The organism is Pseudomonas sp. RC2C2 (assembly GCF_018390435.1).
Lineage (GTDB): Bacteria > Pseudomonadota > Gammaproteobacteria > Pseudomonadales > Pseudomonadaceae > Aquipseudomonas > Aquipseudomonas donghuensis.
In genome coordinates this window covers 285,031-514,074 of sequence record NZ_JAHBAX010000001.1, presented here as the reverse complement: position 1 = coordinate 514,074, position 229,044 = coordinate 285,031, and the positions used below count along the sequence as shown (strand labels likewise).

189 protein-coding genes, 1 tRNA gene and 9 pseudogenes (2 of these 199 cut by a window edge) are annotated in these 229,044 nt (G+C 61.2%); 104 read left to right on the top strand and 95 right to left on the bottom strand.

The window, feature by feature from the left end:
- The 7 genes from KHO53_RS02295 to KHO53_RS02265 all read right to left on the bottom strand — a co-directional run.
- Positions 1 to 298: the 5' portion of a DUF4381 domain-containing protein gene (locus KHO53_RS02295; RefSeq protein WP_036996444.1), read on the bottom strand. Its footprint begins 197 nt before the window's first position; only the first 298 of its 495 coding nucleotides appear in the window; its start codon is at positions 296 to 298; the stop codon falls past the left edge of the window.
- On the bottom strand, positions 295 to 1,239 hold the full coding sequence (locus KHO53_RS02290) for a DUF58 domain-containing protein (RefSeq protein ID WP_100782028.1): 945 nt from the start codon (positions 1,237 to 1,239) through the stop codon (positions 295 to 297). Before KHO53_RS02290 ends, KHO53_RS02295 begins: the two co-directional genes overlap by 4 nt.
- Positions 1,240 to 1,243: 4 nt before the next feature.
- On the bottom strand, positions 1,244 to 2,203 hold the full coding sequence (locus KHO53_RS02285; protein WP_010223302.1) for an AAA family ATPase: 960 nt from the start codon (positions 2,201 to 2,203) through the stop codon (positions 1,244 to 1,246).
- Between the two features lie 213 nt (positions 2,204 to 2,416).
- A complete protein-coding gene (locus tag KHO53_RS02280) occupies positions 2,417 to 3,745 on the bottom strand; it encodes an MFS transporter (RefSeq protein ID WP_036996443.1) in 1,329 nt (442 codons plus the stop codon).
- Between the two features lie 45 nt (positions 3,746 to 3,790).
- The gene (gene lhgD, locus KHO53_RS02275; RefSeq protein WP_213569929.1) at positions 3,791 to 4,984 is read right to left on the bottom strand and encodes an L-2-hydroxyglutarate dehydrogenase; all 1,194 of its coding nucleotides are present in this window, start codon (positions 4,982 to 4,984) and stop codon (positions 3,791 to 3,793) included.
- Positions 4,985 to 5,094: 110 nt separating this feature from the next.
- Positions 5,095 to 5,805, bottom strand: a complete 711-nt coding sequence (locus KHO53_RS02270) for a FadR/GntR family transcriptional regulator (protein ID WP_010223305.1) — start codon at positions 5,803 to 5,805, stop codon at positions 5,095 to 5,097.
- 75 nt (positions 5,806 to 5,880) lie between these two features.
- Positions 5,881 to 6,234 (bottom strand): hypothetical protein, encoded by a 354-nt coding sequence (locus KHO53_RS02265; protein WP_010223306.1) that lies wholly within the window; start codon positions 6,232 to 6,234, stop codon positions 5,881 to 5,883.
- A gap of 347 nt (positions 6,235 to 6,581) precedes the next feature.
- On the opposite strand from KHO53_RS02265, the gene KHO53_RS02260 reads away from it, so the two are divergent.
- A complete protein-coding gene (locus KHO53_RS02260) occupies positions 6,582 to 11,447 on the top strand; it encodes an NAD-glutamate dehydrogenase (RefSeq protein ID WP_100782026.1) in 4,866 nt (1,621 codons plus the stop codon).
- A gap of 147 nt (positions 11,448 to 11,594) precedes the next feature.
- On the opposite strand, the gene ppsR is transcribed toward KHO53_RS02260, so the two are convergent.
- Positions 11,595 to 12,413, bottom strand: a complete 819-nt coding sequence (gene ppsR / locus KHO53_RS02255; protein ID WP_036996439.1) for a posphoenolpyruvate synthetase regulatory kinase/phosphorylase PpsR — start codon at positions 12,411 to 12,413, stop codon at positions 11,595 to 11,597.
- Positions 12,414 to 12,589: 176 nt separating this feature from the next.
- Between ppsR and ppsA the strand changes: the two genes are divergently transcribed.
- The 8 genes from ppsA (at position 12,590) to KHO53_RS02215 (ending at position 20,776) form a co-directional block, all read left to right on the top strand.
- Complete coding sequence (gene ppsA, locus KHO53_RS02250; protein ID WP_010223311.1) at positions 12,590 to 14,965, top strand: phosphoenolpyruvate synthase; 2,376 nt, start codon at positions 12,590 to 12,592, stop codon at positions 14,963 to 14,965.
- A 107-nt stretch (positions 14,966 to 15,072) separates the two neighbouring features.
- Complete coding sequence (locus KHO53_RS02245) at positions 15,073 to 16,062, top strand: alpha/beta fold hydrolase (RefSeq protein ID WP_010223312.1); 990 nt, start codon at positions 15,073 to 15,075, stop codon at positions 16,060 to 16,062.
- 197 nt (positions 16,063 to 16,259) lie between these two features.
- The gene (gene rraA, locus KHO53_RS02240) at positions 16,260 to 16,748 is read left to right on the top strand and encodes a ribonuclease E activity regulator RraA (RefSeq protein ID WP_036996437.1); all 489 of its coding nucleotides are present in this window, start codon (positions 16,260 to 16,262) and stop codon (positions 16,746 to 16,748) included.
- A gap of 28 nt (positions 16,749 to 16,776) precedes the next feature.
- Positions 16,777 to 17,772 (top strand): divalent cation transporter CmaX, encoded by a 996-nt coding sequence (gene cmaX, locus KHO53_RS02235; RefSeq protein ID WP_010223314.1) that lies wholly within the window; start codon positions 16,777 to 16,779, stop codon positions 17,770 to 17,772.
- 99 nt (positions 17,773 to 17,871) lie between these two features.
- Positions 17,872 to 18,120, top strand: coding sequence for a CrfX protein (locus tag KHO53_RS02230; protein WP_100782024.1), 249 nt, complete (start codon positions 17,872 to 17,874; stop codon positions 18,118 to 18,120).
- Between the two features lie 2 nt (positions 18,121 to 18,122).
- Positions 18,123 to 18,947, top strand: a complete 825-nt coding sequence (locus KHO53_RS02225) for a mechanosensitive ion channel family protein (RefSeq protein WP_010223316.1) — start codon at positions 18,123 to 18,125, stop codon at positions 18,945 to 18,947.
- Between the two features lie 114 nt (positions 18,948 to 19,061).
- Positions 19,062 to 19,628, top strand: a complete 567-nt coding sequence (gene sigX / locus KHO53_RS02220) for an RNA polymerase sigma factor SigX (RefSeq protein WP_010223317.1) — start codon at positions 19,062 to 19,064, stop codon at positions 19,626 to 19,628.
- A gap of 110 nt (positions 19,629 to 19,738) precedes the next feature.
- Positions 19,739 to 20,776, top strand: coding sequence for an OmpA family protein (locus KHO53_RS02215; protein ID WP_010223318.1), 1,038 nt, complete (start codon positions 19,739 to 19,741; stop codon positions 20,774 to 20,776).
- Positions 20,777 to 20,840: 64 nt separating this feature from the next.
- On the opposite strand, the gene KHO53_RS02210 is transcribed toward KHO53_RS02215, so the two are convergent.
- The gene (locus KHO53_RS02210; protein ID WP_036996436.1) at positions 20,841 to 22,964 is read right to left on the bottom strand and encodes a flavin monoamine oxidase family protein; all 2,124 of its coding nucleotides are present in this window, start codon (positions 22,962 to 22,964) and stop codon (positions 20,841 to 20,843) included.
- 197 nt (positions 22,965 to 23,161) lie between these two features.
- Between KHO53_RS02210 and KHO53_RS02205 the strand changes: the two genes are divergently transcribed.
- Positions 23,162 to 25,582, top strand: coding sequence for a penicillin acylase family protein (locus KHO53_RS02205; protein WP_249684231.1), 2,421 nt, complete (start codon positions 23,162 to 23,164; stop codon positions 25,580 to 25,582).
- Here the strand turns inward: KHO53_RS02205 and cobA are convergent.
- The 5 genes from cobA to KHO53_RS02180 form a co-directional block, all read right to left on the bottom strand.
- Positions 25,493 to 26,296 carry a uroporphyrinogen-III C-methyltransferase gene (gene cobA / locus KHO53_RS02200; protein WP_213569928.1) on the bottom strand — a complete coding sequence of 268 codons (804 nt, stop codon included), beginning with the start codon at positions 26,294 to 26,296 and terminating at the stop codon, positions 25,493 to 25,495. The genes KHO53_RS02205 and cobA overlap by 90 nt on opposite strands.
- Before the next feature lie 29 nt (positions 26,297 to 26,325).
- Entirely contained in the window at positions 26,326 to 27,996 is a 1,671-nt protein-coding gene (locus KHO53_RS02195; RefSeq protein ID WP_100782021.1) for a bifunctional protein-serine/threonine kinase/phosphatase, read from the bottom strand.
- Positions 27,997 to 28,006: 10 nt separating this feature from the next.
- Positions 28,007 to 29,218, bottom strand: a complete 1,212-nt coding sequence (locus tag KHO53_RS02190; protein WP_100782020.1) for a nitrate/nitrite transporter — start codon at positions 29,216 to 29,218, stop codon at positions 28,007 to 28,009.
- Positions 29,219 to 29,368: 150 nt separating this feature from the next.
- Positions 29,369 to 29,944 (bottom strand): ANTAR domain-containing response regulator, encoded by a 576-nt coding sequence (locus tag KHO53_RS02185; protein ID WP_010223325.1) that lies wholly within the window; start codon positions 29,942 to 29,944, stop codon positions 29,369 to 29,371.
- Positions 29,945 to 29,958: 14 nt separating this feature from the next.
- The gene (locus tag KHO53_RS02180; RefSeq protein ID WP_258701935.1) at positions 29,959 to 31,173 is read right to left on the bottom strand and encodes a CmpA/NrtA family ABC transporter substrate-binding protein; all 1,215 of its coding nucleotides are present in this window, start codon (positions 31,171 to 31,173) and stop codon (positions 29,959 to 29,961) included.
- 152 nt (positions 31,174 to 31,325) lie between these two features.
- On the opposite strand from KHO53_RS02180, the gene KHO53_RS02175 reads away from it, so the two are divergent.
- Entirely contained in the window at positions 31,326 to 32,348 is a 1,023-nt protein-coding gene (locus KHO53_RS02175) for a quinone-dependent dihydroorotate dehydrogenase (RefSeq protein WP_010223327.1), read from the top strand.
- 96 nt (positions 32,349 to 32,444) lie between these two features.
- Here the strand turns inward: KHO53_RS02175 and rmf are convergent, their stop codons facing one another.
- A complete protein-coding gene (gene rmf / locus KHO53_RS02170; RefSeq protein WP_010223328.1) occupies positions 32,445 to 32,660 on the bottom strand; it encodes a ribosome modulation factor in 216 nt (71 codons plus the stop codon).
- A gap of 538 nt (positions 32,661 to 33,198) precedes the next feature.
- On the opposite strand from rmf, the gene rlmKL reads away from it, so the two are divergent.
- Both rlmKL and KHO53_RS02160 read left to right on the top strand, forming a co-directional pair.
- Positions 33,199 to 35,397, top strand: a complete 2,199-nt coding sequence (gene rlmKL, locus KHO53_RS02165) for a bifunctional 23S rRNA (guanine(2069)-N(7))-methyltransferase RlmK/23S rRNA (guanine(2445)-N(2))-methyltransferase RlmL (protein ID WP_100782019.1) — start codon at positions 33,199 to 33,201, stop codon at positions 35,395 to 35,397.
- 102 nt (positions 35,398 to 35,499) lie between these two features.
- Positions 35,500 to 37,893, top strand: coding sequence for a sensor domain-containing diguanylate cyclase (locus KHO53_RS02160; protein WP_010223330.1), 2,394 nt, complete (start codon positions 35,500 to 35,502; stop codon positions 37,891 to 37,893).
- 7 nt (positions 37,894 to 37,900) lie between these two features.
- Here the strand turns inward: KHO53_RS02160 and dacB are convergent, their stop codons facing one another.
- On the bottom strand, positions 37,901 to 39,364 hold the full coding sequence (gene dacB / locus KHO53_RS02155) for a D-alanyl-D-alanine carboxypeptidase/D-alanyl-D-alanine endopeptidase (protein WP_026001339.1): 1,464 nt from the start codon (positions 39,362 to 39,364) through the stop codon (positions 37,901 to 37,903).
- Between the two features lie 214 nt (positions 39,365 to 39,578).
- On the opposite strand from dacB, the gene KHO53_RS02150 reads away from it, so the two are divergent.
- Complete coding sequence (locus tag KHO53_RS02150; RefSeq protein ID WP_010223332.1) at positions 39,579 to 39,923, top strand: YggL family protein; 345 nt, start codon at positions 39,579 to 39,581, stop codon at positions 39,921 to 39,923.
- A 57-nt stretch (positions 39,924 to 39,980) separates the two neighbouring features.
- Here the strand turns inward: KHO53_RS02150 and KHO53_RS02145 are convergent, their stop codons facing one another.
- From KHO53_RS02145 to KHO53_RS02120, 6 genes are all read right to left on the bottom strand, one after another.
- Positions 39,981 to 43,631, bottom strand: a complete 3,651-nt coding sequence (locus KHO53_RS02145; RefSeq protein WP_213569927.1) for a transporter substrate-binding domain-containing protein — start codon at positions 43,629 to 43,631, stop codon at positions 39,981 to 39,983.
- An 8-nt stretch (positions 43,632 to 43,639) separates the two neighbouring features.
- Positions 43,640 to 44,272: a response regulator transcription factor gene (locus tag KHO53_RS02140; protein WP_010223334.1), complete on the bottom strand. Its 633-nt coding sequence runs from the start codon at positions 44,270 to 44,272 to the stop codon at positions 43,640 to 43,642.
- A gap of 286 nt (positions 44,273 to 44,558) precedes the next feature.
- Positions 44,559 to 45,890: a deoxyguanosinetriphosphate triphosphohydrolase gene (locus tag KHO53_RS02135; RefSeq protein ID WP_010223335.1), complete on the bottom strand. Its 1,332-nt coding sequence runs from the start codon at positions 45,888 to 45,890 to the stop codon at positions 44,559 to 44,561.
- A 189-nt stretch (positions 45,891 to 46,079) separates the two neighbouring features.
- Entirely contained in the window at positions 46,080 to 46,412 is a 333-nt protein-coding gene (locus KHO53_RS02130) for a hypothetical protein (RefSeq protein ID WP_010223336.1), read from the bottom strand.
- A complete protein-coding gene (locus KHO53_RS02125) occupies positions 46,409 to 46,786 on the bottom strand; it encodes a phage holin family protein (protein WP_010223337.1) in 378 nt (125 codons plus the stop codon). The genes KHO53_RS02130 and KHO53_RS02125 overlap by 4 nt, the downstream gene beginning before the upstream one ends.
- A 9-nt stretch (positions 46,787 to 46,795) precedes the next feature.
- A complete protein-coding gene (locus KHO53_RS02120; protein ID WP_036996427.1) occupies positions 46,796 to 47,110 on the bottom strand; it encodes an ElaB/YgaM/YqjD family protein in 315 nt (104 codons plus the stop codon).
- Positions 47,111 to 47,410: 300 nt separating this feature from the next.
- On the opposite strand from KHO53_RS02120, the gene KHO53_RS02115 reads away from it, so the two are divergent.
- Positions 47,411 to 48,619 (top strand): ammonium transporter, encoded by a 1,209-nt coding sequence (locus KHO53_RS02115; RefSeq protein WP_036996426.1) that lies wholly within the window; start codon positions 47,411 to 47,413, stop codon positions 48,617 to 48,619.
- A 5-nt stretch (positions 48,620 to 48,624) separates the two neighbouring features.
- Here the strand turns inward: KHO53_RS02115 and KHO53_RS02110 are convergent, their stop codons facing one another.
- Entirely contained in the window at positions 48,625 to 50,583 is a 1,959-nt protein-coding gene (locus KHO53_RS02110; RefSeq protein WP_036996425.1) for a monovalent cation:proton antiporter family protein, read from the bottom strand.
- A 178-nt stretch (positions 50,584 to 50,761) separates the two neighbouring features.
- Here KHO53_RS02110 and KHO53_RS02105 point away from each other — a divergent pair, with 178 nt between their 5' ends.
- From KHO53_RS02105 to KHO53_RS02090, 4 genes are all read left to right on the top strand, one after another.
- Positions 50,762 to 50,998, top strand: a complete 237-nt coding sequence (locus tag KHO53_RS02105) for a glutaredoxin family protein (protein ID WP_010223342.1) — start codon at positions 50,762 to 50,764, stop codon at positions 50,996 to 50,998.
- Positions 50,999 to 51,092: 94 nt separating this feature from the next.
- Positions 51,093 to 51,524, top strand: coding sequence for a D-Ala-D-Ala carboxypeptidase family metallohydrolase (locus KHO53_RS02100; protein WP_010223343.1), 432 nt, complete (start codon positions 51,093 to 51,095; stop codon positions 51,522 to 51,524).
- 92 nt (positions 51,525 to 51,616) lie between these two features.
- Complete coding sequence (locus KHO53_RS02095) at positions 51,617 to 51,928, top strand: hypothetical protein (RefSeq protein WP_010223344.1); 312 nt, start codon at positions 51,617 to 51,619, stop codon at positions 51,926 to 51,928.
- A 50-nt stretch (positions 51,929 to 51,978) separates the two neighbouring features.
- A complete protein-coding gene (locus KHO53_RS02090; protein ID WP_010223345.1) occupies positions 51,979 to 52,866 on the top strand; it encodes a pseudouridine synthase in 888 nt (295 codons plus the stop codon).
- 42 nt (positions 52,867 to 52,908) lie between these two features.
- Here KHO53_RS02090 and KHO53_RS02085 read toward each other — a convergent pair whose 3' ends face one another.
- The 3 genes from KHO53_RS02085 to acnA all read right to left on the bottom strand — a co-directional run bounded on the left by KHO53_RS02085 (position 52,909) and on the right by acnA (position 58,335).
- Entirely contained in the window at positions 52,909 to 54,474 is a 1,566-nt protein-coding gene (locus tag KHO53_RS02085) for a methyl-accepting chemotaxis protein (RefSeq protein ID WP_010223346.1), read from the bottom strand.
- A gap of 190 nt (positions 54,475 to 54,664) precedes the next feature.
- Entirely contained in the window at positions 54,665 to 55,441 is a 777-nt protein-coding gene (locus tag KHO53_RS02080) for a CPBP family intramembrane glutamic endopeptidase (RefSeq protein WP_213569926.1), read from the bottom strand.
- Between the two features lie 152 nt (positions 55,442 to 55,593).
- Positions 55,594 to 58,335 carry an aconitate hydratase AcnA gene (gene acnA / locus KHO53_RS02075; protein ID WP_036996422.1) on the bottom strand — a complete coding sequence of 914 codons (2,742 nt, stop codon included), beginning with the start codon at positions 58,333 to 58,335 and terminating at the stop codon, positions 55,594 to 55,596.
- A gap of 253 nt (positions 58,336 to 58,588) precedes the next feature.
- Between acnA and rlmM the strand changes: the two genes are divergently transcribed.
- Together rlmM and tusA are read left to right on the top strand one after the other, a co-directional pair.
- The gene (gene rlmM / locus KHO53_RS02070) at positions 58,589 to 59,653 is read left to right on the top strand and encodes a 23S rRNA (cytidine(2498)-2'-O)-methyltransferase RlmM (RefSeq protein WP_036996421.1); all 1,065 of its coding nucleotides are present in this window, start codon (positions 58,589 to 58,591) and stop codon (positions 59,651 to 59,653) included.
- Between the two features lie 122 nt (positions 59,654 to 59,775).
- Positions 59,776 to 60,018: a sulfurtransferase TusA gene (gene tusA, locus KHO53_RS02065; RefSeq protein WP_010223351.1), complete on the top strand. Its 243-nt coding sequence runs from the start codon at positions 59,776 to 59,778 to the stop codon at positions 60,016 to 60,018.
- On the opposite strand, the gene KHO53_RS02060 is transcribed toward tusA, so the two are convergent.
- Entirely contained in the window at positions 60,015 to 61,412 is a 1,398-nt protein-coding gene (locus tag KHO53_RS02060) for an MATE family efflux transporter (RefSeq protein WP_010223352.1), read from the bottom strand. The two genes, tusA and KHO53_RS02060, sit on opposite strands and share 4 nt — an antisense overlap.
- A gap of 143 nt (positions 61,413 to 61,555) precedes the next feature.
- Here KHO53_RS02060 and pdxB point away from each other — a divergent pair, with 143 nt between their 5' ends.
- Positions 61,556 to 62,698 (top strand): 4-phosphoerythronate dehydrogenase PdxB, encoded by a 1,143-nt coding sequence (gene pdxB, locus KHO53_RS02055; RefSeq protein ID WP_010223353.1) that lies wholly within the window; start codon positions 61,556 to 61,558, stop codon positions 62,696 to 62,698.
- A gap of 53 nt (positions 62,699 to 62,751) precedes the next feature.
- Here pdxB and KHO53_RS02050 read toward each other — a convergent pair whose 3' ends face one another.
- On the bottom strand, positions 62,752 to 62,925 hold the full coding sequence (locus tag KHO53_RS02050) for a PA1571 family protein (protein ID WP_010223354.1): 174 nt from the start codon (positions 62,923 to 62,925) through the stop codon (positions 62,752 to 62,754).
- Between the two features lie 276 nt (positions 62,926 to 63,201).
- Here KHO53_RS02050 and KHO53_RS02045 point away from each other — a divergent pair, with 276 nt between their 5' ends.
- The 4 genes and pseudogenes from KHO53_RS02045 to mqo all read left to right on the top strand — a co-directional run bounded on the left by KHO53_RS02045 (position 63,202) and on the right by mqo (position 68,772).
- A complete protein-coding gene (locus KHO53_RS02045; RefSeq protein ID WP_010223355.1) occupies positions 63,202 to 64,974 on the top strand; it encodes an ABC transporter transmembrane domain-containing protein in 1,773 nt (590 codons plus the stop codon).
- A gap of 209 nt (positions 64,975 to 65,183) precedes the next feature.
- Positions 65,184 to 65,867 (top strand): annotated as a pseudogene (locus KHO53_RS25900) (methyl-accepting chemotaxis protein); the annotation flags it as partial.
- Positions 65,868 to 66,032: 165 nt separating this feature from the next.
- Complete coding sequence (locus KHO53_RS25895) at positions 66,033 to 66,800, top strand: methyl-accepting chemotaxis protein (protein WP_412034236.1); 768 nt, start codon at positions 66,033 to 66,035, stop codon at positions 66,798 to 66,800.
- Between the two features lie 373 nt (positions 66,801 to 67,173).
- Positions 67,174 to 68,772 (top strand): malate dehydrogenase (quinone), encoded by a 1,599-nt coding sequence (gene mqo / locus KHO53_RS02035; RefSeq protein WP_010223357.1) that lies wholly within the window; start codon positions 67,174 to 67,176, stop codon positions 68,770 to 68,772.
- Between the two features lie 83 nt (positions 68,773 to 68,855).
- Here mqo and KHO53_RS02030 read toward each other — a convergent pair whose 3' ends face one another.
- The 3 genes from KHO53_RS02030 to KHO53_RS02020 form a co-directional block, all read right to left on the bottom strand.
- Positions 68,856 to 69,230, bottom strand: coding sequence for a hypothetical protein (locus KHO53_RS02030; protein ID WP_010223358.1), 375 nt, complete (start codon positions 69,228 to 69,230; stop codon positions 68,856 to 68,858).
- A 131-nt stretch (positions 69,231 to 69,361) separates the two neighbouring features.
- A tRNA-Pro gene (locus KHO53_RS02025) sits at positions 69,362 to 69,438 on the bottom strand.
- A 64-nt stretch (positions 69,439 to 69,502) separates the two neighbouring features.
- Positions 69,503 to 69,724: a YgdI/YgdR family lipoprotein gene (locus KHO53_RS02020; RefSeq protein WP_010223359.1), complete on the bottom strand. Its 222-nt coding sequence runs from the start codon at positions 69,722 to 69,724 to the stop codon at positions 69,503 to 69,505.
- A 197-nt stretch (positions 69,725 to 69,921) separates the two neighbouring features.
- On the opposite strand from KHO53_RS02020, the gene moaB reads away from it, so the two are divergent.
- Complete coding sequence (moaB, locus tag KHO53_RS02015) at positions 69,922 to 70,461, top strand: molybdenum cofactor biosynthesis protein B (RefSeq protein WP_036996416.1); 540 nt, start codon at positions 69,922 to 69,924, stop codon at positions 70,459 to 70,461.
- Between the two features lie 7 nt (positions 70,462 to 70,468).
- Entirely contained in the window at positions 70,469 to 71,671 is a 1,203-nt protein-coding gene (locus KHO53_RS02010; protein WP_213569924.1) for a molybdopterin molybdotransferase MoeA, read from the top strand.
- Here KHO53_RS02010 and KHO53_RS02005 read toward each other — a convergent pair.
- The 5 genes from KHO53_RS02005 to KHO53_RS01985 form a co-directional block, all read right to left on the bottom strand.
- Positions 71,660 to 72,907 carry a glycosyltransferase family 4 protein gene (locus KHO53_RS02005; RefSeq protein ID WP_100782014.1) on the bottom strand — a complete coding sequence of 416 codons (1,248 nt, stop codon included), beginning with the start codon at positions 72,905 to 72,907 and terminating at the stop codon, positions 71,660 to 71,662. The two genes, KHO53_RS02010 and KHO53_RS02005, sit on opposite strands and share 12 nt — an antisense overlap.
- 64 nt (positions 72,908 to 72,971) lie before the next feature.
- The gene (locus KHO53_RS02000; protein WP_010223363.1) at positions 72,972 to 74,426 is read right to left on the bottom strand and encodes a mannose-1-phosphate guanylyltransferase/mannose-6-phosphate isomerase; all 1,455 of its coding nucleotides are present in this window, start codon (positions 74,424 to 74,426) and stop codon (positions 72,972 to 72,974) included.
- Positions 74,427 to 74,782: 356 nt separating this feature from the next.
- On the bottom strand, positions 74,783 to 75,442 hold the full coding sequence (locus tag KHO53_RS01995) for a response regulator (RefSeq protein ID WP_010223364.1): 660 nt from the start codon (positions 75,440 to 75,442) through the stop codon (positions 74,783 to 74,785).
- Positions 75,439 to 76,329, bottom strand: a complete 891-nt coding sequence (locus tag KHO53_RS01990; protein ID WP_010223365.1) for a sensor histidine kinase — start codon at positions 76,327 to 76,329, stop codon at positions 75,439 to 75,441. The genes KHO53_RS01995 and KHO53_RS01990 overlap by 4 nt, the downstream gene beginning before the upstream one ends.
- Before the next feature lie 436 nt (positions 76,330 to 76,765).
- Complete coding sequence (locus KHO53_RS01985) at positions 76,766 to 77,290, bottom strand: hypothetical protein (protein WP_036996516.1); 525 nt, start codon at positions 77,288 to 77,290, stop codon at positions 76,766 to 76,768.
- Between the two features lie 346 nt (positions 77,291 to 77,636).
- Between KHO53_RS01985 and KHO53_RS01980 the strand changes: the two genes are divergently transcribed.
- Together KHO53_RS01980 and KHO53_RS01975 are read left to right on the top strand one after the other, a co-directional pair.
- Entirely contained in the window at positions 77,637 to 78,572 is a 936-nt protein-coding gene (locus KHO53_RS01980; RefSeq protein WP_010223367.1) for a chemotaxis protein CheV, read from the top strand.
- A 40-nt stretch (positions 78,573 to 78,612) separates the two neighbouring features.
- Entirely contained in the window at positions 78,613 to 79,419 is an 807-nt protein-coding gene (locus KHO53_RS01975; RefSeq protein ID WP_213569923.1) for an MOSC domain-containing protein, read from the top strand.
- Between the two features lie 1,377 nt (positions 79,420 to 80,796).
- Here KHO53_RS01975 and KHO53_RS01970 read toward each other — a convergent pair.
- A complete protein-coding gene (locus KHO53_RS01970; protein ID WP_213569922.1) occupies positions 80,797 to 82,725 on the bottom strand; it encodes a transglycosylase SLT domain-containing protein in 1,929 nt (642 codons plus the stop codon).
- Positions 82,726 to 82,946: 221 nt separating this feature from the next.
- Between KHO53_RS01970 and KHO53_RS01965 the strand changes: the two genes are divergently transcribed.
- A complete protein-coding gene (locus tag KHO53_RS01965) occupies positions 82,947 to 84,866 on the top strand; it encodes an ATP-binding cassette domain-containing protein (RefSeq protein ID WP_213569921.1) in 1,920 nt (639 codons plus the stop codon).
- Between the two features lie 45 nt (positions 84,867 to 84,911).
- On the opposite strand, the gene KHO53_RS01960 is transcribed toward KHO53_RS01965, so the two are convergent.
- Positions 84,912 to 85,355: a universal stress protein gene (locus KHO53_RS01960; protein WP_010226995.1), complete on the bottom strand. Its 444-nt coding sequence runs from the start codon at positions 85,353 to 85,355 to the stop codon at positions 84,912 to 84,914.
- 109 nt (positions 85,356 to 85,464) lie between these two features.
- Here KHO53_RS01960 and KHO53_RS01955 point away from each other — a divergent pair, with 109 nt between their 5' ends.
- From KHO53_RS01955 to KHO53_RS01925, 7 genes are all read left to right on the top strand, one after another.
- Positions 85,465 to 85,902: a hypothetical protein gene (locus tag KHO53_RS01955; RefSeq protein WP_010226993.1), complete on the top strand. Its 438-nt coding sequence runs from the start codon at positions 85,465 to 85,467 to the stop codon at positions 85,900 to 85,902.
- Between the two features lie 483 nt (positions 85,903 to 86,385).
- Positions 86,386 to 88,533, top strand: coding sequence for a fatty acid oxidation complex subunit alpha FadB (gene fadB / locus KHO53_RS01950; protein WP_010226991.1), 2,148 nt, complete (start codon positions 86,386 to 86,388; stop codon positions 88,531 to 88,533).
- A 31-nt stretch (positions 88,534 to 88,564) separates the two neighbouring features.
- Complete coding sequence (gene fadA / locus KHO53_RS01945; RefSeq protein ID WP_010226989.1) at positions 88,565 to 89,740, top strand: acetyl-CoA C-acyltransferase FadA; 1,176 nt, start codon at positions 88,565 to 88,567, stop codon at positions 89,738 to 89,740.
- 79 nt (positions 89,741 to 89,819) lie between these two features.
- The gene (locus KHO53_RS01940) at positions 89,820 to 90,071 is read left to right on the top strand and encodes a DUF1653 domain-containing protein (RefSeq protein ID WP_010226982.1); all 252 of its coding nucleotides are present in this window, start codon (positions 89,820 to 89,822) and stop codon (positions 90,069 to 90,071) included.
- A 100-nt stretch (positions 90,072 to 90,171) separates the two neighbouring features.
- A complete protein-coding gene (gene topA, locus KHO53_RS01935) occupies positions 90,172 to 92,784 on the top strand; it encodes a type I DNA topoisomerase (protein WP_213569920.1) in 2,613 nt (870 codons plus the stop codon).
- 194 nt (positions 92,785 to 92,978) lie between these two features.
- Complete coding sequence (locus KHO53_RS01930) at positions 92,979 to 93,500, top strand: DUF6586 family protein (RefSeq protein WP_010226974.1); 522 nt, start codon at positions 92,979 to 92,981, stop codon at positions 93,498 to 93,500.
- A 50-nt stretch (positions 93,501 to 93,550) separates the two neighbouring features.
- Positions 93,551 to 93,784, top strand: coding sequence for a hypothetical protein (locus KHO53_RS01925; protein WP_010226971.1), 234 nt, complete (start codon positions 93,551 to 93,553; stop codon positions 93,782 to 93,784).
- A gap of 66 nt (positions 93,785 to 93,850) precedes the next feature.
- Here KHO53_RS01925 and sulA read toward each other — a convergent pair whose 3' ends face one another.
- Both sulA and lexA read right to left on the bottom strand, forming a co-directional pair.
- Positions 93,851 to 94,312: an SOS-induced cell division inhibitor SulA gene (sulA, locus tag KHO53_RS01920; RefSeq protein WP_213570602.1), complete on the bottom strand. Its 462-nt coding sequence runs from the start codon at positions 94,310 to 94,312 to the stop codon at positions 93,851 to 93,853.
- A 42-nt stretch (positions 94,313 to 94,354) separates the two neighbouring features.
- Positions 94,355 to 94,963: a transcriptional repressor LexA gene (gene lexA / locus KHO53_RS01915; RefSeq protein WP_010226967.1), complete on the bottom strand. Its 609-nt coding sequence runs from the start codon at positions 94,961 to 94,963 to the stop codon at positions 94,355 to 94,357.
- Between the two features lie 209 nt (positions 94,964 to 95,172).
- Here lexA and KHO53_RS01910 point away from each other — a divergent pair, with 209 nt between their 5' ends.
- The 3 genes from KHO53_RS01910 to nagZ are packed head-to-tail and all read left to right on the top strand — an operon-like array spanning position 95,173 to position 97,478.
- Positions 95,173 to 95,886, top strand: coding sequence for a TetR/AcrR family transcriptional regulator (locus tag KHO53_RS01910; RefSeq protein ID WP_010226965.1), 714 nt, complete (start codon positions 95,173 to 95,175; stop codon positions 95,884 to 95,886).
- A gap of 46 nt (positions 95,887 to 95,932) precedes the next feature.
- Positions 95,933 to 96,457: a L,D-transpeptidase gene (locus KHO53_RS01905; protein WP_010226964.1), complete on the top strand. Its 525-nt coding sequence runs from the start codon at positions 95,933 to 95,935 to the stop codon at positions 96,455 to 96,457.
- Positions 96,458 to 96,479: 22 nt separating this feature from the next.
- Positions 96,480 to 97,478, top strand: coding sequence for a beta-N-acetylhexosaminidase (gene nagZ / locus KHO53_RS01900; protein ID WP_174242332.1), 999 nt, complete (start codon positions 96,480 to 96,482; stop codon positions 97,476 to 97,478).
- Between the two features lie 81 nt (positions 97,479 to 97,559).
- On the opposite strand, the pseudogene KHO53_RS01895 reads toward nagZ, so the two are convergent.
- The 3 genes and pseudogenes from KHO53_RS01895 to mfd all read right to left on the bottom strand — a co-directional run bounded on the left by KHO53_RS01895 (position 97,560) and on the right by mfd (position 103,905).
- Positions 97,560 to 99,877: pseudogene (locus KHO53_RS01895) on the bottom strand (DEAD/DEAH box helicase).
- Positions 99,878 to 99,881: 4 nt separating this feature from the next.
- Positions 99,882 to 100,445 carry a CsiV family protein gene (locus KHO53_RS01890; protein WP_010226960.1) on the bottom strand — a complete coding sequence of 188 codons (564 nt, stop codon included), beginning with the start codon at positions 100,443 to 100,445 and terminating at the stop codon, positions 99,882 to 99,884.
- A 10-nt stretch (positions 100,446 to 100,455) separates the two neighbouring features.
- Entirely contained in the window at positions 100,456 to 103,905 is a 3,450-nt protein-coding gene (mfd, locus tag KHO53_RS01885; RefSeq protein WP_213569919.1) for a transcription-repair coupling factor, read from the bottom strand.
- Positions 103,906 to 104,073: 168 nt separating this feature from the next.
- On the opposite strand from mfd, the gene KHO53_RS01880 reads away from it, so the two are divergent.
- The 3 genes from KHO53_RS01880 to sthA all read left to right on the top strand — a co-directional run bounded on the left by KHO53_RS01880 (position 104,074) and on the right by sthA (position 108,277).
- A complete protein-coding gene (locus tag KHO53_RS01880; protein ID WP_010226956.1) occupies positions 104,074 to 105,537 on the top strand; it encodes a glyceraldehyde-3-phosphate dehydrogenase in 1,464 nt (487 codons plus the stop codon).
- A 72-nt stretch (positions 105,538 to 105,609) separates the two neighbouring features.
- On the top strand, positions 105,610 to 106,608 hold the full coding sequence (locus KHO53_RS01875; protein WP_213569918.1) for an FAD:protein FMN transferase: 999 nt from the start codon (positions 105,610 to 105,612) through the stop codon (positions 106,606 to 106,608).
- 274 nt (positions 106,609 to 106,882) lie between these two features.
- On the top strand, positions 106,883 to 108,277 hold the full coding sequence (gene sthA, locus KHO53_RS01870) for a Si-specific NAD(P)(+) transhydrogenase (RefSeq protein ID WP_010226951.1): 1,395 nt from the start codon (positions 106,883 to 106,885) through the stop codon (positions 108,275 to 108,277).
- A gap of 42 nt (positions 108,278 to 108,319) precedes the next feature.
- On the opposite strand, the pseudogene KHO53_RS01865 reads toward sthA, so the two are convergent.
- Together KHO53_RS01865 and KHO53_RS01860 are read right to left on the bottom strand one after the other, a co-directional pair.
- Positions 108,320 to 109,041, bottom strand: a pseudogene (locus tag KHO53_RS01865) (glycerophosphodiester phosphodiesterase).
- Between the two features lie 28 nt (positions 109,042 to 109,069).
- Positions 109,070 to 109,657, bottom strand: coding sequence for a PilZ domain-containing protein (locus KHO53_RS01860; RefSeq protein ID WP_010226946.1), 588 nt, complete (start codon positions 109,655 to 109,657; stop codon positions 109,070 to 109,072).
- Positions 109,658 to 109,751: 94 nt separating this feature from the next.
- Here KHO53_RS01860 and KHO53_RS01855 point away from each other — a divergent pair, with 94 nt between their 5' ends.
- The 3 genes from KHO53_RS01855 to KHO53_RS01845 all read left to right on the top strand — a co-directional run bounded on the left by KHO53_RS01855 (position 109,752) and on the right by KHO53_RS01845 (position 113,010).
- Complete coding sequence (locus KHO53_RS01855) at positions 109,752 to 111,002, top strand: lipoprotein-releasing ABC transporter permease subunit (RefSeq protein WP_036996404.1); 1,251 nt, start codon at positions 109,752 to 109,754, stop codon at positions 111,000 to 111,002.
- A gap of 7 nt (positions 111,003 to 111,009) precedes the next feature.
- The gene (gene lolD, locus KHO53_RS01850) at positions 111,010 to 111,693 is read left to right on the top strand and encodes a lipoprotein-releasing ABC transporter ATP-binding protein LolD (RefSeq protein ID WP_174242301.1); all 684 of its coding nucleotides are present in this window, start codon (positions 111,010 to 111,012) and stop codon (positions 111,691 to 111,693) included.
- A gap of 72 nt (positions 111,694 to 111,765) precedes the next feature.
- A complete protein-coding gene (locus tag KHO53_RS01845; protein WP_159388955.1) occupies positions 111,766 to 113,010 on the top strand; it encodes a lipoprotein-releasing ABC transporter permease subunit in 1,245 nt (414 codons plus the stop codon).
- A gap of 89 nt (positions 113,011 to 113,099) precedes the next feature.
- Here the strand turns inward: KHO53_RS01845 and KHO53_RS01840 are convergent, their stop codons facing one another.
- Together KHO53_RS01840 and KHO53_RS01835 are read right to left on the bottom strand one after the other, a co-directional pair.
- Positions 113,100 to 114,449 (bottom strand): heavy metal sensor histidine kinase, encoded by a 1,350-nt coding sequence (locus KHO53_RS01840; protein ID WP_036996403.1) that lies wholly within the window; start codon positions 114,447 to 114,449, stop codon positions 113,100 to 113,102.
- Positions 114,446 to 115,126, bottom strand: a complete 681-nt coding sequence (locus KHO53_RS01835) for a heavy metal response regulator transcription factor (protein WP_036996402.1) — start codon at positions 115,124 to 115,126, stop codon at positions 114,446 to 114,448. The genes KHO53_RS01840 and KHO53_RS01835 overlap by 4 nt, the downstream gene beginning before the upstream one ends.
- A gap of 155 nt (positions 115,127 to 115,281) precedes the next feature.
- On the opposite strand from KHO53_RS01835, the gene KHO53_RS01830 reads away from it, so the two are divergent.
- The gene (locus KHO53_RS01830) at positions 115,282 to 115,776 is read left to right on the top strand and encodes a cupredoxin domain-containing protein (RefSeq protein WP_010227130.1); all 495 of its coding nucleotides are present in this window, start codon (positions 115,282 to 115,284) and stop codon (positions 115,774 to 115,776) included.
- A gap of 68 nt (positions 115,777 to 115,844) precedes the next feature.
- Positions 115,845 to 116,675, top strand: coding sequence for an NADPH-dependent 7-cyano-7-deazaguanine reductase QueF (queF, locus tag KHO53_RS01825; RefSeq protein ID WP_010227131.1), 831 nt, complete (start codon positions 115,845 to 115,847; stop codon positions 116,673 to 116,675).
- 44 nt (positions 116,676 to 116,719) lie between these two features.
- Here the strand turns inward: queF and KHO53_RS01820 are convergent, their stop codons facing one another.
- Both KHO53_RS01820 and pcrP read right to left on the bottom strand, forming a co-directional pair.
- Entirely contained in the window at positions 116,720 to 116,983 is a 264-nt protein-coding gene (locus tag KHO53_RS01820; protein ID WP_036996401.1) for a DUF4404 family protein, read from the bottom strand.
- A 124-nt stretch (positions 116,984 to 117,107) separates the two neighbouring features.
- Positions 117,108 to 117,668 (bottom strand): HAD superfamily inactivated hydrolase PcrP, encoded by a 561-nt coding sequence (pcrP, locus tag KHO53_RS01815; RefSeq protein WP_036996400.1) that lies wholly within the window; start codon positions 117,666 to 117,668, stop codon positions 117,108 to 117,110.
- Between the two features lie 191 nt (positions 117,669 to 117,859).
- Here pcrP and KHO53_RS01810 point away from each other — a divergent pair, with 191 nt between their 5' ends.
- On the top strand, positions 117,860 to 118,561 hold the full coding sequence (locus KHO53_RS01810) for an MlaA family lipoprotein (protein WP_159388954.1): 702 nt from the start codon (positions 117,860 to 117,862) through the stop codon (positions 118,559 to 118,561).
- A 53-nt stretch (positions 118,562 to 118,614) separates the two neighbouring features.
- Here the strand turns inward: KHO53_RS01810 and KHO53_RS01805 are convergent, their stop codons facing one another.
- Positions 118,615 to 118,914: a PilZ domain-containing protein gene (locus KHO53_RS01805; RefSeq protein WP_010227136.1), complete on the bottom strand. Its 300-nt coding sequence runs from the start codon at positions 118,912 to 118,914 to the stop codon at positions 118,615 to 118,617.
- A 261-nt stretch (positions 118,915 to 119,175) separates the two neighbouring features.
- On the opposite strand from KHO53_RS01805, the gene rssB reads away from it, so the two are divergent.
- The gene (gene rssB / locus KHO53_RS01800; protein ID WP_010227138.1) at positions 119,176 to 120,360 is read left to right on the top strand and encodes a two-component system response regulator RssB; all 1,185 of its coding nucleotides are present in this window, start codon (positions 119,176 to 119,178) and stop codon (positions 120,358 to 120,360) included.
- Positions 120,357 to 120,839, top strand: a complete 483-nt coding sequence (gene rssC / locus KHO53_RS01795) for an anti-sigma factor antagonist RssC (protein WP_010227140.1) — start codon at positions 120,357 to 120,359, stop codon at positions 120,837 to 120,839. Before rssB ends, rssC begins: the two co-directional genes overlap by 4 nt.
- Positions 120,840 to 120,869: 30 nt before the next feature.
- On the opposite strand, the gene KHO53_RS01790 is transcribed toward rssC, so the two are convergent.
- The 3 genes from KHO53_RS01790 to dusA all read right to left on the bottom strand — a co-directional run bounded on the left by KHO53_RS01790 (position 120,870) and on the right by dusA (position 125,013).
- The gene (locus KHO53_RS01790; protein WP_213569917.1) at positions 120,870 to 122,774 is read right to left on the bottom strand and encodes an alkaline phosphatase D family protein; all 1,905 of its coding nucleotides are present in this window, start codon (positions 122,772 to 122,774) and stop codon (positions 120,870 to 120,872) included.
- Between the two features lie 176 nt (positions 122,775 to 122,950).
- Complete coding sequence (gene tal / locus KHO53_RS01785) at positions 122,951 to 123,877, bottom strand: transaldolase (protein ID WP_010227059.1); 927 nt, start codon at positions 123,875 to 123,877, stop codon at positions 122,951 to 122,953.
- A gap of 125 nt (positions 123,878 to 124,002) precedes the next feature.
- Positions 124,003 to 125,013 (bottom strand): tRNA dihydrouridine(20/20a) synthase DusA, encoded by a 1,011-nt coding sequence (gene dusA, locus KHO53_RS01780; RefSeq protein ID WP_213569916.1) that lies wholly within the window; start codon positions 125,011 to 125,013, stop codon positions 124,003 to 124,005.
- A 102-nt stretch (positions 125,014 to 125,115) separates the two neighbouring features.
- Here dusA and KHO53_RS25575 point away from each other — a divergent pair.
- From KHO53_RS25575 to KHO53_RS01760, 5 genes and pseudogenes are all read left to right on the top strand, one after another.
- Positions 125,116 to 125,436: pseudogene (locus tag KHO53_RS25575) on the top strand (site-specific integrase); the annotation flags it as partial.
- A gap of 4 nt (positions 125,437 to 125,440) precedes the next feature.
- Positions 125,441 to 125,686, top strand: a pseudogene (locus KHO53_RS01775) (hypothetical protein); the annotation flags it as partial.
- A complete protein-coding gene (locus KHO53_RS01770) occupies positions 125,683 to 126,222 on the top strand; it encodes a baseplate complex protein (RefSeq protein WP_213569915.1) in 540 nt (179 codons plus the stop codon). The pseudogene KHO53_RS01775 and the gene KHO53_RS01770, both read left to right, overlap by 4 nt.
- Positions 126,219 to 126,923: a hypothetical protein gene (locus KHO53_RS01765; RefSeq protein ID WP_213569914.1), complete on the top strand. Its 705-nt coding sequence runs from the start codon at positions 126,219 to 126,221 to the stop codon at positions 126,921 to 126,923. The genes KHO53_RS01770 and KHO53_RS01765 overlap by 4 nt, the downstream gene beginning before the upstream one ends.
- Positions 126,896 to 127,868, top strand: a pseudogene (locus KHO53_RS01760) (hypothetical protein). The gene KHO53_RS01765 and the pseudogene KHO53_RS01760 overlap by 28 nt, the downstream one beginning before the upstream one ends.
- 15 nt (positions 127,869 to 127,883) lie before the next feature.
- Here KHO53_RS01760 and KHO53_RS01755 read toward each other — a convergent pair.
- From KHO53_RS01755 to KHO53_RS01740, 4 genes are all read right to left on the bottom strand, one after another.
- Positions 127,884 to 129,347 carry an SEC-C metal-binding domain-containing protein gene (locus tag KHO53_RS01755; protein WP_213569913.1) on the bottom strand — a complete coding sequence of 488 codons (1,464 nt, stop codon included), beginning with the start codon at positions 129,345 to 129,347 and terminating at the stop codon, positions 127,884 to 127,886.
- 1,166 nt (positions 129,348 to 130,513) lie between these two features.
- Complete coding sequence (locus tag KHO53_RS01750) at positions 130,514 to 131,521, bottom strand: DUF262 domain-containing protein (RefSeq protein ID WP_213569912.1); 1,008 nt, start codon at positions 131,519 to 131,521, stop codon at positions 130,514 to 130,516.
- A complete protein-coding gene (locus tag KHO53_RS01745) occupies positions 131,521 to 132,072 on the bottom strand; it encodes a hypothetical protein (RefSeq protein WP_213569911.1) in 552 nt (183 codons plus the stop codon). Before KHO53_RS01745 ends, KHO53_RS01750 begins: the two co-directional genes overlap by 1 nt.
- 608 nt (positions 132,073 to 132,680) lie before the next feature.
- Entirely contained in the window at positions 132,681 to 133,265 is a 585-nt protein-coding gene (locus tag KHO53_RS01740) for a hypothetical protein (protein ID WP_010227057.1), read from the bottom strand.
- 241 nt (positions 133,266 to 133,506) lie between these two features.
- On the opposite strand from KHO53_RS01740, the gene KHO53_RS01735 reads away from it, so the two are divergent.
- On the top strand, positions 133,507 to 134,406 hold the full coding sequence (locus tag KHO53_RS01735; protein ID WP_010227056.1) for a DMT family transporter: 900 nt from the start codon (positions 133,507 to 133,509) through the stop codon (positions 134,404 to 134,406).
- A gap of 104 nt (positions 134,407 to 134,510) precedes the next feature.
- Here KHO53_RS01735 and arsH read toward each other — a convergent pair whose 3' ends face one another.
- From arsH to KHO53_RS01720, 3 genes are read right to left on the bottom strand one after another with little or no spacing between them, the layout of a single operon-like run.
- A complete protein-coding gene (arsH, locus tag KHO53_RS01730; protein WP_010227055.1) occupies positions 134,511 to 135,203 on the bottom strand; it encodes an arsenical resistance protein ArsH in 693 nt (230 codons plus the stop codon).
- An 11-nt stretch (positions 135,204 to 135,214) separates the two neighbouring features.
- Positions 135,215 to 135,685, bottom strand: a complete 471-nt coding sequence (locus tag KHO53_RS01725; protein ID WP_010227054.1) for an arsenate reductase ArsC — start codon at positions 135,683 to 135,685, stop codon at positions 135,215 to 135,217.
- A gap of 11 nt (positions 135,686 to 135,696) precedes the next feature.
- Positions 135,697 to 136,041, bottom strand: coding sequence for a metalloregulator ArsR/SmtB family transcription factor (locus tag KHO53_RS01720; protein WP_036996394.1), 345 nt, complete (start codon positions 136,039 to 136,041; stop codon positions 135,697 to 135,699).
- A 134-nt stretch (positions 136,042 to 136,175) separates the two neighbouring features.
- On the opposite strand from KHO53_RS01720, the gene KHO53_RS01715 reads away from it, so the two are divergent.
- Complete coding sequence (locus KHO53_RS01715) at positions 136,176 to 137,219, top strand: DUF1176 domain-containing protein (protein ID WP_159388950.1); 1,044 nt, start codon at positions 136,176 to 136,178, stop codon at positions 137,217 to 137,219.
- Positions 137,220 to 137,350: 131 nt separating this feature from the next.
- Here the strand turns inward: KHO53_RS01715 and KHO53_RS01710 are convergent, their stop codons facing one another.
- Positions 137,351 to 138,136 carry a sulfite exporter TauE/SafE family protein gene (locus tag KHO53_RS01710; RefSeq protein ID WP_010227049.1) on the bottom strand — a complete coding sequence of 262 codons (786 nt, stop codon included), beginning with the start codon at positions 138,134 to 138,136 and terminating at the stop codon, positions 137,351 to 137,353.
- A gap of 485 nt (positions 138,137 to 138,621) precedes the next feature.
- Positions 138,622 to 139,245, bottom strand: a complete 624-nt coding sequence (locus tag KHO53_RS01705) for a helix-turn-helix domain-containing protein (RefSeq protein ID WP_010227048.1) — start codon at positions 139,243 to 139,245, stop codon at positions 138,622 to 138,624.
- 121 nt (positions 139,246 to 139,366) lie between these two features.
- On the opposite strand from KHO53_RS01705, the gene KHO53_RS01700 reads away from it, so the two are divergent.
- The 3 genes from KHO53_RS01700 (at position 139,367) to KHO53_RS01690 (ending at position 142,030) form a co-directional block, all read left to right on the top strand.
- Positions 139,367 to 140,497 (top strand): NAD(P)/FAD-dependent oxidoreductase, encoded by a 1,131-nt coding sequence (locus KHO53_RS01700; RefSeq protein WP_010227047.1) that lies wholly within the window; start codon positions 139,367 to 139,369, stop codon positions 140,495 to 140,497.
- Between the two features lie 19 nt (positions 140,498 to 140,516).
- Complete coding sequence (locus tag KHO53_RS01695) at positions 140,517 to 140,894, top strand: RidA family protein (RefSeq protein ID WP_036996391.1); 378 nt, start codon at positions 140,517 to 140,519, stop codon at positions 140,892 to 140,894.
- Positions 140,895 to 140,965: 71 nt separating this feature from the next.
- A complete protein-coding gene (locus KHO53_RS01690) occupies positions 140,966 to 142,030 on the top strand; it encodes a YkvI family membrane protein (protein WP_159388949.1) in 1,065 nt (354 codons plus the stop codon).
- A gap of 50 nt (positions 142,031 to 142,080) precedes the next feature.
- Here the strand turns inward: KHO53_RS01690 and KHO53_RS25890 are convergent, their stop codons facing one another.
- The 3 genes and pseudogenes from KHO53_RS25890 to KHO53_RS01680 form a co-directional block, all read right to left on the bottom strand.
- Entirely contained in the window at positions 142,081 to 142,821 is a 741-nt protein-coding gene (locus KHO53_RS25890) for a methyl-accepting chemotaxis protein (RefSeq protein WP_374045279.1), read from the bottom strand.
- Positions 142,822 to 142,983: 162 nt separating this feature from the next.
- Positions 142,984 to 143,967, bottom strand: a pseudogene (locus tag KHO53_RS25885) (cache domain-containing protein); the annotation flags it as partial.
- 175 nt (positions 143,968 to 144,142) lie between these two features.
- Entirely contained in the window at positions 144,143 to 145,027 is an 885-nt protein-coding gene (locus KHO53_RS01680; protein ID WP_010227043.1) for a LysR family transcriptional regulator, read from the bottom strand.
- Positions 145,028 to 145,149: 122 nt separating this feature from the next.
- Between KHO53_RS01680 and KHO53_RS01675 the strand changes: the two genes are divergently transcribed.
- On the top strand, positions 145,150 to 145,581 hold the full coding sequence (locus KHO53_RS01675; RefSeq protein ID WP_010227041.1) for a PACE efflux transporter: 432 nt from the start codon (positions 145,150 to 145,152) through the stop codon (positions 145,579 to 145,581).
- Between the two features lie 9 nt (positions 145,582 to 145,590).
- On the opposite strand, the gene KHO53_RS01670 is transcribed toward KHO53_RS01675, so the two are convergent.
- From KHO53_RS01670 to KHO53_RS01630, 9 genes are all read right to left on the bottom strand, one after another.
- Positions 145,591 to 146,637: a hypothetical protein gene (locus KHO53_RS01670; protein ID WP_010227038.1), complete on the bottom strand. Its 1,047-nt coding sequence runs from the start codon at positions 146,635 to 146,637 to the stop codon at positions 145,591 to 145,593.
- A gap of 63 nt (positions 146,638 to 146,700) precedes the next feature.
- Complete coding sequence (locus KHO53_RS01665) at positions 146,701 to 147,135, bottom strand: DUF7079 family protein (RefSeq protein WP_213569910.1); 435 nt, start codon at positions 147,133 to 147,135, stop codon at positions 146,701 to 146,703.
- 291 nt (positions 147,136 to 147,426) lie between these two features.
- Positions 147,427 to 148,113: a GntR family transcriptional regulator gene (locus KHO53_RS01660; RefSeq protein ID WP_213569909.1), complete on the bottom strand. Its 687-nt coding sequence runs from the start codon at positions 148,111 to 148,113 to the stop codon at positions 147,427 to 147,429.
- A 16-nt stretch (positions 148,114 to 148,129) separates the two neighbouring features.
- On the bottom strand, positions 148,130 to 148,834 hold the full coding sequence (locus tag KHO53_RS01655) for a FadR/GntR family transcriptional regulator (RefSeq protein WP_010227033.1): 705 nt from the start codon (positions 148,832 to 148,834) through the stop codon (positions 148,130 to 148,132).
- A gap of 69 nt (positions 148,835 to 148,903) precedes the next feature.
- A complete protein-coding gene (locus KHO53_RS01650; RefSeq protein WP_010227031.1) occupies positions 148,904 to 150,214 on the bottom strand; it encodes a C4-dicarboxylate transporter DctA in 1,311 nt (436 codons plus the stop codon).
- Between the two features lie 617 nt (positions 150,215 to 150,831).
- Complete coding sequence (locus KHO53_RS01645; RefSeq protein ID WP_213569908.1) at positions 150,832 to 152,913, bottom strand: TniQ family protein; 2,082 nt, start codon at positions 152,911 to 152,913, stop codon at positions 150,832 to 150,834.
- On the bottom strand, positions 152,913 to 153,866 hold the full coding sequence (locus KHO53_RS01640) for a TniB family NTP-binding protein (RefSeq protein ID WP_213569907.1): 954 nt from the start codon (positions 153,864 to 153,866) through the stop codon (positions 152,913 to 152,915). Before KHO53_RS01640 ends, KHO53_RS01645 begins: the two co-directional genes overlap by 1 nt.
- A gap of 46 nt (positions 153,867 to 153,912) precedes the next feature.
- Positions 153,913 to 155,931 (bottom strand): DNA-binding domain-containing protein, encoded by a 2,019-nt coding sequence (locus tag KHO53_RS01635; protein WP_213569906.1) that lies wholly within the window; start codon positions 155,929 to 155,931, stop codon positions 153,913 to 153,915.
- 43 nt (positions 155,932 to 155,974) lie between these two features.
- Complete coding sequence (locus KHO53_RS01630; RefSeq protein WP_213569905.1) at positions 155,975 to 156,643, bottom strand: TnsA endonuclease N-terminal domain-containing protein; 669 nt, start codon at positions 156,641 to 156,643, stop codon at positions 155,975 to 155,977.
- Positions 156,644 to 158,015: 1,372 nt separating this feature from the next.
- Here KHO53_RS01630 and KHO53_RS01625 point away from each other — a divergent pair.
- Both KHO53_RS01625 and KHO53_RS01620 read left to right on the top strand, forming a co-directional pair.
- Positions 158,016 to 159,149, top strand: coding sequence for a nucleoid-associated protein (locus KHO53_RS01625; protein ID WP_213569904.1), 1,134 nt, complete (start codon positions 158,016 to 158,018; stop codon positions 159,147 to 159,149).
- Positions 159,149 to 160,408, top strand: a complete 1,260-nt coding sequence (locus KHO53_RS01620) for a hypothetical protein (protein ID WP_213569903.1) — start codon at positions 159,149 to 159,151, stop codon at positions 160,406 to 160,408. Before KHO53_RS01625 ends, KHO53_RS01620 begins: the two co-directional genes overlap by 1 nt.
- Here the strand turns inward: KHO53_RS01620 and KHO53_RS01615 are convergent.
- Both KHO53_RS01615 and KHO53_RS25830 read right to left on the bottom strand, forming a co-directional pair.
- Entirely contained in the window at positions 160,398 to 161,174 is a 777-nt protein-coding gene (locus KHO53_RS01615; protein WP_213569902.1) for a DNA-binding protein, read from the bottom strand. The genes KHO53_RS01620 and KHO53_RS01615 overlap by 11 nt on opposite strands.
- A gap of 268 nt (positions 161,175 to 161,442) precedes the next feature.
- Positions 161,443 to 162,116 (bottom strand): annotated as a pseudogene (locus tag KHO53_RS25830) (Fic family protein); the annotation flags it as partial.
- A gap of 145 nt (positions 162,117 to 162,261) precedes the next feature.
- On the opposite strand from KHO53_RS25830, the gene KHO53_RS01605 reads away from it, so the two are divergent.
- Positions 162,262 to 166,236, top strand: coding sequence for an nSTAND3 domain-containing NTPase (locus KHO53_RS01605; protein WP_213569901.1), 3,975 nt, complete (start codon positions 162,262 to 162,264; stop codon positions 166,234 to 166,236).
- Between the two features lie 613 nt (positions 166,237 to 166,849).
- On the opposite strand, the gene KHO53_RS01600 is transcribed toward KHO53_RS01605, so the two are convergent.
- Entirely contained in the window at positions 166,850 to 167,821 is a 972-nt protein-coding gene (locus KHO53_RS01600) for a DNA-binding protein (RefSeq protein ID WP_213569900.1), read from the bottom strand.
- A gap of 172 nt (positions 167,822 to 167,993) precedes the next feature.
- Here KHO53_RS01600 and KHO53_RS01595 point away from each other — a divergent pair, with 172 nt between their 5' ends.
- A complete protein-coding gene (locus tag KHO53_RS01595) occupies positions 167,994 to 168,899 on the top strand; it encodes a site-specific integrase (RefSeq protein WP_213569899.1) in 906 nt (301 codons plus the stop codon).
- Between the two features lie 82 nt (positions 168,900 to 168,981).
- Here KHO53_RS01595 and KHO53_RS01590 read toward each other — a convergent pair whose 3' ends face one another.
- The gene (locus KHO53_RS01590; protein ID WP_213569898.1) at positions 168,982 to 170,631 is read right to left on the bottom strand and encodes a hypothetical protein; all 1,650 of its coding nucleotides are present in this window, start codon (positions 170,629 to 170,631) and stop codon (positions 168,982 to 168,984) included.
- 321 nt (positions 170,632 to 170,952) lie between these two features.
- Here KHO53_RS01590 and KHO53_RS25880 point away from each other — a divergent pair, with 321 nt between their 5' ends.
- From KHO53_RS25880 to KHO53_RS01570, 4 genes are all read left to right on the top strand, one after another.
- Entirely contained in the window at positions 170,953 to 171,216 is a 264-nt protein-coding gene (locus tag KHO53_RS25880) for an antitoxin Xre/MbcA/ParS toxin-binding domain-containing protein (protein WP_213569897.1), read from the top strand.
- 211 nt (positions 171,217 to 171,427) lie between these two features.
- Entirely contained in the window at positions 171,428 to 174,241 is a 2,814-nt protein-coding gene (locus KHO53_RS01580; protein ID WP_213569896.1) for a TrlF family AAA-like ATPase, read from the top strand.
- 99 nt (positions 174,242 to 174,340) lie between these two features.
- Entirely contained in the window at positions 174,341 to 174,742 is a 402-nt protein-coding gene (locus KHO53_RS01575; protein ID WP_213569895.1) for a hypothetical protein, read from the top strand.
- Positions 174,743 to 174,765: 23 nt separating this feature from the next.
- Complete coding sequence (locus tag KHO53_RS01570) at positions 174,766 to 175,056, top strand: hypothetical protein (RefSeq protein ID WP_213569894.1); 291 nt, start codon at positions 174,766 to 174,768, stop codon at positions 175,054 to 175,056.
- 516 nt (positions 175,057 to 175,572) lie between these two features.
- Here the strand turns inward: KHO53_RS01570 and KHO53_RS25875 are convergent.
- Both KHO53_RS25875 and KHO53_RS25760 read right to left on the bottom strand, forming a co-directional pair.
- Positions 175,573 to 175,857, bottom strand: a complete 285-nt coding sequence (locus tag KHO53_RS25875) for a methyl-accepting chemotaxis protein (RefSeq protein ID WP_502937686.1) — start codon at positions 175,855 to 175,857, stop codon at positions 175,573 to 175,575.
- 180 nt (positions 175,858 to 176,037) lie between these two features.
- Positions 176,038 to 176,346, bottom strand: a complete 309-nt coding sequence (locus KHO53_RS25760; protein WP_349628457.1) for an amino acid permease C-terminal domain-containing protein — start codon at positions 176,344 to 176,346, stop codon at positions 176,038 to 176,040.
- Between the two features lie 102 nt (positions 176,347 to 176,448).
- Between KHO53_RS25760 and KHO53_RS01555 the strand changes: the two genes are divergently transcribed.
- Together KHO53_RS01555 and KHO53_RS01550 are read left to right on the top strand one after the other, a co-directional pair.
- Entirely contained in the window at positions 176,449 to 177,510 is a 1,062-nt protein-coding gene (locus KHO53_RS01555; RefSeq protein ID WP_213569892.1) for a lipase family protein, read from the top strand.
- Between the two features lie 250 nt (positions 177,511 to 177,760).
- Entirely contained in the window at positions 177,761 to 178,546 is a 786-nt protein-coding gene (locus KHO53_RS01550) for a hypothetical protein (RefSeq protein ID WP_213569891.1), read from the top strand.
- A 961-nt stretch (positions 178,547 to 179,507) separates the two neighbouring features.
- Here the strand turns inward: KHO53_RS01550 and KHO53_RS01545 are convergent.
- The 3 genes from KHO53_RS01545 to KHO53_RS01535 all read right to left on the bottom strand — a co-directional run bounded on the left by KHO53_RS01545 (position 179,508) and on the right by KHO53_RS01535 (position 184,520).
- Complete coding sequence (locus tag KHO53_RS01545; RefSeq protein ID WP_213569890.1) at positions 179,508 to 181,289, bottom strand: UvrD-helicase domain-containing protein; 1,782 nt, start codon at positions 181,287 to 181,289, stop codon at positions 179,508 to 179,510.
- Positions 181,289 to 183,427, bottom strand: a complete 2,139-nt coding sequence (locus tag KHO53_RS01540; RefSeq protein ID WP_213569889.1) for an AAA family ATPase — start codon at positions 183,425 to 183,427, stop codon at positions 181,289 to 181,291. Before KHO53_RS01540 ends, KHO53_RS01545 begins: the two co-directional genes overlap by 1 nt.
- A 778-nt stretch (positions 183,428 to 184,205) precedes the next feature.
- Positions 184,206 to 184,520, bottom strand: coding sequence for a helix-turn-helix domain-containing protein (locus tag KHO53_RS01535; protein WP_010222571.1), 315 nt, complete (start codon positions 184,518 to 184,520; stop codon positions 184,206 to 184,208).
- A 278-nt stretch (positions 184,521 to 184,798) separates the two neighbouring features.
- On the opposite strand from KHO53_RS01535, the pseudogene KHO53_RS25870 reads away from it, so the two are divergent.
- The 9 genes and pseudogenes from KHO53_RS25870 to KHO53_RS01495 all read left to right on the top strand — a co-directional run.
- Positions 184,799 to 185,068, top strand: a pseudogene (locus KHO53_RS25870) (PAS domain-containing protein); the annotation flags it as partial.
- 174 nt (positions 185,069 to 185,242) lie between these two features.
- On the top strand, positions 185,243 to 186,352 hold the full coding sequence (locus KHO53_RS01530; protein WP_414867358.1) for a methyl-accepting chemotaxis protein: 1,110 nt from the start codon (positions 185,243 to 185,245) through the stop codon (positions 186,350 to 186,352).
- Positions 186,353 to 186,374: 22 nt separating this feature from the next.
- Positions 186,375 to 188,063: a putative bifunctional diguanylate cyclase/phosphodiesterase gene (locus tag KHO53_RS01525; RefSeq protein ID WP_036996388.1), complete on the top strand. Its 1,689-nt coding sequence runs from the start codon at positions 186,375 to 186,377 to the stop codon at positions 188,061 to 188,063.
- Positions 188,064 to 188,303: 240 nt separating this feature from the next.
- Entirely contained in the window at positions 188,304 to 188,393 is a 90-nt protein-coding gene (kdpF, locus tag KHO53_RS01520) for a K(+)-transporting ATPase subunit F (protein WP_036996387.1), read from the top strand.
- 8 nt (positions 188,394 to 188,401) lie between these two features.
- Positions 188,402 to 190,099: a potassium-transporting ATPase subunit KdpA gene (gene kdpA, locus KHO53_RS01515; RefSeq protein ID WP_213569888.1), complete on the top strand. Its 1,698-nt coding sequence runs from the start codon at positions 188,402 to 188,404 to the stop codon at positions 190,097 to 190,099.
- Positions 190,100 to 190,109: 10 nt separating this feature from the next.
- Positions 190,110 to 192,164, top strand: coding sequence for a potassium-transporting ATPase subunit KdpB (gene kdpB, locus KHO53_RS01510; RefSeq protein ID WP_010222567.1), 2,055 nt, complete (start codon positions 190,110 to 190,112; stop codon positions 192,162 to 192,164).
- 15 nt (positions 192,165 to 192,179) lie between these two features.
- Positions 192,180 to 192,740 carry a potassium-transporting ATPase subunit KdpC gene (kdpC, locus tag KHO53_RS01505; RefSeq protein ID WP_010222566.1) on the top strand — a complete coding sequence of 187 codons (561 nt, stop codon included), beginning with the start codon at positions 192,180 to 192,182 and terminating at the stop codon, positions 192,738 to 192,740.
- A 15-nt stretch (positions 192,741 to 192,755) separates the two neighbouring features.
- Entirely contained in the window at positions 192,756 to 195,410 is a 2,655-nt protein-coding gene (locus KHO53_RS01500; protein WP_010222565.1) for a DUF4118 domain-containing protein, read from the top strand.
- Positions 195,407 to 196,105 (top strand): response regulator, encoded by a 699-nt coding sequence (locus tag KHO53_RS01495; RefSeq protein ID WP_010222564.1) that lies wholly within the window; start codon positions 195,407 to 195,409, stop codon positions 196,103 to 196,105. The genes KHO53_RS01500 and KHO53_RS01495 overlap by 4 nt, the downstream gene beginning before the upstream one ends.
- A 74-nt stretch (positions 196,106 to 196,179) precedes the next feature.
- Here the strand turns inward: KHO53_RS01495 and KHO53_RS01490 are convergent, their stop codons facing one another.
- Complete coding sequence (locus KHO53_RS01490; RefSeq protein ID WP_010222563.1) at positions 196,180 to 197,220, bottom strand: patatin-like phospholipase family protein; 1,041 nt, start codon at positions 197,218 to 197,220, stop codon at positions 196,180 to 196,182.
- A gap of 158 nt (positions 197,221 to 197,378) precedes the next feature.
- Here KHO53_RS01490 and KHO53_RS01485 point away from each other — a divergent pair, with 158 nt between their 5' ends.
- The 3 genes from KHO53_RS01485 to KHO53_RS01475 all read left to right on the top strand — a co-directional run bounded on the left by KHO53_RS01485 (position 197,379) and on the right by KHO53_RS01475 (position 199,325).
- Positions 197,379 to 197,657 carry a hypothetical protein gene (locus KHO53_RS01485; RefSeq protein WP_010222562.1) on the top strand — a complete coding sequence of 93 codons (279 nt, stop codon included), beginning with the start codon at positions 197,379 to 197,381 and terminating at the stop codon, positions 197,655 to 197,657.
- Positions 197,658 to 197,671: 14 nt separating this feature from the next.
- The gene (locus KHO53_RS01480) at positions 197,672 to 198,442 is read left to right on the top strand and encodes a CHAD domain-containing protein (protein WP_010222561.1); all 771 of its coding nucleotides are present in this window, start codon (positions 197,672 to 197,674) and stop codon (positions 198,440 to 198,442) included.
- An 82-nt stretch (positions 198,443 to 198,524) separates the two neighbouring features.
- Positions 198,525 to 199,325, top strand: a complete 801-nt coding sequence (locus KHO53_RS01475; RefSeq protein WP_010222560.1) for an acyl-CoA thioesterase — start codon at positions 198,525 to 198,527, stop codon at positions 199,323 to 199,325.
- Here KHO53_RS01475 and KHO53_RS01470 read toward each other — a convergent pair.
- From KHO53_RS01470 to KHO53_RS01460, 3 genes are all read right to left on the bottom strand, one after another.
- Positions 199,322 to 199,684: an Mpo1-like protein gene (locus KHO53_RS01470; RefSeq protein ID WP_010222559.1), complete on the bottom strand. Its 363-nt coding sequence runs from the start codon at positions 199,682 to 199,684 to the stop codon at positions 199,322 to 199,324. The two genes, KHO53_RS01475 and KHO53_RS01470, sit on opposite strands and share 4 nt — an antisense overlap.
- Positions 199,685 to 199,760: 76 nt before the next feature.
- Entirely contained in the window at positions 199,761 to 201,239 is a 1,479-nt protein-coding gene (locus tag KHO53_RS01465; RefSeq protein ID WP_213569887.1) for a methyl-accepting chemotaxis protein, read from the bottom strand.
- An 86-nt stretch (positions 201,240 to 201,325) separates the two neighbouring features.
- Positions 201,326 to 202,132 (bottom strand): TatD family hydrolase, encoded by an 807-nt coding sequence (locus KHO53_RS01460; protein WP_010222557.1) that lies wholly within the window; start codon positions 202,130 to 202,132, stop codon positions 201,326 to 201,328.
- 158 nt (positions 202,133 to 202,290) lie between these two features.
- Here KHO53_RS01460 and KHO53_RS01455 point away from each other — a divergent pair, with 158 nt between their 5' ends.
- The 3 genes from KHO53_RS01455 (at position 202,291) to KHO53_RS01445 (ending at position 204,871) form a co-directional block, all read left to right on the top strand.
- Positions 202,291 to 203,715, top strand: a complete 1,425-nt coding sequence (locus KHO53_RS01455) for an MltF family protein (protein WP_213570600.1) — start codon at positions 202,291 to 202,293, stop codon at positions 203,713 to 203,715.
- A gap of 104 nt (positions 203,716 to 203,819) precedes the next feature.
- Positions 203,820 to 204,257 (top strand): DoxX family protein, encoded by a 438-nt coding sequence (locus KHO53_RS01450; RefSeq protein ID WP_010222555.1) that lies wholly within the window; start codon positions 203,820 to 203,822, stop codon positions 204,255 to 204,257.
- 305 nt (positions 204,258 to 204,562) lie between these two features.
- Entirely contained in the window at positions 204,563 to 204,871 is a 309-nt protein-coding gene (locus KHO53_RS01445) for a hypothetical protein (RefSeq protein ID WP_010222554.1), read from the top strand.
- Between the two features lie 18 nt (positions 204,872 to 204,889).
- On the opposite strand, the gene KHO53_RS01440 is transcribed toward KHO53_RS01445, so the two are convergent.
- Complete coding sequence (locus tag KHO53_RS01440; protein WP_213569886.1) at positions 204,890 to 206,107, bottom strand: DUF3422 domain-containing protein; 1,218 nt, start codon at positions 206,105 to 206,107, stop codon at positions 204,890 to 204,892.
- 151 nt (positions 206,108 to 206,258) lie between these two features.
- Here KHO53_RS01440 and greB point away from each other — a divergent pair, with 151 nt between their 5' ends.
- Positions 206,259 to 206,735, top strand: coding sequence for a transcription elongation factor GreB (greB, locus tag KHO53_RS01435; protein ID WP_010222552.1), 477 nt, complete (start codon positions 206,259 to 206,261; stop codon positions 206,733 to 206,735).
- On the opposite strand, the gene KHO53_RS01430 is transcribed toward greB, so the two are convergent.
- Positions 206,736 to 209,234 (bottom strand): ABC transporter permease, encoded by a 2,499-nt coding sequence (locus KHO53_RS01430; RefSeq protein WP_010222551.1) that lies wholly within the window; start codon positions 209,232 to 209,234, stop codon positions 206,736 to 206,738.
- Positions 209,234 to 209,917 carry an ABC transporter ATP-binding protein gene (locus KHO53_RS01425; protein WP_010222550.1) on the bottom strand — a complete coding sequence of 228 codons (684 nt, stop codon included), beginning with the start codon at positions 209,915 to 209,917 and terminating at the stop codon, positions 209,234 to 209,236. The genes KHO53_RS01430 and KHO53_RS01425 overlap by 1 nt, the downstream gene beginning before the upstream one ends.
- 10 nt (positions 209,918 to 209,927) lie before the next feature.
- On the opposite strand from KHO53_RS01425, the gene KHO53_RS01420 reads away from it, so the two are divergent.
- The 3 genes from KHO53_RS01420 to KHO53_RS01410 all read left to right on the top strand — a co-directional run bounded on the left by KHO53_RS01420 (position 209,928) and on the right by KHO53_RS01410 (position 211,970).
- Complete coding sequence (locus KHO53_RS01420; RefSeq protein ID WP_010222549.1) at positions 209,928 to 210,533, top strand: arylesterase; 606 nt, start codon at positions 209,928 to 209,930, stop codon at positions 210,531 to 210,533.
- Between the two features lie 56 nt (positions 210,534 to 210,589).
- The gene (locus KHO53_RS01415; RefSeq protein WP_010222548.1) at positions 210,590 to 210,871 is read left to right on the top strand and encodes a hypothetical protein; all 282 of its coding nucleotides are present in this window, start codon (positions 210,590 to 210,592) and stop codon (positions 210,869 to 210,871) included.
- A 121-nt stretch (positions 210,872 to 210,992) separates the two neighbouring features.
- Positions 210,993 to 211,970: a L,D-transpeptidase family protein gene (locus tag KHO53_RS01410; protein WP_010222547.1), complete on the top strand. Its 978-nt coding sequence runs from the start codon at positions 210,993 to 210,995 to the stop codon at positions 211,968 to 211,970.
- Between the two features lie 129 nt (positions 211,971 to 212,099).
- Here the strand turns inward: KHO53_RS01410 and oprI are convergent, their stop codons facing one another.
- Complete coding sequence (gene oprI / locus KHO53_RS01405) at positions 212,100 to 212,351, bottom strand: outer membrane lipoprotei OprI (protein ID WP_003259780.1); 252 nt, start codon at positions 212,349 to 212,351, stop codon at positions 212,100 to 212,102.
- Between the two features lie 508 nt (positions 212,352 to 212,859).
- Here oprI and KHO53_RS01400 point away from each other — a divergent pair.
- Positions 212,860 to 213,144, top strand: coding sequence for a GNAT family N-acetyltransferase (locus tag KHO53_RS01400; protein ID WP_010222546.1), 285 nt, complete (start codon positions 212,860 to 212,862; stop codon positions 213,142 to 213,144).
- Positions 213,145 to 213,230: 86 nt separating this feature from the next.
- On the opposite strand, the gene KHO53_RS01395 is transcribed toward KHO53_RS01400, so the two are convergent.
- Both KHO53_RS01395 and KHO53_RS01390 read right to left on the bottom strand, forming a co-directional pair.
- Positions 213,231 to 214,307: a 3-deoxy-7-phosphoheptulonate synthase gene (locus KHO53_RS01395; protein ID WP_010222545.1), complete on the bottom strand. Its 1,077-nt coding sequence runs from the start codon at positions 214,305 to 214,307 to the stop codon at positions 213,231 to 213,233.
- A gap of 164 nt (positions 214,308 to 214,471) precedes the next feature.
- On the bottom strand, positions 214,472 to 214,924 hold the full coding sequence (locus KHO53_RS01390) for a PilZ domain-containing protein (RefSeq protein WP_010222544.1): 453 nt from the start codon (positions 214,922 to 214,924) through the stop codon (positions 214,472 to 214,474).
- A gap of 116 nt (positions 214,925 to 215,040) precedes the next feature.
- Here KHO53_RS01390 and KHO53_RS01385 point away from each other — a divergent pair, with 116 nt between their 5' ends.
- From KHO53_RS01385 to KHO53_RS01340, 10 genes are all read left to right on the top strand, one after another.
- Positions 215,041 to 215,994 carry a putative 2-dehydropantoate 2-reductase gene (locus tag KHO53_RS01385; protein WP_036996367.1) on the top strand — a complete coding sequence of 318 codons (954 nt, stop codon included), beginning with the start codon at positions 215,041 to 215,043 and terminating at the stop codon, positions 215,992 to 215,994.
- Positions 215,995 to 216,066: 72 nt separating this feature from the next.
- Complete coding sequence (locus KHO53_RS01380) at positions 216,067 to 216,975, top strand: 5'-nucleotidase (RefSeq protein WP_100782382.1); 909 nt, start codon at positions 216,067 to 216,069, stop codon at positions 216,973 to 216,975.
- Positions 216,976 to 217,067: 92 nt separating this feature from the next.
- Positions 217,068 to 217,565, top strand: a complete 498-nt coding sequence (locus KHO53_RS01375; protein WP_010222541.1) for a universal stress protein — start codon at positions 217,068 to 217,070, stop codon at positions 217,563 to 217,565.
- 124 nt (positions 217,566 to 217,689) lie between these two features.
- Positions 217,690 to 218,664: an HTH-type transcriptional regulator CysB gene (cysB, locus tag KHO53_RS01370; RefSeq protein ID WP_010222540.1), complete on the top strand. Its 975-nt coding sequence runs from the start codon at positions 217,690 to 217,692 to the stop codon at positions 218,662 to 218,664.
- 239 nt (positions 218,665 to 218,903) lie between these two features.
- The gene (locus tag KHO53_RS01365) at positions 218,904 to 219,383 is read left to right on the top strand and encodes a CS1 type fimbrial major subunit (protein WP_036996364.1); all 480 of its coding nucleotides are present in this window, start codon (positions 218,904 to 218,906) and stop codon (positions 219,381 to 219,383) included.
- A gap of 162 nt (positions 219,384 to 219,545) precedes the next feature.
- On the top strand, positions 219,546 to 222,011 hold the full coding sequence (locus tag KHO53_RS01360) for a CS1-pili formation C-terminal domain-containing protein (RefSeq protein ID WP_213569885.1): 2,466 nt from the start codon (positions 219,546 to 219,548) through the stop codon (positions 222,009 to 222,011).
- Positions 222,011 to 223,225, top strand: coding sequence for a hypothetical protein (locus KHO53_RS01355; protein WP_213569884.1), 1,215 nt, complete (start codon positions 222,011 to 222,013; stop codon positions 223,223 to 223,225). Before KHO53_RS01360 ends, KHO53_RS01355 begins: the two co-directional genes overlap by 1 nt.
- A 147-nt stretch (positions 223,226 to 223,372) precedes the next feature.
- Positions 223,373 to 224,107 carry a fimbrial biogenesis chaperone gene (locus tag KHO53_RS01350; protein WP_213569883.1) on the top strand — a complete coding sequence of 245 codons (735 nt, stop codon included), beginning with the start codon at positions 223,373 to 223,375 and terminating at the stop codon, positions 224,105 to 224,107.
- A gap of 36 nt (positions 224,108 to 224,143) precedes the next feature.
- Positions 224,144 to 224,770 (top strand): response regulator transcription factor, encoded by a 627-nt coding sequence (locus KHO53_RS01345; RefSeq protein ID WP_010222535.1) that lies wholly within the window; start codon positions 224,144 to 224,146, stop codon positions 224,768 to 224,770.
- Between the two features lie 13 nt (positions 224,771 to 224,783).
- Positions 224,784 to 226,670 carry an ATP-binding protein gene (locus tag KHO53_RS01340; protein WP_213569882.1) on the top strand — a complete coding sequence of 629 codons (1,887 nt, stop codon included), beginning with the start codon at positions 224,784 to 224,786 and terminating at the stop codon, positions 226,668 to 226,670.
- On the opposite strand, the gene KHO53_RS01335 is transcribed toward KHO53_RS01340, so the two are convergent.
- A complete protein-coding gene (locus tag KHO53_RS01335) occupies positions 226,657 to 227,391 on the bottom strand; it encodes a phosphoadenylyl-sulfate reductase (RefSeq protein ID WP_010222533.1) in 735 nt (244 codons plus the stop codon). The two genes, KHO53_RS01340 and KHO53_RS01335, sit on opposite strands and share 14 nt — an antisense overlap.
- A gap of 129 nt (positions 227,392 to 227,520) precedes the next feature.
- Here KHO53_RS01335 and thrH point away from each other — a divergent pair, with 129 nt between their 5' ends.
- Positions 227,521 to 228,138, top strand: coding sequence for a bifunctional phosphoserine phosphatase/homoserine phosphotransferase ThrH (gene thrH / locus KHO53_RS01330; RefSeq protein WP_036996358.1), 618 nt, complete (start codon positions 227,521 to 227,523; stop codon positions 228,136 to 228,138).
- Between the two features lie 75 nt (positions 228,139 to 228,213).
- Here thrH and pabB read toward each other — a convergent pair whose 3' ends face one another.
- Positions 228,214 to 229,044, bottom strand: the 3' portion of a protein-coding gene (gene pabB, locus KHO53_RS01325) for an aminodeoxychorismate synthase component I (protein ID WP_213569881.1). Its footprint extends 513 nt past the window's final position; the window shows 831 of its 1,344 coding nt (coding positions 514-1,344); the start codon falls outside the window, past its right edge; the stop codon is at positions 228,214 to 228,216.

Here is a 229,044-nt window from a genome sequence, read left to right as displayed (position 1 = left end):
GGTTGCGGCACAGGCGTTTGAGCAGGGCGTTGATCTGCTGCAGCCAGGCACCGGCCGGGGCGCCGTCGTAGGGTTTGGGCAGGCGCGCGAGTTCGGCCAGGGCTTCGATGCGTACCGGGTCCAGGGGCAGCTCGGCGCGCACGATGGCTTTTTTGCCCGGGCGCCAGTGGCGCAGCCGCCACAGGCCCCAACCCAGCAGGGGCAGCAGCAACAGCAGTGCCCACCAGCCCGGGGCCAGCGGCCACCAGCCGATCGGCGTCGGGGTGATCAAGGGTTGCAACTGATCGAGCGGGTTCACGAGGTTTTCCCCGGTCGTTGCGCGTTGAGGTACTCGCGCAGTTGCTCGATCATTTCGCTCTGGGTGCTCAACGGCATCAACACCACCCGCAGCTTTTGCGCCAGCAGTTCCCAGCGCTCGATGCGCGCTTCGCTTTGCTGGCGGTAGCTCTTGCGCAGGGTCGGGTCGAGGGTGTCGAGCTCCAGTTGCGCACCGCGCTGGGCAAAGCGCAACAGGCCGGCGGCGGGCAGGGCGTGGTCGAGCGGGTCGGACAGCGGCAACAGCAGCAGGTCGCAATGGCGCGAAAGCAGGCTCAGCTGTTGTTCGACCGCAGGCGTCAGCGCCCGCTCGTCGCAGATGATGATCGCCAGGCTGCCGGGGCGCAGCACTTCACGGGCGCGGCGCAGGGCAATGCCGAGGCTGTCGGCCTGGGGCACGGCTTCGGTATGCAGCGACTGGTTGACCCGCGCCAGGCGGTTGAGCAGTTGCAACAGGCTCTGCTTGCTGCGCCGTGGCTTGATCTCGTAGTGCTCGTTGTCACCGAACACCAGGCCGCCAATGCGGTCGTTGTGGCCCAGGGCGGCCCAGCCGATCAGCGCCGCGGCCTGGGCGGCGAGCACCGACTTGAACATCAGTCCCGAGCCGAAGAACAGGCGCTGGCTCTGTTCGACGAGAATGAAGATCGGCCGCTCGCGTTCCTCATGAAACAGCTTGGTGTGCGGCTCCTGGGTGCGCGCGGTGACCCGCCAGTCGATGTTGCGCACATCGTCGCCGGCCTGGTAGACCCGCACCTGGTCGAAGTCGACCCCGCGTCCGCGCAGTTTCGAGTGGTGCAGGCCCACCAGCGGGCTGCGCTGGCCCGGCCGGGAGAACAGTTGCACTTCGCGCACGCGGTGACGCATCTCGATCAGCTCGGTGAGGCTGATGCGGATTCCGGGCGCGGCCAGCAGGCGATTGGGCATGGGCTCAGGCGACGGCGACGACGTCGAGGATGCGCTGGATCACCCGGTCCTGGTCAATCCCGGCGGCCTCGGCCTCGAAGGAAAGAATGATGCGGTGGCGCAGTACGTCGAACAGCACCGCCTGGATGTCTTCGGGGCTGACGAAGTCGCGCCCGGCAAGCCAGGCATGGGCCCGCGCGCAGCGGTCCAGGGCAATCGAGCCCCGCGGGCTGGCGCCGTAGGCGATCCAGTCGGCCAGTTCCAGGTCGTACTTGGCCGCAGTGCGGGTGGCCATGACCAGCTGCACCAGGTATTCCTCCACCGCATCGGCCATGTACAGGCCGAGGATTTCCTTGCGCGCGGCAAAGATCGCTTGCTGGCTGACCCGGCGCTCCGGCTTGGTCTCGCCATTGAGCGCTTCGCCACGGGCCTGCTGGAGGATGCGCCGCTCGACGGCGGCATCCGGGAAGCCGATCTTGACGTGCATGAGGAAGCGGTCGAGCTGGGCTTCGGGCAGCGGGTAGGTGCCTTCCTGTTCGATCGGGTTCTGCGTGGCCATCACCAGGAACAGCGGCGACAGCTCGTAGGTACTGCGCCCGACACTGACCTGGCGCTCGGCCATGGCTTCGAGCAGCGCCGATTGGACCTTGGCCGGGGCGCGGTTGATTTCGTCGGCCAGTACCAGGTTGTGAAAGATCGGCCCTTGCTGGAACACAAAGCTGCCGGTTTCCGGGCGATAGATCTCGGTGCCGGTGATGTCGGCAGGGAGCAGGTCGGGGGTGAACTGGATACGATGGAACTCGGCTTCGACACCTTCGGCCAGTTCCTTGATGGCCTTGGTCTTGGCCAGGCCCGGGGCGCCCTCTACCAGCATGTGGCCGTCGGCGAGGAGGACGATGAGCAAGCGCTCGACGAGTTTTTCCTGGCCCAGGATCTGGGTTGAAAGAAAGGTGCGCAGCGCGATCAGCGCCTCACGGTGTTCCATCGTTGAAGGTTCCTGGAAATAAGCCAGGGCGTGCGGCGTAAAAGCGCCCGGGCGGGGGCTGATACTTTAATCCATCCGGAGGGCTGGCGACTAACGGCAGCAGGGAAATTTGTTCAAATCGCAAAGTCAGGGGCTGCTGCGCAGCCCATCGTCGGCAACGCCAACTCCCACAGGGATCGCGCTGACCCAGTGGGAGCTGGCCTTGCCGGGCACTCAGTTCTTGAAGCTGGAATGCTTGCGCCCCTGGTCGCACAGGGCAAACACCACCACCAATACCGCCGCTACCACCAGGATCAGCGCCACGCCATCGGTGGAGTGAGTGGCCGAATTGGCCACCAGCGCCAGGCCACCCAGCGGTGCCAGGCCGCCCGCCACCGCCGTGCCGATCTCGCGCCCGGTGCCAAAGCCCGAAGAGCGGGTCTGGGTCGGGAACTGGCGGCTGAGGAACGAACCCTGCGGGGCAAACATCATCGGCGCGAGGATGCCGGTGCCGATGGCAATCGCCAGGTAGATCATCATCGGCTCGCCGGTGTTGAGCAGGCTCAGGAACGGGTAGGCGAACAGCACCGAGAACATCCCGCCGAGCATCAGCACGGTCTTGCTGCTCCATTTGTCGCACAGCCAGCCGAAGAACGGCACGGCAATGATGGCAACCAGGCTGGCGATGGTCACCGACAGCGAGGTGACATGGGCTTCGACGCCCTTGTACTGGGTCAGGTAGGCCAGCGAGAAGGTCTTGAAAATGTAGCTCAGGGCGTTGTAGCCGATGGCCACGAAGAACACCACGGCCAGGCCTTTGAGGTCGTTCCTGAACAGCAGCTTGAGCGGCGATTCCTGGTTTTTGGCCGGGGTTTTGTCGAGCTCTTTGAAGTCCGGGGTTTCCGGGATGCTTTTACGCACCCAGAGGCCGACACCGACCAGCACGATGCTGCAGATGAACGGGATGCGCCAGCCACCGGAAAGCAGGAACTCGTTGCCGTTCATGGTCAGCAGGTAGACGGTCAGCGACGACAGCAGCAGGCCCAGGTTCAGCCCCAGTGCCGGCCAGGCGCCCTGGCTGCCACGCTTGCCTTCGCTGGCGTGCTCGTAGGAGGTCACTGCCGCGCCAGACAGCTCGGCGCCGGCGCCCAGGCCCTGGATGATGCGCACCAGCACGAGGATGATCGGTGCCCAGATGCCGATCGAGGCGTAGCTTGGGATCAAGCCGATCAGGGTGGTGCACACGCCCATCATGCAGAAGGTGATGACCAGCACCTGCTTGCGCCCGAAGCGGTCGCCCAGGTAGCCGAACAGCACACCGCCGAAGGGGCGGGCGATAAAGCCGATGGCAAAGGTTGAAAACGCCAGCAGCGACGCCACCGCCGGGTTGCTCGGGTCGAAGAAGATCTTCGAGAAGACGATCGCCGCCATGGTCGCGTACAGGTAGAAATCGTACCACTCCAGCATCGAGCCGAAGATGGTCGCGGCGGCGACCTTGCGCAGGCGCTTGCGTTTTTGTTCCGGGGTTTCGGTCGCGGCCGCAGCCGCCTCATGTACCGACATCTGAGGTTTCCTTTTTTGTCTTTGTAGTTAGGTGTGCAGCAGGGTTCAGCGGGCGTTGAAGATCCTTTCGGCGATCATCTGGCCGATCGGGATGGCCGAGGTGGCCGCCGGTGACGGGGCATTGCAGACGTGCACCATGCGCGGGGTCTCGGCGAACAGGAAGTCGTGCACCAGGGTGCCGTCGCGCATCACCGCCTGGGCGCGGATGCCGGCTTCATAGGGCAGCAGGTCTTCGACATTCAGCGATGGGCAGTACTTGCGGCACTGCTCCAGGTAGCCGCTTTTGAACAACGAGTTTTTCATCTCGGCGGTGCCGGAACCGAGGTTGTTCCAGAGGGTTTTCCAGAACCCCGGAAAGCGTGCGTACTCGGCCACGTCGCGCCAGTTCACCGAGAACTTGCGGTAGTTCTCCCGGCCAAGGCCGAGCACGGCGTTGGGCCCGACGGTAACGCTGCCGTCGATCATCCGCGTCAGGTGCACGCCGAGAAACGGCAGCTCCGGGTCGGGGATCGGGTAGATCAGGTGGTTGACGATGTCGTTCTTGGCCGCTGGCAGGCGGAAGTATTCGCCGCGGAAGGGGATGATCTGGTGGTCGATTTTGACCCCGGCCAGGGTGGCCAGGCGGTCGGATTGCAGGCCGGCGCAGGCGACCAGCTGGCGCGCGCTCCAGACCTTGTCGTCGCTGCTGATGGTGACCTTGTCGGCGGTTTCGACGATGGCCCGCACGGTGGTCTGCAGATGCACTTCGCCGCCGAATCTCTGGATCACCCGGGCCATGGCTTCGCAGACCTGCGTGTAGTCGACGATGCCGGTGGCATCGAGGAACAGGCCGCCGAGGCCGATAATGTTCGGCTCGCGCCGTTGCAGCTCTTTGGCATCCAGCTGCTCGACCTTCAGGCCGTTCTGTTGCGAGCGCTGGTACAGGGCGTGCATGCGCTCGACTTCCAGCGGCGTGGAGGCCACCAGCAACTTGCCGCAGACCTCGAACTTGATCTGGTGCTCGGTGCAAAAGTCCTTGGTGGCCTGGGCGCCGCGCTTGCACAGGTCGGCCTTGAGGCTGCCCGGGGCGTAGTAGATGCCCGCGTGGATCACGCCGCTGTTATGCCCGGTCTGGTGCTTGGCCAGGCTGCTTTCCTTTTCCAGGATCAGCAACGAAGCGCCCGGTTGGCGTTCCAGCAGCGCCATGGCGGTGGCAAGGCCGACGATGCCGCCGCCGATGATGCAGTAGTCGTAGATCATGCAGGTGTCACCTTGGTTTGTTCTTATCAGAGAGTCTGCTTATCAGGTTGTCAGACTAAGTAGGTCAAACAAAAGGGCGCTATCTATCGGCGCCCGTTAAATACGCGGGTTCAGTCGATGCTCGGCAGGTCCAGTTTCAGGCGTTTGGCCGACGCCCGCAGGTGCGCTTCGGCGCAAGCTGCAGCACCAGCCCGGTCGCCATCGGCGATAGCCTGGTACAGCGCCTGGTGCTCACGATGGGCATCGGCCGAGCCGCCCACCGAATGCGCCGCGGAGTTTTCCCAGGCAGTACGGCGGGCAGCGGCCAGCTGGCCACGGAGAAAATCATGGAAGGCGACGAAGTAATCGTTCTTGCTGGCTTCGGCGATGGCGCGGTGGAACTCGACATCAGCTGCGGCGGCCACGGCAAAGTCGCTGCGCTTGTCGAGCATTTCCTGCAGGGCCTTGCTCATGCGCGCAAGGTCGGCGGCATCGCGGCGCTGGGCAGCCACCGAGGCGGCCTGGGTCTCGATCCACAGGCGCACTTCGAACATTTGCACCAGGTCCGGGCTGCGGCCTTGCGCAGAAGGAAAGCGGAACACCGTGCCGGTCGGGGTTTGCGAGATGTACGAACCCAGGCCACGGCGGGCGATCAGCACCCCGTCAGCCTTGAGCTGAGCCACGGCCTCGCGCACCACCGAGCGGCTGACGTTCAATTGCTCGGCCAGTTGCTGTTCGGTGGGCAGGCGCGATTCGGCCGCCAGGCGACCGGAATCGATTTCGGCACGGATGGCGCCGACAACCCGTTCGACCAGGGTATCGGGGCGCTGAAGCTCAAGCATGAAGGGTGGCTCATTAATCAGGTTGTCAGACAATGCCTTTTGCGGCGGTTCCTTGTCAAGAAACCGCGTGGGCGATTACAGCTCGCTGACGTAGGTGCCGGTGCCCTTGAGGATGTTCTGCAGGGTTTCTTCGACCTCGGCAAGGTCGGTGCCGTCGGAGGTCAGGGTAATCTCCAGGTGATCGTCGCCTTTGAACACATCGGCATCGCCTGGCGCCACCTCGATCAGCAAACGCTTGGCGCTGAGGCTGACCTTGAGGCCGTCGAGGGTGCTTGGCTCGTCATCCAGGGTGATGTCCACCGTGTCTTCGTCCGGATAGCGGGTCATGAGAAACATCTGGCCCTTGTCGCTGTGGCAGCACAGGGTGGCCATGTTGTCTTCTTCATCATCGCAGGGGGTGGCGAAGAGCAGGGCGGTTTTCAGTTGCATGAGCGGCTCGATCAGTAAGTTGAAAGAGGATTCTGCCAGTCTTCGGCCGGTGGATAAACGTGCGGTTGCACCTCAATGACCGAATATGTCGCAGCATCGCAAGCAGGGGCGGGCGGGCACTCGTTAAGCTGCGCTGTCGATGGACACCCGTAAAGACACAGCCCGTCTGGCAGTCGTTTTTGCAGATGCCCATCCGTGGAGCGGGAAGATGTGACTTACAGGTCACATCGAGCGCCTGTTTCTATGGTTTTACCGTCCTCCTGCTACGGGTTGGCTATCGTTGATCCGTAAACGGCGGACGCGCGCGACGCTTCACTCAATAATAAAGCCCAAGCGGAGTACCACAGATGGCGTTTTTCACCGCAGCCAGCAAAGCCGACTTCCAGCATCAACTGCAAGCGGCCCTGGCGCAGCACATCAGCGAACAGGCACTGCCACAAGTGGCGCTGTTCGCCGAACAGTTCTTCGGCATCATCTCTCTGGACGAACTTACCCAGCGCCGTATGTCGGACCTGGCCGGTTGCACCCTCTCTGCCTGGCGCATCATCGAGCGTTTCGATCACACCCAGCCTCAGGTTCGCGTCTACAACCCCGATTACGAGCGCCATGGCTGGCAGTCGACCCACACGGCGGTCGAAGTCCTGCACCATGACCTGCCATTTCTGGTCGACTCGGTCCGCACCGAGCTCAACCGCCGCGGCTACAGCATCCACACCCTGCAGACCACTGTCCTGAGCGTGCGTCGCGGGCCGAAGGGCGAGCTGCTGGAAATCCTGCCCAAGGGCACCCAGGGCGAAGGCGTACTGCAAGAGTCGCTGATGTACCTGGAGATCGACCGCTGCGCCAACTCCGCCGAACTCAACCTGCTGACCCACGAGCTTGAGCAGGTGCTGGCTGAAGTGCGCGTCGCCGTCGCCGATTTCGAGCCGATGAAAGTCAAGCTGCGCGAGGTCGTGGCGCTGGTCGAGCAGATCGCCTACGCCCCGGCGCAAAATGACAAGGCCGAGGTCAAGGCGTTCCTCGAGTGGCTGCTGGGCAACCACTTCACCTTCCTCGGCTACGAAGAATTCGTCGTGCATGGCGACGCCCAGGGCGGTCAGCTGCAGTACGACGAGCAGTCGTTCCTCGGCCTGACCCGGCTGCTGCGCGCCGGCCTCACCGCTGAAGACCTGCGCATCGAAGACTACGCCGTCAACTACCTGCAAGAGCCGCTGCTGCTGTCTTTCGCCAAGGCCGCGCACCCAAGCCGCGTACACCGTCCGGCTTACCCGGACTACGTGTCGATCCGCCAGCTGGACGCCGACGGCAAGGTCATCAAGGAATGCCGCTTCATGGGCCTGTACACCTCCTCGGTGTACGGCGAAAGCGTACGCGCGATCCCGTACATCCGCGGCAAGGTCGCCGAAGTCGAGCGCCGCTCGCATTTCGACCCCAAGGCGCACCTGGGCAAGGAACTGGCCCAGGTTCTCGAAGTGCTGCCCCGTGACGACCTGTTCCAGACCCCGGTCGACGAGCTGTTCAGCACCGTCATGTCGATCGTGCAGATCCAGGAGCGCAACAAGATTCGCGTGTTCCTGCGCAAGGACCCGTACGGGCGCTTCTGCTACTGCCTGGCCTACGTGCCGCGCGACATCTACTCCACCGAAGTGCGGCAGAAGATCCAGCATGTGCTGATGGAGCGCCTCAAGGCCAGCGACTGCGAGTTCTGGACCTTCTTCTCCGAGTCGGTCCTGGCCCGCGTCCAGCTGATCCTGCGTGTCGACCCGAAAAACCGCATCGACATCGACCCGCAGCAACTGGAAAACGAAGTGATCCAGGCCTGCCGTTCGTGGCAGGACGACTACGCCAGCCTGACCGTCGAAAGCTTCGGCGAGGCCCAGGGCACTAACGTCCTGGCCGACTTCCCGAAAGGCTTCCCGGCCGGTTACCGCGAGCGTTTCGCCGCCCATTCGGCAGTGGTCGACATGCAGCACCTGCTGACCCTGTCCGAGCGCAAGCCGCTGGTGATGAGCTTCTACCAGCCGCTGACCCAGGCCGGCAAACAGCAACTGCACTGCAAGCTGTACCACGCCGATACGCCGCTGGCGCTGTCGGACGTGCTGCCCATCCTGGAAAACCTCGGCCTGCGCGTGCTCGGCGAGTTCCCGTACCGTCTGCGCCATGCCAATGGCCGCGAGTACTGGATTCATGACTTTGCCTTCACCGCCGCCGAAGGCCTAAACCTCGACATCCAGCAGCTCAACGACACCCTGCAGGATGCGTTCGTGCACATCGTCAATGGCGATGCCGAGAACGACGCCTTCAACCGCCTGGTACTGACCGCCGGCCTGCCGTGGCGCGACGTGGCGCTGCTGCGTGCCTACGCCCGTTACCTCAAGCAGATCCGCCTGGGCTTCGACCTGGGTTACATCGCCAGCACCCTGAACAACCACACCGACATCGCCCGCGAGCTGACCCGGCTGTTCAAGACCCGCTTCTACCTGGCGCGCAAGCTCACCAGCGACGACCTCGACGACAAGCAGCAGCGTCTGGAACAGGCCATCCTGACTGCCCTGGACGACGTTCAGGTGCTCAACGAAGACCGCATCCTGCGTCGCTACCTGGACCTGATCAAGGCCACCCTGCGCACCAACTTCTACCAGACCGATGACCAGGGTCATAACAAGTCGTACTTCAGCTTCAAGTTCAACCCCAAGCTGATCCCCGAGCTGCCCAAACCGGTGCCGAAGTTCGAAATCTTCGTCTACTCGCCACGGGTCGAGGGTGTGCACCTGCGCTTTGGCAACGTCGCCCGCGGCGGCCTGCGCTGGTCGGACCGCGAGGAAGACTTCCGTACCGAAGTGCTGGGCCTGGTAAAAGCCCAGCAGGTGAAGAACTCGGTGATCGTGCCGGTCGGCGCCAAGGGCGGTTTCCTGCCTCGCCGCCTGCCGCTGGGCGGCAGCCGCGATGATATCCAGGCCGAAGGCATCGCCTGCTACCGGATCTTCATCTCCGGCCTGCTGGACATCACCGACAACCTCAAGGACGGCGCCCTGGTGCCGCCGGCCAACGTCGTGCGTCATGACGACGATGACCCGTACCTGGTGGTGGCCGCCGACAAAGGCACCGCGACTTTCTCCGACATCGCCAACGGCATTGCCATCGACTACGGCTTCTGGCTGGGCGATGCGTTCGCCTCCGGTGGTTCGGCCGGTTACGACCACAAGAAGATGGGCATTACTGCCCGTGGCGCCTGGGTCGGCGTGCAGCGGCACTTCCGCGAGCGCGGCATCAATGTCCAGGAAGACCCGATCACCGTGGTCGGTGTTGGCGACATGGCCGGTGACGTGTTCGGCAACGGCCTGCTGATGTCCAACACGCTGCAACTGGTGGCGGCGTTCAACCACCTGCACATCTTCATCGACCCGAACCCGGAGCCTGCCAGCAGCTTTGCCGAGCGCCAGCGCCTGTTCGATCTGCCGCGTTCGGCCTGGAGCGACTACGACACCAGCATCATGTCCGAAGGCGGCGGGATCTTCCCGCGCAGCGCGAAAAGCATCGCGATCACCCCGCAGATGAAAGAGCGCTTCGCCATCGAAGCCGACAAGCTGACCCCGACCGAGCTGCTCAACGCGCTGCTCAAGGCGCCGGTCGACCTGCTGTGGAACGGCGGTATCGGTACCTACGTCAAGTCCAGTGAAGAAACCCACGCCGACGTCGGCGACAAGGCCAACGACGCCCTGCGTGTGGACGGCAACGAGCTGCGTTGCAAGGTGGTGGGCGAGGGCGGCAACCTCGGCATGACCCAGTTGGGCCGGGTCGAGTTCGGCTTGAACGGCGGTGCGACCAACACCGACTTCATCGACAACGCCGGTGGTGTGGACTGCTCCGACCACGAGGTCAATATCAAGATCCTGCTCAACGAAGTGGTGCAGGCCGGCGACATGACCGAGAAGCAGCGCAACCAGCTGCTGGGCAGCATGACCGACGAAGTGGCCGGCCTGGTGCTGGGCAACAACTACAAGCAGACCCAGGCATTGTCGCTGGCTGCACGTCGGGCCAAGGAGCGCATCGCCGAATACAAGCGCCTGATGGCCGATCTTGAGGGCCGCGGCAAGCTGGACCGTGCCATCGAGTTCCTGCCGACCGAAGAGCAACTGACCGAGCGCCTGGCGGCCGGCCAGGGCCTGACCCGTGCCGAACTGTCGGTGTTGATCTCCTACAGCAAGATCGACCTCAAGGAGCAGTTGCTCAAGTCGCTGGTGCCGGATGACGACTACCTGACCCGCGACATGGAAACCGCGTTCCCGCCGTCGCTGGTGAGCAAGTTTGCCGAGGCCATGCGCCGCCATCGCCTGAAGCGCGAGATCGTCAGCACCCAGATCGCCAACGATCTGGTCAACAACATGGGCATCACCTTCGTTCAGCGTCTGAAAGAGTCCACCGGCATGAGCCCGGCGAATGTCGCCGGTGCCTATGTGATCGTGCGTGACATCTTCCACCTGCCGCACTGGTTCCGTCAGATCGAGGCCCTGGATTATCAGGTCCCGGCGGAAATCCAGCTGACCCTGATGGACGAGCTGATGCGCCTGGGCCGCCGCGCGACCCGCTGGTTCCTGCGTAGCCGTCGCAACGAGCAGGATGCTGGTCGTGACGTGGCGCACTTCGGGCCGAAGATCGCCGCACTGGGCCTGAAGCTCGACGAACTGCTCGAAGGGCCGACCCGCGAGCGCTGGATGACCCGTTACCAGGGCTTCGTCGACGCCGGCGTTCCGGAGCTGCTGGCGCGCATGGTGGCCGGTACCACGCACCTGTACACCCTGTTGCCGATCATCGAAGCGTCCGACGTCACCGGCCAGGACCCGGCCGAAGTGGCCAAGGCCTTCTTCGCCGTTGGCAGTGCCCTGGACCTGACCTGGTACCTGCAGGAAATCAGCAACCTGCCGGTGGAAAACAACTGGCAGGCCCTGGCCCGCGAAGCCTTCCGCGATGATATCGACCTGCAGCAGCGGGCGATCACCATCTCGGTGCTGCAGATGGACGATGCGCCGGAGGACATGGACGCCCGCGTGGCCCTGTGGCTGAACCAGCACCGGGTCATGGTCGAGCGCTGGCGTGCCATGCTCGACGAGCTGCGCGCGGCGACCGGTACCGACTACGCCATGTACGCGGTGGCCAACCGCGAGCTGGTGGACCTGGCCTTGAGTGGCCAGGCAACGGTGATGCCGTCCTGAGCGTGAGCTGAAATGAAAAAGCCCCGGCATTTGCCGGGGCTTTTTTTGTGCCTGTCCCGGCCTCATCGCGGGTCAAGCCCGCTCCCACAGGGTGGATCGTGCTGTACCTGTGGGAGCGGGCTTGACCCGCGATGAGGCCGGAGAATTTTATTTGAACCTTCGCTCTACACCTTTCTCGACCAGAATCTTCGCCGCAATCTCTTCCACGGAGAAATGCGTGGAGTTGATGTGCGCAATGTTCTCGCGGCGGAACAGGTTCTCCACTTCACGTACCTCGAACTCGCACTGGGCAAAGCTTGCGTAGCGGCTGTTGGGCTTGCGCTCGTGGCGGATGGCGGTCAGGCGGTCGGGGTCGATGGTCAGGCCGAACAGCTTGTGCTGGTGGTTCTTCAGGGCCTGGGGCAGTTGCAGGCGCTCCATGTCGTCTTCGGTCAACGGGTAGTTGGCCGCACGGATACCGAATTGCATGGCCATGTACAGGCAGGTCGGGGTCTTGCCGCAACGCGACACGCCGACCAGGATCAGGTCGGCCTTGTCGTAGTAGTGGGTGCGCGCGCCGTCGTCGTTGTCGAGGGCGAAGTTGACCGCCTCGATGCGTTCCATATAGTTGGAGTTGCCGCCGATCGAGTGGGATTTGCCCACCGAATACGAGGAATGGGCAGTCAGCTCCTGCTCCAGCGGGGCCAGGAAGGTCGAGAAAATGTCGATCATGAAACCGTTGGAGGTGGCCAGCACCTCGCGGATATCCTGGTTGACGATGGTGTCGAAGATGATCGGACGGACGCCGTCCTTTTCAGCGGCGCTATTGATTTGTTGTACCATCGCACGCGCTTTTTCTACGCTGTCGATGTACGGACGCGTGAATTTATTGAACGGAATGGTATCGAACTGCGCTAGAAGACTTTGTCCCAGCGTCTCGGCGGTAATGCCGGTGCCATCGGAGATAAAGAAAGCAGATCGTTTCATTTGCGCCTTGGGCCTTAAGCTGGTGACGAATCTTGGATATGATAGGTTCGGTTTACCGAACACTGCGTTCGGCATTCTCACTTATTTTCCAGGTCCAGGCCACAAGCGCCCGGCCAAGCCAGAGCTGGCAGGCGGGCGACCTGAGCTTTTCCAACACAGTTAGTGGAGAGATCACCTTGGTAGAGTACGTAGTTTCCCTCGATAAGCTCGGCGTCCATGATGTAGAGCATGTGGGGGGCAAGAACGCATCCCTCGGCGAGATGATCAGTAACCTCGCGGGCGCCGGTGTCTCGGTCCCCGGCGGCTTTGCCACTACGGCTCAGGCGTATCGTGACTTTCTCGAGCAGAGCGGCCTGAACGCACAGATCCACGCCGCCCTCGATGCGCTGGACGTTGACGACGTCAACGCTCTGGCCAAGACCGGTGCGCAGATTCGTCAGTGGATCATGGAAGCCGAGTTCCCCGAGCGCCTGAACGCCGAAATCCGCAGCGCCTTCGCCGAAATGTCCCAGGGCAACCCGAACATGGCCGTGGCCGTGCGCTCTTCGGCCACCGCCGAAGACCTGCCGGACGCCTCGTTCGCCGGCCAGCAGGAAACCTTCCTGAACATCCGCGGCGTCGACAACGTCATCCGCGCCGCCAAGGAAGTATTCGCCTCGCTGTTCAACGACCGTGCCATTTCCTACCGCGTACACCAGGGCTTCGACCACAAGCTGGTGGCCCTGTCGGCCGGCGTGCAGCGCATGGTCCGCTCCGAAACCGGCACCGCCGGCGTGATGTTCACCCTCGACACCGAGTCGGGCTTTCGTGACGTGGTGTTCATCACCGGCGCCTACGGCCTGGGTGAAACCGTCGTGCAGGGTGCGGTCAACCCCGACGAATTCTACGTGCACAAGGGCACCCTGGAAGCCGGCCGCCCGGCGATCCTGCGCCGCAACCTGGGCAGCAAGGCGATCAAGATGGTCTACGGCGAAGAGGCCAAGGCCGGTCGCTCGGTCAAGACCGTCGATGTCGACAAGGCCGACCGCACCCGTTTCTGCCTGACCGACGCCGAAGTCAGCGAGCTGGCCAAGCAGGCGATGATCATCGAGAAGCACTACAAGTGCCCGATGGACATCGAATGGGCCAAAGATGGTGACGATGGCAAGCTGTACATCGTTCAGGCCCGTCCTGAAACCGTGAAGAGCCGCGCCCAGGCCAACGTCATGGAACGTTACCTGCTGAAAGAAACCGGCACTGTGCTGGTCGAAGGCCGGGCCATTGGCCAGCGCATCGGCGCCGGCAAGGTGCGGATCATCAAGGACGTCTCGGAGATGGACAAGGTCCAGCCCGGCGACGTACTGGTTTCGGACATGACCGACCCGGACTGGGAACCGGTGATGAAGCGCGCCAGCGCCATCGTTACCAACCGTGGCGGGCGTACCTGCCACGCGGCGATCATCGCCCGTGAACTGGGTATTCCGGCGGTTGTCGGTTGCGGCAACGCCACCCAGCTGCTCAAGGATGGCCAGGGCGTGACCGTGTCCTGCGCCGAGGGCGACACCGGCTTGATCTTCGAAGGCGAGCTGGGCTTCGACGTGCGCAAGAACTCCGTCGACGCCATGCCGGAGCTGCCGTTCAAGATCATGATGAACGTCGGTAACCCGGACCGCGCCTTTGACTTTGCCCAGCTGCCCAACGCCGGTGTCGGCCTGGCGCGCCTGGAATTCATCATCAACCGCATGATCGGCGTGCACCCCAAGGCGCTGCTCAACTACGCCGGCCTGCCCGCCGAGCTGAAAGAGAGCGTCGACAAGCGCATTGCCGGTTACAACGATCCGGTCGGCTTCTACGTCGAGAAACTGGTCGAAGGCATCAGCACCCTGGCTGCGGCGTTCTGGCCGAAGAAGGTCATCGTGCGTCTGTCGGACTTCAAGTCCAACGAATACGCCAACCTGATCGGCGGCAAGCTCTACGAGCCGGAAGAAGAAAACCCGATGCTGGGCTTCCGCGGTGCTTCGCGCTACATCAGCGAAACCTTCCGTGACTGCTTCGAGCTCGAGTGCCGCGCCCTCAAGCGCGTACGCAACGAGATGGGCCTGACCAACGTCGAGATCATGGTGCCGTTCGTGCGGACCCTGGGCGAGGCCAGCCAGGTCGTCGACCTGCTCGCCGAAAACGGCCTGGCCCGTGGCGACAACGGCCTGCGCGTGATCATGATGTGCGAACTGCCGTCCAACGCCATCCTCGCCGAAGAGTTCCTCGAGTTCTTCGACGGTTTCTCGATCGGTTCCAACGACCTGACCCAGCTGACCCTGGGCCTGGACCGCGACTCGGGGATCATCGCGCACCTGTTCGATGAGCGAAATCCTGCGGTGAAGAAGCTGCTGGCCAACGCCATCCAGGCCTGTAACAAGGCGGGCAAGTACATCGGCATCTGCGGCCAGGGCCCATCCGATCACCCGGACCTGGCCAAGTGGCTGATGGAACAGGGCATCGAAAGCGTCTCGCTGAACCCGGACTCGGTCCTTGAGACCTGGTTCTTCCTGGCTGAAGGCCAGGCCGCGAACTGATGCGCTGAACCGGAACCTTCACCTGGCCGTTACGCCGGTGAAGGTTCCGATCGTATTCCAGGGCGTGTTCCAGTGATGGACCTCGCCCTTTTTTGTGCAAGAACCCTATGCAAAGCAGCAGTACCCTTTTTCCCGTGGCCTTGCTCAGTGCCGAGCGCCGTGGCGACCTGAGCGAGGACGTGTACCGGATCAAAGCCGGTAACAGCCCGGATCGCACCGTGGAGTTGGCGCTCACCCGTCTGGGCATGGCCGATCAAGCCGAGGTGCGTGGCACCCCGGTGGTTTTGCTGCATGGCAGCTTTTCCAACCGGCGCTTCTGGTTTTCGCCCCGGGGCATTGGCCTGGGCGCATACCTGGCGCGCGCCGGTTTCGATGTGTGGATCCCGGAGATGCGCGGCCACGGGCTGTCGCCGCGCAACCATGACTACCGGCACAACCGCGTGGCCGACTACGCCCGTTACGACCTGCCGGTGATTGCTGCCTTTGTCTGTGAGCAGGCCGGCCAGCCGGCGCACTGGATCGGTCATTCCCTCGGTGGCACGACCCTGGCGGCAGCGCTGGGCGGCGAGTACCTGGGGCCTGAGCAGGTGGCCAGCGTGGCGTTTTTCGGCACCCAGGTCAGCCGCACCTACTGGCCGTTGAAATTGCCGCCGGTGGAGTGGGGCGGGCGGCTGCTGCTCAAGCGCTTTGCGCAGATTTCCGGCTCGCGGCTCAAGCGTGGGCCGGAAGACGAGCCCATTGGCCTGGCCCTGGAGAGCCTGCGCTGGTTCGGTCTGTTTGGTCGCTTTGGCGACAAGGACCGTGACTGGTGGGCGGGGCTTGCCGGGGTCGAGGTGCCGGTGCTGGCGGTGGCCGGCGCGGGGGATCATCAGGACCCGGTGTGGGCCTGCCGCAAGCTGTTCGAGCAGCTGGGCAGTGAGCACAAGCAGTTTGTTCGCCTGGGGCGCGAAGAGGGCTTCGACAATTTCGGGCATGTCGACATGCTGGTCAGCAAGCCGGCGCAGGCGCAGGTCTGGCCTTTGGTCGAGCGCTGGTTGCAGGATCCGCGGGCAGCTTTGCTGCCGGAGACGGCACAGGGCATTTCGCCGGCAGGCTGATCCCGTTAAGATATGACGATTGTGAAGGTTCTGGTCATTTTTTGGGTTTTTCAGCGAACATCTGTTCGCTGATTGCTCTACCAAGGTGACCGCACCGCCAGTGACGTGTAGCCTTGGGGCTAAAGCCGCCTCGCTGGGCCTCGTTCACTGAGTGAAACTGCGACATTCATCGTCTCGATAATCGACAGGAGTTTCCCATGCATTACATCACCCCCGATCTGTGCGACGCCTACCCGGAACTGGTGCAGGTGCTGGAGCCGATGTTCAGCAACTTCGGTGGCCGCGACTCCTTCGGGGGTGAGATCGTCACCATCAAGTGCTTCGAGGACAACTCGCGGGTCAAAGAGCAGGTCGAGCTCGATGGCACCGGCAAGGTGCTGGTGGTCGATGGCGGCGGTTCGCTGCGCCATGCCTTGCTGGGCGACATGCTGGCCGAAAAGGCGGCGAAGAATCACTGGCAAGGCCTGGTGATCTATGGCTGCGTGCGTGATGTCGATGTCCTGGCGCAAACCGATGTCGGCGTGCAGGCCTTGGCCAGCCACCCCCTGAAGTCCGTGCGCCGCGGCATTGGCGAACTCAACGTGCCAGTGACCTTTGCCGGCGTGACTTTCCGTCCGGGCGAATACATCTACGCCGACAACAACGGCGTGATCGTCTCGCCAAGCCCGTTGAAAATGCCTGAGTAAAGCTCTGAAACCGGTCAGTGGGGTAGGGATGTTCGAGGAAGAAAACGCGCAATGGGGGCTGGTGCATGCCCTGGTGCTGGATGGCAAAGGCGGTGCCCGTGCGATCGCCCGAACTGAACTGGACGCCCTTGCCCTGCAGCCCCAGGAAAGCCTGTGGCTGCACTGGGACCGCAGCCACCCGCAGACCCGCACCTGGTTGCGCCACGACAGCGGCCTGAACGAGTTTGCCTGCGATCTGCTGCTGGAGGAAAACACCCGTCCGCGCCTGCTGCCATTGCCGGATGCGCAAATGCTGCTGTTTTTGCGCGGGGTCAACCTCAACCCCGGCGCCGAGCCTGAAGACATGGTCTCGGTGCGCATCTTCGCCGAGGCCCAGCGGGTGATCTCGTTGCGTCTGCGGCCATTGCGCGCCAGTGATGAACTGCTGCAGCAACTGGCCGAGGGTCGTGGGCCGAAAACCGCCTCGGAGCTACTGCTGAGCATGGCGCAACTGTTGACCGAAAAGGTCCAGGCGCTGATCAGCGACCTGTCGGAAGTGGTCGATGGCGAAGAAGAGAAGCTTGAAGTCGACAAACGCTATGCCCCGGACCAGGGCAGCCTGCAGCAGATCCGCCGACGCGCGGCCGGATTGCGGCGTTTTCTCAACCCGCAGCGGGAAATCTACGCGCAATTGGCGCGCAACAAGTGGACCTGGTTCGCCGCCGACGACGCCGATTACTGGAACGAGCTCAACAACAGCCTGACCCGCTACCTGGAAGAGCTGGAACTGACCCGCGAACGCGCCGCCCTGGTGCTCGAAAGCGAGGACCGGCGCCGCAGCGAGCGGATGAACCGGACCATGTACCGCTTTGGCATCATTACCTGCATTTTCCTGCCCATGAGCTTCGTGACCGGGCTGTTGGGCATCAACGTCGGCGGTATTCCCGGTTCCGACAGCCCCTACGGCTTCCTCTTCGCCAGCCTGCTGGTGCTGGCCCTGGCGCTGGGGCAATGGTGGCTGTTTCGCCGCCTGCGCTGGGTGTGAAGATGAAATTTGTGAACATGCAGTCACAAACTGCCTGGCCGGTTCATGTGACCCGTTGTGTGGCGACCTCGTCTTTGACAGATATTGCGCGAGGTGCCTATGCACGATCCGTTTGAAGAATCCCTGCGAGACCTGCTCAAGGCATCGCCGTCCGGCCAGGACCGCGACGACGATGCCTGCCTGGGCCGGGTCCTGAAAACCGCCAACCGCCAGGTTGGCGCGGGCGATCTGTTCAGCCTGCTGGGCCGTTGGAGCCAGGCGCTGATGATTGCCGTGAACAATGGCTCGGCGCATGTTGCGCCGGTGCGCCGTAACGCTACCGATCGTAAAGCTGATAAGGCCGATTGAATATGGAACTTGATCTCTGGACCCAGAGCCTGGTCACTGCCATGACAGCATTGTGGACCAAAGTGGCGAACTTCATCCCCAACCTGTTCGGCGCCCTGGTTGTGGTGTTGCTCGGTTTCGTCGTGGCCAAGCTGCTCGACACCTTGCTGTCGAAACTGCTGGCCAAGCTCGGCCTGGACCGCCTGATGGGCGGCACCGGCCTGACCAAGATGCTCAGCCGGGTTGGCATTCAAGTGCCGATCTCGACCTTGATCGGCAAGATCGTCTACTGGTTCGTCCTGCTGATTTTCCTTGTCTCGGCCGCTGAATCCCTTGGCCTTGAGCGCGTCTCGGCGACTCTCGACATGCTTGCCCTGTACCTGCCGAAAGTGTTCGGCGCGGCGTTGGTGCTGCTGGCGGGCGTATTGCTGGCGCAATTGGTCAACGGCCTGGTGCGCGGTGCCGCCGAAGGCATCGGTCTGGAGTATGCCGCAGGTGTTGGGCGTATCGCCCAGGGCCTGGTGATTATCATCAGTATCTCGGTGGCAATCAGCCAGCTCGAGGTCAAGACCGACCTGCTCAACCACGTGATCGTCATCGGTTTGATTACCGTTGGTCTGGCCGTGGCGCTGGCCATGGGCCTGGGCAGCCGGGAAATTGCCGGGCAGATTCTGGCTGGAATTTACGTGCGTGAACTGTATCAAGTGGGCCAACACGTGCGGATTGGCGAGGTCGAAGGGCACATCGAGGAGATCGGTACGGTCAAGACGACCCTGCTGACCGACGACGGCGAGCTGGTCTCGTTGTCCAACCGGATTCTGCTCGAACAGCGAGTCAATAGCCGCTAACCGGGCAAATCCTGCTAATGTATGCCGCCGCAAAAATGCCCCAGGCAGGGGTATGCGGCGACATTGACCTGACTGTCGGCCAGATCCGTTTTGAATAAAGTTCACTCGCTGCCCATGCGTTACGACCCCCGCGAGCTCACTGATGAGGAGTTGGTGGCGCGTTCGCATGAGGAGCTGTTTCATGTTACTCGCGCGTATGAGGAGCTCATGCGCCGCTACCAACGGACCCTTTTTAACGTCTGTGCACGTTATTTAGGGAACGATCGGGACGCTGACGATGTCTGTCAGGAGGTGATGCTCAAGGTGCTCTATGGGCTGAAGAACTTCGAGGGCAAATCGAAGTTCAAGACATGGCTCTACAGCATCACCTACAACGAATGCATCACCCAGTACCGCAAGGAGCGGCGCAAACGTCGACTGATGGATGCCTTGAGTCTTGATCCGCTCGAGGAGGCCTCGGAAGAGAAGGCGCCTAAACCGGAAGAGAAAGGCGGGCTGGACAAATGGCTAGTGCATGTCAATCCGATTGACCGCGAGATTCTGGTGCTACGATTTGTCGCAGAGCTGGAATTCCAGGAGATCGCCGATATCATGCACATGGGTCTGAGCGCAACGAAAATGCGGTACAAGCGTGCGCTTGACAAGCTACGTGAGAAATTTGCGGGCCTCACTGAAACTTAGTGGCGCGCAAATATCTCTAACGTACCGGCAAGTTCTGCTAAACTTGCCGTCGAGTTGTCCCCCGGATGTTGGTGGGACTGCTTAACTATCACCAGATGGGGATTTAACGGATGAAATTGAAAAACACCTTGGGCTTGGCCATTGGTTCTCTTGTAGCCGCAACTTCCTTCGGCGCTCTGGCACAAGGCCAAGGCGCGGTCGAAATTGAAGGCAACGTCACCAAGCAGTACTACGATAGCGAGCGCAATTTCAAGAACACTGGCACCAATCCAGGTGTTCGCCTTGGTTACTTCCTGACCGACGACCTGTCCCTGGACCTGGGCTACAACGAGACTCACAACGCTCGTGGTGAAGTCTTCAACAAAGACATCAAAGGTTCCAAGGCCAAGCTGGACGCTACCTACCACTTCGGTACCGTCGGCGACGCTCTGCGTCCTTACGTTTCGGCTGGTTTCGCTCACGAGAGCCTGGGCCAGGCTACCCGTGGCGGCCGTGACCACTCCACCTTCGCCAACGTTGGCGCTGGCGCCAAGTGGTACATCACCGACATGTTCTTCGCCCGTGCCGGCGTTGAAGCCATGTACAACATCGACAACGGCAACACCGAGTGGGGTCCGACCGTTGGTCTGGGTCTGAACTTCGGTGGTAGCGGTGGCAAGGTTGAAGCCGCTCCTGCTCCAGTTGCTGAAGTCTGCTCCGACAGCGACAACGATGGCGTCTGCGACAACGTCGACAAGTGCCCTGACACCCCAGCCAACGTTACCGTTGACGCTGACGGCTGCCCGGCTGTTGCCGAAGTCGTACGTGTTGAGCTGGACGTCAAGTTCGACTTCGACAAGTCGGTCGTCAAGCCAAACAGCTACGGCGACATCAAGAACCTGGCTGACTTCATGAAGCAGTACCCACAGACCACCACCACTGTTGAAGGTCACACTGACTCCGTCGGTCCTGACGCTTACAACCAGAAGCTGTCCGAGCGTCGTGCAAACGCCGTTAAGCAGGTTCTGACCAACCAGTACGGTGTTGAGTCGAGCCGCGTTGAGTCGGTTGGCTACGGTGAAACCCGTCCGGTTGCTGACAACGCCACCGACGCTGGTCGCGCTGTTAACCGTCGCGTAGAAGCACAAGTAGAAGCCCAAGCCAAGTAATTGGTCCAAGCCCTACTGAAAAGCCCGGCCTAGGCCGGGCTTTTCTTTGCCTGCGATTTGCCCCTCAGGCAACCGCTGCCAAGGTGGTGAACAGCTTGCGCGCCTCGACATTGAGGCTGTTGAGCGAACCGTCGTTGGCGGCGACCACAACCCCCGCCACTGCATTGATCGCACTCATGAATGCCCCTTCAATCCAGCCTCCCAGGTGACTGTAGCTGTCACAGGCGAGGAAAAAACGGTTATCCAGGGTGCTGTTTTGCGCATGGGTGTGATAGCGGAAACACAGATTGCTCTGGTAGTGATCGCCGCACATGTCCAGCTTGAAGCCGCCGGCACTGGTGTTGGTGGTCCAGTCGAACACCAGGCGGCCATCACCTTCGACCTTGTTCAGCAGCGCACCGAACCACCAGCGCTTGTAGCCCTCGGTGTCGGGGTCGTAGAGCTCATGGTCGACCCGATTGACCATGCGCTGGAACATGTAATGGGGGCTTTGCTGTTCACTGCCGTTGTCAGGGTTTTGCGGGTACTGGTCATAGTCATGTTGCAGGCGGGTCGAGTCGTCGTCCCAGCTGTAGCTGGCGAGGAAGCTTGAGTATGGCTGGCCGCTCAGGGTGCTGGGAACGATGTAGCTGGCGGCAAGCCCTGTGTCGCTGACCACGGCCTGGATGGGACTGCCGTTGAATGTCGGCACCTCGGGCCCGCTGCTTTCATCGTTATGAATCAGGCCGAATACTTTCGAGGTGCGGGTCATGTGCAACTGGCTGATGGCGCTGGCCATGCGTGCGTTGGGAGCGCTATAGGCCCGGCTCAATTGCAGAGAAGGCTGAGTGTTGATGACCGTGCGAGGCTGCAAGCCGAGATACCGATCACCGACCTGGAGCCTGGGCGTAACCTCTGGGTTGTGACCGGCGCGTTTGACCAGCGGGCTGAGCTGATCCTGGGGCATGGCCAGCACGACATAGTCGTAGCTGGCTTCGATCAGGGCCGGCTGCGGGGTATCGGCTGGGTAGTAGCAGACATTGGCGCAGCGATTGCCCGTCTGGGTGCTGTGATAAACGTCACTGACGCGGGCGCTGCGGAAGTTGACCGTCAATTGGCTACCGCCTATGGACTGTGCAGCCTGGAACAGCCGTTCGATGAACTGCACATTCTCTTTCACCGGCAAGGTGTACTCGTTGCTGTAGTCCCACAGCACCAGGCGCATCATTTCCACCAGGGAAATGTTGTACAGCGGTTTGAAACCACCAGTGCCGAAACCGAAGCGACCGAACAGTTCCACGCAGTAGTTCACCGTTTCGGTTGTGTTCAAGCCAGCGATAACCGGCAGCTCTGCCTGAGCGCTGGCATGCTCCATGATTGTTCTGATTGCCCCGGCCAAGGTCGTGGCGTCATAGTCCTGGATGAAGGTGGCCCAGTCCCTTTCGATCCTGTCCAGCTCGCCGGCGGCCGGTGCTGCTTGCGCCAGAATTCCGGCAACCACAGCGGGGTCGCGGCTGCCGATCTTGAACAGCGAGGCGCCGGTGAGTTCACCGTTTTCGATGTTCACGCCCGGGAAATACTTGAGCACCAGGGCAAACACCTGCCGAGTGGGGGATTGCGGATCCTGCCATTGACCATTGCCATAACGATCAACGCGATCGGCAAAGACGAATTCGGTCGCGACCTTGCCTGGATTGGGGAAGACATTGACCTGAGTCGTCGGGTTGAATACCCGGCTGGCGTAGAGCCAGGTCAGCCCGGCAATTTCCGGGAAGCGCATGGCGCCGATTTCGTACACCGATCTTTCAGTTTCACTGCCACCCAGGCCGGTCGTCGCCCTGGCTGCACTGACTCGGCCGGCTCTTTTACCCGCAGTGCGCACACCTCGCTCGTGGCCGTTGGTTGGCTGCTCGTGCAGGAAGTGATCCGGATCGTTGTCGTACAGGTCGACTTCGATCTGCGCACCCCCTGTGAGCGTGCGTGACAGCTCGTACAAGGCAGTAATACCCGCCACACCGGCGCCGACGATGGCGATGCGATGGCGGCCGACGGGAAGCTCACCCAGGGGGGCGTCAACCGTGGTGGGGTAGGCGATGTGCACCGAGTCGGGATGGCGGTAGTAGCGTGATCGCTCTACCAGATTGGCAATGGTTTCGCTGTTGGGCATTTGGGCCGAACGGGCCCAGTTCCAGATGACAGTAACGCTCATGGCGGTTTCTCCGAAGAAAGTAAGCTCCGAGTACTTACTGTCTGTCTTACTTCCCTGCGGAGTTGGATCAGTGTAGTCCAGCCTTTGCGAGGCGTGTCTGTAACGCTTGGACAAACTTCCTTTGGCGGGAAGGCTAGCCTTAAGTGATACGGTTATTTTAGTGAAGGCAAATAATTTGTATCTTATCTGGGGGTTGAATGAGTCATCTACTGCGTCTTGGGGGATTGCTGGGTGTGCTCATGGCAATGGCGGGCTGCCAGATTGCCGGGCAACAGCCTGAAGGTGACATCCTGATCAAGCGTGATGAATGGGGTACGCCGCATGTCTACGCCGACAGTCCTTACCGGCTGTTCTACGGCTACGGTTACGCCATCGCCCAAGACCGCCTGTTTCAACTGGAGATGTCTCGGCGCACCACCCAGGGGCGGGTGGCCGAGGTGCTAGGGCGCGACTACCTGGCCTTCGATGAGGGTATTCGCCGGCAATATTCGCCACAGGCCATTGCCCGACAGCTGGCTGCGCTGGCCCCTCAGGAGCTGCAGATACTCCAGGGCTACGCAGAGGGTATCAACCGCCATCTTGGCGAGATTGAACAGCGCCCCGACAGCGTGTTGCCCAAGCAGTTTTCGTACTACCAATTCCAACCCAGGCCCTGGACGGCGTTTGATGTGGCGATGGTTTACGTCGGCTCGATGATCAACCGTTTTGGTGATTACAACACTGAACTGGACAACCAGAACCTGCTGGCCGGGCTGATCGAAAAGCATGGGCTCAAGGGCGGACAGTCATTGTTCGAAGTGCTGCTGGCCAATGACGACCCACAGGCGCCGACCACTATCGCCCGCGGCGAGTGGGACCCGGCACGGCGAAGTGCGGCGGTGGTGCCACGGACAGCAGGCACGGCAGTGGAGCCACCGTTGCCGATGCGTGCCGTTCACCCGATAGACCCCAGTAGCGGGCGCGGTTTCAGCAATATCATCGTCCTGGGGGCAAAAAAGAGCGCCGATGCCCGGGCAATCCTGGTCAACGGTCCGCAATTCGGCTTTTTTCAACCCGCTTACACTTATTCAATCGGTCTGCATGGGGCTGGCTACGATGCGGTTGGCAACAGCCCGTTTGGCTATCCGCTGATCCAGTTCGGTCACAACCGCGAGATATCCTGGGGTAGCACCTGGGGCGCGGGTGATAACGTCGATGTCTATCGGCTCCAGCTCAACCCGCAGAACCCGAACCAGTACTGGTTCCAGGGCCGCTATCGGGATTTTGAGCGGCGGGTCGAAACGATTGCGGTCAAAGGTGAAGCGCCCCGACAGCTCACGGTGTATCGCAGTGCCCAGGGTGCGGTGTTCGAGCATCTGCCCGAACAGGGCGTGGCCTATGCTCGCCGCCGCGGTTGGGAAGGCCAGGAGCTGGCGACCCTGATGGCCTGGAACCAGGTGGCCAAGGCCGGCAATCACGCGCAGTGGCTGGCCCAGGTGGAGCGCTCGGCGATCAACGTCAATTGGTACTACGCCGACCAGCAAGGCAACATTGGCTATGCCCTCGGCGGTCGTTATCCGGTGCGTCTGCAAGGGCATGACAGTCGCTTGCCGATGCCCGGCAATGGTGACTATGAATGGCAGGGTTTCCTGCCGTTCGCTTCCAATCCGCAGGTGTTCAATCCGGCCAGTGGCTACATTGCCAATTGGAACAACCAGCCGGCAGAGGGCTTCCCCGGACCGGACCAATGGTGGTATGCCTGGGGTGCTGCCGATCGATACGCAGTGCTCGACGAGCGGTTGCGCCAGCAAGCCCGTTTCACCCCAGAGCAAGCCTGGAGCCTGATGATGGAGGCCGCGTTCGAGGACCCCAATGCGCGCTATTTCATGCCGCGCCTGCTGGCGCTGAGCGAACGCTTGCCAGCGGAGTTCGCTGCCGTCCACCAGGCGTTGGCGGCCTGGGACTATCAGGACCTGGACCGCAATCGCGACGGTTTCTACGACCAGCCCGCCACGGCGATTTTTCGGCGTTGGCTCGGGCAGATGCTTGACTTGACCCTGGCCGATCAGTTGCCGCCCGCGCAGGCCGGCTGGTTTACCGACACCGGTTACAGCGCCCCCGGCGTCAGCTCGCCGGGCAGTCACAATATTTCGGTGGGCACCAAGGTGCTGTACCGGGCATTGACGGCAAAAGAGCAAGGCGAGTCCTTGCCCTTCGATCTGTTCAAAGGCCACAACGTCGATGAGCTGATGCTCCAGGCATTGCGCCTGAGCGTTGCCCAGCTCAAGCGCGAACAAGGCCCGCAGGTGTCGGCCTGGCGCCAGGGGGTCTCGACCTTGCGCTTTGCCCACAAGAACTTCCTGGGCGTCCCGCAAGCGTTGCAACGCGAAGAGCAGGCCCTGGCGCCAAGCATGAACCTGGGTACTGAAAACAACATGGTCGTGCTCAGCGAGGGCAAGGTCAGCGGCTTCGAACTGGCGGCACCCGGGCAATCCGGATTTATCGCCGCCGATGGCAGCCCTGGCAAGCACTATGACGACCAGGTGCCGCTACTGCGCGAGCTGCGCAAGCGGCGTACCTGGTTGAGCGAAGACGAGATCGAGCGCCACACCGTCGAGCGCTTGCGGCTGCAGCTCTAGTGCGCCAGCGGCATTGACCACCTCGCCGATCACCAGCACCGCCGGGCTCTTGAGCTCGAATTCGGCGGCGCGTTGCAGGAGCTGGTACAGCGGACTGCGACAGGCGCGCTGCCCAGGTAGCGAGGCGTTTTCGATCATCGCCACCGGCGTGCTGCCCGGCATGCCGGCGGCGAGCAGTTGCTGCTGGATATCGGCCAGGCGCGCTACGCCCATGTAGATCACCAGGGTTGTCGCTGACGCCGCCAGCGCCTGCCAGTTCAATGGGCTGTCATCCTGGGTATGAGCGGTGACCAGGGTGACGCCACGGCTGATCCCGCGCAGGGTCAGGGGAATGCCGCACTGGGTGGCACCGGCGAGGCCGGCGGTAATGCCATTGACCACTTCGACTTCTATGCCGCGTGCTTGTAGCCAGCAGGCTTCTTCGCCGCCACGGCCGAAAATGCAAGGATCGCCGCCCTTGAGGCGCACTACGCAACGCCCCTGACGGGCATGGCGCAGCATCAGGCGCTGGATGAAGGCTTGTGGCGTGGAACGGCAGCCGCCGCGTTTGCCCACGGCAATGACCCGGGCGTCGGGGCAGTGTTGCAGAATGGCCGGATTGACCAGGTCATCGATCATCACGACAGCGGCTTGCCCCAGCGCGCGCACCGCTTTCAGGGTCAACAGCTCCGGGTCGCCCGGGCCCGCGCCTACCAGCCAGACTTTTGCATTCATGGTGATTTCCTCATCGGCAGTATTGGCCATCAGCCTTTGAACAGGCAGATCAGCAGGATCAGATTAAGGAGCAAAGACAGCAGTGCCAGGCTGCGCCAGACCTTCAGGGGCTCGCGTTCAAGCAATGGCCGCGGGCGCACACTCAGTTGCTGGCGCTCGCCCTGTTCGAGCAGCAACAGCCATTGCTCGGCGGTTTCAAAGCGTTGCTGTGGATCGCTGAGCAGTGCCTGGGCGAGGTTGTGCTCAAGCCACTCGGGCAGGTCCGGGCGATAGCGTGCGGCGCTGACCGCCTGGGTGAAACGGGGGTGCTGGAAGGCTTCGATTTCGCCATAGGGGTAGTGCCCGGTGAGCAGGTAGAACAGCGTTACGCCCACGCTGTACAGGTCTTGCCGGGGGCTGGGCGGCTCGCCTTCAAAGGCTTCCGGGGCAATGAACGATGGCGTGCCCGGCAGCTCATGGGCGCGGTCTTCGGAGAGCCCCGGGCAGAAGGCCAGGCCGAAATCCAGCACGCGCAGTTGGCCGTCATCACCCAGGTGCAGGTTTTCGGGCTTGATGTCGCGGTGGAGGATATTGCGTCGATGCAGCGTGCCTACGGCCTGCAGCAGTTGCTGGGCCAGTGACTGCCACTGCGCCAGCGGTAGCGGGCCGCTGGCGGCGTACAGTTGCGCCAGGGTCTGGCCGGGGTATTCGCGCATCAGGTAGTACAGGTGCTGGCGCTGGCTGGCCAGGTGCACTTCGGGGAAGTAACGCCCGGCCACCCGGCGCAGGAACCATTCTTCCAGCAGCAGGCTTTGCAATGCGCCGGGTTCATCCTTGCGCTCTGCAGGCAGGGTTTTCAGCAGCCACGCCTGTTGCTGGTGGTCGCGCACGCGGTACAGCAAGGACTGGCGGCTGTGGCCCAGCGGTTGCTCGACGCTCCAGCCGTCGATCGTCTGCCCGCAGCGCAGGGCAAGCGGCAGCGGCCATTGCTGCAGTTGCGCCAGGGAGTCGCCAAGGTTGCTGGCGCCCAGTCGCTCGACCCGCACCAGCAGCGCGCTGGCGTTGTCCTGGCTGCCACTGTGATGGGCCGAGCTGACCAGGGTCTGGGCGGCATCCTGCAGGTCGATCTGTTCGCGCAGCACGGCCCTGATCTGCGCTTCGCTGAGGCTGGCCCAGACACCGTCGCTGAGCAGCACGAAGCATTCGCCAGCCTGCAGCTCGCCTTCCAGGTAATCGACCTGCAGGTGCTGGTCCAGGCCCAGGGCGCGCTTGAGCACGTGCTGCATGCCCGGTTGGTCCCAGACGTGATCTTCGCTGATGCGTTGCAGCTGCCCGGCAGCCCAGCGGTAGATCCGGCAGTCGCCGACATGCGCCAGGGTAAAACGCCGCCCGCGCAGCACCAGGGCGCTGAGGGTGGTCAGCAACGGCTGGCCGCCTCCGTTGGCGCGCAGCCAGCGGTTTTGCGCCAGCAGCAGGCGGTCCAGGGCCTGGGCCACGCCCCAGGTGGCGGGGGTGGCGTAGTAGTCCAGGGCCAGCGCCTGCAGGCTGGCCCGCGCCGCCAGGCCGCCATCGGCGCACTGGCTGACACCGTCGGCGAGGGCGAACAGGTAGCCTTTGCTGGCGGCCAGTTCCGGGTTGGGGGTCACCAGGCGCAGGGCGTCCTGGTTTTCCTCCCGGGGGCCGCTGGCGCTGGCTTGGGCGAAGCTCAGTTGCAGGCTCATGGCGTAACCCTCAGACCCGCGCCGCGGTCACCGCCGCCGAGCCCCAGGTGGTGCGCCAGCGCTGCTTGACGCCGTGCAGACCGAACCAGGCAAGGATGCCGAGGCTGGCGAACAGCCACAGGCCCGACTGATAGTCGCCAGTGTGCTGCTTGATCGTCCCCAGGCCCGCGGCGAGCAGGAAGCCGCCGATGCCGCCGGCCATGCCGATCAGCCCGGTCATCACGCCGATTTCCTGGCGAAAACGTTGCGGCACCAGCTGGAACACCGCGCCGTTGCCGGCACCCAGGCCGAGCATGGCGCTGACGAACAGGGCCAGGGCGGCCACCGCGCTGGGCAGGTTGAAGCCGACGGCGGCAATGCAGATGGCGGCGACGCTGTACATCGCCAGCAAGGTGCGGATACCGCCGAAGCGATCAGCCAGGGCGCCACCCAACGGGCGCATCAGGCTGCCGGCGAATACGCAGGCGGCAGTGTAGTAGCCGGCGGTCACCGGGCTCAGGCCGTACTGGTCGTTGAAGTAGCCGGGCAGGGCGCTGGCCAGGCCAATGAAGCCGCCGAAGGTAACGCTGTAAAAGAACATGAACCACCAGCTGTCACGGTCACCCAGGGCCTTGAGGTAGTCGGCCAGGGCTTTGGGTTTGGGCCGCTCGGGGGCGTTGCGCGCCAGCAGGCTGAACAGCACCAGGGTCAGCAGCAGCGGGATCACGGCAAAACCGAAGACGTTGTTCCAGCCAAAGCCTGCGGCCAGGGCCGGGGCCAGCAGCGCGGCGAACACGGTGCCGGAGTTGCCGGCGCCAGCGATGCCCATGGCCTTGCCCTGGTGCTGGGCCGGGTACCACTGCGAGGCCAGCGGCAGCGATACGGCAAACGAGGCCCCGGCAACGCCGAGGAACACCCCGAGCAACAGGGCTTGTTCATAACTATGGATGCCCAGGCGCCAGGCGCAGAACAGTGCGACGATGACAATCACCTGGCCGATCAGCCCGGCGGTCTTGGGCGACAGCCGGTCCACCAGCAGGCCCATGACAAAGCGCAGGATCGCCCCGGCAAGGATTGGCGTGGCGACCATCAGGCCGCGTTGCTGGGTGGTCAGTTGCAAATCAGCGGCGATCTGCACCGCCAGCGGGCCGAGCAGGTACCAGACCATGAAGCTCAGGTCGAAGTACAAAAAGGCGGCGAACAGGGTAGGGACATGCCCGGACTTCCAGAAACTCGTATTCATCGAACACCTCGTTGAACAGGGACGGAAACGAAAAAGACGTCGCCACCCGACCCGCTTGCGCGAGTGGGGGTGCGACGTCTTTGTCGTGAAGGGGGCAACCGCCGTTGGCTACCTGTCCTTTGCTGATAGCAAGAGCCGGGCCAGAATGCCTCAGCCGAGCAGGTCGCTCATGGCAATGATCTGCTCGGCCACCTGGATCAGCTTTTGTTGCTTGCTCATGGCCTGGCGGCGCATCAGGGTGTAGGCCTGTTCTTCGTTGCAGTCCTTCATTTTCATCAACAGACCCTTGGCCAGCTCGATCCGCTTGCGCTCCGCCAGTTGCTGGTCGCGGGCCTGCAGCTGGGCCTTGAGCGCCTGGTCGCTTTCAAAGCGGGCCATGGCCACGTCAAGGATCGGCTGCAGCCGCGTGGCCTGGATGCCTTCGACGATGTAGGCGCTGACCCCGGCCTGGATGGCCTGGCGCATCACGCCGGGGTCGTGCTCGTCAGTGAACATGACGATCGGCCGCGGCCGGTCGCGGCTGACCAGCACCACTTGCTCCATGACATCCCGGCCCGGTGACTCGGTATCGATCAGCACCACGTCCGGATGCACCGTTTCGACGCGCGCCGGCAGGTCGATGGTCAGGCCCGACTCTTCGATCACCTCGAACCCGGCCTGGACCAGGGCGGCCTTGAGGCGACCGACTTTTTTCGCAGTGTCGTCGATCAACAGGATTCGCAGCATGGTGGCGTCTCCTTTCAGCGGCGGGCGAGGGTGGCTGGCGGTTCCGCCAGTGCATGCAGGCGAAAGCTGCGGGCGTAGCCATACGGGTCGCTGCCATCCCAATGGCTGCCATCGATCAGCGGGCTGCTGCGCATGTCGGGGCCTGCGCAGGGCACGCCGATCGCTGTGGCGGCATCGCGGTACAGCGCCAGTTGCTGGACCTGGCGGGCCACGGCGAGGTAGTCGGGATCTTCGCGCAGCAAGCCCCAGCGGCGGAACTGGGTCATGAACCACATGCCATCGGACAGGTATGGCACGTTGGCCCGGCCTTCATCGTGCAGGCGCAAGGCGTGGGGGTCATGCCACTGGTTGCCCAGGCCGTCCTGGTACTGGCCGAGCAGGCGTGGCTCGATACTCGACAGCGGTGCATCCAGGTACGCCTTGCCGCTGAGCAACTGCGCGGTACTGCGCCGATTTTCGTTGTTCTGCTCGATGAAACGACTGGCGGCCAGCACCGCCATCACCAGGGCCCGGGCGGTGTTCGGGTACTGTTCGACAAAGGCCCGGGTGCAACTCAGGACCTTTTCCGGATGGTCCGGCCAGATCGACTGGCTGGTAGCCAGGGTAAAACCCTGGCCCTGCTCGATGGCGCCCGCCGACCAGGGTTCACCGACGCAAAAGCCATCGATGCGTCCGGCTTGCAGGTGCGCGAGCATCTGTGCAGGCGGCACCACTACGCTATTGACGTCATGCAACGGATGGATGCCCTGGCTGGCCAGCCAGTAATACAGCCACATGGCATGGGTGCCGGTGGGAAAGGTCTGGGCAAAGGTCAGTTTTGTCCTGCTTTGGTGCACGAAATGCTCCAGTGCCTCGGGACTGGTCACACCTTGGCGTTGCAGTGCCGCGCACAGGTTGATGCCCTGGCCGTTCTGGTTCAGCCCCATCAGCACCGCCATGTCGGTGGCCGCGCTACCGCCGATGCCCAGTTGCAGCGCATAGATCAGGCCATAGAGGCTGTGAGCGGCATCCAGCTCGCCACTGGCCAGCTTGTCACGCAGGCCGGCCCAGGAGCTTTGGCGCTGCAGGTTCAGGCTCAGGCCGTAGGCCTGGGCGAAGCCCTGGGTGGCAGCCACCACCACCGAGGCGCAATCGCTCAGGGCCATGAAACCGAGATTCAGGCTGGGCTTTTCCGGGGCATCGCTGCCGTTGACCCAGGCCAGGGAAGTTACGGGAATAGGGTTGGTCACGTCATTGCGCCTGTGTCGAAGGTCAGGCCGTACCGCTCGCGTGGCAGGCGTTGTAAGAGGGATCTAGCAACGCATATGCCAAGGCGGCCCTGTCCCCCGGACGACGCCACCGCTATAATCGCCCCCTCACTCACGTCGAGCTAAGCCCGCCCATGTATACCCTGGCCCGCCAGTTGCTGTTCAAGCTCTCCCCGGAGACTTCCCATGACCTGTCCCTGGACCTGATCGGCGCCGGTGGCCGCCTGGGCCTCAACGGGCTGCTGACCAAGGCGCCGGCCTCTTTGCCGGTCACCGTCATGGGCCTGAACTTTGCCAACCCGGTCGGCCTGGCAGCAGGCCTGGACAAGAACGGCGCGGCCATCGACGGCTTTGCCCAACTGGGTTTCGGTTTTGTCGAGATCGGCACCGTTACCCCGCGTCCGCAACCGGGCAACCCCAAGCCGCGCCTGTTCCGCCTGCCGGAAGCGCAAGCGATCATCAACCGCATGGGTTTCAACAACCTGGGTGTCGACAACCTGCTCAACCGGGTACGTGCGGCCAAATACCGTGGCATTCTCGGTATCAACATCGGCAAGAACTTCGACACTCCGGTCGAGCGCGCGGTCGACGACTACCTGATTTGCCTCGACAAGGTCTACGACCAGGCCAGCTACATCACCGTCAACGTCAGCTCGCCCAACACCCCGGGCCTGCGCAGCCTGCAGTTCGGCGATTCGCTCAAGCAACTGCTCGACGCCCTGGCCGAGCGCCGCTCGCAACTGGTGAGCGAGCGCGGCAAGCAGGTGCCACTGGCAATCAAGATCGCCCCGGACATGAGCGATGAAGAAACCGCGCTGGTGGCTTCGGCCCTGCTCGAGGCAGGCATGGATGCGGTAATCGCCACCAACACCACCCTTGGCCGCGAAGGCGTCGAAGGGTTGTTGCATGGTGATGAGGCGGGTGGCCTGTCGGGCGCGCCGGTGCTGGAAAAAAGCACCCATATTGTCAAGGTGCTGGCCGGCGAGCTGGGCGGCAAGCTGCCGATCATTGCCGCAGGCGGGATTACCGAAGGCAAGCATGCGGCGCAGAAGATTGCCGCCGGTGCCAGCCTGGTACAGATCTACTCGGGGTTCATCTACAAGGGGCCGGCCCTGATCCGCGAGGCAGTGGATGCCATCGCAGCCTTGCCACGCTGAAACGGCAGGCATAAAAAAGGGCCCCCTCAAGGGGCCCCTGGGCCTTAGCCCGCCGCCCGGATGGGGCGTGCATGGTAATCGGATTCAGTTCCTCGTTCAGCCAACGGCGTGAAGTTCGTTGAGTCTATGGATACCCGCAGTGCCGGTCATACCGTCCCAGTTGTCGCCGCGTCCTTCGCGCCAGCCATTGATCCATGCCTGACGTACAGACGGTAGAGTAAAGGGGCAAAGCTCGCGGGATTTGCCGGTGACCCCATATTGGTAGCCACGTGAAAAAGCTCGTTCCAACGGATCACGCTTAAGTCTTCTCATAGGGTGTTGCCCTCACTTGTTGACTGTAATGTCCCGTCGACCTCTAGAAGGTCGGGCAGAATCGTTCTGCCGGTTTGCGCTCGCTGCCGGCGTCGCGAGCGGAAGTGTTGTACCGTTGCGGTGACAACCTGAGATCAGTTCTAACCAATGCACGACACAGTGTGAATGATCGTTTTGTCATAAGGACGTAACCTTTCATAGGGTCACAGGATAAGTAAATAAATGCGTCTGATTAGGATCTGGCGCAAAGCCCGCTATGATCAGGGTTTGGTCTGAAACGAAATCATCTGGCCATTGCCATGTGATAATTTGTAACAACGAAGGTAAAACGACGAAGGGTCATTTTTCCCGGTTTTTTACCTGAATTTTTCATTCTGCTCGGCAATCAAAGACTTTTCTGCCATGGCAAAAGTCAGGTTGGCGGGTGGCCCGGCGTAAAAAAAGCGCCACTCGAACGCTGTGGAAAGGCGTTCGATTAAACATCGGAAGGGCGATGCGCTTGCTCTTCCACTTTATTGCTCAAGGCTCTGGATACCCCATGTCGGACCGTTTCGAACTTTACCTCACCTGCCCCAAAGGCCTTGAAGGCCTGCTTGCCGAAGAAGCGCGTGGCCTTGGCCTTGAAGAAGTGCGTGAGCACACCTCGGCGATTCGCGGCACCGCCGACATGGAAACCGCCTACCGGCTGTGCCTGTGGTCGCGTCTGGGCAACCGCGTGCTGCTGGTGCTCAAGCGCTTCAACATGAAAAACGCCGACGACCTCTACGACGGCGTCAATGAAGTCGAGTGGCAGGATCACCTGCAAGCCAGCGGCTCGCTGGCGGTGGAGTTCAGCGGTCATGGTTCGGGCATCGACAACACCCACTTCGGCGCCTTGAAGGTCAAGGATGCGATCGTCGACAAACTGCGCACCAGCAGTGGTGAGCGCCCGTCGGTGGACAAGCTCAACCCTGACCTGCGCGTGCACCTGCGCCTGGAGCGCGGCGAGGCGATCCTGTCCCTGGACCTGTCTGGCCACAGCCTGCACCAGCGCGGCTACCGCCTGCAGCAAGGCGCTGCACCGTTGAAGGAAAACCTCGCTGCCGCGGTGTTGATCCGTGCCGGCTGGCCGCGCATCGCCGCCGAAGGCGGAGCCCTGGCTGACCCGATGTGCGGCGTGGGCACCTTCCTGGTCGAAGCGGCAATGATCGCCGCCGATATCGCACCGAACCTGCGTCGCGAGCGTTGGGGTTTCAGCGCCTGGCTCGGCCACGTGCCAGCACTGTGGCGCAAACTCCATGACGAGGCGCTGGCCCGTGCCGAAGCTGGCCTGGCTCGTCCACCGCTGTGGATCCGTGGTTACGAAGCCGATCCACGGCTGATCCAGCCAGGCCGCAACAATGTCGAACGCGCAGGCCTGAGCGATTGGGTGAAGATCTACCAGGGCGAAGTCGGCACCTTCGAGCCGCGCCCGGACCAGAACCAGAAAGGCCTGGTGATCTGCAACCCGCCGTATGGCGAGCGTCTGGGCGACGAGGCCAGCCTTTTGTACCTCTATCAGAACCTCGGCGAGCGTCTGCGCCAGGCCTGCCTGAACTGGGAAGCGGCGGTGTTCACCGGTGCCCCGGACCTGGGCAAACGCATGGGCATCCGTAGCCACAAGCAATATGCCTTCTGGAACGGCGCCTTGCCGTGCAAGCTGCTGTTGATCAAGGTCCAGCCCGATCAGTTCGTCACCGGCGAGCGCCGTCAGCCGGAGCGCAACGGCGAAGTTGCCGAGCAGCGTTCGCCCGCTGCCGTGGCCAGCGAGCCGGCCCGCCTGAGCGAAGGCGGGCAGATGTTCGCCAACCGCCTGCAGAAGAACCTCAAGCAACTGGGCAAGTGGGCCAAGCGCGAGAACGTCAGTTGCTATCGCCTGTACGATGCCGACATGCCCGAGTACGCCCTGGCCATCGACCTGTACCAGGATTGGGTGCATGTGCAGGAGTATGCCGCACCGCGCTCGATCGATCCGGAAAAAGCCCAGGCGCGCCTGTTCGACGCCCTGGCAGCGATTCCCCAGGCGTTGGGTATCGACCAGAGCCGGGTGGTGGTCAAGCGCCGTGAGCGCCAGACCGGCACCCGTCAGTACGAGCGCCAGAGCACCCAGGGTCAGTTCCTGGAAGTGCGGGAGGGCGGCGTCAAGCTGCTGGTCAACCTCACCGATTACCTGGACACCGGGCTGTTTCTCGACCACCGTCCGATGCGCCTGCGCATTCAGCGCGAGGCTGCGGGCAAGCGCTTCCTCAACCTGTTCTGCTACACCGCCACGGCCAGTGTGCATGCGGCCAAGGGCGGTGCGCGCAGCACCACCAGCGTCGATTTGTCCAAGACCTACCTGGACTGGGCGCGGCGCAACCTGTCGCTCAATGGCTTTTCGGACAAGAACCGCCTGGAGCAGGGCGACGTCATGGCCTGGCTGCAAGCCTGCCGCGACGAGTACGAGCTGATCTTCATCGACCCGCCGACCTTCTCCAACTCCAAGCGCATGGAAGGCGTATTCGACGTGCAGCGCGATCATGTCGAGTTGCTCGACCTGGCCGTGGCACGCCTGGCGCCGGGGGGCGTGCTGTACTTCTCGAACAACTTCCGCAAGTTCCAGCTCGATGAAAACCTGGCTGAGCGCTACGCGGTGGAAGAGATCAGTGCCCAGACCCTGGACCCGGACTTTGCCCGCAATAGCAAGATTCACCGGGCATGGAAGATCCAGGCGCGCTGATCGGCTGATTGTCGCGGGCGATGATTGCTTCGTTAATGGCTAATGGCTATAACTCAATCAGAGCCCGCGATCCGCAGGACGCTGGCGTTTTGAGTGCTTTCTATGTCGATGCACGTCGCTCGTCCGAAGATGCTCGGCTTTGTCAGCGAAGAAGTTTCCGCCTGGCTGGTGGCCGGTGTGGCGTTTGTGGCCGGCAGCCTGTTGACAGCGCTGCTGGCGCTGGCGACTCACGACCTGTACCACCAGCAGCTGCGGCAGCGCTTCGAACTGCTGGCCAGCGAACGCTACAGCCGTATCGAAGAACGCTTCGAGGACCAGGTGCAGCGTCTTGACGGCCTGCGCCGTTTCTTTGTGTTCTCCTCAAACGTTACCCTGGATGCGTTCAACGGCTATGCCCAACCTTTGCTCTACCGGACCCAGGCCTATGCCTGGGCGCCACGGGTAGCCGGCGAGGCGCGCGAGGCGTTCGAGCGCGGCGCCGCACAGACACTCGGCAAACCCTTTGCCATCCATGAACTCACTGACGCGGGCAGCCTGCAGGTCGCGGCGCCGCGGCCGTTTTATTATCCGCTGTACTACACCCAGGCGCTGAGTCACCAGGCGCAGCCCCTGGGCCTGGATATGCTATCCCAACCGCTGCGCCAGGCTGCTCTGGATCGCGCCCGGCAGCCTGGCAGCATGGCCGTTTCGGCGCCGCTGAACCTGAGCAATGTCGATCCGGCTTTTACCCGGGGCGTGCTGATGGTGGCCCCGGTGTTCGCGCCCGGCAATACTGCCAGCGCCCCTGACGGCTACGTGCTGGCGGTGATCAGCCTGCAGCAACTGATGGCCGAAGGGCTGCCCAGCCCGAGCCAGGACAATCTGGTAGTGCGCATTCTCGACCTGTCCGGGCAAGGCCGGCGCGAGGTGTTGTTTCAGTCGGGCAACGAGGGCGCCAGCACTGAGCTGACCGCCAGCCATCTGTTGCGCCTGGCCGATCATGACTATCAGCTGGATATTCAGCCGAGTCTGGCGTTCATGGAGGCCAATCGCTCCTCGGCGGTGAACGCCGTGGTACTGCTTGGCGGCCTGCTCAGCCTGTTGCTCAGCGCGTTGCTGTTCAGCCTGTTCGGCCAGCGCCAGCGGGCCCTGACCCTGGTCGAGCAGCGCACTGGCGAGTTGCGCGTCAGCGAGCAGTCGTTGCGCGACACCCATAATCAGCTGCGCAGCGTGCTTGATGCCGCGACCCAGGTGGCAATCATTGCCACCAGCTTGCGCGGGGTGATCAGTACCTTCAACGCCGGTGCCGAACGCATGCTCGGCTATCACAGCGCTGAAGTCATCGGCCAACTGACCCTTGAAGATCTGGTATTGCCGCAGGAACTGCAGGCCCGCGCACGAGCCTTGAGCCAACGTTATGGCCGCGAGGTCAGCGCGGCCCAGGCGATGTTTGCCGAGACGGTCCAGGAGGGTGAAAGCGAACCGGGCGAGTGGACGCTGTTGCGCAAGGATGGCAGCCACTTGCTGGCCAATATGCTGGTCACCGCGGTGCTCGACGAGCACGGGCTGTGGGTCGGGCACCTGGCCATTTGCATCGATGTCACGGAGCGCAAGCGTGTGCACGAGGCCCTGGCAGCCCGTGACCGCCTGCTGGAGAAACTCAGCGCCGAGGTGCCCGGTGGCATCTATCAGTTCCACCTCGACCGCGATGGCCACTCCTGTTTCAGCTATGCAAGCGAAGGTTTGCGCGATATCTACGAGATCGACCCGCAGCGTCTGCGCGAGGATGCGACGGCGGTGTTCGAGCGCATTCACCCGGACGATCTGGCGCGGGTGCGCGCGTCAATCCGCTACTCCGCCGATCACCTGACGCCCTGGCGCGAGGAGTATCGGGTGGTCCTGCCGGCGGCCGGGATGCGCTGGATACGTGGCGAGGCCACGCCGGAGCCGGCCGAGCAGGGCGCTACCTTGTGGCATGGCTACCTGACGGATATTTCCGATCTCAAACGCGTCGAGGAGGAGCTGCGGGCGTTGTCAGTGACGGACTCGCTGACCGGCATCCACAACCGGCGTTACTTCCAGGAGCGGCTCAAAACCGAACTTGAGCGGGCCCAGCGCGATAGTCAGGATCTGGCAGTGATCATGCTGGATATCGACCACTTCAAGCGGATCAACGACCTGTATGGTCATGCCGTGGGTGACCATGTACTGCGCAGCCTGTGCCAGCGCATCAACCATCGCTTGCGCCGCACCGACGTGTTCTGCCGCCTGGGTGGCGAGGAGTTCATGGTCCTGTGCCCGGGCAGCAATGCCGAACGGGCCTACACCCTGGCCTTGGAACTCTGGCAGGGCTTGCGCAGTATGCCGGTGGACGGTGTCGGCATGGTCACGGCGAGTTTCGGCGTAGCCGGCTGGCGCCCCGGGGAGGGCGCCGATGCCTTGCTGCTGCGCGCCGACTCGGGGGTGTATGCGGCCAAGCAGGCTGGCCGCGACCGGGTCGAGGGCGAACAGCCCTGAGCCAGGCTCAGGGCTGAATGGCGGCGGTGCTGTTGACCAGCTTTGGCTGGCGGTACAGGTCCAGCAGGACCTGATCGAGCACTGCCGAAGCACCCCAGGGTTTCGGATCGTTGAGGATCGCCGCCACCGCCCAGGTGTTGCCGTTGCTGTCGCGGCTGAAGCCGGCGATGGCCCGTACGGTATTCAGGGTGCCGGTCTTGATGTGCGCTTCACCGGTCATGGCGGTGCGCTTGAGGCGCTTGCGCATGGTGCCGTCCATCCCCACCAGCGGCATCGAGCTGATGAACTCGGCGGCGTACGGGCTGTTCCAGGCAGCTTGCAGCAGGGCCGCCATTTCCCGGGTGCTGACCCGTTCGGCGCGCGACAGGCCCGAGCCGTTTTCCATGATCAGGTGCGGCGCGGTGATGCCTTTTTTCGCCAACCACTGACGCACCACGCGCTGGGCGGCACGGGCGTCGTCACCATCGGCGTCGGTACGGAACTGCGCACCCAGGCTCAGGAACAACTGCTGGGCCATGGTGTTGTTACTGTACTTGTTGATGTCGCGGATGATCTCGACCAGGTCCGGAGAGAAGGCGCGCGCCAGCAAACGGGCGCTTTTCGGCACGTTGTCGACCCGGTCGCGGCCCTGGATGCTACCACCCAGTTCGTTCCAGATCGCCCGTACCGCACCGGCGGCGTAGGTCGGGTGATCAAGCAGCGACAGGTAGGTTTGCGAGTTGCAGCCATCGCCCAACTGGCCACTGACCACGACGCTGACGCCGTCGGCCTGAACCACCGGGTTGTAGCGCACGTCGCCGCTGCACTGCTTGGCGTTGACCGCCTTGACCTGGTTGTCGATGCGAATGTTGGCAATCGGCGGCTCGACCGACACCAGGACCTTGCCACCGTCGTTACGGGCGACGAAGCGCAAGGCCTTGAGGTTGATCAGCAGCGAGTCGGGCTTGACCAGGAAGGGCTTGTTCTCATCGCCGCCGTCATCGTTGAACTGCGGCAGTTGCGGCTGGATGAAGTGGCTGCGGTCAAGCACCAGGTCACCGCTGATGGTCTGCACGCCATTGGCGCGCAGGTCGCGCATCAGCAGCCAGAGCTTTTCCATGTTCAGTTTCGGGTCGCCACCGCCCTTGAGGTACAGGTTGCCCTGCAGCACGCCATTGCGCAGCGGGCCATCGCTGTAGAACTCGGTCTTCCACTGGTGGGTGGGGCCGAGCATTTCCAGGGCGGCATAGGTGGTCACCAGCTTCATGGTCGAGGCCGGGTTGACCGAGACATCGGCATTGAACACGGTCGGGGTGCCCGGGCCGTTGAGCGGCAGCATCACCAGCGACAGGGCCGAATCCTGCAGTTTGTTGGTTTTCAGCGCTTGCTGCACTTTCGGTGAGAGCGTGGTGTTGACCGCGGCCGCGTGGCTGGAAAGCGCCAGGGGCATCAGCAGGCCGGCAAGCAGAAGAGGGCGAAGAGATCTGATCATGTGCGATAAAACCCTGCGAGCGAGGGGTGAAAAAAACGGAGCGAAAAAAGGTGAAGGCCCCGATACGGAAAAATATAGCGCGCATTATGCCCCAAGCCGAAGGCCCATGGGCCTGTGAATACCGGATCGAGCAGCAGCTTATCGGCTTTTAGTCCGGCAAGGGCGCGGCGAAACTGGTAAAGTGCCGCGCGTTAATACTCAAGAGGATTGTTTCATGGCCACTAACCGTTCCCGCCGTCTGCGCAAAAAACTCTGCGTGGATGAATTCCAGGAGCTGGGTTTTGAGCTGAACCTGGAATTCAAGGAAGATCTGTCCGACGAAGCCATTGACGCCTTCCTCGATGCTTTCCTGGATGACGCCATGGATGCCAATGGTCTGGACTACGTTGGCGGCGACGACTTCGGTCTGGTCTGCAAGGCCGAGCGTGGCTCGGTCACTGAAGAGCAGCGTGCAACTGTTGAAAGCTGGCTCAAAGGCCGCAGCGAACTGACCAAAATCGAAGTCAGCCCGTTGCTGGACGCCTGGTATCCGGAAAACCCGGTTAACCCGGCTTCCTGATCCTGCTGAAACGGCGGCCCCAGTGGCCGCCGTTTTCGTTTCTGCCCCGCCGCCTGTTCAGGTGTTGCCCCGCGATGGTTGGGCTGGCTGTGCGTGCAAGTACCCCTGCAACGCGTCTTCAAGCGCGCTCAAGACGCTCAGTAGCTGCTGCTGGCGATCCTCCAATACCGATGCTGCCTGGTTGCTCTGGCAATCGGCCTCCAGCTGCTCGCAGGCCTGAATCAGACTGTCGGCCTGAATGATGCGGGCGGGTCCGAGAATCTTGTGTGCCTGATTCATCAGTTGCACTGCATCGCCGAGCGGATCGATGGCCTTGAGCGAGGCGCGGTCATGTTTGAAACTGCGCAGCAGTTCTTCGAGCAGTTGGCGTAAATCACTCATGCTCTTGCCCACTACCGGCTCCAGCCCCTGCAGGTCGAATGGCAGCGGTGCAGGCGCTGGCGGCTGTGCGGCCAGCAAGGGCGCTTCGGCCAGGCGCCGGCTCAGTGCATTGAGGCTGATGGGCTTGAGCAGGCAGTCGTCCATGCCAACCTGGCGGCAGCGCTCGCGTACCTCCGGCTGGGCGTTGGCGGTGTAGCCGAGGATGGTGCAGGGGACCCATTGATACTGCCGTTCGTGGTCTCGCGCTGCCTGGGTGAACTGGTAGCCATTCAACTGTGGCATGTTGCAATCGACGATCACCACATCGAACTGCCCCTGGCGCCAGGTGCTCAGGCCACTCAGTCCATTGTCGGCGCTTGCATGTTCAAGCCCCAGAAAGGTCAGCTGCTGGGCAATCAGCAGCAGGTTGGCGGGATGGTCATCGATGACCAGTACGCGCAGCGGGGGCAGCACGGCACAGGGCTCTGGCGGTGCCGGAGCAGGCTTGGGGGTTTCCGCCAACAGGGTCATGGGCATGCCGATGTGCACACGGGTGCCCTGGCCGAGCACGCTGTGCAGGGTCAGGTTGCCTCCCATCGACTGGCACAGGTCGCGGCTGATCGCCAGGCCGAGGCCGGTGCCGCTGCGGGCCAGGTTGCTGTCCGGGTTGGCCTGGGCGAACGGCAGGAACAAGCGCTGCTGATCCTGTGGGCTAATACCGATGCCACTGTCCTGTACCGTTACCCGCAAGGTCGGCCGGTTGGCAGCGGGGCCGGGCTCCAGGGCCAGGTGTACGGTGACTTGCCCTTTTTCGGTGAACTTGATCGCGTTGCTGACCAGGTTCGACAGGATTTGCTTGAAACGCAGGGGGGCGAGCAGGACCTCGCAGTGGGCCTGCGGGGCAATCTCCAGGCGCAGGAGCAGGTCCTTTTGCCGGGCCACGCCATCGAACACGCGACCGACCGATTCGACCAGCTCCGCCAGGTTGACAGGCTCCGGTGCGAGGGTCAGGTGCCCGGATTCGATGCGCGCCATGTCGAGGATGTCGCCAATCAAGGCCAGCAGTTCTTTGGCCGAATTGTAGGCTACCTCGATGGCCGGGCGATCGATATGCCCTTGATCCGCGCGTTTGAGCGTAAGTTCGAGCATGCCGATGATGGCATTCATCGGCGTGCGTATTTCATGGCTGATGGTCGCCAGGAAGACGCTTTTGGCGCGATTGGCGTCATCGGCCCGCTGCTTGGCCAGGCGCAGGTCCTGAATCAGCTGGCGTCGCTCGCTGATATCGATCCAGCCGCCAATGATCCCCTGGACTTCGCCCAGGGAATCCCGATAAGGCAGGATCCAGTGGTAGATGGTCAGTTCGCGCTCCTTGAGCAACAGCGGCCGGTCAACGATCAACGGGATCCCTTCGTGCATGACCTTCTGGTAATCGGCCTGGATCTGACTGGCATAGCAACTGTCGCCCAGGGTGCTGTCCTGGATCCTTTTGCCCAGCACGTCGCTCAGTTGCGCCTCGACAGCTTCCAGGTAACTGTCGTTGCAACTTTGCAGCAGTCCGTCGCGATCGCGAACGTACATGGGATGGGGAGTGCCGTTGAGCAGGGCGCGCATGAACTCGAGCTGGTCGTTCAGGGCCCGTTCGGCGGCCTCACGTTGCTTGATCTGGCGGCGCATCCAGGCGTTCCAGGCCAGTGACAGCAGGAGCAACAGGCTGGTACCCAGGACCACCTGGAGAATCAGGCGCTGGTATTTTTGCCAATAGGCGTCGGTTTCGGTGCTGTAGCCGCGCCAGCGGCTATTGATGATGCCCAGTTCCTCCGGGTCGATGCTCAACAGCGCCTTGTCGAGGATCGACGCCAGTTCCTGGGCGTTGCGCGCAGTGGCCATGGCGAAGGTGGCCGGTTCCGCGCCGACCGAGGAGCGGATCATCAAGTCGCGCTGGGACACGAGGCTGAAGTTGGCATTGATCAGCGCCGTGATGGCCGCATCGACTTGGCCACTGGCCAGCAATGAAGTGGAGTAGAACGTGCTCTCGGTCTCCACCAGTTGAATGTCGGGAAAGCGTTGGCGCAAATCATCGTACAAGGGGCTGTCGCGGGTCAGGGCCAGACGCCGGCCGGCCATCTGCTCGAGCGAATCGGGGCTGTCGGCACCCTTGCGGGTCATTAGTACGTAGGAGTTTTCCAGGTAAGGGCGACTGATCGCCAGGGTCCCGGCGCGACGAGGGCTGGGTGAAATCGCTGCGATGACGTCCGCCTGGTCATGGTTGAGGCGGTCGATCATATCGCTGATACCGCTGGCCCGTTGCACTTCGAAGCGCAACCCGGTACGCAGGCGGATAAGTTCCAGCAAATCGGCGGCAATCCCGCGAAAGTTGCCGGCGCTATCGAAGAAGGTCAACGGCGCAGCGGTTTCGTTAACCACCACCCGCACCACCGGATGCCCGCTCAGCCAGCGCTCCTCACGTTGTGACAACTGCAGTTTGCGGTCGGTCAGCAAGACGTCGCTGCCGGCACTCCAGCGTTTGAAGATGCTTTCTCGGGTGCTGCTGGACACCAGGTCGAGGGTGGTGTTGACCAGTTCCAGCAGGGTCTGGTTGTCGTGTCGCACGGCGAAGCTGAAGCCTACGGGCTCGTGCTTGCCGAAGTTGGCCATCTTGACGTTTTGCAGATGGCCCTGGTTGATAAGGTAGTGGGTCGAGATGGTATCGCCCAGAAACACATCGGCCTGGTCGAAGGCGACCGCATTGAGTGCATTCTGATAGGACGGGTATGACTGGATGGTGGCATCAGGATAACTGGCCAGCACTTCATCCAACGGCAGGTAGTGATAGACCATGCTCAGGCGCAGGCCCGCCAGGCCCATATCGAGCGGGCGTGACTCGTTCTCGCGGGTCACCAGCACCGGCTGATCGACGGCATAAGGCTTGGACAGGGCAATGCCGGGAGTCGCTGCCTCGAAGCCGTTGGTACTGCCCAGCAGGTCGATCTGTCCTTGTACCAGGGCCTTAACCGCCTCCTGGCGAGTAGCGAAACGTTGAACCTGGATCGGCAGGTTCAGTGCCGAACCGATCAATCCGGCGAAGTCGGCGGTCAGGCCTTCGTAATCACGGCCGCTGGCGGTCATGTCAAAGGGCGGGTAATCCGGCGCTGAAGTCCCCAGAACCAGTTGGCCCTTGCCTTGGACCCACATCCGCTGGGTCGACGTCAGTGGCAGTTTTGTGGGCAGCGCACCGGCACGGCTGAACAGCGTGAACAGGCTGGCGGCGACTTCATCTGCCTGGGCGGCAAGGCTCAGGCAGGCCAGGGCAGCGCACAGTAACAGGATCAGGCGTTGCCTATGCATGAGTGGCCTCAAACCAGTGCATTGCGTTTCGCCATCTCAATCAATTCGACCAGTGAGTTGGCTTTGAGCTTTTGCATCAGTCTTTTCTTGTAAGTACTGACGGTCTTGTTGCTGAGGAACATGCCCTGGGCGATTTCCTTGTTACTTCTACCTTGGGCAAATAGTTGCAGAACCATCAGTTCGCGATCGTTGACCTGTTTGAACAGGTCCAGTTCCGATACCGAATCATCCTGGCGACGTACAGGGTTGATGGCCTGACTTGGGAAATAGTTGTAGCCGGAAAGTACAGCTTTTATTGCGCTGAGCAGTTCGCAGAGGTCTTCTGCTTTGCACACATAGCCAGCGGCGCCCGAATGCATGCAGCGGCTGCCGAAGAGCGCCGGCGATTGCGCGGTCAGTACCAGGATTTTCATTTTTGCGGGGACGCCCATGGCATGGAAGCGCGAGAGCACCTCCAGGCCGTCCAGCCGCGGGATGCTGATGTCGAGGATGATCAGGTCAGGCAGGCATTCACGAACCATTTGCATGGCGTCCACGCCATTGTCCGATTCCCCGACCACTCGATAGCCTTCGTTCTCCAGAAGCATGCGCACCGCCAGGCGGATGACCGGGTGATCGTCGACGATGAATACAGAGTACATGTTGAACTTCCATAAAGGTGCCAGAGAGGAATAGCACCTTAACGCAGATAGAACTGGTCGCACATGAACTCAAGGCGTGTTAATCGATATATAGGAAAAGTCCTACTAACTTTGCAAGCGGAGATTACAGAGGGTTCTTTGTAGGGCGGGTGTTGGGCGGGTTGAAAGTAAGGTGAAGTTACGAAAGTGCCGGTCTGTTGATGATCGTTATCTGCGTGTAAGTTATTTCCTACTTGCTACGGATACGCACGCACCGTCCGGTACCCGGACAGTGCGTCGCAGCCGTTCAGGTCGGGCTGGAACGGCCAGTCATTTCACGGGCCATTTCACTGGCATAGCTGTCCGTCATCCCGGCAATGAAGTCGATCATGCGCAGGAAGGAGGTGTGCAGTGAGGCGTTGGGGCTTGGCGCGTTGTTACCCAGCAGGTCGAGGATACGCCGGCTCTTGAACGAGGGCGTGCGGCCGCCGTGCTGCTCCAGGGCGGCGCCACAGAACGAGTTGAGGAGAATTTCCAGGGTGGTGTAGGCACCAATTTCATGCAGGGTCTTGCGTTTGTCCTGGAAGATCTTCTTGCGCGCGATGTCCTTGGCCTGCAATACACAGCGTTTGGCCGGGCCATGCATATGCTCGACCAGATCGCCGTGGAGTGTGCCTGCCAGCAGGGCGTGCTGTTGCTCGACGAAGGCACGCGCGGCGGCGTTGGTCAGGTGTTCGATGGCTTTCCCGCGCAGGATCGCCAGTTTGCGCCGTCGAGAGTCGTCCGGGCCCAGCTGACGGTAGGTTTCCGGCAGGTCGTCACCCACCAGGCTCAGCAGGAGCGACTCCACTTCGGCATAGTCAAGCAAGTCCATTTCCAGGCCGTCTTCCAGGTCGATCAGGGCATAGCAGATGTCATCGGCCGCCTCCATCAGGTACACCAGTGGATGGCGTGCCCAGCGTTGTTCTTCGAGCTGTGGCAGGCCGAGCTTGCGGGCAATCTGTTCGAGCAATGGCAGTTCGCTCTGGTAGCAGCCGAACTTGTGTTTCTTGTAACCCAGTGCGTCGGCATGGCGCGCAGTCCAGGGGTACTTCAGGTAGGTGCCCAAGGTGGCATAGGTCAGTCGGGTGCCGCCATCGAACTGGTGGTACTCAAGTTGGGTGAGCACCCGGAAACCCTGGGCATTGCCTTCGAAGTTAAGAAAGTCGGCGCGCTCGGGCTCGCTCATCGCATCCAGCCAGCCGCGCCCGGCGGCCTGCTGGAACCAGTGACGGATAGCGTCTTCGCCGGAATGGCCGAAGGGTGGGTTGCCGATGTCATGGGCCAGGCAGGCTGACTGCACGACCATGCCCAGGTCGCTGGGTTCGCACCATTGCGGCAGGCTGGCGCGCAGGGTTTCGCCAACGCGCATGCCCAGCGAGCGGCCGACGCAGCTGACTTCCAGAGAATGGGTCAGGCGGGTGTGGATGTGGTCGTTGCTTGACACCGGGTGTACCTGGGTCTTGCGCCCCAGGCGGCGAAAGGCGCCGGAGAAGATGATCCGGTCGTGGTCTTTGTGGAACGGGCTGCGGCCGAGTTCTTCGGGGCTGTGCAGGGGTTTGCCGAGGCGTTCGCGGGTGAGCAGGGTGTGCCAATCCAAGGCCATTTCTCCGGTGCGGGGGCTGGGGGGTAGCTTCGCGGTTAGGGGGCGGCGCTGCAAGTGGCTTTGTGAGCTTAGGTCGGGGCAGGTAGATCAAGAGTGAGCGCGCCGATCTGTGGGAGCGGGCTTGACCCGCGATCACGCGCGCAGCGGTCGTAACCCAGGCGCTGCCTGTCGTGCTGGCGGCACTTACCGCTTGCTACCAGCGCCTTGCATGGCCAGCTTCAACAACGGGATCAAGCTGGTGGCCAATTTCACCAAGCGGCTGACGCTACCGCTGCGGGCGCCTTTGCCGGTCAGGAAACCCAGCAGCACCACGGCACCAATGCCCCACAACGGCGCGTGCTTGATGCCCAGGCCGCCTTGCAGCGAGTCGCCCATGGCGCGCAGGCGGGTCAGGGGGTTGAGCAGTTGCCCGGACTCATGGCGAATCTCCTGGCGGTGCATCTCCAGGCGCAGGCGCACCAGGGCCTTGCGCAGCTCTCGGCGGTTGGCGGATTGCGGTAGTTCAGGCAGGCTCATGGCAACAGGCGCTCCCGGTCCTTGGCAAGTTCTTCGAGGGTCGAGCTGAACGGCGACGATTCATCGAACATCGCAGCCTTCAGGCGCAGGCCGCAAAACAGCGCCGCCAGCCCATAGAACACGCACAGGCCAACGATGCCCGCCAGACGATAACTGTCCCAGAGCATCACCAGCACCAGGCCGGAGAGGGCGGTCAGCAACAGCAGGGCAAATACCAGGGCCAGCCCGGCCAACAGCAGCAGGCTCAGGGTCCGGGCCTTCTGCTCCTGCAATTCGATGCCAAACAGTTCGACATGGCCGTGCAGCAGGCCCAGTACCGCCGCACCGAGGCGCTTGCTGGAGGGGCCGGCGCCGGCCAGTGGTTCGCTTTCCATGCTCGGTCCTCAGCGGCGGGTGGCCAGCAAGCCAATCAGGAAGCCGACACCGGCGGCGATGCCGATCGACTGCCAGGGATTGCTCTGCACGTAATCTTCAGTGGCGCTCAGGGCCGCCTGGCCTTGTTCGCGTACCGAGTCCTGGGTCAGTTGCAGGGTTTCCCGGGCGCGCAGCAGGCTGTCGTGGATCTGTTCGCGCAGTTCATCGGCCTGATCGCCAGCCAGGGTTGCCGTGTGTTCCAGCAGCTTCTCGGTATCGCGTACCAGGGCCTGGAAGTCAGCCATCAGTATTTCTTGAGCAGTCTTTGCCGATTTGCTGGCCATGGGGCTCTCCCTAAAAGTGTGTATGGCTATTTCGAGTCGTGGGCGCGGGCGAAGGTTCAAGTGCAATTCACTGGTACAGCTTTTGCTTTGCCGTGGTGCGCCGGGGCCGGTGCCTGCGCCGCTTGTGGGCGTGGACAAACACCGGACCTGTAAACCTTAACCCAATCCACGACAAACCCAAGGAAAAACTCCCGTATCACCCGGATTGGCCAGGGAGGTGGCCGTGACAACGATCCAGGTTGGTGCACGAAGGGGTGTATCTGAGCTGTCTTGGTGCTTTTTTGCAGGCCTGCCTACTCCATGGAAAATTTGCAAAGCGCAGTGGACACCCTGGTCCACGGCTCCAACACGCTGTTCATTTTGCTCGGTGCGGTGATGGTCCTGGCCATGCACGCAGGTTTCGCCTTCCTTGAGGTGGGCACTGTGCGGCACAAGAACCAGGTCAACGCCCTGTCGAAGATTCTCAGCGATTTTGCCGTCTCGACCCTGGCGTACTTTTTCATCGGCTACTGGATTTCCTATGGCGTCAGCTTTCTGCAGCCGGCGCAGGTGTTGAGCCAGGCGCATGGGTACAGCCTGGTGAAGTTCTTTTTCCTGCTGACCTTTGCCGCGGCGATTCCGGCGATCATTTCCGGCGGTATCGCCGAACGGGCACGCTTTGCCCCGCAACTGTGCGCCACGGTGTTGATCGTGGCCTTTGTCTACCCATTCTTCGAAGGCATCGTCTGGAATGGCAACTTTGGCCTGCAGGCCTGGCTGGCGGCACGTTTTGGTGCAGGCTTCCATGATTTTGCCGGCTCTGTCGTGGTGCATGCCATGGGGGGCTGGCTGGCACTGGCAGCGGTATTGCTGCTGGGGCCGCGCAACGGCCGTTATCGCGACGGCAAGCTGGTGGCGTTTGCGCCGTCGAACATTCCTTTCCTGGCGCTGGGTTCGTGGATCCTGATCGTCGGCTGGTTCGGTTTTAACGTCATGAGCGCACAAACCCTGCAAGGGGTCAGTGGCCTGGTGGCGGTCAACTCGTTGATGGCCATGGTTGGCGGAACGGTGGCGGCCTTGGTGGTAGGGCGCAATGACCCGGGCTTCCTGCACAACGGCCCGTTGGCCGGGTTGGTGGCGGTGTGCGCAGGTTCCGACCTGATGCACCCGGTGGGCGCGCTGGCTACCGGGGCGATTGCCGGCGCCTTGTTTGTCGGCTGCTTTATCGCCGCGCAGAACACCTGGAAGATCGATGACGTGCTGGGCGTGTGGCCGTTGCATGGCTTGTGCGGGGTATGGGGCGCAATTGCCTGCGGGATCTTCGGCCAGAGTGCCTTGGGCGGGCTGGGCGGGGTCAGCCTGGTCAGCCAGTTGCTCGGCAGTTTGGCCGGGGTTCTGGTGGCCCTGATCGGCGGCTTTGCCGTGTACGGGGGGATCAAACTGTTGCTCGGTCTGCGCCTGAGTCAGGAGCAAGAGTATTACGGCGCCGACCTGTCGATTCACAAGATCGGCGCCACCAGTCAGGACTGAATCGTTCAGCGCCCGGCGAGCAAGCGTGCTTGGCAGGCTTCCACGGCGCTCAACGGGCCGCTGACCAGTACCGCATCACCGGCGTGCAGGCAGGTGCCGGTATCCACTTGCAGCTCCTCGCCCTGGCGCTGGACCGCCTGCAGCTCGACGCCCAGTTGTTCAAGGCCCAGCTCGCTCAAGGTACGGCCACAAGCGAAGGCTTCGGCGCCGAGGTTGACCGCGTGCATCATGGCCTTGGGCAGGCCTTCACTGTCGACCGGGCTGGTCTGGGCGCCATGGTAGAAGGCATGCAGCAGGCGGTAGCGGGTCTTGCGCACCTCATCCACCCGGTGCTGTACCTGATCTTGCGGCAGGCCGAGCATCACCAGGGCATGGGAGGCCAGCATCAGGCTCGATTCCAGCAGTTCCGGGACCACCGCCGTGGCACCGGCCGCGCGCAGCTCGTCGCGCTGGCTGTCGTCGCGGGTGCGTACCAGGATCTGCACCTGGGCGTGACGCGCACGGGCGGCCTTGAGCACGCTCAGGGCGATGTCGGTCTTGTCCACGGCTATCACCAGTAGCCGCGCCCGCTCAAGGCCGATGGCCGTGAGCAGTTCGCCACGGCGCGAGTCGCCGTAGTGCACGCAACTTTCCCCGGCGGCGGCTTCCTGAACCCGCACCGGGTCGTCATCCAGCGCGATGAAGGGAATGTCCTCGCGGCGCAGGAAGCGCCCGATCGACTGGCCAACCCGGCCGTAGCCGCAAATCAGCACATGGCCGTTCATCGAGGCGCTCTGGGCTTCGATTTCTTCCAGTTGAACTTCCTGGTTGGGCTTGCGATGCAGGCGCGCGGCAATGCCGGGGGCGGCCCGGAGCAGCAGGGGGGTGACCAGCATCGAGCAGAAGGTCGCGGCCAGCAGCAGGTGCCCCAGCTCCTCGGGCAGCAGCTGGGTCTGTTGCATCTGCGCCATCAGGGCGAAACAGAACTCGCCCCCCTGGGCCAGGGCCAGGCCGCTGCGCCAGGCGGTTTCAGCGTCGCTGCCGCGCACCCGCACCAGGGCGGCGACGATGCAGCCCTTGACCAGCAGCAGTGCCAGGGTCAGGCCGAGGATCTGCAGGCCATGGCTGGCAAACAGTTGCAGGTCGATAAGCATACCGATACTGACGAAAAACAGCCCCAGCAGGATGTCGCGGAACGGGCGGATGTCCGCTTCGATCTGATGACGGTAATTGCTTTCGCCCAGCAGCATGCCGGCGAGGAAGGCCCCCAGGGCCGGGGACAGCCCCAGCAAATGAGTCAGCCATGCCGTCAGCAGCACGATCACCAAGGCCAGAAGCACGAACAATTCCGCCGAATGCGAGCTGGCCACTTCATGGAACAGGCGCGGCAGCAGCCAGCGGCTGGCCAGCAGCAGGCCGACGAAGAGGATGACGGTCTTGCCCAGGGTCAAGGGCAAGGCCCAATACCAAGCCTGGCCGCTCTGGCCGGCAAACACCGGGACCAGGGTCAGCAGCAACACCGCCACCACATCCTGGAACAGCAGCACGCCGATGGCGTTCTGGCCGTGGCTGCTGAAAATCTCGCCGAGGCTGGTCAGCTCCTTGCTGACGATTGCCGTGGACGAGAGCGCAAGACCTGCGCCTAACAGCAATGCCGCGTTGCTCGGCATGCCCAGCAGGGCCAGCAGCCCGGCAAGCAGGATGCTGGTGCAGATCACCTGCAGGCTACCCAGGCCAAACACCACCTGGCGCAAGGCAAGCATCTTCGACAGGGAAAACTCAAGCCCTAAGGAAAACAGCAGAAACACCACACCCATTTCAGCCAGGTCCGGCAGCTCCTCACTTTCATTGACCCAGTCCAGGGCGGTAGGGCCAACGAACAGGCCGACGCACAAATAGCCGAGTACCGGCGGCAACTTCAGGCGCCGGAAGATAGCGATGACGACCAGCGATGAGGCCAGGATGATCAACAGGTTGGCAAACACAAAACACTCCCTTGCGAAAACAGCGAAAAAACCATTAAGTCTGAACGACTTGCGCCATTTGGCCATTGATGTGCATCAGCACTTCAATGCCGTTCGCCGACTTCAAGGGCGGCGCTCGACTGGCCCCGAATGCAGACCTAGAATAATGATCCGTTCCTACAGATGCTGGTACCCATAAATGCCTCCTGAATGCCAATTGTTCGGCACCCTGGGGTGTCACCTGTGTGAAGTGGCCGAGGCGCTGCTGATGCCGTTTGTCGAGCATGGGCTGCTGGTCGAGTTGGTTGATATTGCCGACCATGAGGGCATGTTCGAAGCCTATGGCCTGCGTATCCCTGTGCTGCGCCGATGTGATTCCGGGGCGGAGCTGAACTGGCCGTTTGACGCCGAACAAGTCGTGACCTTTCTGAAGTAAAGCAGTCATGGGCGGGGAGCCGCTTCCTGTCGTGCGTTGATTGAGCGGTGCGGGGACAATCCTTGGCGAATTCAAAACGCCAAGGAATGGTCCCATGCTGCTTTCCCCGCATTTCACGCTCGCCGAGATGACCGTCTCGGAAACCGCCGCACGTCGCGGTATCGACAATACCCCCAATGAGCAGATCATCAGCAACCTGCAACGGCTCAGCGCCGGGCTCGAAGAGATTCGCAGCCTGATCGGGCGGCCGATCCTGGTCAGCAGCGGCTTTCGCTCGCAAGCGCTGAACCAGGCGATCGGTGGCTCAGCCGGCAGTGTTCATACTCAAGGCCTGGCGGCGGATATCAACGCTGCCGGGTTGTCGCCCCGCGAGCTGGCCATGCGGGTAATGGACAGTGACCTGGTGTTCGATCAGTTGATCCTGGAGTTCGGCCAGTGGGTGCACTTTGGCCTAAGCGCCAATGTGCCGCGCCGTCAGGTGCTGACCATTCGCTACGACAGTGGTTATCTGCCAGGCCTGGTCTGACAGCGGCTGTCTGATTGACGCCGGCGACATCTCTGAATATGCTGTATATAAATACAGTGTAGGGGTGGCGCTTGCGTCGAGGGTCCGGATCAATGGTCAATGTCGAACAACTGAAATATTCCGTCAATCGCATGGCTGTCGAGGTCGTGAGTGAAGCGGTGCTCGAGTTGCGCCTTGACGGCCTGGTGCTGGAAGGCAAAACGCCGTTCAACAAAGTGCACTTCAACACGTGCTTCGCCGAGATCGAAGCCTTGTTCCAGCGTGCTGGCTATCATCGGCCACTGGATGTGGTCGGTTATCAGGGCCTGCTGTACGCCCTCTACGATCCCAGCCGTTGGGAGGCGGTCGAGGTGCTGCGCTGGCTCAAGGAGTACACCGAGGCTGCAGCCGCCGAAGCTGGCTGAGCGGGCGGGCATGGGGGATAATGGCCAGTCCACCTGTCTCGAGTGTTCCCATGGCCACGCCCCCCTTCGATCCGGCTCAGCATCAAGCCAGCACCGTGTGCCTGCCGCCTGGCAACTGGGCGACGGTACTCGATTGCTTGAGCGAGCACTTCAAGGCCATTGGCCGCGAGCAGTGGCTCGATCGCATCGCCCGCGGCCGGGTGCTGGATGCTCAGGGGGCGCCGATCAGCGCCTCGCTTGTCTACCGTCCGGGCCTGCGCATCCATTATTTTCGCGAAGTGCCGAACGAGAAGCCGATTCCGGTCGAAGAGGCCATCCTGCACATCGATGAGCACCTGGTGGTGGCGGACAAACCGCATTTTTTGCCGGTCACCCCGACTGGCGAGTATGTCGAGCAGACCTTGTTGCGCCGGCTGATCCGTCGTCTCGACAACCCCAATCTGGTGCCCTTGCACCGCATCGACCGGCATACCGCCGGGCTGGTGCTGTTTTCGGCCAACCCGCAGAGCCGTTCGGCCTATCAGTCGCTGTTTCCCAACCGGCAGATCGACAAGCGCTACCAGGCCATCGCCCGCGCCTTGCCCGAGCGTGCGTTCCCGTTGGTGCACAAGAGCCGCCTGGTCAATGGCGAGCCGTTCTTTCGCATGCAGGAGGTGGACGGGCTGAGCAACAGCGAAACCCTGGCCGACGTGCTGGAGAAAAACGGCGAACTGTGGCGCTACGGGCTGTCGCCGGTGACCGGCAAGACCCACCAGTTGCGCGTGCACATGACCGCGCTGGGCGCGAGTATCTGCAATGATCCGTTCTATCCGGACATCGTTCAGGGGCCGGACGACTACAGCAGACCATTGAAGCTGTTGGCCCACAGCCTGCGCTTCAAGGACCCGCTGAACGGTGCAGAGCGTTACTTTGAAAGCCGGCTGACGCTCGACTGGTAAGGCGCGAAGCCGCGCACCGCCAAAGGCGATGCGCGGAAGGGCTTAGCGGTTGAAACGCTCCACCAGCGAGTACTGGGTGGTCGCGGTACGGGTCAGCTCTTCGCTGAGCAGTGCCGAATGCTGGGCCTGTTCCGAGGTCTGGTCGGCCAGTTGGGCGATGGTGCTGATGTTGCGGCTGATTTCGTCGGCAACCGCAGTCTGCTCTTCGGTGGCGGCAGCAATCTGCGTGGCCATGTCGGTAATGTTGGCCACCGCTTCACTGATACCCACCAATGCCTGGTCGGCTTCCATCACCCGTGCAACGCCTTCTTCAGCCTGGCGATGACCGCTTTCCATGGTCTGCACGGCGCTGTTGGCGGTCTGTTGCAGCTTGGCGATCAGGCCGTGGATCTGCCCGGTGGACTCGGCGGTGCGTTGTGCCAGTTGACGCACCTCGTCAGCGACCACGGCAAAACCGCGCCCCATCTCGCCGGCACGGGCCGCTTCGATGGCGGCGTTCAGGGCCAGCAGGTTGGTCTGGTCGGCAATGCCCTTGATCACATCGACCACGCCACCGATCTCGTCGCTGTCGCGGGCCAGCTGCGTGACGGTCAGGCCGGTTTCGCCAACGGCAGCCGACAGGCGCTGGATGGCTTCGCGGGTTTCCCCGGCGATGTCGCGGCCACGGCCGGTCAGGCGATTGGCTTCCTGGGTGGCATCGGCCGTGCGCTGGACGTGGTTGGCCACTTCCTGGGTAGTGGCGGCCATCTGGTTGACGGCGGCGGCGACCTGCTCGGTCTCGACCCGCTGGCGTTCCAGGCCCGAGGAGCTGTTGTGGGCCAGGGTGTCGGACTGGCGCGCTTGCTCGTTAAGGTGTTCGGCGGTGTCCTGCAGGCGGGTCAGGCAGGTTTTCATCCGTGCGTCCTGGCTGAGCATGGCCATTTCCAGGCGCGCCTGCACGCCGCGGCTGTCGGTGTACATCTGCGCGATCAGCGGGTCGGAGGTGGTCTGTTCGGCCAGGCGCAGCAGGCGCTTGAGGCCGCGTTGCTGCCAGCTCAGGCCGAGCAGGCCGAGCGGTACCGAGAGGCCGGCGGCCAGGGCGAAGCCCCAGGAGTGGCCCAGCCAGTTGCCGATCAAAAAGCCGACCTGGCTGACCAGAATGAACGGCAGCCAGTCCTGTACCACCGGCAGCCACTTGTCGCGACGCGGAATCGCCGGTTTGCCCTGGTTGATGCGCTGGTACAAGGCCTCGGCGCGGCGTACCTGCTCGGCGGTGGGCTTGACCCGCACCGACTCGAAACCTACCACCTGATTGTTCTCGAACACCGGCGTGACATAGGCGTTGACCCAGTAATGGTCACCCGACTTGCAGCGGTTCTTGACGATGCCCATCCAGGGCAGGCCTTGCTTGAGCGTGGTCCACATATGCGCAAACACTGCGGGTGGCACATCCGGGTGGCGCACCAGGTTGTGCGGCGCGCGCATCAGCTCCTCGCGGGAGAAACCGCTGATCTCGACGAAAGCGTCGTTGCAGTAAGTGATCACGCCCTTGGCATCAGTGGTCGAAATCAACCGTTGCTGAGCTGGGAAAGTCCGTTCGCGCTGGGTAATCGGCTGGTTGTTACGCATTAGCTGTTCAATCCGCAAGGCTTTCGAAAGGTATCGGCACGCCGGGGGTTTTGTTGAATGAATATTTGCAGGGTTTGATTTTGATCAAGGAGTCCTGATCTGACCTGCGCTAAGACATTCGTGCAAAGTTCAACAAATTAGCTGCATTCTTTCATGGTTTTGACACAAAAGTCAGCTAATGACCGCCTGTTCACGACGGCATCAGCATCGGGTAGCTGAAACCGGCAAAATGCGCCAGGTTCAGGCCGAAATGGCACAGAACCGCAGCGAAAAGGCCGCCATAACGGTAAGCCAGGCCATAGCCGATACCCGCCAGGCCAGCCAGCAACACCCATTGCCAGCCGCCACCCAGGTGGGCCAGGCCGAACAGTGTGGCGGCCAATAGCAGGGCCAGGTTCTGGTTCTTTAGCAGCCGTTGCAGACCGCCCTGGATATAGCCCCGGAACAGCAGCTCTTCAGTCAGGCACACCAGCAGCAGGTTGTTCATTGCCCAGACCCAGCCTTGCTCTGGCCACTTTGGCGCCCAGGCGACCATCCCCAACAGCCAGGCACCGCCCAGGCACACCGCGACAACCACGGGTAAGGTCAGGGCGAAGCTGGCCAATGGGCGCTTGTTCTTCAGTGCCAGCACCCAAGGGCAGGCCAGGAGCAGCCAGAAGCCAATCAGCGGCTTGTCGAGGTTCAGGTACATGGAAAAGGGCAGGGCGTCGCTGCTAAAGCGCACCTTGTCGATGACCTTGGCGCCGCTGAAGCCCGGCAGCATATGCAGGGCCAGGGCGATGGCCAGCATCACGAACAGGGCATGGCCGACCAGTTTCTGCCAGAGGCTGGCACGACGCACCAGCAGGCCGGCGCACAGCAGGGCAATCAGGGTGGGCAGGGCCAGCAGGCCGAGGTTGCCCTTGAACAGGGCGAAGATATAACCGAGGCCGAGCAGCGCCAGGCCGATCCATTGCGGAGCAAGCATGAGACATCCTTTGAAAAGCAAAACGTGAATCCTTCGACTGCGTTACTGCGGTCGAGGACACGCCTTTCGGCCATCCTTTGGCCATTACTGCTTATCCTACGTGTTCTGCGGCACAGGGCAAAGGCCCGGTCACCAAGGACCGGGCCCTGACTTCAGGCTGCGATCAATTGCCGCAGCACATAGTGAAGGATGCCGCCGGCCTTGAAGTACTCCACTTCGTTGAGGGTGTCGATCCGGCACAGCACTTCGATCTGTTCCTGGCGACCATCCTCGCGGCTGATCTTCAGGTTCAGGGTCATGTGCGGTTGCACCTGGGCATGGCTCAGGCCGAGTATGTCGATACGCTCGCGGCCATCCAGCGCCAGGCTCTTGCGGTTCTGCCCGGGCTTGAACTGCAGTGGCAGCACGCCCATGCCCACCAGGTTGGAGCGATGGATGCGTTCGAAGCTCTCGGCCAGCACCGCCTTGACCCCCAGCAGGTTGGTGCCCTTGGCGGCCCAGTCGCGGCTGGAGCCGGTGCCGTACTCCTGCCCGGCAATCACCACCAGAGGCGTGCCATCGGCTTGGTAGCGCATGGCCGCGTCATAGATCGCCAGCTTCTCGCCAGTGGGCACGTACAGGGTGTTGCCACCTTCTTCTCCGCCGAGCATTTCGTTGCGGATGCGGATATTGGCGAAGGTGCCGCGCATCATCACTTCATGGTTGCCACGCCGTGAGCCGTAGGAGTTGAAGTCACGGGGCTCTACGCCCTTGTCGCGCAGGTAGTGTCCGGCCGGGCTGTCGGCCTTGATGTTGCCGGCCGGGGAGATGTGGTCGGTGGTCACCGAGTCGCCGAGCAGGGCCAGCACCCGGGCGCCGTGGATATCCTCGATCACCGGCAGCGGCCCGGTAATGGCATCGAAAAACGGTGGATGCTGGATGTAGGTGGAATCGTCCTGCCATACATAGGTGGCCGCCTGCGGCACCTCAATGGCTTGCCACTGGGCGTCGCCGGCGAACACCTCGGCATACTCCTTGTGGAACATCGCGGTATCGACGCTGGCCACGGCATCGGCGATTTCCCGCTGGCTTGGCCAGATGTCGCGCAGGTACACCGGTTGGCCATCCTTGCCGATGCCCAGTGGGTCACGGCTGATATCGATGCGCACGGTGCCGGCCAGGGCGTAGGCAACCACCAGCGGCGGCGAGGCCAGCCAGTTGGTTTTCACCAGCGGGTGCACACGGCCCTCGAAGTTGCGGTTGCCCGAGAGCACCGAGGCGACGGTGAGGTCGGCGCTGGTGATGGCTCTCTCGATGGCTTCGTCCAGCGGGCCGGAGTTGCCGATGCAGGTGGTGCAGCCATAGCCGACCAGGTCGAAGCCCAGGGCATCGAGGTACTGGGTCAGGCCGGCGGCCTTGTAGTAGTCGGTCACCACTTTGGAGCCGGGGGCCAGCGAGCTCTTGACCCAGGGTTTGCGCTGCAGGCCTTTCTCGATCGCTTTTTTCGCCACCAGGCCTGCGGCCATCATCACGCTGGGGTTGGAGGTGTTGGTGCAGGAGGTGATCGCAGCGATCACTACCGCGCCGTTTCTGAGCAGGTGTTGCTGGCCTTGATGCTCATAGCTGACTTCGCCGGCCTGGTCGGCATTGCCCACCGCCACGCCGCCACCGCCCTCGCTTTCCAGGCGGCCTTCTTCCTTGCTCGACGGCTTGAGTTGCAGGCCGATGAAGTCATCGAAGGCCTGACTGACATTGCTCAGGGCCACGCGGTCTTGCGGGCGCTTGGGCCCGGCCAGGCTCGCTTCGACTTCATTCATGTCCAGGGCCAGGGCGTCGGTGAATACCGGCTCCTGGCCGGGCAGGCGCCACAGGCCCTGGGCCTTGCAGTAGGCCTCGACCAGTTTCACCGTGGCTTCAGGGCGGCCCGACAGGCGCAGGTAGTCGAGGGTAATCTGGTCGACCGGGAAGAAGCCGCAGGTAGCGCCGTACTCCGGCGCCATGTTGGCGATGGTGGCGCGGTCCGCCAGGGGCAGGTCGGCCAGGCCATCGCCGTAGAACTCGACGAATTTGCCGACCACGCCTTTCTTGCGCAGCATCTGCGTGACGGTCAGCACCAGGTCGGTGGCGGTGATGCCTTCACGCAGCTTGCCGGTCAGCTTGAAGCCGATCACTTCCGGGATCAGCATCGACACTGGCTGGCCGAGCATCGCCGCCTCGGCCTCGATACCGCCCACGCCCCAGCCCAGCACGCCCAGGCCGTTGATCATGGTGGTGTGCGAATCGGTGCCGACCAGGGTGTCGGGGAAGGCGTAGGTGCGCCCGTCCTCTTCACGGGTCCAGACGGTGCGGCCCAGGTACTCAAGGTTGACCTGGTGGCAGATGCCGGTGCCCGGCGGCACCACGCTGAAGTTGTCGAAGGCGTTCTGGCCCCAGCGCAGGAAGGCATAGCGTTCACCGTTGCGCTGCATTTCGATGTCGACGTTCTGGGCAAAAGCCTGCGGGCTGGCGTAGCGGTCGACCATCACCGAGTGGTCGATGACCAGGTCGACCGGCGACAACGGGTTGATCCGCTGTGGGTCGCCGCCGGCCTTGGCCATGGCCGCGCGCATGGCCGCCAAGTCGACCACCGCCGGAACGCCAGTGAAGTCCTGCATCAGCACCCGTGCCGGGCGGTACTGGATTTCGCGGTCGGAGCGCCGCTCCTTGAGCCAGTTGGCCAGCGCCGAAAGGTCGCCGCTGGTGACGGTCTTGCCGTCTTCCCAGCGCAGCAGGTTTTCCAGCAGCACTTTCAGCGACATCGGCAGGCGCTGCAGATCGCCGAGGGTGCGAGCGGCGTCGGGCAGGCTGTAATAGTGGTAGAGACGATCATCGACCGTCAGGGTCTTGAGGGTTTTCAGGCTATCGAGCGAGGGCATTACCAACTCCTTCTGCGCCGGTGAACGGCAATCTTCCCTGCTGTCGCCGGTTCACCGCCTCTGTGACGGTCCGCACGGCACGGACCTGGCTGAACGGTCAGGTTAGCCCTGTTTGGCGGACCTGACCATGTACTGGACCGGCAGGAAGTGTCGCAGGTTCCGAACTTCCTTTATCATTCGCCGATTTACCGGCGCTGCGTATTGCGCCCGGTCAGGGTTGGCGTGATTGGGCGCCATCCGTCCTGGAGTGAAGATGAATACCCTGTTTATGCATTGCCGGCCCGGTTTCGAAAGTGAAGTCTGTGCCGAAATCGCCGAGCACGCCGCGCGCCTGAACGTCGCCGGCTACGCCAAGGCCAAGCCGCAGAGCGCCTGCGCCGAGTTCATCTGCAACGACGCCGAAGGTGCCGAGCAAATGATGCGCGAGCTGCGTTTTGCCCAGCTGATCTTCCCCCGGCAATGGGCCCGCGGCGCGTTCATCGAGCTGCCGGAAACCGATCGCATCAGCGTACTGCTCGACGCCCTGGCTGATTATCCGCAGTGCGGCAGCCTGTGGCTGGAGGTGATGGACACCAACGACGGCAAAGAGCTTTCGACCTTTTGCCGCAAGTTCGAAGTGCCGCTGCGCAAAGCCCTGAGCAAGGCGGGGCGCCTGGTTGAGGATGCACACAAGCCACGTTTGCTACTGACCTTCGTCAGCGGCCGGCGGGTGTTTGTCGGCCTGGCGGCGGCGGACAACTCGGCGATGTGGCCGATGGGCATTCCGCGCCTGAAATTCCCCCGCGAAGCACCGAGCCGTTCGACCCTGAAGCTGGAAGAGGCCTGGCACCACTTCATCCCGCGCGACCAGTGGGATGCACGGCTGTCCGATGACATGACCGGGGTCGACCTCGGCGCGGCGCCGGGTGGCTGGACCTATCAACTGGTCAAGCGCGGCATGCTGGTGACCGCCATCGACAACGGTCCCATGGCCGAAAGCCTGATGGACACCGGCCTGGTCCAGCACCTGATGGCCGACGGCTTTACCTACAAGCCCAAGCAAACCGTGGACTGGATGGTCTGCGATATCGTCGAGAAGCCGGCGCGCAGTGCTGCCTTGCTGGAAACCTGGCTGGGTGAAGGCCTGTGCCGGGAGGCGGTGGTCAACCTCAAGTTGCCGATGAAGCAGCGCTATGCCGAAGTGCGGCGCTTGCTCGAACGCATCGAGGAAGGCTTCAAGGCGCGCAAGGTCAAGGTGTCGATTGGCTGCAAGCAGCTGTATCACGACCGCGAAGAAGTGACCTGCCACTTGCGCCGCCTGGATCTGAAACCGCGGTGAGGCCATCGCTGGCAAGGGTGGCTGCAAAACCTGTGGGAGCCGGCGTTGCCGGCGATCAGCCCAGCGAAGATGACCCTGCCGTGTGCATGAGCGATAATAGCTGATTGTTTCCGGAGTTCTACATGACTGACCTGACCCCAGATGCCATCCTCGACGCCACCGGCCTCAACTGCCCGGAGCCGGTGATGATGCTGCACCAGCACATCCGCGACCTGGCCGCCGGTGGCCTGCTCAAGGTGATCGCCACCGATCCCTCGACCCGTCGCGATATCCCCAAGTTCTGTGTGTTCCTGGACCACGAACTGGTCCAGCAGCAGGAAGACGCGGGCACCTACCTGTACTGGATCCGCAAGAAGCTCGACTAACGCTTTTCAGCCCGGCGAATGTGCTTGGCGCTGCTGCGCGCCAATCGAATCGCCAGCATCAGCGCCGCGCAGGTGAGCCCGGCAATCAGGCCTTCCCACAGGCCGTTGGGGCCGCTGGCCGGGCCGAACAGGTCGGTCAGGCCCAATACATAACCCACCGGCAAGCCAATGCCCCAGTAGGCGAACAGGGTCAGGATCATGGTCACCCGGGTGTCCTGGTAGCCGCGCAGGGCACCGGCGGCGATCACCTGGATGGCATCGGAGAACTGATACAGCGCGGCATACACGATGAGCATCGCGGCAATCTGGATCACTGCCGTATCCGGGGTGTAGATCGAGGCGATCGGCTCGCGCATCAGCAGGATCAAGCTGGCCGAGAAGCAGGCGAACACCAGCGCCGCGCCCAGGCCGACCAGGGCGGCGAAGCGCGCCTGGCGTGGCAACCCGGCGCCAACCGCCTGGCCAACCCGCACGGTCACCGCCATCCCCAGTGAATACGGAATCATGAACAGCAGCGAGCTGATGTTCAGGGCAATCTGGTGCCCGGCGACCACGGTCGGGCCGAGGCTGCCGATCAGCAAGGCAATCACCGCGAAGATGCTCGACTCGGCGAATACTGCGATACCGATCGGCAGACCGACGCCGATCAGGCGCTTGATCACCGGCCACTGCGGCTTGTCGCAGCGCACCAGCACCCGGCTTTGGGCATAGGCCGGGGCCCAGCGGGTCCAGGCGGCCATGCTCAGGGCCATGAACCACATGACAATGCCACTGGCCCAGCCGCAACCGACGCCGCCCAGGGCCGGCAGGCCCAGATGGCCGTAGATCAGCACATAGTTCAGTGGAATGTTCAGCAGCAGGCCGGACAGGCCGATGACCATGCTTGGCCGGGTCCGGCCCAGGGCATCGCTATAGCAGCGCAGCACGTAATAAAGGGCGACGCCGGGGAAGCCGAAGGCAATGCCTTGCAAATAGCCCATGCTCGGCGCCACCAGTTGCGGGTCGACTTTCATCACCTGCAGGATTGGTTCGGCGCTGAGCAACAGGCCGCTGGCAATCAGGCCAACGCTCAGCGCCAGCCACAACGCCTGACGCACCAGCGGGCCGATCTCGGCATGCTGGCCGGCACCATAGCGCTGGGCAACCTTGGGCGTGGTCGCCAGCAGGGTGCCGGTCATCAGCAGGTACACCGGGATCCAGATCGAGTTGCCCAGGGCCACGGCTGCCAGGTCGCGCGGGCTGACCCGGCCAGCCATCACCGCATCGACAAAGCCCATGGCGGTGGTCGCCAGCTGGGCAATGATGATTGGCGTGGCCAGCATCAGCAGGCCGCGCAGCTCGGTGCGGACCCGCGCCGGACGCGACAGGGCAGGGGTTGGGGTATCGGCAGTCATCGGTGTCACAAGGCAGGCGTCCACATAAAAGATGGGCAAAGCCGGCTAGTCTACGCCTTGACGCGGCAGTCAGGAAACCTTGCCTGCCTGTGGATCAGTCCACCCGTATCGGCCTACACTGCGCACCCCGATAGGAGAGCGCCATGCTGATTGTTGCTGACGAGAATATCCCGCTGCTCGATGCCTTCTTTGCCGGCTTCGGCGAGATCCGCCGTTATCCCGGGCGCGCTATCGATGCCGCCTGCGTGAAGGACGCCGACGTGCTGCTGGTGCGTTCGGTGACCCAGGTCGACCGGGCCTTGCTCGAAGGCAGCCAGGTGAAGTTTGTCGGCACCTGCACCATCGGCACCGATCACCTGGCCCTGGACTACTTCGCCGAGGCCGGTATTCACTGGTCCAGCGCGCCGGGTTGCAACGCCCGTGGGGTGGTCGATTATGTGCTCGGCAGCCTGCTGACCCTGGCCGAACTCGACGGCGCCAGCTTGTCTGCGCGTACCTATGGGGTGGTGGGGGCCGGTGAAGTCGGTGGGCGCCTGGTCGAGGTGCTGCGTGGCCTGGGCTGGCAGGTGCTGGTGTGTGATCCGCCGCGTCAGGCGCGCGAAGGCGGCGACTACGTGAGCCTGGAGCAGGTGCTTGAACAGTGCGATGTGATCAGCCTGCATACCCCGCTGACCCGCGGCGGCGAGCTGCCGACCTGGCACCTGCTTGGCCAGGAGCAACTGGCCTGCCTGCGCCCCGGCGCCTGGTTGATCAATGCCAGCCGTGGCCCGGTGGTCGACAACCAGGCCCTGCGCCAGCTACTGCGCGAGCGCGATGATATCCAGGCGGTGCTTGATGTCTGGGAAGGTGAGCCCCAGGTCGACCTGGCCCTGGCCGACCTCTGCGTGATTGCCACCCCGCATATTGCCGGCTACAGCCTGGACGGCAAGCAACGCGGCACGGCGCAGATCTATCAGGCGTTCTGCGCTTGGCGCGGCGAACCTGAGCGGGTGCAACTGGCCGACCTGCTACCGCAGCCGTGGCTGGCCGAAATCGCCTTGCAGGCCGAGACCGATCCGGCCTGGGCCCTGGCCACCCTGTGCCGCGCAGTGTACGACCCGCGCCGCGACGATGCTGACTTTCGCCGTAGTTTGAGCCGCGACCCGGCTCAGCAGAAGGCCGCCTTCGACCGCCTGCGCAAACACTACCCGCCGCGTCGCGAGATCGAAGGTCTGGCCGTGCGCTTGCACGGCCAGGCGCCGCAGTTGGCGCAGATGGCCCGCGCCCTGGGCGCAGTGCTGGTCTGAATCGCGGGCAATAAAAACCCGGCGCGTGCGCCGGGTTGAAGAATTCGGGTGGGTCAGTCTTTCTTGGCGAGTTCTACCCGGCTTTTTTCCAGCTCCTCGCAGGCATGCTGGATCATCTCTTCGGTGATGATAATTTCTTTACCATCCTTGTCGATGATCGTGCCGCCTACCGATGCCTGCGGGTTAGGCACGGGTTTTTCCTGGGTATTGCCTTGTTGCAAGCTCATTTCCTGTCTCCTCATCAGGTTGCAAGCTCAGACTAGAATCGCCTCGTGACCGGCCTGTGACAGCTCTTTCGTTTATCACTGTGCGACCTGTCCACTCCACCAGAAAGGTGAGTAAACCTCCAGTGGTACTTTAGACCGAAACGGTCTAGCCCGCTGCGCCCTGGGTCTTATATGCCCAGGTTCTGGTTCCGACGCCTGCCATTACCGGGAGTTCCTTGGCGCTGGACGAGCGGTCCGGTGTAGGCTGGCGCAAACAGCAGACAAGCGGCGTACTCCATGCTCAACCGGTTTTCTCCCCGCCAGCGCCAGGCCATGCGCCTGGGGTGGCGCTTCATCCGTCCTTACCGCAAGCAGGTGCTGCTGGCCTTGCTGGCGCTGATAGTCACCGCGGCGATTACCCTGTCCATGGGCCAGGGCATCCGCCTGTTGGTCGACCAGGGCTTCATGACCCGCTCGCCGCACCTGCTCAATCAGTCCATCGGCCTGTTCCTGCTATTGGTGCTGGCCCTGGCGATCGGCACCTTCAGCCGCTTTTACCTGGTGTCCTGGATTGGCGAGCGTTGCGTGGCCGATATCCGCCAGCAGGTGTTCGACCACCTGATCGACCTGCACCCGGGCTTTTTCGAAAACAACCGCAGCTCGGAAATCCAGTCGCGGCTGACCGCCGATACCACCTTGCTGCAGTCGGTGATCGGCTCGTCGCTGTCGTTGTTCCTGCGCAATGCCTTGATGGTGCTGGGCGGGATCGTCCTGCTGTTTGTCACCAACCCCAAGCTCACCAGTATCGTGGTGCTGGCCTTGCCGCTGGTGCTGGCGCCGATCCTGATCTTCGGCCGGCGGGTGCGCAGCCTGTCGCGGCAAAGCCAGGACCGGGTGGCCGATGTTGGCAGTTACGTGGCCGAAACCCTCGGCCAGATCAAGACCGTGCAGGCCTACAACCATCAGGCCAGTGACCAGCAGCGATTCGCCACGACGGTCGAGGCGGCCTTCGCTGTGGCACGCCAGCGCATCCTCCAGCGCGCCTGGCTGATCACCTTGGTGATCGTGTTGGTGCTTGGCGCGGTCGGGGTGATGCTCTGGGTCGGTGGCATGGATGTGATCGCCGGGCGCATTTCCGGGGGTGAACTGGCCGCTTTCGTGTTCTACAGCCTGATCGTCGGCAGTGCTTTTGGTACCTTGAGCGAAGTGATCGGTGAGCTGCAGCGTGCCGCAGGGGCGGCCGAGCGGATTGCCGAGCTGCTGGCGGCGCGCAGCGAGATTGTTGCGCCGGCGCAAGGCCTGCAGCGTACGGCTGCGCGGGCCAGCGGGCGGGTCGAGTTGCAGGCCGTGGGTTTTGCCTATCCGTCACGGCCGACGCCGCCCGCCATCGATGGCTTGAGCCTGACGGTCGAGCCCGGCGAAACCCTGGCCCTGGTCGGCCCGTCGGGGGCGGGCAAGTCGACGCTGTTCGACCTGCTGCTGCGTTTTTATGACCCGCAGCAAGGGTGCATCCGGCTCGATGGCCAGGATATCAGTCGCCTGGATCCCCAGGACCTGCGCCGCCACTTCGCCCTGGTGGCGCAAAACCCGGCGCTGTTTTTTGGGACGGTGGAAGACAACATCCGCTACGGGCGGGCCGATGCCACCGTCGAGCAGGTCCAGGCCGCGGCCCGCAGTGCCCATGCCCATGAATTCATCCTGCAGTTGCCCAAGGGTTATCAGACCCATCTGGGGGATGCTGGCCTCGGATTGTCGGGTGGTCAGCGCCAGCGCCTGGCGATTGCCCGGGCGTTGCTGATGGATGCACCGATCCTGTTGCTCGATGAAGCCACCAGCGCCCTCGATGCCCAGAGCGAGCACCTGATCCAGCAAGCGCTGCCGACCTTGATGAGCGGGCGCACCACCCTGGTGATCGCCCATCGCCTGGCCACGGTGCAGCATGCTGATCGCATTGCGGTGATCGACCAGGGCCGGTTGGTGGCGATCGGCAGTCATCGCCAGTTGATTGCCGAGAGCCCCTTGTATGCGCGGCTGGCGGCGTTGCAGTTCAACACCATGACGGATTTGTGACGGCCTCCTACAGACTGTCACAATTCTGTAGCAATGCCTTGAGACTATCTGCTCCAGCTGTTGCGTAATGCTTGAACCTGGCTGCTATCGATCGATGGCAGCTTTTTTTTGGCCTGCCGTCAGCGGCCAAAGAACAAGGACAGGGAGGTCTTTGCCGGGTCGACGCCACGTGCGTCGCGTCCTCATTCCTTGTTTCGGGACTTCTTCCGATGTTGCGTACATCCCTCAGAGTACAAATCCTCGCCTTGCTCGGCGGCAGCCTGCTGGCGATTCTGCTGATCGCCCTGGTGTGTTTTCAATTGTTGTCCTCCAGCGTGCGTGGCTATGGGCAATTGATCGACGGGCCGTTGCAGGCGTCGCAGTTGATCGATGAGGCCAACCTGCAGTTCAAGGTTCAGGTCCAGGAATGGAAGAACGTGCTGCTGCGCGGCAAGCAGCCCACCGAGCTGGACAAGTACTGGCAGCAGTTCTTGGCGCGCGAGCAGCAGGTGCAAGGCATCCTTGACCAGTTGATCGAGCACAGCGAGCAGCCGCTCAAGGCCCGCGCCGAGCAGCTCAAGGACAGTCACCGGCAGTTGGGCCAGGCATACGCACAAGGGCGTCAGGCGTTTCTGGCCGCGGGTGCTGATCCTGCGGTCGGCGACCAGGCGGTTAAAGGCGTCGACCGCGCCGCCAGCGAACAGATGAGCGCGCTGGTCACGCAACTGCGCACTGATGCCCAGGCGCGCGCCCAGGCCATCAGCCAGTCGGCTGAGCGCACCGTCTGGCTGGGGCTGCTGGTGATGTTCGGCTCGGCCGTGCTGGTCGGCCTGTTCAGCCTGTGGCTGGTCAACCGCAGCCTGATCGAGCCGATCCGCAGCTTGATCGACTATGTCGCGCAACTGAGCCAAGGGCGCTTCGAGGCCCGGGTCGCCAGTGAGCGTCGGGATGAGCTGGGGCGGCTGGCAGTGGCGGCCAATACCCTGCGCGACTTTCTTGCCGACACCTTCAGCCGCCTGCAGCGCAACGCCGGTGAGCTGGAAAGCGCCAGCGGTGAATTGCGCGGCATTGCCGGCAACATGGCGCGCGGCACCGACGATCAGTTCCAGCGTACCGACCAGGTCGCCACGGCGATGCATGAAATGTCCGCGACCGCCCAGGAAGTTGCCCGCCATGCCGCCGACGCCGCGCGTGCCGCCGATGAAGCCGATCACAGCGCCCAGGCCGGCGAGCAGGTGATGCAGCAGACCATCGACACCATTGCCGTGGTCAACCAGGAAATCGCCGGCACCGCCGAGGTGATTCGTCATCTGGAAGCCGATAGCGGGCGCATTGGCAAGGTCCTGGAAGTGATTCGCGGTATTGCCGAGCAGACCAACCTGTTGGCGCTCAATGCTGCCATTGAGGCGGCGCGGGCCGGGGAGGCCGGGCGCGGCTTTGCCGTGGTCGCCGATGAAGTGCGCAGCCTGGCCCAGCGTACAGCGGCCTCCATTGCTGAAATCAACCAGATCATCAGTGCCGTGCAGTCCGGCGCCGTGGACGCGGTCAAGGCCATCGAAAGCGGCCAGCGGCGCAGCGAGGAGGGGGCCGAACAGGTGCAGCAGGCCGGGCAGATGCTGCAGCGCATCACCGTGGCGGTGGAGGCCATTCGCGATATGAACCGGCAGATTGCCACGGCCGCCGAAGAGCAAACCAGCGTTGCCGAGGATATCTCCCGCAACCTGGTGGAAATCACCCGCATCGCCACCACCAACCAGCAGGCCGTGCAGCAGACAGAGCAGGCCGGCCAGCATTTGCACGGGCTGTCCGGGCAGCTTGGCGAAGTCACTGCACGCCTGAGTGCTTGAGCAGCGAAGGGGGAAATCCGCCACATCCAGCGTCCGTAGCCTGGCAATGTGGCGGATTGTCGCCAGCTAAACCGTTAAAGTTGGGGTGCGACGACTCGTCCTAGCTATTAGCCGTTGGTCTTGTGAAAGTTGGCCCGTTTCCTGCTTTAAGGCGACCCACCCTGACAGCGGCGGCCTTGCCCCGTGTCTGGCGTGACGACCGTTCCCGATCCATCGAACAACCCCAGCCGCCATCCATTGCCTGTGCATCCGGCCGACTGCCTGAGCACCAGCTACGCTGAGCCTTGGACTGCGCGAGCAACAACAAGAATCCGGGCGTGCACTACGGGACCTGCGGTCATTGCCAATTACTTCACTTCAATTGGATTGAACTATGAAAAAAATCCTGCTGACGCTCCTGTGCCTGAGTGTCATCGGTTGCTCCAAGCCCAGTGAGCCCGAGAAAACCGTAGACGTGCTGCTGATCGGCGGCGGCATCATGAGTGCAAGCCTGGGTACCTACCTCAATGAGCTGGAACCCGGTTGGTCGATCGACATCTATGAGCGCCTGGACAAGGTCGCCGAAGAAAGCTCCAACGCCTGGAACAACGCCGGTACCGGTCACTCTGCCTTTTGCGAGCTGAACTACACCAGCGAAGGCGCCGACGGCAAGATCGATATCAGCAAGGCCGTTGGGGTCAACGAGCAGTTCGAGATCTCCAAGCAGTTCTGGGCCTACCAGATCGAGCAGAACGTGCTGAGCAACCCGAAGTCGTTCATCAACAACGTGCCGCACATGAGCTTCGTCTGGGGCGACAAGAACGTCGAGTTCCTCAAGAAGCGTCATGAAGCCCTGCAGCACAGCTCGCTGTTCCGTGGCATGGAGTACTCCGAAGACCACGAGCAGATCAAGAAGTGGGTACCGATCGTGATGGAAGGCCGTGCCGCCGACCAGAAGATCGCCGCCACCCGCATGCCGATCGGTACCGACGTCAACTTCGGCGAGATCACCCGCCAGCTGTTCGCCTCGCTGACCAAGCACGACAACGTCAAGTTGCACGTCCAGCACGAAGTGCGCGACATCGTGCGCAATGCCGACAACACCTGGACTGTGGTCGTCGCTGACCTGGCCAACAAGGGTGCCGAGAGCAGCATCAAGGCCAAGTTCGTCTTCATCGGTGCCGGTGGTGGCGCCCTGAAGCTGCTGCAGAAGTCGGGCATCCCTGAAGCAGACGGCTATGCCGGCTTCCCGGTCGGTGGCCAGTTCCTGATGACCGACAACCAGGACATCGTTGCCCGTCACAAGGCCAAGCTGTACGGCAAGGCGTCGGTCGGTGCACCGCCGATGTCGGTTCCGCACCTGGACACCCGCGTGATCGACGGCAAGGAAGTGCTGCTGTTCGGCCCGTTTGCCACCTTCTCGACCAAGTTCCTGAAGAACGGCTCGCTGCTGGACATGTTCGCGGCGCTGACTACCCACAACATCATGCCGATGACCCACGCCGGTATCGACAATATCGACCTGAGCACCTACCTGATGGGTCAGTTGATGCTGAGCTTCGATGACCGCATGACGGCCCTGCGCGAGTACTTCCCGAACGCCAAGAACGAAGACTGGAAGCTGCTGCAGGCCGGTCAACGCGTCCAGGTGATCAAGAAGGACCCTGAGCACGGCGGCATCCTGCAGTTCGGTACCGAAGTCGTTGCTGCCCAGGACGGCACCATTGCCGCACTGCTGGGCGCCTCGCCAGGTGCCTCGACCGCTGCGCCGATCATGCTGACCGTGCTGGAAAAGACCTTCAAGGATCGCATCAAGACCCCTGAGTGGCAGGCCAAGCTGAAGGAAATCGTTCCGACCTATGGCCAGAAGCTCAACAACAACCTTGAGCTGACCAACAAGACCCGTGAATGGAGCAGCTCGCGTCTGGGCCTGCTGTATGTTCCGGTGCTGCCGGAAGCGGCCGCTGCGGTACAGGCTGAGCCTGCGCTGTAAGCATTTGCTACGGTAGAAACAAACAACCCCCTGTTCAGGGGGTTGTTTGTTTCATGCCTTCAAAAAGCATCGCCGGTTCTGGATCAGTGCCGCTTCTTGCGGTGACTGTCCGCCAGGTTATTACCCAGCGCACCACCGGCTGCACCACCCAAGCCTGCGCCAATCGCCGAGCCGGTGCTGCCACCCAGTTTGCCGCCTACCAGCGAGCCACCGGCCGAACCCAGGCCGCCACCAATGGCTGCCTTGGTCTTGTTGCCTTTCTTCGCGGCCATGGCGCTGCCCGCTGCACCACCGACACCGGCACCAATGGCCGCGCCGGTGCTGCCACCCAGCTTTTGCCCGACCACGTTACCCAATACACCACCCAGGCCACCGCCTACAGCGGTCTGGCCATCGCCGGCCATGGCGCCTTGTGCACACAGCAGGCCCAGGGTCAGGGCGGCAAGAGTCTTACGCATGTGAATCAACCTCAATGTTCGAAAGGCGCGCATTCTGCTGGTAGCGCCGTCGCCGTGCAATGCTGGCCAGTGCTGCTCGTCTGCCGGGCACGAAAAAGCCCGCACGAGGGCGGGCTTTTTGTTGAGTAATCTGGTCGGAGAGACAGGATTCGAACCTGCGGCCTTCTCGTCCCGAACGAGACGCGCTACCTGGCTGCGCTACACTCCGATGGAGAAAATATTACTCAAAATTTTCTCCTCGGCAAGCCCCCGAAGGCGGCTTGTCGATCAGCTCACAGGTCCTTGACGGTACGGACCTGGTCCTTGTTGATGCGGGTGCGCTTGCCGTCCAGCTGTTCGAATTCGTAGAAGCCCGAGTCTTCATCGTATTGCGGAGTATCGACCGCCTGGATTTCGCGACCGTCGTTCAGGGTAATGACGGTTGGCGAAGCGCAGCCGGCCAGGGTGCCAAGACCCAGGGCGAGCAGGAAAGCGGGAAGAGTCCGTTGAATCATTGTGTTTCTCCAGTAAAGGATGGTGCGTAATGGTTCTTGAGACGCATGGCGCCTGCGCAAGTTCCGTGCAGATTGCAGCATAGCGGCAATCCAGCATTATTGACTGGGCACAATGCCTGGCCCGGTGGCGGGCGCGAGGCGGGCAGGGCTGTGATATAACACCGCTCATTCGTCCCTATCAATGGATTCAAGGTCCCATGAAAGCCAAGGCAGATGTACCTTTCGTGCCGCTGAACATTGCCGTACTGACCGTCAGCGATACCCGCACCCTGGAAACCGACACCTCCGGCCAGGTGTTCGTCGACCGCCTGACCGAGGCCGGCCACGCCCTCGCTGCGCGGGTGCTGCTCAAGGACGATCTGTACAAGATCCGCGCTCAGGTCGCGACCTGGATCGCCGATGAGCAGGTGCAGGTGGTGCTGATCACTGGCGGTACCGGCTTCACCGGGCGTGACAGCACGCCGGAAGCCGTGGCTTGCCTGCTGGACAAGCAGGTCGATGGTTTCGGCGAGCTGTTTCGCCATATCTCCCTGGCCGATATCGGCACCTCCACCGTGCAGTCCCGCGCCTTGGCCGGCCTGGCCAATGGCACCCTGGTGTGCTGCCTGCCGGGCTCGACCAATGCCGTGCGCACTGGTTGGGACGGTATCCTTGCCGAGCAACTCGACGCCCGTCATCGCCCGTGCAACTTCGTCACCCACCTCAAGCAGGCTGCGCCCTGCGAAAGCCGTGGTTGAGACGCCCATGCACACGCCATTGATGCCCGTCGAAGACGCCCTGGCCAAATTGCTCGCGCTGGCCGAAGCCGCGCCAATCAACGACACCGAGCAGGTCGCGCTGGCCGCCGCCGAAGGCCGCGTGCTGGCCCACGAGCTGGTATCGAGCCTCGACCTGCCGCCCTGGCCCAACAGCGCCATGGACGGCTACGCCCTGCGCCTGGCCGACTGGACTGGCGCGCCGTTGCCGGTCAGCCAGCGGATATTCGCCGGGCATACTCCCGAGCCGTTGCAGCCGGGCACCTGTGCACGAATCTTTACCGGGGCGCCGCTGCCTGTGGGGGCCGATTGCGTCGAAATGCAGGAAAACGCCGAGCTGCTGGACGATCAGCGTGTGCGTTTCACCGAGCCGCTGCGCGTCGGCCAGAACATTCGCCCGCAAGGCCAGGAGACCCGGGTTGGCGAGGCGGTATTGGCCGCCGGTACGCGCCTTGGGCCCATCGAGTTGGGCCTGGCCGCGTCACTGGGCTGTGCCGAACTGACGGTGGTGCGGCGGGTGAAGGTCGCGGTGCTGTCGACCGGGGATGAGTTGGTCGAGCCCGGCTTGCCCCTCGGTCCCGGACAGATCTACAACAGCAACCGGCGGTTGCTTGGCAGCTGGCTGCAACGCCTGGGCTGCGAAGTGATCGATGCAGGCATTCTTGCTGACGACCTGGAGAAAACCCGTGAATGCCTGGCCGGGTTGCAGGGCGTCGATCTGATTCTGTCTACCGGTGGCGTTTCGGTGGGCGAGGCGGATTACCTGGGCATCGCACTGCGTGAAGAAGGCGAGCTGTCGTTGTGGAAGTTGGCGATCAAGCCGGGCAAGCCGCTGACCTTTGGTCATTACAAAGGCGTGCCGGTCATCGGCTTGCCTGGCAATCCGGCCTCGACCCTGGTGACCTTCGGCTTGTTGACCCGGCCTTACCTGCTGCGCCGCCAGGGCGTCAGCGAGGTCACGCCACTGCAGTTCCCGGTACCGGCCGGATTCGACTGGCCCAAGGCCGGAAGCCGCCGCGAGTACCTGCGCGGGCGTCTGGAGCAGGGCAGTGCGTTGATCTACAAAAACCAGAGTTCGGGTGTATTGCGCAGTGCTGCCTGGGCCGAGGGGCTGGTCGAAGTCCGTGAGGGCCAGACCCCGGGCAAAGGCGATATCGTCCAGTTCATTCCCTTGAGCGAACTACTTGGCTGATCGGCTGAGCAGCGTGCCGTCCACCAGGGTGGCACTGCTTGGCGCACGCAGGCTGGGACGTGCATGCACGCTTTCCAGCTGGGCGGCGGCAACGCTCCAGTCATGCCGGCAGCAGACAAACTCCCGGGCCGCTTGCGACAACTGGCGCAGGCGCCAGGGCTGGTTCAGCAGTTGGGTAATCATCAGGGCCAGCTGGTCGCCATCGTCACTGGCCAGATAGTGCTCGCCATGGGTCACTTGCAGGCCGGACACACCTTTGCCCGTCGTCACCACCGGCAGCCCGGCGGCCATGGCTTCCAGTACCTTGATCTTCGAGCCGCCGCCGTAGCGTAGCGGGGCGAAGAAGATTGCCGAGTTGCGTTGCAGTTCGCGCAGGTCAGGCAGGTAACCGATCCATTCGATCCGCGGGTCAGTCCAGCGCAGTTTCCAGCTGGGCGGCAAGGCGTGGCCGACCACCGCCAGGCGCACCGCCGGGTTGCTCAGCCAGACTTGCGGCAGAATGTCCTCCAGCGCCCATTCGATGGCCTCAAGGTTGGCGCCATACTCGAAGTTGCCGACAAACAGCAGGCGCTGGCTGTGCAGCGAGGGCTGGATGTCCTGGTAGTGCGCGCAGTCCACGCCGTTGATCACCACCGACACCGCAGAACCGGTCACCTGGCTGATGTGCTCGGCGTCAGTGGGGCTGACCGCCACCACTTCATGGGCCTGGCTGAGCACACGGTTCTCCCAGCGCCGATAACGCCAGCGATCGAAGGCATTGAAGGGGCGCAGCCACAGTGGCAAGCGGTCGTGACAGGCGGCGCCGTTGACGGATTCGATGTTGTGTTCACTGAGCACGAACGGCAGCCGCCGACTCTGCAGGGCTTTTTCGAATGGCTGAAAGCTATAGCTGTGTTCGATCTGGATCACATCCCAGGGCTCGTCCAGCAATTGCTCGAAGCAGTGGCGCAGGTGCGGCGCCAGGCCATTGATACTGGCGCGCATCGGGTAGCTGGGGTAAATCGCCGCCAGCAGGTTCAGCGGGCTGTGCAAGGGGCGCCTGGGGAGCACGATCAGGCGTTCGAGCAAAGGCTCCAACGCCTGTCGGGCCGCGTCGCTGGGGGGGATCTTCGACTGCACCAGCAAGGTGATGCGATGACCGCGCTGCGCCAGGTTGCGCAGCAGGTGGTATTGCCGGGTTTTACCGCCGCTGGTGGTCGGCCAGGGCAGGTAGGGTAGTGTCCAGAGTATGCGCATGACCCCTTTCCTCAGTGTTCAGGCGGGTAACGGCATGCAGATAAAAATGGACGCGCCAAGGGGATCAGCTTGCGGCTGGCTCCGGGGCGCGTCCATAGATATCAGTAAAGCGCACGATGTCGTCCTCGCCCAGGTATTCGCCACTTTGTACTTCAATCATCACCAGATCGATCACCCCGGGGTTGGTCAGGCGGTGCACCCGTCCGGGCTTGATGAAGGTCGATTCGTTGGTGTCGAGCAGAAACTCCTCTTCGCCGTTGGTCACGCAGGCCATGCCGCTGACCACGATCCAGTGCTCGCTGCGGTGGTGATGCATCTGCAGCGACAGCGAGGCATCGGGGCGGACCATGATGCGCTTGATCTTGAACCGTGGGCCTTCCTCGAGCACGGTGTAGGTGCCCCAGGGGCGGTTGACCGTACGGTGCAGGCGGAAGGCATCGTGGCCCTGGCGCTTGAGCTGCTGGGCGATCACCTTGACCTCCTGGCTGCGGGCTGCGTCAGCGATCAGCAGGGCGTCGGGGGTATCGATGATGATCAGGTTATCCAGGCCCACCGCACCGACCAGGCGCCGTGGTGAGTCGATGTAGCAGTTACGCACATCGTGCAGCACGGTTTCGCCGGTGCAGCGGTTGCCCTGGTGATCGCCGGTCGTGAGCTCGCGCACCGCCTCCCAGCTGCCGATATCGCTCCAGCCCAGTTGGCTGGGCAGTACCGCGACCTGTTGTGAGACCTCCATCACCGCATAGTCGATGGAAATATCCGGCACCTGGGCAAAGCTGTCCGGGTCCAGTTCCACCTGGCACTCGCGCGCGCCTTCCTTGCAGGGGCTCTGGGCCAGGCAACGATTGACCGCTGCCAGCAGTTGCGGGGTGTGCAGTTCCAGTTCATGCAGGATGGCATCGACGCGCATGCAGAACATCCCGGCATTCCACAGGTGCTGGCCGCCCTCGAGGTACTGCTGTGCGGTATCGGCATCGGGTTTTTCCACGAAGCGTGCGACCTTGAAGCCATGGGCGTCGAGTGGCTGGCCCTTTTCGATGTAGCCAAATCCGGTTTCGGCGCGGGTCGGCAGCAGGCCGAATGTGGTCAGCCAGCCGTGGCTGGCCAGCGCACGGGCCTGGCTGACAGCCTGGTCGAAGGCGCTGAGGTCGTTGATCAGGTGGTCGGCCGGCAGCACCAGCAATTGTGCGTCCTCACCATACAGCCGGGCGCAGTGCAGGGCGGCTGCGGCGATGGCGGCAGCGGTGTTGCGGCCAAAGGGTTCAAGGATATAGTCCAGGGCCAGGTTAGCCTTGTTCAACTGGCGGAACTCGTCTTGGGTGCGGAAGAACACCTCGCGGTTGGTCACTGTCAGTACCCGCTCGACATCGGCCAGCCGACTGGCGCGGGCGAAGGTCTTCTGCAGCAGGCTCTGGCCATCGGGCAGGCGCATGAACGGCTTGGGCATGGTTTCGCGCGATACCGGCCACAGGCGGGTGCCGGCGCCGCCAGCGATGATGCAAGGGATCAGAACACTCATCTCACAGCCTCGAGTCAGGGGCACTGCCTGGGCAGTGCGGCAAAAGTAAACAGGGCAACCTGGCAGGCTTTTGCGCAATGAGTCAAGGAAATGACTTTTACCACTGGCGCCATCCATAAAGGCCAAATATTTGTCGAATGATGCGCCTGGGCGGCGAAGCTTTCAATGATATTTGTATGAATGGTGTGCAAATGACTGCTGAAACGTTAAGTGCGATGCAGTAAAAGCGCGCCAGAAAAGGCGTCGATACTCGATGCTCAATGGGGTCTGGGCATTGGTCATGGCCGCCAGGCTGGAGGCGGGCACGTGCTGTGCCCCGGCCTTGCGTGTGCGCCTGGCGCCAGGTGTACTGCTGCTCAGTCGTCCAGGCTGATGATCTGCTCGCGCACGGCAAACAGCACCAGGCCGGCAACATCGTAGATTTGCAGGCGTTTCATGATCTGCGAGCGGTGGGTTTCCACGGTCTTGATGCTCAGGCCCAGGCCCTGGGCGATTTCTCGCGTCGATTTGCCGCGCACGATCAGGCGCAGGATCTCCAGTTGGCGGGCGGTGAGGTTGTGCTTTTCGGCTGCTTCCGGCTTGCCTGATTGGGCGCGCAGCAGCGCCTGGTTGATCACGGTGTGGGCGATCGCCGGGCTCAGGTAGCGCTCGTTGCCACGCAGCGCGGCCAGCGCCTGCTCAAGTTCGGTAGCGGTGGTGTCTTTAAGCAGGTAGCCGTGGGCACCGCTTTCCAGGGCCTGCATGATCAGCTCCGGATCGGTGTGCATGGAGAGAATCAACACCTTGCTGCGACAGCCGAGGGCGCGCAAGCGGCTCAAGGCGTCCAGGCCGCTGGTGCAGCGCATGGAGATATCCAGCAAGACGATGTCCGGGTCCAGTTGCATGACCAGTTCGGGCACCTGGCCGCCGTCGTTGGCTTCGCCGATCACGGCATAGCCGGGTATATCTGACACCAGTGCGCGAACACCTGCGCGGATCAATGAGTGGTCATCCACCAACAACAATGTACAGGTCATGGGGCGTTACTTGTCTTGGCGCGTTCGAGGGTACGGGGAGGCCAGGGGAACAGGGCGTCGATCTGGGTGCCCAGGCCGGGCTGGCTGGTGACTGACAGTGTGCCATTGAGCAAGCCGGCACGCTCGAGCATTCCGGCCATGCCGCGTTGGCCTTCGTCGGCCGGATTGCTGGCGGGCAGAAAGCCCAGGCCGTCATCGCTGATCGACAGTGCCAGGCCTTCGGGCTGGCGCTGGATACGAACCACCAGGTTGTTGGCCCTGGCATGGCGCAGTATGTTGGTCACCGCCTCCTGGGTGATGCGAAAGGCGGCAATTGCCATGTCTTCCGGGATGCCGCCCAGGCGCTGACGGCACTCCAGGCTCCAGTGCACATTGGTGTTCTCCAGGGTGCGCAGCAGGTGGGCGCGCAGGCTGGCTTCCAGCCCCAGGCTAGCCAACTGCCGGGGGTTGAGGATGGCCGAGACATCGCGAACATTGGCCAGGGTGTCATCCAGGGTGCTGCGCAAAGTACTGCAGTGCTCCTGCAGCTCAGCCGGGGCACGACGTTGCAGCCAGTCGGCCTGAAGCTTGGCGGCGGTCAGCAGTTGGCCGATATCGTCGTGCAGTTCGCGGCTCAGGCGCTGGCGTTCGCTTTCCTGCACCTTGAGCAACCGGTCGGCAAGTTCCGCCGGGCGCAGGGCAATCGAACGCGCCCACTGACGCAGTTGCCAGGCAATGCTCAGCAGGGCGATCAGTTGCAGGGCCAGGGCTGCGCCCGGCAACGGTTGCTCAAGCAGGTACAGGGCCAGGTTAACGGCAATCGAGGCCAGGCACAGCAGGGCGGTCGCCCAGCGCAACAGAGAGGCGCCGGGGCGCCAGCGCTTGAGTGTCTTGAGGCTTGAGAGCATAGGAAATGAAGCCACTGAAATATCGCTGTTGAAAGCCTTGCAAAGGTCAAACTAGAGGCTTTTGTCGAATTGCCTTCAATAACGTTTAAATGTCGGCGCTGGGGTGCGGCGATGAAAGTCGGCGTGCTCTGTCTTGGGGGCGCCAGGTGAGGTGCATGACTTCATCAGCGCGCATGGTATCACTTCAAATACAATTGGTCGCGAACTCTGATAACTGACTGAATAGCCAGATTTTACGGGCTGGCACGGCGGTTCCGATTGCCTTCGAATCTAGCACTATGCCATCAGTTTGTGGGGATGGAATTTTGCCCGATATCAATTAAACGGAATATTTTTTGCGAATAATTAGAGGTGCCGGAAAATACACTAAGTTTGACCTTAGTGTGCACTCGTCAGGGAGCCGGTTATCTTCGCCAGGGCATTGTTGTTATGCCGCTTAGTTGACCCTGGTTGGCGAGGAAAGTGCGCAGGCATGCGCGGTGGCGGGCGCAGTCATGGACGGTTCGGAGTGTTCGCAGAGGTGCTGGGTCTCGATGCAAGAGGTGCAGGCCAGAGCGGTTTGCGGGCTCAGGGCAGTGGCCAGGGTGTCGAGCAGTTGCACCTGTTCCTCGGTGTCCAGGCTCAGGCGGCCGGTGTGCGGGTCGATCAATTCCAGTTGCCAGGCCAGCAAGGTCAGGCAGCTTTCCAGGGCCTGCAGGGCTTCACCCTGCAGCGCCGGTTGCGCCTGTGCCGGCTCCAGCAGCGCTTGCAACTGCTGGCTGTAGGCGGCGACCTCGACCAGGCCAAGGGTCTGTGCGCGTTCCACCAGGGTTGCCAGGGTGTCGTTCAGGCAGTGGCAGGCATCCGGATCGTTATCGATCAGTTGCAGGTGCAGCAGGCATTCCTCTGCCTTGGTCAGCAGCACCTGGGCGTCGATCAGGAATTCCTGCAGGGCGCTGTTGTGCAGTGCGTCGTTAGCCATCATTTGGCTCCAGCGCGAAAGGCTGGAGCAGGGGCTGGCCACCATGAGGCGATCGCTGACAAAAGCCTGACTCCGTTCATGCAATGAGAATGGCGTCACATTAATGGCTAATGGATATTGCGAACATCAGGTCTCACCCGATTGTCACTAGGGGATTCCCTGATACGGTGTTTTCGATACGACCCTTTGCGGGCGTTTGCGACAGCGGAGAGGTGAGCGCAGTAAAGCATGATGGTAAAATGACATCAATGGGCTGCAGAGCATTTTTTTCAAGGGGTCAAGCTCTGCGGCAAACGGCCGATACAGGGCCATTGGGATCATTTTCGACACACCTGGGGGCTCTTCGATGGCTGGCATTCTCGACACGGTAGACCAAAGAACGCAGCTGGTGGGCGAGAACCGCCTGGAAATCCTGATGTTCCGCCTGGCGGGCCGGCAACTGTTCGCGATCAACGTGTTCAAGGTCCAGGAAGTGCTGCAGATGCCCAAGCTGACCCTGATGCCACAGCGTCACGCGTACGTCTGTGGCGTGGTCAACTTGCGCGGGCAGACCCTGCCGGTGATCGACCTGTCCCAGGCCATCGGCATGCGCCCGCTGGAGCCGGGCCCGGGCAGCACCATCATCGTCACCGAGTACAACCGCTCGGTGCAGGCCTTTCTGGTCGGTGGCGTCGACCGCATCGTCAACATGAACTGGGAAGCCATCATGCCGCCGCCGACCAGTGCCGGTCGTCAGCACTACCTGACAGCGATCAGCAAGGTCGACGAGCAACTGGTGGAAATCATCGACGTCGAGAAGGTGCTGGCGGAAATCGTCCCGTACAGCGCCAAAGTGTCGCGCGACAAGCTCGAAGATCCGCTGCTGGGCCGTGCCCGTGGTCGCGAAGTGCTGCTGGTGGACGACTCCACCGTGGCCCTGGCGCAGCTGCGTGACACCTTGTCGCAACTGGGGGTGAAGATGCACGTGGCCAGCGATGGCCTCAAGGCCCTGCGCATGCTCAAGGGCTGGGCCGACGCTGGCGAGGATGTCTGCGAGAAGCTGCTGATGGTCTTCACCGACGCCGAAATGCCGGAAATGGACGGCTACCGCCTGACCACCGAGATCCGCAACGACCCGCGCCTGCGCTCGCTGTACGTGGTGCTGCATACGTCGTTGTCCGGCAGCTTCAACGAATCGATGGTGAAGAAGGTCGGCTGCGACAACTTCCTCTCCAAGTTCCAGCCCGACAAGCTGGTCGATGTCGTGCGCCAACGGCTGATGCTGGATGAAGCCACGGCCTGAGTCGGTATAAGCTAGGGTTTTAACCGACACAAGGCAGGTCATGATGCGCCTGAGTGCATTGTACCGATACCCGCTCAAATCAGCGCGCGGTGAGGCGCTGCAAACCTCCTCGCTGGACCTTCTGGGGTTGAGCGGGGACCGCCGCTGGATGCTGGTGGAACGTGACAATGGGCGTTTTCTGACCCAGCGCATGTACCCGCAGATGAGCCAGCTGGCGGCCTTGCACAACGCCGACGGCAGCCTCGCCCTTCAGGCACCAGGCTACCCGGCGCTGCACGTTGGCGTGCCGGAGCCCGATAGCGACCTGCGCGGCATCACTATCTGGCGCGATACCTTTCGCGTGCCGGATGCCGGCGATGCTGCCGCGCAGTGGCTCAGTCGGTTCATCGGCAAGGACGTGCGCCTGGTTCATGTGCCAGAGCAACGCACGCGTTATCTACCCAATGGTTATGGTCTGAACAGCGACCGCGTGGCGTTCGCCGACGGTTTTCCCTTGCTGCTGATTGGCCAGGCGTCGCTGGATGACCTGGTCGACAAGGTCGGGCGGCCACTGGAGATGCTGCGCTTTCGTCCCAACCTGGTGGTGGAGGGCAGTGCGGCGTTTGCCGAGGATGGCTGGAAGCGGATCCGCATCGGCGCGGTCGAGTTCCGGGTGCTCAAGCCGTGCGAGCGTTGCATCATGACCACCATTGACCCGCAGACCGGCGAGCGCAGCCCGGACCGCGAACCGCTGGCGACCTTGCGCACCTATCGGCAGAAGGAGGGGGATGTGCTGTTTGGCCAGAACCTGGTGGCGGATGGCGCGGGGGTGCTTGAGGTGGGGATGGCGGTGACGGTGCTGGAGTAACCAGGCAAGGCTTTGCCTTGCATCGCTGGCAACGCCAGCTCCCACAGGTCTTGCACCATCCCTGGGGCACTGCCAATCCTGTGGGAGCCGGACTTGCCGGCGATCGAGCGCGAAGCGGTCGCAATCCAGACGACGCGTTATGTGCAAGCTGGACTGGCCTCATCGCTGGCAAGCCAGCTCCCACAGGTCTTGCACCGCCCCTGGGCGCACTGCCAATCCTGTGGGAGCCGGCCTTGCCGGCGATCGAGCGCGAAGCGGTCGCAATCCAGACGACGCGTTATGTGCAAGCAGGGCTGGCCTCATCGCTGGCAAGCCAGCTCCCACAGGTCTTGCACCGCCCCTGAGCGCACTGCCAATCCTGTGGGAGCCGGACTTGCCGGCGATCGAGCGCGAAGCGGTCGCAATCCAGACGACGCGTTATGTGCAAGCAGGGCTGGCCTCATCGCTGGCAAGCCAGCTCCCACAGGTCTTGCACCGCCCCTGGGCGCACTGCCAATCCTGTGGGAGCCGGACTTGCCGGCGATCAAGCGCGAAGCGGTCGCAATCCAGACGACGCGTTATGTGCAAGCAGGGCTGGCCTCATCGCTGGCAAGCCAGCTCCCACAGGTCTTGCACCGACCCTGGGAGCACTGCCAATCCAGCGGGAGCCGGCCTTGCCGGCGATCGAGCGCGAAGCGGTCGCAATCCAGGCGACGCGATATGTGCAAGCTGGACTGGCCTCATCGCTGGCAAGCCAGCTCCCACAGGTCTTGCACCGCCCCTGAGCGCACTGCCAATCCTGTGGGAGCCGGACTTGCCGGCGATCGAGCGCGAAGCGGTCGCAATCCAGACGACGCGTTATGTGCAAGCAGGGCTGGCCTCATCGCTGGCAAGCCAGCTCCCACAGGTCTTGCACCGCCCCTGGGCGCACTGCCAATCCTGTGGGAGCCGGACTTGCCGGCGATCAAGCGCGAAGCGGTCGCAATCCAGACGACGCGTTATGTGCAAGCAGGGCTGGCCTCATCGCTGGCAAGCCAGCTCCCACAGGTCTTGCACCGACCCTGGGAGCACTGCCAATCCAGCGGGAGCCGGCCTTGCCGGCGATCGAGCGCGAAGCGGTCGCAATCCAGGCGACGCGATATGTGCAAGCTGGACTGGCCTCATCGCTGGCAAGCCAGCTCCCACAGGTCTTGCACCGCCCCTGAGCGCACTGCCAATCCTGTGGGAGCCGGACTTGCCGGCGATCGAGCGCGAAGCGGTCGCAATCCAGACGACGCGTTATGTGCAAGCAGGGCTGGCCTCATCGCTGGCAAGCCAGCTCCCACAGGTCTTGCACCGACCCTGGGAGCACTGTCAATCCTGTGGGAGCCGGCCTTGCCGGCGATGGGCTGGACACGATCACTGATCGTCAAAATACCGCTCATGCCAATCCACCAGCGGCTGTGGCGAATTGAGCTTCTGCCCGTAGATCACCGAGTACGACAGCACGTTCTGCACGTACTGGCGCGTCTCGTCGAACGGAATCGACTCGACCCAGACATCGAAACTCAGGTGGTCGGCGCCGCGCAGCCACTGGCGCACGCGGCCCGGGCCGGCGTTGTAGGCGGCGGAGGCGAGTACCCGGTTGCCGTTGAACTGGCTGTGCACCTGGCTCAGGTAGGCGGCGCCCAGCTGGATGTTCTTGTCCGGGTTGAACACCTGCGCAGGCGAAGCCAGCGGGATGCTGAACTTGCGCGCGGTCTCCTTGGCGGTGGCCGGCATCAGTTGCATCAGGCCACTGGCGCCGACGCTTGAGCGGGCGTCGTCCATGAACGCGCTTTCCTGGCGGGTAATGGCGAACACCCAGCTCGAATGCAGACCACGTACCTTGGCTTCACGCACCAGGGTGTCGCGGTGGGCCATCGGGAAGCGGATGTCCAGGTCGTCCCAGTACTTGGCCTGGCTGATGGTGCGAATGGCCGGGAAGTACCAGCGCATGTCGTAGGCCAGCTTGGCCTGGGCGACCATCTCGTCACGGTTGAAGTGGCGGCTGACGTGGTACCACTCGCGACGCCCGTCGACAATCTGGCCGCGGGCGTGGAATTCCAGTGCGCGCTTGACCCCCGGGGTGTTGCGGACCTTGTTGACCACCTGCTGGCTCAGCACCAGCGGCTTGTTGTTCAACTGGTAAGGCGTTTGCGAGCGGTCGGCGGCCAGGAAGCCGTAGAAGTCACGCTCGCGAGCCACGGTTTTGTACAGCAGCGGGATTTGCGGGTCCTTCGGCTGTGCCAGCTCCAGGCTGCGCGCCTGCCAGTAACGCCAGCGGTTGCTGCTGGCCAGGTCTTGCGGCAGGCGCTTGGTCAGCGCGTAGGCATCTTCCCAGCGGCCCAGGCGCAGCAGCAGGCGCAGGCGCCACTCGGTGACGGTGTTGTCGCGCAGCTCCGGATCGTAGCGGGTCATCAGGTCCAGGGCGCGCGGGTCGTAGCGGCGGGCCAGGGTCAGGCCGATCTCGCGGGCGATGGCAACTTTCTCGTCGCGAGAGAAATGCATGCGGCTGGCGTAGTCATCGAGCAGGTTCATGGCCCGCTCCGGGTCCTGGCGGGCCAGGCGGCGCAGGCCCAGGCTGACCACGTCGGACATCGCCTCGTTGACCGGGGTGAAGCGCCCGGGCTGGTTGAGCAGTTCGGGCTTTTGCGCCACGTCGATCAGCAGGCGGCCTTGCGGCGCCAGGGAGTTGAGGCTTTTGACCAGGGTATTGGCCAGCGCATAATTGCGGGTTTGTGCCGCCAGCTTGGCGCGCTCCCAGCGTTTTTGCTCGGTCAACTGGCCTTCGGCGGCCCAGCGCTCGAACAGGGCGTCGCAGGCCGCGGGTTGCGACTTGCCGACCAGCCAGAGTTTTTCTGCGCTGGCAAAGCCTTCGGCGCGCTGGCCATGGCTGAGCTGGTACTGGCCATTGAGGCAGTCCAGTTCAGTGAAATTGAGTTTCGGATCGTAGTACTTGGTAAACGTCGCCCAGTCACCACGCTCGGCCAGCCAGCGCAACCAGCGCAGCTTCATCCAGTTGGCCTGGGGCAGGTCGCCGTGGGCGCCGAGGAATTTCTCGATTTCGGCGTTGCTGGCGGTTTTCAGCCGGGCGGTCAGCTCGTCGTAGGCCAGGTAAGGCGTCAACGGGTAGTCGCGCAGGGCATCGGCATAGCGCAGGTAGGGCCCCTTGTCACCCTTGGCCAGGGCGCGTTTGGCTTCATCGTAATATTGACGTTGCTGGGTGATGTCGGTGGCCTGGGCGACACCCACCGCCGAGGCAGTGAGAAGCAGGCTGGATACGAGGTGGAGCAGGCGGCTGCGCATGAGACTTCCGGGCAGTTTGACCATGAAAAGTGACGGCGAAGCCAGCACTGTTGGAGTTGCATTGCCTTAGCTTAGCCGGTTGCCGCAGGCGGATGAAAGCATTGTGCTTGTATCTGCTTGTAAAGAAGCGGCCTGTCGTCGGAAGGTACTGAAGGACGCGCTGCTTAATGTGAAGCCGGCCCAAGTCGGGTAGAATGCGCGCCCGGTTTTTGGAGAAGATCATGACCCTGCTCAAATTAAGCGATGTGTCCCTTGCGTTCGGCGCCACGCCGTTGTTGGACAAGGTGTCCTGGCAGATCGCCCGTGGTGAGCGGGTGTGCATCATCGGCCGCAACGGCACAGGCAAGTCGAGCATGCTGCGCCTGGTCAAGGGCGATCAGAAGCCTGACGAAGGCGATGTCTGGCGTGCCCCGGGCCTGAAGATCGGCGAGCTGCCGCAAGAGTTGCCGGTGGCCGACGGCCGTACCGTGTTCGACGTGGTCGCCGAAGGCCTCGATGGCGTCGGCGCCTTGCTGGCTGAGTACCACCACCTGAGCCAGAACATCCACAGCGATGCCGACCTGGAAAAGCTCATGCACGTCCAGCACGACCTCGAGTCGCGCGATGGCTGGCGCCTGCAGCAACTGGTCGACAGCACCCTGAGCCGCCTGCAACTGCCGGCCGACAAGACCCTGGCCGAGCTCTCCGGTGGCTGGCGCCGCCGTGTGCTGCTGGCCCAGGCGCTGGTGTCCGAGCCCGACCTGCTGTTGCTCGACGAGCCGACCAACCACCTGGACATCGGTGCCATTGCCTGGCTTGAAGATGCCCTCAGCGGGTTCGGCGGTGCCGTGCTGTTCATCACCCACGACCGTTCCTTCCTGCAGAACCTGGCCACGCGCATCCTCGAACTGGATCGTGGCGGCCTGATCGACTGGAACGGCGACTACGCCAGCTTCCTGGTACACAAGGAAGCGGCACTGGCGGCCGAAGAAACCGCCAACGCGCTGTTCGACAAGAAGCTGGCCCAGGAAGAAGTGTGGATCCGCCAGGGTATCAAGGCCCGGCGTACCCGCAACGAAGGCCGTGTGCGCGCCCTCAAGGCCCTGCGCGTCGAGCGCAGCGAGCGTCGCGAGCGTCAGGGCAAGGCCAACATCCAGCTGGATGTCGCGGAGAAGTCCGGCAAGCAGGTGATGGTCCTGGAGAACGTCAGCTTCAACCATCCGGGTGGCCCGCAGCTGGTCAAGGACTTCTCCATGGTCCTGCAGCGCGAAGACCGTATCGGCCTGCTTGGCGCCAACGGTACCGGCAAGACCACCTTGCTCAAGCTGATGCTCGGTGATCTTGAGCCCACCAGCGGCAAGGTCGAGTCCGGCACCCGCCTGGAAGTGGCCTATTTCGACCAGCTGCGCCATCAGCTGGACCTGGAAAAGACCGTGATCGACAACCTCGCCGAAGGTCGCGACTTCATCGATATCGATGGCCAGAGCCGTCACGTGTTGAGCTACCTGGGCGACTTCCTGTTCAGCCCGCAGCGCGCCCGGACCCCGGTCAAGGCCCTGTCCGGTGGCGAGCGTGCGCGCCTGCTGCTGGCCAAGCTGTTCAGCAAGCCGGCCAACCTGCTGGTGCTCGACGAACCGACCAACGACCTCGACGTCGAGACCCTCGAGCTGCTCGAAGAAGTGCTGTCGGCGTTCAAGGGCACCGTGCTGATGGTCAGCCACGACCGGGCCTTCCTCGACAACGTGGTGACCAGCACCCTGGTGTTCGAAGGCGAGGGCAAGGTGCGCGAGTACGTCGGTGGTTACCAGGACTGGATCCGCCAGGGCGGTTCGCCGAAGTTGCTCGGGGTTACCGAGAGCAAGTCGGGCAAGTCCGAACTCAACACCGCTGTGGTCGAGAGCGTGGCGCCTGCGCCGGTAGCGGCGCCAGTGGCTGAAACGGCAAAGAAAAAGCTCAGCTACAAGCTGCAACGCGAGCTGGAAGCCTTGCCGGGCCAGATCGATGTGCTGGAGCAGAAGATGGCGGCGGTGCAGGAAGAGATTTCTGCCCCGGCCTTCTACCAGCACCCGATCGAGCAGACCAGTGCGGTACTGGCGAGCCTGGAGAAGATGCAGGCCGAGCTGGATGTGCTGGTCGAGCGCTGGGCCGAACTCGACAGCTGAAGGGCAGGGCCCGGCGCATGAGCCTGCGCCGGGCCCACCCGGGTGTTACTCGGCTTTTTTCTGCAGGCGTACCGCGAGCACATCGCAGGGTGCGCCGTGCAGCACGTCGTTGGCGGTAGAACCCAGCAGCAGGGCCAGGCCGTGGCGGCCATGGCTGCCGACCACGATCAGGTCGCACTTCTGGTCCTTGGCCAGTTGGTGGATCTCCTGGCGCGGCTGGCCGTAGGTCAGGTGCGAATCACCGCGGTTGATGCCCGGGTACTTGTTGAACAGACGATCCATGCGCTCCTTGGCCTGGTCGAACTGTTGCTGTTGCAGCTGGGACAGGTCCATCGGCACGTCGCCGCCAAAGGCCATGGCCATGGGCTCGACGATATGTACCAGGGAAACCTTGGTCTGTGTCGGCTCGGCCAGTGTCATGGCGCGCTTGATGACCGGATCGCATTCTTCGGTCAGGTCGACGGCAACCAGTATGTGTTCGTAGGGCATGAGAAGCTCTCCTGACAGTCGCGATAGGTAAAGTATGGTCGGTTTCAGGCTGATCGCTTCGAATCACGGCTAACCAGCTCATTTGCAACGCTTTGTGGGAACAACTGATATGACGGTCTGGGTAGTGGTGTCAATCCTTGCGCTGATTCTCAGCCCTTTGGCCTGGCTGCGTCCTTCGCGCAAGCAAAGCGGCCAGATGGCCCTGCGCATGGAAGCCCGGCGCATGGGCCTGGCCATGCAACTGGCGCCCCAGGAGTGGCCGCACTGGCTGCCCAAGGAGCCGCCCAGCCCATGCGCACAGTACCTGCGGCCACGACGCCAGGGCCGTAGCGACAGCTGGTGCTACTGGCAGACCACCCCCGGCGTGTGGCTCAACCAGTGGCGCGAGCCTTGCGCCGATGCCGCGCATGCCGAGCAGTTGGCGCGCTTGCCGGAGAGTGTCTACAAAGTCGAGGCGGGCCCGCAGATGGTTGCCTTGTACTGGGGTGAGCGCGGTGAAACGGCTGTATTGCAGGATATTGCCGCAGTGCTCAACGCCCTGGCCTGATCGCTATCAATAAAAAGCCCGATGCACAGATCGGGCGGACAGGCCAGGCAGGCCGGTGTAATGTTTCAGTCCCTTGCAGTGTAGCCATCCAGCGGCAATTTGCTGCCTACTCCCTCTCTTGTTTCGCGTTGATCGATGATCAGCGCGTGTAAGCCATTGACCACTATCGCAGCGCTGAATGGCGTGCCATCAGCAGAGCGGCCGTTTGCCCCCTGTCAGCAGAAAATGACCGGAAAGTCGCGTTTTCACGGTGCTTTTGGGTATTTGACAACGGCGATCTTTTCGTTGAATGTGTGCATACCCAAATCAAACGGGCGTATGAATTGAGCGTTTGTATTGTCAGACGGCTCTTACAGAATCCCGACTATCGCGCTGGCGGGTGTGCCTGGAGCAAGGGTTCGGCAACAACGGCCAATGGCCGGCCGGATCTTTCACCAGCGATCGGCGTGTACAGTTCAGCTTCCATATCGTGGAGATCAGTTGATGATTTACGAAGGTAAAGCCATCACGGTTAAGGCTCTTGAAAGCGGCATCGTCGAACTGAAGTTCGACCTCAAGGGTGAGTCCGTCAACAAGTTCAACCGTCTTACCCTGAACGAATTGCGTCAGGCCGTAGACACCATCAAAGCCGACGCATCGATCAAAGGCGTGATTGTCAGCAGTGGCAAGGACGTATTCATCGTCGGCGCGGACATCACCGAGTTTGTCGATAACTTCAAGTTGCCCGAGGCCGAACTGGTCGCCGGCAACCTGGAAGCCAACCGGATTTTCAGCGATTTCGAAGACCTGGCCGTGCCGACCGTTGCCGCAATCAATGGCATCGCCCTGGGCGGCGGTCTGGAAATGTGCCTGGCTGCCGACTACCGCGTCATGGCCACCAGCGCCAAGATCGGCCTGCCGGAAGTCAAGCTGGGCATCTACCCGGGCTTCGGCGGTACCGTGCGCCTGCCGCGTATCATCGGTGCCGACAACGCCATCGAGTGGATTGCCGCCGGCAAGGAAAACCGTGCTGAAGACGCGCTGAAAGTCGGCGCCGTCGATGCCGTGGTAACCCCTGAGCTGCTGCAGGCTGCGGCCCTTGACCTGATCAAGCGCGCCATCAGCGGCGAGCTCGACCACAAGGCCAAGCGCCAGCCAAAACTGGAAAAACTCAAGCTCAACGCCATCGAGCAGATGATGTCGTTCGAAACCGCCAAGGGTTTCGTCGCCGGTCAAGCTGGCCCGAACTACCCGGCGCCGGTCGAAGCGATCAAGAGCATCCAGAAGGCCGCCAACTTCGGTCGTGACAAGGCCCTGGAAGTCGAAGCCGCAGGCTTCGTCAAACTGGCCAAGACCTCGGTTGCCGAGAGCCTGATCGGCCTGTTCCTCAACGACCAGGAACTCAAGCGCAAAGCCAAGGCCCACGACGAAATCGCGCGCGACGTGAAGCAGGCTGCCGTGCTCGGCGCCGGCATCATGGGGGGCGGCATCGCCTACCAGTCGGCGGTCAAGGGCACCCCGATCCTGATGAAGGACATCAACGAAAGCGCCATCCAGCTGGGCCTGAACGAAGCCTCCAAGCTGCTCGGCAAGCGCGTTGAAAAAGGCCGCCTGACCCCGGCGAAAATGGCCGAAGCGCTGAACGCGATTCGCCCGACCCTGTCCTACGGCGATTTTGGCAACGTCGACATCGTCGTCGAAGCCGTGGTCGAGAACCCGAAGGTCAAGCAAGCAGTGCTGGCTGAAGTGGAAGGCCAGGTCAAGGAAGACGCGATCCTGGCGTCCAACACCTCGACCATTTCCATCAACCTGCTGGCCAAGGCCCTCAAGCGTCCGGAAAACTTCGTTGGCATGCACTTCTTCAACCCGGTGCACATGATGCCGCTGGTTGAAGTCATCCGTGGCGAGAAGTCCAGCGAAGTGGCGGTTGCCACCACCGTGGCCTACGCCAAGAAGATGGGCAAGAACCCGATCGTGGTCAACGACTGCCCGGGCTTCCTGGTCAACCGCGTACTGTTCCCGTACTTCGGCGGTTTCGCCAAGCTGGTCAGCGCCGGTGTCGACTTCGTGCGCATCGACAAGATCATGGAAAAATTCGGCTGGCCAATGGGCCCGGCCTACCTGATGGACGTGGTCGGTATCGACACCGGCCATCACGGCCGTGACGTCATGGCCGAAGGCTTCCCGGACCGCATGAAGGACGACCGTCGTTCGGCCATCGACGTGCTCTACGAAGCCAAGCGCCTGGGCCAGAAGAACGGCAAGGGCTTCTACGCCTACGAGACCGACAAGCGCGGCAAGCCGAAGAAAGTCGCTGACGCGGCAGTCCTCGACGTGCTCAAGCCGATCGTTTACGAGCAACGTGAAGTCAGCGACGAAGACATCATCAACTGGATGATGATCCCGCTGTGCCTGGAAACCGTTCGCTGCCTGGAAGACGGTATCGTCGACACCGCCGCCGAAGCCGACATGGGCCTGGTCTACGGTATTGGTTTCCCTCCTTTCCGTGGCGGCGCGCTGCGTTACATCGACTCGATCGGTGTAGCCGAATTCGTTGCCCTGGCCGACAAATACGCCGATCTGGGTCCGCTGTATCACCCCACCGCGAAGCTGCGTGAAATGGCCAAGAACGGCCAGAGCTTCTTCGGTTAAGCGCCCAACGATATAGAGCGAGAGTGAATATATGAGCCTGAATCCAAGAGACGTGGTGATTGTCGACTTCGGTCGCACCCCGATGGGCCGCTCCAAGGGTGGCATGCATCGCAATACCCGCGCCGAAGACATGTCCGCGCACCTGATCAGCAAGCTGCTGGAGCGCAACGCCAAGGTCGATCCGAGCGAAGTCGAGGACGTCATCTGGGGCTGCGTCAACCAGACCCTGGAGCAGGGCTGGAACATCGCCCGCATGGCCTCCTTGATGACCCAGATCCCGCACACCGCTGCCGGCCAGACCGTCAGCCGCCTGTGCGGCTCGTCGATGAGCGCGCTGCACACCGCGGCGCAGGCGATCATGACCGGCAACGGTGATGTCTTCGTCGTCGGTGGTGTCGAGCACATGGGCCACGTCAGCATGATGCACGGTGTCGACCCCAACCCGCACATGTCGCTGTACGCCGCCAAGGCCTCGGGCATGATGGGCCTGACCGCCGAAATGCTTGGCAAGATGCACGGCATCAGCCGTGAGCAGCAGGACCTGTTCGGCCTGCGTTCGCACCAGCTCGCCCACAAGGCAACGGTCGAAGGCAAGTTCAAGGATGAAATCATCCCGATGCAGGGCTACGACGAGAACGGTTTCCTCAAGGTCTTCGACTACGACGAAACCATTCGCCCGGACACCACCCTGGAAAGCCTGGCGGCCCTCAAGCCTGCTTTCAACCCCAAAGGTGGTACCGTGACTGCCGGCACCTCGTCGCAGATCACCGACGGCGCCTCGTGCATGATCGTCATGTCGGCCCAGCGTGCCCAGGACCTCGGTATCCAGCCTCTGGCGGTGATCCGTTCCATGGCCGTGGCCGGTGTCGACCCGGCAATCATGGGCTACGGTCCGGTTCCGGCGACCCAGAAAGCCCTCAAGCGTGCGGGCTTGTCCATCGCCGATATCGACTTCTTCGAGCTCAACGAAGCCTTCGCCGCACAGGCCCTGCCAGTGCTGAAGGATCTGAAAGTGCTCGACAAGATGGATGAGAAGGTTAACCTGCACGGCGGCGCCATCGCCCTGGGCCATCCTTTCGGTTGCTCCGGTGCGCGGATTTCCGGCACTCTGCTCAACGTCATGAAGCAGAATGGCGGGACCCTCGGCGTTTCGACCATGTGCGTCGGCCTGGGCCAAGGCATCACCACCATCTTCGAACGCGTTTAAGCGTTCGGCGGGTGGAAACCGGGGCCTGGTGCCCCGGTTTTTGTTTTTGCAGGAATTTTTTTTCAAGAGGGTGAGCAACATGCAGATACAACCAGGCGTATACCGGCATTACAAGGGGCCTGAGTATCGTGTGTTCGGCACCGCGCGCCATTCCGAAACCGAGGAGTGGGTGGTGTTCTACCAGGCGCTGTACGGTGAATTCGGCCTGTGGGTGCGACCGCTTTCGATGTTCCTCGAGTCGGTCGAGGTTGACGGCGAGCAAGTGCCGCGCTTTGCTTTGGTCAAGGCTGAAACCGAGCTGTTTTCCCGGCCCGATGCCGAGGGTGGCTAGAGCCCCGCGCTTGACCTCACTCTGTTGCCACTATATATAGCGGTGCCGCGTCAGGTACCTGCCGTGTTTTTATTTTCAGTATTCAGGAATTTTCCGATCCATGGGCAAATCGCTGGTCATTGTGGAATCCCCGGCTAAGGCCAAGACCATCAACAAGTACCTGGGCAGCCAGTACGTGGTGAAGTCGAGTATCGGCCATATCCGAGACCTGCCCACCAGCGGTTCGGCCAGCGCCAGCAAGGAGCCTGCCGCCAAGCGCGGCAAGGCCGCCGCAGGCGAAGCGCCGGCCCTGTCGCCAAAAGAGAAGGCGCGCAAGCAGTTGGTCGCACGCATGGGCGTCGACCCTGACCACGGCTGGAAAGCCAAATACGAGATTCTCCCGGGCAAGGAGAAGGTCATCGACGAACTGCGTCGCCTGGCCAAAGATGCCGACACCATCTATCTCGCAACCGACTTGGATCGCGAGGGGGAAGCCATTGCCTGGCACCTGCGCGAAGCCATCGGTGGTGATGACAGCCGCTACAAGCGCGTGGTGTTCAACGAAATCACCAAGAAAGCCATCCAGGAAGCGTTCTCGCAGCCTGGCGAGCTGGATATCGACCGGGTCAACGCCCAGCAGGCGCGACGCTTCCTCGATCGCGTGGTGGGCTACATGGTTTCGCCACTGCTGTGGGCCAAGATCGCCCGCGGCCTGTCCGCCGGCCGCGTGCAGTCGGTGGCGGTGAAGCTAGTGGTCGAGCGTGAGCGCGAGATCCGTGCCTTCATCCCTGAAGAGTACTGGGAAGTGCACGCCGACCTGGGTACCGCCAAGGACGCCAAGGTGCGTTTCGAAGTGGCCCGCGAGAACGGCGAAGCCTTCAAGCCGCTCAACGAAGCCCAGGCCATGGCAGCGCTGGCGCAGCTCAAGTCCTCCAGCTACACCGTGGCCAAGCGTGAAGACCGCCCGACCAGCAGCAAGCCGTCGGCGCCGTTCATCACCTCGACCCTGCAGCAGGCCGCGAGCAACCGCCTGGGCTTCGGCGTGAAGAAAACCATGATGATGGCCCAGCGTCTGTACGAAGCCGGCTACATCACCTATATGCGAACCGACTCGACCAACCTCTCGGTCGATGCGGTGGAAATGGCTCGCAGCTACATCGAAAGCGAGTTCGGCAAGAAGTACCTGCCCGAAGCGCCGATCGTCTACGGCAGCAAAGAGGGTGCCCAGGAAGCGCACGAAGCGATTCGTCCATCCGACGTCAACACCCATCCGACCAAGCTCAGTGGCATGGAGCGCGATGCCGAGCGTCTGTACGAGCTGATCTGGCGCCAGTTCCTGGCCTGCCAGATGCCACCGGCGCAGTACCTGTCGACCACCGTCAGCGTCACCGCAGGCAACTTCGAGCTGCGCGCCAAGGGCCGCATCCTCAAGTTCGACGGTTACACCCGGGTATTGCCGCAACAGAGCAAGCCGGGCGATGACGATGTGCTGCCGGAAATGAACCAGGGCGAAGTACTCAAGCTGATCCAGCTCGACCCGAGCCAGCACTTCACCAAGCCGCCGGCGCGTTACTCCGAAGCCAGCCTGGTCAAGGAGATGGAAAAGCGCGGTATCGGTCGTCCTTCGACTTACGCTGCGATCATCTCGACCATCCAGGATCGCGGTTACGTGACCCTGCACAACCGCCGCTTCTACTCCGAGAAGATGGGCGACATCGTCACCGAGCGCCTGTCCGAGAGCTTCTCCAACCTGATGGACTACGGCTTCACCGCCGGCATGGAAGAGAACCTCGATGACGTGGCCCAGGGCGAGCGCGACTGGAAAAACGTGCTGGACGAGTTCTACGGCGACTTCAGCAACAAGCTGAAGCTGGCCGAAGACGGCGAGAAGGGCATGCGTGCCAACCAGCCGACCCTGACCAACATTGCCTGCAAGGAATGTGGCCGGCCGATGATGATCCGCACCGCCTCCACCGGCGTGTTCCTCGGCTGCTCGGGCTACAGCCTGTCGCCCAAAGAGCGTTGCAAGGCCACCGTCAACCTGGTCCCGGGCGATGAAATCGCCGCCGACGACGAGGGTGAATCGGAATCGCGCGTGCTGCTCAACAAGCACCGCTGCCCGATCTGCTCGACGGCCATGGATGCTTACCTGCTCGATGAGAAGCGCAAGCTGCACATCTGCGGTAACAACCCCGATTGCACCGGCTACGAGATCGAAGAAGGCAACTACCGCATCAAGGGCTACGAAGGGCCGAGCCTTGAGTGCGACAAGTGCGGTAGCGAGATGCAGCTCAAGACTGGCCGTTTCGGCAAGTTCTTCGGTTGCACCAACGCCGAATGCAAGAACACCCGCAAGCTGCTCAAGAGTGGCGAGGCGGCGCCGCCGAAGATGGATGCGGTGAAGATGCCGGAGCTCAAGTGCGAGAAGGTCAACGATACCTACGTGCTGCGTGACGGTGCTTCGGGGCTGTTCCTGGCTGCCAGCCAGTTCCCGAAAAACCGCGAGACCCGTGCACCCCTGGTGATCGAGATCATCCCGCACAAGGATGAGATCGATCCGAAGTATCACTTCCTCTGCGAGGCGCCGAAGAAGGACCCGGACGGTCGCCCGGCGGTCATCCGCTACAGCCGCAAGACCAAGGAGCAGTACGTGCAGACCGAGGTCGACGGCAAGCCGACCGGCTGGCGTGCGTTCTATGACGGCAATGCCTGGAAGGTCGAAGACAAGCGCTGATTGAGCTTGGGGCCGCTGTTCGCGGCCCATCGCCGGCAAGGCCGGCTCCCACAGGGAGTGCAATCGCCGCCGACTCTGTGGGAGCCGGCCTTGCCGGCGATCGACCGCAAAGCGGTCGCCATCTAGACTTGCAGTAGGGTAGGGCAATCCGTGACACTCACAGACCGCCTTGCAGCCTTTCGGAGGGCACCCAGATGGCCCAGGAACTCTACACCCGCACCAACCAGAAGATTTACTTCGCAGGCCTGGCCCTCGAAGCCCTTGGCAAGGCGCAGGAAAGCCGGGCCATGAATGCCCAGGCGCTGATCCAGGCCGAGCGTGAGTCGGCGCTGTTTCACCTGTACGGCGCGCTGCTGGGCTTGTGTCACGAGATTGCCGGGTTTTATCGTTTGCCCCAGGCCGGCGCACCCCGTGCCGAGCTGTTGCTGACCCGCGAAGTGCTCGAGGCTGTGGCCATCCCAGAGATGGCCGAACTGGTTGAGCTGGCCGAACAGCGCGAAACCTGGCTGGCGCAATTGCTAAGTGCTTATGCCGATTTGTTCCGACCGCCGGTCGCGAAAAAAGCGCCAAAAACCGACGTTACCCAGCCGCTGATCCAGGCACTAAGCCTCGATGAACCCGAGGCGCCAGCGCTGTCGCGCGAAGAGCTGGAAAGCTGGCGGCAGAACCTCAAGGGGCTTACGGTTCGTTTTCGTGAAGGTTTGAGTGAGTGCTGATTGGGGCGCTGGCTGGTACAATGCCGGCCTTTCGCGGAGAACAGCCCCTTATGCCAACGTCCTTTCTAGAAATTGTCGAGTTGCCTGATGGCCGGATCGAGCTGCGCCGTGCCGAGGACGAGGGTTCGTTGGTAACCCTGGATTTCTCCGAGGACGCCAAAGCCTTTTTGCAAGGTCAGCACGTGGAAGTGGCCAAGGCCATGCTCAGTGTTGGCGTGCAGATGGCCGGCAAGCTGGTAGAAGGCGAGATCGAACGCGACGAAGGGCCACGGGTCCTGCACTGATCGCCTGCATGGCTTCCTCGTCCTGAGGAAGCCTGGCGAAATCAATGGTTGAAACAGACCTGAATATCAGCCGAGGCGGATGTTCAGGCTTTGTGCGTCTCCAGCGCGAGCCGCATTGCTCAGTTGCTGGCGGGCGCTGCTGCTGACGGTGTTGAGCCAGCTGACCACGGTGTGGCTGCGGCCCAGGCGCAGGGCATCGCAGGCCAGTTGCAAGGCACTCTGGTTGCCGCGCGGTTGCAACAGCAGGATGCGCTCGCGGTTCAGCCCGGCCTCGCGCAGCCAGGCCTGGGTCAGGCTGGCAGGTGGGGCGATCAGGGTCAGCCAGCGGGCGTCATGTTCTTCGCTCAACTCGCTCAGTTCACGCAGCATCGGGGCCAACAGGCTCTGGCAGCTACCCAGTGCGCCACGCAAAGACAGCTCGCTGAAAACCTGGGCCGCGCCGGGGTGGGGCGCTGGCTTGGCGCTTTTCAGTCCGGGCAGCACCGGCTGGGCCAGGAATGCTTCGAACAGTGGCAATTGTGCTTGCAGCGGTACGTTCTGTGACGCAGGGGGAACTGCATGATGCCTCCTTTACCGGCGTATGACGCCGACGCTCAAGCCCTCGATCACCAGCTCCTGGTCTTTCAGGTTGACTTCGATTGGGGCGAATTCGGGGTTCTCGGCAATCAGCCAGACTTTGCTGCCTTCGCGCTTGAAGCGTTTGACCGTGACTTCGTCACCCAGGCGAGCAACGACGATCTGGCCGTTGCGAGCTTCGCGGCAGGTGTGCACGGCCAGCAGGTCGCCGTCGACGATGCCGACATCCTTCATGCTCATGCCGTGAACGCGCAACAGGTAGTCGGCGCGGGGATGGAAGAACGCCGGGTTGATGTTGCAGGATTCTTCGATGTGTTGCTGGGCGAGGATCGGCGCACCGGCCGCCACCCGGCCAATGATCGGCAGGCCGCTGTCGTCGGGCTTGGCTTCAAAGCCGGGGATGCGGATGCCCCGTGACGCCCCCGGGGTCATTTCGATCGCACCCTTGCGGGCCAGGGCCTTGAGGTGCTCCTCGGCGGCGTTGGGCGATTTGAAACCCAGCTCCTGGGCGATCTCTGCGCGGGTGGGCGGAAAGCCGTTGTCTTCCAGGCAGCGTTTGATAAAAGCCAGAATCTCAGCTTGGCGTGGCGTCAGTTTTAGCATGTCGATCGCTCTGTCTTTTTATACAGTGACTGGAATTATATACAGTAGGTGGCAAGCTGCAAGCGCCACGCGCCAAGAAAAGGCGGATGGGCGCTCTCGCAGCTATGGTTTAATACGTGACCGCATGGCCGCAAAGCGGCTGCGCGGACTTGACAAATCACCGCTTTGAAACGTATGTTTCAAACAAGTGTTTGTCAGGCGGAGTAGTCATGGCCCAGTCGGAAACCGTAGAACGCATTCTCGATGCTGCCGAGCAGTTGTTCGCGGAAAAAGGTTTTGCCGAAACCTCATTGCGGCTGATCACCAGCAAGGCCGGCGTCAACCTGGCGGCGGTGAACTACCACTTTGGTTCGAAGAAGGCCCTGATCCAGGCGGTGTTCTCGCGCTTCCTGGGGCCGTTCTGCGCAAGCCTTGAGCGCGAGCTGGAGCGCCGCCAGGCCCGCCCTGAGCAAAAGCCGAGCCTTGAAGAGCTGCTGGAGATGCTGGTCGAGCAGGCGCTGGTGGTGCAGCCACGCAGCGGCAATGACCTGTCGATCTTCATGCGCCTGCTGGGCCTGGCCTTCAGCCAGAGCCAGGGCCACCTGCGCCGTTACCTTGAAGACATGTACGGCAAGGTGTTTCGCCGCTACATGCTGCTGGTCAACGAAGCCGCGCCGCGCATTCCGCCAATCGAGCTGTTCTGGCGCGTGCACTTCATGCTCGGCGCCGCGGCGTTCAGCATGTCCGGGATCAAGGCCCTGCGCGCCATCGCCGAAACCGATTTCGGCATCAATACCTCGATCGAGCAGGTCATGCGCCTGATGGTGCCGTTCCTGGCCGCCGGCATGCGCGCCGACAGCGGTGTCACTGACGAAGCCATGGCTGCCGCGCAGTTGCGCCCACGCAGCAAGTCCGGCAGCACCCCGGTCGCCGCCAAGGCCTGATGCCACGGCTGGGCGCGGCGAGCCGCATCGGCTAAGCTAGCGCCCCATGGCCAGTCTCGATTTTCTGCATATCTCCCTTGCTGATCAATGCCTCTATGGGTTCGCCCAGGGGCAGTTGCGCCTGCGCCTTGACGTCTCCACCGCGCGCAACGGCGCCGGTGAGCTCAAGGGCTCGGGTTGCACGCCGCGGGGTCGCCACCAGGTGCGCGCCAAGATCGGTGCCGGCTTGCCGCAAGGCGCGGTGCTGAGGGGGCGGCGCTGGACCGGCGAAATCTGGTCGCCGGCACTGCACGAACACTTTCCCGGTCGTGACTGGATCCTCACGCGCATACTCTGGCTCAGCGGTTGCGAGCCGGGCGTCAATCGCTTGGGGCCGGTCGACACCTTCCACCGTTATATCTACCTGCATGGCACCCCCGATAGCGAACCTATGGGCGTGCCGTTGTCCCATGGTTGCGTGCGCTTGCGCAACGCCGACCTGCTGAACCTGTTCGACCAGGTGCCGGTGCATTGCCCGGTGCAGATCGACGAAGCCGCGTGCCCCCAATGGGCCCACATCCGCGTCAACTGAAGGATCAATTATGAGTGCCAGCCTGCAAGGCTCCCTGATGGTCGACATCGCCGGTACCTGGCTGACCGCCGAGGACCGCCAGCTTTTGCGCCAGCCCGAAGTGGCCGGCCTGATCATCTTTGCCCGCAACATCGAAAGCCCGCGCCAGGTGCGTGAGCTGTGCGCCTCGATTCGCGCCATTCGCCCCGAGTTGATCCTGGCGGTGGATCAGGAAGGCGGTCGGGTGCAGCGGTTGCGCCAGGGCTTTGTGCGCCTGCCGGCGATGCGCGCGATTGCCGATAACGACAACGCCGAATACCTGGCCGAGCAATGCGGTTGGCTGATGGCCACTGAAGTGCTGGCGGTCGGTCTGGACCTGAGCTTTGCGCCGGTGCTGGACCTCGATCACCAGCGCAGCGCTGTGGTCGGCAGCCGCGCCTTCGAAGGTGATCCGCAACGCGCCACGCTGCTGGCCGGTGCTTTTATTCGTGGCATGAACGCTGCGGGCATGGCCGCTTGTGGCAAGCACTTCCCGGGTCATGGCTGGGCCGAGGCCGATTCCCATGTGGCGATTCCCACCGACGAGCGCAGCCTGGCGCAGATCCGCGCGGCCGACCTGGTGCCGTTCACTCGTTTGAGCGGGCAGTTGGCGGCAGTGATGCCGGCCCACGTGATCTATCCGCAGGTGGACAACCAGCCGGCCGGTTTCTCCCGGCGCTGGTTGCAGGAGATTCTGCGCGGCGAGCTGGGCTTCAATGGGGTGATCTTCAGTGATGACCTGTCCATGGCCGGTGCCCATGTGGTCGGTGATGCCGCCAGCCGTATCGAGGCGGCCCTGAGCGCCGGTTGTGACATGGGCCTGGTGTGCAATGATCGCGCAGCCGCCGAGCTGGCCCTGACTGCCGCCCAGCGCCTGAAAGTCAAGCCGTCGCCGCGGATTGCGCAGATGCGCGGGCGGGGCTTTGCCCGTACCGACTATCGTCAACAGCCGCGCTGGCTGGAGGCGCTTGGAGCGCTCAAGGAAGCGCAGCTGGTTGATTGATTGCAGGGCTGCGTTGCAGCCCATCGCTGGCAAGCCAGCTCCCACAGGCTCCGTGTGGGAGCTGGCTTGCCAGCGATGAGTTCACCGCGCACTAGAGCCTTGCCGCTTCCCAGGCAACGGCGCAAACAACGCATCGATATCCTCCGCCGCCAAACGCCAGTCCCCCGCCTGCCGCCCATCCAGCACGCCCGCTGCCAGCGCCGATTTCTCCTGCTGCAACTGCTGGATCTTCTCTTCCACCGTGCCCCGGGTAATCAGCTTGTAGACGAACACCGGTTTTTCCTGGCCGATTCGATAAGCGCGGTCGGTGGCCTGGTTTTCTGCCGCCGGGTTCCACCACGGGTCGTAGTGGATCACGGTGTCCGCCGCGGTCAGGTTCAGGCCGACACCGCCGGCCTTGAGGCTGATCAGGAAGATCTGCAATTGCCCGCTCTGGAAGTCGTGCACCGGTGCCCGGCGGTCACGGGTTTCGCCAGTCAGCAGGGCATAGGCGATACCGCGGTGCTGCAGTTCGGCCTCGATCAGCCGCAGCATGCTGGTGAACTGCGAGAACAACAGGACACGTCGACCTTCGGCCAGCAGTTCTTCGAGCATTTCCATCAGGCTGGTGAGTTTGCCGGAGTGGGTGCCGCGCGCGGTCGAGGCTTGGCTGTTGATCAGGCGCAAATCGCAGCAGACCTGGCGCAGCTTCAACAGCGCTTCGAGGATAATGATCTGGCTGCGCGCCACGCCCTTGCGGGTGATCTCCGCGCGTACTTTCTGGTCCATCGCCAGGCGCATGGTTTCGTACACGTCACGCTGCGCATCGCTGAGCTCGACCCAGTGAATCATCTCGGTTTTGGCCGGTAGCTCGGTGGCCACTTGCTCCTTGGTGCGGCGCAGCAAAAAGGTTTGATCCGTGCATTGAGGTGTTGCAGGCGTTCATCGTTGCCCTGGCGCTCGATCGGCACCCGATAGTCGCGGTTGAACGCTTTGGCGTCGCCCAGCCAGCCCGGCAGCAGGAAGTGAAACAGCGACCACAGCTCACCCAGGTGGTTTTCCAGCGGGGTGCCGCTCAGGCACAGGCGCTGGCGGGCTTCGAGCTGGCGCGCCGCCTGGGCCGCCTTGCTGCCCGGGGTCTTGATGTACTGCGCCTCATCGAGGATCAGTACATGCAGCTTCAGGCCCTTGAAGTGCGACAGGTCCTTGGGCAGCAGGGCATAGGTGGTCAACAGCAGGTCGTAGTCCTGCAGGCTGCCGAAATGCTTGCGCCGGCCGATGCCTTGCAGGGCCAGCACGCGCAAGCCCGGGGCGAAGCGTTCGGCTTCGTCCTGCCAGTTGGGGATCAGGCTGGTGGGCATCACCACCATGGCCGGGCGGGTCAGGCGTCCGGCATTTTTTTCGCTGAGCAGGTGAGCGAGGGTTTGCAGGGTTTTGCCCAGGCCCATGTCGTCAGCGAGGATGCCGCCGACCTCCAGCTCACGCAGGGCCTGCATCCAGCTCAGGCCTTCGAGCTGATAGGTGCGCAGGGTAGCGTTCAGGCCTTCAGGCGTTTGCGCCGGTTGCAGGCGGATATCGCGCAGGCGCTCGGCCAGGCTGCGCACCTGCTCACCGCCTTGCCAGCTCAACGGCAGCTCTTCCAGGGCATTGAGGCGCGTGGCGTCCAGCGTCGGCAGGCGCACGCTGGTTTCGCCGGGTTCACGCAGGTAAAAGTCGCCCAGGGTTGCCAATACCGGCTTGAGGCGACCGTAGGGCAGGGCCACTTGCAGGTTGCGCCGCACTTCACCCACAGGCGCGGGAATCTGTACCAGCAATTGTTCGTCGTCCCGGCGCTTGTGCAACTGCGCAGGGTTGAGCAGTTCCGGGTGGCTGCGCAGCACGTTGAGCAGAATCGGCAGCAGGCTCAGGCGCTGGCCATTGACCTCGATACCCAGTTCCAGGTCGAACCAGTCCCGGCCGCTGGCTTCGTCGATCTGTGCGTACCAGTTGTCGACCTCGGCAAGATTGAAGGCGAAGTCGTCGGTGTACTCGATCTCCCAGCCTTGTTCGCGCAGGGTCGGCAGGTCATTGAGCATGAAGCGTAGCCAGGCTGCTTCGGAGGCCAGCTCAAGCAGGTCGCCGGCGCTCTCCGGCAGGGCTTTGCTCTGCCGGGTGGCGATCTTGAAGCCCAGGCGCTGGAGCGTCTGGCGGATTTGGCTTTCGGCCTCGGCGTGGCGCTGCAGGCGTTGGCTGCCAGTACTCTCCAGGCGGCTGACGTCCTTGACTTGCCTGCCGCTGGCGCGAATGCCGTCATAGTTGAACGACAGCGCCGCCCGGTGCTGGTGCTGGCGCTGCATCCTGCCGGTTTGCGGCACGTAGGCGCTGAACTCGTGGCTGCCCAGAATCAGGTGAGGCGTGGGGGCAATACCATCGTTAGGCATCGGGTTACTGCTCCATCATCTCCGCAGGCGCAGTGGGAGCGCTGGCTGGCCGATTGGCCGTGACCTTGAGCAGCAGGGCCAGGTGGCCGCCGTCGAGGAAGGTCAGTTCTCCATTCTTGATGGTGCTGTTGCTCTGCTTGAGCGGTTCGCTCAAGGTCACGCTGCCGTTGCCGTCGAACTGGTTGACCCAGAAACTGGCATCAACGGCGATGAAGCGTTCTTCCTTGACGGTCAGGTTGCCCTCGATGGGGAACTGGCCGAAGTGTTCTTCGCCGTCGCTGATCGCCACTGTGCCGGCATCCTGTTTCCAGGCTTTGTGCAGCAGCACGGTGTACTGGTTCGGGTCGGCGGCAAGCTTGGCCGCCTCGTCGGTGAGCGCTGGTTGGCGCAGGTCACCCTCGGCGACGATCTGGGCGCCATTGCGCCAGTCTTCCGGGGCCGACTTGCTGGTAATCGCCGGCACGGCGTTCTGCCGTACCAGGATCATTTCGACCTGATAGGCGCCATTGGCAAATGCCGTCGGGGCAATCAGTGCCAGCAGCAGGGTCAGGCTACGCGTTGCACGCATGGATCTTCCTTCACGCAGATTGTGGGGTCAGGCGCTCGAACAGCGCCTCAAGGTTGTTGAAGCGTTCTTCCGGGCGCTCCATCGGCACCAGGAACTTGAATTGGGTGGCGCCTTCGAACTTGTAGCGTTTGGGCTGGCCCTGGATCAGCTTGATCAGCACCAGCGGATCGACCGGGGTCTGGGCTTCGAATTCGATCTTGCCGCCGTTGGGGCCGGCGTCGACCTTCTTGATGCCGAGTTTTTCTGCCTGCAGCTTGAGCAGGGTCAGGCGCACCAGGTTCTTGGTCGGTTCCGGCAGCAGGCCGAAGCGGTCGATCATCTCTACCTGCAGGTCCTTCAGGCCGTCTTCGTCCACCGCCGAGGCGATGCGCTTGTAGAGGATCAGCCGCGCATGCACATCCGGCAGGTAGTCCTCGGGAATCAGTGCCGGCAAGCGCAGGTTGATTTCCGGGCCGCCGCCCAACGGCTGGTCGAGGTTTGGCTGGGTGCCCTTGCGGATGGCCTTGACCGCGCGTTCGAGCATTTCCATGTACAGGGTAAAACCGACCGCCTGGATCTGCCCGCTCTGGCCTTCGCCGAGCAGCTCGCCGGCGCCGCGGATCTCCAGGTCATTGGTGGCCAGGACAAAGCCAGCCCCCAGGTCCTGGGTGTTGGCGATGGCTTCCAGGCGCTTTTCGGCGTCCGGGGTGATTTGCTGGCGCGGCGGGGTGAGCAGGTAGGCATAGGCCTGGTGGTGACTGCGCCCGACCCGGCCGCGCAACTGGTGCAACTGCGCCAGGCCGAACTTGTCGGCACGCTCGATGATGATGGTGTTGGCGCTCGGCACGTCGATGCCGGTCTCGATGATGGTCGAGGCGATCAGCACGTTGAAGCGCTTGTGATAGAAGTCGCTCATCACCTGTTCGAGTTCGCGCTCGCGCATCTGCCCGTGGCCGATGCCGATGCGTGCTTCCGGTACCAGTTCGGCAAGGTCGGCGGCGCATTTTTCGATGCTCTTCACATCGTTGTGCAAGTAGTAAACCTGGCCGCCGCGCAGCAGTTCACGCAGCAGCGCCTCCTTGACCGTGCTCTTGTTCTGCTCCATGACGAAGGTACGCACCGACAGCCGGCGCGCCGGCGGCGTGGCGATGATCGACAGGTCGCGCATGCCGGCCACGGCCATGTTCAGGGTGCGCGGGATCGGCGTGGCGGTCAGGGTGAGGATGTCCACCTCGCTGCGCAGGGCCTTGAGCTGCTCCTTCTGGCGCACGCCGAAACGGTGCTCTTCGTCGATGATCACCAGGCCCAGGTCCTTGATCTTGACGTCGTCCTGCAGCAGCTTGTGGGTGCCGATGACAATGTCGATCTTGCCTTCGGCCAGGTCCGCCACGGCTGCGGCGACTTCCTTGGGCGACTTGAAGCGGCTCATCACCTCGACCGTTACCGGCCAGTCGGCGAAGCGGTCGCGAAAACTGTTGTAGTGCTGCTGGGCGAGCAGGGTGGTCGGCACCAGGATTGCCACCTGGCGGCCGCCGTGCACGGCAATGAAGGCTGCGCGCATGGCCACTTCGGTCTTGCCGAAGCCGACATCGCCGCACACCAGGCGGTCCATCGGCTTGGCCGCGAGCATGTCCTCGCGCACCGCTTCGATGGCGCTTTGCTGGTCCGGGGTCTCCTCGAAGGGGAAGCCGGCGCTGAAGGTGGCGTAATCCACCGACGGGTCGGCGAAGGCATAGCCTTTGCGCGCGGCGCGGCGGGCATAGATGTCGAGCAGTTCGGCAGCGACATCACGTACCTGTTCGGCGGCCTTGCGCTTGGCTTTTTGCCAGGCTTCGGAGCCGAGCCGGTGCAGCGGCGCCAGGGCGTCGTCGCTGCCGGTATAGCGGGCGATCAGGTGCAGGTTGGCCACCGGCACGTAGAGCTTGGCGCCCTCGGCGTATTCGAGGGTGAGGAACTCGGCGGCCTGGTTGTCGATTTCCAGGGTCGCCAGGCCCAGGTAGCGGCCGACCCCGTGATCGATATGCACCACCGGCGCGCCTTCACGCAGCTCGGTGAGGTTCTTGATGACGGCATCGTTATTGGCGTCGCTGCGCTTGTCGCGGCGCCGGCGCTGCATCACCCGTTGACCGAACAGCGGGCTCTCGGCGACCAGGGCGATGGCCGGGTCATCCAGCAGCAGGCCTTCGTCCAGCGGTGCGATGGTGATCGCCAGGCGCTCCTTGCCGGCAACGAAGGCACTCCAGCTGTCGACGGTTTGCGGGCGCAGCTTCAGGCGCTCAAGCAGCTCCAGCAGCACTTCGCGACGGCCCGCCGACTCGGCGGTGAACAGCACGCGGCCAGAGAACTGCTCAAAAAAGCCCGACAGCGCTGCCAGCGGCTGGTTGGCCTTGGCTTCGATGGCAAGGTTGGGCAGGACCTGGGCCGGGAAGCGCTCGCGGCCGACGCCGCTGTCGACGTCGTCCTGGCTGACCACCACGCGCGGCCAGCTCTTGAGCCGGGCGAAACAGTCCTCAACCGGCAGGAACAGTTCGGCGGGCGGCAGCAACGGTCGCGCCGGGTCGATGCGGCGTTCCTCGTAGCGGTTGCGCACATCGCTCCAGAAGTGCTCGGCGGCCTGTTCGACGCCCGGCAGGGAGAACACCTGGGTGTCCTGGGGCAGGTAGTCGAACAAGGTCGAGGTGTCTTCGAAGAACAGCGGCAGGTAGTACTCGATACCGGCCGGGGTGATGCCGCTGGAGAGGTCCTGGAAGATCGGGCTGCGGCGGAAGTCGACGTCGAAGCGCTCGCGAAAGCGTGCCTTGAAGCGCGTCACCGCCTCTTTTTGCAGCGGGAACTCGCGGGCCGGCAGCAGCCGCACCGAGTCGACCTTGTCGATCGAGCGCTGGGTTTCCGGGTCGAAGGTACGCAGGGTCTCGATTTCGTCATCGAACAGGTCGATGCGGTACGGCAGCTTGCTGCCCATCGGGAACAGGTCGATCAGTGCGCCGCGTACGGCGAACTCGCCGTGCTCGTACACGGTATCGACGCAGCGGTAACCGCTGGCTTCAAGGCGCGTGCGCATCTGCTCGACATCAAGCTTCTGGCCGATGTCCAGCACCAGGCTGCTGCCGAGTAGAAAGCGCGTCGGTGCCAGGCGGTGCAGGGCCGTGGTGATCGGCACCACGAGAATGCCGTGATCGAGCTCCGGCAGCCGGTACAGGCTGGAAATGCGCTGGGAGATGATGTCCTGGTGCGGCGAGAACAGGTCGTAGGGCAGGGTTTCCCAGTCGGGGAAGGGCAGTACCGGCAGCTCGGGCGCAAAAAAACGCAGCTCCTGCTCGAGGCGGTCAGCGCTCTGGCTGTCGGCGGTCAGCAGCAGGGTGAAGCGTTTGGCGGCGCTGGCCGCTTCGGCAATCGCCAGGCTCAGGGCGGCGCCCGGCAGGTTGCCCCAGGTTTGTTTGCCGGCAGTGGCCGGCAGGTGCGGTAGACGCAGAACAGGCACGGGAGGTCGAGCTCCAAGCGTTGCGACAAAGACGCCAATTGTACCGGGCGCAGGCCCGCGCTGTCAGGTTTGTGCAGGCTAAAAGCATGTAGTGGATTGTCGGCGACAGGCGCTCATTGCCCGATGGGCTGCGGGGCGTCATAATGTAGCCCCTTTTTCTGTCCCTACATGTGGAAGGTTCCCGTGACTCAGAAGCCCGACCAGTGTCTTGGTGAGTGGATTGATCGTGAAGCGCTTGCAGAAGCGATGATCCCGCTTATCGGTCAGCTCTACCGCAATAACAATGTGGTGAGCTCGATCTATGGCCGTAGCCTGATCAACCGCTCGGTGATCTCGATCCTCAAAGCGCACCGCTTTGCCCGTCATCGCCAGACCGACGAAACCGAACTGTCTGTACACGAGACATTCCCGCTGCTCAAAGCCATGAGCGAGCTGAAACTGGGCGCCGCTTCGGTCGACCTGGGCAAGCTGGCCAACAAATTCAAGCAAGAAGGCAACGGCCGTAGCGCCGAGCAGTTCGTGCGCGAAGAAATGGCTGACGTGGTTGGCCAGCAAAACGCTTCGGCGCGCAAAGGCACTGACGTTGTCCTCTACGGCTTCGGTCGTATCGGCCGTCTGCTGGCGCGTATCCTGATCGAGAAAACCGGTGGTGGCGACGGCCTGCGTCTGCGCGCCATCGTCGTGCGCAAAGGCGCCGAGAACGATCTGGTCAAGCGTGCCAGCCTGCTGCGTCGTGACTCGGTACATGGCCCGTTCGATGGCACCATCACCATCGACGAAGCCAACAACACCATCACTGCCAACGGCAACCTGATCCAGGTTATCTACGCCAAGAACCCGAGCGAAGTCGACTACACCCAGTACGGCATCGAGAATGCCCTGATCGTCGACAACACCGGTGTATGGCGCGACGCCGACGGCCTGGGCCAGCACCTGGCCTGCCCGGGCGCTGCCCGCGTGATCCTCACCGCACCTGGCAAGGGCGCGCTGAAGAACATCGTGCATGGCATCAACCATGGCGAAATCAGCGCTGATGACAAGATCATCTCCGCGGCTTCCTGCACCACCAACGCCATCGTTCCGGTGCTGAAGGCGGTCAACGACAAGTTCGGCATCATCAACGGTCACGTTGAAACCGTTCACTCGTTCACCAACGACCAGAACCTGATCGACAACTTCCACAAGGGCAGCCGTCGTGGCCGTGCCGCGCCGCTGAACATGGTTATCACCGAGACCGGTGCCGCCACTGCAGCTGCCAAGGCACTGCCAGTGCTCAAGGGCAAGCTGACCGGCAACGCGATCCGCGTACCAACGCCGAACGTGTCGATGGCTATCCTCAACCTGAACCTGGAAAAAGCCACCAGCCGCGAAGAGATCAACGAGTACCTGCGCCAGATGGCCATGCACTCGGACCTGCACAAGCAGATCGACTACGTGAGCTCCCAGGAAGTGGTCTCCACCGACTTCGTCGGTTCCCGCCACGCCGGTGTGGTCGATGCCGAAGCCACCATCTGCAACGAAAACCGTGTTGTCCTGTACGTCTGGTACGACAACGAATTCGGTTACAGCTGCCAGGTAGTGCGCGTGATGGAAGACATGGCTGGCGTCAATCCGCCTGCTTTCCCACGCTAAGCTTGGCTTGGTTGTGAAAGACGGGAACCTCAGGGTTCCCGTTTTTTTTGCCTGAAATTTCCAGGAGGCTGGATGCGTAGAACAGTGTTGATAGGCGCGTTGCTGAGTCTGGCCGGGTGCGGGCAGGGCAACACCCTTGAACGCATCAGTGGCCCGACCATGGGTAGCAGCTACACCGTGCAGTATGTGCGCACGCCCCAGGGGCCGGCGCCGGAGCAGGTCAAGCGCGAGGTGGAGCGGATTCTCGAAGGCATCGACAAGCGATTTTCCACCTACCGCAGCGACTCGCTGATCGAGGCCTTCAACAGGCTGCCGGCCAACAGCTGCCAGTCGATGCCGGCCGATGTGCTGGCGCTGGTGCGGGTTGGCGAGCAGCTGGCGCAGCAGAGTGACGGGGCGTTTGACCTGACCGTGGAGCCCTTGCTCGACCTGTGGGGCTTCGGCCCGCAGTCACGCAGGGAAAAAGTGCCGGATGCCCAGGCCCTGGCCGCCACGCGCCAACGGGTCGGGTATGGGCATTTGCGCATAAACGGTGAGCAGCTGTGCAAGGATGCACCGGTGGAAGTCGACTTCAACAGCATCGCTGCCGGGCATGCGGTGGACCTGCTGGTGACGCGGCTAAAAGCCCTGGGCATCGCGGATTTGCTGGTCGAAGCGACCGGTGAACTCAAGGCGATCGGACGCAAACCTGATGGCAGCAAATGGAAGGTGGCCCTGGAGCTGCCGGGTGCTGACCGCCAGATTGCCCAGCAAGTGCTGGCCGTGGACGGTTTTGCTGTGTCCACCTCCGGTGACTATCGCAATTATTTCGAGGAGAATGGCCTGCGCTATTCACACACCTTCGATGCGCGCCTTGGGAGGCCGGTGAAACACGACCTGGCGGCGGTGACGGTATTTGACCGTTCGACGCTGATGGCCGATGGGTACTCGACCTTGCTGTTGATCCTCGGGCCCGAGCAAGGCTGGGAGTTTGCCCTCAAACACGGGATTGCCGCGGTGTTCGTGACCCGGGTTGCGGAAGGTTTCGTCTCCCGAAGCACGCCGGCGTTTGCCCAGGTGAACAAGCAGTAACCAGTTTTTGTGGGAGCTGGCCTTGCCAGCGATGCAGCCGACGCGCAATCGCTGACACTGCGCTGATGCCATCGCCGGCAAGGCCGGCTCCCACAGGGTTTGTGTAAATGACATGTAGTGCAGAGAAAAATAGCCTACGACGCGACCAAGGGTTAATGTGCGCGGCGTTCAAGCTTGATTAGACTGCACCCGAATTTTTTCATGGCGCCGCTGGCGGCATGAGGGTAGCCCCGCCCGCCGATGTGGCGCGCAGGCCTGTTCTGAAGGAGTACGCATGGCTGTCTACAACTACGACGTAGTGGTGCTGGGTTCCGGCCCCGCAGGAGAAGGGGCGGCAATGAATGCTGCCAAAGCAGGACGCAAGGTGGCGATGGTCGATAGCCGTCGCCAGGTCGGCGGCAACTGCACCCACCTGGGCACCATCCCGTCCAAGGCCCTGCGTCACTCAGTGCGCCAGATCATGCAGTTCAACACCAACCCGATGTTCCGGGCCATTGGTGAACCGCGCTGGTTCTCGTTCCCTGACGTACTGAAAAGCGCCGAGAAGGTGATCTCCAAGCAGGTTGCCTCGCGCACCGGCTACTATGCGCGCAACCGCGTCGACGTGTTCTTCGGCACCGGCAGCTTCGCCGACGAGCAGACCATCGAAGTGGTCTGCGCCAACGGCGTGGTCGAGAAACTGGTGGCCAAGCACATCATCATCGCCACCGGTTCGCGCCCGTATCGCCCGGCCGATATAGATTTCCACCACCCGCGTATCTACGATAGCGACACCATCCTCAGCCTCGGCCACACCCCGCGCAAACTGATCGTCTACGGCGCCGGCGTGATTGGCTGTGAGTACGCCTCGATCTTCAGTGGTCTGGGTGTGCTGGTGGAGCTGGTGGACAACCGCGCTCAGTTGCTGAGCTTCCTCGACTCGGAAATTTCCCAGGCGCTGAGCTACCACTTCAGCAACAACAACATCACCGTTCGCCACAACGAAGAGTACGACCGTGTCGAAGGCCTGGACAACGGTGTGATCCTGCACCTCAAATCCGGCAAGAAGATCAAGGCCGATGCCTTGCTCTGGTGCAACGGCCGTACCGGCAATACCGACAAGCTGGGCCTGGAAAACATTGGCATCAAGGTCAACAGCCGTGGTCAGATCGAAGTCGACGAGAACTACCGCACCCACGTGCCGAACATCTACGGTGCCGGTGATGTGATCGGCTGGCCGAGCCTGGCCAGTGCCGCCCACGACCAGGGTCGCTCGGCTGCCGGCAGCATCGTCGACAACGGCAGCTGGCGGTTCGTCAATGATGTGCCGACTGGCATCTACACCATTCCGGAGATCAGCTCGATCGGCAAGAACGAGCAGGAGCTGACCCAGGCCAAGGTACCTTATGAAGTGGGCAAGGCCTTCTTCAAGAGCATGGCCCGGGCGCAAATCGCCGGTGAGCCGCAAGGCATGCTGAAGATCCTGTTCCACCGCGAAACCCTGGAAATCCTTGGCGTGCACTGCTTCGGCTACCAGGCGTCGGAGATTGTCCATATCGGCCAGGCGATCATGGATCAGCCGGGTGAGCGCAATACCCTGAAGTACTTCGTCAACACCACCTTCAACTACCCGACCATGGCCGAAGCCTATCGGGTAGCGGCTTACGACGGCCTCAACCGGCTTTTTTGAGCGGCTCCGGCCGGTGGCCTGAGCCGGCCGGGGAGACCGATTTCAGCGATTCTCGAGGGTGGCGCTGGCCAAACCGGGAAAGTCTGTAATCAGGCTGTCTACGCCGAAGTCGGCGAGCCTGCGCATCAGCGCCGGCTCGTTGACTGTCCACACCGACACGTGCAACCCCTGGCGCTGAGCCTTGATCAGGCGCTCGGGGGTGCACAGTGTCCAGTTCAACGCCAGCAAGTTGCAGTCATAGTTCTGGGCGACCTTCAGTGGGTCGAGCCAGGCGTATTCGGCGACCAGCCCCCTGGCAATATCCGGTGTCAGCTCAAGCGCTGCGCCCAGCACTTCCCGTGAGCTTGAGGTAATGGTGATCTTGTCGAGCAGGCCGAACTGCTGGGCCATTTCGCGGATTGCCAGCACGGTGGTGGCGGCGCGGGTGCGCGAGGCACTCTTGACCTCCAGTTGCCAGTGCTCGAAGTCGCACTTTTCAAACAGTTCTTCAAGGCGCGGGATAGGGCAGGGCGAGACCCAGCCCGGGCCGCCCTTGCGTGCATCATAGGTCGCAAGATCGGCCGCGAAATGCTCGACCACTTTGCCGCGCCGGCCCGTGGTGCGCTTGAGGCTCGGGTCATGGATCACCATCAGCTGGTTGTCGGCTGACAGGTGCAGGTCGAGTTCGCAGCGACGCACGCCGTGCCCGAGGCACTGCTGGAAGCTGGCGAGGGTGTTTTCGGGGCTTCGCCCTTGGCGCCGCGGTGGCCGTAAATCGTGGTCACGTCTGTTCCTTCAACAAATAAGTGAAACTCAGGAGGCGCTTGGGTCGTTCTGTTCCAGGGCCTGGCGTCGTTGTTGCGCTTGGCGTTGCAGGATGTAGCGGGCCAGCAGCTGGCGCTGGGCATCGGTGGTGTCGATGAACTCGGTGCCGACCTCGTACTGGCCGTCGGCGTTGCGATCGCAATGGGTGACTTTGGCGCGCAGCAACAGGCCCAGGGCCTGGGGCATCAGCACCATCTTCACCGCGACGCAGGTGTCAGCAGCCAGCGGCTCGGCCTGGCTGAACTCGATGCCGCCTTCGGACAGCACCACCGCTTGCGGCGCGCTCAACTGCCCGAGCAAGGTCTGCGCGACCACGGCGCTGAGCAGGTCGATGCGTTTGTTCTGGGCCTTGAGAAAGGCGGCCAGGGTGCGGTCCTTGTCACTGAGCTGGCGCAGCAGGTGTTGGGATTCGAACTCGCTCAGGTGCAATTCACTGAGCAGGTTGAACAGCGGCGAAGTATCTTGCAACAAGTCCGTGCCAAGCGCTTCGGCGGCGCTCAACGGGCTAATTTCCAGTGCGATCCGATCCTCGATACGGTAGTATTCGCGGCGATCTTCTTCATCTAATGTCGACATGGCGAACCCATGGTAGCGGCGGTGGTCTGAGTGTAAAGCTGCTATTCAAGCCCCGCCACAAGGACGTTCCTCTTTCATCCGAACAAGCCCCGACATGTTCAGACCTCTCTTCGTATTCATCGGCACGCGTTATACCCGTGCCAAGCGTCGCAACCACTTCGTCTCGTTCATTTCCCTGACCTCGATGATCGGCCTCGCCCTGGGCGTTGTCGTGATGATCGTGGTGTTGTCGGTCATGAACGGCTTCGATCACGAGATGCGCACCCGGGTGTTGGGCATGGTGCCCCACGCCACACTGGAAACCGGCCAGCCGATCAACGACTGGCCGGCCCTTGCCAGTCAAGTAAAGCAGAACCCGCAGGTTCTGGCGGTGGCGCCCTTCACCCAGATGCAGGGCCTGCTGACCCATGACGGCAAGGTGCAAAAGGTGCTGCTCAACGGCATCGACCCGGCCCAGGAACGCCAGGTCTCGATCATCGACGACTTTATCCGCGAGGGTAAGCTCGATGACCTGGCCCCCGGCGAGTTCGGCATCATGATCGGCGACAAGGCGGCCACCAAGCTGGGTGTTGGCGTCGGCGACAAGCTGACCTTCGTCGCCCCCGAGGTCACCGTGACCCCGGCCGGCATGTTCCCGCGCATGAAGCGCTTTACCGTGGTCGGCATCTTTCATGTCGGCGCCGGTGAGATCGACGGCTACCTGGGCCTGACCAACCTCTCGGACCTGTCCCGCCTGCACCGCTGGAAGGCCGACCAGGTCCAGGGCCTGCGCCTGAAGTTCGACGACCTGTTCCAGGCGCCGCGGGTGGCCTGGGACATCGCCCAGAAGCTCGGCGAGCAGGAGTTCTATGCCCGCGACTGGACCCGCAGCCACGGCAACCTGTACCAGGCGATCCGCATGGAAAAAGCCATGATCGGCCTGCTGTTGCTGCTGATCGTCGCGGTGGCGGCGTTCAACATCATTTCCACCCTGGTGATGGTGGTCAACGACAAGAAGGGCGATATCGCCATCTTGCGCACCCTGGGTTCGACGCCCGGGCAGATCATGGCCATTTTCATGGTTCAGGGTACGGTGATCGGTGTGGTCGGCACCCTGATCGGCGCGCTGGTGGGCATCTTCGCCGCGCTCAATGTCAGCGCCGCGATCGCCGGCATCGAAACCCTGATCGGGCACAAGTTCCTCAATGCCGACGTCTATTTCATCGACTACCTGCCCTCGCAGATCATGGCCGAGGACGTGTGGATGGTCTGCGGTGCGGCATTGGTCCTGAGTTTCCTCGCCACCCTGTATCCGGCCTGGCGTGCGGCACGCACCCAGCCTGCGGAGGCGCTACGTTATGAGTGAGTTGGGCATGAGTGATAAAGCAGTGCTGAGTTGCCGCAACCTGGGCAAGTCCTACGAGGAAGGCCCGGAGAAGGTCCAGGTGTTGTCCGGCTTGCAGCTGGAGCTGCACCCGGGCGAGCGGGTGGCGATCGTCGGTAGTTCAGGTTCGGGCAAGAGTACCTTGCTCAACCTGCTCGGCGGCCTCGACACCCCGTCCGAAGGCAGCGTCTGGCTGGCCGGCGAAGAGCTCTCGGCGCTGGGCGAACGCGCCCGTGGCCTGCTGCGCAATCGCGCCCTGGGCTTCGTCTACCAGTTCCACCACCTGCTGCCGGAGTTCACTGCGCTGGAGAACGTGTGCATGCCGTTGCTGATCGGCCGCACCGCCATTCCCGAAGCACGTGAACGTGCCCAGGCGCTGCTCAAGCGCGTGGGCCTGGGGCATCGCCTGAGCCACAAGCCGGCCGAGCTGTCCGGTGGCGAGCGCCAGCGCGTGGCCATCGCCCGGGCCCTGGTCAACCGGCCGGGGCTGGTCATGCTCGACGAGCCGACCGGCAACCTCGACCATCACACCGCCCAGGGCATCCAGGACCTCATGCAGGAGCTGAGCAGCGCCTCGCAGACAGCCTTCCTGGTGGTGACCCACGATCTCAACCTGGCGCGCCAGATGGACCGAGTGCTGCGCCTGGATGACGGGCACCTGGTACCGATCTGATTGCCCGCGCAACGTGCCCGCCACCGTTAGGCGGGCACCTGGTTCCTTTTCTTTACCCGGGTGCTTTCGTTCATGTTCAGACCCTTGTCTATTTTCATCGGCGCGCGCTACACCCGCGCCAAGCGCCGCAACCATTTCATCTCGTTCATCTCCATGACCTCGATGATCGGCCTGTCCCTGGGCGTGCTGGCGATGATCGTGGTGCTGTCGGTGATGAATGGCTTTCAGCGCGAAATGAGTTCGCGCATCCTCGGCATGGTGCCGCACGCCAGCGTGCTCGGTGCCCAGCCGCTGGATGACTGGCGGCCAGTGGCGGCCGAAGCCTTGAAGAACCCTGAAGTGGTCGCTGCCGCACCGCTGACCGAGATGGAAGGCATGTTGTCCTACAAGGGCGCGATGCAGCCGATCCAGGTCAGCGGCATCGACCCGGCCGAGGAGGGCAAGGTCTCGATCGTGGCCCAGCATATCGTTCAGGGTCGCCTCGAAGACCTCAAGCCGGGCGAGTTCGGCGTGGTCATCGGCGAAATCACGGCACGGCGTTTTCGCCTCAACGTCGGCGACAAGCTGACCCTGATCGTGCCGGAAGTCAGCAGCGCGCCAGGTGGCATCACCCCGCGCATGCAGCGCCTGAACGTGGTCGGGGTGTTCAAGGTGGGCGCCGAACTGGACGGCTCGCTGGGCCTGATGCACATGGCCGACGCCGCGCAGATGCAGCGCTGGGCGCCGAACCAGGTGCAGGGCGTGCGCCTCAAGGTCAAGGACCTGTACGCCGCGCCGCAGGTGTCCAAGGCGATTACCGCGAGCCTTGGCGAGCAGTACCGCGCCGATGACTGGACCCATACCCAGGGCAGTCTGTTCAGCGCCATGAAGATGGAAAAGACCATGATTGGCCTGTTGTTGCTGCTGATCATCGCCGTGGCGGCGTTCAACATCATTGCCACGCTGATCATGGTGGTCAATGACAAGGGCGCCGACATCGCCATCTTGCGCACCATCGGCGCGACGCCGGCGCAGATCATGGGCACCTTCATGGTCCAGGGCAGCCTGATCGGTATCGTCGGTACCTTGATTGGCGGCGTGCTCGGGGTGATCGCGGCGCTGAACGTCAGCCAGATCGTCGGCTGGCTGGAGCGCGTCAGCGGCCAGCATATCTTCACCTCGGACGTGTACTTCATCAGCACCTTGCCGTCCGAGCTGCAGTGGGGCGACGTGGCGCTGATCTGCAGCGCCGGCTTGATCATGAGCTTCCTGGCGACGCTGTACCCGGCGTGGCGGGCATCGCAGGTGGAGCCGGCGTACGCCTTGCGTTACGAGTGATGACAGGTGCGGCCGCACTGCGGCCGATCGCCGGCAAGGCCGGCTCCCACAAGCGCCATTGTGGGAGCCGGCCTTGCCGGCGATGAGGGCTACACTGTCGGCAAGTCGACCACGAATCTGGTCCAGCCCCCAGCCGATTCGCCATGAATACTCCCCCCGTGCGCCTGCACGATCGAGCGGGTAATCGCCAGTCCCAATCCCGCATGCTCACTGCTGCCTTCGCGCCGCGCCGGATCCGCCCGGTAGAAGCGGTCAAACAACTTCGGCAGCAGCGCCGGGTCAATCGGCTCGCCACGGTTGGCCACCTGTAGCCGCACCAGGCCTTCCCGTTGTTCAAGCGTGACGCGAATCTCGCCACCGGCCGGAGTAAAGCGCAAGGCATTGTCGAGCAGGTTGGACAGCGCCCGGCGCAACATATGCCGGTCGCCTGCCAGGGGCGCCTGTCCCTCGCGGCTCAACCTCACGTCGGCGTCCTCGGCCAACGGGGCGTAGTACTCGAGCAAGGCATCGGCCTCGTCTTCAAGCGCCAACTGTTGGCGGCTGGGCATCAGCAGGCCGTGGTCGGCCTTGGCCAGGTAAAGCATGTCGTTGACCAATTGCGCCATCCACTGCAGCTCTTCAAGGTTGCTGTGCAGCGCTTCGCGGTATTCGTCCAGGCTGCGCGGCCGAGTCAGGGTCACCTGGGTGTGGGTCAGCAGGTTGGACAGCGGCGTGCGCAGTTCGTGGGCAATATCGGCGGAGAACGCCGAGAGGCGCTGGAAGGCATCGTCCAGGCGTTCGAGCATGGCGTTGACGGTCTGCGCCAGTTCCGCCAGCTCCACCGGCATCTGCCCCTCCGGCAGGCGGGTGGTCAGCGACCGCGCCGACACCCCGGAGGCCACTTCCCCCATCTGCCGCAACGGCCGCAACCCGCTGCGCGCAGCCCAGGCGCCGAGCAGGGCGGTAGCCAGCGCCGAGAGGCCGACGGTAAGCCAGATCAGCTGCTGCATGCGCTGAAGAAAGTGCTGGTGGTGGGTGATGTCGAGAAACAGCGTCAGCTGAGCTTTGCCGTTGTTCAGGTTGACGCACAGGCTGCGGTAGTCACTGGCGCTGGTGTGCAAGGTGCTGAGCCCGACTTGCTGCGGTGAATCGGGCAGGCCTGGCTGGCTGTCGAACCAGATGCGCCCGTCACTGCCACGGATGCGCACGGCAAGGTCCGCCTGGTGGCTGAGTTCGGTCTGCAGGGCAGGCAGGCGCGGTGCGAGGCTGGCCGGGTCATCCGCGCCCTCGAGCATCTGGCGCAGCAGCGACAGGCGGCTGTTGAGCAATTGCTGGTCGAGTTCGATGAAATGGGTTTCGCTGGCACGGCTGAAAAGGATGCCGGCGGTCAGCGAGACCACCGCAGTGCAGGCGGCAAACAACAGCGCCAGGCGGCTGCCAAGGGACAGGCGGCGCATCAGGCGCTGCGCTCTTCAAGCACATAACCCATGCCGCGCACGGTATGGATCAGCTTGTTGTCATGGGCGTCGTCGATCTTCAGGCGCAGGCGGCGGATTGCCACTTCGATGACGTTGGTGTCGCTGTCAAAGTTCATGTCCCACACCTGCGAGGCAATCAGCGACTTGGGCAGGACTTCACCCTGGCGGCGCAACAGCAATTCGAGCAGGGCGAATTCCTTGGCGGTCAGGTCGATGCGCTGGCCGGCGCGTTCGACCCGGCGCCGGATCAGGTCCAGGCGCAGGTCGGCCAGGCCCAGGGTGGTTTCCTGCGCCGGGCTGCTGCCGCGGCGCAGCAGGCTGCGCACCCGTGCCAGCAGTTCGGAGAAGGCGAAAGGCTTGACCAGGTAATCGTCGGCGCCCAGTTCCAGGCCATGCACGCGGTCTTCCACCGCGTCACGGGCAGTGAGGAACAGCACCGGGATATCCAGGCCGGCGGCGCGCACGGCTTGAAGGATCTGCCAGCCATCGCGGCCGGGCAGCATGACATCGAGGATCAGCAGGTCATAGTCGCCAGTCAGGGCCAGGTGCTGGCCGGTATTGCCGTCGCTGGCAAGCTCGGTGGCGAAGCCCGCTTCACTGAGGCCCTGGCACAGGTACTGGCCGGTCTTGGTCTGGTCTTCGACGATCAACAGTTTCATCGGCAGGCTCTTTAGCGTGGATTGCCGGAGGGTTATACCGCGCCGGGTGTGTCGGGTGGCCAAGCTGACAAAGTTGTAATCTTTTTGTCAGGTGACTGCCAGCGGCGGTTTTCTACAGTGAAGCCTGAATCGTCGCAACCCTGGAGTGGGCTTGAATGAAACACCTTTTTATCGTCGGCGCCCTGGCGCTGTTCAGCTTGCCAGCGCTGGCTTCACCGGCACATTCCTATGCTTTTGGTCAGCCGGCGGCGGCAGCAAAGGCTACCCGCACCGTCGAAGTGGTGATGGGCGACATGTACTACGCGCCGCGCAGCCTTGCGGTCAAGGCCGGGGAAACGGTGCGCTTCGTGCTGATCAACAAGGGCGCAGTGGCGCACGAGTTCAGCTTGGGCGATGCCGTGATGCACGCCAAGCACCAGAAAGAAATGCTCGCCATGCAGGGCCAGATGGACCATTCGGCCATGGGCCACGGTGGCATGGAGCATGGCGCAGCCATGCAGCATGACGACCCGAATACGGTGATGGTCGAACCTGGCAAGAGCGCAGAGCTGACCTGGACATTCAGTCAATCGACGCCGATCGAGTTCGCCTGCAACGTACCCGGTCACTACCAGGCGGGTATGGTCGGCAGGCTGACCATCGGCCAATAACAGCCGATTACCCAATGCATGGCCTAAAACCGATAAACTAGGCGCATTTGCTCCTACAGGTTTTAGCCATGCATCCTGCCGCCGAACATTCTCCGCTGGGTAAATCCAGCGAATACGTCGCCACCTACACACCTTCGCTGCTGTTCCCGATTCCGCGGGCGGCGAAATGGGCCGAGCTGGGTGTCAGCGCCGAGACCCTGCCATGGCTGGGTGTCGACTTCTGGAACTGCTTCGAGCTGTCCTGGTTGTTGCCGTCGGGCAAGCCGGTGGTGGCCATTGGCGAGTTCGCCATCCCGGCCGATTCGCCGAACATCATCGAGTCGAAGTCCTTCAAGCTGTACCTCAATTCGCTGAACCAGACCGTGTTCGAGTCGCCAGCGGCGTTGCAGGCGTGCCTGGTCAAGGACCTCTCCGCTGCTGCCGGCAAGCCGGTGGGCGTGCAGATTCGCAGCCTGGCCGAGGTCGAAGGGCAGGGTGTGGTCGGCTTGCCGGGGGTGTGCATCGATGAGCTGGATGTCAGCATCAGCAACTATGAGCAGCCGCAACCGGAGCTGCTGCGTTGCGACAGCAGCCACGTTGTCGAAGAAACCCTGCACAGCCATTTGCTCAAGTCCAACTGCCCGGTTACCGGCCAGCCTGATTGGGGCAGTGTGACGGTGCATTACCGTGGCGCGGCGCTGGATCACGCCAGCCTGCTGACCTACCTGATCAGCTTCCGCCAGCATGCCGACTTTCATGAACAGTGCGTCGAGCGTATCTACCTTGACCTCAAGCGCCTGCTCAACCCTGAGCACCTGACGGTCTATGCCCGTTACGTGCGCCGCGGTGGGCTGGATATCAACCCGTACCGCAGTACTTCACAGGTGACCCTGGAGAACCTGCGACTGGTTCGCCAGTAACGAAAAGCCCCGTTCGATGACGGGGCTTTTTTATTTGGATGGGCTTAGATGCCCATGCTGTGCAAGCTTACGGCAAGCCTGCGCAGGATGCCGGTCAAACTGGGGTGGTTGGCTTCGAAGGTTTCCACAGCCAGGTTGACGCTATCGATCAGATCGTTGTCAGGGCTTGCGGCTTCCAGTTCGAGCTTGGCCTCGATTTGCTGCATCAGCTCACGCAGGTGTACGCGCTCTTCTTCTGAAAGCGGCGGGTTTTGCTCCAGTTGCTCGCGCAGCTCGTTGAGTTGCTGTTGCAGTTCGCGGGCAGGCATGGGTGTTCTCCCTCTATGAATAGGCACAGTCATGGACCCCGGCAGCGGGTGAAAGGTCCATGCCCTGTCTACTAGAGTAATCCACCGGCCAGTGCTTTGCATGACCCTGATCAATGGCGCTGTTTCAGGGCTTTTCGCCTTTGCGCCGGCGTTGGCCGATATCCGCCAGGCAATCGGCCAGGGCTTCAAGGTGGTCGACCACTGAGTGCACGCCCAGGGCAAACAACTGCAACGTGGCCTGGCCGCGCTTGCGTTCCTGCTCCTTGGGGCTCAGGGCTTGCCACTGGCTGCTGGGCCCGCAGGACGCCAGGCCGATGGTCCACAGCCCGGCATTGAGGCCCGATTGCAGCAGGCGCGGTTCGTCACTGACCAGCACACAACCCTCGAGTTTACCCGCCTGCAGGTGCATCAGCGCCTGCCAGCAGGCATCTGGCGCAGGCCAGGGGGTGTTGCCGCCGGGGTAGCCATTGAGCCAGGCAGGCAGGGGGCGCGCCAGATGGTTGCCCTCGGCGGCCGGGAGCTCATCGAGCCAGGCGCAAGGAACCTTTTGTTGATGCAGCCAGTCAAGGGTGGGCAGCGCACCGGGAGTCGGGCAGGGAGTGCGGGCATCAGCGCCCGGGTTCACTTCGACAAGGCAGCCGCGCAAGCCGAACAGCAGGGCTGTGATGGCGGGGGAGTCTGGCATGGCAAGGTCCCTGAAATACCTTGCAGGCTACGCTTGGGTTGTTACCTTTTGGTGACGCTGCCGATACACAGTTATTCACTTTTTTGCGGCGCTGTTTATGCCAAGCTGCTTAACGGCAGCAGAGGCCTTATACTTGCTTCATTTTTCGGCGTAGGACGCGCAGCGTCTGCCCCAGTTCGAGGAGTAACTCTATGCGTAGGATCGGCCTGATCGATCGGATGACCCGGGCCTGTGTCTGTGCCGGCGTGCTGTTGGCACCTGTAGTCGCGGCCCAGGCGGCGACCGAAGAAGATCCATGGGAAAGCATCAACCGGCCGATTTTCCGCTTCAACGACACGGTCGACACCTATGCCCTCAAGCCGCTGGCGCAGGGTTACCAGGCGGTCACCCCGCAGTTCCTCGAAGACGGCATCCACAACATGTTCCGTAACCTGGGCGATGTCACCAACCTGGCCAACAACGTCCTGCAGCTCAAGCCGCACGCGGCCGGTGTCGATACCGCACGGCTGATCGTCAACACCACCTTCGGCATCGGCGGCTTCTTCGACGTCGGCACCAAGATGGGCCTGCAGCGCAACGACGAAGACTTCGGCCAGACCCTCGGCTACTGGGGTGTGGGCAGTGGCCCGTACGTGATGCTGCCGTTGCTCGGCCCAAGCACCGTGCGTGATGCCATCGCCAAGTACCCGGACACCTACACCGAACCCTACCGCTACATCGAGCATGTGCCGACCCGCAACACCGCCATGGCCGTCGATGTGGTCGATACCCGCGCAAGCCTGTTGTCGGCAGAAAAGCTGATCAAGGGCGACAAATACATCTTCATTCGCAATGCTTATCTGCAGAATCGCGAATTCAAGGTCAAGGATGGCGAAGTCGTCGACGACTTCTGATCCGCATAGGCAAACAAAAGGCGACCTTCGGGTCGCCTTTTTTGTGTCTGCATTTATTTCATGCTGAGGATACGCAGGCCAAGCTTCTGTTCGCCGCCAGGCTGGTCGGCGATCCACACCACCTCGGTGCTTGCTTCCAGGCCCTCCAGCGCCGGGTACTCGGAATCGATACGCACCTCGAGCCTATCGCCGACCTTGAACTGGCGTGGCGCCTGGACCTGCATGCCGCTGCTGGAGAGGTCCAGGCAGATGGCAGCGATGACTTGACCTGCGTGGATCAGGCTGACATCTGCATCCACCCGCATGCGAATGAAATCGCGCTTCTCGCTGTAGTCCGTGTGCACTGAACTCATGTCTGCATCCTTCCATTGCGTTGCGGTTGGAGGGGTTTTTATAACTCCCGGTGCTTTCAGCTGTAAAGAGCATCGGCGACCATCGGTGTGCCCTTGAAACGCCCGGCGGATGGGAGTACCGTCTGCGCCTTACAAGGCACCTCTGCTATTTGCCGGACAGGTTTTGATGTCCTACAACTCATAGAAGAGTAGCTCGAAGTGAATCCAGTACGTGGGCTCCGCTCACCTACGCCCAACCTATTCCTGGCGCCGTTTGCCCACATGCAGAAAACCAGTGCAACGCTGCTGATAATCGATGACGACGACGTCGTACGTGCGAGTCTTGCCGCCTACCTGGAAGACAGCGGTTTCAGCGTCCTGCAGGCAAGCAATGGCCAGCAGGGCCTACAGGTCTTCGAACAGGAACACCCTGATCTTGTGATCTGCGATCTGCGCATGCCGCAAATGGGCGGCCTGGAGCTGATTCGCCAGGTGACCGAGCGCGCGCCGGAGTTACCGGTGATCGTGGTATCGGGTGCCGGGGTGATGAACGACGCCGTCGAGGCCCTGCGCCTGGGCGCGGCCGATTACCTGATCAAGCCGCTGGAAGACCTCGCCGTACTCGAGCATTCGGTGCGCCGGGCACTGGATCGCGCACGGCTGGTGCTGGAAAACCAGCGCTACCGGGAAAAGCTCGAAACCGCCAACCGCGAACTGGAGGCCAGCCTGCACCTGCTGCAGGAGGACCAGACCGCAGGGCGTCAGGTGCAGATGAACATGCTGCCGGAAAGCCCCTGGGTGGCCGACGACCTGTCGTTCGAGCACCAGATCATTCCGTCGTTGTACCTGTCGGGCGACTTTGCCGACTATTTTCGCGTCGATGACAGGCGAATCGCGTTCTACCTGGCAGACGTTTCCGGGCATGGCGCCTCGTCAGCCTTCGTCACCGTGCTGCTGAAGTTCATGACTACCCGTTTGCTGTTCGAATTCAAACGCGGCGGCACGTTGCGCGACTTCAAGCCCTCGGAGGTGCTCGGGCACATCAACCGGGGCCTGATCAACTGCAAGCTGGGCAAGCATGTGACCATGGTCGGCGGCGTAATCGACGAAGATACGGGTATCATGACCTACAGCATCGGCGGTCACCTGCCGTTGCCAGTGCTTTACACCCCGGGCCAGAGCCGTTACCTGGAAGGCCGTGGATTGCCGGTGGGGTTGTTCGAGGAGGCTGTCTACCAGGACCATATCCTGGAGTTGCCGCCGCAGTTCAGCCTGACCCTGCTATCTGATGGCATTCTGGACCTTTTGCCGGGTGAGACACTCAAAGATAAAGAGGCGGCCCTGCCTGAAATCATCAAGGCCGCAGGCGGTAGTCTGGATGGGCTGCGCCAACGATTCGGATTAGCTACGCTTGGGGAGATGCCGGATGATATCGCCCTATTGGTGTTGAGCAGGAACCTTCAATGAGTACGGGTAGAATCCAGTTCGCCGAGCAGAATGGCACCTTCGTGCTGAAGTTTGTCGGTGAAGTGCGCCTGACCTTATGTTCGGCGCTGGATGCGACGATTGAAAAAATCTTCACGGCGCTGAATTTCTCGGCGATCGTCATCGATCTGACGGAAACCAACAGCATCGACAGCACCACCCTGGGCTTGCTGGCCAAGCTCTCGATCCTGTCGCGGCAAAAAGTCGGGTTGCTGCCAACGGTGGTCACCACCCATGCCGATATCACCCGTTTGCTGCAGTCGATGGGTTTTGACCAGGTGTTCAACATCGTTGACCGGCCGATCCCGTGCCCGGAGTGCCTGACCGACCTGCCGTCCCAGGACCAGAACGAAGACGTGGTGCGCTCCAAGGTGCTCGAAGCGCACAAGATCCTCATGGGCCTGAACGACTCCAACCGCGAAGCCTTCCACGACCTGGTCAACGCCCTCGAACGTACCTGACCGTCGACCCGGGCGCCGTTCTGGCGCCGGTCAAACCTCTTTCAAGTCAGCTTCCCGTGGTGGAAACTCAGTCGCCTCGCTGCCATCGGCATTGAGCTGAAAAATCCGCGCCGGTTGCCCCTGTTCGTTGAAAAACACCTGGCCCAGGCCCGCGCTGTTCCACAGCCGCTCGCCGGCCTTGCTGTGGGCGGGTGTACGCGGGATCACTTGCATTTGCCGACGCTTGGTAAACCAGTTGAGCGGCGAGCGTGGCGAGTACAGCCAGCGGTTGAGGCGGTCGAAGGTATCCAGCAGGCGCTTGGGAAACTGGTTCTTGATGCCGCTGCTGGTGATCTGCCACAGGTGCGGGGCGCGCTGGCGGTGGCGGATCTGCACCTCGTAGACGAACGAATAGTGCACGTCACCGGAGAGGATCACGTAATGCCCCGGCGTGCGCGAGTGGCGGAAGATATTGAGGATGACCTGCGCGGCACCGCGATGGGCCATCCAGTTCTCGGCATCCACCAGCAGCGGATAACCCAGCCAGCTGAACACCCGCTGCACGGTTTCGATCAGCTTGACGCCGAAGATCGGCGCCGGCGAGACGATGATCGCCGAAGGATGGTCGAGCAGCGCTTGTTGCAGCTCGCTGAGGGCTTCCCAGTCGAGCAGGCCGGAGGGACGCTTGAAGTTGCTTTCACTGCGCCAGCGCCGGGTGCGGGTGTCCAGCACCAGCAGCGCCGGGCTGCTCGGCAGGACGAACTGCCAACCCTGAAAGCGCAGCAATTCGTTGATCAGCGAGTCCTGCAGCGGCGTGTCGAGGTAGTCATCGGCATCGGCGCTGTGGCTGCAAGCCTGGCAGTGCTCCAGCAGCCCGCTGAACGCCTCAGGGTTGTTGCCCCAGCCCTGGCAGAGCAGGTAACCGAGCAGGGCGTTGCCGATGATGCGCTTGGAGAACGGATGGCCATAGGCGGTTTCTTCCCATTGCGCCGACAGGTTCCAGTCATCGGTGATGTCGTGGTCGTCGAAGATCATCAGGCTCGGCAAGTGTGCCAATACCCGCGCAACCCCGCCCAGGCCGCTGGCAAAGCCGTTGATCAGCTGTTGTTCCTGGCGGTAGCGCACCTGGCGCTCGGTGGTGAGGCCCGCCGGCATCTGTGGCTCGATCAGGCTCCAGGGCACCGGCGACCAGACCAGCAGGTACATGGCCATGACTTCGGCGAAGGTCACCAGGTGGTTGTCGGCGTTGCTGCTGGTGAAGATCGGCTTGCGCGTGCCACCAAAAAATCGCTCGCGCAGGGTTTCGTTGCTCTCCAGTGCTGGCAGCAAGTCTGCGCGGTGGTAATAGCTGGCCGGGTGGCGGTAGAGCGCAGCGCTGTCATTGACCACCGCACCTTGCAGGTGCTCGCCAAACAGCCCCAGGCGCTCGATCAGCGCATGAATGGCGCGCAGCATCGGGCCAGCGACATCGTCGGCATAAACCTGGTCGCCGCTCATCATCAGCAGGGCAGGGCGCTGCAACGGCGCGGGGTGTTCCAGCAACAGGCGGTCGGCGCACAGCAGGCCGTCTGCTGCCGGGTGATGGGGTTTGCGGCATGAGCCGTGGAGCAGTTGCTCAAGGTGCGAGCGCAGGACGAAGTTCGGCCGTTGCGCGCCCGGGTAGAGCAGGTGCGGGGCGTACTGGGCGATGCTTTGGGTGTTGAGGATCAGGTCGTAGTCGATCTGCGCGTCGCACGGCAGCGGGCTGTCGAGGTTGATGTCGAGCAGGTGGACAAAGGCGTGGCGACCGATTGGGACAACCGTGCAGTTGATGTCGGCGCTAACGCCTGCGCAGCTCAGTTGCAGCTTGGCTTGCAGCGGCTCGGAGGCTACCAGCCAGAACACGATCCGCGTGGGTTCGAGGCGGCGCAGCAACGGGCCGGCCAGTACTGCGGGTAATTCGGAAGATTCAGACATCAACATCTCTGAAAGCAAAGTCGAAAGCATCGCGGGTCAAGTCGAGTCGTCGCACCGCCGCTCCCACTTGATGGGTGGGAGCGGCGGTGCGACGACTCGACTTGACCCGCGATGAGGCCCTGAAGGCCGATAAGATGCTCTACGCTGCACCCCTCACTGGCAAACCCAGATTTGTATCAGGCCTTTGCCGCCAACAACGCCTCGAGCTTCTCCTGGTCCCGGGCAAACTGGCGAATCCCCTCGGCCAGCTTCTCGGTGGCCATGGCATCTTCGTTCGATGCCCAGCGGAACTGGCTCTCACTCAGGTGCTGACGCGCCTCGCCGTTTTTGCCAGGCTTGAGGATACGCGGCAACTCGCCCTGATCCTCGCTCAACTGCTGCAGCAGCTCCGGGCTGATGGTCAACCGGTCACAGCCGGCCAGTTGTTCGATCTGGCCGATATTGCGAAAGCTCGCGCCCATGACCACGGTCTTGTAGTCATTGGTTTTGTAGTAGTCGTAAATGCGCGTTACCGACTGCACGCCCGGGTCTTCGGCGCCGACGTAGTCCTTGCCGGTGGACTTCTTGTACCAGTCGTAGATGCGCCCCACGAACGGCGAAATCAAAAACACTCCGGCGTCGGCACAGGCCTGGGCCTGGGCGAAGGAGAACAGCAGGGTCAGGTTGGTCTGGATGCCTTCCTTCTCCAGTACCTCGGCGGCGCGGATGCCTTCCCAGGTCGAGGCCAGCTTGATCAGCACCCGGTCGCGGCCGATACCGGCCTTGTCGTACAGCGCGATCAGTTGCCGGGCCTTGGCCAGCAACGCCGGTTGGTCGAAGGACAGGCGGGCGTCGACCTCGGTGGAGATACGCCCCGGAATCACCTTCAGAATGCCGGCGCCAACCGCCACGGCAAAGGCGTCACAGGCAAGGCCGACATCGCCCTTGCTGTGCTCGACCGATTGCTTGAGCAGCTCGGCATAGCCGGGCATGGCGGCGGCCTTGAGCAGCAGGGAAGGATTGGTGGTGGCATCGACCGGTTTCAGGCGGCTGATGGCATCGATGTCACCAGTGTCGGCAACCACGGTGGTGAACTGCTTGAGTTGTTCCAGCTTGGAAGTCATGGGCGTGCTCTGTCCTGTGCAATGGCTCGACATTACCCGAGCGCCGCCAGCCGCTCAAGGGCTGGCTGGCAGGCGGGGCGAAGGGGATAAGCCTTCGAGTGCCGAACCGGCCACAGGTTCCGGAACTAACGCCCCTGCAGCAGCTCGCCGGCCTGGTCGAGCAGGGCCAGCGGGTCCTTGCTCTTGTGGATATCCACCGACAGCAACTGGCGGAACTTGCGCGCCCCCGGGAAGCCCTGGCCAAGGCCGAGAATGTGCCGGGTGATGTGGTGCATGGCGCCACCGGATGCCAGGTGCGCGGCAATATAGGGGCGCAATCTGGCCAGCGCCGCACTGCGGCTGATCACCGGCGCGGTGCTGCCGAACAGCTGCTGATCGACCTCGGCCAGCAGGTACGGGTTGTGATAGGCCTCGCGGCCGAGCATCACCCCGTCGAAAATCTTCAAGTGTTCCTGGCATTCGGCCAGGGTCTTGATACCGCCGTTGAGCACCAGCTCCAGGTCGGGAAAGTCCGCCTTCAACTGCGCAGCGACGTCGTAACGCAGCGGTGGAATCTCGCGGTTCTCCTTCGGCGACAGGCCTTCGAGAATCGCGATCCGTGCATGCACGGTAAAACTGCGGCAACCGGCGTCGCGCACCTGGCCGACGAAATCGCACAGCTCGGCATAGCTGTCGCGGCCATTGATGCCAATGCGGTGCTTGACCGTCACTGGGATCTGCACCGCATCCTGCATCGCCTTCACGCAATCGCCGACCAGCGCCGGATGGCCCATCAGGCAGGCGCCGATCATGTTGTTCTGCACCCGATCGCTCGGGCAGCCGACATTGAGGTTGACCTCGTCATAGCCTGCGGCCTCGGCCAGCTTGGCGCACGCGGCCAGATCAGCCGGCACACTGCCGCCCAATTGCAGGGCCAACGGATGTTCGGCCTCGTCATGGCGCAGGAAACGCTCGGCATCACCGTGCAGCAGCGCGCCGGTGGTGACCATTTCGGTGTAGAGCAGGGCGTTGCTGGAGAGCAGGCGCAGGAAGAACCGGCAGTGGCGGTCGGTCCAGTCCATCATGGGTGCCACGCTAAAGCGTCTCGACACCGTAGAGCTTGAGTTTACTGGGTATGTAGCTGAATTCTGTACCATTTTGCTCTACGTGTTTGGTGTCTATTTTCGGGGGTAAATGGGCGTTATTTGAGGGTCGTTGGTACAATGTACCAATCATTTTTTCAATTGTACCAGTTGACCATGGCCACGATCAGAGCACGGAAACGCACCGACGGCAGCAGTAGCTACACAGCACAGATACGTCTTTATCGTGATGGCGTACAAGTTTACCAAGAGAGCCAGACCTTCGCCCGAAAACAGGCCGCTCAAGCGTGGGCGAGAAAGCGGGAGGCCGAACTGGATCAGCCCGGCGCGATCGAGCGCGCCAACCGCAAAGGCGCGACCATAAAAGAAATGATTGATCGATACATGGTTGAGATGGAGAAAGCCCGGCCTTTGGGTAAAACCAAACGCGGTACGCTCAAGGCAATCAGTGAGTCCTACCTGGGTACGGTGACCGACCAGGACCCGCAAGGCGGCGCAACAGCGGGAACGCGATCAGGGCCTGGCCGACCTGCAGGCCTTGCTCCAGGACGGCCAGGCGGATACCAGCATTCGCGCGCGCATGCTGGGCCCAGGCAATGCCGCCGATCTGCGCCGCGGGCTGCTGCAGGGCGATGCACCTGGGCATGAGTGGATCATGAGCGTCGGCGCGCTCCTGGTCGGCTCCGAGAAAGGACTGAGTTTCGTGCGCGAGCTGGTGGGCCTATGACTCTGTTGCTGGACGGCGAAGCGGTCCAGGGCAAGACCCTGAAGATCACCGCGAATATGCGTATCGAGAGTGACGACCTGTCGGGGCAGACCAGCAACACGGAGACGGCGCACAAGGGCTTCAAGCCCAAGACCCTGACCGTCACGCTGACCATTCCCTACGTTGACCACTCGTGGTTGAGCGCCTTGATGCGCCTGGCCGAGGCCACTGAAGGCGGCGGCCAACTGAAGACGTATCGCGTCGTCAACGACACGGCGGCGGCCTTCGGTATGCGTCAGGTGCAGTTTTCCGATGGGGTCAGCGCCCGACAAGACGACATTCTGCAGTGTTGGCGGGTGCAGTTCGGCCTGACCGAAAAGAAATCCAACCCGGAGAAGGTCGAGAAGCGCCGGCCCAAGAACGGCGTTACCGCGCAGTCCGGGCCCGGGGCGGCGGTCGGTGGTGCTGACGGCGAAGGCAGCGCCGGGGGGCAAGGTCTGAGCGGCTTTGAAGCGACGTTGAAAAAGGTGGATGACTGGCTTGGGGGCGGGCAATGAAACTGCACCAGGTGCTGACCGTCGCCGGCGTTTCGTTTGACCTGGTCCAGGCCGATGTTCGGCTTGAGCTGCGCAACCCGGGGCGGGCCACTTTCACCGTCCAGGCCGGCGCACCGCTGAAGGGTCTGGTGACGCTCGATGTCGGTTACAACGACAAGCCGCTGCAACGCCACTTCATCGGCTATATCGAGCGCTGCACGGCAGCCAACGCGGTGCAGCAGGTGCTGTTCTGCCGCGAGCTGGCTGCGATCCTGGCCAAGCCCTTGCCGATGAACTTGCGCCATGTGGATCTGCGCGGCGTGCTCGAGGAGGTGGGCCGACACACCGGCCTGAAGTTCCGCGTGCCCGAGCGCCCCTATGCGACAACCAGGGCACCGTTTTTCTACAGCCTGGCCGCCGGCTTTCAGGCAATGGAAAGCCTGGCCCAGGTGTTCAACATTCCCGACTTCATCTGGCAGCAGCAAGGCGATGGAGAGGTATTTGTGGGCAGCTGGGCAGACAGTTTCTTTGCTGCCCGTCCTGCGCTGCAACTCCCTGCCGAGCTGTTCGACAGCTACCAGGGCAACCAGAGCGCGATGATTGCTGCCCTGCCCGGGCTGCGACCAGGTGCAACAATCAACCAGGGCGAGCGCGTCACCCATGTGGCGCTCGCCGGCAATCAGATGGCGATCAAATGGAAGATGCAATCCGGCGCGCAGTAGAGCGCCAGTTCCCCGAAATCACCGGGGGTTACCACCTGCCGCGCTTCGGTCGGGTGGTCGCGGTACCGGATGCGCCGGCGGCGCCCGGGCTGTGCGACGACTTCCGCCCGCGCTTCGGCGTTGACGTCCAGGTACTGCTACCAGACGGCGAGCCCGACCCGGCCCTGCCGGTGTTCAACAGCCTGCCGCTGCCGGCGCCCATGGGCGGCCAAGAGGCCGGCATGTTCGGCTTCCCCGAGGAAGGCACCACCGTGGTGGTCAGCTTCGCCTACGGCCTGCCGCACAAGCCCTTTATCCAGCAGATCCTGCCGCACGGCCTGAGCCTGCCCCGGGTGCCGAAAGGTGACCAGGTATGGCAGCACAGCGAAGCCTGCCAGCAGCGTGTCGATGCCGACGGCAACTGGCTGCGCCAGACTGATGGAAAGATCCAGGACAAGGCGATCGAGCGCGAGGTGGAGGCCATGGCCAACACTGAGAGCTTCCAGAGCCACACCAGGAACGTGGACGACCATTCGACCGAGTCAGTGGGGGGGGTTAAAAAGATCGAAGCCCTTGGCGCGCTCAAGCTGCTTTCCGGCGGATCGGCCAGCCTGGCCGCCGTGGATGATCTGCACCAGGCCACGGGCCGCGATTACAACCTGGTGATCGGCCAGAAGCACAACGCCACGGTCGGCGGGGATATGCAGGAGCAGATCCAGGGCCTGCGCCGCAGTGTGGTCAAAGTCAGTCAGCGGCTACAGGCGCCCAAGACCTGGCTGGGCTCCGAGGGGGTCAACGTCCTGCAGGTGCTGTGCGATCTACTGGACGTGGTAGAACAGATGAACACCCAGCTTGCCAACCACACGCACGGACCAACCCCCCCCGCCCAGCAATGCAGCTGCATTTATGGAGGCTGCTGCTACAACAAAAGTTTTGACGGTAAGAATGAAACAAATAACACTATAATTTAATTATCTTTACTCATTCGTAGCCGCTCTTGTAGCAGCACTTTTTATATTTCTTACCAGAACCACATGGGCAAAAATCATTACGTCCAATAGTCGGGCTGCCGCCTATCTTTACACGTCTCTCAGTAACGTCGCTCAAGATACTCCCCTCCTTCATGACTTTCTGGGCAATTGATCTTTCGTCGCTGGAGAGTGGTACTGAGTTATCAATTACCATTATAGTCTCGGACCCGGGGGTATCTCCCTTCGTAGCGGACCCCAGAATTACAATTTCGGTTGCTAGCTGGTATTTATAGCGAGCAACGAGCGCATACATAAACATGCATTCCCGCCGTTCCTCGCGATATTCTTCGTAATTTTTGTAATCCTCGTCCCAAGGAAAAAATACAAAAACATATAACCTTCCAGGTCTTAGTTGAGACGGTATAACTCGCGACGACCTGGCCATCTCCGGCACCGTCCCATACTTGCCAAAAAAAGCTTGCGCCAATAGGCCGCTGGAGTAAACATTCTCGGATGCTAATACCTCAACTGCCCTGGCATGGTTAAGCAGTGGAAGATCTGCACCCTCACCTACGGTGGCATCTACTATACAGTCTGAGAAACTAGCGACCAGTTGACTCCAAGCCTCCGCATGTTTTCTACGCGAATAGCGCAAAGCGTAGGGGACAGACTTCTTATACTCAAGCCATTGCCCCTCAGGTATCGCAAAAGGGTGCCCATTCGCTATCGCTGGGCTTTTGATGTCTCCAAAACCTCGCCCGCCGTCCTCCAGTAGGTAATATGCCAGCGTTTCCTCTTCACCAGGACTGATGGTCAGTCCGCGCTTCCTAACCGCCCTCTCTTTAGCTTCAAGGTAATTGATAAAGTCGGACGGCGTGCATAGCTCTTCAAGTAGTAAAGCAATACCGTATTCATCCAGCACATGAACAAATGTTTTGGCTTGATCAACATCCCCAATGAAAAATGGATACTCAAGCAACTTCTGCTCGGGTAGGGTGTAAGCATAAGCCAGTGTCCCACTACTACCTGCTTGAATGTTGTCAAAGTGCTTCTTGGCCTTCTCTCCCACCCCTCGTGTCACTGCGACCAAGTGAATTTTTAGATCAGGACTAGATATGTCAAATGGGAATGGATCAACCAATTTGCTGTTTAAGAAAATCTGTCTAGGGTAATTCCGGACAAATTTCTCGGCAGCATGCAATTGCTTTGCAGAGTCTTTAATCGCTGAGCGATACCAGCGACTCCAAGCAAGTATTGGGTCGGTATGCTCCTGAAGCTTTACTTCGCCTTTATCTGAAAACAGTATTAGTGTGTTATTAAAATACACCGTTAGGTCGATCAGCTCTTTGCCTTTACCAACCGACCTAAATAGGCTCGGGTAGCTCCATAAGCTAAAAAAAGTTTTTGCAGCCACTTTCGCCAGTATTCTTTCACTTTCATTGACGCTAGGTTCTTTAACTAACGGCTTAAGCATGATCGTAACTCCCTGTCGGCCATATGCCATCATAGCTAAACGAGGTATGAAAAAATCATCGGACGCAAAAAAATCGCTTAGAAAAACACTTATCCCCCTCCCGCCGACGGGCTTTTCATCGCGAAAAATTGCAAAGACCGGTGGCGGTGCTATAGGGGCTGCAGGCTAGGCCCGGTGCGGGTCTTGGCAGGCTGGTGGCCATAGCACTGGGTGTAAAGAATTGAAGACCAGTGCAAAGCCATTGCGCAGGTAGAAGGGGATGCGAGCAGTGCGGATGTAGGCTGGAGCCCCTGATCTATGTAGGGTGGGCAGCTGAAAACTGCGCAATATCGAGGTTTTCATTTTCTGACCAGGTCGTACCGGCGATGGATTTGGGAACCAAAGGCCACGTCAAGAACTTCAGCCAAAGCCACGTCCTGTCTAGTGTTCAGCGATTGATGGGCATTTCTATGCGTTGCACTGACAAGAGCGCTCAGTAGGGAGCTGGGATTTTCGTGGGCAGGGGTGGGAAAAAGGTAATTTTAGTAATGAGGGGAGAAAATCGGACTGTAGGCCTTATCTAGCGCGCCTTTCGTTCATTACCTCAAGCGGTAATTTTTGGTAACCGACAAGGTAATGACTGCGCCAGGCCCCTACTTTACAGGGGTTTTCTGGGGGGTGGTATTACTGGAGGAAAAGGTAACACTCTAACTCAATATTACTCAGTTATTACCTTTTAGGATTTTCTCTAACCGGTTGATAAATATAGCTTTTACGTGCGCTGAGCATAGGGAATTACCAAAATTACCTTATCCCCAGGGGTCAACAGAAAACTCAAGATATAAGGCTGAGAGGGGCCTAGGCTTGGGCGTACACAAACTGTCATACGGCTCCCAGTCAGCCATTTGCTGGATGAGGTACTACGATCTTTGCATTCGTATGAGGAGCAAAAGGGGGTTAGCCGGCAGCGGAGGAAAAGCGGCTTTGAGTGACCATAAAAGCATTGAAGGGAGCTGATCAACACAGGGATCCTGGTCGGACTACGCTTTCGCTTTATTGTGTCCAATTACTTGGCGGATTGCCTAGTTGGTTGTTGTCTCTTGATTTTCGAGTGCCGAGTATTTAATAGGGTAGTAGTCAGGAATAGGTTGGTAGTCAAGGGTGGGGCGCCTATGCGCCCCAGTCAATTAAATTGTATTTCTAAGGGTTTTACTAATTATCTCGCCGCGAGCAATTCGATTCCCTCTATCATTACTTGCCTGTAAAGCAGCTTTATAGTATCGCTCTACATCGGCGCTGCCTGTGTCCAACCCTGTGCCGACAATGTCAACATGATTAAAAAAGGTTTCTAGTTCGCTGCGAACCCTTGGGATGTTTAGGTCGACATTCGCGGTTATCAATATTTTGTAGATTTCTACAAATAATGTAAAAAAGTCTGCTTTCTTGTAGATTCGTGACTTTGGTGGGAAGTTTAATCTGCTGATGAAAGTGAGGACTTTTTCAATATTTTTAAGTAGTAATTCTTGCGCGTCGAACTCTTCGTTGAATTTTTCAAGAAATATTTCTACTTCGCTATCTCGATTGAAGTAGGTGCTCATTACTGTGGCGGTCAAGCTGGCGCAATACATAACATCATTCATGCGCTTGACATCTGTAGATGTAAAAACCCGATAATCATCAAAGAATTCGAGTTGTGAGATTTTTTCTGCGAATTTTTTAAACTCGCCGCCGTATCGAGCGTTATGAATTTCCATTGCGTTCAAGCCATAGCTTGTTGAGTTGATTCGCTGAAATACTTGTTTTATTTGATCGATGGACATGTTGCCAAGGTCACGAACTACGACTTTATACTCTAGAAATCTAACTTGATCTCCTTCTGGAAGCTTGTCGTAGCGAGGGAAGTCTTTTGGCAGGCGTAAATCTGCCGAGCCTCTAAAGTACTGGTAGAGCGTTGTGATCCGCTGCTGTCCGTCGACTAGCATTTCGGCACCTTCCCCAGTTTTTGTGTCAACTTTCCCTGCTGCTATATATATCTCAGGAAACGGATAGCCCTCTAGAACGGTTCTGATAAATTCGATTTTGTCTTTATTGATCCAGACTAAGCGCCGCTGAAATTCTGGCTGAGGGATTAGAGTGCCATTGCCTATAGCGGTCAATAACACACGAAGGCGTCTATTGGATGCTGAGGTGTCCATTAACTTAGCTCCTTGCACTGGTCGATGCAGATTTTTTGATACTCTTGCAGGAAGAAGTTAGAGTGGTACAACCCTGCTCGTATCGCATACGGTCCATAGTGGCCGCTTGAGGTTAAAGCGTTGAAAAAGTCCCACCATTTGGATGTGAACTCAAAATATTCATTTCTCGGAAGTTTGTCTGGCCTGATCCAGCCTTCCGAAAGATACTTGAAGAATGATTCAGCCTTGGGCCAATCGGCTCCTCCTTTTTTAAAGAGGTATGCTTCAGTCCAAATTCTTTCAAATAATTTTGAAGATACAACAGCAATATCGATGTCGGACTCGTCATGAAAAAGTTGAAATCTTCGACTTGGCTTAATGCTGAAGCCTAGCTTTCCAGATCCAACCATGATTACATCGTTGAATTCTACTTCAAAGTGTTCGCATACTTGCTCTTTGAGGCGGTAGTGCTGGTCGGCGCTTAGGATCTGGCTCTCGGCGCCCAGTATGTATTTTCTAATTATCTGTAGACTCGTAAGGTTGATTAAGTCTTGTTTGAATTCTTCGATCATCTATAAGGCCTGCCGTGGCTGGTAGGAGTTTACCTTTGCCCCTCTAACATCATCCAAGCTGAATATATATCAGTACAGGGTATCACGGCCACTGGTTTGCTATCGCTCGTCAACCTGAGCATCTGGAGTTCGAAGCGTAAGCGTAGATATCTTTTCACGGGTTGCTATGGCCGCTATCTGCGTGGTGTGAAGGCGGGGGACTGGTCGCGGCTCGGCCAGCGGAGAGGGTTGTCATTGGTACAGAACTGGTACAGATTTTATCGAGGGTTACTGCGGGCCATATTTTTAGAGGGTCTGAGGTCTAGTAGATCCAATCCATCATAGGCGCAACGCTGAAGCGGCGGGACGGCTCAGGGCGCGGGTTTACTGGGGTTGAGGCGGATTCTAGGGGTATTTTCGGTTACGTGTTTTGTACCATTAGCTGGGCGTTTTTTGATGGATCGTGGGTACGATGTACCACCTCGCCAGGATCCGTATCAAAAACAAAGGTGCCATAGTCTACCAAGAGTGCCAGGCATTCGCCCGCAAGCTGGCTGCCCCGGCCTGGGCAAAGCGACGAGAGACAAAGATGGCTGAACCTGGAATGCCAAGCTCAGCTATTCGACAGGTTACGCGCAAGTAGCTAGGCACAAGAACGCTTGGTAGGTTTTATAGGTGCCATATGCAAAGGCGGATATTGAAACCAAACCCAATGCGCCGCAGGTGGCGTGTAAGGTAGTGGCGACGTTGTTGTGCCACTTTACAGCGCTGTCAAAGGCCATCTGCGAAAGATACGTCAAGCAAGAGGTGATGCCGATAGCCAATGCCCCGATTACAAAGGCTGTTAGCGAATATGCGAAGTCCGGGATGGCGCTGCTGTTGTTGTCTGAGAGTTTGCCAATGAAGGCGAGCAGGGCAATCGCGGCTCCTCCATTCAGTAGCAGCATCGTCTTGAGTGCGTTTTGCCCTGATTGGATAATGCTTTTGAACATTTCCAAATTGGCTGACAGGTTGTGTTTGTGCGCGTCCAGGGAAAGCTGGAGTCTCGCCTTGAGTACTTCGCTGTTCTCCTCGGGGTTGTTGTCTGTTGAGGTGGCTTCGACAACCCTATCGATATACGTTATTAACTTGTCGCAATTGACTGTTTCATGACCCTGCGATTTAACCTCGCTAATAGAGGTCTTCAGTGCTTTCGCGAATGCGTTTGCGTCCATTACTCAATGCTCGCTTGTTTGACCAGTTGACTCAGTTTCCAAAAGGAGCACGCTGAGCGGATGCGTCAACATCCCATCCGCCCACCGAACCCGCAACCTCTCCCACGACGTGGACCCACCGTACTGGAGACAGTCGAGGTTTTTCAGGTGGTTTGTCCAGTGCGCTCTTATCTTTGGCTTGCATCCCCCATTTGGATGGATATTCTAGCGAGCCACCACGCAACGACAGGGACGGTCATTCATGCAATCCAGTTTTGGTAAAGGCGTTGTTTTTGCGCTTTCCGCCGCCGCGTTGAACGCGACAATCGGTGTGCTGAGCAAAGTGCTCATGGAAAACGGCTTCACCGCCAGCAGTGTCGCTGTGATCAAAACCATTCTAGGTTGCCTGCTGCTGTCGGCCTTGGTGCTGTTCATCAGGCGCCCGCAAACGACGGCGAAGTGGACCCAGGCTGCGATTTGCGCGTTTCTCGGAATCTTCGTGCTGTTCCACTTCGAAACATCGGCCTACCGCCATTACGCCGCCGCGGGCGTGGTGGTGATGCTGATGGCCAGTGCGTCTATTTCCTCGATCCTGTTGGGGCGGATTTTCCTGAAAGATCCCATTACCGCAAACGCTACCGTTGGCGCCGCCTTGGCCATCGCCGGCATTGCAGTGATCTTTGGTGCTGACCTGCAACAGGGGTTCACCCTGCAAGGCGCTACCCTGGCTGCCATGGCCGGCTGCGGATACGGGGCGTTTTCAGTGGCCATGAAGCATATGGGCGTCTCCGGGGGGCTGCACTTCACTCGGCAATTGTTGTTCTTCGGCAGCCTATACCTGCTGATGCCGGCTGCGGCCGATGGCTTTGTGATTGGCGAGCTGTCGCCCCTGGCGATTGCCGCATTGCTGGCGCTGGCCACGTTACCGACCATCCTGGGCTTCTTTTGCACCACCAAGGCCATCGAGTACCTGAAACCATCCCAGGTGCAGGCGCTGGAGCTGACCGAGCCCCTGTTCGCTGCGCTGCTGGCGTTCCTGGTCCTCAATGAGGTGCCGCGAGAAAGCCTGTACGTGGGTGCGGGGCTGATCATCACCGGCCTGTGTTTCTCCAACGAGTTGATTTCCCTGGGGCGCAAAGCACCGGCTCAATCCCATACATGATCCCCGGCGGGGCGGGGGTATGCCCGCCGGTTCAACCGCTAACTCGTGTGGCGTCGCAGTCGATCATCAACGCAGGACCGCAACAGGGAAGCGCAGCGCGCCGCTCAGATCGAACGCTGGCCAACTCGCTGTGACAACGCCTCTGCCGATTCCTTGCGCTCGGAGTAGCGGTCCACCAGGTAATCGCTGCGCCCGCGCAGCAGCAGGGTGAACTTCACCAGCTCTTCCATCACGTCGACTACGCGGTCGTAGTAGGCCGACGGCTTCATCCGGTCGTTGCCGTCGAATTCCAGCCAGGCCTTGGGTACCGAGGACTGGTTGGGGATGGTGAACATGCGCATCCAGCGCCCCAGTACGCGCAGCTGGTTGACCACGTTGAACGACTGCGAGCCGCCGCACACCTGCATCACCGCCAGGGTCTTGCCCTGGGTCGGGCGCACTGCGCCCATGGCCAATGGCACCCAGTCGATCTGCGCCTTGAACACCGCCGACATCGCGCCATGACGCTCCGGCGAGCACCACACCTGGCCTTCGGACCATTGCATGAGTTCGCGCAGCTCCACGACCTTGGGATGGTTGTCGGGCGCGTCGTCAGGCAGGGGCAGGCCGCTGGGGTTGAAGATCCGCGTTTCGGCGCCGAAGTGTTCGAGCAGGCGCGCGGCTTCCTCGGTCAGCAGGCGGCTGAACGAGCGTTCGCGGGTTGAGCCATAGAGCAGCAAGATGCGTGGTTTGTGTCCGTCATGTGCGGCGTTGGCCGGGATCAGGCCGAGGTCGAGATTGGGTAGGTGGTCGCTCATGGGGGCTCCGTTTACAAAGTGCCGATGCGGTCGATTTCAGCCTGCAACTGGTCGCGGCTCAAGCGCTCGAAGGGCAGGGCAAGGAAGGTTTTGCAGCGCAGTGCTATGCGCGCCAGGGTGGCGTCAAAGGCGGCATCGATCTGTGTATCGCTGCCGTGGACCTCGGAAGGGTCTGCCAGGCCCCAGTGGGTTTTCAGCGCTGGGCCGAAGTACAGCGGGCAGGCTTCGCCAGCGGCGTTGTCGCAGACGGTGATGACGATGTCTGGCGGGTTGTCGGCGAAGGCGTCGTTGCCTTTGCTGGTCAGGCCGTGGATGGCGATGCCGGCGCGTTGCAGGGTCGACAGGCTGCGAGGATGCACCTGGCCCTTGGGAAAACTACCGGCACTGACCGCGTGGAAACCGGCCGGGGCCAGGTGATTGAACTGCGCTTCGCAGAGGATGCTGCGACAGCTGTTGGCAGTACACATGAACAAGACTCGCATGGGCTGATTCCTCAACAGCAGGTCGCACGGACAGGACGATCACCCATTGCCTCGAGGCGCTCGCTGACGTCGCTGAGCCACTGGCCATTGGCCTCAAGGGTCAGCTGCAGCACCTCGTTCACCCAGGCTGGCAGCTGCGGGTTGAGGCGGTAGTACACCCACTGACCCTGGCGGCGGTCGAGCAACAGGCCGCAGCTGCGCAGTTGGGCCAGATGGCGGGAGATCTTCGGCTGGCTGTCGTCGAGTGCGCACATCAGCTCGCACACGCACAGTTCGCCTTCGCGGACGATCAACAGCGTGGCGCGAACGCGGGTTTCGTCGGCCAGGCATTTGAACAGGGCGGCAGGGGTAAGCATCGAATCGGTCCGGGCTTGATATATGGAAATTCGAATATACGGATCTCCATATGTAAATGACAAGCCCGCTGTGCCAACCGGACTTCGAGAAGTTCCAGGGGTAGAATGTGCGCTCACCTGAAACGGACTTCATCATGAGCGCACCGCTGCACGCAGCCTTTCTCTCCCTGCTGGCCTTGCCCGGCGCTACCCAGGCCACGACGGCAGAACCGGTACCCTTGTACCGGCACCTCAAGGACTGGGTGGTGGGGTGTGACAACACCCGCCAATGTACGGCGCTGGCGGCCGATGAAAGCGTCGACGGCATGCCGTTGGGTATTCAGATCGTGCGTGGCGCGGGTCTGGAGGGGCCGTTGCAGGTAACGATTTACAGCCAGAGTTCGCTGGAGGGGCCATTGCAGCTCGATGGCAAGCCTCTGGCGCTGGCACTGCATGAAGAACAGCACAACGGCGTGGTGTCCTGGCGGGCGAGTGGCGAGCAGGCCGTGGCCCTGGTCAAGGCCTTGCGCAATGGCTCGCGGCTGACCTCGGCGAGCAATGATGGTGAGCTGGGGAGTTCGCTCAATGGCCTGAGCGCCTCATTGTTGCTGATCGATTCGGTGCAGGGGCGGCTGGGCCACCGCAGTGCCTTCATGCGTGCAGGTGATGCGCCAGACAGTGCCGTGCCGCCTGCGCCGGCGCTGCCGAAGCTGGCGCCCTTCGCACGGCCCGAGCCGCTGGGGGAGGCAGAGGCCAGGCACATTGTCGCCGCCGTGCATGCAGCCAGCGCTGATGCCTGGCAGGACGTGGGTGATGACTGGCAGCCCGATACTGCCCAAGCCTATGCGTTGAGTGGCAAGCGTGCGCTGGTCAGCTTTCGCTATGGCTGTGGCGCCTACAACTGCGAGTACGCCTTGTTCACCACTTCACGGGCGCATCCGCAGCAGGCGCAGGCCCTGCAGTTCGCGGAGTTTCCCGGGCTGGAGCAGTGGGGCGACTTTGGTGGCTCGGTCGAGTACAACGCCGACACCGGAGTGCTCAGTAGCTTTACCAAGGGGCGCGGCATAGGTGATTGCGGTGTCGATCAGAGCTGGCGTTTTGATGGGCAGCGCATGCAACTGCGCTCGCTGGCGCGGATGGGCAGTTGCAGTGGGAGCTGGTCGCAGATGTGGCCGGTGCTGTGGCGCACGCAGGATTGAACCTTGGGGCTACGGCGTAGCCCATCGCCGGCAAGGCCGGCTCCCACAGGGCTTGATGTCGCCTGCTACCCCTGTGGGAGCTGGCCTTGCCAGCGATCGAGTGCGTAGCACTCGTAGATCAAGCGACACACTCAGAACGCCAGTTTGTAGCCGATCATCAGCAGCATGCCTGCCAGGCACGGGCGCAGGATGCTGTCAGAAATCCGTCCGGTCAGGTGGCTGCCCATGTAGATGCCCGGCAGCGAGCCCAGCAGCAGGTAGCCAAGCAGCGACCAGTCCATGTTGCCCATGCTTGCATGGCCCAGGCCGGCGACCAGGGTCAGCGGCACGGCGTGGGCGATTTCGGTGCCGACCAGGCGGCGGGTGACCAGGTAGGGGTAGAGCAGGAACAGCGCCACGGTACCCAGGGCGCCAGCGCCGATGGACGTCAGCGAAACCATGACGCCGAGCATCACACCGGTGACTACGGTCAGCAGGTTGAGGCTGGTACCGCTCAGGTGATAGCGGTCGCCGGCGTGTTTGCTGGCGAATGCCTGGAGTTTGCTTTTGAACAGGATGGCCAGGGCGGTCAGCACCAGCACCACGGCCAGGCCTTGCTTGATGATGGTGTTGGCGGCCTGGGTGTCGGCATCGAGGCTGGCGAGGAACCACAGGGTCAGGGCCGCGGCCGGGACGCTGCCGAGGGTCAGCCAGCCGGTGATTTTCCAGTCGATATTGTTGTTTTTGCCGTGGACCCAGACGCCGCTGGCTTTGGTGATGGCGGCGTAAAGCAGGTCGGTGCCTACGGCGGTGGCGGGGTTGATACCGAACCACAGCAGGATCGGGGTCATCAGGGAGCCGCCGCCGACGCCGGTCATGCCGACGATGAAACCTACTACCAGGCCTGCAATGGTAAAACCGAAAGAACCTACATCCATAAGTAACCTAAACGCCCAACGTGCCCGTGATCGGATGGCAGCCAGCATAAAGGTTTTTTTATAGCCAAATAGACTAGTTCGTTATTAGGTTATAACCGGTGGTGGCTGTGAGAGGAGGGGCTTATCCGGTTGTGATGGTGGCGCGGAGTCACCTTTCCGCCCTTACGGCGGGTTACTTTGGCAGTCGCCCCAAAGTAACCAAAGGGCTTGCCCCACCAGGGGCCCTACGCTGCGCTTCGGGTTCCCTCGCTACGGTGTTGCTACGGGGCATTGCGAACTACGAGTTGCAAGCAACTCTACGTTTCGCAACTTCGGCTAACGCCGAAGGTGCTGCGCACTAGCCCCTTCGCAACACCTCCACTCGGCCCTTCTGGTTAACGGGGCCGGTAGATCAAGATCAAGAGCACAATTCGCTTCGCTCTTGCTGAGCGCGTGGCGCTGTGGGAGCGGGCTTGACCCGCGATGCGGTGTTACAGACAACGCTGTTACCGATCCGTCATCACCACCATCACATGCGCATCCCCGCCATCTTCCGTCTCGGAAAGATAAATATGCCCGACATTGCTGTTGAAGTACGCCGTCTCCTGCGGGCCGATACTCACGGCTTCACCGGTTTCAAACACAATCCGCACGCGCCCGCTGAGCACCAGGGCAAATTCCTGCCCCGGGTGGCGGATGAATTCATCGAACTGTTGCCGCTCGCGGGCGATGATCCGCGCATACATTGGCGTCATCAGCCGCTCGGGAAATTCCCCGGCGATCGGGTGGTAGTCGTAGGTCCCAGTGCTGTAGCCGGGCGCTGTGGGCAGGGAGTTGACCACCACCGTGGTCGGCACCGGCATATCGCTCACGCCTGAAGCGCGAAACAGCTGGGCGATATCAACCTTCAGTGCCCGCGCCGCCGCCGCCAGTTTCTCGTAGCTCACCGAGACCTGGGCCAGTTCCATTTTCGACAGGGTCGACACCGGTACCCCGGACAGCGCCGACAGTTGCTTGAGCGTCAGTTGCTGGGCCTTGCGCACGCTACGCAGGCGCGCTCCGACTTCGGCGCGGTCAATCAGTGGCAGCGCACCAGGGCGGTCGTCGGCAGGGGAGCGGTCGGCACTCATCAAGCATCTCGGTCAGACAAAACGGACCCGCATCTTACCGTGGCCGCTTGCATAATCCGAAATTCTCATATATTAGAATTCTCACAAATGATAATTACACCTCGCAAGCGAGTGCATGGCTATGACAGAGACCTTCGACATCGTAATCATCGGCGCCGGTATTGCTGGCGCATCGCTGGGTTATCGCCTGGCGCAAGGGCGGCAGGTGCTGATGCTTGAACGCGAAGCCCAGGCTGGTTATCACGCCACCGGTCGCTCGGCAGCGATGTTCATGGAGGCCTACGGCACGCCGCAGATCCAGGCGCTGACCCGCGCCAGCCGTGCATTCTATGCGTCGCCGCCACCGGGCTTCTGTGAGCATGCGTTGCTCGAGCCGCGTGGTTGCCTGTATGTGGCAACGCTGGAGCAGCAGGCACTGCTCGACAGCACCTATGCGCAAAGCCTGGCCAACGGCACCGACGTCACCTTGCTCGACCGTGACGCGGCGTTGGCGCTGGTGCCGAGCCTGCGTGCCGAGGTATTGGCCGGAGCAGTGCTGGAGCCCGGTGCCATGGACCTGGATGTGCATGCGCTGCACCAGGGGTTCCTGCGCGGTTACCGCCAGGCCGGTGGCCAGTTGCGTTGCAATGCCGAGGTGGTTGAAGGCGGCTACCACGAGGGTCACTGGCAGTTGAGCCTGGCCGATGGCAGTCGTATTCAGGCGCGCCAACTGGTCAACGCCGCGGGCGCCTGGGCCGACCACGTCGCGGCGGTCTGTGGTATCCAACCCGTCGGCCTGCAGCCATGCCGACGCTCGGCCTTTACCTTCGAAGGCCCGCAAGACCAGGACTTCAGTCGCTGGCCCGCAGTGATCGGCGTCGATGAGAGTTTCTATTTCAAACCCGACGCCGGGCAGTTGCTCGGCTCGCCGGCCAACGCCGACCCGGTCGAGCCCCAGGACGTGATGCCCGAAGAGCTCGACGTGGCCATCGGCATCTACAACATTGAAGCCATCACCACCCTGGCGATTCGCCGCCCCAGCCATACCTGGGCGGGCTTGCGTTCGTTCGTCGCCGACGGCGACCTGGTGATCGGCCACGACCCGCAGAATCCGGCGTTTTTCTGGCTGGCGGCGCAGGGTGGTTACGGTATCCAGTCCGCCGCTGGCGCTTCGCAACTGGCGTGCGCGCTGCTGCTTGAGCAGCCGCTTGCAGCAACCTTGAGCGCCGAAGGGGTCGAGCCGCAACGCTTGTCCCCGGCGCGTTTTCGTTAACTCCCCAAGGAGATTTCCCATGAGCTCGACTATCCAGCGTATCCCCAGCCACCTGCCGTATCCGTTCTCCAAGGCGGTGAAGGTCGGCGGCTTTCTGTTCCTTTCCGGGCAGATCCCCATGCGCGCCGACGGCGAAGTGGTGCGTGGCGACATTCAGGTTCAGACCCGGGCCGCTCTGGAACGCATCGGCGAAACCCTGGCCGAATGCGGCGTCGGTTTCGATCAGGTGATCAAGGCCACTGTGTGGCTGTCCGACATGGCCCATTTCGCTGGTTTCAACGAGGTGTACAAAAGCGTCTTCGCCAACGGCTACCCGGTGCGCTCCACCGTCAGTGCCGGCCTGGCCCTGGGCGTGGATGTCGAGATCGAAGTACAGGCCTGGATCGGCAACGACTGAGGCACCACAGCAACACTGGGTAAAAACAACAACAAGGCCCGGGCAGGGCCATCGATACCAGAGGGTTGAAAATGAAAGAGCAGCTGAAAATTGCAGGCGCCTTTATCGGCGTGATCGTCGGCGCGGGTTTCGCCTCGGGGCGGGAGCTGTTGCTGTTCTTTGTCGACTTCGGCCTCTGGGGCCTGCTCGGGGCGCTGGTCAGCGCGGCCTTGTTCACTTTTCTCGGCATGGCCCTGGCCGGGCTGGGCAACCGCTTGCAGGCCGCCTCGCACAAGGATGTGGTGTATGCCATTTGTGGGCGCTACCTGGGCTTGTTCGTTGACCTGCTGATCACCTTCTTCATGTTTGCGGTCACCGTGGTGATGCTTGCCGGCGGTGGGGCATTGCTTGAACAGCAGTTCGCCATTCCGGCGCTGACCGGTAGTGTACTGGTGACCCTGCTGGTGGTGGCGGTGGTGTGTCTGGATGTGCAAAAGGTGATCCTGCTGATCGGGGCGGTCACGCCCTTCCTGATCCTCATCGCCACGGCCATCGCCTTGTACGCGGTGTTCACCCGCGAGCTGAGCTTTGCCGCGCTGAATCAGGTGGCCAGCCAGCAGCAGGCGGGTACCAGCCACTGGCTGCTCGGCGCGTTCCTGTATGTGTCGTACAACATTGTCGCCGGTGCGCCGATCCTGGCGATTCTCGGTGGCTCGGCACGCCTGGAGAAGACTGCGATCTGGGGCGGGGTTCTCGGCGGTGCGGCCCTGGGCGGCCTGATGCTGGTGATGAGCGCAGGCTTGTTGTCGCGCCTGGATACCGTCGCCGATCTGCCGATGCCGATGCTGTCGATTGCCAGCGAAATCTCTCCGGCCTTGGGCGTGATCATGTGCGTGATCATCTTCGGCATGATCGTCAACACTGCGGTGGGCACGTTGTATTCGTTCCTGGCGCGGCTGTTGCCGGCAGGTACCCGCAGTTTTCGCCTGGGCTCGGTGGCGGCGGGGGTGGCGGCATTTATCTGCAGCCTGATCGGCTTTATCAGCCTGGTCGGCCAGGTCTATCCGTTCTTCGGCTACCTGGGCTTCGTGCTGATGCTGGCGGTTTTGATCGGCTGGTTGCGCCTGGGGCGGGCCAAGCGGGTGCTGGCGGTGTAGCGGGAGGTGTAAAAGCAAGGGGCCTGAGCGGCCCCTTGCTTGTTTACGCGTCAGATCTTGAAGCTGTCGACCAGTTGCTTGAGGCGCCCGGCCTGCTGGGCCAGGGCATCGCAATGACGCAGGGTGTCGTTGAGGTTGGCCACGCCTTGCTGGTTCAGCACGTTGATCTGGGTGATGTCCAGGTTCAGGCTTTCGACCACGGCGGTCTGCTCTTCGGTGGCGGCGGCCACCGACTGGTTCATGCCGTCGATCTCGCCGATGCGCTGGGTCACGCTGCTCAGGCGCTCGCCGGCCTGGTTGGCGACCAGCACGCTTTCTTCGCTGGAAACCTGGCTGGCGTTCATGTTGTGTACCGCCTCGCGCGAACCGACCTGCAGGGTGGTGATCATCTTGTGGATCTCTTCGGCCGACTCCTGGGTGCGGTGCGCCAGGTTGCGTACCTCGTCGGCAACCACGGCAAAACCACGCCCGGCTTCACCGGCACGGGCCGCTTCAATGGCGGCGTTGAGCGCCAGCAGGTTGGTCTGCTGGGAGATGCCCTTGATCACGTCGAGGATCTGGCCGATGTCATCGGTGCTGGCATTGAGGGTTTCGATCTGCTCGCAGGATTCGCTGATCTTCTGCGACAGCGCGGTCATCGCCGAAATGGTTTCCTGCACCACCTGACGACCGTCATTGGCCTGCTCGCTGGCACCGCTGGCGTGTTGCGAGGCGTCGGCGGCGTTGCGGGCGATTTCCTGGGTGGCGGCGCCCAGCTCGTTGATTGCCGCGGCGACGCTGTTGGTGCGCATGCTCTGCTCTTCAGAGCCGATGATCGAGGCATTGGAGGCGCTCATCACCCGCTCGGACAGGTCATGGACCTGGCGAGTGGCCGAGGACACTTCGGCAATCGAGGCATGGATACGCTCGACGAACTGGTTGAAGGCACCGGCCAGTTCACCGAACTCGTCCTTGTTCTCCACCACCAGGCGGCGGGTCAGGTCGCCTTCGCCCTGGGCAATGTCCTGCATGGCGCGGCCCATGGTGGTCAGCGGACGCATCAGCACCGGAATCAGCAGGCTCAGCAGGCCAGCAATGGCGGCCACGGCAATGAGCATGGCGATGATCGCCGAGGTACGGAACTGGCTGAGGCCGGCGTAGGCTTTGTCGCGGTCGATCGACAGGCCGATGTACCAGTCAGCCGTCGGCAGGCCGCTGACCGGGGCGAAGGAGATGATCCGCTCCTGCTTGTTCAGGGTCACCTCGTGGGTGCCTGGCGCGATATGCAGGTTGCTGCCCGGGTAGATGTCCTTGAGGTTCTTCATCACCTGGTCTTTGTCCGGGCTGACGATCACCTGGCCGTTACGGTCGACCAAAAACGCGTGGCCAATACCGCCGAAGTCCACGGCGTTGATGATATCGACCAGGGTGGCCAGGCTCAGGTCGCCGCCGACCACGCCGAGCAGCTCGCCGTTGGCCTTGCTTTTCACCGGCATGCCAATGGTAACCACCAGGCCGCCGACCGCGGCCATGTAGGGCGGGGTCAGCATGGTCTGGTTGGCGGCGACGGCGGCGGTGTACCACGGACGCTGGCGCGGGTCGTAGCCGTCAGGCATTTTCGCGTCCGGGCGCTGGGTGAACACGCCGTTGGACTGGCCGACGTAGGTGAACTGGAAGTTGTTGGTGAACGATGGCTGGTCGACCAACCCCGGGAAGTCAGCATTGGCGCCTTGGTGGGCGACGTCCTGGGCGAGGTTTTCCAGGACCAGAATGCGTCCGCTCATCCAGTTCTGCACACTGCTGGCGGCCAGTGCGCCGGCCTGTTTGACCGACGAGTCGATGTTCTGTCGGATGGTGTTGCGTTGCAGGTAATCGTTGTAGAGGGTGAACAGTGCAAATGCCAGAACCACGACGCCGCAGGCGCACAGCAGGATCTTGTGGCGAAATTTCAGGTTCATGTTCCGAGACCTTGTGCCAGTAAAGAGGAGTGCCGAGCGGCGCTTTTGGCGTGTGCTCGTACCTATCCAGACGGGTATCGGCCGCGAAACGGAAAAATTGATAGGTAGTTTTGCCGCAGGGGCTGACAGGATTTTCCTACAGCCTGCTCTGGCGTGCGTGTTTCAGCCAGGCGCTTTACTGCACCCCGAGCAAACGCACCAGCTCCTGGGCAGCTTTTTGCAGCGGCTGATGCTGGCGCCAGAAGGCATGCACCGGCAGCTGCAGTTCGTTGCGGGTGTTGCTGAAATCCAGGCGCACCAGGCGTCCGGCGTCCAGTAGAGGCGCCACCCGAGACAACGGGAAGTCGCCCCAGCCAAGGCCGGCTTCGACCATCTCGATGGCCATGGCCAGGCTGTCGGTGCGCCAGTGCGCCTTGCCGATCAGGGCGCGGGTGTCGCTCAGCGGCAGGTCACGGCTGGCCACCAGGATCTGCCGCACGTTGGCCAGGTCTTCGAGGTAGACGATCTGCCGCGGGCGCTGCTGCAGGGCCGGGTGCTGCGGGCCGATGCAGGCCACCAGCGACTCCATGCCGATGTTCTGAAAGCGCTGGCGGGCGTCCACTGCCAGCCCGGCAAAGGCCAGGCACAGGCTGACGCGACCGTCGTGCAGCAGTTGCAGGGCGTCTTCCTGCGGGGCCGTCAGCACCTCGACATTCAGTAACGGGTGACGCTCGCTGAGGGTTCTGATCGCTGCCAGCAGGTGCCTGTGCTCGATGTCCGGCACCACGCTGATGCTCAGGGTGCTTTCCAGCCCTTGGGACAACTCCAGGGCGTGCACCTGCAACTGCCCCAGTTGATGGGCGATCATCCGCGCATGCGGCTCCAGCGCCTGGGCCATGGCGGTGGGGCGGGTTTCCCGGTGAGTGCGATCGAACAGGCTGAAGCCGAGCTCCGCTTCAAGGTTGCCGATGGCCATGCTCACCGCTGAAGGCACTCGGCCCAGAGCGCGTGCGGCGGCCGAAAACGAGCCGCGGTCGAGCACGGCGAGAAACAGTTCGATGTTGTCGCTGGAAAAATTCATGGCACTCTCCTATCAGTAAATCTGATAGCTGTTGACTTTGGTTGTCAACAGGATTGACGCATGCTTGCCCGCCTCAGCCGTGCCAAAAGGCGGCGTTTCAGTGCAAAACCGAGGTTAGCAACGTGCAAGGTGTCAAACGCAAACTGGTCTACGTGACCGCCTATGAACTGATCGGCCTGTGCATGTCGACCCTGGGCCTGGCCTACCTGGCCGACAGCGCGCCGAGCAATACCGGGCCGCTGGCGGTGATGATCACCACCATCGCCATGGCCTGGAACTTCATCTACAACACCCTGTTCGAGTATTGGGAAAGCCGCCAGGCCAAGCGCGGGCGCAGTGTTGCCCGGCGGGTGGCGCATGCCATCGGTTTCCAGCTGACGTTGGTGGTGTACCTGATCCCGCTGATTGCCTGGTGGCTGAACATGAGCCTGGTCGAAGCCGTGCTGGTGGACCTGGCCTTTATCATTCTCATCCCTTGCTACACCTTCATCTACAACGGGTTGTTCGACCGCATCTTTGGCCTGCCGATTTCGGCCCAGGCGCAGCCGGCATGAACAAGACCCTTACTGGGCGGGCAGGGTAATCACTTGGGCGGCGGGCTGCGGCTCGTGCTCGGGGCCTTCGGCGGCTAGCAGGCTGTCTTCGATTTCCCCCGACAGGTAATAGACGCCGGCCATGGCGCCGGTCTTGCGATTCTCCATCAGATCGCGCCACTCCTCGTTCAGCGCCACGTTGAGGATCACCCGCAGTTGTTCGATCATCGCCGGTTGCTCGCGGTTGTGGCTCACGACCCCAATACCGGTCGCCGCCAGGGAAATCACCGTGCCCGCGGCGCGCCCGACCGCCGCCGCCACGGCGCTGGCAATACCCCGTGGCGCCAGGGTGGCGCCGAGTTTTTCGCTGGCTTGCTGGGCGACCGATGACAAGCCGATGTCCGAGCGCTGGGTGCCGGCGCGCACGGCGCTGTGCAGGCGTTTGACCAGGGCTGCATAGGCGGGCTGCTGTTCCAGCGGTTTGCTGAACAGCAGTTGATGCAGCGATGCGTTGTTGTTGGCTGGCGGCCCGAGGCCAATGGCCTGGATGCGTGTCAGGTGCAGGTTGAACTGCTCCGTTGGTGCGCGGTAGCGCTGGGCGATCTGCTGCAGTTGCTGGCCGAGCAGCTGGATATACAACTCCATGGCCCGGTCGCGAATGGCTTCGGGGTCGATTTCCTTGGCCACCGGGTCGAGCACCCGCTCGTGGTACTGCTCTTGCAGGTACAGGGCCAGGCGTTTTTCCGGTGTTTCACGGCCTTCGCCACTGTTCATCTTGTACCAGGCCACTTTCATGGTCAGCCATTGCTGGGTCCAGTAGCCGGTGAACCAGGGGATGAAGTCGCTTTCGGTGTACTGCTGCACGCGCTCCTTCCACACCCGCATGGAGCGCCGGGCATAGTCGTTGACCGAACTGGTGGTGGCCAGCGAGGCGTCGATGATGTCGCGGTCGATCTGCTGCCAGGTCGCCGCACTGACCGGGATGGGCGGTGGCTCGCTGACCTTTTGCCGCGAGCCGCAGCCAGCCAGCACCAGGAACAAGGCGAGCAGCAGCACGGTAAGCGGGGAACGCGGCATAAAATCGCAGCCCCCTGTGGTTAGGGAAGGTCGAGCACGGTGGTTATTTGAGTATAGGTGCCGTCACTCGGGCTGCTGTTCGGCCTCGGCCTGATCCAGCGCCTCGACGATCTCTGCCCAGATTTCCTTGCAGAAAAACCACACCCAGGTGGCATTCAGAAAGCGGTCAATCTGGCGCCGCCACCAGCTGTCGCGGCGTGCTTGGAGACTTTCTTCGATCTCTTCCTGCAGCCAGGTTTCGTCGAAACCGGTCCAGATCGGCGGTACCGGCGTCATGATGTTGCCGTAGCAGGCGGGGGCGACTTCGCTGTAGAAGATTTCTTTCAGCAGCTCGCGGTCAAACCCTACCAGGTGGCGGGCGATCCAGAGGAACTCGATGTGGGTGTCGACGAAGGCATCGGACATCGCCACGCGCACCTGGTGGCGCTGTTCAGGCGTCATTTGCGGCGCAGGTGCAGCAGCGGGCTTGGGTTTAACCGAGGTGATCCTTTCGTTCATCAGCGTGCCCTCCAAGGCGATCGAGGCCCATGGTAAAGCGGGCGGACAACAGCTGTCGCCAGGATTGCGAGCGCTGGCAAGGCCAGCCCCACATGTCCGGCATACCCAGATCCACTGTGGGGGCGGCAGTGCGACGACGCGACTTGACCCGCGATGAGGCCAGTACAGCCAGCATATCAGGCGGTGTCTGGATTACGACCGCTTCGCGGTCGATCGCAGGCAAGCCAGCTCCCACAGGTTCGGCGTAGACAAACCCACTGTGGAGGCATTGCCGGCGATGAGGCCCTTCGGTCAATCCTCCAGGTCGAGCTTGGCTTCGATATGGTCCAGATGTTCATGCATCAACGCCAACGCCGCCTCGCCATCACCGTCCTCCAGCGCATCGATGATCGCCTCATGCTCCTGCCAGGCGCAATGACTGCATGGCCGCGCTTCGTACTGGGCAATGATCAGCGAGGTTTGCGGCACCAGGCCATTGAGAAAACGCGCCAAGGGTACGTTGTCGGCCATTTCCGCAAGTTTGAGGTGAAACTCGCCACCCAGGCGGATCGCCGTGCAGCGCTGGCCCTGTTCATGGTGCTGGCGCTCACGGGCCACCAGCTCGCGCAACTGGCGGATCTTGGCCGGCCGTGAGCGCTTGGCCGCCAGGCTGATCAAGGTGGTTTCGGCCAGGCGCCGGGCGCTGAGGATCTGCCGTGCATGTTGTGGGTCGGGCGCGGCCAGGCGTGCGGTGTGGCTGGGGCGCTGGACGATGACCTGTTGGTCGGACAGGCGCCCAAGTACCCGGCGGATCACCGTGCGGCTGACCCCGAAGGCATCGCCCAGGGCTTGCTCGGTCAGGGCGCTGCCAGGGGCCAGGCGCTGTTCGAGGATGGCATCGAACAGCCGCGGGTAGATCTGCTCGGCCGACAACCGGCGTTCACCCTGGGCGAGCAGTGGCGGCAGGGCGGTGGCATGGGCGTGGGCGCTGGCGTTCATGGTCGCACTCCTGGGGTCAGTTGCCCGGATGATCGTCCGGGATGTTCAGTTCGATACCCATGCGCAGGCCTTCCTGGAGGATGTGGTGGCGCATCTGCGCGCTGGCCTGGGCGCTGTTCTTGTTGCGGATGGCACGTACCACCGCTTCGTTTTCTTCAAGCCTTGCCGCCAAATGCTCGGGCGAGTTGCGCAGCACTGCGGCGCTTTGCTTGAGGGCATTGCTGGTCTGCTGCACCACGCTCTGGAAGATCGGGTTGGCGGTCAGGGTGAACAGCTCTTCGTGAAAGGCGATGTAGGCGTTGACGCCGGCTTCGCTGTCTTGGGCCTCGAGGGCTTCGCGCATGTCCATCAGGGTCAGGCGCAGCTGGCCGATTTCCTTGCTGCTGATCGACTGCGCCACCAGGCCGACAATGAACGGTTCGAGGGTATAGCGCAGCTGCAGCACGTCTTCCAGGCTGGCCTCGGCGACGCCGCTCTGGGGCAGGGTGGTTGGTACTGTATCGGCATCAAGCACCAGCACGCCCTTGCCCGGCATCGAACGCACCAGGCCGAGGGTTTCCAGCACCGTCACCGCTTCACGCAGGCTCGGGCGGCTGATGCCCAGTTGCTCGGCCAGTTCGCGCTGGCCCGGGAGCATGTCGCCGGAGCGCCACTGGCCACGGGCCAGAGCCTGGCGGAGTTTTTCTACCACCGAGTTCACGACGGTCGATGAAGTAATCATTGTTCACTCCATGAGAACACTTGCATGGTTTGCTCCTGTGGCCGGCAGTGGGGCTGCCGGCCATGTTACTCAGAACTCTTGTTGATGGGCGTTCGGGGTCTTGCGCTGGGCAAAGCCGAAGCCCTGTTTACCCGACAGCACATTGTTGGCCCGCTCCATGTCGATATCGCCTTCCCAGCGGCCAATGGCGACGGTAGCCACGCAGTTGCCGATCAGGTTGGTCAGCGCCCGGCCGATGCCCATGAACCAGTCCACCGCCAGCACCAGCACCAGGCCGACCACCGGTATCGCCGGGATGGCGGTCAGGGTTGCGGCCAGGATGACCAGAGCGGAGCCGGGGATGCCGTGGGCGCCTTTGGAGGTAATCAGCGACACCAGCAGGATGGTCAGCAGGTCGGTCATGGCCAGCGGTGTGCCGGTGGCATTGGCGATGAACACGATAGCCAGGGTCAGGTAGATCGAGAAACCGTCGAGGTTGAACGAGTAACCCGTGGGGATGACCAGGCCGACCGTGGAGCTGCCCACGCCCAGGTGCTCAAGCTTGCGCATGATCTGCGGCAGTACGGCGTCGGAGGAGGCGGTGCCGAGGACGATGGTCAGCTCTTCGCGCAGGTACTTGATGAAGGGCAGGATCTTCAGCCCCGACAGGCGCATCACGGTGCCCAGAATCAGCAGCACGAAGCCGGTGCAGGTCAGGTAGAACAAGGCCACCAGGCCGCCCAGGTGCTGCAGCGATTCCAGGCCGTATTTGCTGGTGGTGAAGGCGATGGCACCGAACACGCCAATCGGCGCCAGGCGCACAATCATGCCCATGATGCGGAAGATCACATGGCTCAGTTCGTTGATCAGCCGCGAGATACCCGAGGCCGCTTCACCCACCAGGTTCAGGGCGCTGCCGAACAGCACCGAAAACAGCAGGACCTGGAGGATATTGTTGTCGGCAAACGCTCCAATCACCGAGGTCGGGATCAGGTCCATGAGGAAGGCGGCGGTGCCGTGGATGTGTTGGCCGCGTTCGGCCAGGTTGCTGGCTTCGCTGCTGGCCAATTGGTCCAGGTGAATGTTGGCGCCGCTGCCGATGCCGGAGGTAAAGGCGAACACCAGGCCGATCACCAAGGCGATGGTGGTCAGGATTTCGAAGTAGATCACCGATTTCAGGCCGATGCGCCCGACTTTCTTCAGGTCGCCGGCGCCGGAGATGCCGCTGACCACCACGCAAAACACGATCAGCCCGATCAACATCTTGATCAGCTTGATGAAGCCGTCACCGAGGGGTTTGAGTTGCAGGGAAACTTCAGGAAAGCTCAGGCCGCAGGCTATGCCTAGCACAAGGCCCAACACCACTTGGAGGAAGATCGAACGCGAGCACCATTTGAGCATGGGAGGGATCTCTGGTCGGTGTCCCTGCTTCGATGCCACGGGGGCGAAAGAGCGGAGGACTTAATTATTGTGGTCTTACCGGTATGTCCAGTGCGTGGGCAGTGTAAGCGCGGTTTTTCCGGCTTTGCAAGGGGTTCTTGAAGGTGCGGACAATCGTCAACCATGCACATCGAAAAATCAGTGACTTGCGCTCAATGTTGCATGGTCTCAAGATTATTCTTTGCGCTCATTTCGCACTTTCGAGGATGCTTTTTCAACCAAACGCGGTTTTTACTTTCGCCTGGTCAGACCGGTTTGTCCAGGTTGTTATTAACAAATTTTGTAGCACGGCCGAGGCGTGCTTCATTGCGTCCACACCACCTTTTCGGAGGAACCTATCCAATAGGCAGGGGCGGATGTCTATAGCCTGCTGAGCGGTTTAAGCTGTAGGTCAAACAGCCGATATGGGAAGGCGAGGGGAGGGAGGATGGGAAAATAGGGGGCATTCATCGACTTGGACTGTCTTTCTCACATTATGGCTAGTGCTTGTCAACTGGCGGTCAGAATGCTCTACGCGAGTGCGTATTATTTAAGCTCTGCATGGGGAGCGGCGATTGTATAATATGTTCGTACCGCTCTTAAATCTCTTCACCTTCACCTTCACCTTCACCTTCACCTTCACCTTCACCTTCACCTTCACCTTCACCTTTCTCTTTGTCGAGAACGCGGTATGCGTTATCACGATTTGATTCGGGTTGGTAAAAAACACAAAAGACCGGATTTTCCCTTTTTGTAAAATAGGCGTTCAAGAGTTTCAATGCCTCAGATCGAATTAGGACCGATTGATTCGGGATTGCATCGGGATGATCCTGCGGAAGAGGGTGCAAAATGCCCGGAGTGATGAATTTATTCACAAACCACCATTGTGGTAACGCCAACTCGTTGGTGATTCCGCCTATTGTTGTGTAGAGTTCATGGTGTCTGGCGCATTTTGCGACACTTTCGAGAGAAAGGAGGGTGAGTGAAAGCTTGACAGAAGGTACGAAGCCAGTTTCGATGTATCGTTTCTGAATTAAAAATTTATGGCAGCCGATGAAAGATGCTGCTTCGTCTAGCGTCATGTGGTTTACTCGCCAATTCAGGGCTTTTTCAACATCATCGATAGAGTAAGCGTACTCTTTACAGTATTTGCCAAGTCTTACTTGCGGCTCTGCAAGTACGCCTATTTTCCTCAATTGCAAAATGTCATTCAGGCGTAGATTGAGCCTTCTCGCGGTCGCAGCGGCTGTAAGCCACTGCCGGGCAGGAGTCGGTTTTGGTTTGCGTTTTGTGTTTCTCCTGTGTTCAATCTCGTCCCTAACATCTTGAGGTAAATGTTTTTTTAAGTGAAGGGTTGGGGCTTTGTGAACAATATCTGCTTTTGGTGAGGGCACTCGTGGAAAGACGCGCTCCGCTTTGGTCAGATTTTTTGTCATCGCTTCATAGTGAAATGCATAGGTGTTGGTGAAATCTTCGAGCCATGACGTGGTAGTAATAAAATCAAGTTTCGTCGGGATCTTTTTCCCCTTTAGGTAGTGATGCCTAATGAGGCTTGTGACGACATGAGGTGAGCAGTCCAGAATTTCAGCTGCTTGTTCGTAGGAAAGAGGGGTGAATTTTTCATCTGGATAGGCAAATGCATCTTCGTCGTCCCATTCTATGTCATCGTTTTTGGCTACTAATTTGCAAATTGGTGGGCATTTATAATAGCGCAGGGATTTAATCAAAGGCTCTTTTCTGGGTGATGGTATGCAATGGCTTAATCCGGTGTTGGGCTTCAAAATGATCTTGAGTTCAGCGCGAGTGAATGGTAGGTCACTGCATTCGCATTTGTTGCAATGGCTATTGGGTTTGGTTTGAAGGGTGTTGCAGTAGTACTCTATAGAAAAGTCTCGGATAGTCTGATCCTTGCAGCGCAGGAAAGGAATTAAAATCGCCATTCTGTGCAAGCAGGGAAAGCGCTTTTGAATTTTCCGAGTTTCATTGAAAAACGCTGATTTATTACCGCTGGCCATGCGGGCGCATGCATCTAATGCAATAGAGCGGTTCGCTGAGGCAGCGCGTAGTGCTTGTGAAGCCATCATGCACTCTTTCAATCGATCAAAAAATAATTGATCGCCAGTGCCGAATGCTTCATAGACCAGCTTGCTGCAGCTATCGTCTGATAAGTCTAGAGGTGATTGCCTTAAGTCATAAGAGCAACGACAGTGAAAATTATTGAGGTGAGTCCAATCTAATAGCTTTCCGCACCCAGGGCAATGGCTAATATAAATGTGGCCGTGTATCGGGCATACTTCAGAAAATAGAAAAGAGTGCATTACATTGAGATGGCCGCTTTTCATGCATTCAGGGCACAGAGCCAAGTGTGTGCGTAATAATGTACGGTGTACCCGAATTTTTTCGAATTGCGCATAGTTTTCACCAGCGATTCGGACTTGCTTGGGGAATACCGAATCGATAGCCTCCATCTGTTCGGCGTCTACGAGTGGGTCGCTGCGCAGAATACGGTGAACAATTCCACCGTAAAATTGTGCTAACCCAAGGCTAGAGAAGTGTAGCCCGCCGCAAGCGAAGCTAAAGTTATCAAGATTTTGATAGCCGTTATTTTTGGCGCATCGATAAATTAGCGAGAGGGCGCTTTCGTCCTTATATGGCGTGGGTATGAAATGTAGCCTGCCCATCATGATCTCTTGTTGTCGTTGTTGAAAACGATGTTTTGTAAATCTTTTAGGCTGGCAGTAAAGACGTCGGCCTTTGTCAGTCGACTTAGGAAATTTGCCTGTTTAGCTGCTAAGCTGAAGTCGTCGATTTTAAACGTACCATCACCGCGCTCCAGCGCCAACTTACACGCTTCGTAGAGTAATCGTGCTAGGCGACGAATATTTCCATTTGTCAAGGCGTAGAGTGCCAGTATTTCGTGCTCAGAGACTAAGCAGGGCGCCTTTGTGAGATTCATTTGGCAATCTATCTCTATGGCAAAAGCTCGAATCAAGCGCTCGAAGTCATTTCGATCCTCTGCAGAAGAAATAGAGAATGGCTTGAGATAGGCCCTATAGGGAAATCGATCACCCACGCACGCTCGTTCGTCAATGTACGATTCGCTGTCGGGCTCTCCGGTAATAAGAAGGGTGCCATCGAACAAATCAATCAAATTCTTGAGCCAGTCGCCAGCGCTTTTAACTGCTTTGTCGGTCAATCCTCTTAAGAGGTGCGGTAGTTCGTCCAGAACAAGTAGTTTTGTATCGCATGACTTCAACGTTTGAAAAAGCTGGTATTCCAGATATTCCTGCGATTGGCGGCCCATCTGCACGTTCATGGTTTCCAGTAGTCTATTTGTCAGCGCCTTGACGGTAGCTTCGCTTGGTACACGACAATAAAGTACGGGCTTTATGAAGTAGCTGCCGTCGGGCTTTTTACCCTTGTGAGCCTGGGAGAACTGGTGCATTAAGTCATTGCAAAGACGAGTTTTACCGCTTCCCGAGGGCCCAAAGAGAGCCGCAGCTGTGTCCTCTCCACCAATGGAACTGGCTTCTGCAGCCCGCTGCAGTACCTTCATCGCTTCGTTGTACATGGGGTGGCAGACAGTGAAGAATTTTAGGTGACGCAATTTTTTGGCAATATCTGGACTCATCATAAAGGCCTCCATTTATCTGCCCTAGGTTAAAACGTGCAAAGGCTTATTAGGTTTTGTTGAAATAATCTTTGTAAGGGGCTTCCGGGAGCTGGTAAGTGGGAAAGTCATCGCTGTCTAAATTTTCTCGTTTGGTTAGGTCTGACGAGGTTCGCGCGAATTGTTGATTGATGGTGGGATTTTTTACTTTATTTTTCATTTTCCCATCTCGCTGTTTTTTGTTTGATTTGTTTTTCTTGGGGAGCAAGCCTTTTTTCGCGTTATCAGCTTTGCAGGCGTCCACAAATTCTTTAAGCTTAAGGAGTTGAACGCAGGCAATGTCGCCATTAAATGATGCTACGCCTTCTTTTTTGAGCTTGGCCAGGACTAGCAAATGGTCGGTATAGGTTAGGCCGTTCTGATATTCAGGACGTGTGGCCACCGCAGGGCATCTGTCATCTGGGGTGTCTGGGTGTGCTACCCAAACTTTGCCAAGGTCACAAGGATTGAAATATACAATCGCAGTTTGATAAGCTTTCAAACGCTGGCGTATTTCATTCAGACCCTTTCCAGACCATTGCAGATTGTTCATATGGACTCTGCCGCCATCGAGCTTTCTTCTTTTTTGACTCAGGCACAATTGTTCAAGTTCCTCTGGAAGATAATGCTCTGCAGGCGCAGCATTGGCTGTAAGTTTTGCCATCATCTCATTTGGCGTCATATTTAGACTGCTATGCTTTGTATTGTGGTAAGCAACTAGCCACGTCGCAAACGCCTCGCGAAACTGCGTCAAGGTCAAACATGCCCGCTCTTCCGATGGATAGTCCCCTCTTTCCGATGGGGAACCGTGAGTAAAACCTGGTATGGTGTTACAAAATTCATCCTTTACTGTTTTGAAAAAACGCTCCATGATGGCCTTGGCATCAGCATCATCTACCGGGACGTAATCTGTCTTGATTCCCAGAATATCAAATGCGGTCAGCGCCCAAACATTAAGAATCTCAGGCCCGTGATCGGTGATGATCAAGCAAGGTTTTCCTTGATTCAGTATCGATTGGATGGTGGCGCGCATCATTTTTTCAGCACAGGGTGCGCCGAAATCGATATCCCAACCAGATAAATAGCGTGCTGGAGGGACGAGGTGACAGCAAAGAACTGGTCGACCACGTAGTCCTGTGCGTTCATCAATTACCATACAGTCGAAGTCATGGGAGTCAAAATAGGTGGCTGCAAACGGATTTTTATCTACGAAGAGATGGCCGCTCGCCCTATTTCTTCTATTGGCCTCTTTCGGACCGTATCTGCAAGCCACTACATGATATTTATCTATTTTTAGGGCTCTGCGACGCATCGAATAATAAGATGGTATACTCAAAGTTATCTGGTTCACGCGTGCCCGTTCGCAGTTTTCATTTTTAACATGGCCTTTGAATAGCTTGTAGGTATGCATCAGCGAGGGGCGCTCAGGAGTCAGGTATACTGTCTTTAAATAGTGTTTGATAAGCTCTTCCATTTCTGGGTGAAATTGCCTGGTGGGGGGCGAGGCTCTTTGTCTAAGAAGAGCTTCAGGATTGCAGTTCGCGGAAATGTAGCGATCTTTCCACTTTCTTACCGCCGAGAGGCTGGGAGGCTTGGTGTGGCCAAATTTTTTGGCTGTTTTTGTGAACTTAAGTAAGGCGCGTTTTTTGGGTAGTCGGCCTCCGAGCTCATTAAGGCATACCTTTACATAAATTTCGCGATACTCCATAAGCTGCCGCTCGCTTTCTTTCAAAGAAGGGAGGCGGCTGAATCGGCAAACTTGTGAGTGTGCACACTGATGCAGTGTCAGCTGCCCACGGTCTGCCATCAACTGAAAATCGATCGGCGCGATAAACCGATGGTAGTTATGGATTAATGAGCACATAGCTATTTCGTCATCGGTAATGCTGATGACTTCATAGATCTGTCCATCAAGCCTATATTGCGCACCAATTCGTGGGTCTATCATGGCTTGTCCCGCGGGGCAGTGTTGCTGAATGCTTTGGCTGGACCAATAAAGAGGGTAGGTTTCCAAAGTGTTCGAATAACGCGGCATTGGAATGCCTATCATTCATAATGTTTCTTGCAGTCGCGCTTTCGAAATCCCCTAGGCTTTATGAAGCGGGGATGCTTCTATCGTTGAACGGGTCCACTCCTGAAGGTGCGGATATCAGAGAGTCGAGATTGAGCGGCAGACTCAGGTCTACGTGCACTATTTGTTTAAATAATGTTAAGTAGATCGCCCGTTTCCTGACAGGACAGTCTGCGGTCAGCAAATAGCGGCAAGGGAGAGGGAAGGTCAATGTGTTAAGCCAGTCGATGCTCGAAACCCACTCGGCTGCACTAACGTTAAATGATTGGAAATATAAGAATGCCAGATTTTTGAATTTCCAGCCCGCTCTTATGCTTAAGCGGTCCGCATATGCCATCCCGTAGCCCATTTCAGTGATCAGTTTCTCTGCAGCCATAGTTTTCGCTTTCACTCGATCACTAATCTGTGTGAAATCGTTTTTCACTTCGCAGAAATATTGGGAGTCACGGGTCTCAACGAAAAAATCCGGCCTGTAAACAGACTGACGTCCGTTTATGCATACTTCAAGGTCGCCAGGCTGGCTGGCATATTTAAGTACTTTTGGATCCCATTCTAGGAATATGCAGTAGTCAGACTCCACGAGACTGTTACAAATTATCGACTGATGATTTTTTCGTGAAGGGAAAAAGACCAGGTGCTTACCATAATAGCCACATACTTCCGGCTTGCGGAGACCGATGGGGATTTTCATACCTGCATACCTCTTTGTCGTCGTATCAGCCTATTGGCGGATAGCTGAACGCTCCTATGGCTGATTATCCGTCATCGATCTAGAATATCTAGGACGCATTTTTCTCAACGTAAGAATTTTAAGTAATTGATTTTTAAGGAAATGAGTGCAGCAAAAGTTTTCGCATTTTCATCATTTGCTTAAAGTGGGCGTTTATACCGGTGTAGGCATAGGCGTAGGTGTAGTCGATGCGTAGGGCTATAGAGGTGAACCGCCAGGTCGAGCGGTTGCGAAGTATGCTTTTTGTGCATACCTTGGCAGATAGCCTCCCATGCGACCATAAAGGATATGCAATAGGTTTACGTATGGGATCTAGCGGGGAAATCTCGGATGTCGAGGCCGAAAGCCATAGATGGCACAGACGGTTACTCGGGGCTGCCATACCACCCGCAGAGCGTCAAAGTTTGATGAACAGGTTTCCCAAGCTTGAGACGGTATGGAATGATCCGCTATGGGAGGCACTCAAGGACAATAGGTCACCTGCCAGTACCCAGCAATGCTTTGATTCCATCGTTGGGATTGAACATCCTATGCGTAGCTTCAGCCAGTGTTCGATGCAGACTTGGGTAAGTGTGCCAGACCCTGAGCGGCTCAAAGATATGGTGCTTTTGCTTCGCAATGAAGAGTCTTCACTGCATTTCCAACGGTTGTGGCTCATGAAGATTTTCTCTCCATACGTCCTGGTAGCTTCAATATTCGCTCCATTTCGCCCGGTTGCTGTGCCCCTATACCGGTGTATTCGCGATCTGCCTTTGAACAAAACGTCGATGGCCGATGCCCTTCAGGGCTGTTTGCCTGTAAGCCCATCGCATTGGGAAAGGTGGGTGAACGCTGCTCAGCAGGAAGCCACCGAATGGTTGGGTTCGAGAAAAGGCAGAACCCCGGCGTTGGCTCGACGCTGGCTCTGGGAGATGCTGCCAAATTTCGACTTTCAGCGGCGACTATCTTCCTGCCTGTAACGGGAAGCTACCTCACGCGGTCATGCCCGACCGCGACGCCTACTGAAATGAGGACACCCACCTGCGCAGCCAAACAAGAGGCCAAACGGCAGACTGTTTTCACGCGTACCGAGTGCAATTGGCAGCCGCTCCCGGGTGGGAGCACGCTTGCGGGACTGATCTTCAGCCGCCATTTATGTCCTGGGCACTGCTCTCACTACTGATTTCTCAAGTAACGCAGCGCCAGGCAGCTTCGCATAAGCTGCTAGCTGCCAGCGCTGCCTCTGTTTGCCAAAACGTGAGCACGGTAGGAGGGCTAAAAACGTGCTGTGTTTCGACGGGCGAACTGCTATTTTTGCAATCTCAAAATGATGTCATGACATTGGACGTTGGCCATGTTCGCCCTCAATACCGCAGTAATTCACAGCTTCAAAAAGTTGGCCCATACCGAATTTGTCGGTGAGGTCGTGAAGAAAGAAGTCATCCTTCAGCCGGACAACCCTGCGCTACAGTCTTTGGTGGAGGGCATTAACGGTCTGATTGGCAAAGAAGGTAACAGCGTCGTCTACGGCCAGTTTGCCGCCGATGATCGCCAAGGGCCGTTTCCGAATCGCTTTGCTGAATTTGTCACGGGACCTGATGAGGCTCAGCGCTTCATTGACTTGACGCACCTGGCCATGGACGAACTGGTGGATCAGGCGTCCAAGCAGGTGCTGTCAACAGGTGGGCATATTCTCTGCGCTCAATACACCTCGGCTGGCGAGAATTTTTTCCTGGTAGCCAGCATGAAAGAACGTGGTGCCATTCAGCTCGATAAAGACTACGTGCCCACGGCTATCCAGGAGATCGACCTGAGCAAGGTGCAGCAGGCCGCCCGAATAAACGTGGACCGATTCATGGTAATTCACGCGGCTGAGCAGGCTGCGGCGCAGGGCCAGGCAGACGGGCACGTCGAAGTTGACGATGAGTTGGACGTCACCTACTTGTGCTTCATTAGTCGCGGGCGCGACAGCCAGGCATCGGATTACTTCATTGTCGCGCTGGGCTGTGCCAAAGGTGTTGCGTCTGGTCGCGCGACCAAGAACGCCATTGACCAGGTGTATAAATTTTTTCGCAACAAAAATACGTTGAAGGCGCTGGCCTATCGCGCGAAGGATGCGGTCGTTCGCTACCTGCAGAAGCAACTGGAGGAGGGCAAATCAGCTCGTCTCGACGCCATCTGTCATGTCGCGGTCCAGCATGTACCAGCCGAGCTGGTCGAAGACATCGCTGGGCTCAAGGACTTTCTCAATCACGAAAAAAATAGGGTGCCGGATGATTTCACGGTAAACGCCACCTCATTGCGTCAAAAGACCCGTATCAAAGGCGAGGCCAGCAACTGGGTGCTGCAGTTTGACCGCGGCGCATTGGGCGAAGATCCTGCAGCAGACGTCTACTACGACCTTGCGAAGCGTAAACTGACCTTGTCCAACCTGAGCGCGGAGTTGGTCGCACTCATCGACAAAGAACTCAAGGCCAGGGCCGGCTGATGTTCGCTCTCGTTGTCGGGCTTTATCGGGCCGTAGGCACCCCGGAGATTCGTGACGGACTGTTCTCTTATCAAGGTCCGGCCACTGCGGCAATCGAAGCTGCCCTGGGCACCTGTGCTGAGTTGCCGCCTGCATACGGCACCTTGGAACTGGTGGATGACAACCCGGGGGACCTGGATTTCGACTTCCGCCTACCAGGCAACGAAAACGGCCGTTTCTACACCGATGTGCGCGAGTTCGTGCAGCGCAACGGGTCGCTGGGCAAAGGTCGTTTCCCACGGAACGTATATATACAGACGCTGGAGTGGGCGGACTGCGACGACCGGTTGCCGCCAGTCATTCAGCAGCTACAGCGGTTGTGCCGGCTGATTGAGCTCCTTGCTCAGTTGGCTGTAGGGGTCGACCGGGACAGTGATCCGGATGGTTACAACTTATTTTTCGCCTTACCCCCTGACGGCGACAAGCCACCGCGAACCTTTCTTTTAGCGACTCGGGTTGAGGCATCACTCGCCGACTATCCCTTGCCGCATCTAAGTTTGCTGGAGGAAATCCTTCATTCAAAGAATGAAAGCAAGGCCCATCTCAGTGAGCGAAAGCTGATGATCCGCATGGCAGTGGCCAGCGTCATTGAGAAACATGAGGGGGAGCCGGGTTTGTTGGCAGTGGTGCGGGAATGGCGAGAGGTGCTCGCCACCTATCGCGCGAACTTGCAAACCTATGTGTACCGCTTTTCCTTCGACCGCGCTCGCCGGGAAGTGGCGCAAGCGGAGCTGGACTACGGCAGCAAGCTCAGTGGTGTGTTGGGTGACATCGCCGGCAAGATGCTGGCATTGCCGATTTCCTTCGCCGCTCTGATCCCGCTGCATACAGCGAAGAGTAGGCTCGAATCATTGGTCATTCTGCTTGGGTTGTGCGTGGTCACCACTGTGCTGCTTTTGATCCTACATAACCAACGACTGCAGACCGAGCGCCTGCTGCACAGTTTCAACGTGATCTTTGATGAGTTCAAAGCCAAGTTGCGGACCTATCCGCCCAAACTACAAACCCTGCTACAGGTGACCATTGACCAGGTCGATCAGCAGGGCAGGAGTCTGCGGCGCACGTTCCGGGTTCTCCAATGGCTGGCCTGGTTACCGGCAGTATTGGCTTTTGTGGTGCTTCTCTTCAAATATCAAGAGTTCTTCTTCTTGCTCGTCCGGCAGCTGTTGCTGCGGATGATCCTTCCGCCCGAACTAAACCCGCTGTTTCTCAGCCCATAGCGACCGGTATGACCCGTTCTAGCATCTGTTGCAGTTGGCTGACCTGTGATCCGCGCTGTTGGAGATCTTGGCGAAGTTGACGGACCAACAGAAGCTGTTCCCTCAGCCTTACGCGCAGACCTGCACGCTCCAGCAACAGTAGTCGAATTTGCGCTTGGCTGTCGATGAGAGCCTGTTGCTGGACCCGCAGTTGATCATGCAGTTCGTCGAAAGTGGATTTTAATTCGCCAAGCTGCTGATCGCGGAGTAAATGCCTAGCGGTTCCCTGGCGCCCATGTGCTGCCTGGGCCACTCTCAACGCGGCTTGCAACTGCTCCAATCCCTCGCTTAAGCCTTGCATCTGCTCTGAACGTTCATCTACCAAGTGGTTCTGACTGCGCTCCAAAGCATCCTGTAGCTGTTCGGCCAAAATCACCGCAGACTCTTTGAGCTGTCTTAACTGCTCTTGATACTGAATATGCTCGAGGCGGTAAATCTGCTGTTGCATAAGCCGCACCGAGGGCTCTTCGGCGAATCGACCTTCGCTGCCTTGTGACAAGAGGTGCGGTGGGTCACCCATTAGGCTATCCAGTTCGGCAGCTAGCTTGGTCGCAGAGGAGGCGGAAGCTTTCGCATTGAGCTCTTTGAGGTACCTGGAGATGGTGCTGTTGGAGCCGGTATTGCCAAGGTACGCCCGAACCGCTTCCACGCTGGGATGCCTGCCCTGCTTTATCAATGCGTCCCGTGCTCGTCGCACCTGCACCCTACTGATTCCGCTCTGAGGCATAAATACTCCTATTGTGGCGTCATAAACACAGCGCCTAGCACTAGCGCAGCGTTTGCTGCGCCTTCGACGTTGCCATCAGTCTCTGCCTGTTTGCTGTTGACTGAAACCGCCCGGTGCAGGTCTCGAGCAGTCTATGGGTCACATTTCAGGTTAGCCCAGCCTTAACATCAAGCGCGGAGCGGCAAAAGAGGAGCGTTCGCCCGGAAATGAGCCACGGGAAGCCCGGTGGAAGATACGCCGCAGGCTCTAAGCTAGTAGGGTCACTACAGGTAGGGAAATAGAAACTGATTGGGTATCGCGACAGGTTCAGGGATACCGGTTTGCGGCCATCCAGGGTGATCAAGCCCTCTTTAGCCATCTGGCTCAGCAGGCCGCGTGTTTTGCGCTCTCTTACGCCTAGGCGGGCCCGCAGTTCGGTATTGGCTGGTCACCCATGTAGAGCAGTGTTTTTTAAACCTCCCGGGCTTCGATTCGTAGCTCAGGCAGCGCATTGCCCATGTTATCCGAAAGCGCGTCACGGCTGCGAAGCTCGAAATAGAAGTCAATTCGCTCGCAGAACCTTTTCGGATCCATCTGGGCGTTGAAGTGCTTCACCTGATCCAGCGCGGTCTCGGTGAAGGACCGAGTCCAGCGTAGAAGGCCGCTATCTTACAGAATCCCCCGTCCGTCCTGATCGCCTTTGCAGGGGTGGTCAACTGCATTGAGCATGCGGTGATACACCGTGGTGTTGCGCACGAAGCCACGATTCATGGACCATAGCCCGTAGCCACCGAAGCCGGTGGCTTTGAGGTTCTGGTCGGTGAGCTGGCGTCCGGTGCGGCCGTTGCCGTCCCGGAACGGGTAGATCCACATCAGCCGATGGTGCGCTGCCGCGGTGGCGAGGAAGCGCGACAGTCCGTGGATTCAGTCCGGCCGATATGCGCGCTCAAATTGGCTTAGATGGGGTGCCCCGCAGAATTCGGAAAAATCGTACGCTAAGCCCTATGCATGGGATCTAAAGGTCCGGGTCTCACGTGTCATGGCTGCGATGGTGAGAGCGCTCGAAGCGACTGAGATTGGATGACATGGAAATGAGGACAAACAGGTAATGAGTTCGATGGGTTCAATCCGCGGCGCAGCTGCAGCGCAGCTTGGCTTCGACTATCAGCTCGATGTCTCGATTCTCGCTGCTTTACAGCTGCTTCTCATCTCCAAGGCTGCAACGCGCCTGGTGCTTGAACCCGCTAACGAGGAGGATCTTGAGGCAGACCTTGAGCCCCAAGTTCCGGGGCGGATGCAGTCAAGCGCGATGATAGCCGGTGCATATAAGCTTGTGGTGCAGGTAAAACGGAACACAGGCGAGCCGTGGTCTATCAACGACTTCAGAAGCTTACTGACGCATGGATCCGACAAAGCTGGCGGCCGGCGCAAAGCCCTTCATCATCTTGACGACCTCAATACTCGCTATCTCCTCGTCACGACTTCCGGCGTGAAAGGTGTTGCCAGAGGTCTCCTAGTCAACGGTTTTGAAGAGACACCCGACAAGGGCGAGTTTCCCAGCAGTCTTACGGACATCCTCCAAACATCACCGGAAGGCCGCGTCGCGATTTGGGCCGACCTAACGGAAAAACAACTCGCCTCTGATATGCGCGAATTGATGACCGACTTGCTGCACGTTCCGCGTCCGAAGCAGGAGGGTCTGCTCGCTAAACTGCGGCTTGAGGCAAAGCGGCGTACCCGAGGTACTGAGCCCGGAATTTGGACTCGTGAGGATCTACTCACGACGGTCCGTGCCTACGGCGGGTTCCTCTCCAGCAATGCCAGTCTGGAGCATTTCGTGCCACCGAATAACTTCCACGAGATGGACAAGCAGCTGACAGACAAGGGAGCAATTGTGATCCGTGGTCCGTCCGGCTCGGGTAAAACGCAAGCTGCGCTCAAACTCTGCGAGCTCGCAAGAGAGCGCGAGGGCAGTTTGGAAGTGGTGGTGCTTGGCGCGGACGACACGCCGAGCAGTGCGAGAAAACTCATCGATTGCGGACCGACCCTGTTTTACATTGAGGATCCGTGGGGCCAGTATCGCTTGCGAGATGGCGCGGATAGCTGGACGGATCAGTTGCCGCGCTTGTTAGCAAAAGCGTCGCCCGCGCATCAGTTTGTCATCACATCGCGTACGGACATGATGCGCAAAGCACAGGAGGTTCTGAATCAGTGGTCAGTAGAACTCGACAGCTCTGAGTATCTGGGCGGGCAGCTTCGCCAAATGTACGACAACCGAATGGACCAGCTTCCCCCTGCCTTGCAGACAAAAGCCCACGATTTTCGCAGGGAGGTGCTGTCCGAGCTCGAGACTCCTTTAGAGATTGACATTTATTTTCAGCAACTAGCACAGGGAGCCGAGGAGGGGGAGGAAGATCACGCCTTCTCTAGACGATTGCTCCAGCAAGCTCATCGAGACGCAGTCGAAGGCGTTGTCGTTAGTACGCTGGAGGTGTCAGATACAGTGGGAATCGCTGCGATAGTTTGGGCTCTACTTGCGGCCCGACGTCAGATCGATCGAAGTAAACTCGGTCCCTTGAAACGTACGTTGCGCCCACTTGATCGCCATCTAAGCGAGGGGTTAGATAAACTGATTGATCGGATGGTGGCATCATGTCACTTGCGTCAGCCATCGCGTACCATTTCTTTCGCTCATCCGAGCGCTCGACAGGGATTCGAGGTCTTTGTAATGCGCGAGTGGCTGGGTAGCGAGGAAGCGATCCAGTCCTTAATCTCGGCATTGACGCAACTGTCCGATGAACACCGCGCCTGGGGCATGGAAACCGCTGCTCGCGTTTTCGAGGCTACGCGACGTTTCGCCGAGCACAGCGATGTTGATGTCCCTTTCAAGATTGACCCCAGTAGCCAGGTCGCTATAGATGCTTGGCTAGATGAGGGGCTGCTTGACCCAGCGTCGGATTTCTCAGCCCTGCTCGCCCTTGCCTCGGAAGTGGGATCAACGGCGTCGATACCGAGCCGCATTGCCTATTGGCTGCTCAACGGCACACAGCGTGGCGCGTCGGCCTTTATCGACGATTGGCAACCACCGGTGTTTGACGACGCCTGGTACTCACTGGTCTTTGCAGACCCACGCTCTCGCCTGGTCGCCACTCGTTTCATTCGCGAAGAGTTGGGGCTCGACCGAGAGAGTTACGGTATCCGATTTGTCGAGCGCCTTGACCGTATCGCGGTCGATCTCACCAGTGCGTATCTCGATGCAGCTCGACAGATGGTCGGCAAAGGCTATGAGGAGAACGCAATCGTGGTCGCTACGGGCGCCATCCGGGATCTCGAAGGTTACGAAGTGATTGTCAATTCCGCACTCGACAACCTTACCGCGATTCAGCTCGGCTACGACCAATCTTATGCGGAAGAGTGGCGTGCGATCGAGGATGGAGAGCGCGACGCTGTCGCCGAAGAGGCGATGCAGTCGTATCACGAAGATGATGGCTACGCGTCGGGTGTCTTCGTCGATGTCTATGTTCGACACTTGCGTTGCGCTGGGCAATGGAAGGTGCTCGCTGAGCATTCGCGCATGGCCGAGCTGGTTGGCCCTTGGGCGCGGGATCTGCGTAAGAACAAAAATCCTGGGTCACAAGCTGAAATCAGCGCGATCGTCACATGCGCTAAAGGGTTGGATGCCGAACCGGAGGTTTGGGAGGCGCTTGGTCGACATTGGCTACCTGAAATAGAGCAGGCGCTTGAAATGCGGATCGCAGATCGTGTGGCGTCTCTCCCCCTACGTAATGCACTTACTGAGACTGCTTTGGCCCATGCCCCAAGTCTTATGGTCAATGAAATAAAGAGCCTTTATGCAAAGCCTAGCCAGCAGCTTATTCTGCTCGCAGATGTCGAGCGGGCGAGCTCTCAGATAGATGTCGAGGATAGGGTGGCAGCTCGGCATCAGGTGACCGAGCACCTTTCTCCAGAACTGGTCGAAATCATCGAGGCTTTCCGATCAGTTCACTGTGGCCCTACAGGTGTCAGCGCCACTGCACTCAAGATTCTGATCGATAGTGCATTTGAGCTGGATTTGGAAACGCTTGCCGTGACTGTGCCGGTGATTGTTGCAAGTGGTGGCGATGCCTCTCGGCAAGTCGCGTTCTGGCTCAAGAGCGCCAAAGGCAAAGAGGATGCTCTCGCGGCGACTAAAGCGGCGATCGAGATTGGCGATACCGCGCTAGTTGAGCTCGCACTCCGACACAATCGGGCTGACGCTAGGCATGCCGCACTATTGGACCTCGCGTCCTCCTACTCGGATACGCTGCCGGCATTCCTGCTCGCGTTGTCAGCTGATCCCAGCGCGAAAGTCCGGCGTGCCCTTGTTTCCGTCATCAGCGAGAGACCTCATGTCGATCACCTTGAGACTCTTATGGAGCTGATGGGCGACCAATGGTCGAGTGCCGATATTCATACTGCGGAGCTGGAGACGTACAGCATTGCCCGGGAAGCGGTGATTGCTCTCGCAAACAGCGGCCCATTGGCAGACCCGATTGGCGATAAGCTGCTCGATTTGGCCAATACCACTCGCGATCGAACCCTCAGCCAGATAGCGCTGACCGTCGCAGCGAATTTGTGTAGCTGTGTGATTCAAAGAAAGATCTCAAACCTGGTCACGCTCAACGGAGCACGCGGGATACGTCTTGATGCTCTCATGGCGCTCGCCGATGCAGAGAAACTTGACTCTAGCGTCACTGCGCATTTAGGTCCGAATTTCCTGATGCGCTCGCCGGCAGTTATGGCCGCTCATGCCGCTCATTTGGTCGGCGCGCATGCTGACTCCAAGGTTGCCTTAAAAATCTTCACGAGTGTTGCTAGCGTCAACCGCCGCCAAGTCCTTCTCCTTGTGGGGGCAAACGCGATGGCAGCACGCAATCGTAAGACCGCCGAGCAGATTCTAGACCTCCTTGAATCCAATCACCCCGCGCGCCGAATACTTGATGCGCCGCAGCCGCTGCCGTTCTCGGTCCTCGACGACCTAGGGTCAGTTGCCTTGCGGAAGTACGCGCGCGAGCGGTTAGGCGAGCGCATCTCAAAATGTTGAGTCTGAAAGCGCGCTGGTTTGCAGATGAAGGTAAGCGTCCGGCGAAATAACCTTCCGAACTCCAGCATTAAGGGCGATGGTGTCCGCGTATTTACGCAGACACCATCGCCCTTAATGCTAGGATTTCCATGCGCCAACGAAGCTCTTATTCCAAAACGTTCAAAGCTCAAGTCGTTCAGGAATGCCTGCAACTGGAGCAACCGTGTCCAGTGTGCCATCAACCCAGTTGCTACCGCATTAGTGGATGCCGGCCTGACTAACGCTAGGTGAATTGAGCGGACGCTTACGAATTCCGCAGATATTTCGAAACTCTGAAAGCCTTGATGTGCCTGGGCCGCCGCGGGAAAGTCGCCGTAATTTTGCAGATTTTCTGCACGTTTTCAGTGGTGTGATAGGTGGCGAATACAGGCGCAGGCGGCACAGCTCATCTGCCGAGGCGCCGGAGTCTTCTGCCAGGTGGAGGGCGCGAATCGCCTCCAGGGCCTGACGCAACAGAGGTTCGCCGGCCAAAGTCATGCCTTCAAGAGTTCGTTTCACTGGCCTGCTCTGCTTCGTTAATCGTGACAGTTTAGTTTCCGCATCGGTCCTCCGCTCGCGGCATGGAGGACAGCGCTCAGCCGCCACCGTCTCGCGTCCGCGTCGAAACCCTCTGACTCTCATCGTGGAGCAGCTTTGCTTGGGCGCGCAAGGCTCGGCGGTCATCTCGATGGTCCAGCACATAACGACGGGCCTTTTCCCGCAACACAGAATGCTCCACGTGCAGCGCCTGGGCGTGCTGCTCGGCTGCCTGCCATGCGCTGTGGGTCTCGAAAAGGGTCGTCCGAAGACGCTGTAGTTCTGTGACCTTGTCGCGCAGTGCCAGGGCTTGGCTCTGCTGCTCGCGGGTGAACCGCTCAAGGTCGCGGTATACCTGGGCCAACTCTTCCTGTTTACTCATCAGTTGCTCCTGCAGGCGGCGCGCCTCCAGTTGCAGCTGCTGCACCACCTGGTCATGCCGCTGCAGTTCTTGCTCCCGCTGCGCCAGATGCTGTTGTCGGTAATGACTTAGAGCATCCCGGGCATGCTGATGCTTGTCTTCCAGCGAAGCGATCTGTCGGGCGCGCTCCTCCAGCAGATGCAGTTGATGCTGTTCACCGGCGAGCAGACGTTGTCGCTCACCCTCGAGCTGCTGTACGTGCTGGTACAGCGCCTGCTCCCGTTGCTGCGCCTCACGTCGTTCGGTCGACAGCGCATCATGCGCGAGTTTCAGCTGCTCGAAGCGGGCTTGATCAATCGCTCGCTGCTGTTCGTAGGCCGCCTGCTGTCGCTGCAGGCGTGCGCGGTCCGCCGCCACGGCCGCCTGGGCATCGGCGGCCAGGCGCTGGGCTAGACTGCTGATAAGGGTATGCAGTTCTTCATCGAGGCTGACGTTCGGCGGGTGCGGTTCAGCCGTCTGTAGTTCTTGCAGGTAACGCAGGATGGTGCTTTTGGAGCCCGTGTTGCCCAGTTCTACCCGCACGGCTTCGATACTTGGATGAGCGCCTCGGGCGAGCAGCGCGTCACGCGCCCGTTGCACCAGCGCTTTGTTGATTCCGGAGCGGGCCATGGTCTGACTCCGACGATTTCGTACCGTACAGGCAGTATGCGCGTACACGTACACCAAGCGTAGGGTCCGGCCATGTACAGGCGACGGACTGACGTTCAAGAATACTGATTTCTCGAACGTGATGATCAATTTGGGTGGATGTCGCGCTTGCAGACGGTACACGGGAGGTCAAGTGAGCGACGCGGAGCGTTATCAGCAGGCGGCGCGGCGCGCCAGCACCACGCGCCGCTACGCCCAGGCCGTCGAGCACTTCGAAGGGGAGTGGGGCGGCTTGCTGCCGGCGTCCAGTGCCAGCGTGGTGCGCTACTTGGCCACCTATGGTGCCCTGCTGACCGCCAGCACCCTGCGCACGCACCTGGCGGCGCTGGCGCAGTGGCACCAGCAACGCGGTTTCGCTGATCCGACCAAGGCGGCGCAGGTGCGCGACACGCTGCGTGGTATCCAGGCGGTGCACCCGCAGCCGGTCAAGCAGGCCCCGGCGTTGCAGTTGAAGGTTCTGGAAGCCAGCATCGACGGACTGAGCGCCGGCTTGCACAGTGCGCAACCCGCGGTTCGATTCCGAGCGGCCCGCGACCAGGCCCTGATCCTGTTGGGCTTCTGGAGGGCATTCCGCGGCGATGACTTGTGCCGGCTGCAGGCTGAGCATGTGCGGATCGCGGCGGGCGAGGGCATGCAGTTGTTTCTGCCGAGCAGCAAGGGCGACCGCGACAACCACGGCCGTAACCTGACCATGCCGGCGCTAAAGCGCCTGTGCCCAGTGCGGGCCACAGAACAATGGCTGGAGTTCAGTGGCATCGAGCGGGGCCCGCTGTTTCGTGGGATCGATCGCTGGGGGCATCTCAGCGAGCAGCCGCTTAACCCCAACAGCGTGTCACGTCTGCTGCGCCAAGCGCTGCTGCGCAGCGGTGTCGACCCCGTAGGCTATTCGGCGCACTCGCTGCGCCGCGGTTTTGCCACTTGGGCCAGCCGCAACCAATGGAGCACTGAGAATTTGATGGCCTATGTCGGGTGGCGGGATGTGCAGTCTGCAGCGCGCTATATCGATCCCTCGATACCTTTTGGTGATTGGGTACGTTGAGGGCACGGATTCGGTCGTGAGGGATGGGGCAGGTAGGCGTTTGGTCAGCCACGCAGTGTTAGCCACGTCGCTGACCTTCCAGTTAGAAGTTATCGCGCTGATAGTTGATGGATCGGAAGAGCAGCTGCCCTTCGCCGTCGAAGAAGGGCTCCGTCAGTGGATTGGACGCCCAGGCGTCAGCCGACTCACGCACTGACGCATCGGGCTGCAAGGCGGGCGCCTCCTGCAGCTGCTCGGGTAGGCCTTGGACGCGCAGGATCTGCCCTTCGCAGATGGCCTTCTTCAGCACCTTCAGCGGTTGGCGTTGCACCAGCTTGAGCAAGGCGGGTTTGATCTCGAGGTAGAGCGCCTGTCCGCTCTCATCCGTGTGGGTTACGCGTCGGCCGATCAAATGCGTGCTTTGAAAGACCGTTTCTTCGATAAAATTGAGTGACAGGCTGAGGTCTGCGCGGGCGGGCTTCGGCGGCAGGTCAAGGCGCATGGCATAGCTTGCTCCGGACACGGTATTTTCGTAGTACGTGAGTTGTCCCTTGTGCACACGCTCCAGTACTACCACTGCCAGGTCAGGGTTATCGGTTTGCAGGGTACAAAGGGTCTCGTCGGGCTCGGGCTTGATCTTTACCCGCAACTCGCATTCCAGGCTGAAGTCGCAGGCCGGACTGAGAAACAGCAAGTCGCCCCAACCTCCAGGTGGCGAGCTGATCCAGCCGTCAGCGGCGGCGCCCCCCAACAGGTCGTTGCACAGCCTGCGGTGATAGTCGTCGTATTGCCAGTCCTGCCGCTCATGTGATTCGGGCACAATGAGCATTTCAATTTGCACCGATTGACCATCGAGCAGGATCACCTGGTAACGGTTACTGTCGTCGTCCGAGAACTGCACGTACTGGCGGCGCAGTGGGGAGGGTGTAACCGTCTCGGGGCAAGGTACGCCAAATACCAAATAGGCGTGGCCCTGGTACACAAACGGAATGAATTCCTCACCTTCAGCGTTGTAGCGGCGCTCATGTCTCCAGCCCGTCAGGCACTTAGCGAGCCAGTGTCGATGCTGCAGCATGCGCGGGCATTCAGTGATCTGAGGTTCCATGAAGTCCGGCAGGTCATCGCAGTCGTCGCCACGCTGATACTCGAGGAGATAGTCGCGGCTCGCTCGGTACCACGGGTCGATCTCCCACATGATTTTGAGGTCTTCACCAAGAGGTTCAGCCGTGCTTGCCTCGACAGTGATCTCGGCATCAAAAGTAAACAGCCGAGGCCAGAAAATTCGAGTTCCCAGCAGCAGCATTTCTACGCCGTTGATGCAGACCCGGCTCTGGATGACCGCGTGCGGATCCGGACTGATTTCGGTCGGCAGCCATGCACTCGGCGTGATGGGCTGTAACACATCTGCCAGCGTCACGGGGTTGCCCGGGAAGGCGAAGACTTGTCGCAGCGTTTCGCAGAGTTCTGGCAGGTTGCGGTTGGTGAGGATCAGCTGACTGACCGAGGAGGCTAGTCTGCGGAGATGCTTCGCCAAGTAAGCGGCAGCGATCGGGGACTGGGGTAGCTCGGCCAGCTGCAGGGCGTTCTGAAATGGAAGGTCTTCGTTCAAGCGGGCGCACAGATCCGACCAGTCGGTGCAGCCATACGGCCCTCGCGCCAATACATACTTGGCGGTGGTCAGGTCAATACCAAACAGGTCGCGTAGGCGCTTGGCCTGGACTCTGATCGTTTCAAGAGGTGTGTTGGGAACCATGAGTTTTCTCCGTTGCTCCATTCGGAGCGACATCGGAGACGCCCACCCGCTATCCCCGATGCCCGGAAAGGCTCAGGTCAAGAGATTACAGTGATGGTCATGGTTCGATCCGGTTAGCTGCGGCCAGTGAGGCCTCTTGGGGTGGGCAGCACGTCGACCATGGAGCGACGTCTCGCTACGCTATCGCAAAGCCCCCAATGTCGCAAGGTTTCCCTGCTCACGCCATGGGGCTGCCGGTCATCCCAGAGCAGCGCTTCGGATCGACCATTGCAGTAATGTAAGCCAGACCCTAGGGTACAAAGTGGTATCGGAGAGGCCCATATGCAAGCGATAGATCTACTCGGACCTTGTCCTTCAGTACGCTCCCGTTGCTGGAGCAGCCAATTCCGTTGTTTCGTAGCGCGTCGGCAACAGGTTCGAAATCTGGCGGCTTACGTTCTGGGTAACGACCGTCTGGCGTTGGAATGGCTAACCCGTCCGGCGCTTGGCCTGGACAGGCGCATTCCCTGCAGTCTTCTGGTCGATACCCAAGGATATCGCCAAGTCTGTGAGCACCTTGTCAGGATCGCATATGGTGTTTACTGAGGTGATGGAGGGGGCGTGACCGTGGCGTGAGCCTTCCCGCACGGATGCCTTCCACACGCCTTGCGGATAAGGACAGTGTATCGTCTTGTGCTGCTCAAGCGACCTCCCCAGGCTCCACCTTCCGTTTCAACCCCCCTGCGGAAACTGTATGCTGCCAATATGGCAGCATGCTGGTATTCCAGCGAACTGGGAAACGGACTTGGGGGGTGCTATGGGCGATTATCAGGGCATGCGTTGGTTCAAAACGGACTTTCAGGTTCAAACTCCGGAGGATAATCGCCACTGGGCTGACGATGATCTGCGCCTGCATAACCGTCGCCCGCTCGTGGACGGGAAAGCTTGCGAACTGGGGATCCAAGAGAAGGCCAAGCGCTTTCTTCGACGTTGCCATGAGCTCGAACTCGAGATGATTGGCATCACCGATCATAATTTTTCGGAGAGATCCGAACCTCGAGACTGGTTCCTCACCCACCTCGTGGAACAAAACAAGTCTGTGGCAAGAGAGCTGGGACGTGATCCTCTGGCCATTTTTCCCGGGTTTGAAGTGGACATTGGCTACCATGTTCTCTGCCTCTTCCAGCCAGCCAGAAAACAGCTGCATATTCAACGTCTGCACATGATTCTTACCAAGCTTGGGCTGGCCGAACATGAGCGCTTCCGGGCAGGGGCGCCTATGCAGTTGCGTCGTGAAGGGCGCACCCTCAGCCTGAAAGAGTTGATCGAAGTTGTTCAACATCATGATGGAATTGTGATCGCGGCTCATGCCGATCAAGCAGATGGCATATTGTCTTCGGCCAACAATATCGCGGACTACCAGATACCCCAGTTGCTTGCGGTTGAGGTCACCACTTATCCGATGCCGCCCAAGATCCGGTCGATCCTGGATGGAAGTAATCGGGATTGGTCTCGACGCGGTCGCCAGCCGGCTTACGTCCAATCCTCCGATGCCAAATCACTGGCGGTGGGCGAAGATGGACGCCCTTTACCAAATTCACTGGGTTATCGCTCGACCTGGGTGAAAGCCTCGAAGCCTTCCATCGCAGCTCTTCGTCAGGCTTTCCAGGATGGCCCGTCACGGCTCAGAATTCAGGAGAACCGCCCCTCGGATGAGCAGACGCACCCTCGCATTGTCTTTCTGAAGTGCCGCGGATTGACGTTCCTCGCTGACCAGGAGGTTCACTTCTCACCCAACCTGAACACGATTATCGGTGGTCGAGGTACCGGCAAATCGACCCTGATGGAGCTCCTCCGCTTTGCGTTTGCCAGGGACACGGCAGGTCAATTCTCAGCGTCGATCAAGGCGAAGTTCGAACGCCTCCGGGAAACCTTTTCTGGTGATGCCGAAATCCAGATCGGTTGGGAAGGGGGGACCGGTCAAGTTGACATCATCTCGCTGCGACCAGACGATACTCATCAAGTCGTGCAGGGCGAAGTCGTCGATATTGCGGCTTACCTGAAGCAGATTCCCATCCAGTTCTACAGCCAGCAGCAACTGAGCGACCTCACCAACGTGGGAGGTGAAAGCAGCCTGCTGAGCATGTTAGACGAGGCCTGTATTGCAGAGCTGCAAGCACTGAAGGCTCGCGAAAGTACCCTTCGTGCTGAAATCCTGCAGGTCTTTGCCGCATCTGATCAATTGGATGAGTTGCGCAAGTCAGAAAAGGAAGTAGCCCAGCAGTTGTCGGAGCTTAATCGACAGTGGCAGGCCCGCAAGGAGATACAAGCAGAAGCGCTGCTGTTCCAGCGGGCCGAAGCGGGACGTCAATACTTCGAGAAGGCTAGGGCTCAGTTTACTGAGGATGCGGCAGCTATTGCGTTGACGGCCGAGAAGCTTGCCCAGCCGGGGATCTTGAACGATGGCAAGATCGAAATCTGGCCCCGGGTGGAGTGGTTTAATAATTATACCGACGGAGCGAGGGCGCTGCGCCAGCGCTATTCGGAACAGTTGTCCGCGTTGATGACATCCATGCAGCGGGAAGCTGCCGAACTGGAGCGACGGCAGGACGGTTGGGATGCGGTATCTGCGGAGCTTGCGGCTATCAAGGATGGCTTCCTGCAAGCCTGCCAGGACCGCGGGTTGCAGCCTCAGGATGTCGCGCGGCTTCAAGAAATCGACAAGACGCGACAAGTCAAACAGGAAAGCCTGGAGCGACTGCAAAAGCAAATTGCGGGCTTGGCGCCTGCGGTGGAAAAGCTCTCTTCCCGACTGGATGAGTTGCACACGCTATGGGCCGAGCAATTGGCCGTGCGCAGCCGGACTGCTGAGGAGATTACCCAGAAAGCCAACCGATCGATCAACATCCTCATTCAGCCGATGGGTGACGAAGCGGATTTCCAAGCGGTTTGGGAGGGGCTGGCCCCGGATGGGCGGGCTCGCATCGGAAGGGTGTGGACACGGATCGGCACGGTGTTTTTTGCGGACTTTCACAGCTACATGGCCGCTAATAAGCCGGCGGCCTATTCTCCCTGGCTGCACATCAAAACTGCCTTGACTGAAAAAATCCCCGTCCCCCAAGAGCTGGTGGAGCTAGCCGGGGACATTCGCAAGCACTTCGTCGAGCAGAAGGAAAAATGGCGCGCTGCACGGCTGCACCGCATCGAAGACCAGGTTGATCTTGAGTTGTTCCGCGCCGATGGCACCTTGGTCGGGAGTATCCAAAGTCGGGCGCTTTCAGAGGGGCAGCGGAATACCGCAGTTCTCAAACTTCTACTCGCTCAAGGTGATGGACCTATCGTCATCGACCAGCCAGAGGACGAGCTTGATTCGAACTTTATTTACCATGAATTGGTGCCCTTACTGCGCAAGGTCAAGAATCGTCGGCAGCTTATTTTGGCTACTCATAATGCCAACCTGCCCGTCAATGCTGACACTGATTTGGTCTATGCACTTGATGTAAAAAAGGGGCGCGGTGAGCGATTAGCCGTGGGTGGGCTCGACCAGACTGATACCGCCAATGCTGTGTTAAACATCATGGAAGGCTCTGCGGAAGCTTTCAAGCGACGCTTCGATAAGTATCATTTTTAAAGGCTTAAATCCCTGTTGAGAAGTGATAATGGGGTTTGTTAGTGATGGACGATGTGCTGGCCCGCTTTCAAGTGCTGATTGAGTAGCAGAGGAATTTTTATGGACGTCATCGCATTACTGCAGCAGGCATTGGACGCTTCAAACAAGCTTCGCGACTTAGCAAAAAAAGTTGGCGATGCTGATTTTAAAATGCTCGTAGCGGATCTGCATTCGGCTCTTGGTGACGCAAAGCTTGAGTCCGGCGAACTTAAAATGAAGCTCGCGGCGGCACAAGAGCAGATCACCCTTCTCCAGGCGCAACTCACTCAGAAAAGAGTGGTGCAACCAAGCTATACGAGTGAAGGCGTTTACAGTTTTGAAGGTGAGACGGGAAGATTTTGCACCTCTTGTTGGGATGTTGGTGAGCGTCGGGTGCGGCTCGCCAACGTATCATCCGATTTCCATTTCGCAGGTAAATGGATGTGCCCTAAATGCAATGCGTACTACGGTGCCGAAGACTAATACAATTACTTAGGAATTCGACCATGGCGAAGCGCGTTTGGATCATTGAAGGGTGGAGAAGCACCGAACTCTTTTGGTCGAAGACAATTCCCTACAGTGCGCTGTCTGAGAACCAGCTCAAAGACGTATTAAAGTGTTTGGTGGCAAAGCATGGTCTCACTAATGATGAGCTAGTGAGTGCATTCGCCCGAAAAAACTCAAAGCTTTACGTTTCTCATTTGGAAATTTTAGGGTCAGGAATCTCTAAGCCTTGGTGGATGTCGTGTGGTGGAAATCCACACTTCACCGTAAGGGTAGGTGAGCTGCCGCATTGACGGGGAAGTCGAGCGATGAGTACCGAAAATCGGCAGGGATTAATTTTTCTCGGTGTCATCATCGCGATGGTGATTGCGGCCAATATACCCTCGTGCAATCCCCCAGATCGAAGCGCTTCACCATCTCAGCAAGCTAAACAGATTTGCGAAGAGGTTTACTCTGATAGAGACGATGATGAGGGATACGGCGATTGCGTCAGCGCTACCAAGCGCAGATTACAACCTCACTAAAGCAATGCAGGAAGCCGCTATGTCACTTGGAACTTTAGATTTTGAAGAAGGTTTTCTGCAGCGCCGCTTGCATGATCTAGCTGCAACCCACCCGGCGTATGCAGACTTGCTAACAGGGTGCATGGTGCGCAATGGCCAAGTCCAAGGGCTGGCCTAACGAGCCAACGCTCAGCAAGCTTTTGGTTGCCGAGCACTTGCGTAGCTCTTTTCAAAATCTGATGGCGCCTTGCAACGAAACCACGGTGCCCAGTGCTCCAGCACTGGGCAGGTTTTTCAGTACAAAGCTCAAGAATTTGGGGCTCGTTCATTGGCGCAAGCTCCCGCAAGTCTCAATGCTCGTATTCTGATCATGCTACTCCATTTGGGTTTGAACACCACCTGCGCCCTGCTTAGTGACATGCCCATGCTTTTTTGTATCTCTTGGGTAACACCTTGAGTTCGCGCTGCCAAGCCTCCCAGCAGCTGGTCGATTTCTCCGGTGGCGTCAGATGCGCGCCTGACCAGTGCCTGCACCTCATCGGTGACCACTGCGAAGTCTCGGCCTTGATTGCCGGCCCTGACGTGTTCGATGACAGCCGCTCGATAAGCGCACCAAGAGCGGCGAAGATCACCGTGATGCTGGCAGTGAATAGCCCGAACAGCCAGGTGAGGTTAGATGTTTTGGCCATGACCGCGTTTTATTGACTGGACCGATAAGCTGAGGTCGCTCATTCCATGGTAGTGGTCCTCAGCTTGTGCTCGGGATGCGTCTTAATTTGTGCGAGCCAAGGTCAATTTTGAGTTGGTTCTTGCGTAAGAAAAATACAGAAGCACACCCAGCGAAATCCAACCTCCAAACGCGAGCCAAGTGTGCCAGCTAAGGTAGGCCATTAGCGTGGCGCAGCTGGCTATTGCAGCCAACGGCACAAAAGGAACCCAGGGGCATCGAAAGGCGCGCTTGAGGTCAGGGCGTCGAATGCGTAGAACAATTACTGCAATGGATACGAGGCAAAAACTGGTATCGCTGAACTGCAGACATGAGCGACTCTGCCGCCATGCGCAACCGTCCAAACGTAACACGTGTTCACTCCAAGCCCCCAAGTGCAAACCCGATGCGAAGTGCTATACCTCACAGACGACACTTGGCCATAGCGCGAGGTCACTGTTATGAGGTGCGTGAAAGTGGGGCTTTTGATCGTGCTCGTACTACAGGCCAGTTGCAATGCCTGGTGGCAAAAGAACGATGTGGTTCTGGTTCGCGAGCCAGATCAACGCAGTTATGGGGATCCCATAGGCGCCCCCCGGTTTTCTGAGTACGCGCAGGAGTACTGGGAATACGTTGCTCTCGCTGCCAATTCCTATCATCTGAAATGGCCCGACTACAGCCGACAATTGATGAGCGTCAACATCAAAGCGGTCGAGACCCCCTTGGATGTGAGGTTTCACCAAGCCTGTGAACTCGACTACAGCAACCAATTGATTCCCACACCAGGTTGGTATGTATGGCCGAACTTCCCTTCTAAAGAGCTGGCCGACCTGGCCGAGCAGGCGAAACTGTTCTTCAGCGTCTGGGAGCATCGTACGGGCGATGACCCAGCCACTGTTACCGAAGTGGCCATCGTGTTTCGGGGTACGGAAGCGGATCAGAAGCAAGACTGGTTTTCCAACGCCAGGTGGTTTATCCCGACTTGGCTTAGGGGGGAGGACCAATACAATGTAACCAAAATCCAGGTTGCCAAAGCATTCGAGGTCGAGCTTCAGACTCGCATAGCCCAAGGCAAAGTCCCAGCCAAGGTTAAAATCACCTCCGTCGGCCACTCATTGGGAGGGGGGCTGGCGCAACAACTGGCTTATGCCCTTCCCCGGTCGCCTGGCCACCCAATCAGGGTGACAAAAGTCATCGCTTTCAATTCGTCACCGGTTACCGGGTGGTTCTCCACCGACAATCCACCGCGTGATGAAAATACCCTTGGTCTGGAAATCGACCGAATTTTTGAACACGGCGAGGCTCTGGCCTATATCCGTTTGCCGATTAATTTCATTGCCCCGCCAGACAATCGGGACTCTGCCGTCAGAGACTTGCGTTTCAACTTGCACGAGAAACCCGGTGGTGTCACTAACCATGCCAGCCATGAGTTCGCCTGCCGTCTTGCCGAAGTGGCCGGTGCCTACTCGCAGACAACCGCCCCTCAGCGGCCAGAGGCCAAGGGGATAGCGTCACAGGTTAGCGATGTTACCCAATAGCCGCTCTGGCCAGATCTGCAGCGGCCCGGTTCCGCTCACGGTCCGACCGAGCCCTGGGAGGTGATCGGTAGTTAGAAGCCTATCAGGTACTGGCCGCATTCGGCCAAAAGCGGAGATCGCATCCCGGATGCCCAACATCGATTGCGTCATGCCATAACTTTAATTTTTTCTGACTTCCTCTATCACCCGCTCATAATTTACTAGTCTTGGTGAAGCGCTCCCTGGGAAGATGAGATTGTGGACACGGTGCATGGATAACGGAAAGTATAAAGTTGATACACTAATCCTTAGAATCTATATCGGTCTTTGCATCGGAACTTGTCTATTTTTCGGTCTTATGGGGCTATATTTTTGGCAATTCCACGGAGCGCTTTCGACAGATCAGGGGAGGTGGGGCGAGTTCGGTGATTTTCTCGGAGGGACGTTAAACCCATTTCTAGGGCTTGTTTCTGTAATCCTCCTTGCCCTTACTCTCCGAGAGCAGCGGCGAATTCTGGCAGAATCCAAACAGCAAACGATTTTAGAAGAGTTACAACGGCTTATCGCAAACGCAAGCGAACGTTTAGATGAGCATTTAAGGACCCAAGAAGTCTGGTTAGGGACGAAACTAGAACCGTTTATGCTACCGGATGACACGCATCGAAGAGAAAAAGGTGAAAACGAATCTGGGACGAGTACCGTTTCAGACATAATCTTTCAAACGTACTACCTGGTCGTCAATGGGGAAGTTCCGAGTGATTACGTGCTTGTTAGGTGGCCATCCATTCGAGAGGCTTATACGAGAGTAGAATATTTGGATCTGTGTGTCAGGTACTTTTTGGAACGAGGTGGAGAAGAAATTGTTGGTCATCTCTATGGAGTTCGACATAGCGAAACTGCTCTTCTGTTGCGCTCGGCTCAAAGAATGGGCTTGGTTGACTCACATGACGACCGATTCTCGGAATCATCGATAGTACGGCTTGGCCTACAGCATCGAGCGTACGAGGCCGATATTGGAGTTAAATCTTACATGATTGACCTTGCTGATCGCCTATGACACAACATGCCTCACCGCATTTAAACAGTTTTACGAATAGGGCGACACTGCGTCAGGTCACAGCTAGGCCATAGCCTTCGGTGACAATATGCAGAGGCCGATCGATAGCAGGCCAAATATCAGCAGGATGTGTGGGCGGTGAAAAACACAAATGCACTGTGCATGCACTGACATTTTTTGTACTGAACGCTATTGCTTTGGATTCAATTTAATTAGCCTATAGCAGCTCGATTTGACCGCCCGCTTTTGGGTGATTCAGTTGAAAAAGTCGGCCATGGTTTTCACGGAAGAAATGTACGCGCTTGAGATTGAAATTTTTGCTTTGAGCTGAGCGGATTTCGCGTAGCGGTGCGCAAAAAAGGCGTATCCATCGGTAAGTATGGAGGCAGTTTGGAAGGGCCGACTTTTTAAATAGAATCGGCGGTTTTCTGCCGATCATGGTTAAAAACGTGCTGGTAAAATCCGATGCAATTGGTTGTCAGAACGAACGCAAACAGGTGGTCAAGTAGAGTGCAGATTCGCATGGTACCGAAACCCAGTGTGCTTGAAGAGTGGCGAGCTCAAACCCATCAGTATCTACGGGTTGAGCAGCGGCACACGTCGCGTTGTACGTCGGTGGCTGATTCAATCTCGACTCGACCAGTGATCTTCATCCGCTGCCCAACCCTTACCTGACTTTCGCATCCTGCATATGGGTTCCATCGGATTTGGCGGCCGCTCGGCGAGATCTTGCAGCCTTATATCGGTAGAGGATTGAAAGTAGGAGCAGTAGCACTCAATCTGGGCAAAAAATGACCAATTATAGTTGGCGAGATAATTCGAGATAATTCCCGCTGGGCCTTGGCCTAGCCACCTTTGCTTCTGGCCGAACTCTGTCTATGGTCAGCGGCAGCAACGGGTCGGTTAGCGACCGTGTACAGTGGATGGTTCATCCTGGTGGAGTCCAAGCCAGCGGATCGCCTCACTGAGCGTCGTAATTGAAGCAGCACGCAGTGAGCGACTCGGTCGGGGTATAAACCCCGTATTGCCCCCTTGATCGTCCCGATTCTGATATCAAGTGAAGATGCTTGCGTGCGCGGGAGCTCAATACGTAAAGGAGCTTGCTCGCGGCCACATTCCCATTTGCTTCATTAAAGTGCGGCACCATACCTTCCAAGAGGCCGAAGGCGATAACAACGTCGAACTCGGCGCCCTTGACGCCATGAATGGTGGAAACGGTGATGCCCGTCCGCTCGCGGAATACCTTCTTGAAGAATAAAACTTGATTTATGTAGGTCGCCCCAGCTTGCTGCAGTCTCGCAATTCTTGCTGCCGAGCTTCTAAAAAATGCCTCTCGGTGCGCGGAAAGGGGTGGAAAGCAGTCCTCGGAAATGCTCAGTCGCACGAACAGTTCGGTAAAGGCTTGGTCGAGGTAGCGGAGACCATCCATTTCATCGATCGACAACGCGTTGCTCTCCCTCAGCAGCCTGCGGGGTGTGAGCTGTGTGGTGTCGACGCCGAAATCTCCGAGGTCTTTGATAACGTCGCCTGCCCAGCGCATTCGCCGAACCAGTAGCCTCGGTGAGGATTCCGTCAGCAAGATCTTGGAGAGTTTGAACCAGAAATTGTCTGGATCGTTGCTGAAGGGAACTAGACCTGGACCATCGAACTGCTGGTCGGGCAACATCGCCACCAGCTTACGAGTCGTTGCGGCCAGGAGTATCCACCATGGTGCGAGGATGCAGATGTTTTCGGGTGGGTTGCCGGCGGCAAGACTCACCTGAATCAACCTGACCAGTTCGTCGTGCACATCGGTATGCGCAACATCTCGGTTGTAGGTTACCAGGCTGGGAAAGGTGGCATGTTCACCTGCGCTCTTGATGGTCGTTGCGTGCACGTTGAAGTTAGAGAAATAACTGATGATCCGCTCGCTGGACCGATAGTTGCGACTGAGGGCCATCTCCTTAATTGGGATTCCGGCTTGAGCGCGAAAATCAGCCACAGGCATTGCGTATCCGCCGAGTGAGCCGTAGATGGCCTGGTTTGGATCGCCCACGATGAACGTCTTGGTCTGTCCGCAGCCTGCGCGCAGTATGGACGTCAAGAGACTGTACTGGATTTGCTTGGTGTCCTGATACTCGTCCACCAGCATGTGGGAAAACACGCGGGACAATAGCAGTGCGATGTGCGCTTGATCGCGCATCAGGGTGTAGGCATGCCACAGAATCTGCTCGAAATCGATCTGACGACTCGCTAGAAGCTCTTCAAAGTATGCTGCCAGCACCTTGTGAATCGCCTGGTGCTTTCGAGTGTCCGGACAGCCGAGGTGATACCCAGCCTCGGTAACGTAGTAGTCGCAATCCCAGTGGGTCACTCCTCGATATGGGGTGCACAGTCGTTCCAGTAGAAGTTCACGATCATGCGTATCAATGACGCGGTAACCATGGGCGAGCGCGGGGCAGTAAATCCCGTAGGGTTTGATGATCCATTCCAGGCAAAACGCATGGATCGTGCCGATCCACAACCCGGAGGTATCGACCCCGAGGTCCTCGATACGTTCCTGGATTTCATCGGCGGCGCGGTGGGTGTAGGTAATGGCTGCAACGATCCGCTTGTCAGCGCGGCGTGACAGCTCGTAGGCTATTTTGTAGGTGAGGGTGCGTGTCTTGCCACTACCGGGGCACGCAGTCAGGAAAATGCTCGACGGTTCAATTACGGCCGCCGCTTGCTCACAATTGAGCTCCCGCGGATCCCAGGTGAACATCAAATGATCTCCGTCATAAAGGCGGTAATGCTGTCCTCGGGCAGTCTGTGAGCGACCGCCGCCTTGAGGTCCTGTAGGCTGATTTGCTCCTTCTCAAAGCGCTCCACCTCAAGGAGGAAATCTGTCTTCACTGGAGCTGCTGCCGGCCAGGTGCCGAACAGGCATTCGGCGCGATGCTGGAGAATTCTGGCCAGCAGCGGACGGGAGAACTCGCCATGTGCAAAATGAATGGCTTGCAGGATGTAGGCGGGAATCTGGACCTGGTGGGTGAGGTGCTCGGCAAGCAGGATGGCGAACCAACCCTTTCCCTCTTGCTTGGCCATCGTCAGCGCTCGACTTCCCATTCTCGACAGTTGCCCGGATTGAAGATCCTCCGTCGCCTGTTCGATCGTCTTCGCGTCTTTGTAGACTTCTGGAGCGGTCTGAACAACGGAGTTATGGTTTCCGGCAGCGATAAAGTCGACTTCGAAGGTATGTTTGGCGTAAAAAGTTGCAAGCCATGGATTCCCAGCCGTGAATCCTTTCAGGTCGGCGTGGCGTTCTGAGCCTGATTTCTGCGAACCGAGGGCCTTGTTTTTTTTCTCAGCGATGGCTGAGGTATCGGTGGGCAGTGGCGTGGTATCGAAAAAGGTCTGATCAAGATCTGTGACGATGGCGCACCGCTTTCGGATGCGCAGGTCATGGAACAGGACAGCTACATTTTTGAAGCCCGTACTGCGGATGTTGATGACACTGATGCCTAGCTCGTCAACGCTTAACCCCAGCACCTTTTTGACGAGCACCGGGATCAGGATTTCTTCTACATCACCCTCGACGAGAATCACGCTCTTGGCGAATAAAAGATTGCTACGCACTGCGTCGAGATAGCGCTGGATGCTGGTGACCTGGGTGGGCTCAAGACCCGTTGCCGGTTGGTAGGCCTCGCAGAAGGAGCCATGACGCCCCAGAATGTTGACGTTGCTGACATTGCTCACCTCGGAGATGTGGGTGGAGTGGGTGGTGTAGATGATTTGCGCGTCGCTGTAGGCGATGCGGTCGAACAGGGTTTTCTGAATGTGAGTGTGGATATGCGCTTCCGGTTCCTCGATCAGGAGAAAGTTGGCCATGGCCTGTTTTTCGCGCTGATACTTGAACTCCAGGAGCTTGAGCGTCAGGTAGATGAGGTTGGCCCCGCCCAGGCTCAACTCATGTATTGCACCTTCGTACCCTTCTTCGGACTCACCCACGAAAAGCCGCAGGGACTGGAAAAGCTTATCGGCCTCCTCAGGCAAATCAGATTTGATCGAGAGTGAAGCTGGCGAGTAGGTTTCACCCGCTGCGTCCTTGATGGTCTCGCGAATATGATTGCGAACCGATTGCACATCCTCCAGGCCCTCAATGGAGGTGTTGAGTTCACGAGCCATCTCAGTGATTGGTTGCATTGTGGCAGGGTTGATCTCTCCGCTTTTGCTCTTGAGCAAGGTAAGCAAAGGGTTGGTTCGGTTGTTGTGAAACTCGGCAACAACGTCACGCAGGGCTTGAATGAAAGTCAGCGTGACCTCTTTGGTGACAGAGAGAAATCCGGGCACCTTCGCTCCGATTTCCGGAAACTCCGTCTCCGAATTGAAATTGCACAAATCGAAGTCGCCAACGATCTTTTCGTAAACGGCGGGATCGCTGAAATCGGCCCAGCTCCGGCCGGTGAAGACCGTTTCGTAATCGTCGATGGTGATCGCGTTGCGCACCTCCGCGAGCTGGTCTTCGTCCAGGAAATCGACGTCAGCCAACTTCAGTCGAATCTCTCTCTTGGGCCGGAAGATAAGGTTATAGGTAGCCTTGCGCAGTGGTGCATCATCAAGCGAGGCGGTGCCATGAAGGAACAGTGCCTGGACGGATTCGTCGGTGCTGATTTCTTCGAATTCCATGCTTATGATGATCCAATGGCCCTGCCATTGACCGAGCGAACGGCTGAAATCGGATTCGTCCAACCGGTAGGCTGCACGCACCATCGTGTCATCAAGCAGGAGCCGGATCGCTCGGAAGATGTTCGACTTGCCAGCGCCGTTTTCTCCGATGATGGTATTTACACCCTTGTGAAATCGAAGGGTCGTGTTCTTGAAGTTGCGGTAGTTGACCAAGGTCAATTTGGAAATATGCATACTTCTCCGGCCTGCCGCTCCCTGAGCAGCCTTAGTTGTTTGGAAGTAATCGTAGCGCAGCCGCGGGCTATATGATCACGACTTCCTTTTGTTGGGGTTCATCCAGCTGAGGACCTGCAGGCATGTGGCAGGATCGCCCAAATCGGCAATCAAGGCATCAAACGTCTGCGTCTATCCGCGCTTGAGCAGTGTCAGTCGCTCTCCCAGGAGCAGCGGATAGCTGACGGCCAGTGCATTTCGATTAGCGCGTGATCTAAAAGCTGCTAAAGGAGGTCTGACCACCTTAGTGAGGGTGTAGCACGTCATTCGCGTACATCAAATAATAATCGCAATAGACTCTCGCCTAAGCGGTTGTGTAGCAATGGATTGCCGCCAGCGCGTTAGGAGCTGTACGAATTCAACTGGTCAGACCACCTATAAGCAGTTTCATTTTGAATGCAAAAAAAGTCATTTTCAGTGCAAACCCAAGGGGTTTTCGGTTGAGTGGGTGAGAATTGGCTTTACCGGTCTGACCAGTTAGTGCGATACCCAGGCAAAAAAAAGTTCTTCACGACATTTCGGGGACTATGAGCCTTGGGGTGGGGTTGGTTGCGAGCTTATCCATTCGGTGTGGGGGCCCCCCCCCCCCCCCCCCCCCCCCCCCCCCCCAAAAAAAAAATAAAAACCCCCGCAGCCGGAACAAGCCAAGCCAAACCAAGGATCCTAGCCCCCCAGGATTCCGTGAAGAACCAAAAAAAAGCGGCAGGTTCAACCTGCCGCTTTTTCCGTGTTGCCGGGACTAAGGCTTGGACAAGGCCAGGTCTACCGCCGCGATCAGCTTTCCCAGGTCCTGGGAAGGGGCCTTATGGATGACGCCGAAGAGGTAGGCACGTTGCTCATCTTCGTCGTCCTCGTCTGCGAAGAAGGCTTTGAGTTTGATCCCCAGCGCCTCGGAGAAGGTCGACAGGGCTTCCACGCTGGGGGTGTAGGTGCCGGTTTCGAAGCGACTGATGGTCTTGGGGTCAAAACCGGTTTTCTCGCCAAGTTCAGCCTGAGTGAGCCCGGCTACCTTGCGGTAACGTCTGATGGCCGAACCCAAACTTGAATTTGTCATCGCTTAATTCCCATTTAGAATCAAGAACTTAACGATATCTATGCGCATTAGGCAACGCCACGATTCATCACCTTTATTTGCATAATGTGATGTAATTCGTAGAATTACCGGTTTGGACAGGCCAAAAGCCATCGAGTTTCAACCGGGGGCAGCAGGCTGAGAGTATTCAGCAAAGCACCTCGGCAGAAGGCTGATCTCGATGTCGGACGAATGGTTCGTGCGCTGCACAGGACAACCTGGCAGACCACAGCAAATGGAGTTTTATCGTGCGTCTCAACATGCCGGTCACCTCGGTCGAGCAGACTTTCGGCGAGGACCAGCGGCTTATTTCCGCTACCGACACCGCCAGTAATATCACCTACTGCAACGCCGAATTCGCCGCCATGAGCGGTTTCAGCCAGGCCGAGCTGATCGGCAGCCCGCACAATCTGGTCCGCCACCCGGACATGCCGCCAGCGGTGTTCGCACTGATGTGGCAGTACCTCAAGGCTGGCCAGAGCTGGATGGGGATCGTCAAGAACCGCTGCAAGAACGGTAACTTCTACTGGGTCAGCGCCTATGTCACGCCGATCCTCGAAGACGGCCGCCTGGTCGGCTACGAGTCGGTGCGGGTCAAGCCGACCCGCGAGCAGGTGCGCCGGGCCGAGGAACTGTATGCGCGGTTGCGTGAAGGCAAGCCTGCGGTGTCGGCCGGCCGCCGCCTGGCCCAACTGAGCCAGGTGATGAGCCTGCCATTGGCAGCCGGTGCAGTGGCGGTGGCCGCCAACCAGGCGCTGCCGGGCTGGCCGGGCCAGGGCATTACCCTTGGCCTGTTCGGGCTGATCGGCCTTTGGGCCCACAGCCGCTTGGGCCGCCAGCTTGGGCAGATCGTGGCGTGCTCGAATCACACCTTTGCCGACCCGATCAGCGCCCTGACCTACAGCGATCAACTGGGCTCGGCAGCACAATTGCAGATGATCCTGATCAGCGAAGAAGCGCGGCTCAAGACCGCGCTCACCCGCCTGAGCGACCTGGCCACGCAGATGGCCGAAGCCGCCAGCGACTCCAGTCGTCTGTCCAGGAACACCGAAACCGCGTTGCTGGAACAGCGCGCGGAAACCGACATGACCGCCACCGCCATGACCGAAATGGCTGCGTCCATCGGCGAGGTGGCCGAGCATGTGCAGCAAACCGCAGTCCAGGCGCAGACCGCCAACCAACTGGCCGAGCAGGGCAGCCAGGTCGCTGGCACCAGCCGCGAGGCCATCCAGTTGCTGGCCAATACCGTCAGCCAGATCAACCAGGCGGTCACCCACCTGGCCGGGCAGACCCAGGACATCATGCTCGCCGCTGAAGTGATCCGCGCGATTGCCGAGCAGACCAACCTGCTGGCGCTCAACGCCGCCATTGAAGCGGCCCGCGCGGGCGAGCAGGGCCGTGGTTTTGCCGTGGTCGCCGACGAGGTTCGCGCCCTGGCGGCCAAGACCCGGCAGTCGACCGTGCAGATCCAGGGCATCATCGAGAACCTGCGCAGCGGTGCCGACGAGGCGGTGAGTATCGCCAGCCTCGGTATCAACGAGGCCGAGCAGGGCGTGGCCCAGGTGCTGGAGGCGCAACGCGCCTTGCAGGGCATTCGTGCCGCCGTCGAGCGCATCAGCGACATGAGCCAGCAGATGGCCGCTGCCTCGCAAGAACAATCCTCGGTGGCCGAAGAAGTCAGCGAGCAGATCAACAACGTTGCCAGCACGGTGCAGGCCACTGCGCGCAACGCCAATGCCGCGGCCAGCCGTGGCGCCGAGCTGCAAAGCATTTCTTCGGGTCTGCGGGCCCTGGTCGAGCGCTTCAACCGCTAGCCACCAGGGCGCAGAGGAATTCATGGACGATAACTACCGCACGGCCGTCGATGCCGCCGCGATCTTTTCCGAAACCGACCTCAGTGGCCGGATCACTTACGTCAACGAGCAGTTCTGCAGCATCTCCGGCTACAGCCGCGAGGAACTGCTCGGGGCCAATCACCGGATCCTCAACTCCGGCCTGCACGGGCCGGAATTTTTCGTCGACATGTGGCGCGCGCTGGTCGCCGGCAGGGTCTGGAAGGGCGAGATCTGCAACCGTGCCAAGGACGGCTCGTTGTACTGGGTCGACAGCACCATGGTGCCGCTGATCGACCCGGCCAGCGGCCAGGTGCGCAAGTACGTTTCGATCCGCTTCGATGTCACCGAGAAGCGCCAGTTGTTGCATACCCTGCAATGGCGCGTGGGCCACGATGTGCTCACCGGCCTGCCCAATCGCGCTTATCTGTCCGACCTGCTCAACCAGGCCCTGGAGTACTCGCGCAACGAGGACATTCCGCTGGCGGTGTGCATGCTCGATCTGGATGGCTTCAAGGCGGTCAACGACGGCTACGGGCATGCCAGCGGCGATCTTCTGCTGGTCGAAGTGGCCACGCGCCTGAAGGGCATCTTGCGCGGCGGCGATGCCGTGGCGCGGTTGTCGGGCGACGAGTTCGTGCTGATCCTGCGCCATGTGCAGAACCCTGCGCATTTGCAGGCGGCGCTCGACCGGGTGCTGATCGCGATAGCAGCGCCGTACCAGATCCGCGACCAGGAGATCCGCGTCAGCGCCAGTATCGGCGTGACCTTGTTCCCTCAGGACAACGAGGACACCGACACCCTGGTGCGCCACGCCGACCAGGCCCTGTACGTGGCCAAGCAGAGTGGGCGCAATCGCTTCCACCTGTTCGACGTGTCGCTCGACCGGGAGGTCAAGGCCACCCACCAGACCGTGGCGCGCCTGCGCCAGGCCTTGTACATGGGCGAGCTGTGCCTGCATTACCAACCCAAGGTCAACATGCACAACGGCGCGGTGATCGGCTTTGAAGCGCTGCTGCGTTGGCAGCACCCGGGCAAGGGGCTGGTGATGCCCGCTGACTTCCTGCCGCAGGTCGAACAGACCGACCTGATCGTCGAGATCGGCGAATGGGTCATCGACCAGGCCATGAACCAGATGCAGCGATGGCAAGCGCTGGGGTATCAATGGCCGGTCAGCGTCAATATTGCTGCCCGCCATGTGCAGCGTGACGACTTTGTCGAGCGCCTGCAGTTGTCGCTGAACCGTCATCCGGCCGTCGCACCGGCGATGCTCGACCTGGAGATCGTCGAGTCGGTGGCGATTGAAAATATCCAGCGCGTCAGCCAGTGCCTGGAGGCTTGCCAGCGCCTGGGCGTGCAATTCTCGCTGGATGATTTTGGCACCGGCTATTCGTCGCTCAGTTACCTCAAGCGCCTGCCGACGCGCACCATCAAGATCGACAAGTCGTTCGTCCGCGACATCCTCCACGACCAGGACGACCTGGCCCTGACCCGCGCCGTGATCGGTCTGGCCCGGGCTTTTGGCCGCCAGGTGATCGCCGAGGGCCTGGAGACGGTCGAGCATGGTCAGTTGCTGATGGGCCTGGGTTGCGACATCGCCCAGGGCTACTGCATCGCCCGGCCAATGCCGGCCGAGCAGGTGGTCGACTGGGTTGCCAATTACCAGCAGCCTCTTGAGTGGAGACCCCTGTAGGCGCAGGCCTTCTGTGGGAACGGGCCTTGCCCCGCGATCGAGCGCGCAGCGGTCGCAACCCAGGCGACGCCGGATCTACTGACAGTACTGGCCTCATCGCGGTGCAAGCCCGCTCCTACAGGTGGGCGGCGTTATTTACGCATTCTTTATGCCCGCCCCGGGCTCTTGGTCTCGTCCCTTTACAGCCACTCTGCCGACAATGACCGTCAGCGGCGCGTGCCGTAAGGACGGAGAGTTTTCATGAGCATTCTGGACGGGGTGTCACTGCTGTTGGCAGTGGCCTTGATGATCTACCTGCTGGTCGCGCTGCTGCGCGCCGATCGGGGCTAGGAGCGACCATGCACAGTTACGATTACGTGTTGCTGCTGGCGTTCTTTGCGCTGGTACTGCTCCCGGCACCCTTGCTCGGGCGTTTCTATTTCAAGGTGATGGAGGGCCAGCGTACCTGGCTGTCGACACTGCTCGGGCCGCTCGAGCGTGGCTGCTACCGGCTGGCCGGGGTCGACGCGAACAAGGAGCAGAGCTGGCAGCAATACACTCTGGCCCTGCTGGCCTTCAACCTCGCCGGCTTCGTGTTGGTGTTCACGGTGCTGCAGTTGCAAGGCTACCTGCCGCTCAACCCGCAGCACCTGGCGGGGCAGGAGTGGTCGCTGGCATTCAACACCGCGGTGAGCTTTGTCACCAACACCAACTGGCAGTCCTACAGCGGTGAGGCTTCGGTCAGTTACCTGAGCCAGATGCTCGGCCTGACCGTGCAGAACTTTGTCAGCGCCGCCACCGGCCTGGCGGTGCTGGTCGCGCTGTGCCGCGGCATCGCCCGTCGCTCGGCCAAGACCCTGGGCAACTTCTGGGTCGACATGACCCGCGCCACGCTTTACGGCCTGTTGCCGCTGTGCCTGGTGCTGGCCTTGCTACTGGTATGGCAGGGCGTGCCGCAGACCTTCGCCGATTACGTGCATGCACTGACCTTGCAGGGCGGCGCCGACCAGACCATCCCGCTGGGCCCGGCCGCCAGCCAGATCGCGATCAAGCAACTGGGCACCAACGGCGGCGGCTTCTTCGGCGTCAACTCGGCGCACCCGTTCGAGAACCCGACGGCCTGGAGCAACCTGTTCGAGGTGGCTTCGATCATCCTCATCCCGGTGGCCCTGGTGTTCACCTTTGGCCATTACGTCAAGGACATGCGCCAGAGCCGGGCGATCATCGCCGGCATGCTCGCGTTGTTCTTGATCGGTGGCGGCACCGCGCTGTGGAGCGAGCACCAGGCCAACCCGGCGCTGAGCAGCCCGCTGGTTGAACAGAGCGCGCCGCTGGAAGGCAAGGAAAGCCGTTTCGGCACCACTGCCAGCGTGCTCTGGACGGTGACCACCACCGCCGCCTCCAACGGCTCGGTGAACAACATGCACGACAGCCTCAACCCGCTCAGTGGCATGGTTGCGCTGGTCAACATGATGGTCGGCGAGGTGATCTTCGGCGGCGTTGGTGCCGGGCTCTACGGCATGCTGCTCAACGTGTTGGTCGCCGTGTTCCTCGCCGGCCTGATGATTGGCCGCACCCCGGAATACCTGGGCAAGAAACTGCAGGCGCGGGAAGTGCAATTGCTGGTGGCGACCTTGCTGGTGATGCCGGTCGGCGTGCTGGTGCTCGGCGCCCTGGCAGCCAGCCTGCCGGGACCTGCGGCAGCGATCAGCAACCCCGGTGCCCATGGCTTCAGCCAACTGCTGTATGCCTACACCTCGGCCAGCGCCAACAACGGTTCGGCATTCGCCGGCCTGGGTGCCAACACCACCTTCCACAACGTGATGATCGGCCTGGGCATGCTGATCGGCCGCTTCGGCTACATCCTGCCGGTGCTGGCCCTGGCTGGCAGCCTGGCACTGAAAAAGTCCGCACCGGTGGGGCAGAACAGCTTCCCGACCCACGGCCCGCTGTTCGTCACCTTGCTGGTGGTGACCATCCTGCTGGTCGGTGGCCTGACCTTCCTGCCGGCCCTGGCCCTGGGGCCGGTGACCGAATACCTGAGCCTGGGCTTGTGAGGAACAACTGATGAATATGCCGATTCCCGAAGTAAAGGTGCAGGCCGCCGAAGCTGCGCGCACCACCGTTGCCGCCCTGTGGCGCCCGGCGCTGGTACAGGCCTTCGTCAAGCTCGACCCGCGCCAACTCAAGCGCTCGCCGGTGATGCTGGTGGTGGAACTGACCGCGATCTTCACCACCTTGCTGTGTTTGCTGCCTGACAGCCGCGTGCCCACTGGCGTGGCGTTGCAGATCGCCCTGTGGCTGTGGTTCACGGTGCTGTTTGCCAACTTCGCCGAAGCCCTCGCCGAGGGCCGTGGCAAGGCCCGCGCCGACAGCCTCAAGGCCGGCAGCCAGGGCCTCAGTGCCCGTCGCCGTACGGCCTCGGGCAGCTTCGAGATTGTCCCGGCCACCAGCCTGCGCAAGGGCGATGTGGTCAAGGTCTCGGCCGGGGAGATGATCCCTGGCGACGGCGAGGTGCTTGAAGGTATCGCCGCGGTCAACGAGGCGGCGATTACCGGTGAATCCGCGCCGGTAATCCGCGAGTCCGGCGGTGATCGTTCGGCGGTCACCGGCAACACCCGGCTGGTCTCCGACTGGTTGCTGATCAGCATCACCAGCAACCCCGGCGAGTCGACCCTGGACCGCATGATCGCCCTGGTCGAAGGCGCCAAACGGCAGAAGACTCCCAACGAGATCGCCCTGGACATCCTGCTGATCGGCCTGACCCTGATCTTTCTGGTGGTCGTGGTGACCCTGCAGCCGTTCGCCCATTTTGCCGGTGGCAGCATCCCGCTGGTGTTCCTGGTGGCGCTGCTGGTGACCTTGATCCCGACCACCATCGGCGGCCTGTTGTCGGCCATCGGTATCGCGGGCATGGACCGCCTGGTGCGCCTGAATGTGATCGCCCGCTCCGGTCGTGCGGTAGAGGCTGCCGGTGATGTGCATGTGCTGATGCTCGACAAGACCGGCACCATCACCTTCGGCAACCGCCGCTGCAGCGCCCTGCATGCGGCGCCCGGCGTTACCGCGCGGGAGTTGGGCGAGGGCGCCTTGCTGGCGTCGCTGGCCGACGACACTGCCGAAGGCAAGTCGATTGTCGAGTACCTGCGCCAGTTGCATGATTTCACCGAACCGACTGCCGATCAGCTCACGCCCGTGGCCTTCAGCGCCGAAACCCGGCTGTCCGGCATCGACTATCAGCAACGTCGCTATCGCAAGGGCGCGGTGGACTCGGTGCTGGCCTTCGTCGGCATGCAACGCCTGGAAATGCCGGCGTCATTGGCCCGGGAAGTGGACAAGATTGCCCAGAGCGGTGGCACGCCGCTGCTGGTGTGCCTCGACAAGCGCCTGCTCGGCGTGATCCACCTCAAGGACGTGGTCAAGCCGGGCATCCGCGAGCGCTTTGCCGAGCTGCGCAAGCTGGGCATCCGCACGGTGATGGTCACCGGCGACAACCCGCTGACCGCTGCGGCGATTGCCGCCGAAGCCGGGGTCGATGACGTGCTCGCCGAAGCCACCCCGGAGAAGAAGCTGGCGCGCATCCGCCAGGAACAGAACGACGGCCGTCTGGTGGCCATGTGCGGTGACGGCGCCAACGATGCCCCGGCGCTGGCCCAGGCCGATGTCGGCATGGCCATGAACGACGGCACCCAGGCAGCCCGCGAGGCAGCCAACATGGTCGACCTGGACAGCGACCCGACCAAGCTGCTGGATGTGGTCCAGGTCGGCAAGGAGTTGCTGGTGACCCGTGGTGCGTTGACCACCTTCTCGATTGCCAACGACGTAGCCAAGTACTTCGCCATCCTCCCGGCCTTGTTCGCGGCGATCTACCCGCAACTGGGCGTGCTCAACCTGATGCACCTGAGCAGCCCGCAGAGCGCGATCCTCTCGGCAATCGTCTTCAATGCCCTGATCATCGTCGTGCTGATCCCGCTGGCCCTGCGCGGGGTGCGGGTGCAGGCCGCCAGCGCCGCCCACCTGCTGCGTCGCAACCTGCTGATCTATGGCCTGGGCGGGCTGATCGTGCCGTTCGCCGGGATCAAGCTGATCGACCTGTTGCTCACCGCCCTGAAGCTGGTCTGAACCAAGGAGATGACCATGACTACCCATATTCGTCCGGCCCTGAGCCTGATCCTGTTGATGACCCTGATCACCGGCGCGGTGTACCCGCTGGTGGTCACCGGCATCGCCCAAGTGGCCTTCCCCGACCAGGCCAATGGCAGCCTGCTGCGCGACGGGCAGGGCCAGGTGCGCGGCTCGCAGTTGATCGCGCAACGCTTCGAGGGCGACGCCTGGTTCCAGTCGCGGCCTTCGGCGGGCGACTACGCCACGGTAGCCAGTAGCGCCAGCAACCTGGCACCGAGCAATCCGGCGTTGGCCGAGCGGGTCAAGAGCAGCGCCGCGCAGCTGTACATCGAAGCGCAGGGGCCCGTGCCGCTGGCCTTGCTGACCACCTCCGGCAGCGGTCTGGACCCGCACCTGTCGCCTGCGGCGGTGGCCTACCAGCTGCCGCGGGTGGCGGCGGCGCGCAAGGTTGCGCCCGAGGCCTTGCAACTGCTGGTCGAGCAGTCCACCCTGCATCCCTTGATCGGCCCGCCGGTGGTCAATGTGCTGGCCCTGAACAGCGCCCTTGAGCGGCTGGCACCGGCGTCGAAATAAGGACAGGCAGTGAGCATGAGCAATTCCGAACGCGCAGATGCGTTGTTGGCTGGGCTGCCGCGCGAAGGGCGCGGCCGGCTCAAGGTGTTTCTGGGCGCGGCGCCCGGGGTAGGCAAGACCTACGCCATGCTCCAGGCCGCCCATGCCCAGTTGCGCCAGGGGGTGGCGCTGCTGGCCGCAGTGGTCGAGACCCATGGCCGCGCCGAGACCGAAGCGCTGCTCGGCGGCTTGCCCCAGCAGCCACTGCTGCGCAGCGAATACCGCGGCATGCTGCTGGAAGAAATGGACCTCGACAGCCTGCTCAAGGCCCGCCCGCAACTGGTGCTGGTCGACGAGCTGGCCCACAGTAACGCTCCTGGCAGCCGCCACGCCAAGCGCTGGCAGGATGTCCAGGAGTTGCTCGCCGCCGGCATCGACGTCTACACCACGGTCAACGTCCAGCACCTGGAAAGCCTCAACGACCAGGTGCGCGGCATCACGGGCGTGCAGGTGCGTGAAACCCTGCCGGACTGGGTGCTGCAGGAAGCCTTCGAACTGGTGCTGATCGACCTGCCGCCGCGCGAGCTGCTTGAGCGCCTGCGCGAAGGCAAGGTGTATGTGCCGGAGCAGGCGCGGGCGGCGATCGATGCGTTTTTTTCCCAAACCAACCTGACCGCCTTGCGCGAGTTGGCCATGCAGACAGCGGCGGCCCAGGTCGATGCGGACCTGGCCCACGGTTACCGCCAGCTTGGCCAGGACGCCCCGGCCTTGCGCGGTCGCTTGCTGGTCGGCGTCGATGGCGATGCCCAGGCCGAGCGCCTGGTGCGGCATGCCAGCCGTGTCGCCCAGCGCCGCCATCTGCCTTGGACCCTGGTGCACGTCGACAACGGCCGGCTGCGCGACGAAACCGCACGTCAGCGCTTGCAGGCGGCCCAGCAACTGGCCGAACGCCTGGGTGGCGAAGTGGTGCTGTTGCGCGCCGGCGAGGTGGCCAGGACCCTGATCCAGCATGCCCTGGAACGGCGCGCGAGCCTGGTGCTGGTCGGCCAGTCACGCGATCGCCTGCGCCGGCGGCTGTTCGGCGCCGGGGTGGCGACGCGCTTGCTGCGTGATGCCCATGGCCTGGAAATCAACGTGCTCGACCGCGACACCCAGCCCGAACCGCCCAGTGCAGCGGTGAAAAAGGTCTGGGTCTGGCGCCATTACCTGTTGGCCCTGGCCGCCACCCTGTTGGCGTCCGGCCTGGCCTGGGCGGTGGCCAGCGTGCTGGCCTTGCCGAACATCTCCCTGGTGTTTCTCGCCGCGGTGTTGCTGGTGGCGGTACGCAGTAGCCTGGGCCCGGCGCTGGCCTGTGCGGTGATGTCGTTCCTGGCCTACGACTTTTTGTTCATTCCGCCGACGTTCTCTTTCAGCATCCAACGTGAAGAAGACGTACTGACCTCGCTGTTCTTCCTGTTGATGGCAGCGCTCACCGGTAACCTCGCCGCACGCCAGCGCCGGCAGTTGCAGGCCCTGCGCGAAACCCAGGAGCAGACCAGCCAGTTGCTTGAGCTGTCGCGCAAGCTCACCGCCGCCACCGACCGCCAGGCGGTGTTCACCGCCGCCGGCCAACACCTGGATGGCTGGCAGGACCTGCAGGTGTGCCTGCTCGAACGCGATGCCGAGGGTCGACTGCAGGTGGCCAGTGGCGGCGACCTGCAGTTCAGCGACAATGAGCGTGCCGCCGCCGACTGGGCCTGGCAGCACGACCAGGCGGCGGGCCAGGGCAGCGATACCTTGCCCAATGGCCGCTGGTGGTGGTGGCCGCTGTCGGTGGACGAGGCACGCCTGGCGCTGCTCGGCGTGCGACCGCGCAAGGGCCAGCAACTGACGGCCCAGCATTGCCGCCTGCTCAAGGCCCTGAGCCAGCCGCTGGCCCAGGCCCTGGCCCGGGCGCGATTGGCCGAGCAGCTTGAGTCGGCCCGTTTGCATGGCGAAACCGAACAGCTGCGCAGCGCCTTGCTGGCCTCGGTGTCCCACGACCTGCGCACGCCGCTGACCGCCATGCGCGGCAGCATCGACAGTCTGCTGGCCCTCGGTGAGGCGATCCCCAAGGCCGATCGCCAGGAGTTGCTCGAAGGCACCCGCAACGAAGCCGAACGCCTGGATCGCTACATCCAGAACCTGCTCGACATGACCCGCCTGGGCCATGGCGGCTTGAAGCTGGCGCGCGACTGGGTGGCGCCCACCGACATTGTCGGCAGTGCCCTGAACCGCCTGCGGGTGGTGCTGGCGCCGTTGCAACTGCGCACCGAGGTGCCGGCCGACTTGCCGTTGTTGTTCGTTCACGCCGCGTTGATCGAGCAGGCGCTGATCAATGTGCTGGAGAACGCTGCACGTTTTTCTCCGGCGGCTGGGCGGCTGGCGCTTCAGGTCAGCACTGAGGGCGAGTTGTTGTGCTTTGCCGTCAGCGATGAAGGGCCGGGTATTCCCGAGGCCGATCGCGAGCGGATTTTCGACATGTTCTACACCGCTGCCCGCGGTGACCGCGGCGGGCAGGGCACGGGGCTGGGCCTGGCGATCTGCCAGGGCATGATCGGCGCCCATGGCGGGCATATCCGTGTGGGCGATGGTATCGATGGCAAGGGCACCTGCATCACTCTATGCTTGCCGCTGCCGACCCAACCCGAGCCTGAAAGCGAAGCCCCATGAGCCAAAGCGCGACCCTGCTGGTCATCGATGACGAGCCGCAAATCCGCAAGTTCCTGCGTATCAGCCTGAGTTCCCAGGGCTACAAGGTGGTGGAGGCCGCTACCGGTGCCGAAGGCTTGACCCAGGCGGCATTGGCGCGCCCCGACCTGGTGGTGCTCGATCTTGGCCTGCCGGACATGGACGGCCAGCAGGTGCTGCGTGAACTGCGCGAGTGGAGTGCGGTGCCGGTGCTGGTGCTGTCGGTGCGGGCCAGTGAAATCCAGAAGGTCGAGGCGCTGGACAGCGGTGCCAACGACTACGTGACCAAGCCCTTCGGCATCCAGGAGTTTCTTGCCCGGGTGCGGGCCTTGCTGCGCCAGGCGCCGCAGGCGACAGCCACCGCATCGGCGCTGAGCTTCGGGCCCTTGACCGTCGACCTGGCGTTTCGCCGGGTGACCCTGGACGGCATCGAGGTGGCGCTGACCCGCAAGGAATATGCGCTATTGGCGCAGCTGGCCAGCCATCCGGGGCGGGTGATCACCCAGCAGCAACTGCTCAAGGATATCTGGGGGCCGACCCACGTCGATGACAGCCACTACCTGCGCATCGTCGTCGCCCATGTGCGCCAGAAGCTCGGCGATGACCCGACGGCGCCGCGGTTTATCGTGACTGAGCCTGGGGTGGGGTACAGGCTGATCGGTCCGGAGCAGAATTAAGGGCCCTATCGCGGGGCCGCCCCCCCCCCCCCCCGGGGGGGGGGGGGGGCGCCCCCCCGCGATGCTGTTAGCCGTCAACGCCGCTCCGCCTCATAGTTATCCAGCGTATCGCGCGCAATTTCCCGGCCCAGGGCAATCAGCTCCGGCGCCTTGTAGAACTCGAAGAACCGGCACACTCGCTTGGGCACGTTGATCAGCACGTCCGGCGGATACCCGGCAATCTTGTACTGGGCAAGTGACGTCTGCATCACCTCGAAGCTCTGGTTGATCAAGTCCAGCAGGGAGGCTGGCCCGACGTTGTCGATGATGAACGAGCCGGTCGCCGATTTCGGCGCGCCGTCAGCCTCCGGCGCCGCAGCCGGTTGCTGGGCTTCGGGGGCGGCCGCGTCGCTGAGCCAGGGGTTGGGAATCTGCGCCGCCTCAGGTTGCAGCTCCTGCTCGATGCGCATCAATTGCTCGGCCGGTTTGCGCCGGAACGGCAGGTGCGAGCCCAGCGAGTTGATCAGGCTGTCAAAGCGCAACTTGAACGCTGCCGGGCGTTCGATCACCGGTAACTGGTATTGCCTCTGGTTGGTCGAGTTGAGGTTCACGGCGATGATCAGGTCGCAGTGGCTGGAGACCACCGGGATGATCGGCAAAGGGTTGAGGATGCCGCCATCGACCAGCATGCGGTTGCCTTGCACCACCGGCGTGAACAGGCTGGGAATCGCCGCCGAGGCACGCATGGCCTGGTGCAGGCAGCCCTCCTGGAACCAGATTTCCTGCTGGTTGGTCAGGTCGGTGGCGACTGCCGTGTAGGGGATGCGCAGGTCTTCGATATTGACCTCGCCGACGATCTTGCGAATCTGCCCGAAGACTTTCTCACCGCGTATCGCCCCCAGGCGAAAGCTCACGTCCACCAGGCGCAGCACGTCCAGGTAGTCCAGGCTCTCGATCCAGTTGCGGTATTGATCGAGTTTGCCGGCGGCGTAAATACCGCCGATTACCGCACCCATGGAGCACCCGGCGATGCAGGCGATGTCGTAGCCGCGACGCTCGATTTCCTCGATCACGCCGATGTGTGCATAGCCCCGAGCCCCGCCTGAACCCAGAACCAGTGCGACGCGCTTTTTCATGATGCTTCCCCGGTGTTCTGCTTCCATGGTCTAACAATGCGCCCAATTGTGTCTGTGCTTCAATCGTCAGCGGCGCTGCGCTACGCTGAATAGGGCACTTTTCTCACTGTTTGCCGTCGAAGTCGCCACCCTGAACTTTTTCTTTTGAGGAATTGCCGATGAAAGCCTGGATTTGCCTGCCCTTGATTGCCCTGGTCCTGACCGGTTGCGCTGGCAAGACGGCCTACCGCGACAGCTGCGCCAATCAGCTGGACGCGGCCTGGAAGGAGCTCGACCTGGCCAAGGCCGAAGGCTTCGCCGGTACCGTCAGCTACTCCAAGGCGTTGTCGCTGTTGACCGGGGCCAAGACCCAGCAGCAGTTCGAAGCGTTCGAAGGCTGCAGCAGGAAGGCTCAGAAAGCCCGCTTCTACATTCGCGAATCCCGCGCCGGGCGCTGATACAGGAGTAGACCATGTCGTCGGCCATGCTTGACCATGTCATTGCCCAGGTACTGAGCCTGCAGGTGCGTCTGCTGGCGTGCCAGGCACGTCTGGCTGCCGATACCGACAGCGAGGCGCTGCACGACCTGCGCATCGGCGTGCGGCGCTTGCGCAGCCTGCTGCGGCCGCTGCGCGAATTGCCTGGCGTCGACCAGCTGGAAGCGGCTGCCCAGGCGCTGGGTACCCTGACCACACCACTGCGTGACCGTGAGGTGCTGGCCGCGCAGTTGTTCGAGCGACAGCAGACGGCCGCTGCGCAATCGCGCCTGGCGCACCGCAGGCAAACCTTCGCCAATGTCGCCGCCAGCCCCGAGCTGGCGCGCCTGCTGGCAATCGTCGACGCTTTCCCGGTGTTCTTGCGCGCAGCGCAGCGCCAGGGCCTGATCCGGCGCCTGCAACAGCGCATCGACAGACGTCTGGGAAAACAGTGGAAGCAACTGCGTGAGGCCCTCGACGATCCCGCCCACGACCGCCATCGCCTGCGCCTGCTGATCAAGCGGGTGCGCTACGCGGCTGAAGCCTATCCGCAGTTGCAGCACTCCAACCCCCGCCTGCAAAAGGCCCTCAAGCGTGCCCAGGGTGACCTGGGCACCTGGCACGACCTGCTGCAGTGGCTGCTGCAAGCCGAGCAGCAACCCGACCTGGCCCCGTGTGTCAGCCACTGGCAAACGCAGCAGACCATGGCCGAGCAACGTGCCGATGCCACCCTGGAACGCCTGCAGGTGCGGCTTGCGCAGCGATAGCCCGCTGAAATGGCCGAAATGCGTGCTGTAGACCGGCTGCTGTCTGGTTAAGATCAATTTTTTTCTGATCGCTGAGGTCGTCATGAACTTTTCGCAATTGCTCACGGCGGTCCGCCAGCATCCCCAGGCGGTGACCATTGATTCAAGCTGGGCCCAGGGCCGTGCCTGTTTTGGCGGGCTGATGGCTGCCCTGGTGTACGAGGCCATGCTGGCCAAGACTTCGCCGGGGCGTCCAGTGCGTTCCCTGGCCATTACCTTTGTCGGCCCGGCCGAGCCCGAAGTGCCGATCAGCTTCGACGTCGAGCTGCTGCGCGAGGGCAAGGCCGTCAGTTCGCTGTTAGGCCGGGCCACTCAGAACGGTCAAGTGGTGACGCTGATCCAGGGCAGCTTTGGTGCCGGGCGTGACTCGGTCGTCGATGTTCCGGCCTTGCCGGCGGTCGAAATGAAAAGCCTGCAGGAGGCCGCGCCCGAGCTGCCTTACATCAAGGGGATCACGCCGGAGTTCATGCGCCACCTGGCCCTGCGCTGGGCAGTGGGCGGCTTGCCGTTCAGCAACACGCCATCGCGCAGCATGGGCGGTTGGGTACGCCTGCGCGGTGACGTCAAGGATGAGCCGGTCAGTGAGGCGCACCTGCTGGCGCTGGTCGATGCCTGGCCGCCGACCTTGTTACCTTACCTGAGCAAACCGGCGGCAGGCAGCACCCTGACCTGGACCATCGAGTTCGTGCAGCCGGTGCCGAGCCTGAGCACCCTGGACTGGTGCCGGTACTGTGCGCAGATTGACCACGCCCGCGATGGTTACGGGCATGCCTCGGCCGCGCTATGGAGCGCTTCTGGCGAGTTGCTGGCAATCAGTCGCCAGACGGTGTCGGTGTTCGCTTAACGGCGATGACGCTGGCGCCAGGCACGCCACCAGGCACCGCTGAGCACGAAGCGCGGAAAGGTGATGAACTGCTCGACCAGCAGGCGGCCAATGGCATCCTTGCGGTCGGCGAACGGCTCGGGTTGTTCGGCTTCCAGGCGGTGCCCCTGGCGCTGTAGACCGAGCCCGGCGATCAGGGCGATGATGCCCACGGCCAGTTGCCCAAGGTCCAGCGAGAACAGTCCCGAGAGCACCAGCAACACGCCGAGGATGAACAGCGGCACGGCAATCAGGTGCAGCACCAGGTTGGTCGGGTTGCGGTGGTTGTGGTGGTAGCCACGCCATTGCCAGGCGGGCAGGTTGGGCAGGCGTTTACTCATGGAAATGTTCCTCAGGGGCTTGCCTGAAGAATAGTGCGGCCCCGGCAAAGGGGCCAATCGATGGCGGCTATGACGCCTATAGCTTGAGCTGGCCGATGGCCTTGTTCAACTCGCCGGCCAGGGTCGCCAGTTCGCTGCTGGTGGTGGCCGAGTCAACGGTCTGCTGCACGGTCTCTTCGGTGACGTCGCGGATGCTCACCACCGCCCGGTTCATTTCCTCGGCCACCTGGCTCTGCTGCTCGGCGGCCACGGCAATCTGTGTATTGCTCTCACGCATCTGCGCCACCGCGCTGGTGATCTCCGCCAGGGCGGCGCCGGCTTCCTGGGCCTGTTGCACACAGTCGTCGGCCTTGAACGAGCTTTCCTGCATGAAATCCACGGCGTCGCGGGTACCGGCCTGCAGGGCCGAGACCATGGTGGTGATTTCGTCGGTAGAGGCCTGTACCCGTTTGGCCAGGTTGCGTACCTCGTCGGCGACCACCGCAAAGCCACGGCCCAGATCGCCGGCCCGGGCCGCCTCGATGGCGGCGTTGAGTGCCAGCAGGTTGGTCTGCTCGGCGATGCTGTGGATCACCCCGACCACGCCGTTGATCTTCTGGCTGTCGTCGGCCAGCTGGCGGATCATTTCGGCGGTCTGTTGTACGCCGCTGGACAGCCCGGCAATCGAGGTCTGTACCCGGCTGACCACTTCCTGGCCGCTGCCGGCCAGGGTGTCGGCGCTCTGTGACAGGTCGCGGGTGGCGCCGGCGTGCTGGGCGATGTGATAGACCGTGGCGGTCATTTCGTTGATGGCGGTGGCGGCCTGGTCGGTTTCGCTCTGCTGGCCGAGCATGCCGTGACGCACGTCGCTCATGCTCGCGGCCAGGCGCGCGGCGCCGGAATCCAGTTGCGCGGCGGTGCGCGCCACGGTGTTGACCACCCGGTGGTAGGTGGTCTGCATGGCATTGAAGGCGCTGGCCATCTGTCCGACTTCATCACCACAGGCCAGGGGCACGCGGGCTGACAGGTCGCCGGTTTTTTCCACGTGCAGCATCACGTCCTTGAGGGTGTTGAGCTGGCTGAGCAGGAAGCGGATCAGCAGTTGCGAGGCGCAGAGCATCGCCAACATCAGGATCAGTACGCACACGGCGTAATTGGTGAAGCGGTCGGTGAATACCTGGATCAGGCTGGGGGAGGGCGCGAGCACGGCGATCTGCTGATCGCCGTGGCTGATGACCTGGGCGCCGGCCAGCGGATTGTCACCCAGCAACGGCATGCCTTCGAGCTCGACCCAGCCTTGGGCCGAGGCCAGCGCATCGAGGCTGTGCCCTTCGAACTGCGGCGCCTGGCCGGGGGTGTACGTCAGCCACAGCGCGTTGCTCGGCAGGGGTTGTCCGGCTGGCCAGGCCGCCAGTAGCTGCGCCTGGGCCTGGGCTTTGCTTTGTGCACTCTGGGCCCGGGCCTGCTGTTCAAGGTGCACGGCATATAGCACCAGAAACAGCGTGGTGACAAAGGCAACCGCATTCACGGCCCAGAACTTGTACTTCAGGGAGATATTGCTAAGCCAGGCACCCATGGTAGGTCTTCTCTGATTGAGCGGAAACATTGTTGGCAAGGTGCCATCATTGTGCCCAGTCGATCATCAAGACGTTTTGATATGCGTCAAATAATCGCGGGCAGGTTAAAGAAGGCGCGGGCAGTGGCGGTGCTGTGGGCTGCCAGCTGCTCGGCGCTTTCGCCACGGTGCAGGGCCACTTCCCGCAGCACTTCGGTCAGGAACGCCGGTTCGTTGCGCCCGCTTTTCGGCTTGGGCCGCAGGCTGCGTGGCAGCAGGTAGGGCGCGTCGCTTTCGAGCATCAGCCGGCCCTGGGGGATGCTGCTGACCAGCGGGTGCAGGTGGGTGCCGCGCCGCTCGTCGCAGATCCAGCCGGTGATGCCGATGTGCAGGTCCAGGTCGAGGTAGCCGAACAGTGCCGCACGCTCGCCGGTAAAGCAGTGCACCACCGCCGCTGGCAGGCGGTCACGAAAATCCTTGAGGATCGCCAGCAGGCGTTCGCTGGCGTCACGTTCGTGAAGAAACACCGGCATCTGCAGTTCCACCGCCAGGGCCAGCTGTTCTTCCAGGGCTTTTTCCTGTTGCGGGCGCGGCGAGAAATCGCGGTTGAAATCCAGCCCGCATTCACCCACGGCCTGCACCCGCGGCTGCTCAAGCAAGGCGCGCAGCTGGCGGTTGCTGTCGGTGCTCCAACTGCTGGCGTCATGGGGGTGAACCCCGGCGGTGCTGAACAGGCGCTGGGCGCCTTCATCCAACTGCTGGCACAGCTCAAGGGCCTGTTCGCTGCCCGCAAGGCTGGTGCCGGTGACCATCATCTGCACCACCCCGGCGGCCTCGGCGCGTTCGAGAATTGCCGGGTGTTTGTCGGCAAAACTTGGGTTGGTCAGATTGACGCCGATGTCGATGAGTTGCATGGTGCTACCTCAGGCCGGGGGCCGGCCAGCATAACAAAGCTCGACGAAAATCGATAAAGCCAAGAACTTCAACGAGTTGTCGTGGTCTTTTGCGGTCAACTGTCATGGAACGACTGCAAACTATGGCGCCAACCCCACACGCGCGGACCTCGCAACGGATGACCCGAGCGCTGTTTTTGTTGATCGTGCTGAGCTTCTCGCTGCTGACGGCAGGGCCGGCCAGCGCGCGTCTGGCCGGCCCGCAACAGGCGGTGCCCAAGACCCCGGTGCGCGACCTGGCGCAGATTCGCAGCAGCCGGGTGCTGAAAGTGCTGGTCAACCAGAGCCGCAACAGCTCCGGCGAAGTCAAGGGCGAACCGGTGGGCGTCGAGCACCACCGCCTGCGTGCTTTTGAGCGCTACCTCAACGCCCGCGCCCGCGATGGCGAGGAAATCCGCCTGAAGATCATCCCCCGCGCCAAGGAACAGCTGCTGGCCGCCTTGCAGCGCGGCGAAGCCGACCTGGTGGCACCGGGCGAACTGGTCGATCCAACCTCCACCCGCGGCCTCAGTGCCAGTGATCCGGTGGTCGACAAGGTGCCCCTGGTGCTGGTCGGGCGCAAGGGCGAGCGCAGTTTCCAGCGCGTCGAGCAACTGTCCGGGCGCACCTTGGCACTGACCAGCTCAAGTGCCGCCGGCGACACCCTGCATGAGATCAACCAGAAGCTGGCCCTGCGTAAGCTGGCGCCGATCAAGGTCGAGTGGGTCGACCCGACGCTGGCGGTCGAAGATGTGCTGGAGATGGTCCAGGCCGGGATTTTTCACCTGACCGTGGTCGAGCAGCCGATTGCCGAACGCTGGGCCAAGGTCATGCCCAAGCTGCGGGTCGAGCGCAAACTGCATGTGGCCAGCCCCGAGGCCATGCGCTGGTACGTGCGCCGTGACGCGGTAATGCTGCACGCCAGCGTCGATCGCTTTCTTCAGGGCTACAAGGCGCCGGCCAATCAGGATGCAGCGTTTGAGCGGATCTACCGGCGTCTGTACCGGGTCCACAATCCCCTGGCACGCACTGATCGCAAGCGCCTGGAGGCATTGCGTCCGGTGCTGCAGCGCCACGCCCGCGAACAGAAGATCGACTGGTTGAACCTGGCTGCGGTGGCCTTCAAGGAGTCCTCCCTTGACCCGACTGCCCGCGGGGCAGGGGGCGCCCACGGGCTGATGCAGATCACTCCCAGCGCCGCTCAGCGGGTGGGGGTGAGCAATATTGCCAATGTCGATGGCAATGTTCAGGCCAGCGCCCGCTACATGGCGCTGATCCGGCGCAAGTTCTTTTCCAGCAACCAGCTTAACGAGCGTGAACGCATGGCGTTCACCCTGGCGGCCTATAACCTGGGCCCGGAGCGGGTTCAGGCGATGCGTGCCGAAGCGCGGCGGCGTGGGCTCAATGGCAACCAGTGGTTCTTCCAGACCGAGCGCATCGCCATGGAACAGGTGGGCATGGGGCCGGTGAGCTATGTGAACAGCGTCAACAAGTACTTCCTGGCCTTCGACCGTGAGCGCGCATCCCTGGAGCCGAAAGGGGGTAAAGGTGTGGGGCAAAAATAATCGAATAATTCGATTTTAATGTCGTAAATTTTGCGATTTTACTATTGGTTGATTCGATTAATATGGCGCCCAACACCACACATCACACCCCTTAAGGAACACTCATGAACAACAACATCCTCAACGCCGTAGTTGCCAGCCGTGCCAGCTGGGGCCTGAGCATCATCCGTATTCTGGTCGGTATCATCTTCATGGCCCATGGCGCGCAGAAGCTCTTCGGCCTGTTTGGCGGCGGCGGCCTGGCGGGGACCGCGCAGTTCATGGAAAGCCTCGGCCTGGCGCCTGGCCTGCTGATGGCGCTGCTGTCCGGCGGTGCCGAGTTCTTCGGCGGCCTGGCCCTGGTGATCGGCTTGCTGGTACGGCCAGCGGCACTGGCGCTGACCGTGACGCTGATCGTGGCGATCTTCTCGGTGCATATCGGCAATGGGTTGTTCATGGCCAACAATGGCTATGAGTTTGCCCTGGCGTTGATGGCGGGGACGCTGGCGGTGCTGGTTGAGGGGGCGGGGAAACTGTCGTTGGATCGATTGATTGTGCGCTGATCCGGATGGGGCGGTGATGCCGCCTGACTCGACTTGCCCCGCGATGCGATCTGGCAGACAGAACGCTATCGCGGGGCAACCCCGCTCCTACCGTTTGATGTCGGATTTCCGGGGCTTTTTAGTCGCCAGGCCGTTGACATTCCACCCGCGGCTTCTCTAGGATGCTGACTTGCGCCGATTTAAACAGCTACTTGCGGGGCGCAGGGTTACCTCTTCGGAGGTTTCACCAAATACCGCTAAAACGCTGGTTCGGTGACGCCTCCCACCGCAGCCCAGCGGGTTTTGCGAGGCGGAGATCTAACCCCATGAGTTGTCCACGTTCCAGCGTTTGCCTGACCCCGTTGCCCGCCAGCCAGGGCACGCGCACGCCGCGTATTCTTCTGGGCGGCAGCCATCAGCCAACCCTTCTGCGTTACCTCGACGGCTGGCCGCGTCGCAACAGCCGCAACTCCGCCTTCCTGATCCAGTTCGCCGATAGCCGCGACTCCCTTGGCCAGTTCGCCAACGACCGTTTCGACCTCGCCGTGATCCAGTCGCCCAGCGCCGACGACGCTGCCGAAGTCATCGGCCACCTGACCCGCGTCGCCCGCCAGGGGTTGATCACCCGGGCTTGAAGCGCCCGGGCCGGTACGTCAATGCGCCTTGGCTTTCCTGATCCGTAGCAGGATCACCAGCATGATCAGCATCACCACCGGCGCCATGCCCAACAACGCCTCGCGTGCGCTGATCTGCGCGCCCAGGGTATGCAGGCCGGCATAGAAGAGCTTGAACAGGCTCAGCAGGTAGTAGCTGATGGCGATGATCGAAAGCCCTTCGACCGCCCGCTGGATCTTGATCTGAGTGTCGGCGCGGGCGTTGAGGCTGCGCAAGATCTCGGCGTTCTGTTCCTCCATCTCGACCTGCACCCGTGCCTGCAGCAGGTCGCCAAGGTTGGCCACGCTCTCGGCCAGGTGCTCAAGGCGTTGTTCGGTGACCGCACAGTAACGCACGGTGGGCTTGAACCGCCGCTCGATGAACACCCCCAGGCGCTGGCAATCGCCGACATGGCTTTCACGCAGTTCGCCCAGGCGCTCGAATACCAGTTGCGCATAGGCCTGGGTGGCGCTGAAGCGATGGCGGTGCTTGACCGTGCTGCCGACCACCTGGCGCGACAGTTGGGCGATATCGGCCAACAGCGCCTTGGCATTGCCGCCGTCACTGCTGACGTTGCGTTCCGACAGGCTGACCAGCTTGCGGTCATAGGCGTCAAGTTGCGGGCTCAGGGCCTTGGCAACGGTCAACGACAATGAGGCCATCATCCGGTAGGTCTCGATCTCCAGCAGGCGACGGATCATTCTCCCCTGACGGTAGGCATTGAGCCGGCGGTTGATGAACAGGAAGCGGTTGGTGCCATCTGCAGTCAGGCGAAAATCGCTCCACACCACGGCATCGCCGCCGCCCACGCAGGAGCCGCAAGGGTCCTTGAACGCGTAGCGGCTCAGGTCCAGATCCTGTTCGTCGCGCACCAGTACCTGCACCGCGTTGATCATCTGCTCGCGGTAAGGCTCGACACCTGCGGCCAGGGCCGGCGGCAGGGTGGTCCAGTTCAGCTCGCGGCTGCTGGCGGGTACCACCATCGTCAGGGTGAAGAACTCGGCATGGCGTTCCCATTTGAACGGATGGCCGTCCAGCTGGGTGATGCCCTGCGCGGCGTCCGGCTCGAACGCATCCGCGCAGCAGCGCTGCAGCAGAGCGTTGCAATCGGCATCGGTGCCGAGAAACGCCAGGTGGAAAACATGCGCCGGCTCATCGAAGTACAGCGACGGGCGGGCGTGCAACTCGTTGTGCAAGGCGGTGCGTTGGGCGTGCATGCGGGTCAGACCGTATTGTTGTGGTTGTCTGCGGATTCCCTTTGGGACTGGAGCCGCCAGGCACAAGTCACGTGCAGTTGCGCCGCGCGTCGGCAGGGTTGATGATCAGGCCCTGCAAGCCACTCAGTCAGCCTGTAAGCGAGAATTTTTGTTGAGTACGCAAATCATCACGAAGGAAGGTCACGAAGCGCTCAAGCAGGAGCTGGACCATCTGTGGCGGGTAAAGCGTCCCGATATCACCCAGAAAGTCACCTGGGCGGCGTCTTTGGGCGATCGTAGCGAAAACGCCGATTACCAGTACAACAAGAAACTGCTGCGTGAGATCGACCGCCGCGTGCGCTACCTGCGCAAGCGTCTGGAAGACATGCGCGTGGTCGAGTATTCGCCGGAGCAGGAAGGCCGGGTGTTCTTCGGCGCCTGGGTCGAGATCGAGAACGAGGAGGGCGAGACCAAGCGTTTTCGCATCGTCGGTTACGACGAGATCTACGGGCGCATGGACTACATCTCGATCGACTCGCCCATGGCCCGCGCCTTGCTGAAAAAAGAGGTCGGCGATGAAGTCATCGTCCAGACCCCTTCCGGCGAGATGTGCTGGTGGGTCAACGCCATCGACTACGTCAAACCCTGATCAGCCCTCGCGCAGCACCGCCAGCGGGCTGGCATTGAGCGCCCGGCGCGTGCCGTAGACCCCGGCGCCGCCGACCAGCAGGGCGCCGATGACCGGCAGCAACAGCAGCCACGGGTGCGGGCTCCAGTGCAGGTCGAAGGCATAGCGGTACAGCACCAGGGTGATCAGCTCGCAGCCGATTGCCGCCAGCAGGCCGCTGGCCGCCCCGAGCAAGCCGAACTCGATGCGCCGGGCCTTGACCAGCAAGCCGCGCCCGGCGCCCAGGGCACGCAGCAGGGCACCCTGGCGGATGCGTTCATCAAGGGTCGCCTGCAAGCCGGCGAACAGCACTGCCAGGCCCGCCGCCAGGACGAACAACAGCACGTACTCCACCGCCAGGGTGACCTGGGCGAGGATGCTGCGCAGCTGTTCGAGCAGGGCGTCGACCTGGAGGATGGTCACCGCCGGAAACGCCCGCGACAGCGCCACCACCTGCGGGTCATGGCCGGGTGCCAGGTAGAAGCTGGTCAGGTAGGTGGTCGGCAGGTCCTGCAGGGTTTCAGGCTGGAAGATCATGTAGAAGTTGGGCTGGAAGCTGTCCCAGTTGACTGTGCGCAGGCTGCTGACCTGTACCTGGCGTTGCAGGCCGCCAATGGTGAAGGTCAGTTGGTCGCCCAGCTTGAGCTTGAGGCTCAGGGCCAGTTCGGCTTCCACCGAAACACCGGGCAAGGCCTCGGCGGCAGGTTTGGCTTGCCACCACTGGCCGGCGATCAGGCTGTTGCCCTGGGGCAGGTCGGCGGCCCAGGTCAGGCTCAGGTCGCGCTGCACGGCGCGGTCGCCGGTGGTTTCCTTGCTGACGATCTGTTGCACCGGCTCGCCGTTGATTGCCGTCAGGCGTCCGGGGATCACCGGGTACAACGGCGCGGCTTGGGCAGAGAACTCGGTCAGGCGCTGGGCAAAGCTGTTCTTGTCGTCGGGCAGGATGTTCAGGGCGAAATAGTTCGGCGCGTCCTTGGGCAACTGGTTCTGCCAGGTGTCGAGCAGCTCGGCGCGCAACAGGGCAATCAGGGCCATGGCCAGCAGGATCAGACCGAAGGCCAGGGATTGCCCGGCAGCCGCCAGCGGGTGGCGCAGCAATTGGCCAAGGCCCAGGCGCCAGGCCAGCGGGCTATCGGCGAGCAGGCGCCGCAGGCTGCGCAGGCCGAGCAACAGCAGCCCGCCGAGCAGCAAGGCGGCGACCAGGCCGCCGCCGAGCAGGGCAAAGGTCAGCAGCAGGTCGAGGCTCAGCCGCCACATGATCAGCCCCAGGGCAAACAGCGCGGCGCCATACACCAGCCAGCTACTGGCCGGCACCGGCAACAGGTCGCGGCGCAGGACCCGCAACGGCGGCACCCGGCCAAGGGCCGCCAGCGGCGGCAGGGCGAAACCGGCCAGGGCCACCAGGCCAGTGGCAATCCCGGCCAGGGCCGGGGCAATGCCACCGGGCGGAACCTGTGCCGGCATCAACCCTTGCAGCAACTCGAACAAGCCCAACTGGGCCAGCCAGCCGAGCGCTGCGCCACACAGTGCGGCGATGCTGCCCAGAATCGCCAGTTGCAGGCAGAACAGGCTCAACGCCTGGCGACGCGACAGGCCCAGGCAACGCAGCAGGGCGCTGGCATCGAACCGACGGGTAGCGAAGCGGCTGGCCGACAGCGCCACGGCAACACCGGCGAGCAGCACCGCCACCAGGCTGGCCATGTTCAGGTAGCGCTCGGCCTTGCCCAGGGCGCCGCCGATCTGCTGGTTGCCGTCGCGCGAGTCCTGCAGGCGTTGGTTGGCGGCGAGGCTTTTGCTCACCGCGTCACGATAACTGGCCAGCGCGTCGGGCTCGCCACGCCAGAGTTCGCGATAACTGACCCGGCTACCCGGTTGCACCACCCCGGTGGCCTCAAGGTCGGCGAGGTTGATCAGCACTCGCGGGGTCAAGCTGTAGAAGTTGCCGGCGCGGTCGGGCTCGTAGGTCAGCACCCGGCTCATGCGCAGGGTTTTCATGCCCACATCGATACTGTCGCCGATCTTCAGGTCCAGCGCCGCCAGCAGTCGCGGTTCGACCCAGGCCTCGCCTGGCGCCGGGCCGCCGCCAGCGGTTTCGGCGCCATAGGGCTCGGCGGCGCTGCGCAGCGCACCGCGCAGCGGGTAGGTAGCGTTGGCCGCCTTGATGCTCGACAACTGAATACCGTTGTCGGTGGCGATCACGCTGGAAAACTCGACCACCCGGGCGTGTTGCAAGCCCAGCGCGGTGCCGCGGTTGACCTGCTCGGGCGCGGCTGGCGAGCTGCCTTGCAGCACCAGGTCGGCGCCGAGGAATTCGGTGGCGCGCAGCAACATGGCGCCGTTGAGGCGGGCGCCGAAATAACCGATGGCGGTACTGGCCGCCACCGCCACCAACAGGGCGAAGAACAGCACGCGCAACTCACCGGCGCGGGCGTCGCGCAGCAACTGGCGCAGGGCCAGGGGGAACAACGGCAAGCGCTTCATCAAGGCTCCAGCGGCGCGACCAGGTGGCCGGCGTCCAGGCGGATCAGACGACGGCAGCGCTGGGCCAGGCGTTCGTCATGGGTGACCAGCACCAGGGTGGTGCCGCGTTCCTTGTTCAGGTCGAACAGCAGGTCGCTGATACGCTCGCCGGTATGGCTGTCGAGGTTGCCGGTGGGCTCGTCGGCAAACAGCACCGCGGGCTCGGCGGCAAAGGCGCGGGCGATGGCCACCCGTTGCTGTTCGCCACCGGAAAGCTGGCGTGGCGAGTGGCTCAGGCGCTGGCCCAGGCCGACCCGCTCAAGCAGGCTGCGGGCGTGCTCGCGGGCATCGCGGCGACCGTCCAGCTCCAGTGGCAGCATGACGTTTTCCAGCGCGTTGAGGCTGTCGAGCAATTGGAACGACTGGAACACAAAGCCGACGTGCTCGGCCCGCACCCGCGCGCGCTGGTCTTCATCCAGCGGGCCGAGGTCATGGCCGGCCAGGGTCACGGAGCCGGCACTGGGCAGGTCGAGGCCGGCGAGCAGGCCGAGCAGGGTCGATTTGCCCGAGCCCGAGGCGCCGACGATCGCCAGGCTGTCGCCTTGTTTCAATTCCAGCGAGAGTTCGTGCAGGATGGTCAGGTCGCCTTCCGCGCTGGGGACCACTTTGCTAAGGTTGCGCGCACTGAGAATGCTGGGGCCCATGGAGAATCCGATGCGAGTATGGTTATTGAGTGCTGGCCTGGCCTTGATGTGCATGGCCCAGGGCGCAGCAGCGGGGACCGTGCTGATTGTCGGCGATAGTATCAGTGCCGCTTTCGGCCTGGATACCCGCGAGGGCTGGGTTGCCTTGCTGGAGCAACGCCTTAAGCGCGAGGGTTTCGACGCCAAGGTGGTCAATGCCTCGATCAGCGGCGACACCAGTGCCGGAGGCCAGGCGCGGCTGCCGGCGCTGCTTGCAGAGCACAAGCCGGAGCTGGTGGTGCTTGAATTGGGCGGCAACGATGGCCTGCGCGGGCAGCTGCCAACGCAATTGCAACAAAATCTTGCCTCGATGATCGACAAATCGCGGGCTGCCGGCGCCAAGGTGCTCTTGCTGGGCATGCGCCTGCCGCCCAACTACGGCAAGCGTTACAACGAGGCCTTCGCCAAGGTGTATGAAAACCTGGCGACGGAAAAACAGGTGCCGCTGGTGCCGTTTTTTCTCGAAGGGGTGGGCGGTGTGCCCGAGCTGATGCAGGCCGATGGCATTCATCCGGGGCAGGGCGCCCAGGCCAGGTTGCTGGAAAATGCCTGGCCGCAACTAAAACCGCTGCTTTGACGCTTTTATAGTGACCGGCTTTCGGCTAATGTTGCGCCCCCGATTTGGAGCCCCCGATGCCGCGTCCCGCCTGGTCCCTGTATGCCTATCAATTGATCGAGCCTGACGAACAGCTTGACCTGTTCGCCTGCCAGGAGATCCGCGTCCACCTGGTAGCCCGCCAGCTTGAGCTCGGTGGCTCGGCCGACCGTACCCTGTGCGGCACTCTGTTGCCGGCGCAACCGCGCTGGTCGCAGGCCGAGCGCAGCATTTACCGTGACCGCCGCCTGTGCTCGCTGTGCCGGGCGATTCTCGATGCCCAGCGCCGTGGCACACGGCCGGTATGGCCCGAGCTGTAACCTGCTGATATAACCTTTCATCCCCTGTACGGCCAACCGCTGCCGGGACATCTCCCGATTATGCAGGGGGCGGTGTACAATCGATTGCTTGACTCAATTGAATTAGCGAAGGATTTCCCGGATGTTGCCGCGCTTTCCCGCCGTCACCCGTTGCCTGTCCCTGGCCGCCCTGCTGGCGGCAGGTCCCGCTGCTGCGCTGGAGTTCCCCCTGCCGCCTCCCGGTGAAGACGTCATCGGCCAGGTCCAGGTGATCAAGGCCAAGTACGAAGACACCTTTGCCGACATCGGTACGGCCAACGACCTTGGCTATCTGGAAATGATCGCCGCCAACCCCGGCGTCGACCCATGGCTGCCGGGCGCCGGCACCGAGATCATCCTGCCGACCCGCTTCATCCTGCCGCCGGGCCCGCGTGAAGGCATCGTCATCAACCTGGCCGAGTACCGCATGTACTACTACCCGAAAGGGCAGAACGTGGTGCACACCTACCCGCTGGGTATCGGTCGTGAAGGCTGGGGCTCGCCGATCGCCAACACCAGGGTCACAGCCAAGACCCCGAACCCGACCTGGACGCCACCGGCCTCGATCCGCAAGGAACACGCTGAAGACGGTGACATCCTCCCGGCCGTGGTGCCGGCAGGCCCGGACAACCCGCTGGGGCCGTTCAAGTTCACCCTTGGCGTGCCGGGCTACCTGATCCACGGTTCGAACAAGAAGTTCGGCATCGGCATGCGCACCAGCCACGGTTGCTTCCGCATGTTCAACAACAACGTGCTTGAGCTGGCCAAGATGGCCCCGGTCGGTGTGCCGGTACGCATCATCAACGAGCCCTACAAGTTCGGCCTCAGTGCCGGCAAGGTCTACCTCGAGGCGCACACGCCGCTGGACGACAAGGGCGACCCGTCGGTGGTCGACAAGCACACGTCAGTCATCAATGCCCTGCTCAAGCGTGAAGACCTGGCCAACAACCTGCGCATGAACTGGGATATGGTGCGTGATGTGATCGCAGCCGAAGACGGCATGCCGGTGGAAATTGCCGTACCCAATGGTGCCGGCGGCCAGGCGCCGATGGTTTCCAGCGTGCCTTACGACATGCAGTAAGCCCTGCCTGCTTTATCCGAGGCCTGCCATCGTGCAGGCCTCGTCGTTTCTGGCGTTGCACTTTTCTGGCAGCAATAAAAAAGCCGACCCACAAGTGGGTCGGCTTCCAATAACAATCCCGAAGGACTATTACTTGCGGCTGGCTTTGTCCAGCATACGCAGAGCGCGCTCGTTAGCTTCGTCAGCGGTCTGTTGTGCTTTTTGAGCAGCAGCCAGAGCGTCGTCAGCTTTGCGATAGGCTTCATCGGCACGAGCTTGTGCACGAGCAGCTGCGTCTTCGGTAGCGGTCAGACGAGCTTCGGTTTCTTTGGATACGCTGCTGCAACCGGTAGCCAGAACTGCGGCCAGAGCCAGAGCAGAAAATTTCAGAACGTTGTTCATCGTGTTCCCCTTCAAGGACTTTCTATTAAATAGCCATCTCTCAAGAAAGAGAAACTGGCCGGCGTACATAGTACCCATTACTTGTAGTAAGTAAACTGACAGAGCGCAAGAACTGCAAAAAAATGCGCCTGTCCCGGGTCCGCCACAGCCTAATGTAGAAAAACTGTGAAGGCGCCGCCCGCGCGGGTGCTTGCAAGTGTAGCAAGTGCGTATTTTGTTGAACTAAAAGTGACTTAAAGTGTCATCCTTCGTCATAGCACTACAACATCCGGCAACTGTTCAGGCCGATGCTCGCCGCCGTGTCCGCTTGCCACAAGTGGGTGAAATTTGCGACCAGCCACCTTGAGCATCTGGGCGTGGGGCGCCTACTATTTGTACGTGCTCATTTGCCAGAGAACAGCCATGCTCTTCTCGCTGTCCAATGGGGCACGGGGTGGCGTAGAGGTTCCTTCGCCGGAAAAACATCGGTAAGGTAGGGGTCAGAGCACAAGACCCGCGAGGAGTAGTGATGAGCGAGGCGTTGTCCATCCACCATGACCAGGCTGGTCATCAATTCGAGACCAATGTGGACGGTCATCGTGCTTACCTGACCTACATGGACCTGGGTAAGCAAACCCTGGATATCTATCGCACGTTCGTACCGAACGCGTTGCGTGGCCGGGGTATCGCTGCGGCACTCACCGAACAGGCGCTCAAGTACGCCGAAGACATGGGTTATACCGTGATCCCGTCGTGCTCCTATGTCGAGCGTTACATGGAGCGTCAGCAAAAACACGCCACCAACAAGGCCTGAGGATCGCGAAGGGCAGCCATCAGCGCTGCTGTTCAACGCACCAATAAAAACGCCGGGCAATTGCCCGGCGTTTTTGTATCTGCCTGTCAGCCGCGCTGGCGTTTGGGCAGCACGTCCTTGAGCTTGGCGTGCATGCTGCGCAAGGTCTTCTCGGTCGACTCCCAGTCGATGCAGGCGTCGGTGATGGATACACCGTACTGCAGGTCGTTGAGGTCTTTCGGGATCGCCTGGCAGCCCCAGTTCAGGTGGCTCTCGACCATCAGGCCGATGATCGACTGGTTGCCTTCGAGGATCTGGTTGGCGACGTTCTCCATCACCAGCGGCTGCAGGGCCGGGTCCTTGTTGGAGTTGGCGTGGCTGCAGTCGACCATGATGTTCGGCTTGATCTTGGCCTTGGCCAGGGCCTGTTCGCACAGGGCGACGCTGACCGAGTCATAGTTGGGCTTGCCGTTGCCACCACGCAGTACCACGTGACCGTAGGCGTTGCCCTTGGTGGTGACGATGGACACGCCGCCTTCCTGGTTGATGCCGAGGAAGCGATGCGGGCTGGAAACCGACTGCAGGGCATTGATGGCAACGGTCAGGCCGCCGTCGGTACCGTTTTTGAAACCGACCGCCGAGGACAGGCCCGAGGCCATTTCGCGGTGGGTCTGGGATTCGGTGGTGCGCGCGCCGATGGCCGACCAACTGATCAGGTCCTGCAGGTACTGCGGGGAGATCGGGTCAAGGGCTTCGGTGGCGGTCGGCAGGCCCATTTCCGCCAGGTCCAGCAGCAGTTGGCGACCGATGTGCAGGCCATCCTGGATCTTGAACGAGTCGTCCAGGTACGGGTCGTTGATCAGGCCTTTCCAGCCGACCGTGGTCCGCGGCTTTTCGAAATACACGCGCATGACCAGGTACAGGGTGTCGGACACCTCTGCCGCCAGCACCTTGAGGCGCTCGGCGTATTCGTGGGCAGCCTTGATGTCGTGGATCGAGCAGGGGCCGATCACCACGAACAGGCGGTGGTCCTTGCCGTCGAGGATATTGCGTACCACTTCGCGACCGGCAGTCACGGTCTGCAGGGCGGTAGCGCTGAGGGGGATTTCCTTCTTGAGCTGATCGGGGGTGATCAAGGTCTCGTTGGAGGCAACGTTAAGGTCATCGATCGGTAAATCAGCCATCGTGTTACTCGTCAGGTCACGGGTGCCGGCCGCCAGCGATCCCCGTGCGGCGGAGCAGCGAAAATTGTACGCAGCGGGGAGCCGAACCTTAGCGCGTTACACCGTGGCTCGACAATGGGCAAGGGCGGCTTTCCTGCAAGGAAAAGCCCACAGACACGGGGTTTTTAGCCCGGAAGGAGGATTTCCCGGGTATGGCTTGCCTCAAGGCTGGCTTCGGAGAACTCGCCGGCGTGCAGGCTGACCCATTGCTGGGCGAGGGTTTCAAGGTCCGCGTCCGGGCTTTCGGCTTGGGTTTGCGCCTGGCAGAAGTGCTGGATCTGGCACACCTGTTCGCCCATGCGCGCGCCAAACAATGCTTGTTCATCGACGAAGGCAATGCCCACCCGATAGCCGTCCTGTTGCTTTTGGCACCAGGCCACATAACCGGGATAGCGTGCCTCGGCGCCGAGCGAGGGGATCAGCATTTCCACCGCCATGCCGCGTCGATAGGCCCGTGGATGGTTGCAGGCGATTCCGCCCAGGCTGATAGTGTGCAGACGTTGGCGAAACAGTTTGGGCGACTGACGCAGGGTCAGTACGACCGGAACGTCGTCCGGGTGCAGCAGAAACCCACGCATGCTCGACTCCGTGTCGATTTTTTGACCTTGTTCGCTTGAGTATAGTGAAGGTTCGCAAGACGTATGATTTGCGTGTAAAAAATGTGAACAGAAAATGAACGGTTGAGGAGAGCAGGATGAGCACGAGCAACCCGCGTATCGGCGTGATCGGAACCGGCGCCATTGGCGGCTTCTATGGCCTGATGCTGGCGCGTGCCGGGCTCGAGGTGCATTTTCTCCTGCGTAGCGAGTTCGAAGCCGTTCAGCAGCACGGGTTGCAGCTCGACAGCGCGGTTCACGGCGTTATAAAGATGCCGGTCTTGGCCTATGCCGAAGCCGCTGACATGCCGCCCTGCGACTGGTTGCTGGTGGGCGCCAAGACCACCAGCAACGCCGAGCTTGCGCCATTGATCGCTCAGGTCGCGGCGCCTGATGCCAAGGTGGTGCTGCTGCAAAACGGCCTGGGTGTCGAAGAGCAGTTGCGCCCGTTGCTGCCCGCCGACCTGCACCTGCTCGGTGGCTTGTGCTTTATCTGCGTCAACCGCGAAGCCCCGGGGGTGATCCGGCACCAGTCGTTGGGTGCGGTGAACCTTGGCTATCACAGTGGTCCGGCGGCGGATGAAGACAGCCGGCAGTCCATTGTCGAGGCCGGGGCGACGTTGTTCCATGCAGCCGGCATCGACTCCCAGGCGATGACCAACCTGGCCCAGGCCCGCTGGCAGAAGCTGGTGTGGAATGTGCCCTACAATGGTTTGTCAGTGCTGCTCAAGGCCAGCACCACGCCGCTGATGGCCGACGCCGACAGCCGCGCCTTGATCCAGGCGTTGATGGCCGAAGTGGTGCAGGGCGCGCGTGCGTGTGGCCATGAGCTGCCGCAAGGCTATGCCGAGCACCTGTTCGCGGTAACCGAGAAGATGCCTGATTACTGGCCGAGCATGTACCACGACTTTACCCAGCAGCGGCCGTTGGAACTGGCGGCCATTTATGCCGAGCCGTTGGCCCAGGCCAGGGCGGCGGGGTGTGAATTGCCGAAGATGCAGGTGCTGTATCAGGCCCTGGCCTTTATTGATCGGCATAACTTGCAGGATTGATGAGCGTCGGGGCTGCTGCGCAGCCAATCGCTGGCAAGCCAGCTCCCACAGGGTATGTAGGAGATACAGCACATGAGCAAGAATCTCGGCGACAAACTGGTCGTCGCCATCTCCTCCCGAGCGCTGTTCGACCTCAGCGAGAGCCACCGCCTGTACCTGGCCCAGGGCGTTGAAGCCTACCGCCAGTACCAGATCGAACACGAAGACCAGGTGCTCGAACCCGGCGACGCCTTCCCGCTGGTGGAAAAACTCCTGGGCCTGAATGCCAGCCTCGGCCAGCCCCGGGTCGAGGTGGTGCTGGTGTCGCGCAACAGCGCCGACACAGGCTTGCGGGTCTTCAATTCGATTGAGCACCATGGCCTGGGCATTTACCGTGCTGCCTTTGTTGGCGGCCGTAGTCCTTATCCTTATCTGGCGGCGTTTGGCTGCCATCTGTTCCTGTCCACCGATGCCGATGATGTACGCAGCGCCCTGGAGGCCGGCTTCGCCGCTGCCACCATTCTCTCCGGTGGTGCCCGCCGCGCCGCCAGTGACGAACTGCGCATCGCTTTTGACGGCGACGCGGTGCTGTTTTCCGATGAGTCCGAGCGTGTCTATCAGCTGGGTGGCCTTGAAGCCTTTCAGGCCAGCGAGCGCCAGTCGGCCCGCGAGCCGTTGCGCGGTGGGCCGTTCAAGCCATTTTTGGCGGCACTCAACGTGCTGCAGAAGGAGTTCCCCGAAGGCGCCTGCCCGATTCGCACGGCGCTGGTCACGGCCCGTTCGGCACCGGCCCATGAGCGCGTGATCCGTACGCTGCGCGAGTGGGATATTCGTCTGGACGAGTCGTTGTTCCTCGGTGGCCTGGACAAATCGGCGTTCCTCGAAGCCTTTGCCGCCGATGTGTTTTTCGACGACCAGGCAGGCCATTGCGAGCGTGCGCGCAGTGTCGTCGCCACTGGCCATGTGCCTCATGGGATCAGCAACGAACCCACCCTGGGCTAGTGGACAAACCTCGGCGCCGGACGGCCCTGCGACGGTTCTTGGCGCTGCTAAGCTGAAGCTTGCTCTGCCGTCATGGCAGTCGAGGAGGTCGAATGATCCATTCCATGCTGTATGCCACTGACCTCGGTGTGTACGCGCCTTTTGTCATGCAACACGCGCTGGCGCTGGCGCGGACCTTCAACGCAGAGCTCTACGTCATTCATGCGGTCGAGCCCATGGGCCAGTTCGCCGAATCGCTGCTGCAAAGCTACCTGGACGAGCAGACCCTCGATGAACTGCACAGCGAAGGCGTCACCACGGTGATGGCCAATATCGAGCAGCGGGTTCTGGAAAACTTTCGTGACGAATTGGGCGAGGAGGCCGACCTGGCCCTGATCAAGGCTGTGCGCGTGCGCCAGGGCGATCCGGCGCAGGTGATTCTCGAGCAGGCCCAGCGCCTGAGTGTCGACTTGCTGATCTTCGGTAGCCATAGCCAGGGCGCTGGCGTTGATATCCCGATCGGACGCACCGCCGTGCGCTTGCTGCAGCTGTCGCCAGTGCCGGTGTATATGGTGCCGCTCGCGCAACACCTTGGGCGTAGGAAGTCGTAACTGCGTGGCGCAGGTAGGTTCCTGGAAGACTGCTAAAATAGTTCTAGATTTATTCTTCAAACCACTAATATAGTTATAAATCGTCGCTGCTGCCGGTGACGCCCAGCTGATTTGAGGGATACCTATGAAGCTTCAACAATTGCGCTACATCTGGGAAGTGGCGCACCACGACCTCAACGTCTCCGCGACAGCGCAGAGCCTGTATACGTCCCAGCCGGGCATCAGTAAGCAGATCCGCCTGCTTGAAGACGAACTGGGCGTCGAAGTGTTCGCCCGCAGCGGCAAGCACCTGACCCGCGTGACCCCGGCCGGTGAGCGCATCATTACCACTGCCGGCGAGATCCTGCGCAAGGTTGAAAGCATCAAGCAGATCGCCCAGGAATTCTCCAACGAGAAGAAGGGCACCCTGTCGATCGCCACCACCCATACCCAGGCGCGTTATGCCTTGCCGCCGGTGATCAGCAGCTTCATCAAGCAATATCCGGAAGTGGCCCTGCACATGCATCAGGGCTCGCCCATGCAGATCGCCGAAATGGCTGCTGACGGCACCGTCGATTTCGCCATTGCCACCGAAGCCCTGGAGCTGTTCGGCGACCTGGTGATGATGCCGTGCTACCGCTGGAACCGTTGCGTGGTGGTACCGCAAGGCCACCCGCTGACCAAGCTGCCCAAGCTTACCCTCGAAGCCCTGGCCGAATACCCGATCGTCACCTACGTGTTCGGTTTTACCGGCCGCTCCAAGCTCGACGAAGCCTTCAGTCATCGCGGCCTGACCCCGAAAGTGGTGTTCACCGCCGCCGACGCCGACGTGATCAAAACCTACGTGCGCCTGGGCCTGGGCGTCGGTATCGTGGCCAAGATGGCCGTCGACACCAAGCTCGATAATGACCTGGTGGTGCTCGATGCCAGCGAGCTGTTTGAGTCCAGCGTGACCAAGATCGGTTTCCGCCGTGGCACCTTCCTGCGCGGCTTCATGTGCGACTTCATCGAGAAGTTCGCCCCGCACCTGACCCGCGAAGTGATGGCCAAGGCTATCGCCTGCCACAACAAGCAGGAGCTTGAAGAGCTGTTCGAAGGTGTCGAGTTGCCGGTGCATTGATGCCGGTTTGATCGCTGCAAAGCGCCCCGCGAGGGGCGTTTTTTTTGCGTACGTTTTAACGTTTGTATTGCTTGGGAAATTTCCCAATGCCCCTGGGAGTGGTCCGACTTTTTGCGTCAGAAAACTGCCGAATAATCCTCCTCGCCAACCGCACTGTGCGGTGCGGCATCAGCCGGCGGGCACTTCGCCGTTGGCACGTCACCTGTGACGGTTTCACAGGTCAATTCGAGGAGCACTTCATGAAACGCACTTTTCTGGCCCTGCCATTGGCCATGCTGGCCGCAGCTAACGTTTTTGCGGTGGAGCCGTTGGAGAAACAGGTCACCGTTATAGCGACTATTCCTACCGAGAACTTCTACGTCGAGCCGGTGGGCGGCAACTGGATGAACGAACCCCAGAGCATGGCCTGGAACCCGATGCGCGAGTCGCTTGAGCCGATTCGTAAACAGCTGCAGGTCAAGAGCACCACTGGAGCCATTTCCGCGCGCCTGCTCAGCCCGGCCGTGATCAGCAGTGGTGCCAACAGCATCGGCCTGGACGTAGCGGTCAATGGCACCGGTTTGACCACCACTTCCGCTCCGGTGGTCCCGGCAGCCGATGCCGCAGCGGGTGCCCGGGTCGGTTTTGACGTCGCCGCGCAGTCCGCAGGCCCAAGCGGCTACGTGCCCGGCAACTACCAGGGCATCATCAACATGATGTTCGAGACCGTCACGCCGTAAGTCGCCAGCCTGGCGTTTTTCCCTTCCCCTTCTGTTCGCCCCGCTCCTCATGCACTTGCCTGGGGTGGGGTGAATATTGCCTGTGAAAACATGGACATGGTCAATTACGTGCCATTAGTTGCTGTAATCCGAATGACACTGGGGTGTCTGGCCTTTTCGGGTATGGCGTCAGCCTGGGCCGATGCGCAGGGGCCGTCCACTCACCTTGGTGTACTGACCCAGGCCCAGGGCCTGCCGCAAGAGTTCACTGAGCATTTCTTCGATGTGCCATTGGCGGTCAGGGTCGACCTTGATGGTCGCTACCTGGGGGATGCCCTGGTCGTGCTGTCGCGTGATGAGCAGGTGCAGTTGCTCGACTTCACCGACACCTTCGAGAGCCAGGTCGCCGACACCGAGCGCTCCCGCTGGCGCGAACAGCTCAGCGAGCCAAGGTCACTGGGCAACTGCCTGTCCAGTTGTCCGCAGGGGTTGGTGGCCTTGCACTACAGCCTGGTGAATTCGCAGTTGTCGATTCTTACCGCAGCGGCCGAGCGCAGTGATCAGCCGAGGCTTTATCATCAATTGCCCGAGCGTGGCAGCCATGGCTTGCTGCTGCGCAATCAGTTGAACCTGGTCGATGCAGATAACGACACCACCGGACGTTATGCCGTCCAGGGGCAAAGCAGCTTCGGCAACTGGACAGCCCTGGGCGAGGCCCAGTTCGACCGCAACAGCGACAACCTCGAGCAAACCCGGCACCGGGTCGACCAGCTCTATGGCGAACGTCTGCACGACAATCATTTTTTTCGCCTGGGGTATTTCACGCCAGGCGCCCAGGGGCTCACCCGCCAACCGCGCCTGTTGGGTAATCATCCCGATACCACACGCGGGTTTATGCTCGGTAGCAGCGACAGCCTGGCGCTCAACAATGGCCAGGCCAGTGCAACGCCCATCTACGTCACGCCCAACCGCTCCGGTATCGCGGAAATCTACCGTAACGGTGTACTGATCAACAGTCAGGCCGTGCAGGCTGGTTTGCAGGCCCTGGATACCCGGGTGTTGCCGGGCGGCATCTATGAAGTGGAGGTACGCCTGATCGAAGACAATCAGGAAACCTCGCGCACCGAAGCGTTTATCTACAAACCCAGTAACTGGAGCAACGCCGAGTCTCCCTGGCGCTACAACATCTACCTTGGGCAGCAGAGCAGCCTGTGGAGCAACTGGGACCAGACCTACGACGACAGCTTCACCGCCGGTGCATTCACTAACTATCTGGCCCATCCCAGGGTGGTGCTCGGGCTCTCTACCCAGCGTATCGACGAGCTGATGCAATACGGTGGCTCGCTGGACTGGGATGTGCTCGATCCGCTGAAGCTGTATGCCAGCGTGTTTCATACCGAAGACAACGGCAACGGCTATGACTTGCAGGGTATCTACAACTACGCGTTGGGCTCGCTGGTGTTCAGCCACAGCCGGTCCTGGCTCGATAGTCGCCGGGTCGACGAGGTTATGGATACGGTCTATGCCGGTACGCGTGTCCAGGAGGTCCGCCAGAGTGCGCTATCGCTGAGCCACAGGGTCGATCGGCAAAGTACTGCCACCCTGCGCCTGTCCCATAGCAGCGGTACCGGCGCAGATGGCACCGGCGTGGATCTGGGCTGGGGCTACTTCGGTAAGCTGCTGAACTCCGATACCAGCTGGCGCCTGTCGCTGTTCGACCGGCCCGGCACCAGCAGTTCCGGCAATGCGCGTAACCGCGGCGTCAGCTTGAGCATGAGCATGAGCCTGGGGGGGCCTGGGCAGCGAATCTCGGCAACCCTGGGTAGCAGGACGTCACGTGACGGCGAGCGCGACCAGAATGCCTCGTTGACCTATCAGCAGGATGTTGACTACGGCGCCTTGCGCAGCCTGGCTGGCACTGTCTCGCTGGATAGCTATGGGACCGGTTTTGGCGGCAATGCCCTGTTCGAAAGCCCGCTGGTGCACGGTGATGCCTATGCCCAAAGTTCTTCCTACAACGGCGAGTTGACCGCTGGCCTGAACCTGGACAGCGTGGTGGCGGTTGGCGCCGGCAAGGTGGCGATGTCCGGGCAGTACCTGCCCCATGAGGCGGGGTTGATCGTCGATGTGGAGTCCGACCTGCAGGGCGTGCGTATGCGTGCCGATGACCATCGGGGCTATGGTGCGGTACTGCGCCCCGGGCGCAATGTCATCCCGGTGGCGGCCTACAAGGCTGGCCAGGTGCACTTCGATTTTGATGGACATGATGCACATGCCGCCGTGATTCAGCCATCAAGCCTTGAGTATCACCTCAACCGCGGAGGCGTGGAGTACCACCGGATTCGCGTGATGCAGACCCTCACAGTGATCGGTCGACTGGTCGACGCCAAAGGCCGGCCGCTCAGGGGCGCATTGGTGATCAATCACGCCAGCCGCAGTGTCAGTGAGGCAGATGGGTTCTTTGCTATCGAGATGAGCGAATCGACGCCGACCCTGGAGATTCGCCGAGCCGGGGATGCCTTGTGCCTGCTCAGTTTTGACCAAGGCAGGTTTGCGCGGGAGAACGATGTACTGCTGGTCGGTGATTTGACCTGCGCCGGTGCCAATGTGGCCTGGGCCGAGTTGAAACAGATGAAGGAGGAAGCGTGATGCGGCGACTGCGAAAATCCCTGGGCGCGGCGTTTGCCGTGTTCATGGGTGTATCAGGGGGCGGTTTGCCAGGGCTGCTCAGCGCTAAGGCCGAGGCCAACGTGGCGAACATTACCTTTGAATACACCGGCCCTCGGCCAGGCTATAGGCCGGACGAGTTCGTCAATACCACGCCGCCGGCGGAGTTCTGTTCGGGGCTGGTTCACTGTACTCGGTACAACGAACACAAGTATACGTTCAATTTCCCGGCCAGTTACAACAAGACCACCTTCCAACAAGACCCAGATTTACGAAACAGGTACTTCTTCAAACTGCCGGACGTAACCACCTTGCATCTGGTCAATGAGCACGGGGATTCGTTCCGTGCTCAGTTCAAGCCGACCCATGTCGGCCTGAGAATCAGATCTACCAGGAATCTGGAAGTGGATTACCCAAATAACGGAGGGTGTAGGGGCGTGGCGTCGCGTAACCCCGCATCTCTCAACACTGAATACCTCGGGGCGATCATCGACCCGAGTCTTGGTTGCTGGATAGGTGAGCGACATCATAGTCCAGGAGCCAGAGGCGAGCACTGGACCCACGTAATGGGAATATCCTTCGACCTGCAGTTGCCGTCTGCCACATCACTGAAAAACGGTGTCTATAGGGCTCAATTGCCATGGAGGGTTGCTTTTCCGGGAGGGGGGGAGTTTGACACCGGTAACAGTTCCTACCCGATAAGCCATTGGACCCTGGATTTTGAAGTAACCGTCAGACACCCCTTGAAGATCGAGTTTCCGGCCGGCTCCGAGCGGGCGGTACTTGAACCCGCGGGTGGCTGGGCCAGCTGGAGCAACCGAGGGGCCGCGCCGCAGCGCCTGTACCGCCATCTTCCGTTTCGCATCTGGACCACCAGTGCCATCAGTGTCCATGCCCGCTGCGAATACACCATGGGCGGGCGGTGCGGGATCCGCAATCGTCGCGATCATCAGGTGCCGTTGACCTTCGCCCTGACCCTGCCGCCGAGCATGCGCCATGCCGGTGCGTTGGTTGAGGACTTGCCGTTGCCGGTAGGCGTCGGCGCAGCACTTACCATCGACACTATCGAGGAAACGCGCGACCGCCAGGGGCGCCTGCTGTTTGAAGTGTCCCAGGCTGATGTCGCACAAATGCTTTTACATCCAGGGGAAACCTATCAGGGCGATGTCACGCTGGTAGTGGATGCTGCGCTGTAGACAGCCAGTGGCTCACGAAGCCCGAAAAGGATGTAAGACGTTTCTCCTTGATTTTGGGAAGTTTCCTATAGGTCGTGCAGGTTGCCCGGCTAATCCCGCTCGATGAGAATGATATTAATTGGCCATTTGCCTAAGGGAGGCGTACGCATGAAGGGAATTCTGGCAATGCCAGTGCTGTTGATGCTGCTTTGTGGGTCCGCATTCGCGGGCCCTGAGCTCAATATCGGCACGTTTTATGACTATCTCGATGGCGACAAAAGCACGCTGCTCAAGCGGGTTCGCAATGCGGGAGACGCCACGGCGTTCGTCAAGGTCAGCGTTGTCGAGTTGGTCTACGACAACCAGGGCCAGGCCCGCGAGGTCGAGATGGACGGGCGCGAGGCGTTGCAGCGCGGCCTGGTGGTGAGCCCGGCGCGGCTGATCATCCCCGCCAATGGCATGCAGGCGGTGCGTCTGCTTTACCGCGGCGAGCGCGATCAGGAGCGCTATTTCCGCTTGCGTTTCATTCCGGTGCTGCCGGAGGTCGACGACGGTTTTGCCATTACCGAAGACGAAGCCGAACGCTATGAAGACGCCCTCAAGGTCGGGGTCAATATCCTCGCCGGTTATGGTTCGATCCTGTTCGTACGGCCCCAGGCAAGCCGCTACCAGACCGAGGTTGAACATCAGGCTGGGCGCTTCCTGATTCTCAACAAGGGCAATACCACTATCGTGCTCGATCATTTCAATGACTGCGCCGCCGGTAACCAGGACTGTGTGCCGGCGACCAAGCACCATGTGTTGCCGGGCAATGTCCGCGTGTTCGAGAAAAAGCCCGGGCGTCATTATCGCTTTGAGCTGATCGAGGGCGAACAGCGCCGCGAGATTGCCTTCCAGGGGTGAACCGAGCCCAGTCACCGTCGTGGTATGAGGGAAAGCATGAGTAGTGTCTTGATCGTCGATGACCACCCGTTTATTCGTTCCAGCGTCAACTTGCTGCTCGTCAGCGAACGCTTCGATGTGGTTGGCCAGACCGATAACGGCATCGATGCCGTTCGGCTGGCACGAGAGTTGAGCCCGGACCTGATGATTCTCGATATCAGCATCCCGGGGCTCGACGGCCTGGAAGTCATCGCCCGGGTCAAGGCGATGAAGCTTGCGCTGAAGATTCTGATCCTGACTTCGCAACAGGCTGAATACTTTTCCTTGCGCTGCATGAAGGCGGGGGCGGTCGGCTACGTGTCGAAAACCGATGACCTGTGCGAACTGAGCAAGGCGGTGCATGCGGTCATGTCCGGCTACACCTACTTTCCCGAGGTTGCCCTGAGCTCCGTGAGCAGGGTCGATGTGCGGGCCACGGAGGCCGAATGCATCGCCAGCCTGACCAACCGTGAGCTGCTGGTGCTGCAACAGTTGGCCCGGGGCTTGAGCAACAAGGCCATTGGCGATGCGATGCTGTTGAGCAACAAGACCATCAGCACCTATAAAACCCGCCTGATCGAAAAACTGAGGGTCAAATCATTGGTGGACCTGGCGGATGTCGCCAAGCGCAATCTGCTCGTCTAGGTTGCGCAATTGTGTGCAGGCTCGATTGCTGCAAGCGCTGGGGTTGCTGGCCCTGTTATGCCTGACCGAAGTGGCTGGTGCCGATGACGTAACGCCAGGTATCTGGCCGGATGCGATCCGCGGCTTGCGCGCCTTTGAGGCTCATGCGCATGCGGTGGTGGTGCAAAACCCCACGCTGGCGATAGTCGACAGTTTCTGGCACGACAATGGGCGCCTGATCGCCCAGGCGTGTGCCTTGGTGGGCAGCTTGCTGGCACTGGCGCTGGTATGGATTCACTACCTGCGCCAGTCGATCCGCAAGTGTGAACGCACCGAACGGGCCTTGAGCGAGCTGTACGCTGAGCTGCAAGCCGCCAAAGAGCAGGCAGAGGCGGCCAACCAGGCCAAGACGACATTTCTGGCGACCATGAGCCATGAGATCCGCACGCCCATGAATGCCCTGTTGGGCATGCTCGAGCTGGCCCAGGAAAAGGCCGAACAGGGTGTGCTCGATCGGCTGGCCATCGAGGTGGCCTCAAGCTCGGCGCGTGGCCTGCTGGAGTTGCTCGGCGATGTGCTGGATGTCACCCGCATCGAATCCGGCCAACTGCTGCTCGAACCACGGCGTACCCCGTTGCGCCAGCAGGTCGAAGGCGTGGTGCGCATGTTTGAACAGCAGGCCCAGAGCAAGGGCCTGCGCTTGTATCTGGAGGTCGCTGGCGCGCTGGATAGCGACGTGCTGCTCGATGCCCTGCGCTTCAAGCAGATTCTGTCCAACCTGGTCAGCAATGCGATCAAGTTCACCCGTGAAGGCTCAGTGCGTGTGCGCCTTGAAACGCAACGCCAGCGCCACCGGGTAGCCGTCACCCTGGTGGTGGAAGATACCGGCGTCGGCATTCCCATGGCTGACCTGTCACGCCTGGGGACGCCCTATTGCCAGGCCAGCAACAACCGGCAAACGGGGCGCAACGGTGCGGGCCTGGGGCTGAGCATTTGTCGGATGTTGTGCGAACTGATGGGCGGGCGCCTGCAGCTCGATAGCAGCATTGGCGTCGGTACGCGCGTCGAGTTGCAGTTGAGCCTGACCTGCCTGCCGCCCTCGGCTTCCAGCACTGTGCCAGGCAGGTGCCGGGAGGGTGCTGGCGGGGCAAAACCGCTAAAGGTGCTGGTGGTGGATGATTATCCGGCCAATCGCATTCTGCTCATGCACCAGCTCGGCTACCTGGGCCATCGCGTGCGGGTGTGCGAACACGGCGGTGAGGGGTTGCGCTGCTGGCTGCGAGAACCGTTCGATGTGGTCATTGCCGACTGCAATATGCCGATTTTCGATGGTTACCGGCTGGCCCGGGCGATCCGCGAGCATGAGCGGCGGGCCGGCAGGCGCGCCTGCCGGGTGCTGGCGGTGACCGCCAACGCACAGGTGTCCGAACGCGCCCGCTGCCGGGCGGCGGGAATGAATGCGTGCCTGTTCAAGCCCTTGAGTATCGATGATTTGGCGCAGGCGTTGGGCGGGGTGGCGTGTTCTGCGCCAGCGCCGGTCGAGGCCCCGCCGCTAGCTGTGCTGCCAGGCGTGGACATCTCCAGCCTGCTGGTGTTGGCCGTGGGCGACCAGGGCAAGGTCAAAGCCCTGCTCGGCGATTTGCTCAGCGGTAACCGCCAGGATCTGCGGCGGCTGGACCGGCTGCACGACGGTAAGGACCTGGCGGCGCTTGCCGACCTGGTGCACCGCCTCAAGGGCGGGGCGCGGATGATCCGCGCCCACGATCTGCTGGACATCTGCGCCCAACTGGAGAAGGCCTGCGCCGCGCATGCCCCGGCCCACCGCATCAGCCAACTGGTGGAACTGCTGCGCCAGGCGATCGTGGAGCTTGAGCGGCACCTTGAGCGCTATTGCCAGCCCGAGGAGGTCAGCCCTTGGTGATCAGGTTGCCGGCGTGCAGCCCGCATTCTTTCTGGGTCGACTCTTCCCACCACCAGCGGCCTTCGCGCTCGTGCTGGTTCGGCAGCACCGGGCGGGTGCAGGGTTCGCAGCCGATGCTGATGAAGCCGCGCTCGTGCAGGCTGTTGTACGGCAGCTCAAGCATGCGGATGTAGCCCCAGACCTCCTCGCTGCTCATTTGTGCCAGCGGGTTGAACTTGTACAGGGTGTGCTCGGGGGTGGAGAACGCACTGTCGATTTCCAGCACTGCCACCTGGCTGCGGGTGCCCGGGCTCTGGTCGCGGCGCTGGCCGGTGGCCCAGGCGCTGACGGTGCTCAGCTTGCGCCGCAGCGGTTCGATCTTGCGGATGCCGCAGCACTCGCCATGGCCGTCCTTGTAGAAGCTGAACAGGCCTTTTTCTTTGACCAGGGGCTCAAGCTTGCTGGGGTCGGGGGAGAGGACCTCGATCGGCAGCTTGTACTGTTCGCGCACCTGCTCGATGAACCGGTAGGTTTCCGGGTGCAGGCGGCCGGTGTCGAGGCTGAACACCTTGACGTTCTTGTTGAGCTTCCAGGCCATGTCCACCAGCACCACGTCTTCGGCACCGCTGAAGGAAATCCACAGGTCATCGCCGAAGTGCTCGAAGGCCAGCTTGAGAATATCTTGCGGCGACTTGTTGGCGTAGGTCGCGGCCAGGGCGGCGACGTCGAAGGGTTGGCTCATCAGGCGGCTTCCGGTCGTTGAGTGGCGCTTGGCGCTCGTAATACCCTGATCTTAACAAAAATTGCCGGGGTCGACGCCGCGCATGTAGAGTGCGGCTTCCCATTTTTGGCGTTGTTCGAGGAGTGTGCTGTGGAAATTGCCTGTCTCGACCTGGAAGGTGTGCTGGTCCCGGAAATCTGGATCGCCTTCGCGGAAAAAACCGGAATCGAATCGCTGCGAGCCACCACCCGCGATGTTCCCGATTACGACGTGCTGATGAAACAGCGCCTGCGCATTCTCGATGAGCATGGCCTGAAGCTTGCCGATATCCAGGCGGTGATTGCCACGCTCAAGCCGCTGGACGGCGCCATTGAATTCGTCGCCTGGCTGCGGGAGCGCTTCCAGGTGGTGATTCTCTCCGACACCTTCTACGAATTCTCCCAGCCGCTGATGCGCCAGCTGGGCTTCCCGACCTTGCTGTGCCATCGCCTGATCACCGACGAATCCGATCGGGTCACCGGTTACCAGTTGCGCCAGAAGGACCCCAAGCGTCAGTCGGTGCTGGCCTTCAAGAGCCTGTACTACCGGGTGATTGCCGCGGGCGATTCGTACAACGACACCAGCATGCTTGGCGAAGCGGATGCGGGGATTCTGTTCCATGCGCCGGAGAACGTCATTCGGGAGTTCCCGCAGTTCCCGGCGGTGCATGATTTTACGGCGCTGAAGAAAGAGTTCATCAAGGCTTCGAACCGGTCGTTGAGCCTGTAGGGGCCTTATCGCTGGCAAGCCAGCTCCCACAGGTTCACCACCCAACCTGTGGGAGCTGGCTTGCCAGCGATGCTTTTAGAGACTTTGCAAGGTCTCGAGCAGCACCTTGACCTTGGTGATCGACTCTTCGTATTCGGCTTGCCAGTCTGAGTCCGCCACCACCGCACCGCCGCCCCAGCAGCACACCTGACCGTCCTTGACCAGCAGGCTGCGGATGGCAATCGAGCTGTCCATTTCACCGCGCACGTCCACATACAACAGTGACCCGCAATACAGCGCCCGGCGGCTGGGCTCCAGCTCGTCGATGATCTGCATGGCGCGGATTTTCGGCGCGCCGGTGATCGAGCCACCGGGGAAGCTGTCGGCGATCAGGTCCAGGGCGTCCTTGCCGGCCGCCAGGCGCCCGGTGACGCTGCTGACCAGGTGATGCACGTTGGGGTAGCTCTCGAGGCTGAACAGCTCCGGCACTTTTACCGAGCCGATCTCGCAGGTGCGCCCCAGGTCGTTGCGCAGCAGATCGACGATCATCAGGTTTTCTGCGCGATCCTTGCTGCTACCCAGCAGTTCGGCGGCGTTGCGTGCATCTTCGCCGGCATCGCTGCTGCGTGGGCGGGTGCCCTTGATCGGCCGGGTTTCGACCTGGCCGTTACTGACGCGGATGAAGCGCTCTGGCGAGAAGCTCAGCAGCGCGCTGCCATCGGCCAGCAGCTGGAACCCCGAATACGGCGTCGGGCAAGCCTGGCGCAGGGCCTGGTAGGCATGCCAGGGGTCGCCCTGGCAGGGGGCGCGAAAGCGCTGGGTGAGGTTGATCTGGTAGCAGTCGCCGGCATGGATGTACTGCTGCACCCGGTCAAAGGCCTGGCGGTAGTGTTCTGCGCTGATATCGCCGCGCATTGGCGCCTGCAG

Bases quoted from the DNA above. Each gene is read 5' to 3' on its own strand.
- KHO53_RS02290 (WP_100782028.1), bottom strand. From the start codon at position 1,239: ATGCCCAATCGCCTGCTGGCCGCGCCCGGAATCCGCATCAGCCTCACC.
- KHO53_RS02285 (WP_010223302.1), bottom strand. From the start codon at position 2,203: ATGGAACACCGTGAGGCGCTGATCGCGCTGCGCACCTTTCTTTCAACC.
- KHO53_RS02280 (WP_036996443.1), bottom strand. From the start codon at position 3,745: ATGTCGGTACATGAGGCGGCTGCGGCCGCGACCGAAACCCCGGAACAA.
- lhgD (WP_213569929.1), bottom strand. From the start codon at position 4,984: ATGATCTACGACTACTGCATCATCGGCGGCGGCATCGTCGGCCTTGCC.
- KHO53_RS02270 (WP_010223305.1), bottom strand. From the start codon at position 5,805: ATGCTTGAGCTTCAGCGCCCCGATACCCTGGTCGAACGGGTTGTCGGC.
- KHO53_RS02265 (WP_010223306.1), bottom strand. From the start codon at position 6,234: ATGCAACTGAAAACCGCCCTGCTCTTCGCCACCCCCTGCGATGATGAA.
- KHO53_RS02260 (WP_100782026.1), top strand. From the start codon at position 6,582: ATGGCGTTTTTCACCGCAGCCAGCAAAGCCGACTTCCAGCATCAACTG.
- ppsR (WP_036996439.1), bottom strand. From the start codon at position 12,413: ATGAAACGATCTGCTTTCTTTATCTCCGATGGCACCGGCATTACCGCC.
- KHO53_RS02245 (WP_010223312.1), top strand. From the start codon at position 15,073: ATGCAAAGCAGCAGTACCCTTTTTCCCGTGGCCTTGCTCAGTGCCGAG.
- rraA (WP_036996437.1), top strand. From the start codon at position 16,260: ATGCATTACATCACCCCCGATCTGTGCGACGCCTACCCGGAACTGGTG.
- cmaX (WP_010223314.1), top strand. From the start codon at position 16,777: ATGTTCGAGGAAGAAAACGCGCAATGGGGGCTGGTGCATGCCCTGGTG.
- KHO53_RS02230 (WP_100782024.1), top strand. From the start codon at position 17,872: ATGCACGATCCGTTTGAAGAATCCCTGCGAGACCTGCTCAAGGCATCG.
- KHO53_RS02225 (WP_010223316.1), top strand. From the start codon at position 18,123: ATGGAACTTGATCTCTGGACCCAGAGCCTGGTCACTGCCATGACAGCA.
- sigX (WP_010223317.1), top strand. From the start codon at position 19,062: ATGCGTTACGACCCCCGCGAGCTCACTGATGAGGAGTTGGTGGCGCGT.
- KHO53_RS02215 (WP_010223318.1), top strand. From the start codon at position 19,739: ATGAAATTGAAAAACACCTTGGGCTTGGCCATTGGTTCTCTTGTAGCC.
- KHO53_RS02210 (WP_036996436.1), bottom strand. From the start codon at position 22,964: ATGAGCGTTACTGTCATCTGGAACTGGGCCCGTTCGGCCCAAATGCCC.
- KHO53_RS02205 (WP_249684231.1), top strand. From the start codon at position 23,162: ATGAGTCATCTACTGCGTCTTGGGGGATTGCTGGGTGTGCTCATGGCA.
- cobA (WP_213569928.1), bottom strand. From the start codon at position 26,296: ATGAATGCAAAAGTCTGGCTGGTAGGCGCGGGCCCGGGCGACCCGGAG.
- KHO53_RS02195 (WP_100782021.1), bottom strand. From the start codon at position 27,996: ATGAGCCTGCAACTGAGCTTCGCCCAAGCCAGCGCCAGCGGCCCCCGG.
- KHO53_RS02190 (WP_100782020.1), bottom strand. From the start codon at position 29,218: ATGAATACGAGTTTCTGGAAGTCCGGGCATGTCCCTACCCTGTTCGCC.
- KHO53_RS02185 (WP_010223325.1), bottom strand. From the start codon at position 29,944: ATGCTGCGAATCCTGTTGATCGACGACACTGCGAAAAAAGTCGGTCGC.
- KHO53_RS02175 (WP_010223327.1), top strand. From the start codon at position 31,326: ATGTATACCCTGGCCCGCCAGTTGCTGTTCAAGCTCTCCCCGGAGACT.
- rmf (WP_010223328.1), bottom strand. From the start codon at position 32,660: ATGAGAAGACTTAAGCGTGATCCGTTGGAACGAGCTTTTTCACGTGGC.
- rlmKL (WP_100782019.1), top strand. From the start codon at position 33,199: ATGTCGGACCGTTTCGAACTTTACCTCACCTGCCCCAAAGGCCTTGAA.
- KHO53_RS02160 (WP_010223330.1), top strand. From the start codon at position 35,500: ATGTCGATGCACGTCGCTCGTCCGAAGATGCTCGGCTTTGTCAGCGAA.
- dacB (WP_026001339.1), bottom strand. From the start codon at position 39,364: ATGATCAGATCTCTTCGCCCTCTTCTGCTTGCCGGCCTGCTGATGCCC.
- KHO53_RS02150 (WP_010223332.1), top strand. From the start codon at position 39,579: ATGGCCACTAACCGTTCCCGCCGTCTGCGCAAAAAACTCTGCGTGGAT.
- KHO53_RS02145 (WP_213569927.1), bottom strand. From the start codon at position 43,631: ATGCATAGGCAACGCCTGATCCTGTTACTGTGCGCTGCCCTGGCCTGC.
- KHO53_RS02140 (WP_010223334.1), bottom strand. From the start codon at position 44,272: ATGTACTCTGTATTCATCGTCGACGATCACCCGGTCATCCGCCTGGCG.
- KHO53_RS02130 (WP_010223336.1), bottom strand. From the start codon at position 46,412: ATGAGCCTGCCTGAACTACCGCAATCCGCCAACCGCCGAGAGCTGCGC.
- KHO53_RS02125 (WP_010223337.1), bottom strand. From the start codon at position 46,786: ATGGAAAGCGAACCACTGGCCGGCGCCGGCCCCTCCAGCAAGCGCCTC.
- KHO53_RS02120 (WP_036996427.1), bottom strand. From the start codon at position 47,110: ATGGCCAGCAAATCGGCAAAGACTGCTCAAGAAATACTGATGGCTGAC.
- KHO53_RS02115 (WP_036996426.1), top strand. From the start codon at position 47,411: ATGGAAAATTTGCAAAGCGCAGTGGACACCCTGGTCCACGGCTCCAAC.
- KHO53_RS02105 (WP_010223342.1), top strand. From the start codon at position 50,762: ATGCCTCCTGAATGCCAATTGTTCGGCACCCTGGGGTGTCACCTGTGT.
- KHO53_RS02100 (WP_010223343.1), top strand. From the start codon at position 51,093: ATGCTGCTTTCCCCGCATTTCACGCTCGCCGAGATGACCGTCTCGGAA.
- KHO53_RS02095 (WP_010223344.1), top strand. From the start codon at position 51,617: ATGGTCAATGTCGAACAACTGAAATATTCCGTCAATCGCATGGCTGTC.
- KHO53_RS02090 (WP_010223345.1), top strand. From the start codon at position 51,979: ATGGCCACGCCCCCCTTCGATCCGGCTCAGCATCAAGCCAGCACCGTG.
- KHO53_RS02085 (WP_010223346.1), bottom strand. From the start codon at position 54,474: ATGCGTAACAACCAGCCGATTACCCAGCGCGAACGGACTTTCCCAGCT.
- KHO53_RS02080 (WP_213569926.1), bottom strand. From the start codon at position 55,441: ATGCTTGCTCCGCAATGGATCGGCCTGGCGCTGCTCGGCCTCGGTTAT.
- acnA (WP_036996422.1), bottom strand. From the start codon at position 58,335: ATGCCCTCGCTCGATAGCCTGAAAACCCTCAAGACCCTGACGGTCGAT.
- rlmM (WP_036996421.1), top strand. From the start codon at position 58,589: ATGAATACCCTGTTTATGCATTGCCGGCCCGGTTTCGAAAGTGAAGTC.
- tusA (WP_010223351.1), top strand. From the start codon at position 59,776: ATGACTGACCTGACCCCAGATGCCATCCTCGACGCCACCGGCCTCAAC.
- KHO53_RS02060 (WP_010223352.1), bottom strand. From the start codon at position 61,412: ATGACTGCCGATACCCCAACCCCTGCCCTGTCGCGTCCGGCGCGGGTC.
- pdxB (WP_010223353.1), top strand. From the start codon at position 61,556: ATGCTGATTGTTGCTGACGAGAATATCCCGCTGCTCGATGCCTTCTTT.
- KHO53_RS02050 (WP_010223354.1), bottom strand. From the start codon at position 62,925: ATGAGCTTGCAACAAGGCAATACCCAGGAAAAACCCGTGCCTAACCCG.
- KHO53_RS02045 (WP_010223355.1), top strand. From the start codon at position 63,202: ATGCTCAACCGGTTTTCTCCCCGCCAGCGCCAGGCCATGCGCCTGGGG.
- KHO53_RS25895 (WP_412034236.1), top strand. From the start codon at position 66,033: ATGGCGCGCGGCACCGACGATCAGTTCCAGCGTACCGACCAGGTCGCC.
- mqo (WP_010223357.1), top strand. From the start codon at position 67,174: ATGAAAAAAATCCTGCTGACGCTCCTGTGCCTGAGTGTCATCGGTTGC.
- KHO53_RS02030 (WP_010223358.1), bottom strand. From the start codon at position 69,230: ATGCGTAAGACTCTTGCCGCCCTGACCCTGGGCCTGCTGTGTGCACAA.
- KHO53_RS02020 (WP_010223359.1), bottom strand. From the start codon at position 69,724: ATGATTCAACGGACTCTTCCCGCTTTCCTGCTCGCCCTGGGTCTTGGC.
- moaB (WP_036996416.1), top strand. From the start codon at position 69,922: ATGAAAGCCAAGGCAGATGTACCTTTCGTGCCGCTGAACATTGCCGTA.
- KHO53_RS02010 (WP_213569924.1), top strand. From the start codon at position 70,469: ATGCACACGCCATTGATGCCCGTCGAAGACGCCCTGGCCAAATTGCTC.
- KHO53_RS02005 (WP_100782014.1), bottom strand. From the start codon at position 72,907: ATGCGCATACTCTGGACACTACCCTACCTGCCCTGGCCGACCACCAGC.
- KHO53_RS02000 (WP_010223363.1), bottom strand. From the start codon at position 74,426: ATGAGTGTTCTGATCCCTTGCATCATCGCTGGCGGCGCCGGCACCCGC.
- KHO53_RS01995 (WP_010223364.1), bottom strand. From the start codon at position 75,442: ATGACCTGTACATTGTTGTTGGTGGATGACCACTCATTGATCCGCGCA.
- KHO53_RS01990 (WP_010223365.1), bottom strand. From the start codon at position 76,329: ATGCTCTCAAGCCTCAAGACACTCAAGCGCTGGCGCCCCGGCGCCTCT.
- KHO53_RS01985 (WP_036996516.1), bottom strand. From the start codon at position 77,290: ATGGCTAACGACGCACTGCACAACAGCGCCCTGCAGGAATTCCTGATC.
- KHO53_RS01980 (WP_010223367.1), top strand. From the start codon at position 77,637: ATGGCTGGCATTCTCGACACGGTAGACCAAAGAACGCAGCTGGTGGGC.
- KHO53_RS01975 (WP_213569923.1), top strand. From the start codon at position 78,613: ATGATGCGCCTGAGTGCATTGTACCGATACCCGCTCAAATCAGCGCGC.
- KHO53_RS01970 (WP_213569922.1), bottom strand. From the start codon at position 82,725: ATGCGCAGCCGCCTGCTCCACCTCGTATCCAGCCTGCTTCTCACTGCC.
- KHO53_RS01965 (WP_213569921.1), top strand. From the start codon at position 82,947: ATGACCCTGCTCAAATTAAGCGATGTGTCCCTTGCGTTCGGCGCCACG.
- KHO53_RS01960 (WP_010226995.1), bottom strand. From the start codon at position 85,355: ATGCCCTACGAACACATACTGGTTGCCGTCGACCTGACCGAAGAATGC.
- KHO53_RS01955 (WP_010226993.1), top strand. From the start codon at position 85,465: ATGACGGTCTGGGTAGTGGTGTCAATCCTTGCGCTGATTCTCAGCCCT.
- fadB (WP_010226991.1), top strand. From the start codon at position 86,386: ATGATTTACGAAGGTAAAGCCATCACGGTTAAGGCTCTTGAAAGCGGC.
- fadA (WP_010226989.1), top strand. From the start codon at position 88,565: ATGAGCCTGAATCCAAGAGACGTGGTGATTGTCGACTTCGGTCGCACC.
- KHO53_RS01940 (WP_010226982.1), top strand. From the start codon at position 89,820: ATGCAGATACAACCAGGCGTATACCGGCATTACAAGGGGCCTGAGTAT.
- topA (WP_213569920.1), top strand. From the start codon at position 90,172: ATGGGCAAATCGCTGGTCATTGTGGAATCCCCGGCTAAGGCCAAGACC.
- KHO53_RS01930 (WP_010226974.1), top strand. From the start codon at position 92,979: ATGGCCCAGGAACTCTACACCCGCACCAACCAGAAGATTTACTTCGCA.
- KHO53_RS01925 (WP_010226971.1), top strand. From the start codon at position 93,551: ATGCCAACGTCCTTTCTAGAAATTGTCGAGTTGCCTGATGGCCGGATC.
- lexA (WP_010226967.1), bottom strand. From the start codon at position 94,963: ATGCTAAAACTGACGCCACGCCAAGCTGAGATTCTGGCTTTTATCAAA.
- KHO53_RS01910 (WP_010226965.1), top strand. From the start codon at position 95,173: ATGGCCCAGTCGGAAACCGTAGAACGCATTCTCGATGCTGCCGAGCAG.
- KHO53_RS01905 (WP_010226964.1), top strand. From the start codon at position 95,933: ATGGCCAGTCTCGATTTTCTGCATATCTCCCTTGCTGATCAATGCCTC.
- KHO53_RS01890 (WP_010226960.1), bottom strand. From the start codon at position 100,445: ATGCGTGCAACGCGTAGCCTGACCCTGCTGCTGGCACTGATTGCCCCG.
- KHO53_RS01880 (WP_010226956.1), top strand. From the start codon at position 104,074: ATGTGGAAGGTTCCCGTGACTCAGAAGCCCGACCAGTGTCTTGGTGAG.
- KHO53_RS01875 (WP_213569918.1), top strand. From the start codon at position 105,610: ATGCGTAGAACAGTGTTGATAGGCGCGTTGCTGAGTCTGGCCGGGTGC.
- sthA (WP_010226951.1), top strand. From the start codon at position 106,883: ATGGCTGTCTACAACTACGACGTAGTGGTGCTGGGTTCCGGCCCCGCA.
- KHO53_RS01860 (WP_010226946.1), bottom strand. From the start codon at position 109,657: ATGTCGACATTAGATGAAGAAGATCGCCGCGAATACTACCGTATCGAG.
- KHO53_RS01855 (WP_036996404.1), top strand. From the start codon at position 109,752: ATGTTCAGACCTCTCTTCGTATTCATCGGCACGCGTTATACCCGTGCC.
- lolD (WP_174242301.1), top strand. From the start codon at position 111,010: ATGAGTGATAAAGCAGTGCTGAGTTGCCGCAACCTGGGCAAGTCCTAC.
- KHO53_RS01845 (WP_159388955.1), top strand. From the start codon at position 111,766: ATGTTCAGACCCTTGTCTATTTTCATCGGCGCGCGCTACACCCGCGCC.
- KHO53_RS01835 (WP_036996402.1), bottom strand. From the start codon at position 115,126: ATGAAACTGTTGATCGTCGAAGACCAGACCAAGACCGGCCAGTACCTG.
- KHO53_RS01830 (WP_010227130.1), top strand. From the start codon at position 115,282: ATGAAACACCTTTTTATCGTCGGCGCCCTGGCGCTGTTCAGCTTGCCA.
- queF (WP_010227131.1), top strand. From the start codon at position 115,845: ATGCATCCTGCCGCCGAACATTCTCCGCTGGGTAAATCCAGCGAATAC.
- KHO53_RS01820 (WP_036996401.1), bottom strand. From the start codon at position 116,983: ATGCCTGCCCGCGAACTGCAACAGCAACTCAACGAGCTGCGCGAGCAA.
- pcrP (WP_036996400.1), bottom strand. From the start codon at position 117,668: ATGCCAGACTCCCCCGCCATCACAGCCCTGCTGTTCGGCTTGCGCGGC.
- KHO53_RS01810 (WP_159388954.1), top strand. From the start codon at position 117,860: ATGCGTAGGATCGGCCTGATCGATCGGATGACCCGGGCCTGTGTCTGT.
- KHO53_RS01805 (WP_010227136.1), bottom strand. From the start codon at position 118,914: ATGAGTTCAGTGCACACGGACTACAGCGAGAAGCGCGATTTCATTCGC.
- rssB (WP_010227138.1), top strand. From the start codon at position 119,176: ATGCAGAAAACCAGTGCAACGCTGCTGATAATCGATGACGACGACGTC.
- rssC (WP_010227140.1), top strand. From the start codon at position 120,357: ATGAGTACGGGTAGAATCCAGTTCGCCGAGCAGAATGGCACCTTCGTG.
- KHO53_RS01790 (WP_213569917.1), bottom strand. From the start codon at position 122,774: ATGTCTGAATCTTCCGAATTACCCGCAGTACTGGCCGGCCCGTTGCTG.
- tal (WP_010227059.1), bottom strand. From the start codon at position 123,877: ATGACTTCCAAGCTGGAACAACTCAAGCAGTTCACCACCGTGGTTGCC.
- dusA (WP_213569916.1), bottom strand. From the start codon at position 125,013: ATGGTACAGAATTCAGCTACATACCCAGTAAACTCAAGCTCTACGGTG.
- KHO53_RS01770 (WP_213569915.1), top strand. From the start codon at position 125,683: ATGACTCTGTTGCTGGACGGCGAAGCGGTCCAGGGCAAGACCCTGAAG.
- KHO53_RS01765 (WP_213569914.1), top strand. From the start codon at position 126,219: ATGAAACTGCACCAGGTGCTGACCGTCGCCGGCGTTTCGTTTGACCTG.
- KHO53_RS01755 (WP_213569913.1), bottom strand. From the start codon at position 129,347: ATGCTTAAGCCGTTAGTTAAAGAACCTAGCGTCAATGAAAGTGAAAGA.
- KHO53_RS01750 (WP_213569912.1), bottom strand. From the start codon at position 131,521: ATGGACACCTCAGCATCCAATAGACGCCTTCGTGTGTTATTGACCGCT.
- KHO53_RS01745 (WP_213569911.1), bottom strand. From the start codon at position 132,072: ATGATCGAAGAATTCAAACAAGACTTAATCAACCTTACGAGTCTACAG.
- KHO53_RS01740 (WP_010227057.1), bottom strand. From the start codon at position 133,265: ATGGACGCAAACGCATTCGCGAAAGCACTGAAGACCTCTATTAGCGAG.
- KHO53_RS01735 (WP_010227056.1), top strand. From the start codon at position 133,507: ATGCAATCCAGTTTTGGTAAAGGCGTTGTTTTTGCGCTTTCCGCCGCC.
- arsH (WP_010227055.1), bottom strand. From the start codon at position 135,203: ATGAGCGACCACCTACCCAATCTCGACCTCGGCCTGATCCCGGCCAAC.
- KHO53_RS01725 (WP_010227054.1), bottom strand. From the start codon at position 135,685: ATGCGAGTCTTGTTCATGTGTACTGCCAACAGCTGTCGCAGCATCCTC.
- KHO53_RS01720 (WP_036996394.1), bottom strand. From the start codon at position 136,041: ATGCTTACCCCTGCCGCCCTGTTCAAATGCCTGGCCGACGAAACCCGC.
- KHO53_RS01715 (WP_159388950.1), top strand. From the start codon at position 136,176: ATGAGCGCACCGCTGCACGCAGCCTTTCTCTCCCTGCTGGCCTTGCCC.
- KHO53_RS01710 (WP_010227049.1), bottom strand. From the start codon at position 138,136: ATGGATGTAGGTTCTTTCGGTTTTACCATTGCAGGCCTGGTAGTAGGT.
- KHO53_RS01705 (WP_010227048.1), bottom strand. From the start codon at position 139,245: ATGAGTGCCGACCGCTCCCCTGCCGACGACCGCCCTGGTGCGCTGCCA.
- KHO53_RS01700 (WP_010227047.1), top strand. From the start codon at position 139,367: ATGACAGAGACCTTCGACATCGTAATCATCGGCGCCGGTATTGCTGGC.
- KHO53_RS01695 (WP_036996391.1), top strand. From the start codon at position 140,517: ATGAGCTCGACTATCCAGCGTATCCCCAGCCACCTGCCGTATCCGTTC.
- KHO53_RS01690 (WP_159388949.1), top strand. From the start codon at position 140,966: ATGAAAGAGCAGCTGAAAATTGCAGGCGCCTTTATCGGCGTGATCGTC.
- KHO53_RS25890 (WP_374045279.1), bottom strand. From the start codon at position 142,821: ATGCGCACCAACAGCGTCGCCGCGGCAATCAACGAGCTGGGCGCCGCC.
- KHO53_RS01680 (WP_010227043.1), bottom strand. From the start codon at position 145,027: ATGAATTTTTCCAGCGACAACATCGAACTGTTTCTCGCCGTGCTCGAC.
- KHO53_RS01670 (WP_010227038.1), bottom strand. From the start codon at position 146,637: ATGCCGCGTTCCCCGCTTACCGTGCTGCTGCTCGCCTTGTTCCTGGTG.
- KHO53_RS01665 (WP_213569910.1), bottom strand. From the start codon at position 147,135: ATGAACGAAAGGATCACCTCGGTTAAACCCAAGCCCGCTGCTGCACCT.
- KHO53_RS01660 (WP_213569909.1), bottom strand. From the start codon at position 148,113: ATGAACGCCAGCGCCCACGCCCATGCCACCGCCCTGCCGCCACTGCTC.
- KHO53_RS01655 (WP_010227033.1), bottom strand. From the start codon at position 148,834: ATGATTACTTCATCGACCGTCGTGAACTCGGTGGTAGAAAAACTCCGC.
- KHO53_RS01650 (WP_010227031.1), bottom strand. From the start codon at position 150,214: ATGCTCAAATGGTGCTCGCGTTCGATCTTCCTCCAAGTGGTGTTGGGC.
- KHO53_RS01645 (WP_213569908.1), bottom strand. From the start codon at position 152,913: ATGGGCAGGCTACATTTCATACCCACGCCATATAAGGACGAAAGCGCC.
- KHO53_RS01640 (WP_213569907.1), bottom strand. From the start codon at position 153,866: ATGATGAGTCCAGATATTGCCAAAAAATTGCGTCACCTAAAATTCTTC.
- KHO53_RS01635 (WP_213569906.1), bottom strand. From the start codon at position 155,931: ATGATAGGCATTCCAATGCCGCGTTATTCGAACACTTTGGAAACCTAC.
- KHO53_RS01630 (WP_213569905.1), bottom strand. From the start codon at position 156,643: ATGAAAATCCCCATCGGTCTCCGCAAGCCGGAAGTATGTGGCTATTAT.
- KHO53_RS01625 (WP_213569904.1), top strand. From the start codon at position 158,016: ATGTTCGCCCTCAATACCGCAGTAATTCACAGCTTCAAAAAGTTGGCC.
- KHO53_RS01620 (WP_213569903.1), top strand. From the start codon at position 159,149: ATGTTCGCTCTCGTTGTCGGGCTTTATCGGGCCGTAGGCACCCCGGAG.
- KHO53_RS01615 (WP_213569902.1), bottom strand. From the start codon at position 161,174: ATGCCTCAGAGCGGAATCAGTAGGGTGCAGGTGCGACGAGCACGGGAC.
- KHO53_RS01605 (WP_213569901.1), top strand. From the start codon at position 162,262: ATGAGTTCGATGGGTTCAATCCGCGGCGCAGCTGCAGCGCAGCTTGGC.
- KHO53_RS01600 (WP_213569900.1), bottom strand. From the start codon at position 167,821: ATGGCCCGCTCCGGAATCAACAAAGCGCTGGTGCAACGGGCGCGTGAC.
- KHO53_RS01590 (WP_213569898.1), bottom strand. From the start codon at position 170,631: ATGGTTCCCAACACACCTCTTGAAACGATCAGAGTCCAGGCCAAGCGC.
- KHO53_RS25880 (WP_213569897.1), top strand. From the start codon at position 170,953: ATGCAAGCGATAGATCTACTCGGACCTTGTCCTTCAGTACGCTCCCGT.
- KHO53_RS01580 (WP_213569896.1), top strand. From the start codon at position 171,428: ATGGGCGATTATCAGGGCATGCGTTGGTTCAAAACGGACTTTCAGGTT.
- KHO53_RS01575 (WP_213569895.1), top strand. From the start codon at position 174,341: ATGGACGTCATCGCATTACTGCAGCAGGCATTGGACGCTTCAAACAAG.
- KHO53_RS01570 (WP_213569894.1), top strand. From the start codon at position 174,766: ATGGCGAAGCGCGTTTGGATCATTGAAGGGTGGAGAAGCACCGAACTC.
- KHO53_RS01550 (WP_213569891.1), top strand. From the start codon at position 177,761: ATGGATAACGGAAAGTATAAAGTTGATACACTAATCCTTAGAATCTAT.
- KHO53_RS01545 (WP_213569890.1), bottom strand. From the start codon at position 181,289: ATGTTCACCTGGGATCCGCGGGAGCTCAATTGTGAGCAAGCGGCGGCC.
- KHO53_RS01540 (WP_213569889.1), bottom strand. From the start codon at position 183,427: ATGCATATTTCCAAATTGACCTTGGTCAACTACCGCAACTTCAAGAAC.
- KHO53_RS01535 (WP_010222571.1), bottom strand. From the start codon at position 184,520: ATGACAAATTCAAGTTTGGGTTCGGCCATCAGACGTTACCGCAAGGTA.
- KHO53_RS01530 (WP_414867358.1), top strand. From the start codon at position 185,243: ATGAGCCTGCCATTGGCAGCCGGTGCAGTGGCGGTGGCCGCCAACCAG.
- KHO53_RS01525 (WP_036996388.1), top strand. From the start codon at position 186,375: ATGGACGATAACTACCGCACGGCCGTCGATGCCGCCGCGATCTTTTCC.
- kdpF (WP_036996387.1), top strand. From the start codon at position 188,304: ATGAGCATTCTGGACGGGGTGTCACTGCTGTTGGCAGTGGCCTTGATG.
- kdpA (WP_213569888.1), top strand. From the start codon at position 188,402: ATGCACAGTTACGATTACGTGTTGCTGCTGGCGTTCTTTGCGCTGGTA.
- kdpB (WP_010222567.1), top strand. From the start codon at position 190,110: ATGAATATGCCGATTCCCGAAGTAAAGGTGCAGGCCGCCGAAGCTGCG.
- kdpC (WP_010222566.1), top strand. From the start codon at position 192,180: ATGACTACCCATATTCGTCCGGCCCTGAGCCTGATCCTGTTGATGACC.
- KHO53_RS01500 (WP_010222565.1), top strand. From the start codon at position 192,756: ATGAGCAATTCCGAACGCGCAGATGCGTTGTTGGCTGGGCTGCCGCGC.
- KHO53_RS01495 (WP_010222564.1), top strand. From the start codon at position 195,407: ATGAGCCAAAGCGCGACCCTGCTGGTCATCGATGACGAGCCGCAAATC.
- KHO53_RS01490 (WP_010222563.1), bottom strand. From the start codon at position 197,220: ATGAAAAAGCGCGTCGCACTGGTTCTGGGTTCAGGCGGGGCTCGGGGC.
- KHO53_RS01485 (WP_010222562.1), top strand. From the start codon at position 197,379: ATGAAAGCCTGGATTTGCCTGCCCTTGATTGCCCTGGTCCTGACCGGT.
- KHO53_RS01480 (WP_010222561.1), top strand. From the start codon at position 197,672: ATGTCGTCGGCCATGCTTGACCATGTCATTGCCCAGGTACTGAGCCTG.
- KHO53_RS01475 (WP_010222560.1), top strand. From the start codon at position 198,525: ATGAACTTTTCGCAATTGCTCACGGCGGTCCGCCAGCATCCCCAGGCG.
- KHO53_RS01470 (WP_010222559.1), bottom strand. From the start codon at position 199,684: ATGAGTAAACGCCTGCCCAACCTGCCCGCCTGGCAATGGCGTGGCTAC.
- KHO53_RS01465 (WP_213569887.1), bottom strand. From the start codon at position 201,239: ATGGGTGCCTGGCTTAGCAATATCTCCCTGAAGTACAAGTTCTGGGCC.
- KHO53_RS01460 (WP_010222557.1), bottom strand. From the start codon at position 202,132: ATGCAACTCATCGACATCGGCGTCAATCTGACCAACCCAAGTTTTGCC.
- KHO53_RS01455 (WP_213570600.1), top strand. From the start codon at position 202,291: ATGACCCGAGCGCTGTTTTTGTTGATCGTGCTGAGCTTCTCGCTGCTG.
- KHO53_RS01450 (WP_010222555.1), top strand. From the start codon at position 203,820: ATGAACAACAACATCCTCAACGCCGTAGTTGCCAGCCGTGCCAGCTGG.
- KHO53_RS01445 (WP_010222554.1), top strand. From the start codon at position 204,563: ATGAGTTGTCCACGTTCCAGCGTTTGCCTGACCCCGTTGCCCGCCAGC.
- KHO53_RS01440 (WP_213569886.1), bottom strand. From the start codon at position 206,107: ATGCACGCCCAACGCACCGCCTTGCACAACGAGTTGCACGCCCGCCCG.
- KHO53_RS01430 (WP_010222551.1), bottom strand. From the start codon at position 209,234: ATGAAGCGCTTGCCGTTGTTCCCCCTGGCCCTGCGCCAGTTGCTGCGC.
- KHO53_RS01425 (WP_010222550.1), bottom strand. From the start codon at position 209,917: ATGGGCCCCAGCATTCTCAGTGCGCGCAACCTTAGCAAAGTGGTCCCC.
- KHO53_RS01420 (WP_010222549.1), top strand. From the start codon at position 209,928: ATGCGAGTATGGTTATTGAGTGCTGGCCTGGCCTTGATGTGCATGGCC.
- KHO53_RS01415 (WP_010222548.1), top strand. From the start codon at position 210,590: ATGCCGCGTCCCGCCTGGTCCCTGTATGCCTATCAATTGATCGAGCCT.
- KHO53_RS01410 (WP_010222547.1), top strand. From the start codon at position 210,993: ATGTTGCCGCGCTTTCCCGCCGTCACCCGTTGCCTGTCCCTGGCCGCC.
- oprI (WP_003259780.1), bottom strand. From the start codon at position 212,351: ATGAACAACGTTCTGAAATTTTCTGCTCTGGCTCTGGCCGCAGTTCTG.
- KHO53_RS01400 (WP_010222546.1), top strand. From the start codon at position 212,860: ATGAGCGAGGCGTTGTCCATCCACCATGACCAGGCTGGTCATCAATTC.
- KHO53_RS01395 (WP_010222545.1), bottom strand. From the start codon at position 214,307: ATGGCTGATTTACCGATCGATGACCTTAACGTTGCCTCCAACGAGACC.
- KHO53_RS01390 (WP_010222544.1), bottom strand. From the start codon at position 214,924: ATGCGTGGGTTTCTGCTGCACCCGGACGACGTTCCGGTCGTACTGACC.
- KHO53_RS01385 (WP_036996367.1), top strand. From the start codon at position 215,041: ATGAGCACGAGCAACCCGCGTATCGGCGTGATCGGAACCGGCGCCATT.
- KHO53_RS01380 (WP_100782382.1), top strand. From the start codon at position 216,067: ATGAGCAAGAATCTCGGCGACAAACTGGTCGTCGCCATCTCCTCCCGA.
- KHO53_RS01375 (WP_010222541.1), top strand. From the start codon at position 217,068: ATGATCCATTCCATGCTGTATGCCACTGACCTCGGTGTGTACGCGCCT.
- cysB (WP_010222540.1), top strand. From the start codon at position 217,690: ATGAAGCTTCAACAATTGCGCTACATCTGGGAAGTGGCGCACCACGAC.
- KHO53_RS01365 (WP_036996364.1), top strand. From the start codon at position 218,904: ATGAAACGCACTTTTCTGGCCCTGCCATTGGCCATGCTGGCCGCAGCT.
- KHO53_RS01360 (WP_213569885.1), top strand. From the start codon at position 219,546: ATGGCGTCAGCCTGGGCCGATGCGCAGGGGCCGTCCACTCACCTTGGT.
- KHO53_RS01355 (WP_213569884.1), top strand. From the start codon at position 222,011: ATGCGGCGACTGCGAAAATCCCTGGGCGCGGCGTTTGCCGTGTTCATG.
- KHO53_RS01350 (WP_213569883.1), top strand. From the start codon at position 223,373: ATGAAGGGAATTCTGGCAATGCCAGTGCTGTTGATGCTGCTTTGTGGG.
- KHO53_RS01345 (WP_010222535.1), top strand. From the start codon at position 224,144: ATGAGTAGTGTCTTGATCGTCGATGACCACCCGTTTATTCGTTCCAGC.
- KHO53_RS01335 (WP_010222533.1), bottom strand. From the start codon at position 227,391: ATGAGCCAACCCTTCGACGTCGCCGCCCTGGCCGCGACCTACGCCAAC.